At 37.4% G+C, this 230,686-nt stretch carries 219 protein-coding genes and 2 pseudogenes (2 of these 221 cut by a window edge); 47 read left to right on the forward strand and 174 right to left on the reverse strand.

Annotation, left to right across the window (positions count from 1 at the left end; genetic code table 11):
- The 7 genes from KUV80_RS10040 to KUV80_RS10070 form a co-directional block, all read right to left on the reverse strand.
- Positions 1-266, reverse strand: the start of a protein-coding gene (locus tag KUV80_RS10040; protein ID WP_222462580.1) for an alpha/beta fold hydrolase. The gene continues 586 nt to the left of window position 1, outside the view; 266 of the gene's 852 nt are visible here — the first part of the coding sequence; its start codon is at positions 264-266; its stop codon lies beyond the left edge, outside the window.
- Positions 267-426: 160 nt separating this feature from the next.
- On the reverse strand, positions 427-1,293 hold the full coding sequence (locus KUV80_RS10045; protein WP_222462581.1) for a fructosamine kinase family protein: 867 nt from the start codon (positions 1,291-1,293) through the stop codon (positions 427-429).
- A gap of 191 nt (positions 1,294-1,484) precedes the next feature.
- The gene (locus KUV80_RS10050) at positions 1,485-1,853 is read right to left on the reverse strand and encodes a hypothetical protein (RefSeq protein ID WP_222462582.1); all 369 of its coding nucleotides are present in this window, start codon (positions 1,851-1,853) and stop codon (positions 1,485-1,487) included.
- A gap of 113 nt (positions 1,854-1,966) precedes the next feature.
- Positions 1,967-2,350 carry a 3-deoxy-8-phosphooctulonate synthase gene (locus KUV80_RS10055; protein WP_246625150.1) on the reverse strand — a complete coding sequence of 128 codons (384 nt, stop codon included), beginning with the start codon at positions 2,348-2,350 and terminating at the stop codon, positions 1,967-1,969.
- A 95-nt stretch (positions 2,351-2,445) separates the two neighbouring features.
- Positions 2,446-3,174, reverse strand: coding sequence for a hypothetical protein (locus KUV80_RS10060; RefSeq protein WP_246625151.1), 729 nt, complete (start codon positions 3,172-3,174; stop codon positions 2,446-2,448).
- A 42-nt stretch (positions 3,175-3,216) separates the two neighbouring features.
- A complete protein-coding gene (locus KUV80_RS10065) occupies positions 3,217-3,387 on the reverse strand; it encodes a hypothetical protein (protein ID WP_222462583.1) in 171 nt (56 codons plus the stop codon).
- A gap of 924 nt (positions 3,388-4,311) precedes the next feature.
- On the reverse strand, positions 4,312-5,115 hold the full coding sequence (locus tag KUV80_RS10070; protein ID WP_222462584.1) for an AraC family transcriptional regulator: 804 nt from the start codon (positions 5,113-5,115) through the stop codon (positions 4,312-4,314).
- 116 nt (positions 5,116-5,231) lie between these two features.
- On the opposite strand from KUV80_RS10070, the gene KUV80_RS10075 reads away from it, so the two are divergent.
- The gene (locus tag KUV80_RS10075; protein WP_222462585.1) at positions 5,232-5,591 is read left to right on the forward strand and encodes a hypothetical protein; all 360 of its coding nucleotides are present in this window, start codon (positions 5,232-5,234) and stop codon (positions 5,589-5,591) included.
- A gap of 218 nt (positions 5,592-5,809) precedes the next feature.
- Here KUV80_RS10075 and KUV80_RS10080 read toward each other — a convergent pair whose 3' ends face one another.
- Both KUV80_RS10080 and KUV80_RS10085 read right to left on the reverse strand, forming a co-directional pair.
- Complete coding sequence (locus KUV80_RS10080) at positions 5,810-6,214, reverse strand: group-specific protein (RefSeq protein ID WP_222462586.1); 405 nt, start codon at positions 6,212-6,214, stop codon at positions 5,810-5,812.
- Between the two features lie 201 nt (positions 6,215-6,415).
- The gene (locus tag KUV80_RS10085; RefSeq protein WP_222462587.1) at positions 6,416-6,835 is read right to left on the reverse strand and encodes an Lrp/AsnC family transcriptional regulator; all 420 of its coding nucleotides are present in this window, start codon (positions 6,833-6,835) and stop codon (positions 6,416-6,418) included.
- Positions 6,836-6,980: 145 nt separating this feature from the next.
- Here KUV80_RS10085 and KUV80_RS10090 point away from each other — a divergent pair, with 145 nt between their 5' ends.
- Positions 6,981-7,166 carry a DUF1272 domain-containing protein gene (locus KUV80_RS10090; protein ID WP_222462588.1) on the forward strand — a complete coding sequence of 62 codons (186 nt, stop codon included), beginning with the start codon at positions 6,981-6,983 and terminating at the stop codon, positions 7,164-7,166.
- Between the two features lie 469 nt (positions 7,167-7,635).
- Here the strand turns inward: KUV80_RS10090 and KUV80_RS10095 are convergent, their stop codons facing one another.
- The 13 genes from KUV80_RS10095 to KUV80_RS10150 all read right to left on the reverse strand — a co-directional run bounded on the left by KUV80_RS10095 (position 7,636) and on the right by KUV80_RS10150 (position 18,335).
- Positions 7,636-7,881 (reverse strand): hypothetical protein, encoded by a 246-nt coding sequence (locus KUV80_RS10095; protein WP_222462589.1) that lies wholly within the window; start codon positions 7,879-7,881, stop codon positions 7,636-7,638.
- Between the two features lie 747 nt (positions 7,882-8,628).
- Positions 8,629-8,862 carry a hypothetical protein gene (locus KUV80_RS10100; RefSeq protein WP_222462590.1) on the reverse strand — a complete coding sequence of 78 codons (234 nt, stop codon included), beginning with the start codon at positions 8,860-8,862 and terminating at the stop codon, positions 8,629-8,631.
- An 88-nt stretch (positions 8,863-8,950) separates the two neighbouring features.
- Positions 8,951-9,220 (reverse strand): hypothetical protein, encoded by a 270-nt coding sequence (locus KUV80_RS10105; protein ID WP_222462591.1) that lies wholly within the window; start codon positions 9,218-9,220, stop codon positions 8,951-8,953.
- Between the two features lie 130 nt (positions 9,221-9,350).
- The gene (locus KUV80_RS18760; RefSeq protein ID WP_276516638.1) at positions 9,351-9,485 is read right to left on the reverse strand and encodes a hypothetical protein; all 135 of its coding nucleotides are present in this window, start codon (positions 9,483-9,485) and stop codon (positions 9,351-9,353) included.
- A 215-nt stretch (positions 9,486-9,700) separates the two neighbouring features.
- The gene (locus KUV80_RS10110) at positions 9,701-10,048 is read right to left on the reverse strand and encodes a hypothetical protein (RefSeq protein WP_222462592.1); all 348 of its coding nucleotides are present in this window, start codon (positions 10,046-10,048) and stop codon (positions 9,701-9,703) included.
- 309 nt (positions 10,049-10,357) lie between these two features.
- Positions 10,358-10,846 carry a DinB family protein gene (locus KUV80_RS10115; RefSeq protein ID WP_222462593.1) on the reverse strand — a complete coding sequence of 163 codons (489 nt, stop codon included), beginning with the start codon at positions 10,844-10,846 and terminating at the stop codon, positions 10,358-10,360.
- 243 nt (positions 10,847-11,089) lie between these two features.
- Entirely contained in the window at positions 11,090-12,289 is a 1,200-nt protein-coding gene (locus tag KUV80_RS10120) for a PDZ domain-containing protein (protein ID WP_222462594.1), read from the reverse strand.
- Positions 12,286-12,465, reverse strand: a complete 180-nt coding sequence (locus tag KUV80_RS10125) for a DUF4083 family protein (RefSeq protein WP_222462595.1) — start codon at positions 12,463-12,465, stop codon at positions 12,286-12,288. Before KUV80_RS10125 ends, KUV80_RS10120 begins: the two co-directional genes overlap by 4 nt.
- Positions 12,466-12,560: 95 nt before the next feature.
- Positions 12,561-14,012 carry a S41 family peptidase gene (locus KUV80_RS10130; protein WP_222463134.1) on the reverse strand — a complete coding sequence of 484 codons (1,452 nt, stop codon included), beginning with the start codon at positions 14,010-14,012 and terminating at the stop codon, positions 12,561-12,563.
- A 142-nt stretch (positions 14,013-14,154) separates the two neighbouring features.
- Complete coding sequence (locus KUV80_RS10135; protein ID WP_222462596.1) at positions 14,155-15,372, reverse strand: murein hydrolase activator EnvC family protein; 1,218 nt, start codon at positions 15,370-15,372, stop codon at positions 14,155-14,157.
- Positions 15,373-15,436: 64 nt separating this feature from the next.
- Positions 15,437-16,330: a permease-like cell division protein FtsX gene (gene ftsX, locus KUV80_RS10140; RefSeq protein WP_222462597.1), complete on the reverse strand. Its 894-nt coding sequence runs from the start codon at positions 16,328-16,330 to the stop codon at positions 15,437-15,439.
- Positions 16,320-17,006: a cell division ATP-binding protein FtsE gene (gene ftsE, locus KUV80_RS10145; protein WP_222462598.1), complete on the reverse strand. Its 687-nt coding sequence runs from the start codon at positions 17,004-17,006 to the stop codon at positions 16,320-16,322. The genes ftsX and ftsE overlap by 11 nt, the downstream gene beginning before the upstream one ends.
- A 468-nt stretch (positions 17,007-17,474) precedes the next feature.
- A complete protein-coding gene (locus tag KUV80_RS10150) occupies positions 17,475-18,335 on the reverse strand; it encodes a YitT family protein (RefSeq protein ID WP_222463135.1) in 861 nt (286 codons plus the stop codon).
- 376 nt (positions 18,336-18,711) lie between these two features.
- On the opposite strand from KUV80_RS10150, the gene KUV80_RS10155 reads away from it, so the two are divergent.
- Positions 18,712-19,683 carry a nuclease-related domain-containing protein gene (locus tag KUV80_RS10155; RefSeq protein ID WP_222462599.1) on the forward strand — a complete coding sequence of 324 codons (972 nt, stop codon included), beginning with the start codon at positions 18,712-18,714 and terminating at the stop codon, positions 19,681-19,683.
- Positions 19,684-19,727: 44 nt separating this feature from the next.
- Here KUV80_RS10155 and tatC read toward each other — a convergent pair whose 3' ends face one another.
- The 5 genes from tatC to KUV80_RS10180 form a co-directional block, all read right to left on the reverse strand.
- Positions 19,728-20,489, reverse strand: a complete 762-nt coding sequence (gene tatC, locus KUV80_RS10160) for a twin-arginine translocase subunit TatC (RefSeq protein ID WP_222462600.1) — start codon at positions 20,487-20,489, stop codon at positions 19,728-19,730.
- An 87-nt stretch (positions 20,490-20,576) separates the two neighbouring features.
- Positions 20,577-20,765: a twin-arginine translocase TatA/TatE family subunit gene (gene tatA / locus KUV80_RS10165; protein WP_222462601.1), complete on the reverse strand. Its 189-nt coding sequence runs from the start codon at positions 20,763-20,765 to the stop codon at positions 20,577-20,579.
- A 40-nt stretch (positions 20,766-20,805) separates the two neighbouring features.
- The gene (locus tag KUV80_RS10170) at positions 20,806-22,464 is read right to left on the reverse strand and encodes a PhoX family protein (RefSeq protein WP_222462602.1); all 1,659 of its coding nucleotides are present in this window, start codon (positions 22,462-22,464) and stop codon (positions 20,806-20,808) included.
- A 232-nt stretch (positions 22,465-22,696) separates the two neighbouring features.
- On the reverse strand, positions 22,697-23,251 hold the full coding sequence (locus KUV80_RS10175; RefSeq protein WP_222463136.1) for a methyl-accepting chemotaxis protein: 555 nt from the start codon (positions 23,249-23,251) through the stop codon (positions 22,697-22,699).
- Positions 23,252-23,254: 3 nt separating this feature from the next.
- Complete coding sequence (locus KUV80_RS10180; protein WP_222462603.1) at positions 23,255-24,433, reverse strand: methyl-accepting chemotaxis protein; 1,179 nt, start codon at positions 24,431-24,433, stop codon at positions 23,255-23,257.
- 225 nt (positions 24,434-24,658) lie between these two features.
- On the opposite strand from KUV80_RS10180, the gene KUV80_RS10185 reads away from it, so the two are divergent.
- The gene (locus KUV80_RS10185) at positions 24,659-24,811 is read left to right on the forward strand and encodes a hypothetical protein (protein WP_222462604.1); all 153 of its coding nucleotides are present in this window, start codon (positions 24,659-24,661) and stop codon (positions 24,809-24,811) included.
- Between the two features lie 38 nt (positions 24,812-24,849).
- Here the strand turns inward: KUV80_RS10185 and prfB are convergent.
- Positions 24,850-25,948, reverse strand: a protein-coding gene (gene prfB, locus KUV80_RS10190) for a peptide chain release factor 2 (RefSeq protein ID WP_246625154.1) whose coding sequence is annotated in 2 segments (ribosomal slippage) — positions 24,850-25,884 and positions 25,886-25,948 — 1,098 coding nt in all. Because the reading frame shifts where the segments join, the coding sequence is not laid out codon by codon here.
- A gap of 123 nt (positions 25,949-26,071) precedes the next feature.
- The gene (gene secA, locus KUV80_RS10195) at positions 26,072-28,588 is read right to left on the reverse strand and encodes a preprotein translocase subunit SecA (RefSeq protein WP_222462606.1); all 2,517 of its coding nucleotides are present in this window, start codon (positions 28,586-28,588) and stop codon (positions 26,072-26,074) included.
- Positions 28,589-28,827: 239 nt separating this feature from the next.
- On the opposite strand from secA, the gene KUV80_RS10200 reads away from it, so the two are divergent.
- The gene (locus tag KUV80_RS10200; RefSeq protein ID WP_222462607.1) at positions 28,828-29,424 is read left to right on the forward strand and encodes a hypothetical protein; all 597 of its coding nucleotides are present in this window, start codon (positions 28,828-28,830) and stop codon (positions 29,422-29,424) included.
- Between the two features lie 349 nt (positions 29,425-29,773).
- Here KUV80_RS10200 and KUV80_RS10205 read toward each other — a convergent pair whose 3' ends face one another.
- Positions 29,774-31,402 (reverse strand): long-chain fatty acid--CoA ligase, encoded by a 1,629-nt coding sequence (locus tag KUV80_RS10205; RefSeq protein ID WP_222462608.1) that lies wholly within the window; start codon positions 31,400-31,402, stop codon positions 29,774-29,776.
- A gap of 225 nt (positions 31,403-31,627) precedes the next feature.
- On the opposite strand from KUV80_RS10205, the gene KUV80_RS10210 reads away from it, so the two are divergent.
- Positions 31,628-33,484 carry a dihydroorotate dehydrogenase gene (locus KUV80_RS10210; protein ID WP_222462609.1) on the forward strand — a complete coding sequence of 619 codons (1,857 nt, stop codon included), beginning with the start codon at positions 31,628-31,630 and terminating at the stop codon, positions 33,482-33,484.
- A 28-nt stretch (positions 33,485-33,512) separates the two neighbouring features.
- Here the strand turns inward: KUV80_RS10210 and KUV80_RS10215 are convergent, their stop codons facing one another.
- The 4 genes from KUV80_RS10215 to KUV80_RS10230 all read right to left on the reverse strand — a co-directional run bounded on the left by KUV80_RS10215 (position 33,513) and on the right by KUV80_RS10230 (position 36,650).
- Positions 33,513-33,995: a DinB family protein gene (locus KUV80_RS10215; RefSeq protein WP_246625155.1), complete on the reverse strand. Its 483-nt coding sequence runs from the start codon at positions 33,993-33,995 to the stop codon at positions 33,513-33,515.
- Positions 33,996-34,245: 250 nt separating this feature from the next.
- Positions 34,246-34,800 (reverse strand): ribosome hibernation-promoting factor, HPF/YfiA family, encoded by a 555-nt coding sequence (gene hpf, locus KUV80_RS10220; protein ID WP_222462610.1) that lies wholly within the window; start codon positions 34,798-34,800, stop codon positions 34,246-34,248.
- Positions 34,801-35,050: 250 nt separating this feature from the next.
- A complete protein-coding gene (locus KUV80_RS10225; RefSeq protein ID WP_066245425.1) occupies positions 35,051-35,248 on the reverse strand; it encodes a cold shock domain-containing protein in 198 nt (65 codons plus the stop codon).
- A 199-nt stretch (positions 35,249-35,447) separates the two neighbouring features.
- On the reverse strand, positions 35,448-36,650 hold the full coding sequence (locus KUV80_RS10230; RefSeq protein WP_222462611.1) for a DUF819 domain-containing protein: 1,203 nt from the start codon (positions 36,648-36,650) through the stop codon (positions 35,448-35,450).
- A gap of 191 nt (positions 36,651-36,841) precedes the next feature.
- Here KUV80_RS10230 and KUV80_RS10235 point away from each other — a divergent pair, with 191 nt between their 5' ends.
- The gene (locus KUV80_RS10235; RefSeq protein WP_338083483.1) at positions 36,842-37,114 is read left to right on the forward strand and encodes a YqhV family protein; all 273 of its coding nucleotides are present in this window, start codon (positions 36,842-36,844) and stop codon (positions 37,112-37,114) included.
- 151 nt (positions 37,115-37,265) lie between these two features.
- On the opposite strand, the gene KUV80_RS10240 is transcribed toward KUV80_RS10235, so the two are convergent.
- The 4 genes from KUV80_RS10240 to flaG are packed head-to-tail and all read right to left on the reverse strand — an operon-like array spanning position 37,266 to position 39,877.
- Entirely contained in the window at positions 37,266-37,676 is a 411-nt protein-coding gene (locus KUV80_RS10240; protein WP_222462612.1) for a hypothetical protein, read from the reverse strand.
- Complete coding sequence (gene fliS / locus KUV80_RS10245) at positions 37,616-38,017, reverse strand: flagellar export chaperone FliS (protein ID WP_222462613.1); 402 nt, start codon at positions 38,015-38,017, stop codon at positions 37,616-37,618. Before fliS ends, KUV80_RS10240 begins: the two co-directional genes overlap by 61 nt.
- 30 nt (positions 38,018-38,047) lie before the next feature.
- Positions 38,048-39,517, reverse strand: coding sequence for a flagellar hook-associated protein 2 (locus KUV80_RS10250; RefSeq protein WP_222463139.1), 1,470 nt, complete (start codon positions 39,515-39,517; stop codon positions 38,048-38,050).
- Between the two features lie 21 nt (positions 39,518-39,538).
- Entirely contained in the window at positions 39,539-39,877 is a 339-nt protein-coding gene (flaG, locus tag KUV80_RS10255; protein WP_338083484.1) for a flagellar protein FlaG, read from the reverse strand.
- Between the two features lie 239 nt (positions 39,878-40,116).
- Between flaG and KUV80_RS10260 the strand changes: the two genes are divergently transcribed.
- Positions 40,117-42,024: an acyltransferase family protein gene (locus tag KUV80_RS10260; protein WP_222462615.1), complete on the forward strand. Its 1,908-nt coding sequence runs from the start codon at positions 40,117-40,119 to the stop codon at positions 42,022-42,024.
- A gap of 38 nt (positions 42,025-42,062) precedes the next feature.
- Here the strand turns inward: KUV80_RS10260 and KUV80_RS10265 are convergent, their stop codons facing one another.
- The 10 genes from KUV80_RS10265 to KUV80_RS10310 all read right to left on the reverse strand — a co-directional run bounded on the left by KUV80_RS10265 (position 42,063) and on the right by KUV80_RS10310 (position 52,405).
- Positions 42,063-42,848, reverse strand: a complete 786-nt coding sequence (locus tag KUV80_RS10265) for a hypothetical protein (RefSeq protein WP_222462616.1) — start codon at positions 42,846-42,848, stop codon at positions 42,063-42,065.
- Positions 42,835-43,449, reverse strand: a complete 615-nt coding sequence (locus KUV80_RS10270) for a PilN domain-containing protein (RefSeq protein ID WP_222462617.1) — start codon at positions 43,447-43,449, stop codon at positions 42,835-42,837. Before KUV80_RS10270 ends, KUV80_RS10265 begins: the two co-directional genes overlap by 14 nt.
- Positions 43,446-44,426 carry a type IV pilus biogenesis protein PilM gene (pilM, locus tag KUV80_RS10275; RefSeq protein ID WP_222462618.1) on the reverse strand — a complete coding sequence of 327 codons (981 nt, stop codon included), beginning with the start codon at positions 44,424-44,426 and terminating at the stop codon, positions 43,446-43,448. Before pilM ends, KUV80_RS10270 begins: the two co-directional genes overlap by 4 nt.
- A 192-nt stretch (positions 44,427-44,618) precedes the next feature.
- Positions 44,619-45,062 (reverse strand): type II secretion system protein, encoded by a 444-nt coding sequence (locus tag KUV80_RS10280; protein ID WP_222462619.1) that lies wholly within the window; start codon positions 45,060-45,062, stop codon positions 44,619-44,621.
- A gap of 39 nt (positions 45,063-45,101) precedes the next feature.
- Positions 45,102-46,310: a type II secretion system F family protein gene (locus tag KUV80_RS10285; RefSeq protein WP_222462620.1), complete on the reverse strand. Its 1,209-nt coding sequence runs from the start codon at positions 46,308-46,310 to the stop codon at positions 45,102-45,104.
- Position 46,311: 1 nt separating this feature from the next.
- Entirely contained in the window at positions 46,312-47,352 is a 1,041-nt protein-coding gene (locus KUV80_RS10290) for a type IV pilus twitching motility protein PilT (protein WP_222462621.1), read from the reverse strand.
- 8 nt (positions 47,353-47,360) lie between these two features.
- Complete coding sequence (locus tag KUV80_RS10295; protein ID WP_222462622.1) at positions 47,361-49,025, reverse strand: GspE/PulE family protein; 1,665 nt, start codon at positions 49,023-49,025, stop codon at positions 47,361-47,363.
- Positions 49,022-50,416, reverse strand: coding sequence for a VanW family protein (locus tag KUV80_RS10300; protein ID WP_222462623.1), 1,395 nt, complete (start codon positions 50,414-50,416; stop codon positions 49,022-49,024). The genes KUV80_RS10295 and KUV80_RS10300 overlap by 4 nt, the downstream gene beginning before the upstream one ends.
- Positions 50,417-50,428: 12 nt before the next feature.
- The gene (locus tag KUV80_RS10305; RefSeq protein ID WP_222462624.1) at positions 50,429-51,262 is read right to left on the reverse strand and encodes a PRC-barrel domain-containing protein; all 834 of its coding nucleotides are present in this window, start codon (positions 51,260-51,262) and stop codon (positions 50,429-50,431) included.
- 21 nt (positions 51,263-51,283) lie between these two features.
- Positions 51,284-52,405 carry a hypothetical protein gene (locus KUV80_RS10310; protein ID WP_222462625.1) on the reverse strand — a complete coding sequence of 374 codons (1,122 nt, stop codon included), beginning with the start codon at positions 52,403-52,405 and terminating at the stop codon, positions 51,284-51,286.
- Between the two features lie 166 nt (positions 52,406-52,571).
- On the opposite strand from KUV80_RS10310, the gene KUV80_RS10315 reads away from it, so the two are divergent.
- The 3 genes from KUV80_RS10315 to KUV80_RS10325 are packed head-to-tail and all read left to right on the forward strand — an operon-like array spanning position 52,572 to position 55,252.
- Complete coding sequence (locus KUV80_RS10315; protein ID WP_222462626.1) at positions 52,572-53,000, forward strand: type IV pilus modification PilV family protein; 429 nt, start codon at positions 52,572-52,574, stop codon at positions 52,998-53,000.
- Positions 52,990-53,463, forward strand: coding sequence for a prepilin-type N-terminal cleavage/methylation domain-containing protein (locus KUV80_RS10320; protein WP_222462627.1), 474 nt, complete (start codon positions 52,990-52,992; stop codon positions 53,461-53,463). Before KUV80_RS10315 ends, KUV80_RS10320 begins: the two co-directional genes overlap by 11 nt.
- A 1-nt stretch (position 53,464) precedes the next feature.
- Positions 53,465-55,252, forward strand: a complete 1,788-nt coding sequence (locus KUV80_RS10325; RefSeq protein ID WP_222462628.1) for a hypothetical protein — start codon at positions 53,465-53,467, stop codon at positions 55,250-55,252.
- 52 nt (positions 55,253-55,304) lie between these two features.
- Here the strand turns inward: KUV80_RS10325 and KUV80_RS10330 are convergent, their stop codons facing one another.
- The 15 genes from KUV80_RS10330 to KUV80_RS10400 form a co-directional block, all read right to left on the reverse strand.
- Positions 55,305-55,619 carry a DUF5658 family protein gene (locus KUV80_RS10330; protein ID WP_222462629.1) on the reverse strand — a complete coding sequence of 105 codons (315 nt, stop codon included), beginning with the start codon at positions 55,617-55,619 and terminating at the stop codon, positions 55,305-55,307.
- A gap of 132 nt (positions 55,620-55,751) precedes the next feature.
- Positions 55,752-55,928, reverse strand: coding sequence for a YjfB family protein (locus KUV80_RS10335; protein ID WP_222462630.1), 177 nt, complete (start codon positions 55,926-55,928; stop codon positions 55,752-55,754).
- Between the two features lie 78 nt (positions 55,929-56,006).
- Entirely contained in the window at positions 56,007-56,909 is a 903-nt protein-coding gene (gene hag / locus KUV80_RS10340) for a flagellin Hag (protein ID WP_222462631.1), read from the reverse strand.
- A 144-nt stretch (positions 56,910-57,053) separates the two neighbouring features.
- Complete coding sequence (gene csrA, locus KUV80_RS10345) at positions 57,054-57,281, reverse strand: carbon storage regulator CsrA (RefSeq protein WP_222462632.1); 228 nt, start codon at positions 57,279-57,281, stop codon at positions 57,054-57,056.
- Between the two features lie 3 nt (positions 57,282-57,284).
- Positions 57,285-57,728, reverse strand: coding sequence for a flagellar assembly protein FliW (fliW, locus tag KUV80_RS10350; protein WP_222462633.1), 444 nt, complete (start codon positions 57,726-57,728; stop codon positions 57,285-57,287).
- 12 nt (positions 57,729-57,740) lie between these two features.
- Positions 57,741-58,316, reverse strand: coding sequence for a DUF6470 family protein (locus tag KUV80_RS10355; protein WP_222462634.1), 576 nt, complete (start codon positions 58,314-58,316; stop codon positions 57,741-57,743).
- Between the two features lie 63 nt (positions 58,317-58,379).
- Entirely contained in the window at positions 58,380-59,273 is an 894-nt protein-coding gene (flgL, locus tag KUV80_RS10360) for a flagellar hook-associated protein FlgL (RefSeq protein WP_222462635.1), read from the reverse strand.
- Between the two features lie 10 nt (positions 59,274-59,283).
- Positions 59,284-60,810 (reverse strand): flagellar hook-associated protein FlgK, encoded by a 1,527-nt coding sequence (gene flgK / locus KUV80_RS10365; protein WP_222462636.1) that lies wholly within the window; start codon positions 60,808-60,810, stop codon positions 59,284-59,286.
- A 20-nt stretch (positions 60,811-60,830) separates the two neighbouring features.
- Complete coding sequence (locus KUV80_RS10370; protein ID WP_222462637.1) at positions 60,831-61,289, reverse strand: flagellar protein FlgN; 459 nt, start codon at positions 61,287-61,289, stop codon at positions 60,831-60,833.
- A 9-nt stretch (positions 61,290-61,298) separates the two neighbouring features.
- A complete protein-coding gene (flgM, locus tag KUV80_RS10375; protein WP_222462638.1) occupies positions 61,299-61,565 on the reverse strand; it encodes a flagellar biosynthesis anti-sigma factor FlgM in 267 nt (88 codons plus the stop codon).
- A gap of 88 nt (positions 61,566-61,653) precedes the next feature.
- A complete protein-coding gene (locus KUV80_RS10380) occupies positions 61,654-62,049 on the reverse strand; it encodes a TIGR03826 family flagellar region protein (protein WP_222462639.1) in 396 nt (131 codons plus the stop codon).
- Positions 62,050-62,131: 82 nt separating this feature from the next.
- Positions 62,132-62,842, reverse strand: a complete 711-nt coding sequence (locus KUV80_RS10385) for a ComF family protein (RefSeq protein WP_222462640.1) — start codon at positions 62,840-62,842, stop codon at positions 62,132-62,134.
- The gene (locus tag KUV80_RS10390; RefSeq protein ID WP_222462641.1) at positions 62,839-64,335 is read right to left on the reverse strand and encodes a DEAD/DEAH box helicase; all 1,497 of its coding nucleotides are present in this window, start codon (positions 64,333-64,335) and stop codon (positions 62,839-62,841) included. Before KUV80_RS10390 ends, KUV80_RS10385 begins: the two co-directional genes overlap by 4 nt.
- A gap of 49 nt (positions 64,336-64,384) precedes the next feature.
- A complete protein-coding gene (locus KUV80_RS10395) occupies positions 64,385-65,233 on the reverse strand; it encodes a DegV family protein (RefSeq protein WP_222462642.1) in 849 nt (282 codons plus the stop codon).
- Between the two features lie 141 nt (positions 65,234-65,374).
- Complete coding sequence (locus KUV80_RS10400; RefSeq protein ID WP_222462643.1) at positions 65,375-66,301, reverse strand: ROK family protein; 927 nt, start codon at positions 66,299-66,301, stop codon at positions 65,375-65,377.
- 164 nt (positions 66,302-66,465) lie between these two features.
- Between KUV80_RS10400 and KUV80_RS10405 the strand changes: the two genes are divergently transcribed.
- From KUV80_RS10405 to KUV80_RS10415, 3 genes are all read left to right on the forward strand, one after another.
- A complete protein-coding gene (locus KUV80_RS10405; RefSeq protein WP_222462644.1) occupies positions 66,466-67,089 on the forward strand; it encodes an MHYT domain-containing protein in 624 nt (207 codons plus the stop codon).
- Positions 67,090-67,115: 26 nt separating this feature from the next.
- Positions 67,116-68,249 carry an ATP-binding protein gene (locus tag KUV80_RS10410; RefSeq protein WP_222462645.1) on the forward strand — a complete coding sequence of 378 codons (1,134 nt, stop codon included), beginning with the start codon at positions 67,116-67,118 and terminating at the stop codon, positions 68,247-68,249.
- 112 nt (positions 68,250-68,361) lie between these two features.
- Positions 68,362-68,904, forward strand: coding sequence for a BsuPI-related putative proteinase inhibitor (locus tag KUV80_RS10415; protein ID WP_222462646.1), 543 nt, complete (start codon positions 68,362-68,364; stop codon positions 68,902-68,904).
- A 284-nt stretch (positions 68,905-69,188) separates the two neighbouring features.
- Here the strand turns inward: KUV80_RS10415 and KUV80_RS10420 are convergent, their stop codons facing one another.
- A complete protein-coding gene (locus KUV80_RS10420) occupies positions 69,189-69,920 on the reverse strand; it encodes a response regulator (protein WP_222462647.1) in 732 nt (243 codons plus the stop codon).
- Between the two features lie 12 nt (positions 69,921-69,932).
- Positions 69,933-71,081: a sensor histidine kinase gene (locus KUV80_RS10425; RefSeq protein ID WP_222462648.1), complete on the reverse strand. Its 1,149-nt coding sequence runs from the start codon at positions 71,079-71,081 to the stop codon at positions 69,933-69,935.
- Positions 71,082-71,394: 313 nt separating this feature from the next.
- Between KUV80_RS10425 and KUV80_RS10430 the strand changes: the two genes are divergently transcribed.
- Positions 71,395-72,033: a YigZ family protein gene (locus tag KUV80_RS10430; RefSeq protein ID WP_222462649.1), complete on the forward strand. Its 639-nt coding sequence runs from the start codon at positions 71,395-71,397 to the stop codon at positions 72,031-72,033.
- Between the two features lie 150 nt (positions 72,034-72,183).
- A complete protein-coding gene (locus tag KUV80_RS10435) occupies positions 72,184-73,212 on the forward strand; it encodes an LCP family protein (RefSeq protein WP_222462650.1) in 1,029 nt (342 codons plus the stop codon).
- Between the two features lie 39 nt (positions 73,213-73,251).
- Here the strand turns inward: KUV80_RS10435 and KUV80_RS10440 are convergent, their stop codons facing one another.
- Positions 73,252-74,313: a glycosyltransferase family 4 protein gene (locus tag KUV80_RS10440; RefSeq protein ID WP_222462651.1), complete on the reverse strand. Its 1,062-nt coding sequence runs from the start codon at positions 74,311-74,313 to the stop codon at positions 73,252-73,254.
- A gap of 146 nt (positions 74,314-74,459) precedes the next feature.
- Entirely contained in the window at positions 74,460-75,551 is a 1,092-nt protein-coding gene (locus tag KUV80_RS10445; protein ID WP_222462652.1) for a glycosyltransferase family 4 protein, read from the reverse strand.
- Positions 75,552-75,930: 379 nt separating this feature from the next.
- Between KUV80_RS10445 and KUV80_RS10450 the strand changes: the two genes are divergently transcribed.
- From KUV80_RS10450 to KUV80_RS10460, 3 genes are all read left to right on the forward strand, one after another.
- Positions 75,931-77,406 (forward strand): O-antigen ligase family protein, encoded by a 1,476-nt coding sequence (locus tag KUV80_RS10450; protein WP_222462653.1) that lies wholly within the window; start codon positions 75,931-75,933, stop codon positions 77,404-77,406.
- Positions 77,403-78,056 (forward strand): hypothetical protein, encoded by a 654-nt coding sequence (locus KUV80_RS10455; RefSeq protein ID WP_222462654.1) that lies wholly within the window; start codon positions 77,403-77,405, stop codon positions 78,054-78,056. The genes KUV80_RS10450 and KUV80_RS10455 overlap by 4 nt, the downstream gene beginning before the upstream one ends.
- 289 nt (positions 78,057-78,345) lie before the next feature.
- Complete coding sequence (locus KUV80_RS10460) at positions 78,346-80,616, forward strand: cell wall-binding repeat-containing protein (protein WP_222462655.1); 2,271 nt, start codon at positions 78,346-78,348, stop codon at positions 80,614-80,616.
- A gap of 53 nt (positions 80,617-80,669) precedes the next feature.
- On the opposite strand, the gene KUV80_RS10465 is transcribed toward KUV80_RS10460, so the two are convergent.
- The 9 genes from KUV80_RS10465 to KUV80_RS10505 all read right to left on the reverse strand — a co-directional run bounded on the left by KUV80_RS10465 (position 80,670) and on the right by KUV80_RS10505 (position 91,461).
- A complete protein-coding gene (locus KUV80_RS10465; RefSeq protein WP_222462656.1) occupies positions 80,670-81,380 on the reverse strand; it encodes an acetyltransferase in 711 nt (236 codons plus the stop codon).
- A gap of 70 nt (positions 81,381-81,450) precedes the next feature.
- Entirely contained in the window at positions 81,451-82,566 is a 1,116-nt protein-coding gene (locus KUV80_RS10470) for a DegT/DnrJ/EryC1/StrS family aminotransferase (protein ID WP_222462657.1), read from the reverse strand.
- Positions 82,567-82,646: 80 nt separating this feature from the next.
- A complete protein-coding gene (locus KUV80_RS10475; RefSeq protein ID WP_222462658.1) occupies positions 82,647-83,774 on the reverse strand; it encodes a glycosyltransferase family 4 protein in 1,128 nt (375 codons plus the stop codon).
- On the reverse strand, positions 83,771-85,012 hold the full coding sequence (locus tag KUV80_RS10480; RefSeq protein WP_222462659.1) for a glycosyltransferase family 4 protein: 1,242 nt from the start codon (positions 85,010-85,012) through the stop codon (positions 83,771-83,773). Before KUV80_RS10480 ends, KUV80_RS10475 begins: the two co-directional genes overlap by 4 nt.
- Before the next feature lie 28 nt (positions 85,013-85,040).
- Positions 85,041-86,093, reverse strand: coding sequence for a non-hydrolyzing UDP-N-acetylglucosamine 2-epimerase (gene wecB / locus KUV80_RS10485; protein ID WP_222462660.1), 1,053 nt, complete (start codon positions 86,091-86,093; stop codon positions 85,041-85,043).
- Between the two features lie 190 nt (positions 86,094-86,283).
- Positions 86,284-87,621 carry a nucleotide sugar dehydrogenase gene (locus tag KUV80_RS10490; protein ID WP_222462661.1) on the reverse strand — a complete coding sequence of 446 codons (1,338 nt, stop codon included), beginning with the start codon at positions 87,619-87,621 and terminating at the stop codon, positions 86,284-86,286.
- A 33-nt stretch (positions 87,622-87,654) separates the two neighbouring features.
- On the reverse strand, positions 87,655-88,668 hold the full coding sequence (locus tag KUV80_RS10495; RefSeq protein WP_222462662.1) for a Gfo/Idh/MocA family protein: 1,014 nt from the start codon (positions 88,666-88,668) through the stop codon (positions 87,655-87,657).
- Between the two features lie 204 nt (positions 88,669-88,872).
- Positions 88,873-90,195, reverse strand: a complete 1,323-nt coding sequence (locus KUV80_RS10500; protein WP_222462663.1) for a flippase — start codon at positions 90,193-90,195, stop codon at positions 88,873-88,875.
- 3 nt (positions 90,196-90,198) lie between these two features.
- The gene (locus KUV80_RS10505; RefSeq protein WP_222462664.1) at positions 90,199-91,461 is read right to left on the reverse strand and encodes a glycosyltransferase; all 1,263 of its coding nucleotides are present in this window, start codon (positions 91,459-91,461) and stop codon (positions 90,199-90,201) included.
- Between the two features lie 251 nt (positions 91,462-91,712).
- On the opposite strand from KUV80_RS10505, the gene KUV80_RS10510 reads away from it, so the two are divergent.
- A complete protein-coding gene (locus KUV80_RS10510; protein ID WP_246625156.1) occupies positions 91,713-93,188 on the forward strand; it encodes a cell wall-binding repeat-containing protein in 1,476 nt (491 codons plus the stop codon).
- A gap of 43 nt (positions 93,189-93,231) precedes the next feature.
- On the opposite strand, the gene KUV80_RS10515 is transcribed toward KUV80_RS10510, so the two are convergent.
- Positions 93,232-95,409: a N,N-dimethylformamidase beta subunit family domain-containing protein gene (locus tag KUV80_RS10515; protein WP_222462665.1), complete on the reverse strand. Its 2,178-nt coding sequence runs from the start codon at positions 95,407-95,409 to the stop codon at positions 93,232-93,234.
- 242 nt (positions 95,410-95,651) lie between these two features.
- Here KUV80_RS10515 and KUV80_RS10520 point away from each other — a divergent pair, with 242 nt between their 5' ends.
- Entirely contained in the window at positions 95,652-96,083 is a 432-nt protein-coding gene (locus KUV80_RS10520; protein WP_222462666.1) for a hypothetical protein, read from the forward strand.
- A 34-nt stretch (positions 96,084-96,117) separates the two neighbouring features.
- On the opposite strand, the gene KUV80_RS10525 is transcribed toward KUV80_RS10520, so the two are convergent.
- The 9 genes and pseudogenes from KUV80_RS10525 to galU (KUV80_RS10565) form a co-directional block, all read right to left on the reverse strand.
- A complete protein-coding gene (locus KUV80_RS10525; RefSeq protein ID WP_222462667.1) occupies positions 96,118-97,443 on the reverse strand; it encodes a UDP-glucose dehydrogenase family protein in 1,326 nt (441 codons plus the stop codon).
- A gap of 13 nt (positions 97,444-97,456) precedes the next feature.
- The gene (locus KUV80_RS10530; protein WP_246625157.1) at positions 97,457-98,041 is read right to left on the reverse strand and encodes a serine acetyltransferase; all 585 of its coding nucleotides are present in this window, start codon (positions 98,039-98,041) and stop codon (positions 97,457-97,459) included.
- Between the two features lie 6 nt (positions 98,042-98,047).
- Positions 98,048-99,286 (reverse strand): polysaccharide pyruvyl transferase family protein, encoded by a 1,239-nt coding sequence (locus KUV80_RS10535; RefSeq protein ID WP_222462668.1) that lies wholly within the window; start codon positions 99,284-99,286, stop codon positions 98,048-98,050.
- A gap of 2 nt (positions 99,287-99,288) precedes the next feature.
- On the reverse strand, positions 99,289-100,824 hold the full coding sequence (murJ, locus tag KUV80_RS10540) for a murein biosynthesis integral membrane protein MurJ (protein WP_222462669.1): 1,536 nt from the start codon (positions 100,822-100,824) through the stop codon (positions 99,289-99,291).
- A 1-nt stretch (position 100,825) separates the two neighbouring features.
- Positions 100,826-101,323, reverse strand: a complete 498-nt coding sequence (gene pssE, locus KUV80_RS10545) for a PssE/Cps14G family polysaccharide biosynthesis glycosyltransferase (RefSeq protein WP_222462670.1) — start codon at positions 101,321-101,323, stop codon at positions 100,826-100,828.
- Positions 101,320-101,799, reverse strand: coding sequence for a PssD/Cps14F family polysaccharide biosynthesis glycosyltransferase (gene pssD / locus KUV80_RS10550; protein ID WP_222462671.1), 480 nt, complete (start codon positions 101,797-101,799; stop codon positions 101,320-101,322). The genes pssE and pssD overlap by 4 nt, the downstream gene beginning before the upstream one ends.
- Positions 101,792-104,083 carry a glycosyltransferase gene (locus KUV80_RS18610; RefSeq protein WP_246625158.1) on the reverse strand — a complete coding sequence of 764 codons (2,292 nt, stop codon included), beginning with the start codon at positions 104,081-104,083 and terminating at the stop codon, positions 101,792-101,794. The genes pssD and KUV80_RS18610 overlap by 8 nt, the downstream gene beginning before the upstream one ends.
- A 272-nt stretch (positions 104,084-104,355) precedes the next feature.
- Complete coding sequence (locus tag KUV80_RS10560) at positions 104,356-104,979, reverse strand: sugar transferase (RefSeq protein ID WP_222463143.1); 624 nt, start codon at positions 104,977-104,979, stop codon at positions 104,356-104,358.
- 55 nt (positions 104,980-105,034) lie between these two features.
- Positions 105,035-105,911: pseudogene (galU, locus tag KUV80_RS10565) on the reverse strand (UTP--glucose-1-phosphate uridylyltransferase GalU).
- A 344-nt stretch (positions 105,912-106,255) separates the two neighbouring features.
- Between galU (KUV80_RS10565) and KUV80_RS10570 the strand changes: the two are divergent.
- Entirely contained in the window at positions 106,256-107,203 is a 948-nt protein-coding gene (locus KUV80_RS10570) for an LCP family protein (protein ID WP_222462672.1), read from the forward strand.
- A 151-nt stretch (positions 107,204-107,354) separates the two neighbouring features.
- Here KUV80_RS10570 and KUV80_RS10575 read toward each other — a convergent pair whose 3' ends face one another.
- The 5 genes from KUV80_RS10575 to KUV80_RS10595 form a co-directional block, all read right to left on the reverse strand.
- On the reverse strand, positions 107,355-108,002 hold the full coding sequence (locus tag KUV80_RS10575) for a class D sortase (protein ID WP_222462673.1): 648 nt from the start codon (positions 108,000-108,002) through the stop codon (positions 107,355-107,357).
- Position 108,003: 1 nt separating this feature from the next.
- Complete coding sequence (locus KUV80_RS10580; RefSeq protein ID WP_246625189.1) at positions 108,004-109,020, reverse strand: processed acidic surface protein; 1,017 nt, start codon at positions 109,018-109,020, stop codon at positions 108,004-108,006.
- A gap of 153 nt (positions 109,021-109,173) precedes the next feature.
- Positions 109,174-111,315, reverse strand: coding sequence for a S8 family serine peptidase (locus KUV80_RS10585; RefSeq protein ID WP_222462675.1), 2,142 nt, complete (start codon positions 111,313-111,315; stop codon positions 109,174-109,176).
- A 112-nt stretch (positions 111,316-111,427) separates the two neighbouring features.
- A complete protein-coding gene (gene galU / locus KUV80_RS10590; protein ID WP_222462676.1) occupies positions 111,428-112,318 on the reverse strand; it encodes a UTP--glucose-1-phosphate uridylyltransferase GalU in 891 nt (296 codons plus the stop codon).
- Positions 112,319-112,488: 170 nt separating this feature from the next.
- The gene (locus tag KUV80_RS10595) at positions 112,489-113,889 is read right to left on the reverse strand and encodes a N,N-dimethylformamidase beta subunit family domain-containing protein (protein WP_222462677.1); all 1,401 of its coding nucleotides are present in this window, start codon (positions 113,887-113,889) and stop codon (positions 112,489-112,491) included.
- 213 nt (positions 113,890-114,102) lie between these two features.
- Here KUV80_RS10595 and KUV80_RS10600 point away from each other — a divergent pair, with 213 nt between their 5' ends.
- Positions 114,103-115,737, forward strand: a complete 1,635-nt coding sequence (locus KUV80_RS10600; protein WP_222462678.1) for a cell wall-binding repeat-containing protein — start codon at positions 114,103-114,105, stop codon at positions 115,735-115,737.
- 62 nt (positions 115,738-115,799) lie between these two features.
- Here KUV80_RS10600 and KUV80_RS10605 read toward each other — a convergent pair whose 3' ends face one another.
- The 10 genes from KUV80_RS10605 to KUV80_RS10650 form a co-directional block, all read right to left on the reverse strand.
- Positions 115,800-118,010: a N,N-dimethylformamidase beta subunit family domain-containing protein gene (locus KUV80_RS10605; RefSeq protein ID WP_222462679.1), complete on the reverse strand. Its 2,211-nt coding sequence runs from the start codon at positions 118,008-118,010 to the stop codon at positions 115,800-115,802.
- A gap of 144 nt (positions 118,011-118,154) precedes the next feature.
- Positions 118,155-119,825, reverse strand: coding sequence for a cell wall-binding repeat-containing protein (locus KUV80_RS10610; RefSeq protein WP_222462680.1), 1,671 nt, complete (start codon positions 119,823-119,825; stop codon positions 118,155-118,157).
- Positions 119,826-119,989: 164 nt separating this feature from the next.
- Complete coding sequence (gene galE / locus KUV80_RS10615; protein ID WP_222462681.1) at positions 119,990-121,003, reverse strand: UDP-glucose 4-epimerase GalE; 1,014 nt, start codon at positions 121,001-121,003, stop codon at positions 119,990-119,992.
- Positions 121,004-121,067: 64 nt separating this feature from the next.
- Positions 121,068-122,027, reverse strand: coding sequence for a glycosyltransferase family 2 protein (locus tag KUV80_RS10620; protein WP_222462682.1), 960 nt, complete (start codon positions 122,025-122,027; stop codon positions 121,068-121,070).
- Complete coding sequence (locus KUV80_RS10625) at positions 122,024-122,416, reverse strand: GtrA family protein (RefSeq protein ID WP_222462683.1); 393 nt, start codon at positions 122,414-122,416, stop codon at positions 122,024-122,026. Before KUV80_RS10625 ends, KUV80_RS10620 begins: the two co-directional genes overlap by 4 nt.
- A gap of 12 nt (positions 122,417-122,428) precedes the next feature.
- A complete protein-coding gene (locus tag KUV80_RS10630) occupies positions 122,429-123,934 on the reverse strand; it encodes a glycosyltransferase family 39 protein (RefSeq protein WP_222462684.1) in 1,506 nt (501 codons plus the stop codon).
- 167 nt (positions 123,935-124,101) lie between these two features.
- Positions 124,102-124,983 (reverse strand): C40 family peptidase, encoded by an 882-nt coding sequence (locus KUV80_RS10635; protein WP_222462685.1) that lies wholly within the window; start codon positions 124,981-124,983, stop codon positions 124,102-124,104.
- Positions 124,984-125,244: 261 nt separating this feature from the next.
- Positions 125,245-127,227 (reverse strand): cell wall-binding repeat-containing protein, encoded by a 1,983-nt coding sequence (locus KUV80_RS10640; protein ID WP_222462686.1) that lies wholly within the window; start codon positions 127,225-127,227, stop codon positions 125,245-125,247.
- Positions 127,228-127,391: 164 nt separating this feature from the next.
- The gene (locus tag KUV80_RS10645) at positions 127,392-129,404 is read right to left on the reverse strand and encodes a penicillin-binding transpeptidase domain-containing protein (RefSeq protein ID WP_222462687.1); all 2,013 of its coding nucleotides are present in this window, start codon (positions 129,402-129,404) and stop codon (positions 127,392-127,394) included.
- 151 nt (positions 129,405-129,555) lie between these two features.
- Entirely contained in the window at positions 129,556-130,830 is a 1,275-nt protein-coding gene (locus tag KUV80_RS10650; protein WP_246625159.1) for a peptidoglycan-binding protein, read from the reverse strand.
- Between the two features lie 196 nt (positions 130,831-131,026).
- On the opposite strand from KUV80_RS10650, the gene KUV80_RS10655 reads away from it, so the two are divergent.
- Positions 131,027-131,770 carry a C39 family peptidase gene (locus tag KUV80_RS10655; RefSeq protein ID WP_338083485.1) on the forward strand — a complete coding sequence of 248 codons (744 nt, stop codon included), beginning with the start codon at positions 131,027-131,029 and terminating at the stop codon, positions 131,768-131,770.
- 26 nt (positions 131,771-131,796) lie between these two features.
- Here the strand turns inward: KUV80_RS10655 and KUV80_RS10660 are convergent, their stop codons facing one another.
- The 8 genes from KUV80_RS10660 to mtnK form a co-directional block, all read right to left on the reverse strand.
- Positions 131,797-132,033: a DUF2584 family protein gene (locus tag KUV80_RS10660; RefSeq protein ID WP_222462688.1), complete on the reverse strand. Its 237-nt coding sequence runs from the start codon at positions 132,031-132,033 to the stop codon at positions 131,797-131,799.
- 56 nt (positions 132,034-132,089) lie between these two features.
- Positions 132,090-132,581, reverse strand: a complete 492-nt coding sequence (locus tag KUV80_RS10665; RefSeq protein WP_222462689.1) for a VanZ family protein — start codon at positions 132,579-132,581, stop codon at positions 132,090-132,092.
- An 82-nt stretch (positions 132,582-132,663) separates the two neighbouring features.
- The gene (locus KUV80_RS10670) at positions 132,664-133,455 is read right to left on the reverse strand and encodes an SGNH/GDSL hydrolase family protein (RefSeq protein WP_222462690.1); all 792 of its coding nucleotides are present in this window, start codon (positions 133,453-133,455) and stop codon (positions 132,664-132,666) included.
- A gap of 185 nt (positions 133,456-133,640) precedes the next feature.
- The gene (locus tag KUV80_RS10675) at positions 133,641-134,165 is read right to left on the reverse strand and encodes a type 1 glutamine amidotransferase domain-containing protein (RefSeq protein WP_222462691.1); all 525 of its coding nucleotides are present in this window, start codon (positions 134,163-134,165) and stop codon (positions 133,641-133,643) included.
- Between the two features lie 188 nt (positions 134,166-134,353).
- Positions 134,354-134,590: a DUF1664 domain-containing protein gene (locus KUV80_RS10680; protein ID WP_222462692.1), complete on the reverse strand. Its 237-nt coding sequence runs from the start codon at positions 134,588-134,590 to the stop codon at positions 134,354-134,356.
- A gap of 106 nt (positions 134,591-134,696) precedes the next feature.
- Positions 134,697-135,338, reverse strand: a complete 642-nt coding sequence (locus KUV80_RS10685; protein WP_222462693.1) for an L-fuculose-phosphate aldolase — start codon at positions 135,336-135,338, stop codon at positions 134,697-134,699.
- Positions 135,322-136,389: an S-methyl-5-thioribose-1-phosphate isomerase gene (gene mtnA / locus KUV80_RS10690; RefSeq protein ID WP_222462694.1), complete on the reverse strand. Its 1,068-nt coding sequence runs from the start codon at positions 136,387-136,389 to the stop codon at positions 135,322-135,324. Before mtnA ends, KUV80_RS10685 begins: the two co-directional genes overlap by 17 nt.
- Positions 136,390-137,616: an S-methyl-5-thioribose kinase gene (gene mtnK, locus KUV80_RS10695; RefSeq protein WP_222462695.1), complete on the reverse strand. Its 1,227-nt coding sequence runs from the start codon at positions 137,614-137,616 to the stop codon at positions 136,390-136,392. It abuts the gene before it with no gap.
- A 145-nt stretch (positions 137,617-137,761) separates the two neighbouring features.
- Here mtnK and KUV80_RS10700 point away from each other — a divergent pair, with 145 nt between their 5' ends.
- Positions 137,762-137,989, forward strand: a complete 228-nt coding sequence (locus KUV80_RS10700; RefSeq protein ID WP_222462696.1) for a hypothetical protein — start codon at positions 137,762-137,764, stop codon at positions 137,987-137,989.
- Between the two features lie 47 nt (positions 137,990-138,036).
- Here KUV80_RS10700 and KUV80_RS10705 read toward each other — a convergent pair whose 3' ends face one another.
- The 3 genes from KUV80_RS10705 to KUV80_RS10715 are packed head-to-tail and all read right to left on the reverse strand — an operon-like array spanning position 138,037 to position 141,084.
- Entirely contained in the window at positions 138,037-139,590 is a 1,554-nt protein-coding gene (locus KUV80_RS10705) for a YndJ family protein (RefSeq protein ID WP_222462697.1), read from the reverse strand.
- Positions 139,559-140,170, reverse strand: coding sequence for a DUF4166 domain-containing protein (locus KUV80_RS10710; RefSeq protein ID WP_222462698.1), 612 nt, complete (start codon positions 140,168-140,170; stop codon positions 139,559-139,561). The genes KUV80_RS10705 and KUV80_RS10710 overlap by 32 nt, the downstream gene beginning before the upstream one ends.
- Positions 140,170-141,084, reverse strand: a complete 915-nt coding sequence (locus KUV80_RS10715) for a DoxX-like family protein (protein ID WP_222462699.1) — start codon at positions 141,082-141,084, stop codon at positions 140,170-140,172. The genes KUV80_RS10710 and KUV80_RS10715 overlap by 1 nt, the downstream gene beginning before the upstream one ends.
- Positions 141,085-141,442: 358 nt before the next feature.
- Here KUV80_RS10715 and KUV80_RS10720 point away from each other — a divergent pair, with 358 nt between their 5' ends.
- The 5 genes from KUV80_RS10720 (at position 141,443) to KUV80_RS10740 (ending at position 146,287) form a co-directional block, all read left to right on the forward strand.
- A complete protein-coding gene (locus tag KUV80_RS10720; protein WP_222462700.1) occupies positions 141,443-142,408 on the forward strand; it encodes a nuclease-related domain-containing protein in 966 nt (321 codons plus the stop codon).
- A 155-nt stretch (positions 142,409-142,563) separates the two neighbouring features.
- A complete protein-coding gene (gene pxpB, locus KUV80_RS10725) occupies positions 142,564-143,268 on the forward strand; it encodes a 5-oxoprolinase subunit PxpB (RefSeq protein ID WP_222462701.1) in 705 nt (234 codons plus the stop codon).
- Positions 143,261-144,274 (forward strand): biotin-dependent carboxyltransferase family protein, encoded by a 1,014-nt coding sequence (locus tag KUV80_RS10730; RefSeq protein WP_246625160.1) that lies wholly within the window; start codon positions 143,261-143,263, stop codon positions 144,272-144,274. The genes pxpB and KUV80_RS10730 overlap by 8 nt, the downstream gene beginning before the upstream one ends.
- Before the next feature lie 15 nt (positions 144,275-144,289).
- A complete protein-coding gene (locus KUV80_RS10735; RefSeq protein WP_222462702.1) occupies positions 144,290-145,483 on the forward strand; it encodes an NRAMP family divalent metal transporter in 1,194 nt (397 codons plus the stop codon).
- Positions 145,484-145,495: 12 nt separating this feature from the next.
- Entirely contained in the window at positions 145,496-146,287 is a 792-nt protein-coding gene (locus KUV80_RS10740) for a putative hydro-lyase (RefSeq protein WP_222462703.1), read from the forward strand.
- A gap of 64 nt (positions 146,288-146,351) precedes the next feature.
- Here the strand turns inward: KUV80_RS10740 and KUV80_RS10745 are convergent, their stop codons facing one another.
- Positions 146,352-147,152, reverse strand: coding sequence for a YihY/virulence factor BrkB family protein (locus KUV80_RS10745; protein ID WP_222462704.1), 801 nt, complete (start codon positions 147,150-147,152; stop codon positions 146,352-146,354).
- 515 nt (positions 147,153-147,667) lie between these two features.
- Here KUV80_RS10745 and KUV80_RS10750 point away from each other — a divergent pair.
- A complete protein-coding gene (locus KUV80_RS10750) occupies positions 147,668-148,099 on the forward strand; it encodes a DUF4362 domain-containing protein (protein WP_222462705.1) in 432 nt (143 codons plus the stop codon).
- Positions 148,100-148,281: 182 nt separating this feature from the next.
- Here the strand turns inward: KUV80_RS10750 and KUV80_RS10755 are convergent, their stop codons facing one another.
- Entirely contained in the window at positions 148,282-149,577 is a 1,296-nt protein-coding gene (locus KUV80_RS10755; protein WP_222462706.1) for a hypothetical protein, read from the reverse strand.
- Positions 149,578-149,783: 206 nt separating this feature from the next.
- Positions 149,784-150,551, reverse strand: coding sequence for a LamB/YcsF family protein (locus KUV80_RS10760; RefSeq protein WP_222462707.1), 768 nt, complete (start codon positions 150,549-150,551; stop codon positions 149,784-149,786).
- A 106-nt stretch (positions 150,552-150,657) separates the two neighbouring features.
- Here KUV80_RS10760 and KUV80_RS10765 point away from each other — a divergent pair, with 106 nt between their 5' ends.
- Entirely contained in the window at positions 150,658-151,260 is a 603-nt protein-coding gene (locus tag KUV80_RS10765; protein WP_222462708.1) for a hypothetical protein, read from the forward strand.
- A gap of 97 nt (positions 151,261-151,357) precedes the next feature.
- On the opposite strand, the gene KUV80_RS10770 is transcribed toward KUV80_RS10765, so the two are convergent.
- A complete protein-coding gene (locus KUV80_RS10770; protein ID WP_222462709.1) occupies positions 151,358-152,497 on the reverse strand; it encodes a glycerate kinase in 1,140 nt (379 codons plus the stop codon).
- 154 nt (positions 152,498-152,651) lie between these two features.
- Between KUV80_RS10770 and pssA the strand changes: the two genes are divergently transcribed.
- The 3 genes from pssA (at position 152,652) to KUV80_RS10785 (ending at position 154,809) form a co-directional block, all read left to right on the forward strand.
- Entirely contained in the window at positions 152,652-153,377 is a 726-nt protein-coding gene (gene pssA / locus KUV80_RS10775; protein ID WP_222462710.1) for a CDP-diacylglycerol--serine O-phosphatidyltransferase, read from the forward strand.
- A gap of 137 nt (positions 153,378-153,514) precedes the next feature.
- Positions 153,515-153,844, forward strand: coding sequence for a hypothetical protein (locus tag KUV80_RS10780; protein WP_222462711.1), 330 nt, complete (start codon positions 153,515-153,517; stop codon positions 153,842-153,844).
- Positions 153,845-154,044: 200 nt separating this feature from the next.
- Positions 154,045-154,809: a DUF2628 domain-containing protein gene (locus KUV80_RS10785; RefSeq protein WP_222462712.1), complete on the forward strand. Its 765-nt coding sequence runs from the start codon at positions 154,045-154,047 to the stop codon at positions 154,807-154,809.
- A gap of 133 nt (positions 154,810-154,942) precedes the next feature.
- Here the strand turns inward: KUV80_RS10785 and KUV80_RS10790 are convergent, their stop codons facing one another.
- The 9 genes from KUV80_RS10790 to KUV80_RS10830 all read right to left on the reverse strand — a co-directional run bounded on the left by KUV80_RS10790 (position 154,943) and on the right by KUV80_RS10830 (position 160,539).
- The gene (locus KUV80_RS10790; protein WP_222462713.1) at positions 154,943-155,503 is read right to left on the reverse strand and encodes a hypothetical protein; all 561 of its coding nucleotides are present in this window, start codon (positions 155,501-155,503) and stop codon (positions 154,943-154,945) included.
- Between the two features lie 327 nt (positions 155,504-155,830).
- Positions 155,831-156,121, reverse strand: a complete 291-nt coding sequence (locus KUV80_RS10795) for a hypothetical protein (protein WP_222462714.1) — start codon at positions 156,119-156,121, stop codon at positions 155,831-155,833.
- A gap of 109 nt (positions 156,122-156,230) precedes the next feature.
- Positions 156,231-156,773 carry a hypothetical protein gene (locus KUV80_RS10800; RefSeq protein ID WP_222462715.1) on the reverse strand — a complete coding sequence of 181 codons (543 nt, stop codon included), beginning with the start codon at positions 156,771-156,773 and terminating at the stop codon, positions 156,231-156,233.
- Positions 156,774-157,082: 309 nt separating this feature from the next.
- Positions 157,083-157,526: a hypothetical protein gene (locus KUV80_RS10805; RefSeq protein WP_222462716.1), complete on the reverse strand. Its 444-nt coding sequence runs from the start codon at positions 157,524-157,526 to the stop codon at positions 157,083-157,085.
- 294 nt (positions 157,527-157,820) lie between these two features.
- On the reverse strand, positions 157,821-158,237 hold the full coding sequence (locus KUV80_RS10810; RefSeq protein ID WP_222462717.1) for a DUF4304 domain-containing protein: 417 nt from the start codon (positions 158,235-158,237) through the stop codon (positions 157,821-157,823).
- 210 nt (positions 158,238-158,447) lie between these two features.
- A complete protein-coding gene (locus KUV80_RS10815) occupies positions 158,448-158,849 on the reverse strand; it encodes a DUF5412 family protein (protein WP_222462718.1) in 402 nt (133 codons plus the stop codon).
- A gap of 223 nt (positions 158,850-159,072) precedes the next feature.
- The gene (locus KUV80_RS10820) at positions 159,073-159,579 is read right to left on the reverse strand and encodes a histidine phosphatase family protein (protein ID WP_338083486.1); all 507 of its coding nucleotides are present in this window, start codon (positions 159,577-159,579) and stop codon (positions 159,073-159,075) included.
- Positions 159,580-159,717: 138 nt separating this feature from the next.
- A complete protein-coding gene (locus KUV80_RS10825) occupies positions 159,718-159,930 on the reverse strand; it encodes a hypothetical protein (protein ID WP_222462719.1) in 213 nt (70 codons plus the stop codon).
- A 450-nt stretch (positions 159,931-160,380) separates the two neighbouring features.
- The gene (locus KUV80_RS10830) at positions 160,381-160,539 is read right to left on the reverse strand and encodes a hypothetical protein (RefSeq protein ID WP_222462720.1); all 159 of its coding nucleotides are present in this window, start codon (positions 160,537-160,539) and stop codon (positions 160,381-160,383) included.
- A gap of 217 nt (positions 160,540-160,756) precedes the next feature.
- Between KUV80_RS10830 and KUV80_RS10835 the strand changes: the two genes are divergently transcribed.
- Entirely contained in the window at positions 160,757-162,034 is a 1,278-nt protein-coding gene (locus KUV80_RS10835) for a helix-turn-helix transcriptional regulator (protein WP_222462721.1), read from the forward strand.
- 226 nt (positions 162,035-162,260) lie between these two features.
- Here the strand turns inward: KUV80_RS10835 and KUV80_RS10840 are convergent, their stop codons facing one another.
- The 6 genes from KUV80_RS10840 to KUV80_RS10865 all read right to left on the reverse strand — a co-directional run bounded on the left by KUV80_RS10840 (position 162,261) and on the right by KUV80_RS10865 (position 168,011).
- Positions 162,261-162,554 (reverse strand): ferredoxin family protein, encoded by a 294-nt coding sequence (locus KUV80_RS10840; protein ID WP_066293375.1) that lies wholly within the window; start codon positions 162,552-162,554, stop codon positions 162,261-162,263.
- Complete coding sequence (locus KUV80_RS10845; protein ID WP_222462722.1) at positions 162,555-163,850, reverse strand: FAD-dependent oxidoreductase; 1,296 nt, start codon at positions 163,848-163,850, stop codon at positions 162,555-162,557. It lies immediately after the preceding gene.
- Entirely contained in the window at positions 163,843-164,868 is a 1,026-nt protein-coding gene (locus KUV80_RS10850; protein ID WP_222462723.1) for an electron transfer flavoprotein subunit alpha/FixB family protein, read from the reverse strand. Before KUV80_RS10850 ends, KUV80_RS10845 begins: the two co-directional genes overlap by 8 nt.
- Complete coding sequence (locus KUV80_RS10855) at positions 164,865-165,698, reverse strand: electron transfer flavoprotein subunit beta/FixA family protein (protein WP_222462724.1); 834 nt, start codon at positions 165,696-165,698, stop codon at positions 164,865-164,867. The genes KUV80_RS10850 and KUV80_RS10855 overlap by 4 nt, the downstream gene beginning before the upstream one ends.
- Before the next feature lie 424 nt (positions 165,699-166,122).
- On the reverse strand, positions 166,123-167,148 hold the full coding sequence (locus tag KUV80_RS10860) for an ABC transporter permease (RefSeq protein WP_222462725.1): 1,026 nt from the start codon (positions 167,146-167,148) through the stop codon (positions 166,123-166,125).
- Positions 167,148-168,011: an ABC transporter permease subunit gene (locus KUV80_RS10865; protein WP_222462726.1), complete on the reverse strand. Its 864-nt coding sequence runs from the start codon at positions 168,009-168,011 to the stop codon at positions 167,148-167,150. The genes KUV80_RS10860 and KUV80_RS10865 overlap by 1 nt, the downstream gene beginning before the upstream one ends.
- A 308-nt stretch (positions 168,012-168,319) precedes the next feature.
- Between KUV80_RS10865 and KUV80_RS10870 the strand changes: the two genes are divergently transcribed.
- The 3 genes from KUV80_RS10870 (at position 168,320) to KUV80_RS10880 (ending at position 172,687) form a co-directional block, all read left to right on the forward strand.
- Positions 168,320-169,489, forward strand: a complete 1,170-nt coding sequence (locus KUV80_RS10870) for an MFS transporter (protein WP_222462727.1) — start codon at positions 168,320-168,322, stop codon at positions 169,487-169,489.
- A 113-nt stretch (positions 169,490-169,602) separates the two neighbouring features.
- Positions 169,603-170,316 carry a purine-nucleoside phosphorylase gene (gene deoD / locus KUV80_RS10875; RefSeq protein WP_222462728.1) on the forward strand — a complete coding sequence of 238 codons (714 nt, stop codon included), beginning with the start codon at positions 169,603-169,605 and terminating at the stop codon, positions 170,314-170,316.
- 223 nt (positions 170,317-170,539) lie between these two features.
- The gene (locus tag KUV80_RS10880; RefSeq protein ID WP_222462729.1) at positions 170,540-172,687 is read left to right on the forward strand and encodes a S8 family peptidase; all 2,148 of its coding nucleotides are present in this window, start codon (positions 170,540-170,542) and stop codon (positions 172,685-172,687) included.
- A gap of 209 nt (positions 172,688-172,896) precedes the next feature.
- Here the strand turns inward: KUV80_RS10880 and KUV80_RS10885 are convergent, their stop codons facing one another.
- From KUV80_RS10885 to KUV80_RS10915, 7 genes are all read right to left on the reverse strand, one after another.
- Positions 172,897-173,523, reverse strand: a complete 627-nt coding sequence (locus KUV80_RS10885; RefSeq protein WP_222462730.1) for an ATP-binding cassette domain-containing protein — start codon at positions 173,521-173,523, stop codon at positions 172,897-172,899.
- Complete coding sequence (locus tag KUV80_RS10890) at positions 173,520-173,906, reverse strand: hypothetical protein (RefSeq protein ID WP_222462731.1); 387 nt, start codon at positions 173,904-173,906, stop codon at positions 173,520-173,522. The genes KUV80_RS10885 and KUV80_RS10890 overlap by 4 nt, the downstream gene beginning before the upstream one ends.
- A 918-nt stretch (positions 173,907-174,824) precedes the next feature.
- Positions 174,825-175,694 (reverse strand): hypothetical protein, encoded by an 870-nt coding sequence (locus tag KUV80_RS10895; RefSeq protein ID WP_222462732.1) that lies wholly within the window; start codon positions 175,692-175,694, stop codon positions 174,825-174,827.
- 86 nt (positions 175,695-175,780) lie between these two features.
- Complete coding sequence (locus tag KUV80_RS10900) at positions 175,781-176,188, reverse strand: hypothetical protein (protein ID WP_222462733.1); 408 nt, start codon at positions 176,186-176,188, stop codon at positions 175,781-175,783.
- A gap of 373 nt (positions 176,189-176,561) precedes the next feature.
- Complete coding sequence (locus KUV80_RS10905; RefSeq protein ID WP_222462734.1) at positions 176,562-177,320, reverse strand: TrmB family transcriptional regulator; 759 nt, start codon at positions 177,318-177,320, stop codon at positions 176,562-176,564.
- A gap of 332 nt (positions 177,321-177,652) precedes the next feature.
- Positions 177,653-178,540 (reverse strand): O-antigen ligase family protein, encoded by an 888-nt coding sequence (locus tag KUV80_RS10910; RefSeq protein ID WP_222462735.1) that lies wholly within the window; start codon positions 178,538-178,540, stop codon positions 177,653-177,655.
- An 888-nt stretch (positions 178,541-179,428) separates the two neighbouring features.
- Entirely contained in the window at positions 179,429-181,195 is a 1,767-nt protein-coding gene (locus KUV80_RS10915) for a hypothetical protein (RefSeq protein ID WP_222462736.1), read from the reverse strand.
- Between the two features lie 262 nt (positions 181,196-181,457).
- Between KUV80_RS10915 and KUV80_RS10920 the strand changes: the two genes are divergently transcribed.
- On the forward strand, positions 181,458-183,620 hold the full coding sequence (locus KUV80_RS10920) for a S8 family serine peptidase (RefSeq protein WP_222462737.1): 2,163 nt from the start codon (positions 181,458-181,460) through the stop codon (positions 183,618-183,620).
- Between the two features lie 534 nt (positions 183,621-184,154).
- Here the strand turns inward: KUV80_RS10920 and KUV80_RS10925 are convergent.
- The 7 genes from KUV80_RS10925 to KUV80_RS10955 all read right to left on the reverse strand — a co-directional run bounded on the left by KUV80_RS10925 (position 184,155) and on the right by KUV80_RS10955 (position 193,681).
- Positions 184,155-185,717 carry a BCCT family transporter gene (locus KUV80_RS10925; protein ID WP_222462738.1) on the reverse strand — a complete coding sequence of 521 codons (1,563 nt, stop codon included), beginning with the start codon at positions 185,715-185,717 and terminating at the stop codon, positions 184,155-184,157.
- Between the two features lie 61 nt (positions 185,718-185,778).
- Positions 185,779-186,966, reverse strand: a complete 1,188-nt coding sequence (locus tag KUV80_RS10930; protein WP_222462739.1) for an iron-containing alcohol dehydrogenase — start codon at positions 186,964-186,966, stop codon at positions 185,779-185,781.
- A gap of 24 nt (positions 186,967-186,990) precedes the next feature.
- Positions 186,991-188,166 (reverse strand): Zn-dependent alcohol dehydrogenase, encoded by a 1,176-nt coding sequence (locus KUV80_RS10935; RefSeq protein ID WP_222462740.1) that lies wholly within the window; start codon positions 188,164-188,166, stop codon positions 186,991-186,993.
- 30 nt (positions 188,167-188,196) lie between these two features.
- The gene (locus KUV80_RS10940; RefSeq protein ID WP_222462741.1) at positions 188,197-189,723 is read right to left on the reverse strand and encodes an aldehyde dehydrogenase family protein; all 1,527 of its coding nucleotides are present in this window, start codon (positions 189,721-189,723) and stop codon (positions 188,197-188,199) included.
- A complete protein-coding gene (locus KUV80_RS10945) occupies positions 189,716-191,047 on the reverse strand; it encodes a lyase family protein (protein ID WP_246625192.1) in 1,332 nt (443 codons plus the stop codon). Before KUV80_RS10945 ends, KUV80_RS10940 begins: the two co-directional genes overlap by 8 nt.
- A 26-nt stretch (positions 191,048-191,073) precedes the next feature.
- A complete protein-coding gene (aldA, locus tag KUV80_RS10950) occupies positions 191,074-192,507 on the reverse strand; it encodes an aldehyde dehydrogenase (protein ID WP_222462743.1) in 1,434 nt (477 codons plus the stop codon).
- 22 nt (positions 192,508-192,529) lie between these two features.
- Positions 192,530-193,681 carry a mandelate racemase/muconate lactonizing enzyme family protein gene (locus KUV80_RS10955; protein ID WP_222462744.1) on the reverse strand — a complete coding sequence of 384 codons (1,152 nt, stop codon included), beginning with the start codon at positions 193,679-193,681 and terminating at the stop codon, positions 192,530-192,532.
- Between the two features lie 178 nt (positions 193,682-193,859).
- Between KUV80_RS10955 and KUV80_RS10960 the strand changes: the two genes are divergently transcribed.
- Positions 193,860-194,648, forward strand: a complete 789-nt coding sequence (locus KUV80_RS10960) for an AraC family transcriptional regulator (RefSeq protein WP_222462745.1) — start codon at positions 193,860-193,862, stop codon at positions 194,646-194,648.
- 398 nt (positions 194,649-195,046) lie between these two features.
- On the opposite strand, the pseudogene KUV80_RS10965 reads toward KUV80_RS10960, so the two are convergent.
- From KUV80_RS10965 to KUV80_RS11050, 18 genes and pseudogenes are all read right to left on the reverse strand, one after another.
- Positions 195,047-196,127, reverse strand: a pseudogene (locus tag KUV80_RS10965) (nucleotide sugar dehydrogenase); the annotation flags it as partial.
- A gap of 3 nt (positions 196,128-196,130) precedes the next feature.
- Positions 196,131-197,549, reverse strand: coding sequence for a hypothetical protein (locus tag KUV80_RS10970; RefSeq protein ID WP_222462746.1), 1,419 nt, complete (start codon positions 197,547-197,549; stop codon positions 196,131-196,133).
- A gap of 87 nt (positions 197,550-197,636) precedes the next feature.
- Positions 197,637-198,764, reverse strand: coding sequence for a non-hydrolyzing UDP-N-acetylglucosamine 2-epimerase (gene wecB / locus KUV80_RS10975; protein ID WP_222462747.1), 1,128 nt, complete (start codon positions 198,762-198,764; stop codon positions 197,637-197,639).
- A gap of 6 nt (positions 198,765-198,770) precedes the next feature.
- Positions 198,771-199,631, reverse strand: coding sequence for an SDR family oxidoreductase (locus KUV80_RS10980; protein WP_222462748.1), 861 nt, complete (start codon positions 199,629-199,631; stop codon positions 198,771-198,773).
- Positions 199,632-199,739: 108 nt separating this feature from the next.
- The gene (locus tag KUV80_RS10985) at positions 199,740-200,684 is read right to left on the reverse strand and encodes an NAD-dependent epimerase/dehydratase family protein (RefSeq protein ID WP_222462749.1); all 945 of its coding nucleotides are present in this window, start codon (positions 200,682-200,684) and stop codon (positions 199,740-199,742) included.
- Positions 200,681-201,709, reverse strand: a complete 1,029-nt coding sequence (locus tag KUV80_RS10990) for a polysaccharide biosynthesis protein (protein ID WP_222462750.1) — start codon at positions 201,707-201,709, stop codon at positions 200,681-200,683. The genes KUV80_RS10985 and KUV80_RS10990 overlap by 4 nt, the downstream gene beginning before the upstream one ends.
- 50 nt (positions 201,710-201,759) lie before the next feature.
- A complete protein-coding gene (locus KUV80_RS10995) occupies positions 201,760-202,644 on the reverse strand; it encodes a glycosyltransferase family 2 protein (protein ID WP_222462751.1) in 885 nt (294 codons plus the stop codon).
- The gene (locus tag KUV80_RS11000; protein WP_222462752.1) at positions 202,616-203,935 is read right to left on the reverse strand and encodes a glycosyltransferase; all 1,320 of its coding nucleotides are present in this window, start codon (positions 203,933-203,935) and stop codon (positions 202,616-202,618) included. The genes KUV80_RS10995 and KUV80_RS11000 overlap by 29 nt, the downstream gene beginning before the upstream one ends.
- 50 nt (positions 203,936-203,985) lie before the next feature.
- Positions 203,986-205,395 carry a hypothetical protein gene (locus tag KUV80_RS11005; protein ID WP_222462753.1) on the reverse strand — a complete coding sequence of 470 codons (1,410 nt, stop codon included), beginning with the start codon at positions 205,393-205,395 and terminating at the stop codon, positions 203,986-203,988.
- Positions 205,396-205,439: 44 nt separating this feature from the next.
- Positions 205,440-206,636 carry a glycosyltransferase family 4 protein gene (locus tag KUV80_RS11010; RefSeq protein ID WP_222462754.1) on the reverse strand — a complete coding sequence of 399 codons (1,197 nt, stop codon included), beginning with the start codon at positions 206,634-206,636 and terminating at the stop codon, positions 205,440-205,442.
- Positions 206,637-206,695: 59 nt separating this feature from the next.
- Positions 206,696-207,412 (reverse strand): GNAT family N-acetyltransferase, encoded by a 717-nt coding sequence (locus KUV80_RS11015; RefSeq protein ID WP_246625194.1) that lies wholly within the window; start codon positions 207,410-207,412, stop codon positions 206,696-206,698.
- A 22-nt stretch (positions 207,413-207,434) separates the two neighbouring features.
- Positions 207,435-208,064 (reverse strand): sugar transferase, encoded by a 630-nt coding sequence (locus tag KUV80_RS11020; protein ID WP_222462756.1) that lies wholly within the window; start codon positions 208,062-208,064, stop codon positions 207,435-207,437.
- Complete coding sequence (locus KUV80_RS11025; RefSeq protein WP_222462757.1) at positions 208,057-209,295, reverse strand: DegT/DnrJ/EryC1/StrS family aminotransferase; 1,239 nt, start codon at positions 209,293-209,295, stop codon at positions 208,057-208,059. The genes KUV80_RS11020 and KUV80_RS11025 overlap by 8 nt, the downstream gene beginning before the upstream one ends.
- A 279-nt stretch (positions 209,296-209,574) precedes the next feature.
- The gene (locus KUV80_RS11030; protein WP_276516642.1) at positions 209,575-211,395 is read right to left on the reverse strand and encodes a polysaccharide biosynthesis protein; all 1,821 of its coding nucleotides are present in this window, start codon (positions 211,393-211,395) and stop codon (positions 209,575-209,577) included.
- 119 nt (positions 211,396-211,514) lie between these two features.
- Positions 211,515-212,399, reverse strand: a complete 885-nt coding sequence (galU, locus tag KUV80_RS11035; RefSeq protein WP_222462758.1) for a UTP--glucose-1-phosphate uridylyltransferase GalU — start codon at positions 212,397-212,399, stop codon at positions 211,515-211,517.
- Between the two features lie 18 nt (positions 212,400-212,417).
- Positions 212,418-213,185, reverse strand: coding sequence for a tyrosine-protein phosphatase (locus KUV80_RS11040; RefSeq protein WP_222462759.1), 768 nt, complete (start codon positions 213,183-213,185; stop codon positions 212,418-212,420).
- A 140-nt stretch (positions 213,186-213,325) separates the two neighbouring features.
- Positions 213,326-214,027: a CpsD/CapB family tyrosine-protein kinase gene (locus KUV80_RS11045; protein WP_246625161.1), complete on the reverse strand. Its 702-nt coding sequence runs from the start codon at positions 214,025-214,027 to the stop codon at positions 213,326-213,328.
- The gene (locus KUV80_RS11050) at positions 214,017-214,763 is read right to left on the reverse strand and encodes a YveK family protein (RefSeq protein ID WP_222462760.1); all 747 of its coding nucleotides are present in this window, start codon (positions 214,761-214,763) and stop codon (positions 214,017-214,019) included. The genes KUV80_RS11045 and KUV80_RS11050 overlap by 11 nt, the downstream gene beginning before the upstream one ends.
- A gap of 231 nt (positions 214,764-214,994) precedes the next feature.
- On the opposite strand from KUV80_RS11050, the gene KUV80_RS11055 reads away from it, so the two are divergent.
- The 4 genes from KUV80_RS11055 to KUV80_RS11070 all read left to right on the forward strand — a co-directional run bounded on the left by KUV80_RS11055 (position 214,995) and on the right by KUV80_RS11070 (position 218,809).
- The gene (locus tag KUV80_RS11055; protein WP_222462761.1) at positions 214,995-215,888 is read left to right on the forward strand and encodes an LCP family protein; all 894 of its coding nucleotides are present in this window, start codon (positions 214,995-214,997) and stop codon (positions 215,886-215,888) included.
- Positions 215,889-216,121: 233 nt separating this feature from the next.
- Positions 216,122-216,424 carry a DUF3846 domain-containing protein gene (locus KUV80_RS11060; RefSeq protein ID WP_222462762.1) on the forward strand — a complete coding sequence of 101 codons (303 nt, stop codon included), beginning with the start codon at positions 216,122-216,124 and terminating at the stop codon, positions 216,422-216,424.
- 177 nt (positions 216,425-216,601) lie between these two features.
- Positions 216,602-218,287, forward strand: coding sequence for a bifunctional metallophosphatase/5'-nucleotidase (locus tag KUV80_RS11065; RefSeq protein WP_222462763.1), 1,686 nt, complete (start codon positions 216,602-216,604; stop codon positions 218,285-218,287).
- Positions 218,288-218,422: 135 nt separating this feature from the next.
- Positions 218,423-218,809, forward strand: coding sequence for a hypothetical protein (locus KUV80_RS11070; RefSeq protein WP_222462764.1), 387 nt, complete (start codon positions 218,423-218,425; stop codon positions 218,807-218,809).
- 75 nt (positions 218,810-218,884) lie between these two features.
- Here the strand turns inward: KUV80_RS11070 and KUV80_RS11075 are convergent, their stop codons facing one another.
- Both KUV80_RS11075 and KUV80_RS11080 read right to left on the reverse strand, forming a co-directional pair.
- Positions 218,885-219,760: a hypothetical protein gene (locus KUV80_RS11075; RefSeq protein WP_222462765.1), complete on the reverse strand. Its 876-nt coding sequence runs from the start codon at positions 219,758-219,760 to the stop codon at positions 218,885-218,887.
- 108 nt (positions 219,761-219,868) lie between these two features.
- Positions 219,869-220,966, reverse strand: a complete 1,098-nt coding sequence (locus KUV80_RS11080) for a L,D-transpeptidase (RefSeq protein WP_222462766.1) — start codon at positions 220,964-220,966, stop codon at positions 219,869-219,871.
- 248 nt (positions 220,967-221,214) lie between these two features.
- Between KUV80_RS11080 and KUV80_RS11085 the strand changes: the two genes are divergently transcribed.
- Entirely contained in the window at positions 221,215-222,081 is an 867-nt protein-coding gene (locus KUV80_RS11085; RefSeq protein WP_222462767.1) for an SDR family oxidoreductase, read from the forward strand.
- A 33-nt stretch (positions 222,082-222,114) separates the two neighbouring features.
- Here the strand turns inward: KUV80_RS11085 and KUV80_RS11090 are convergent, their stop codons facing one another.
- The 9 genes from KUV80_RS11090 to KUV80_RS11130 form a co-directional block, all read right to left on the reverse strand.
- A complete protein-coding gene (locus KUV80_RS11090; protein ID WP_222462768.1) occupies positions 222,115-222,348 on the reverse strand; it encodes a hypothetical protein in 234 nt (77 codons plus the stop codon).
- Between the two features lie 2 nt (positions 222,349-222,350).
- Positions 222,351-222,680, reverse strand: a complete 330-nt coding sequence (locus KUV80_RS11095; RefSeq protein ID WP_222462769.1) for a helix-turn-helix domain-containing protein — start codon at positions 222,678-222,680, stop codon at positions 222,351-222,353.
- Between the two features lie 18 nt (positions 222,681-222,698).
- A complete protein-coding gene (locus KUV80_RS11100) occupies positions 222,699-223,316 on the reverse strand; it encodes a class D sortase (protein ID WP_222462770.1) in 618 nt (205 codons plus the stop codon).
- Positions 223,317-223,319: 3 nt separating this feature from the next.
- On the reverse strand, positions 223,320-224,051 hold the full coding sequence (locus KUV80_RS11105; RefSeq protein WP_222462771.1) for an LPXTG cell wall anchor domain-containing protein: 732 nt from the start codon (positions 224,049-224,051) through the stop codon (positions 223,320-223,322).
- Between the two features lie 88 nt (positions 224,052-224,139).
- A complete protein-coding gene (locus tag KUV80_RS11110; protein ID WP_222462772.1) occupies positions 224,140-224,733 on the reverse strand; it encodes a CalY family protein in 594 nt (197 codons plus the stop codon).
- 91 nt (positions 224,734-224,824) lie between these two features.
- Positions 224,825-225,382: a signal peptidase I SipW gene (sipW, locus tag KUV80_RS11115; protein WP_222462773.1), complete on the reverse strand. Its 558-nt coding sequence runs from the start codon at positions 225,380-225,382 to the stop codon at positions 224,825-224,827.
- Positions 225,379-226,251 (reverse strand): hypothetical protein, encoded by an 873-nt coding sequence (locus tag KUV80_RS11120; RefSeq protein WP_222462774.1) that lies wholly within the window; start codon positions 226,249-226,251, stop codon positions 225,379-225,381. Before KUV80_RS11120 ends, sipW begins: the two co-directional genes overlap by 4 nt.
- A 307-nt stretch (positions 226,252-226,558) precedes the next feature.
- Positions 226,559-227,320, reverse strand: a complete 762-nt coding sequence (locus tag KUV80_RS11125) for a GDSL-type esterase/lipase family protein (protein ID WP_222462775.1) — start codon at positions 227,318-227,320, stop codon at positions 226,559-226,561.
- 77 nt (positions 227,321-227,397) lie between these two features.
- Entirely contained in the window at positions 227,398-228,459 is a 1,062-nt protein-coding gene (locus tag KUV80_RS11130) for an OmpL47-type beta-barrel domain-containing protein (RefSeq protein WP_222462776.1), read from the reverse strand.
- A gap of 282 nt (positions 228,460-228,741) precedes the next feature.
- Between KUV80_RS11130 and KUV80_RS11135 the strand changes: the two genes are divergently transcribed.
- Positions 228,742-230,686, forward strand: the 5' portion of a protein-coding gene (locus KUV80_RS11135) for an immune inhibitor A domain-containing protein (RefSeq protein ID WP_222462777.1). 482 nt of this gene lie beyond the right edge of the window; the window shows 1,945 of its 2,427 coding nt (coding positions 1-1,945); its start codon is at positions 228,742-228,744; the stop codon falls past the right edge of the window.

A 230,686-nucleotide genomic window follows, 5' to 3' on the forward strand; every position in this document is an offset into this window, starting at 1 on the left:
AATACTTTTCTAATCGCTTCTAGATCGTAGACTGCATCAAACATACTTAACTCATGTGGATGGATTGATTTTGAAGAATTCCCTGCTTCCTTAAGGTTGACTAGATAAACTTTATAACTATCTGTAAATGTCTCTGCAAAATAATCTCCTGTATTGTTAAATTCTGAATAGTGATGGGTGATACAGACAGGTAGTCCTTTACCTTTAGTAAACACCTCAAATGTTCCTCTTTCTGTTTCAATAATTTTAGTCTCCCATTTTGACATATCATATCCCCTTTTTTCTGTTTGCAAAGTATTTCTCTTATCATGGTAAGTAATCCTCTGCTCAGATCTTAGTGTTCCTAGTGTTCCTAGATTTGTAGGTATATAAAAAGGTACACTTCTCCTTCTTGAAGAAATGCACCCGTTTATTGAAAAAGAGTAATTACCCTTTTTTAATTATATTTTTCCAGTAGTACCAAGAACTTAGATATTCCTTAAGATCATTCGGATGATGTTTAATACAAGTGCCTATTCTTAGATATAAACCAATAATTACGTTTTCATATAAAGTTAAATTATTTATTTCGTTCCTTTCAATCTTCAAATAACTCGACGCTGAATCAATCGTATGTTTAGACAAATCATCTGGTGAAGAACAAAATGTATATATTAAATCATAAAGAGGGTCTCCAATAATAGGAGTTGGATCAATTACACCATTTAGTTGTTCATTGGTAAATATTAAATTATGAACTCCAAGATCCCCGTGTAATAAGTATGGTTCAATGAATAAATCATTTACTTTGTACTTTTTGACAAGATTGAGTACAAGTTCATAATCCTCTTTTTTTAAATGTGATTTTATAATCTTATTTGCTTCAATAATTCTGTTCAAAAGAAAGGATTGCCAAGAATCTGTTGTTTCATCTGCCCAGCCCCATCCAACATTGTTAGGTACGGTTTTATAATGATTTATAAACTCTTGTACAAGTGTTGTGAGCAGCTCCTGTTTGTTTTTTCTTTCATAATTTGTAGAACCATCAATAAATGAATAAACAAGGTATCTATTTGAACGTTCGATAAAATGAAGATTAGGTAACAATTTTAAATTCTTGTAGATATTAAGGTAATATGCCTCTGATTCAGTGATTTGCGGCTCATTCGACTTAACGACATATTTATTCCCATCCTTTGTACGAAGAAGGAACAATTTACTTACAGTACCACCTCTTAGTTGTTCGTATTCAATTGATTCTGAATCAAGTATTAAATCGTGACTTAGTTCTTTAATTATCTCTCTAATATCCATATTTTCCCCACTTTAAATTTAATGCCTTATTTAACAATCCTGCTACGATTGTTCAATAAATTCCATAAAAAAGTGCAGATCTCCTTCTTAGAGAAATGCACCGGATCGTAGAATAGTTGTATATTTAAGTTATTCATTAGAAAAAGCAGTTTATGTGGTAGCTTGAACCAGAAACATGTAAATAAAAATAATTAACTGTACTGTTCTTTGAAAATCAGTTTAAATCGTGGCTTTAAAGTGACTTCAATAATATTTTCATATCTATCTGATTCACCATGAAACAATCGTATTTTTGAACAATCCTTTTTATCTTCTATAATTTCAAGTTTATTAACAGAAAGTAATTCGAGATGGGAAAACACCGTATCGGTTTTCTTTTCCTTAGCACTTATAGAAAATTCGTGATAAAAAGGAGATAAGATTATTTCGAATACTTCAATATGATTTTCTAAAACAAAGGTTGATTGGTCGTAATAGAAAATATCTGTTTCATCTTTCCTCATAGGTATTGATTCAAAAACGGAAATAAGGTCTACTTCATCTGGAATATCCATCCCCATGGTTATCTCTCCTATTAAACAAGTTTTTTACAGTAATTATTTATTACATCTAAAAAGATACTTCTAATAGAGGAAGGCTGCCTTAATAGGAAAGGCACCCATTGTTGAACATTCTACTTTCCAAGTTCTGCTCTGTCATATGCTTCTTTAATCATTGGAAGCACTGATTTAAAATTAAATATTAAATCCTCCGTTGTTTTTATTGGTTTCACGAACCCAACGTTGTAAACTCCCCATCTATCATCTTTTGGTTCAATACAAGTATATAAATAAGGTTTTTCACTTACATCCCAAATCAAACCAGCTCTAGAGCCATTTGGTGCCTGTACAAAGCCATCTCCAAAGGTACATCCTTCTTCTTCATCAAAATCAAAGTGATCAGTTATTTCACCATAGGTAAAACCATCGGTTTCCGTCTCCAGAATAAGAGAATTCTTATGATAAACCTGTTTTCTAAACATTTGTCTTAATTGCTTCAAAATACTTGTATATAACATATTCGACCCCTTGCTTGTAACAGACTAGTCTACCCTATACTTCGATAAAAAGGTGCATATCTCCTAGAGAAATGCACCCGATTGTTGAGTAAGCATTATTTTGTTTTAATTAGATTACCTATTATATCTACTGTCTTAGTCATCGTGTCTACTATTCGAGTTCTTGTGTCATCTTTAGACAGTAAAATGTCTCTGCCTTTTTCATCAAAGCAATAAGCAATAGGGATTGAGAATCCACAATTTCTGTAAGAACCATCTGCATGACTTGTTCCTAATACCCATGCTTTTTGTTTAATAGAAATTCTTTTTGCTTCTCCTGACCATTCGGTATACTGGTCTTTACTAAACATTCCAACTCCAATAGGGTTAAAAATAAGGTCTAATGATTTTTCATTTTTCAGACCTTGTAGTCCTTGAAAAACTTCCCTACAAAGTAGATATCCATATGTAGATTCATTATCTTTAGCCGTGGAAGGGGTATACAATTCATTATTCTCAGGTGTTTTTGCTCTCTCAAAAATAATTTTACCTTCATTACTAATAATAAGTGCCCTATCAAAATTGTGCTTATCCTTATACCCCGTTACAATCGTTGTTTGGAATGTTTTAGCCAATTGACTTACTTTTTCTAATTTAGTTTCTTGAACATAACCTTCTGGATAAAGAATCAAATCTACTGATGGATTATTTTTAATCTCTTCTTCAAGTTGCTCCAGGTCAGTTTCTAGTTTAGGTTGACCAATAAGAATTTTCACTTTAATAACACACACCTTTTTATTCCTTTTATTTAATTCATACATAAACTCATTCCAGATAACTTCCATAAAAAGAGTGCATTTCCTTCTTACAGAAATGCACCCGATTGTTTAATAAGAAATTAGTCCGAACAATCTTAAGAATGAATACAAAATAAATCCCATACCAATAAATACAATTGAAAATCTCATAATCCAATGTAACTTTGGAGGAGGAAAAAACGCAATAAAACCAATCGTTAAGAATAGAACACCCATAACAAAACTGTATAAAACTTCCAAACAATAACGCCCCCATACTACTTACGATATTTCGTTAAATACCTTTTCAAGTATCCTGTCCAAATCTTAAGTAAAGAAAAATCTGAAAACCCTGCATGTTGATCTTCAACTCTTGCAACCGATTGTTGAATAAGCCCCATATAGTAAATGTATCTTGGTATTCCAGTATTTCAATACAAATACCATAAACCACTACATCTCAGCTCATACAGTTAGAAGTAAAATGGGTCACACATGGAATACTAATAAAGTAAGTGGAATAGGAATTATTCATCAGGTATCGATATGCAGACGAGTTTCGGTAGCAGTTACTGGGAAGCATATACACCTTATAACTTTATATATTACCCATGATGAATACTGGATCACCATTTAAATGAAAATTCATTTCCTTGTATATTAATGGTAAAATTATTTCTATTAAGCTAAATAGGAGTTGGGGGATATGGTTTTTTCTGTATTAGAAGTTATATTACTTATCGCAGTCTTTTTAGTATCATTATTTCTTTACGGTATTTTTAAGAACACTTCAGAAACATCAAAAAAATTATTAGAACAGAATGAATTATTAAAGCAACTACTAAATAAAAAGTTATAGTTACCTTAAGGTAACCTGGGGCTGACTCAAAGTAAAAACTTTTGATGTCCAGCCTCTTTTTTCTGTATTATTTTATTTTTACTGAAAAAAAGACTTATTATCTTTTTAGGCGGCCTTCTTGGCCGCCGATTTAATAAGTTGTGGGCTAAACTGATAAAAATTGACAATCCTTATTCAACTATCCTGCTACGTTTGTTCAATAAGTTCCATAAAAGAGGCGTTAATCCTTCTTGGATCAACGCACCCAATTGTTGAATAAAAACAAAATCAAATGTTTATCTATAATTAACTTGAAATCAAATACAATGAAAAATGTAAAATGAGTTCTAGCTCCCCTTAAACTCTATTGGTGTACATCCTGTTACTTTAATAAAATTCCTATAGAATTGACTAGGATTTGAGAATCCGAGTTCATAACTAATTTCTAAAACAGATTTATCTGTATTTAAAAGTAGTTCTTTTCCTTTTTCGATCCTTATCTGTAATAAATACTGATACGGTGTTTGATTGGTAAACTTCTTAAAATTCCTTATAAAATGATACTTACTCTGTTGTGCTATCCGTGCTAGTGTTTCAACATTTATTTCTTTATCATAGTTAGAATGAATAAAGTCTAATACCTTCTTGACCAGAAAGTCTGGATGTCTGTGAACAGAATCATGGAAATGCTGTTTAGAATAACTTCCATCAAATAAAGTAGTAAAAAACTTGAATACTTCATCTTCGATCACATAAGAGTCTTGATGATTGTCAAATAGATAATGATTAAACCAATATTTAACCTGCTTCTTTATGTGAAAGGAAGAGATGACTTGATGTTCACGAAATTCGATTTCATGATGTCCATTTCTTTCCTTCATCCAAGTATTCAATGCTTCTCGGTCAAGACCTATTAAGAACATGGAGGAAGGTACATCTTCAAAAAGATGGGAATGACTTGATAGGGGGTTGGTAATTAGTGCCTCTCCTTCACTCATGCTGTATGTTTTTTGGTTAAGATCGGCTATGAGCCTGCCCGTAAGAGGAACTGAAATCTGGTATACATCCTCATGAGAATGCTGTTCGTCGCTCCAGTTTGCTCCTTCGATCATTAAAAATTTTATATGTTCTAGCTTTAAATTAAACCCCATTTTATTTCCACATCCTTCCTCTCTCATACTATCAAATATTGCTATCACATTAAGCAATATTTGCAATGATTATTCCTCTTTTCTTCCTCATACTAGAGCTTAGAGGAGGGATTGAAATGGATTTTAAAACAAAATGTTACTTAGTATATGGGTTATCTCCCGAAGGTACAAAAGCATTAGAAGCGAATCGTCAACTGAATGAATGGATTAAAAATAATTCACTTGGAAAGATTATCTATCATGAGCATTTCTCTAAAAAACCTTTAGGTGGATTTGCTGTGTTTGAAGTGAATTCTCATAGTGAACTCTACCAACTTCAAAACGAACCCCTTACAGAAAATTCTTATTTATACCGTTGGTCATTGAGTTATCACCCTTTAACACATAGTACAAGTACAGAACGGTTTATTTTTCAAACACAATATACGCTTTCATCCTATAGGGGAGTTTCAATGACATACGAACTAGAGAATTAGATCTATATTTCAGCACATTCTGTTTCCGTTACGTTACTTTCCACAAGTGGAGCGCTGCTAACATTTATTTTGTTATAATTCAAAACACCTTGTTTAGAAGTTTAATATTAATAATCATTTTTTTATCAAGGTGCATTTCTGCTTCTTGAAGAAATGCACCTGATTGTGGAATTAATAATTCAAAAAAAATTTCCTAACCCCATAATATCCATAAGGGTTTATGCTAAATTAAAGGCTGATTCTTTACTTAATACGCTAGTAGTAAATTCATCTAAAGTTCCAACAAACTTATCTACTCCTGAAACATGATAAAACGTACTTGATTTTGATGGGTTATAAATTTCATCATTAGGAGAATACAGATACAAACGTTTGTTTAGTCCTAATGCAATGCCAAACTCAATATGGCTTCCTTTCCCTCCTGGCAAAAGTACAACCACAAACTCAGATTCTTTAACAGCTTGTTGTTCTGCTTCTCCTATACTTTGCAATTTATCTAGAGTGTCTACTCTTTCATTCTGAGTCCAATCGTATGTATGTATAAACCCTTTTTGTGTAAGCTCACTTGCAACGCACCTTACTTGTTGAATATTTTGAAGACTAGAAGCTATATAAAATTTCATAAATGTCTCCCTCGTGATAATTACAGCATAGCACTTTAATTGTTTTTTACATTCATAATAATTTCAACGGAAATTTCAAATATCACCTCATAATTAGAACATTACTCCATAATCCTGCTCGTTTGTTCAATAGTTCAATAAAAAAGCGTTTATCCTTTTTAAATCAACGCACTCTTTAATGGAATTAAACAAATTAATGTTCTAAATGATTTTCCCACTGACAATTGAAGAGAGATTCATCATGGTATGTGGTTCTCCATACTCCATAGAAGAATCAATAAACTCTTCTAATAACACATAATCTTGAGTAACTACCTTAACAATATAGCTGTATTCGCCAGTCAATCTGTGACATTCTACGACGTGTGAATTTTCTTTACAAAATTCTCTGAAGGCTTTGCAGCGGTGTGTTTTAATTAATACAAATGCTTTTACAGGTTTATTTATCTTGTCAGGATTGATTATTGCTTTATATCCCTCGATTACTCCTTGATCTTCTAGCTTCCTTACCCTATCTGTTACTGCAGGAACTGAAAGAGAGATTTCCTTTCCCAAATCAGTCATCGATATTCTTCCATTCACTTGCAATATATCTAATATCTTACGGTTTAATGTATCCATTATTCTCCACCTTCAATATTAATGTACAAATTAAAAATTCCCTTAACTATTTAAGAATATCAGTAAAATCTCCTAAAAAATAGTATATAAACCTATCCTTTTTTACATTAAGATAATTGTAAGTCAATTAGAGAGGGGTATTTTAATGGGATTAGAAATGAAAACGAAATGTGAAAAATGTGAAAAGAAAGTGCAAGATAATGCTTACATCTGTGTTCATGAATGTACCTTTTGCTATAAATGTACTAATGATATGTTAAATATTTGCCCTAATTGTAGTGGAGAATTAGTAAGAAGGCCGAAACACGCAGCATCATGGCCATTAAGTTAGCTTAATCATATAAAGGAGGAAGGCAGAACTAAACAGAAAAGACTTTATATATGACCTTATTTACCTCCCGATAGAAAGTTATCCCACTATCCAGCTACGATTAATGAATAAAGAGAGAGCTGAAGATTCGTCATATTGATCTTCAGCTCTTGCACACGATTGCTTAATAAGAAATTAGTGCGAACAATCTTAAGAATGAATACAAGATAAATCCCATACCAATAAATACAATTGAAAATCTCATAATCCAATGTAACTTTGGAGGAGAAAAAAACGCAATAATACCTATCGTTAAGAATAGAACACCCATAACAAAACTATATAAAACTTCCAAACAATTACGCCCCCATTATCCTTTTACACTACTTACGATATTTCGTTAAATATCTTTTCAAGTATCCTGTCCAAATCTTAAGTAAATAAAAAGCTGAACCCCCGATAGTTGAGATCTACACCCACTTTAGTTGTATTAAAACAACCATAATATAATAAATAAAAGTCCTAATAAAGCTGACACTAACCCAATAAACCAAATAAACAATGACCACGCCTTTATTCCAGAAAAAACTAAAGGTAGTTGCCAACCTATTAAATCTGATATTAACTCTCCAAATGCTTCCTTAATAGTCTCTTTAGTATCACCTTTTTTCCATAACCATTTAGAAATAAAAAATAGGATAATTCCAATTAATATAAGAATAATTCCATTAAGCACAAACATTCACCACCTAGTTACTGTTATTATCAGTCCTCAATAAGTGATTTAATAACCATTTGCATATGTACAATACTTCTTATTCTCCAGTAAGTTAAAGGCGATCACCTTGTGCGGCAATTGCACCCGATTGTTGAAGAAATCTTTATGGATAAATTCCAATAATCATCAGTAAAAAAACAATTAACATAGTGACAATGCTACCGTAAAATACTCCACTTTAAAAACTTGGGAATATTTTTGATAACCGAAAATATTTCATCTCTCTCTTACAGGAATGCTTCCTAATCTCAATAAATAAATGGTAGTCAATTTGTGCTGTAATGAGCCTATTCAGTTTAATGGAAATTCCAACCCTTTTATATTTAAAGTAAACCAATTAAATCCAAAAGGTAAATTAGATACAAAATAATACAACAAAAAAATAGCCATGCACACATAAAGAATAGCTATATATATCATTAATTTGTTGAAACCTTTATTTACTATTATTGCTAGTACATAGAAAAAAATTGAAAGTGACCAAGGGTTACCCCAGTAACCCCTTTTTACTGTGAAATTATAGACAGCAAAAATAAGTAAAATTCCCCAAAGTAGAAGTAAAATGTACTTGAATTTTTTCATAATCCGAGCCTCTCCATGTTGTATTACTATCCTTCTATTCTTCAATAAGAAAAAGCTATTCTCCTTCCTGAAGAATAGCACCCGATTGTTGAAGAACTCTTTACTGGATAACTTCTCCTACAATTAATAAATAAATATTCCGTTAATTTGATCAAGGATATCTTTCAATTTGTAATTGTTTATTTTAGCTTTGTTAATGAATTCATCAAGATTTTCGTATTCTTGATGATCTAGATTGTAAAATTTAGTAAAACAAATCCCATTCGCTGTATGAGTAATAGAATATTCTTCATTATTAAATTTGAATTCAATATCATGTCCGATTTCAAGATACTTTTTTAATTCTTCTAGATTCATTAACTGCTTCCTTTCTAAAGAAAAGCACCCGTTTGTTGAAGATGTAATTTCAGCGTTCTTATAATAAAATCTTTCTGTAAATCTTATTTTATATGGTAATAAAACCTACAAAATCAAGCAAAAGGAAGAAGCCTATTATAGATAAGACTATACCTATGAATAGACATATTGAAGTTAAACTAGTCGGATCTGAATGTATACCAACTATAGTTGTAATTATAGCACCCAACAAAGAATCAGATTTCATATTTCTTTTTATTTCTTTCCATGCAAGGTGTAAACCTATTATAAAAAAAATTAGTCCAACTATAAAAAGGAGAACGATAACTAACACATATTTTATTAAATCATGTTCCATATAAAGAGCACTCCTAATACTTTTAACGGTAAGTCATATACCAAACTACGTTTTTTAAATTTAAAATTTCATTACTTTCCTTGAAATGTTGTTTATACCTTACTTAATCCACTTATATAATGTTAATATGTCATTTTTCTTTTTTTGTTAAAAGAATTGCAGCTAAAGTAAGCGCAATTACAAAGACTTTAAAGTAATCATTTGGATATATAATAAAAGCTGCAATATACATGATTCCGAGTACAAGGTTTAATTCTTTGACCATATACCATCCTTCTTTTGTAAGAGATCTTTTCTGAAAACTTTTGCCTACATTAGCATACTACAAATTATTTAAAATCTAACAGCTTTAAGCAATCTCTTGTTCAGCAATCAGACAACTTCATAAAGAGAGGGTGCATTTCTTATTAAAGAAATGCACCCGTTTGTTGAATTGAATCACAAAAGCATAGTATCTACTTTTATTAAGGGAGAATTGCTTTATACCTTTTCTCCTTCTTCAATTACCACAAAAGTACAATACTGACTGGAGTCTTTATTAGATTCAATTAATAATGAATCCTTCGCAAATTTGTTACATGATTTCACAATATCCACCCATTGTTCTTGTTTCCGCAAAAAAGAAGAACAATCTAAATTTTTATTTGGAAAAATGGGATAGGTTCCATCAGCTTTGATATAAAAAAAATCTACTCCGATAATTGCTAAATTTAAATCAGTACAAGCACTAATAAAATCAAAAGAGTCTAGTATGTTTAAATACAACTCTTCTCCTGATAGTATTCCTCTATTTTGAAACTTGTCTATCAACGATTCTTCTAAGCTCATAAAACAGCCCCTTTTTCTCATGAGTTAATAAACCTATTTTCTTACAACAAATTAACAACGCACACCTTCTTCTTGAAGAAATGCACCCGATTGCAAATAACTCATTATAGGAATGCTGACTTTAGTTTAATAACAAACCTTTTGTCCAATAAAAATAATCAAAGTCTATCTCACTCGACTTAACCATTTATAATCCTCTCTTAAATACCTTTATTCTAAGCTCCGTTCTAAATTTCAATAAAAAGAGCACTTCTCCCTCCTTAAGAAATGCACCCTATAATGGAATAACTGAAAGCTAATGAAGCTTTTTCAAAAGCTTCGTTTCGCTGCCCAAGCTCCTTGCATTTTACTAAGGAATACAATTTGCCCAATATGATAGGCGTCGTGCATCGCTAAACTCTTCAGTTCAATCATTAATGGATTGTCTTCAGGGATTTCTCTATATAAATCTTCTAATTCTGATGTTGCTAGTATTTTTTCTAGTTCACGATGAACATAAAAGTATTCTTGTTTTGTTTTCTGCCAATTTTGAGACGTCTCAGTTGGTACCCGATATGTAGCGTCATTATCTTCTGCCTGTGGTTCATTTGCAGTCTGACCAAGAAATCGTAACAGAATTCTTTTTTCAAAGAAAAGCAAATGACAGACTAACTCCCAAATGGAATGAGCCCCCTCAACTGGTTTCCAAAATGCCTGTTCAAACGTGATATGTTCTAGGACTTTTTCAAGTGGGGGAAACCAGTCTTCTTGATCTAAACAGCTTGCCCATTGCTGTAACAAAAGTGTCCTTACTTCCATTTTCTATTTCCTCCCAATCTAATTAATCTATTGCGGTCGGTTATTCTGGCATAACTTAAAATTTCAAGATAAACTATCCAATTACCTTCTTCTCATCAATCTGCCCTGATTGTTGAATAACAGGAATAAAAAAAGACTCACGTTAAATGAGCCTTTTAAATAAAAATTAAGCGATTCCGATAAATTATGAAAAATCATTCCGGAGAATTTTGAACGGATTCCGGTTAATTATGAAAAATTACATCAATTCACAACCGCTACGTTTCTATCAACGACATCATGAACGAGGAGGACTCCTAGCTGATGGTGTTCGTTTTGATAGAGTGATCCTTGTACAAAACGGATTTCTCCGTTTATATCAAGAACCTCGAGCTTACAATAAGCAGCATTGATTTGAAGAGCCCGGTAAAGACTTGTTTCATGTGTCATGGTCACACCATTGACTTTAACAATGACTTCTCCGACCTTTAATCCCATTTTAGCGGCTGGAGTATTTGGAACGACGGCCAGGATGATCGTACCTTTATCACGCTGGATAAAGAACGAGGGTCTTGTATCGTCACGCTGACTCGTAACGAGCGTAATGAGTTCACGTCCTGCAATAGCTGCAGCGATGGCAATCGCAACAAGGAGTGGCAGATTGTAAAAGTGTCCAGCTGCAGCAATACCCAACACGATCACGCCTAATAACATTACTTGTTTTCCGAGATGCTTGATCGCCTCTGCTGGAAGTGTATGGGTGACAAGCTGACGATAGCCGATTGCGAACGGCACTAGGAAAAATGAAAACCCTACAGCTCCCATCGGAAACAGTGGCCACCAGTCTAGCACTGGGATAGCTCCTACAGGTAACACAATAAACTGTGGCACGATCCAGAAGCGTGTAGCTTCGTGCGCCCCTACATAATGCCCTCTTTTTCCTTTAAAGAGGCGCGGGGATGTACGATCTGCTCCTTTCCATACGATGAGAATTCCTTCTTGTATGAGGAGAACACCTAATATAACAGCTAATGAATCAAGAGGCGTTTGTTGAACGTCATTGATCCATTGATCTAAAAAAGCAATGTCTGTCCCAAACTGCGGCATCACTAAGCCTACAACTGCCGCTAAACTCACGGCATAGGCAGGAGCCATGAACCGTGTTTTCATGGTTAGTCCAAGTATGGCATAAAGGATGCCGATTAAAGCTATCATTCCGATCGGCAGAGTTACACCAGCGATAATAAAAATCACTGAACCGATGAGGCCTATTAGAATACCAGGCAACAACGAGAATATCAGATTATCAATGACTGGATGAACCTTCACTTTAAATTCTTTACGTTCACGTTTTACACGCTTGAGCCCGATCAAAAAGGCGACAAGTATGAATCCATAAAAAAGCGGGTGTAAAAAAAGCCGCCCGAAGCCTTGCAGCAATTCGTTCACAAAGGTGTCTGTCATGGGCGTTCTCTCCTTTTTTTCTCTGTAATTCTATCCACTTTTTCTTCTATTCTCTTAAGTCTTCGGTCACTTGCCACTGCTCGTTTGATGAGCATTCCAATCCCGCTGATCAGAAGGACTACCATCAAAAGAGCTATCAGTTGAAACAGTACATCTCCAACATTTATTGATCCCATATTTGCTACCCCTTTTTGTGCAAAGAAAATCCGCAGAGAATTCTTCCTCTACGGATAGTATTCGTGTTTTCGTTGTTTTTTCCTGCCATTCTGCCTTATTTTGCAACTAATTCAATGGCCGTTTTGCGCTGGACGTCATTTTTAACATTACGGATGGAATCAATGACTTTCGACTCCATTTTTCCTGCTGTTTTCTGATCAACTTTTCCTGTCGCTTTTAAATTGTTTGCACGCTGGAAAGCTGTTACAGCGGATTGGGTTTTTTCATCAAAATAGCCGTCTTCACGTCCTGTTTGAAAGCCTAATCCGTTTAACATGACTTGAGCATTTTTTACTTGCTCATTGTTCATATCAAACTCGAGCGGTTTTTCAATTGAGATTGGATTTGTGTAGAAGTATTCAGGCTGTTTCACTTCATACGTAGGCTTTACGCCTTTTTTATGAATCCAATTTCCGTCTGGTGTGAGCCACTTAAACAGGGTCAGCTTAATGTTTGATCCATCTCCAAGATCGATGGATTGCTGAACTGTTCCTTTTCCGAATGATTTCTCACCAACGAGATCATAACTTCCTGCTTCTTGTAAGGCAGCAGCCAAAATTTCAGAAGCGGATGCACTTCCTTTATCGATCAATCCTACGATCGGATAATTCTTCTTTTCTTTTAGTGTAGACACGTAACGCTCTTTGTTTCCTTTACGGTCTTCGATTTGAACAAATGGTTTTTTCTCTGGAATGATCTGACGCAGGATACTATCCACGGCTTCTAGGTAACCGCCAGGATTTCCACGAACATCAATCACGAGTCCATCAATTTTGTCTTTTTCAAGTTCTGTTAATTGCTTTTTAAAATCAGAGCCTGTTTTTTCAGAGAATGAGGTAATTTCAATCACGCCAATTTTTTTGCCGTTCACTTTTTCAACTTCTGAATAAACGGTCTCGATCGGAATCTCATCACGTGTGACTTTGATCGGCATCACATCGTTTACGCCGCTTCTTTTCACACCTAATGTAACGACGGATCCTTTTTCACCACGGATCTTTAGTACGGCTTTGTACAGGTCTAAGCCTTCTACACTCTTACCATCAATCGTTACGATTTGATCATTTGGCTTGATTCCCGCTTTTTCGGCAGGTGAATCTTTGAACGGAGCTACGATGGTTACTTTTCCGTCTACCATGCTGACTTCTGCCCCTATTCCTTCAAACGAAGAATCGAGCGACTGTGTGAACTGGCTCGCCGTTTCTTCATCCATGTAAACGGAATACGGATCTTTTAAGGTTTTGACCATGCCTTGAATGGCACCTTCAAGCAGTTTTTTCCGGTCCACGTCTTCCACGTAGCGAGAAGAAATGATTTCATACGTCTTTTGAAGCTTTGAGAATTCTTCGTTGCTGTCTAGCTTCGTTTTTGTCTTCGGCAGATCGCTTACTTCACCATTTTGAACAAAATTCGAATCATTCCCAAACAGCGCCATAGAACCATATGTTCCACCAGCACCAACGAGCATGGAAAGGATAATCAGCAGGGCCAACATCTTTTTATTCACGTTCATTCTGCTCACCTCATTTTTGCAGGAAAAGGCATCACACCCTGCAAAGTGCGATGCCTTCCATTGTAAGAGATTCTCTTCGATAGAGCCTGTCTCCTACTTCACTATATGAATAGCCTGTTTAGTTTATGTGTTTATTTTACCAGTAAGCCGCAGGATTTACAGCATTTGTTTTCCCTGCATTCCAAGGTCCTTTGTGAAGCTCAAAGTGCAAGTGCTGACCATGAGAGGCACCGGTGTTACCCATGTTGCCTAAGAATTGGCCTTTTGAGACTGATCCGCCTTGTACGGCACGGCTGCTCAAATGAGCGTAAACCGTAGTCCATTGCTGTCCGCCGATAGAATGCGAAATATAAATGACATTTCCGTATGAAGGAGAATATTCGGATTTGATCACTGTTCCATCTGCTGCTGCATAGATCGGAACGGTTCCGCCTTTCGCGATGTCCACTCCCTGATGCATGCCGCCTTCTCTCATACCATATCCAGAAGAGACATATCCTGCTGCAGGCTTGATGATCATTCCATTTCCTGAAACAGGTCCCATGGATGGAGCTGATCCGCGAGAAGCTGCTGCTTCACGGGCTGCTTTTTCACGAGCTGCTGCACGTGCTTGCTCTGCACGGAACGCTTCTTCTTGTGCTTTAAGAATCGCACCTTCATTTTCAATCTTGTGCATTTCTTCATGAATATGTTCTTCTTCTTCTTCAAGTGATTCCATTAAACGGTCTTTTTCAGCCATTTGCGCTTTCAGGTTTTGCTGAAGCTTCTGCAGATCTTGCATGGCTTTTTGTAGACTGCTCAATTTATTCTCAACAGCTGCCATCTTTTCTTCAAGCAGCTCTTTGTCTTTCTTTTGTTCCTCTAAAAGCTGACGATCTTGTTCTGCAATCATGTTCAACGCTAGAACACGGTCTAGAAAATCACCAAAGTCCTTTGAGCCAAGAACAACTTCGAGGTAGGAAACCGCTCCTCCTGATTCGTACATGGAGTTAACGCGCTCTTTTAAAAGCTGGTCGCGCTTTGCAATTCGTTTCTCAACTTCAATGATTTCTTCTTTTAATACGGTAATCTCTTTCTTTGTTTCTCCGATGTCTGCTTGTTTTTTAGTAATCTTTGTATCTGTTTCAGATGTTAGTGTATCGATTCTTGTAATTTCTTTTTCAAGTGCTGCCTGACTGCTTTTGTTTTCTTGTAGCTTAGACTTTGACTGCTCTGCTTTTTTAGCGTTCTCTTGTTGTTTTTTCTTTATGCTTGATAAAGATTCCGCGCGAACGACGGATTCAGAGTTATACACAGAAAAAGCGCTCAGTGCTAAACTTAAAGATAACACTGTACCAAACACTTTGCGTTTCATTCGTTTTCCTCCCTAACCCCTATTAATTTTTTCGTTTTTCATGAATCTTTACTTCTGCTTAGCTTTATATCTTCAAGAACTTACGGACAGACGTTAAGCTTCCCCATACCCCGATCACTCCGCCAATCAACAGCATCAATAACGCGAGCTGAGGAATAAGCGGTGTCACCGGCAATAACTCAATAAATACAGTCCCTAGTTTCTGATTCACAATATCAAATACGGCCTGATATCCTACTGCGATTACTATTATAGGAAGGAATGCGCCAAACACTCCTAATGCAAATCCTTCTATAAAGAACGGCCAGCGGATGAACCCGTTTGTTGCACCAACAAGCTTCATAATCTCAATCTCGCGTCGGCGCGTGACAATCGTAAGTTTTATCGTATTAGAGATAAGGAACATCGCAGTGAATACAAGTCCTAAAACGAGGAAAATCCCAACGTTACGGGCAGCGTCTGTGACTTTGAATAACTTTTCAACGGTTCCTTTTCCATACTCCACTTTGTTCACAAACTTGAACTTCTCAACTTCTTTGGCAACCACAGCAGTATCCTGCGGCTTGTCTGTATATATAATAAAAGCATCTCGAAGCGGGTTCTCCTCTTTTAATGAAGAAAAGACTTCCCCTTCATCTCCAAGACTCTCAATTAGCTCATCTAAACCTTCTTCTTTTGACTGATACTTCACACTTTTTACTTTATCGAGTTTCTCAAGATCTTTTTGATAAACATCATAGCTTTCAGGTTTTTCGGTTCGTTCAATATAAGCTCTAATCTGTACATCATCTTCTATTTGACTGGCAATAAAGTTGATGTTCAACAAGATAGCCAGGAATACACTTACTAGAAGCAGTGTGACCGTTACAGCACTGATAGATGCGAAAGACATCCAGCCGTTTCGTCCCATACTTTTAAAGGCTTCAACAAAATGACGCTTAAATGTTCTAATCTTCATAGCCGTAATCCCCCTTCGCCTCATCACGTACAATTCGGCCGCCTTCAATGGCAATTACGCGCTTTGTAATTGTATTAACGATTTCTTTATTGTGAGTCGCCATGACAACGGTTGTGCCACGTGCGTTAATCTCTTTAAAAATGTCCATGATCTCCCAAGCGGTTTCGGGATCCAGGTTTCCTGTAGGCTCGTCTGCAATCACAACAGGCGGCCGGTTAACGATGGAACGCGCGATCGATACACGCTGCTGTTCTCCGCCGGAAAGCTCATCTGGAAACATGCGGGCTTTGTTTTTCAGTTTTACAAGATCGAGAACTTCCATAACACGTTCCCGGATGACTTTTGGTGATTCTTCTATCACTTCAAGTGCAAAAGCTACATTTTCGTAAACCGTTAAACGTGGTAATAGTTTAAAGTCCTGAAAAATGACGCCCATCTTTCTGCGTACCTTAGGAATCTGGCGTTCTTTCACTTTTGCGAGGTTTGTTCCATTTATAATAATAGATCCTTTTGTTGGCTTTTCTTCGCGATACATACATTTTATAAATGTAGATTTCCCTGCCCCACTAGGTCCGACTACATAAACAAATTCACCTTTTTCTATGTAGACGTCAATACCGTTCAGTGCCATTACACCATTCGGATAGGTTTTCCACACATCAATCATTTCTATCAATTTATGCTCACTTCCTTACTGCTCCAAAAAATATTTCCCATATCAATCAACAGTCTTATTTTTCTATTTATATAAGTCTTTCGACAAACACGCGATTTCTGTCAGTTTTTTTCCGCAATAATTATTATAACATCTTGAACTGACAATTTTATTACAGTTGTGTTTCATCTTGTCTCTAACAAGGGACCTTAGTCGCGTTTTCTCCCTATGGTATTTGATAAATTACGACACCATTCGCTGATTTCCTTTATTTTTAGAAAAATCTTGCACGTAAAGTTTTCGACATTGCGCTCTTAAAGGCGACCATTGAAAATCAATTTCAGCCCTTTTGTACCGGTATTACGCTTTGTTTTATCGGTATATGTTACAGAATGTGTAGTAAAAAGGACGCGGTTGTGACATATATCCTACATAAACACAAAAAAACCAACCCTTTTTGACAAGGGCTGGCATTTTTCTTATTTGATCTTATCCTCGTTTAAACCCTTCTCCAAGTACTTCATTCGCATTTACAACGATAACGAATGCAGAAGGATCCACGCTTTTTACATATTGTTTCAGTTTCGTCACTTCATATTGCGCCACGACAACCATCAGCATTGGACGCTCATCCTGTGTATAGCCGCCAAGTGCATTGATCTTCGTTACGCCTCGGTAAATGTGCGTAAGGATTCCTTGACGCAGCTCTTCTTCTCGATCAGAAATAATGAGCGCCATTTTGGAAGTGCCAAGACCGATCTGCACAACATCGATCGTTTTTGCCGTAATGAACATGGCAATCAGTGCGTATAGCGCTTGTTCGATGCCAAAGATCAGTGCTGAACTTAGAACAATCGTCCCGTCGATAAGGAGTATGATCGTTCCGAGTGACATCCCGATGTATTTATGGATGATCTGGGCGAGTAAGTCTACTCCGCCTGTAGAAGCTTTTCCTCGGAACACGATACCGAGTCCCGCTCCGATTCCAAGTCCTCCGAATATCGCGCCGAGTAGTGGATCTTCTGTTGCCGCTCCCCATTCTTCAAAAATAAAGACGAAGAGTGGCAGGACCAGTGTGCCGACAAGCGTTTTCGCGCCAAACCGCTTTCCGAGGAAAAAGAGACCTGCAACGAAGAGTGGAATGTTAAGACTCCACTGCACATAGGATGGCTTCCATTGGAATAGTCCGTAAAGGATGGTCGAAATACCGCTCACGCCGCCGGATGCGATTTCGTTAGGAAGCAAGAATACCGAGAAGGCCAAGGCTACAAGCCCAGAGCCGATCACGACATATACATATTCTAAAATAAGTTCTATTGTTGGGTGAAGAAACCCGCGTCTTTTTCGTATGGCCATCATCATGGTGTCCGTTAACCCTCTAACTTTCATAAGGAATTCTTTCAAACGAAAAAAGTATACCAATCTAGCATGCCCTTGTAAACGCAATCTTAGTGCCGCGGTGATGGGGTGAAGGAGTTGGGGGGATATAGTGAGGTGCGATTATGTGGTTACACCGTGCGAGATGTCGAAAATCGGATAAAAGTAAAATAACGTGGAATTCCTGAAAATAACGTGGTATTAGTGCGGTTTAACGTGGGTTTATTACAAATAACGTGGATATAGAGAATTCCACCAATGAAAATGCAGTAAATCGTTTTTTGTCTGAAGCACTTACCTTCGACACAATAGGGGTTAGACAGCCACCATCTATAAAGGAGGGAATTTTATGATAAAAAACGACCGAAAACCGCCCATAATTATTGAGAGTTTGTCTGTGCTTTTAAAAAGAATTCCTACGAACCCGAGAAGAAAAGAAATAGAAGATCATCTAGCCAAACATAAAGCAGGGTTTAGAGGAGAACAATCTCTTGACTACTTTTACCGTTATTTACCTCAGGACGAAATCATACTTCTTCATAACATGAGAATCCTTCACGATGAATATTATTTTCAGATCGACACGCTAATCTTAACTCCCCATTTCTTTATTGTTCTGGAAATCAAAAACATATCTGGACATATTTATTTTGATCACTTATTTTCTCAAATGATTAGAACGTCTGAGGGAAATAAAGAGTCCTTTGATGATCCCATTCAGCAAGTACATAGACAAGCTTATCACCTATCTGAAACTCTTAAGCTTCATAAAATTCCGTTCATACCTATAGAAAGTCTTGTCGTCATCACGAATCCAAAGTCTCTCGTAGAAAGTGCAACTTCCCATAAGGATGCTATAGCCAAAGTTATTAAAAGTGCCGATTTAAAAACAAAATTTGAGCTATTTAAAGAAAAACATAAGGAGCAAATATTAACTAAAAAGGATTTAAGAAAAGTGAACAAAATATTAGTAAAGCTGCACACACCTTACCATCCAAATGTATGCAACCTTTATCAGATTAAGCAAACGGAATTACTTAAAGGTGTGTTTTGTCCAGAATGTGAGAACTCCTTTCTGTTGAGGAGAAAAAGAAGTTGGTTGTGCACCGATTGCAACCATACATACCCTAAAGCTCATGTTTCTGCTTTAAAGGATTACGCTCTTTTAGTATCTACTGAAATTACAAACCGTGAATGCAAAGAATTTCTAAATCTCTCTTCGAGCAGTGAAGCTTATCACTTACTGAGTGGATTACAACTCCCCTACTCAGGTTATAGAAAATCCCGTAAATACCACTTACATCAATTAATAGAAATATAAAAACGGAGTGGCAACTGCCAACTCCGCACATTATCTGGATTTATTTAAGAAGGTCGGCGCATCTTCACGACTTTCTCTTCTTGAAGGGTATGGCTCTCGTTCGCCAGCTTCTTGCGGTACACCCACCGTGAAAGCATGATGCTGATCTCATAGAGGACGAGCAGCGGTATGACGACGAGAAAATCTGAAACGAGGTCTGGTGGTGTGATCAACACAGCCACAACGACAAGTGTAAAATAGGAAACCTTTCTTGCTTTCGTCAGCACATATGGGTTTAAGATCCCAAGAGAGGTCAGGAACATGACGACGAGAGGAATCTCGAACAAAAAGCCGAATGGCAATGTCAGGTTCAGCATAAACTTGAAATATTTTTCCGATGTGAAAAAGGTTTGAAAGTGGCCCTCTGATAGACCGAGCAGGAAGTTCAACACCATCGGGTACACGACGAAATAGCCGAAAGACAATCCTGTTATAAACAACAAAAACAGAGCCGGAATGTAAGACAACGTTATCTTTTGCTCTTTTTTGTTCAACGCGGGTTTAATGAAAAGCCACGTTTGGTAGGCTGCTATCGGAATGGTTAAGGCGATCGCGATGACACCCGATATCATAAAATACACCCATAGAATTTCACTTGGGCCAAGCACAGCCAACTGTTGATCGAGATCGCGGATGAGCCAGCTGTAGATCGGCTGTACGTAAAAGAACGATACCGCAAGAACCGTCATAAATACAACGAGTGTAATGATGATGCGTTTTCGAAGCTCGCCTAGATGATCAACAAAAAACATTTCTTCTGTCTTCATCACATAACCTCCTTTCGTTTTTCTTCTATTAAAAGAAAAGACGCAAGCTTTTATAGGTGCGCCCGCATCTTTTCTTCTGCATACTCTTTATTTTGACTGCGGTTTTTCGTCTTTTTCATCATCCGATGACATTAAATCTTTTGCAGAATGCTTGAATTCACGAAGAGTACTTCCGAACGCTCGTCCGATTTCCGGCAGCTTCGACGGTCCGAAGATGATGAGCGCAATCACCAATATTAAAATTAACCCTGGGATACCAATGTTTGTAAAGCCCATTCATAAAACCTCCTTGTATTCTCGTTTATCACTCAAGTTCTTAATCGTTATGGTGGTCATCATCGTTATCAAATTTAAAGCCTGTGATCGCAACGACGGAAGGACGCGGCATATTGCCTCCGCGAACCTGCGGCCATGTGCTCGTTGGATTCGCTTTGTCTTCTGTTTCTTCTCCTGGATGCTGAACGCTCAAGAACAGCGTTTTTTCGTTTGGTGTAAAAGATGGACCAGTTAATTCTGCTTCATTTGGTGCAGAAGCGAACTGGAACGCTTCACCCTTATCGTCACCGACAGTTGGAATCATGAACATCCCGTTGTTTTTAAAGCTAGTCCATGCGCCAGAATTCAGTTTGCTTGAAGAAATATCTGTAACCGTCCAAAGGTTCGCATTGGAGTCGAACGTCAGATTATCTGGTGCACTGAATCCGCTTTGGCGTCCGCCTGCTGCGAAAATTTCAAAGTCGAATTCCTCTGCGCCATGGTCTCCATCTTTTTCAAAAAAGCGTGTGATGTGACCGTGGATGTTTCCGTGCTTGTCGTTGTTTGTGTGCGCGATAAACACTGTTTGATCTAAAGGTGAGATCTCAACGTCTTCTGGACGGTCTGTTGGTGTAGCACCTAGCAAGATCGCTGCATCGTGTGCGTTTACGACAACGTCAGCTTGTGTTTTGAACTTTTCTAAAAGCGCAGCATTGCCTTTCGCTTTTTCACGAACGGCTTCGATTGTTAATGCAACCCACTTCCCTTTTGCCATGTCAGCCGCATATAACGTACCTTCTTCTAAAAGCTTGCTGTTCGCTTTGCCTTTTGCTTCTACGTACTTCCCTTTACTTACAAACTTGTAAACACAAGCATCCTTCTTATCGTCTCCCATATAGACGACTGCGCGGCCATCCTTGGAGATGCCCATGCTTGCATTTTCGTGGTTAAAACGCCCAAGAGCGGTATGCTTTCTTACTTTGAAGTTCGGATCAAACGGATCGACTTCTATCACCCATCCATAATGCGTCGGATCTAATCCCGCATTTTTAGAGGTGTCTTCATAGTTTTCCTCACATGATAAAACAGTGTTCCAAAGCGTTCGTCCACCCGAACAGTTGGCAAATGTTCCTTGAACCGTCGTGGCACCAGAAACCGCTCCGTTTCCTTTAGCCGGTCCTGTTAACGCAAAAGGTGTGAGCCCCGTTACACGACGAGCATATTTTGAATCCTTGTTAAGTGTCCACTTGCCGTTTTTCTTTTGAACTTCAATAATGGAGCCGCCTTGGTTGTAGAGCATTTTTTCGATCTGAGCCGCTGTGTATTTGTCCCCGACTTTTTCGCCTTCTACATATAAGGCGTTCGTGTATTCGTGGTTGACCCACAGCAAGCCATGATTGCTAGAGTTCTCTATCGGAAAATACATCGTGAAATCGTTATTGAATCCGAATGTGTCGCCTTTTCTGTTGATTACATCGCCATAAGATGCAATCACTTCATATTTATAGCCTCTTGGTAAAACGAGGTCATCCTTATCTGTTGGTGCAATCGGGTTAAACTTGAACCCTTTTTTACGTGGTTTCATACGCATCAAGCTGTCTGATTGTGCGTTTGCTTTCTCAGATAAAACACCTAATCCAGTTGTCGCTGCAGCAAGTGCGGTTGCACCAGTTCCTAAATACGTTAAAAAGGTTCTTCTATTTAATGGTTTCTTTTCCATTTCGTTATTCCCCCTATAGCAAAAAATTTCTTAAGCACCCTTTATACTAATGAGAATTTATTAAGCCACGATGTCACGAATTTAAACAAATGTTTAAAGTTTTGTTTGGTTTTTGTATGAAATAGAGAAGGGCGGACGTAAAAACAAAGGCATTAACGAGGGAATTTATAATTTTTTTATCTCTTAAAAAAGACCTCCCGTTATTTGAGAGGTCTTTTTCAACTACGCTATATTAATTAAAATGTTGAATGGCTCTTTCCAGTTCTAATGAAGTCTTTCGTAAGTTTTCCATCGTTTGCTCTAAGGTTTCAACGGATTTCACTTGTTCGTCACTTGAAGATGCGACCTCTTTTGTTGACACAACGGCTTGATCCATCAAACTTTGTATGACCTCTGTAGAGGCGAATAGTTCTTCTGAGCTTGCTGATAATTGTTCTGTCACGGCAGACACTTCTTGTATTTCATTATTTACGTGTTGAGCAGAAGAGAAAACTTGTGACAAAGATTTTCCAATTCCTTCTACAGATTCTGTCCCCACTTTCACTAAAGTGGCACTTTTTTCAATCTCTGTTAAAGCTTTTACTGTAACATCTTTAAAACTTAAAATATGTGAAGAGACTTTTTCAGCAGATGCTCGGGACACTTCGGCTAATTTTTTGACTTCATTCGCTACAACTGCAAAGCCTTTGCCTGATTCACCTGCTCGTGCTGCTTCAATAGAGGCATTTAAAGCTAGTAAATTAGTTTGCTCGGTAATATCGGAAATTACATGAATCGTTTCTTCAATCGCTTAATACCCATCTGTTAATTGATGGATCAGTTGTTCGGTTGATAACACTGATTGCTCTACTTCCTCAATTTGACGAATTACCTCATCCGCTCGTTTAGTACTTGCTGATACAAGGTCGGTCATATCATTTGATGATTCAGCGACTGTTGTTGAAGAATCAGCAATTCGTTGAATGCCGATCGTCATTTCTTCCATCGCTTGAATCGTTTCATCACTCGTTATTTTTTGGTTTTCACTGCCTTTTGCAATGGCATATATATTAGATGTTATTTCTGTGTTTGAGCCCTTAACCGTATCAATGATTTCATCCAACCGTTTTGCTTCTGCTAGCAAGGTAACGGTAGCATCTTGAGTTTGCATTAAGATACCATTAAGTTGTTCGGTAGCCACTAAAAAATGATGAGTAAATACATGGATTTCATCATTCCCCGAAGATTTTATTGAACGTGCAGTTTCGGCAGCTTGTGATAATTTCCCTTCAGCTAATTCTTGAACGGACTGAGTTAGCGTTGAAATAGGATTCAATCTTTTTCTGATGTACCAATAAATAATACCAAGAATGACACTCATTACTACGATTAAGATTCCTGCTATGACAGGAAATGAGGTTTTAATTATATTGTTTTCAATGGCATGAACACTCGTTGCTGCAATATCAACACCTAAAATCCCGACAACTACTCCTTTATCGTTCGTAATAGGTGCAAAAGCAGAAAGATATTGACCATAATCAGGGTCATCAACGAGTGAAGTGCTGCTCGTTTTTCCTTTAAGTACCTCTGAAATATCTGAGTAAGTAGTAGTAGCAGTAGCAGTACCAATAGGTGCAGCTAATTCATCTCCTTCTGGCATGCCATCCACTAGAATCTTTAATTTCTTATCCGTCCCATCGATTGTGTAAACATACATAGCACCTGTTTTTTCTCGCAGATCGTTCATTTGATCACGCAAAGACCAATAGGTAGGAGATTCAGTCTGATCATTTAAGAACTTCTCATATTCCGACACATTAATTTGAGATGCAAAAGTTCGAGCGGTCTGTACACCTTGAGATCGGATCGTCTGTTCAATGGTTGATTTCGTTGAAAAATATAGAAACGTTAAAAATAAAATCACAAGAATAATAATAGCAATTCCTAAAAAGAAGATAATTTTGGAGCTAAGCTTGCGATGTTTCACTTTTTTCCTCCTGTCGATTAGTACTACCGTTCATATATCGACAGAAATACCCTTTGTTTTATACTAAAACTATGGTACACAAAAGTTTTTCTAAAATGTCTAACTTGGGAAAATAGCTTCACATGTTTAATACTTAGAGGGAGCAACCTCCTCTAATTTTCCCAATATCCCCTCTCTTGTTTATAGGTATAATTAACCAGAGGGCACTTTAATAGAGGTGAAAGCATGGATATTGAAGTGGGGAGTCGTGTCGTTTACAAGGGTGAGGAATACGAGGTATTGTGGATATACGAAAATGGAAATGTGGAAATTTCGAAAAAAGGACATCATCGAAAGATCGAGCTCGTTCAAAAGTCCGATCTCACAAAACTAACGTAAAAAAACTTCCGGCAGCCAATCACCGGAAGTTTTCTTATTTAGAGCTTTGAACGCAGATAGGCATCAATAAACGGTGTGATCTCACCGTCCATAACAGATTGAACGTTACCGACTTCCGTATTTGTACGGTGATCTTTTACAAGACTATACGGATGGAAAACGTAAGAACGAATCTGACTTCCCCAGCCGATTTCTTTTTGCTCTCCGCGAATTTCTGCCAGCTGTGCCTGCTGTTCTTCTAAACGGCGCTGCACAAGTTTCGCCATCATCATCTTCATCGCACGGTCGCGGTTCTTGATTTGTGAACGTTCGGTCTGACAAGAAACCACCGTGTTGGTTGGAATATGTGTCATACGAACCGCGGAATCTGTCGTGTTAACGTGCTGACCACCAGCACCTGATGCACGGTACGTATCAACCTTAAGATCTTCTGTGCGGATTTCTATTTCTGTATCATCCGTAATCTCGGGCATAACTTCACACGACACGAATGACGTATGACGACGGCCAGACGAGTCAAACGGTGAAATACGCACAAGACGATGGACCCCTTTTTCCGCCTTCAGGTAGCCATAGGCGTTATGTCCTTTAATGCTCAACGTTACAGACTTCACTCCAGCTTCATCGCCAGGCAGATAATCAAGTGTTTCCACCTTATACCCTTGGCGCTCAGCGTATCTCGTATACATGCGGAGCAGCATAGACGCCCAGTCTTGAGATTCGGTACCACCTGCACCTGGATGAAGTTCGAGAATCGCATTGTTTTTATCATATGGTTCGTTTAATAAAAGCTGAAGCTCGAAGTCGTTCAATTTCGCGATAAGCTCCTTCAAATCCCTTACAAGTTCTTTCTGAAGATCTGCATCGGCCTCTTCCTTCACCAGCTCATGTGCAATCTCTAAATCCTCGTAAGAAGAAGCAAGCTCTTCGAATTCGTTTACTTGCTCTTTTAAGCCGTTCGCTTCATTTATAACGACCTGTGCCGCATTTTGGTCATCCCAAAACGTAGGTGCACTCATCTGTTCATCAAGTTCACCAATGCGCTCCTTTTTTGAATCGAGGTCAAAGAGACCCCCTAAAGTCATTGATTCGTTTCTCGATAATGTTCAGTTCTTGCTTTACTTCTACTAACTCCATAGTCTTTAGCACCTCATTTATAGTTGTAAACATGGTTCATGTATGCGAATAATCGTTTCAAATCGTTAAAAACATGAGCAAAGAGAGCCCCTGAAGAGACTCCCTTCACTTAACGGTTCTGAGTTATTCCTGCTCAGCGCCGTGACATTGCTTATATTTTTTCCCGCTTCCGCAAGGACAAGGATCGTTTCGTTTAATGTCCTGCTTTTTGCGTACAGGTTTCTTTTTTGTAGCTTCTTGTTTGTCGCTCGGCACAACGGCTTTACCTTCAGCCACTTGTTCACGCTGCATGTTTTGTTCGATCTGTGATTTTAAAATGTAAGTCGTCACTTCTTCTTCGATCGCAGCAACCATCGCTTCGAACATCTCAAAGCCTTCAAACTGATACTCGCGCAACGGATCGGTTTGGCCATACGCACGAAGATGGATTCCTTGACGAAGCTGTTCCATCTGGTCGATATGATCCATCCATTTGCTGTCAACAGAGCGAAGGATCACCGCTTTTTCAAACTCTGCGATCTGTTCTGCCGGCATCATTTTTTCTTTTTCAGCAAATGCAGCATGCACTTTTTCTTGAATCTTTTCTAAAATTTCTTCGCGATCTAATCCAAAGAAGTCTTTTTCGGTAAACACAGGCTCCATGAACATGACGGCGTTCACATAATCCGTGATTTCTTTAATGTTCCACTCTTCTTGAACTTCTGCTTCTGGCGTGTGGACCGTTACGATTCGTTCAATCGTAGAATCGATCATCCGAAGCACGATGCTGCTCAAGTTCTCTGCATCTAAAACTTCTTGACGCTGAGCGTAAATGATCTCACGCTGCTGACGCATAACATCGTCGTATTGAAGGAGCTGCTTACGTGCATCAAAGTTCGAGCCTTCCACACGTTTTTGGGCAGATTCAACCGCTTTTGTTACAAGCTTGGATTCGATCGGCGTGTCTTCATCCATCCCAAGACGCTCCATCATGTTCATTAAGTTATCCGAACCGAAACGCTTCATCAATTCATCTTCCATCGAGATATAAAATTGAGAAGAACCTGGATCTCCTTGACGACCTGCACGACCACGAAGCTGATTATCGATACGACGGGACTCGTGGCGCTCTGTACCGAGAATATGAAGTCCGCCCGCTTCACGAACACCTTCGCCAAGCTTGATGTCCGTACCACGTCCGGCCATGTTCGTCGCGATGGTTACCATGCCAAGCTGACCCGCGTTTTCAATGATCTCTGCTTCACGCTCATGGTTTTTCGCATTTAATACGTTATGCTGTATTTTACGTTTCGTTAATAGCTGGGATAACAATTCAGATGTTTCAACGGCAACCGTACCGACTAAGATAGGCTGTCCCGTCTTATGGCGTGCTTCAATTTCAGCCGCAATTGCCTTAAACTTTCCTTGCATCGTTTTATAGATCAAGTCAGATCTATCGTCACGCGCGATCGGGCGATTAGTAGGAATCGCAATAACATCCATATTGTAGATGTTGCGGAATTCCTCTTCTTCCGTTTTCGCCGTACCCGTCATACCTGAGAGCTTATTATACATACGGAAGTAGTTCTGGAACGTGATCGTTGCGAGAGTCATACTCTCACGTTGAATCTCAAGACCTTCCTTCGCTTCGATCGCTTGGTGAAGTCCATCACTATAGCGGCGTCCTGCCATCAGACGGCCCGTGAACGGGTCAACGATGACGATCTCACCGTCTTGCACAACATAATCAAAATCACGCTGCATGATCATGTTTGCTTTTAAGGCCTGATTGATATGGTGATTGAGCGATACATGCTGGTAGTCAAACAAGTTGTCAATGCTGAAAATCTTCTCAGCTTTATTGATTCCTTCTTCTGTCAGCTGAACGTTCTTCGTTTTTTCATCAACTGTAAAATCTTCTTCTTTTTTCAACTGGCGCACGAACATGTTTGCCATCATATAAAGCTGCGTAGATTTCTGTGCAGAGCCCGAAATAATCAATGGTGTACGCGCTTCATCGACTAAAATTGAATCGACTTCATCGACGATCGCATAGTTGAGTCGCTGTACCATCTGCTCTTTATAAACGACCATGTTGTCACGCAAATAATCGAAACCAAATTCATTATTCGTACCATACGTAATATCCGCATCATACGCCTCGCGCTTTTCTTCCTTGGAAAGGTCGGATACGTTCAGGCCTACCGTCAACCCTAGAAAATGATAAAGCGGCCCCATGATCTCAGAGTCACGTCGAGCTAAATATTCGTTTACCGTAACAACGTGAACTCCTTTTCCGTCGAGCGCATTCAAATAGACCGGCATGGTCGCAACGAGCGTTTTACCTTCACCGGTTTTCATTTCAGCAATATTTCCTTCGTGCAGCGCTACCGCTCCCATGATCTGTACAGGGTAGTGGCGCATCTGAAGCACACGTTCAGATGCTTCGCGCACCGTCGCAAACGCTTCTGGTAAAAGGTCGTCAAGTGACTCCCCTTTTTCAATGCGTCCTTTAAATTCCGCTGTCTTCTGAGCTAATTGTTCGTCATTTAACGCTTTAAACTCATCAGCTAATGCTTCAACTTTTTCTGCTATCTTTTCGTATTTATTTAACGTTCGGTCATTGGAACTTGGAAAAATCTTTTTCAAAATGCTAATCATCCGAATAAACGCTCCCTGTTCTCGAGAATTATATACCACTTCTATTCTACCAGTTTGTGAAACGAGCCACAAGAAATCCCAAATCTTTTCATCTGAATTGTATCATTCGCAAAAAGCCATTTCCCTATTTATGTGAAAAATTCAGAAAGTAAACGATAGATTAGTTAAACACATGTTTAAAGAAGACAAAATGTTCTTATTTTGGTAAAATAATGGAAAGTTTAGACAGGAGGATCAGAATGGAAAAAGCCGAACTGGAAAGAACAGACATAAAGCCGCAAGAGCGTAATGAAAAAAGTAAAACGATCATTCTTACATTGATCCTAAGTGTGTTCTTTATCGGTGGAGTTGGTACGTGGGGATATTATGCCCTGTTCGGTGCAAAATCGGCATCTGACTTCAATCTCCCCTCTACGGAGGAAGTGTTAGAGGCCGAGAAAAAAAGCGGAACTCCTATCTACAAACCAACCATGGCCGTAACCATAATGGAAATTCAAAAGCGAATAAACGATATGCATGAGTATTGGAACAGCGAACTGGGCTATGACCAGTGGACGAACTATCGCATAGATGCGAACAAAGGGGAGTTAAAAGGAATCGCAAATGATATAAGAAGCGATATTCTCCCTTATGTGACAGGTCCTCTACAAAAAGACATCGAAAATGCAGCAAGTAAAATTGACCAAAGCCTCGAAACGAAGGGTGTTGAACCATTAAAAGGGGTACACCGGATTTTTCATGATCTTGACATTACATTGAACGGCTATCAACAAGCGAGCGAGTATTGGGAAGTAACTGAGACGTGGGCATGGTTTCAGAAAGCTGCTGCTCAATAAAGGTTAGTATGCACTGCCCTCTTAAATGAGGGTTGGTGCTTTTTTTATGGTAGGGAATGGAGGGATGTTAGGTGGTTAGCGTTGAATGCGGAGGCAGTGTCGGTAATTGTCGAAAATCGGATAAAAGCAAATTAACGTGGAATTATTGAAAATAACGTAAGAGAAATGCTGAATAACGTGGAATTATGAAAAATAACGTTAGACAAATGCTGAAACAGCAGTGTATATCTTTTCGTGTACTTTCCATACCGACAACAAAGGATTTATGTACATCCAAAATAAACAAAAAAAATAAGGCTCACTCCTAAAGGGTTATTCCCTTTTGAGTAAGCCTTTCTTGTTCATTTTATTACGATTTTGCCGCAGTCATATAATGATCTTTCAGTTGATCCCTGAGAGTCCGTTTTAAGAACTTTCCTACCGAGGTTTTTGGAATTTCATCCAAGAACACGATGTCGTCCGGAATCCACCACTTCGCAAACTGCGGTTTTAAATATTCCATAATCTCTTCTTTCGGAACCTTTCCTTTTGCTTCATCTTTTAACACGACGCACGCGAGCGGCCGCTCCTGCCATTCGGGATGCGGAACTGCAATCACTGAGGCTTCAAGAACATCTTCGTGTGCCATGATCGCATTCTCTAGATCAACAGACGAAATCCACTCACCGCCGCTCTTAATCAGGTCTTTCGTACGGTCAACGATCTTAACAAAGCCTTCTTCATCCACCGTCACGACATCTCCCGTATGAAGCCATCCGTCAACGAACGTTCCTGCTGTCCGGTCATCCTTGTAATATTCATCAGCCACCCAGTTCGATCGGAGTAAAAGCTCACCCATCTCGTTTCCGTCCCACTTCACCTCACCGTTTGCGCCGATGATTTTCATCTCTACGCCAGGCACCACATAGCCCTGCTTTGCAAGGATATCCAGTTTTGCTTCATCCTCTAAATCGGTTTGATAGGTTTTCAGTCTTGTAAAGATCACAAGCGGACTCGTCTCCGTCATCCCGTAGGCATGCATGAACGGAATGTTGTGTTTTTCTTGAAAAGCTTTGATCATGCCTTTCGGCGCTGCTGAACCTCCACATAAAACTGACCTTAGGCTCGACGTTTCATAGCTCTTCTGATCCAGTTCACGAAGGAGACCCATCCAGATCGTCGGTACTCCAGCCGTAACTGTAACCTGCTCCATCTCTATGAGTTCAGCAAGAAGCTTAGGCGTAAACTGCGGCCCTGGCATAACCTGCTTTGCCCCAAACCAAGTAGCCGCGTATGGAAGACCCCATGCATTCACATGGAACATCGGCACAACAGGCATACATACATCACTTTCGGAAACCGCTCCGCAATCGGCAAGTCCAAGTGCCATGGAATGAAGAACAGTCGAGCGATGCGTGTACGTGACACCTTTCGGATTCCCGGTCGTCGCAGACGTATAGCACATCCCGACAGGATCGTTTTCATCCACGTTTTGCGGGAACTCATAAGCCGGGTCACCACTCTCTACTAGTTTTTCATAGTGATAGAGAGGCTGAAGATTGGACTGTGGGAGCTCGTCTTCATCGGTCATCAAGATATACGCTTTTACGTTAGGAATATGGTCTTTTATGTGTTCAACAAGAGGAAGAATGTCTTGATCAATCAATAAAACCTGGTCTTCGGCGTGATTGATAATGTATGCGATATGCTGAGGGGAAAGTCGAATGTTGATCGTGTGAAGGACTGCTTCAACACCTGGAATGGCAAAATAGGCTTCAAGATGGCGATGGTGATTCCATGCAAGCGTGCCGACACGTTCACCTTTTTGAACCCCAAGCCGCTTGAGTGAACTGGATAAGCAGCGGGTCCGTTCACCGATATCCCGGTAACTGAACTTTCGAATACCCGACATCGTTCGGCTCGTTACTTCTTTTTTTGCAAAATACCGTTCTGCATGCTCCAACATACTCGTAACTCGAAAAGGCACATTCATCATCATTGACTGCTTCTCCTCCTTTAAATAAAAACCTAGTCTTTTTTGTAAGCGTTATCACTATTGAACTAGTTCACCTCATGTAGGGCAAAATCCTTCTTTGAGTTGGTTATTAACATGCAAGAATATACAAAAAAATGATGAAAGTCAGACTTTCTTTTTGAAAAATTCTATTTGTAGCTTGTTTTTACGTTAAACTTAAAAAAAACGGCATAAAAAGGAGTGTCGATTATGCCAGATTGGTCGTATCATACATTTTTTAAACCCATACTGTTCCGGATGAAGCCTGAAAGAAGCCGGGATTTTACTTTGCAGATGATGAACACGCTCGCGAGGTTTCCTTATGGAGATAAAATCATTTCCTTCTTTGGTCACATGCAGCCGCCTGCACAATTAGAGCGAAATTTGGCAGGCATTCGTTTTCCTTCACCTGTAGGTATCAGCGGTGCATTGGATCCACATTTAAAAGGAACAACAGCTTATTCTAATTTAGGATTTGGATTTATAGAAGTTGGACCCATTTCGATAAGATCTCGTACACTAGGTGAGCCAATCGAACGTGATACAGAAGAAGAAACATTATGGTATCAACATTTGCATGCCAATTTAGGATTAGATGAAGCTCTCATAAAACTCCAACAGATTAAGCGAACCGTTCCAATAGGTATAGGGATTAAAGGAGAAACTGAAGAAGAGTTATTGCATCTATCTGAGAAGCTTGATGAATATGCTGATTTTTTGATTGTTGATCTTAAAGCGGCTAGTTACATCGAGAAGATAAGGAATACGACAGCTAAACCGGTTTTCTTAAAGGTAACCCATAATGATCTGGAAGAAAACAAATTTACCGGTCAAGAGATTGATGGATTTTTGATACGAGAGGGCATTAAAGAAAACAACGGAATTGAACTAGGAAGATCTGAGATGCCTTATTTGAAAACCAGCATTCGACATCTTAAAAATCTTGGTAAACCGATAATCGCATCTGGTGGTGTGCACGAACCGAGCGAAGCAATGGAACTTTTTCGCTCTGGAGCTTCACTAATCCAGCTTCATAGCGGATTCGTTTTTTCGGGACCAGGACTGCCTAAGAGAATTAACGAGCGTTATCTCTATGAGAACGAAACGAAAAACTCTCAGAACACCCCTGGATGGCTACCGTTTTTCTTAATGGGTTTAGGTGTTTTTCTCGCTGGAATCATCGCGTTGATCATCGGACTCACCCACGTTCTTTTATCCTACGACGAGGCGTTTTTAGGAATGAAAAGCGAGGAGATCATGGCTTTCAATCACCATCTGTTTCACTTCATGTCACATGACCGGATATGCCTTGCCGGAGTTATGATATCCGCTGGCTTTATGTTCATGCAGCTTTCTTACCACGGCATAAGAAAAGGGGTACATTGGGCAAGAAAAGCATTCGTTATCGCGGCAGCCATCGGTTTTTTAAATTTCTTTTATTTTTTAGGATTCGGTTATTTTGATAAGCTTCACCTTCTCTATTACTTGATTATTTTTCCCTTTTTCCTATTTGGACTTTATCGGTCTCGAAACATAAAAATTGGAAGCAGCGGGATGAATTTGCACAACAGCATCTCTTGGAGAAAAAGTCAGCTTGGTCAAAGCATGTTTGTGGTTTCAGGCGTATGCCTGCTTTCTGCTGGTATTGTCATTTCGATCATTGGGATGAATGGGGTTTTTGTGCCAGAAGATCTTATGTATTTTTCACTATCACCTGAGCAGATTACAGCATTCAACGAGAAACTTATCCCTTTTATTGCCCATGACCGTGCAGGGTTTGGCGGGGCCCTGATCTCAGAAGGATTTCTTTTGCTGACGATTGCATTATGGGGATATAGAGAAGGCGCGAGTTGGATATGGTGGACACTTGCGATCGGCGGTTTGCCGGGATTCCTTACAGGTGTCGGTACACACTTCATGATTGGTTACAATAACCACTTCCATCTCTCACCCGCTTATCTTTTGTTTGTTTTCTATATTGTCGGCCTGATTTATTCCTATTCTTACTTGTGCGAAAACAAGGAAAATTTAAACTCTTCGACTTCGTTTGAAGCAGAAAAAGTGTAGACGCATGTGCATCTGCACTTTTTATTGTTTACTTCACCTGGGTTTGCTTTTCTAGATTAATAGCTTTTCGGATCGCAATCATCGCCCCCAAATGCATGCCTTCATGATAAAACGTTCGTGGCAGTACTTCGGCAAACGTACTCATCCCAAGCTCCGTTGGTTTATCAAGCTCTTGATCCAAGCGATGTCCAAATTGCTCCTGAATCACCTGCACTTGCTCCATCAAGCGGTTGCGCAGTTCTTCCAGTGTGGGTGGCGTCTGCTGCCAATCTTCCGGCTTCGTTCCGTAGCCAAACAGCTCTCGATAATGGCGAGGTGCTGGATTATCCTCTCTCGTCTTATGATAAAGCCAATCGTATTGATCAAGGTAGATGTGGCCTAAGTTCCAGCGAATGTTGTTGTTGAACCCTTCAGGTACAAAATCAGCCTCTTCCTCCGTCAGACTCTCCACGGTGGACAGTGTGTTCTGACGAAAGGAAGCAAGCTGCTTTAATAAGATGTCATTTTTCATTAGAATGGCCCTCCTAAACGGAAATTTTGTTCCTTCCCTTTTCGATTAAAAGCGTTAATTATCCTTTTTTATGGATAATACCACGTTATTTTCAGTTTCTCCAACGTTAGCAGTGATTTCTCCAACGTTATTTTCAGGAATTCCACGTTATTTTACTTTTATCCGATTTTCGACACACATCGACAAACCCACTCCATCCAAAACAAAAACACACCCCTCAATGAGGAGTGTGCCATCCATTTTTATTTTGTTACATCTCGCCTGCAATCAGTCCATATTTGCCGTCTTTACGTCTGTAGACGACGTTCATCTCACCTGTTTCGGCATTGTTATAGACGAAGAAGCTGTGGCCGAGTAAGCCCATTTGAAGAATGGCTTCTTCTGTATCCATTGGTTTAAAGTCGAAACGCTTTTCACGAACGATTTCAAACTCTTCTTCTTCCTCTAACAGAGCTGTAGATACACCCTCAGTTCCGTTAGCAAACATATGCTTGGAGTTATCAGCATTTCTAAATTTACGGTTTACTTTTGTTTTATGTTTTCGAATTTGACGCTCTAATTTTTCTACCACCAGATCAATTGCTGCGTATAAATCCAAATGACGTTCCTCTGCACGAAGCAAGAGTCCCTTCATCGGTATCGTAACCTCAATGGATTGTTCACTGTTATACACCTTCAAATTGACATGTACTTCAGAGTTCGGAGTTTCGTTAAAATACTTTGTGAGTTTAGTTACCTTCTTCTCCACGTAAGCCCGAATGGCTTCAGTCACCTCGATGTTTTCTCCACGAATGTTAAAATGCATAACTTAACTCCTCCTTTCGGTGATGTATATATATTTCGATATACCCAAAAAGAATTCCTCCGTAACATTTAAAATATTTTGACAATTTCTTAACTTTCTCGACATTTTCTTAATAAAAGGCGTGATAGCGGGGTTTTGGAATAAATGAAATAAAGCCAGATGTGATTAAAAAATATTTTTGATGCAAAAAAAATAAAAACCCGCCTGAAGTTAAACAGGCGGGGTCTCAGTTATGGTCAATGCCCTTGAATTATAGTTTAGTTACGTTAGCCGCTTGAGGCCCACGTGCGCCATCTACAATATCAAACTCGACTTGCTGACCTTCGTCAAGGCTTTTGAATCCGTCCGTGTTGATTGCAGAGAAGTGTACGAACACATCGTCTCCGTCTTCGCGCTCGATAAATCCAAAACCTTTTTCTGCGTTAAACCATTTTACTTTTCCTAACATGTTTCACAATCCCTTCATCATGCGAATCTTTGTATAGATGATCTATACACTTTATAGTATGACACATACCCAAAAATGTTGTCAAAGGCTTAAGATTAGCGAAAAATAAGAAGTTTTGTCGAAAAATCGGTTGCGTAATAAGTGAATAAAAATACAGCTTATACAAAAAATAACCGGCCATTTAAGACCGGTTAGGTAGCTAAAACATCTGCGAAACCATTTGAGCAAGTTTTGCACAAAGGATTGCCGCATACGTACCAACGATGTTTCCGAGCAAGCCCATCAGCAAACCAACTGGCGCTAATGCCGGCTGGAACACGGACGCTACTACAGGAGCGGAGCTTGTCCCACCGATGTTTCCTTGTGAGCCAACTGCTACAAAGAACATCGGTGACCGCAGCATTTTTGCCGCAATAAACAAGAAAAGAATATGAATCGCAAGCCACACAATTCCCATAAGGATATACTGGGGCGCTTCAACAACATAAATCAGGTTCGCTTTTGCACCAATCGTCGCAAGCAGCAAATAGATACCCGCATAACCAACCTTGCTCGCTCCATAGTTTTCAAGCTCACGAACTTTTGTAAAGGAAAGCACGATACCGATCGCTGAGATAATCATGATCGTCCATGTTGCCGCGTTCAAGATTTCACCCTGCGGAAGTTTCTCAGAAAACTTTCCAACAATAAACGCCACACCAAAACCAAGACCTAAAATTCCAAGAAGCTGAGGCACAGCAATTGGTCGAGAATTCTTTTCCTCTAACTCACCGACCTGCTTGTTCACTTCTTCAATAATACGGTTATCCGCTTTGTTCCACTTGTCAAAGCGAGCCTGATACCCAGCAAGTGCAATCATGATTCCCATCCAGCTGTACCCAACCACGGTATCAACCACGATAATCGGAGAAAGAATGTGTTCTGGTGTATCAACGGCTTCAACGAGTGCTGCCATGTTAGCAGATCCGCCGATCCAGCTTCCTGCAAGCGCAGCTACTCCAGTCCAAGCGTCTTCTGGCAAGTACGGCTGGAAGATCGCGAGTGCAATCGGTCCACCGACAATTACCCCAAGCGTCCCAGCCAAAAACATCAAAATCGCTTTCGGTCCAAGCTTCAGCGTCGCTTTTACATTAATGGATAAGAGCAGTAACAACAATCCAACTGGAAGAATGTAAGCGGACACAAAACTGTATAAATCAGACTTCGATGGAATGATTCCAAGAGTCGTTGAGATCATCGGTAAAAAATACGTCCAGATCAAAGGTGGCGCATAATGAAAAAACTTGCTTAAAACACGATTTTTGGATTCACCCAAAACAAAAACAAACCCAACAAGCGCTGCTAAGTAAGCAAAAATCGCCATAGGTTCTTGAATGAGCGGTCCATTAGATGTTGCAAACATACCTATTCCTCCTTAAAAATACTTGAGTCAACAAGTATACAGGAAAAAATCAGTATTCCACGTAAAGTCCTTCTATTGCTAATGTTTTGAATAATAGCAACTTTTTTCTCACTTCTATTTCAAGCTTGGCCACATATAATGCAATAAACAAGCAGGAATCTTAAACAACCGTTTAAAGGAGGCAATGGACGTTGCTGAACATTTTCGAAAAAGTCGTCCTAAGCATGGCCGCAATTCGAATTCTTTCTGGAATGCTCGAAATCACTGCAGCTTTTTTCATGCTGCATTTTAATACCGTTGAACGCGCACTGGTGATCAATTCCCTGCTTTCCATCGTCGGTCCTATTATCTTTTTTTCCACCATGACGATCGGCATCTACGGATTGTCAACCAAGCTATCTTTTTCGAGTTTGTTATGGATCATGCTGGGCATCGTCTGTATTGTGTATGGGATTAAGAAGTAATCTCACGAAAAACGTACTTAATCTCACGAGTTGGGTCCATAATTTCACGAAAACACACCTTAATCTCACGAGAATTGCATGATACTCGCGAACCGACAAATTCCAACAAACCTACGAAAAAAAACCTTAGCTGACATGGGCTAAGGTTTCTTTACTTCTTCTTATCAAAATACATCCCGTCTGCTGACATCGTTTGATACGGGTTGGCGTATTGAGTGTTTTTTTCTTTTTTTAATTTCATGATGGAAAGGTTATGCTTGATCTCCTCAAACTGGCGAGTTAAAAGGGGATCGATCGTTTCGTTCATCTTCACGATCATCTTCCCCATCCGCTGTTCTTCTTCCGAATAAGTACCAGGAAGTTTTTCAATGATCGCCTGACGCTGTTCTAAAAGCTCATTTAATCGCTCTATATACGGCTCACGATCCTCTTTTGGCAACCCGGCCATCACATGATCAAACAGATTTTTCGTAATCTCGAGCAAGATCTTGACCGCAGGCATTACACGCGTCCCGTTTCGCCATGCTGCTGGCGGCGGTTGATCTGAATCACTTCTTTCCACGTGTTGCGAAAATCCAGCACGTAATCTTCCACTTCATCCAAAATCTGAACATCGCTTTGAATGTTAGCCTCGATTAATCGACGGTTGATGTAATCATACATCTGCATCATAGATTTAGAAATTTCAAGATCCATGTTCAGCGTCACCATTAATTCCTGAATGATCTTCTGTGCTTTTAATAGATTCGTATTCTTGTCTTCTGTATTTTTTAACTCAATCGCCGTACGGGCAAGACCGATAAATTTTAAACAACCGTTGTATAACATGAGCGTCAACTCACCAGGTGACGCCGTTTGGACTGAATTATTCTGGTACGCTTTATTCGCGTTAAGTATGGACATGTAAAGGTAACACTCCTTTTGGTTTAAAGATTACTGTCCGCCGCCAAACTGTTGCATTAAATATGCTCCTTGCTGATTCGATCGCTGAATGGCAGCTTCCATTGCTTGGAACTGGCGCCAATAGCGGTCCTCCACTTGTATCAAGCGATCTTCAAAAGCGGAAATTCGCTTATCGACGTCTGTTAACTCACGGCCAAGTGTGAACTGAGCGTTCGTACGAAGAGCGTTTCCAGCTTTAAGTTCGATCTTATCAACCGTCGAATCAATGGTTTCACGAAGCTTTTTAGCCACACCTTTTTCAGTGCCATCACCTGTGAAAAGCTTCATAACTGCATCTGGATTGCCAGCTAGAGCTGCCCGGAGTTTTGTTTCATCAAGTATGAGTTTCCCTTTATCTAAATAGTTTGGAGATGTCGTGATTCCAATCTCAGAAAGCTGATCGTAATTAGTATCACCTGTATTTACACTTGCGTATAAGTCGGAACGCATTGCGTTTAATCCGCTTAAAAGAATGGAATCTCCACGCAGCATGCCGCTTTTCGCCTTCTCATCCCACAGCTCGGCTTCCTTCTCAGAAAGGTCCTTACGCTGAGCATCTGTTAACGGAGGAAAATCACGGTACTTTGTTTCAGCTGTTTTTTTATTAATTGCTTCGATCGTTTCGTTATATTTATCGACAAAAGATTTAATCATGTCAAACGTTGAATTCGTATCATTTGCAACCGTAATATTAGCCGTTCCTGCTTGCTGAAGAGTGTACGTTACCCCGCTGATATCGAAGGTGTTAGTAGAACGGGTCGTCTGGTAACCATTAATTTTAAAATCAGCATCTTTGCCGTTTGTTTTTCCGGTAGTAGTGATTTCTCCATTAACTGCTGCATCTGTAAAACCTAATCCCACCATAAAAGATTGCGTACCGGCATCATTATTAACAGTTATTGAAGCATTATCACCAGTATCTTTTTTTGTTATTACAAACTTTTGTTTTTGATCATCATAAAACGCAGTCACACCAAGCCCAGAAGAATTAAACTGTGATACAATCTTGTCTAAATTATCACCATTTTTTATATCAACCGTTTGAGCAGAGGTTGTCTTGCCGTCTCCAGATGTTACATTAAACGTAAGTGTTATATCTGCAGAAGCTGTATAACCAGCAGCAACAGTTCCTCCACTAACCCACATGGCTGGTGTAGCAGTATTTAAAACCTCTATGCTTGTATTTGTATTTACTGCACTACTACTTGCTTTTGCTGAAACAATACTGGAGTTGGAGCTTGTTACAGACTTCGTTGAAAACTTTCCTTGTAAGGCTATGCCATCAAAAATCTGCTTGTCCAAGTCGCTTAACAATTTATTCATTGAACGATAGTCGTCGCGCTGCCATTCTAACGTTGTTTTTTTCTGTGCCAGCTTGTCTAATGGAATACGCTCGGCTTTCATCAGATCTCCTACAAGCGTGTCAATATCCATTCCACTCGCTAATCCGCCGATTCTCATAACCACGGTTCATCACCGTCCCTAAATTTTTTTATCTACGAAAATACCCATAAAATCAATCATTTCAGCATACATATCAAGAAACTTTCTATTAGGTATCTCTTTTACAATTTCTTGTGTCACTTCATCGACAACCTGAACGTAATAATCATTCAATTTTTCATGAAGAACAAATTTTGAAGAAGTATGTACGGGTTTAAGCATATCGTTCATCGCTTCGATAACTTTTTCTAATTTTTCTCTCGTCGGTTTTACATAAACTGGAGCTTCAGCTTGCGGAGTACTATCTTGTTGGTTTTGGCTTTTAAGCACAGGCTCAGATCTTTGAATCGTGGGTGAACTAATTGCTTGTAGTTCCACCTTCATCGCCCCTTTAATTTTTCTCTACGACTTATATCGGATTCTTCCATTAATTGTTGAGCATCACATAAATTTTATTACAATTTTATGACTGTACTCATTCATTGTGTTTTTTATTGTAAAATAGTTCATGTTGAAGAATAAAAATGAAATAACATAACATTATTTACCTTAAATCATTTATTACTTAACCTAAAATGAAATTTTAAAATAATACTTACGAGAGGATTATGGCAATAATGAAAGACTTACATAACGAACATCAAAAGAAACGTGCCCAATCGACAAAGTATCGAGTGGACCGGAGAGCTGCCATTACACAACCTCAACCTCGTTTAAAAAATAGATACATAACCGGACTTGATGGATTACGAGCCATTGCGGTCCTTGCGGTGATTGCCTATCATTTGAACTTTGAATGGGCGGCTGGAGGATTATTAGGGGTGACCGTATTTTTCGTGTTGTCCGGATACTTAATTACCGATCTTCTGATTGCAGAGTTCGTAACAACCAACTCTATTAATCTGAAAAACTTTTGGATTCGCAGAGCACGAAGACTTCTTCCAGCCATGTTCACCATGCTTCTCGTTGTCGTGACATGGGTCACTATTTTTCAGCCTTCTATGTTGGAGAAACTTAAAGATGATACCGTTGCAGCCCTTTTGTACGTCAGCAATTGGTGGTACATCTTTCAAGACTTATCTTATTTTGAGAGTTTTGGACCGCAATCCCTCCTCACCCACTTTTGGTCACTAGCCGTGGAGGAACAGTTTTATATCCTATGGCCCTTACTCATGATTGGGTTTCTAAAATTAAAAGTGCGAGAAGGATTACTTTTTACGATTATTCTTTTAACAGCAATAGTTTCAGCGCTGGGCATGGCTGTATTGTATGAGCCGGGAACTGATCCAAGCCGCGTCTATTACGGAACCGATACACGGGTTTTCTCACTGCTACTCGGAGCAAGCCTTGCCGTAATCTGGCCAAGTCGAAAACTATCAAGCCATCTCCCGCCTGAAATACGGTGGAAGTTAGATTTTGTTGGCGTGTTTGCACTGGCTTTCATTTTTTATATGTTTTGGAAAACGGACCAATATCAAGACTTTCTTTATCAAGGTGGTATGGTTGCGATGTCCGTTGCTTCACTCCTTGTGGTCGCTGTAATCGTTCACCCTTCCAGCAAAATGAACAAGTGGTTAAGCTTCAAGCCGTTACGCTGGATCGGGATTCGGTCATACGGTATCTACCTGTGGCATTTTCCAGTCATCGTTCTTTCTAGCCCGCAATGGGGAGCAGCTGAACCTAGCATTGCTCAAACATCGGTTCAACTTTTATTGATCGTTGTGCTTGCCAGTCTTTCATGGACGTTTATTGAGAACCCGATTCGAAAAGGCGCTCTTTCGAAATTTTGTAAACTGGTCAAACATGGAGAATGGAGACGCGAAAAATCTTTTGTTGGAAGGTTTGTTACCGCAGCAGGCATTTTAGGCATCTTGCTGGCGATCTCAACGATTGGATTTACGACAACATCTATCGCACTCAGTAAAGGAAACGTGCTGAATGTGATACAAGAAAAGGTAGGAAAAGAGGAACCACCTGTTGAGAATGCGACAAAAGAAGAACCTGTGCCTGCTCCCCCTTCACAAGTAGAAGAACCCAAGCAGGAAAAACCGCCTGTCAAAGAAACACGGGCAGTAACCGTGATTGGGGATTCCGTCATGATAGACGTCACACCTCACCTTGAAAAAGCGTTCTCGAAAGTGGAGGTGGATGCGAAAATCGGCCGTCAATTTCGAGAAGGAGAGGAAATCGTTCGGCAAAAGAAAAACGCTGGAGAGCTTGGGGAAATCGTTGTGATTGAGCTCGGCGCAAACGGGCCATTATCTGATGAAAAACTAGAATCTTTCATTGAGGAAATTGGAACAGAGCGGGAAATCTATTTCATCACAACCCGAGTACCAAAGCCTTGGGAACGAGAAGTCAATGATACCATCAAAAGCGTTGCAGCCCATTATAAAAACGTAACCGTGGTCGATTGGTTCTCAAAAAGTGAATCACATCCGGAATACATTGGAAACGATGGCGTGCATCTAACGCTTACAGGCGCGGAGGCATACGCTAATTTCTTACTTCACCATATCAAATAAAAGAAGCCAATCACCTCAAAAAGGTGGTTGGCTCTTTTTTATTCCTCTTCCGTAATAAGAGGATTTTCTTTGCCCTCTGGTGCAGGAAATTCTCCTCGTGGCAGGTCTTTTAAGTAGTCAGTAAGCTCCGGTAAATAGTACGCTGCAATTGTAACTTCATATTTTAACTGGTCAGGAGTCACTTCTGCAGAGGCCATCTCAATTTCATCTAGACCAGTAAATGTTATTGCCTCAATAACTGTAACACGCTTCATTTTTTGGATAGATGTTAAAAAATTTATCAGTCCATTATAATCTTTGGACACTACTGATAGTTCAGCGGTTATTTTTTTTACGCCATCAGGTAATGTTTCAGGTGTTACGATCACTTTATTATCAGAAACAGTCGTTTTTGATTGACTTGTTGCATCCTGAGCGGAAGGGGCAGGCTGACTTTCTATTTGATCGGATTCCTCATTACTAACCCCATCTGCTGCTAGTTCTTCCTCATCCTTCACTTCTCCATCGCTGAACTGCATGGTTAAAATTAAACTGTCCGATAAAACTTCTGCTTTTTCGAATTGAAGCATCAATTGATCGATTAATGGTTTAACAGGAACCTCTTCTTGAAATAAAAACGTATTTTGATTCATTGGCGAAACTTCCTCTACAAATGAACCCGACTTTTCTAAATAGGTTCTTAGTTGTTGAATTTCAGAATCAACCGCGACTATGCTGTTATGCATAGGAGAAAGGATTGCAAGATATCCGTATATACCACCAACCGATAATAAAAGCAGCAAACTAAGAGCAATGTAGGTAAGAAGTTTTCTATTCTCCCTCATTATCTTCACCTATCAACGCTTGTAATTTATCTTTATGAAATGCAATTTTATATTGACTGCGGTATCTAGGCAGAATATTTTCATAAGCAGTTACATCCTTACCTTCCTCTAGCTCTTGAAAGTTGGATGTTTCCATTTTTTCAATGAAAGCTTGTGTTAAATAAGGTGAATTTGTAAGTTCATGAAGATAGTGTGATGTATCAGCCAATGTGTCAAACTGTGCCTCAATGATAATAGATGACTTGTCCCGATACTCGTATTTCATGAAGAAACCTCTTTCAGGCAACAGTGCTACTAGATGCTGCAACAGTTCGACAGCTGCAATTTCTTTTGCACGAACATACTCAATCTTCTCAATAAGAGGTTTAGTTTCAATACCCAATTCTGCCTGTTTCTGCTTGTTTACTTGTGCCTGCACAAGCAGCTTCTCTTGCTGCAATATTTTTTCTTTTTGCTCAAGGGTACTTGTGCTTACATAATAATTGAGAGCGAGCCAAGTGGCATAACCTAAAAATATAGCAATAGACACGATTAATAATATCATCGTTTTAAACGAATTTGCCTTTTTTTGAGGTAGTAAGTTAATGTCAACTAACATCATAGCCCCGCCTCTTTTAATCCTAAGCCAAGTACAACACCAAATTGTGAGGGTAACGCGTAATCGGATTGATCGAGCACATTAACAGGAATATTCAACATGGATTGAAGTCGATCCTGAATATGAGAAAGTTCAGGGAATTCACCAGTCACAACCACTTTTGTAATCCCTTGCTGTCCATTATTCATCGAAAACTTGTAATAGTTAATAATGCGTTCGATTTCAACAAGCTTGTCTTCAATGATGCCGTGAATAAATTCAGAATCACCATGCCATTTCACACGTTGTACTCCACTCGAATGCATGTTGATATTCCAATTTTTCATATCGGTATTAATTTTTAAATAGTTAAAGAACTGCGGTTTATGATGATGAAAAATACTAAGCTGCAAAGAAGGAATATCGAACTGCAAACAAAGAACATGGTCTTCTTCTGATACAAGACGGTTTACATAAATCAACCGATACAGGGCTACGCAGGAAGCATCTGCAGCCACTGGCTTTAGTTTCGCATCTTCCATTAAGGCAGAATATTCGGTAACCATTTGTTCTGAGGCAGCAAATAAAAGGATTTCTCTTCTCTCGATATCTTTCTCAAGTAAAACATAGTCAAATACGGGATCTTCAAAGGGAAGGTGAATTGTCCTCCCCAGCTCCATATATAAATATCCCTTTATTTCATCATCCATATGATCAACTGGAATTTGTTGTTTTCGGATAACCAGCTTGCTGTCCGGAATGAGGAATTGAACCTCTCGTCCCTTAATTCCCCAGTCGTTCACGCATTCTTCTAATAGGAGAAGGAGCGTTTCACGGTCCATGATTACGCCATCCTGTATGATGCCTTCTGGCAGATAACGTTCACCGGAGCTTTTAACTTCTAACAACTCGGGCTGCCGCAAATCAAGATAACGAATGACATGATCCTGAATAATTAAGTTGATTCTTCTTTTGTTGAATAGCCCTAAACGAAATCTCATTCCCATACACCCCTGACCATGATTGCACTTCTGGTTAAACATCAAACTCTAGCAAAAGAAAATCCGAACCTAGTAATTCCTTTGACCATTTCACCATGTAAGAGATGAAATCGTGAAAAGAAGGCTGTAGACAACAATAAAAAGAGAATTATAGTGATACAGCCTATTTGGGAAATTGGGATTAATTGTAGTTTAAGGATTTAGAGTTACATTATTTCTTGTAGGCTTGGATTGGCTAGTTATATATTTCTTAGTTGCACTTTGAGCTAACGTGACACTATATGTTAGGTTTCCGGTATTCGTTCCTTTTGAAACAACTACAACGCTATTTGCTCCATCATAGCCTGTACTACTTGGATCTGAGGGCTTTGACTCTAAATGTCCTAACTCAATTAGTTTTTCCATTGTATATGTAGCACCACTCGTGTTATTTTCCGATATCACAGCCATTCTAGCCGCATTAATCATTTGTTCAGCATTAGCAATATGAGCATCTTTTTTGGAATTGTCTAAAACTCCTCCAACAGCTACTACTGCAATCGCTGAGATAATACCTAAAATTACGATTACAACAAGCAATTCTATTAACGTTAATCCTTTTTCATTCTTTAAATGCTTTTTTAGTAGGTTTAACATGATAAATCCCCTTTATCGGTTAATTTAATATAAATGCTGTTACCCAATCGTTTTATAGACTTCAAACATGGGCACGATAATCGAAATGACGATTGTTCCTACTATTGATGCAAGGAAAACGATCATTAATGGCTCGATTAAAGATTTTAGCCTGTCCGTTCCGGTTTCAACTTCTTTTTCATAAAAATCAGCCACCTTGGCAAGCATTTCATCCAAGGAACCTGTCTCTTCACCAATGGAAATCATTTGCGTTACGAGTGGAGGAAAAATCCAATGCTTTTTCATAGGCTCGGTTAAACGCTGACCTGTTTCAAGTGCATCCCTGGATTCCCGGATTACTTTTGCCACAACTTCATTCTCGACCACTTTCTCAACGATTGACAGCGCTTGTAGGATTGGCACAGAACTGGAGAAGAGTGAACTCAGTGTTCTTGTCATTCTCGCTAGAGCTGATTTTTGAAGCAGTTTTCCAAACACGGGTACTTTTAAAACAACATAATCAAAATAGTACTTACTGGATTTATTTCTGCGGATAAAGTAGATTCCTATAATAGTTAAAATGGCAAGTAAACTAAGTAACCACCAGAATTTTTGTACAAAATCACTGGCTCCTAAAACAAACAAAGTGATTCCTGGCAACTCTCCTCCTGCATCTTGCAGCATTGCAGCAAAAGTAGGGACAACCTTTGCTAGCAGGAAAATAACAACGAATACGGCAACAACCCCAACAATCATGGGATACATCATGGCTGAAACGATTTTTTGTTTCGTGTAGTGCTGTTTTTCATAATAAGTGGCCAATTGATCAAGCGTTTCATCAAGACCCCCGCTCGCTTCACCCGCTGCTGCCATATTAATAACCATTGGGGGAAACACAGCACGGTGCTTGCTCATTGCAATAGACAAAGGATTTCCTTGTCTCAACTCCTCTTCGACGTCGGCTAGCACCTTTTTTAAGATTTTGCTTTCTGTTTGTGCAGATAGAATGTTGGTAGCATCCACTACGGAAACTCCCGCTCGCAGCAACGTTGCAAACTGTCTTAAAAAGATGGCAAACGGCTGTGATTTCACTTGTTTACCGAACGAAATCTCTTTGTTTAAGAAGGATTGCTTTACTTCCTGGACATCCATGACCGCAATGCCTTTTTCTTTCAATTTCATGACCGCTTCGCGTTTGGATAGCCCCAGAATGGAACCCGTTCGTTTCTTTCCGCTCTTATCGCGGCCCACATAACTAAATTGTGCCATCCTATCCCCCCTTCTCCAGGAGATATGGTTCTACATACTCTTTTGAAACTTCTTTTCGATCAAGAACATCTTTCGCCGACATTTCAAACGTGTGCATACCCGCGTTCTTACTCGTCTGCATCACACTGTGCAGCTGATGATTTTTTTCGTTTCGTATCAAGTTTGCGACAGCAGGTGTATTGACAAGGACCTCCGTAATCGCTTTTCGGCCATTTCCATTTACGTTCGGTAAAAGTCTTTGAGATAAAACTCCGACTAAAACAGAGGCTAGCTGAGTGCGTATCTGCCCTTGTTGTTCTGGAGGAAATACATCTACAATTCTGTCAATGGTAGAAGGTGCGTTCGTTGTATGAAGCGTTCCCAACACAAGATGACCCGTTTCTGCTGCCGTAATGGCCGTTGCAATCGTTTCTAAATCCCGCATCTCACCTAACAATATGACATCCGGATCTTGCCTTAGCGCAGCGCGCAATCCGTTCGAAAAGGTATTGGTGTCAAAACCAATTTCACGCTGATCAATGACGCACGTTTGATGACGGTGTAAATACTCGATCGGGTCCTCTAGCGTAATAATATGCCGACTCATCGTTCGGTTCATATAATCGATCATCGAGGCGAGTGTCGTCGACTTTCCGCTTCCAGTTGGGCCTGTAACAAGAACCATCCCTTGCTGTTTCATCGCCATTTTCCTAATGGTTTCAGGCAATGAGAGCTCCTCCAAACTGGGGATCACCGTAGGAATGACTCGGAAAGCAAGACTGACGCACGAACGTTGACGATAAGCATTGACACGAAATCTTGATAATCCTTGTATGCCATATGATAAGTCGATTTCGCCCATTTCTTCAAAAACAGGAAAATGTTTTTCTTCAATTACATTCTTTGCGATCGCGAGAGTTTCTTCAGGCTTTAACGGTTCGCTTCCATACCTTTTTAATCCCCCATTAATACGAAAGACGGGAGGCATTCCTACAGATAGGTGAACATCCGAGGCTTTTAATGCAAAAGCCGCTTTAAGCCACTGTTCTAATTGTTCTTTCATGTCAGCACCTACTCACTTATTGCTACGCGCAAGACCTCTTCAGTCGTTGTTAATCCTTTTTTTACTTTAAGCAGTCCATCATCAATTAAAAAGATCGTGCCATTTTTCATCGCGTAATCCCGCAGTTCGATAATCGGTCTGTTGTTCATAATTAGCTTTCGAATATGCTCGTCTACCACTAGTACCTCATGGACAGCTAAACGTCCTTTATAACCGGTCATGTTGCACGTGCCACATCCCTTGCCGCGGTTGACAACATCAATGGAAATTCCACGTTTTGAAAAGATTTCTTTTTCACGCTCCGTAGCATGGAAAGTCTGCTTACAATCCCGACATACCTTACGAACAAGTCTTTGTGCAACCACGCCTGACAGTGAGGCTGCCACAAGAAACGGCTCTACGCCCATGTCTGTTAATCGGGCAATGGTTCCTATTGAATCGTTTGTATGTATCGTACTTAATACTAGATGCCCCGTTAACGAAGCACGTACTGCGATTTCTGCGGTTTCTGTATCTCGGATCTCACCGACCATCACAATATCAGGATCTTGCCTAAGAATGGACCTAAGGCCACTGGCAAAGGTAAGGCCTACAGCAGAATTGACTTGAATTTGATTAATTCCAGCAAGTTGATACTCTACTGGATCTTCAATTGTTACAATGTTCACTTCTTCATGGTTAAGTTTATTTAATGTTGAGTATAAAGTGGATGATTTTCCAGAACCCGTAGGTCCAGTGATTAGAATGATGCCGTTCGGCTGCTTGATGAGTTTAGAAAACCGTTGCAGATTTAGTTTGTTAAATCCTAAGTGATCAAGGTTATTAAGCGTACTGCCTAAATCTAAAATCCTTAAAACAATTTTCTCTCCATAAATGGCTGGCAGAGTGGAAATTCGAAGGTCTACAGGGTGCATGTCCAAGTTAATCTTAATTCGGCCATCTTGTGGAAGCCGGTTTTCTGTAATGTTTAAGTTGGCCATAATTTTAATCCGAGCTGTCAGCATGTTCTGCATATGCTTTGGCAGGCTGCGTTCTGTTTTTAACATGCCATCAATCCGGTATCGAACAACAAGCTTCGTTTCTTGTGGATCAAAATGAATGTCACTCGCTTTTTGTTGAATACCTTGCTGTATAATCTGGTTGACGAGCTTAACAATTGGCGAATTTTCTTCTGTAATGCGGCTATCATCATTGAGTGAAGAACCTTGCGGAAGAAATTCAAGGAATTCCTGTATGGAATCATCAACTTCGTAGTATTTATTTTGAGCTCGAAGAATGTCATCCTTTGCAGCAATCGCTCGTTCAATCTGAAATCCTGTCGTTAGCCGAAGATCCTCTATGATCATAAAGTCCATCGGATCCGCCATCGCTACCAAAAGTTTATCTCCATCTTTTTTAATAGGAATAAGGAAGTTTCGTCTTGCAAATTCCCTAGGAACGATGGAAACCGCCTGTTCGTCAATTGGATAACGGTACAAACTAATGTGTGGAATACCAAGCTGAAACTCCAGCACCTCTATTAGCTGCTGTTCAGTGAGATAGCCTTTTTCAATAAGAGCATCCCCGAGCTTTTGCATTTCACCTTTTTCTTTTAAGGATTGAAGAAGCAATTCTTCCGTTATAAGACCTGACTCAACAAGCAAATCTCCAAGACGTTTTTTATGAACGATCATTCGGCTTCACCACCGTTCTCCTTACCGCCGTTAGCAGGCAGTTTACTTTCTTTTTCACGATTTTCTTCTGAGTTACCGTTATCAGGTGTATCCTGTATTGCTTCCGTTCCAGGAATACCTGGAAGTACAGGCATATTGGGAAATCCAGGGTAAGGGTATCCATAACCTGGATAGATTGGAGGCACATCTGGTGTAGTACCAGGAATAGTCGGATTCACAGTCTGCTCCACTTCTTCTCTCGGATAGCCTCTTTCCTCAATACGGTGCTTAGGTGGATAAAAGTCTTCTGCTAATTTAACTGAATCAACCATTTCACCCTTTAATCCGTAAGATTCGCGGTATACCGTCCCTAAAAACCCTTCACTTCCACCATTTACTACAACAGAGCTAGAAATATCTGCTAGCTGATCATTAAAGTGAATAATCGTTTTTGGTTTAAACACTTGCTTGTCCATCTTCATTTTATAGGTATAAGGAAAAGGAACACCTATTACGGAAACGACCAGTTGATTGTCAGAAATCAAGAAACTTAGTTTGTATGAAGTCGCATTAGGATTCTGAAAGACAAAATCTTTATCAGCTGGCTTAACGAAAGCCTCATAACCCAGACTCGTGTACTCAGGAACTTCTCTGGAGGTATGCCGTTCTATAATCGTAAAATTTGTGTTTTGAACGGCAGTATATATCGCACTTGCTAATATATTTAAATCAATGGAATCTTGAGCGGTCTGACTTACCTCTTCAATGGCGTGTATGAGAGAAAAAGTTCCCCCTGGCTTTACTACAAAACCATCCAGACCCTTGATCCAATCTTCCAATAAGAGATGCTCACCTGGCAGTTTGACCGTTCTTTCACTTACAACTTCCTCCGATTGGCCAAAAGTAGACAGAAATTGATTCATTTCAACTTGATTGTTTAATTGAAGATTTTCACCTACTTGCTTCAAATGCGCGAATAACATCTCTTCATTTAACAATTCATTAAGGCCCGTAACATTCAATTGAGCAATGGCAGCTGTCACAAGCTCTTTGTTCAAATGTACTAGGAGTTTATTAGAAGTTGTGGAAGCACGTTCAATACTGTCTTCCACTTGAAACACCCATGCATCAGGATTAACCAGAACTCTTATATCGTTGTAAACAAGATAAACAGGGGCATCTTTTTTCCAGTTTGACACTTTTTTATTCACAACGGCAATTGCTTCATTTTTCGTTAGATGTTCAATAGAGATAGAGCCAATCTTAACCTCATTACCGAATGTTTCTTCTTCAAAAATGTTAGAATATACCTCTGTTGCGTAAATACTGCTAAAAAACAGAAAAAGTGTTGAAAGACTGATGGTAACAAAGATTAAGAAGAAGCTTTTAGGGTTAAATTCTCTTTTAGCCATCAATAATCGCTCTTATCCTACAACATTCATAGAAAGTTCCGCTAAGATGGCAGGTCCTTTCTCTTGTGCCTTTTGAACATCATCTATCCTCAATGTTGTGCCGTTGGGAAACAAAAGGTTGCCATCTTTCTCGTAAATATCTTTCGTTGTCGTTTTGCCTGTCAGTAGTTTTAATTGTCTCTCTTTTATGAGATCCTTTGGTGTTGCTGCTGAATTTACATTTACGTCTATATGTTCCTTTTGATTTTCTTCCATTTTTTTTATAGGGATCTCTTCAAGTTTCCGTTGGGTTTTAGGTTCTAGATCCTTTGTATCCGAATTGCTATCTTCTTTTACTATAGGTTTCCTTGATTTTATGGACTCTACCTTCTGATAGAAACTTAATCCCGCTTCTTCATTCACGATAAGATCACGTCCATAGGTAATAACTTGATCGGCTGCAAAAACGACTACATTTGACTGAAGAGCTATTTCGATTCCAATGATAGAACCGTCCTTTTCGTCAATAAAATACTCTTTCGCTTCACCGATTAGTTGTCCTTTTGTATCAATTAACTTGGAACCAGTTGCGTTCAATTTTTTTTGAGTAAGTTGGTTCGCAATGGGTATCTCGGTTAGGTCTACAATTGAATAGCGGTCTTCAATCATTACGGCAAATTCACCAACACTAACAACTTTTTCAAAGGGTACTGCTCGTATACGAAGTTCCCAATCTTCTTGTTCCACGATTAAAAAATCAACAATGCCTTGCTTCGAGTTCACCACTAACGACTTCACACGTCCAGCCTCTGTACCATCCTGAATACATATAATTGGCAATCCGATAAAATCATTGCTTTTTTTCAAACCACTCACCCACCTTATATTTTAGAAGCTCGTTAAGTAATCATGAATCTCCTCAGAAATCACCGAATACCCTTTTAATCTATTTTTCATTTCAAGTAGCAATTCAGTTGCTTTAAATACATAGTTTGTGGATATATAAAAATCTACTAAAAGCTTGGCAAACAAATAATAATCCCTGTCTGACAATGGTTGACTGAGTATAGACTCCAGCATCGCTTGATAAGATGGATAATCTCTTTCCTGATAATATAACTCCAGAGTGTTCAAAAACATATATTGAACATCGGTGTCCATGTCCGGATAGTCATCTTTACCAATCAAATCCGACACTCTCACTTCTTGTTCTAGTAAAGTCTGTACAATACATTCTTCTTGATTACTATCAGGATGAACGGCTGTAACTTCTAACCCTTTTTCTATATTCTCTTCCATTTGTTCAGAATGTTTGCTCACGTCCTCCAAATCATCAAACCAATCATGTCGATCTGTTAAACGTTCATCGTTTTGATGATTTTCCAGTATATCCGTGTGTGGTAGATCTTCTAGCAAACTCTCTCTATCTTTTGTCAAAAAAGCAAATTCATCTTCTGAAATTTCTACTTCTGATAAATCCATTGGTTTTTGAGAAAGCGCTAAAGGTTCGAAAGGTTCTAAGGAGGTTGTTGTCTCAACAAGCAGTTCATCTTCCTGAACCTTTTCCTCGTTTATTTCTAATTCCTCCAAATGTATCTCCTCATATTGTTCAATCTCTACTTTTTCTTTTGATTGGTTTAGTATTTTCTCTGCTGTGGCAGCACTTTCCGCTTCCACTTCACTAGGCTGCTCCATCCTCAATCTACTCTCAGGTCTAATTCTTGGTTCCTTTTTAAAAGAAAGAAGAATTTCCGCTCTCTCTTGTGCCTGAGCCTTTTTAGCAACGTACCTCTTCTCAGCAAAGTAAGAAATAATAAAAGCTACACCAATCATTGTGGCTATTGAAGTCCAATAGGATAAGACATTTAATAGAAACAACCCACCCGTTGCTATCAAAAACACTACCCCTAATAGAATTAATTTAAATTTCATAGGAATACTTGAAGGAAAAAAATACAATAAAGGACTGACAAGTAAAGTAAAAACAAGCAGTATGATAATTTGTGTCAAGAATTTTCTCCTCCTGTTCCATATCCCTCTTTTAATTACTATAATACTACAAAATTTCTAAAAAATATCCATATACAAGAAAAAATTCTGAAGAATATTGTATAATAATAGATAATTCAGTAAATTTGTAGGTCATATAGACTATATTTTATAGAGGGCGTGAACCATGCTATCAGAAAAAGGATTTTCATTAATTGAAGTACTTGTATCCCTTACGATCCTCTCCGTTTCGGTAATAGGAATCTCGCAATTTTTTATGCAAGCTAACCAAATATCAGCTGGAAACAATAGCAAACTAGTTGCTACAAACCTTGCAAGAATGACGCTGGAACGCGTTCAGCATGACTATGCTTCATTCGAGGTCTCTCCTGCACCAAAGGTTTACTCAAAGACTGACTGTAAAACAGCAAGCTGCCAAAATTTATATGAAAATATGGTCAATAATACGGTGTACGCTATTAAAATAGAAGTAAAAAACCAATCAGGTGAAGAGTCATCCATTAAACTATTTCCAGTAAAAGTAACGATTCAATATACGAACAATCAAAAGATAAAAAGTACTGCAGTTGAGGGGTATATAAAAGATGCGAATTAAACTGCTCAATGAAAAGGGATTTACTTTAATAGAGTCGCTCTTATCGTTAGTTCTTTTCTCTATTATCGGAACGGTTGTCTATTTTGTTTTACTAAGTGGGTTACATACAGAAAAAAAAATATATACAGAAACATTAATTCGGGATGAAGCAGACCTTGTCATGTCTCAAATCATTGATGTCCTTTACACAGCACCGGCGACAAAAGTAAAGGATGCTGCACCGGGCAATGGAAGTCTTCTCATCTATCAAAAAGATGCCGCAAATAATACGACGGTTGGTTTTGTTGGCCAAGAACCAATCATTAACGGCCAATCGATTGGTTCCAGTGGTTTTGATTTTACGAATTCATCCATACAAAAAATTGGGAACAGTGTGAAAATCATTTTAAACGTAAAAAGCAAAACCAATCAAAAGGCAAAGCCATTATCATTACAAAGTCAATTTGGACTCCTGGAGGAATAACATGAATCGCATTCTTTCTGAAAAAGGAAATACGTTAATTGTCGTTCTTCTCATGATTGTCATTTTAACTGTAGCGGGACTTTCCTTAGTCACCACAACCTTTAACGGCGTAAAAAAAACAGATGCACGTGAAACGCAAATCCAATCAGTAGAGCTCGCAGAAAAAGGAATTGATTATTTAGCGGTATTGCTTGAAACAAAAACACAGGCACTTGCAGGACTTTCAGCGAAGGACTTTGAAGATGCCTTAACAAACATCTTGCAAAAATATGAAGTAAATAGCGCGAATGCCGCTTTCTTGCCCCATTCCGCACTACCAGCCGACGATGGTGTTCTGAAAGTTAAAGTCTATGATCGTAAAAAGCTGACTTCAGACCCAGAAGACTTATCCCAGACGATGATTATACATAGCGAAGCCGTAGTTAACGGTAAAAAGAAAATACTCACATCTACCATCCGTCTTGGAGCCAAGCAAGTGCCTGATGCATTGAAATATGCCCTTGGTGCCTACAACCCTTGTAAAGGAACAAACAACTGCAATACGAAAGATGATGATGGAAATATGTTTTTGCATGGAGGAGTAGCGATAAAAGGTGATTTGTATGTAGAGAGAAACTTAATTACAAAAAACAAAGGAATCGTTGGAGCAGATAAAAATTGGGTAACATCAGACCTGCCAAGTGTGGAAGGAGAAAATGGTAAAAAAGCACATCTCATCCTTCCGGGAAACCTTTATAAATTAAATAGCGACCGGAAATATAGTGATCATATAAAAGAAACCAACTTCAGTTCGTATCAGAGTATTAATAAACAAAATGTCAGCTCAGCCTTTACTGCATATACGGCAGCAAACAAAGAATACGTACCTATTGTAGATTCTCGTTCACCTCAGTTTTCACCGATTCATATTGAAGGCCAAAGGAGCCATTATTACTTTCCGGATCATGGCAACTCTTTTCCTGTAACAGAAGTACATGACAGTAATTTTAACAACATTCCACATAAAGAAAATATAAAGAACAGATATGAAAACGAGAATGTATATGTAAACTCAAACAATGACATTAAATTTAATGGGAGTTTTACATTTAATAGACTTAGCTCAAAAACGTACTCAGAAGATCGTGACATTATGATTAGAAGCGGAAAAGACGAATGGAGCCAGCTGACATTCAAACAGGGAGCTTACTTTGGCGGTGATGTTATCATCGGTAATCCAAGTACCAATCATTACAACTTTAATAACTATGACAAGTTTGAAATAGATGGTCCGATCTTTGTTGATGGAGACCTTACCATTTGGGGAGCGAATATAAAGTTTAATTCCACGATCTATGTAACCGGTCAGACGACCATTCGCTTTTCCAGATTACAGGGCATAATGGATCCAAATCATATCGAAAAGTCACTTGTATTGTTCGGAAAAGAATCCATTTTAATCGCAAACAATAATGTGTTCGGAGACGACCCTAACATCATTCGTGGTTTCTTTTATTCAGAAGACCTAATGGAAATCTACGGTGTTGGGTCAAATGTAGAAATACAAGGTGGCGTATTCGGGAGAAAAGTGGTGCTGAACGCAACAAGGGGAAAAGTTAGATATGCTATAGGAGATGGCGATGAAAGAGGAAATGGAACATATATTTTTGAATTAAACCAAACTCAGATCTCACCTGACAAGTCTCGCTTAAAAATCATTTATAACCCAGAACTTATCAAGAATCCGCCTGAAGGATTACCAACCGTAAAAGACTTATCTGTAACACAAGTAGATCGCAAAATTCAATAATAATGAGAGTCTTCTTATGTGGAAGGCTTTTTCTTTTTGCGGAAGGCATAATCTATGGGAGCAGCCAAAGATTGATATAGATGTGATATAGAACGACAAAAAAATAGATAATAAAAGCTATATATAGAAGGATCCGAACTCTTTTATGCAAAGGAACGAATCCTGACAAAAGGATTAAACATGAAAAAAGAAACTTCACTGCGAGAAATAATACGGGATCAATCGCATATAGAGTTCTCATCAAAGGATTTAGCTCGGTTCCACCCTTTAATAGAAGCTGATGAGTAAAAAGCGCATCGGCCATATTCAAAATAGCCAAACAGGCACTGATCCACAAATGACGTTGAAACTGAAATGCTCCCTCCATCACTCTCACTCCTCTCTATTAATGGAGTATACCCACATTAAGAGAGGATGTTTCCTACAGATGTTCAACAAATAGTGACACAGTATGCTGGTATCTAAAAAGGGAGAAGAAAAGCCCCATTAAAAGGGACTTTTACAGTTTTAGGTCAATTTGACTGCCTAAGTGTGGTTGAAAAGATTGCTCTAGCATCTTCGTGAAGTTTACACTGTTTTGTTCAGATGAGTTCATTACCATTTTCATGACAGAGAGACTCGCTTGTTGTTGAACTTGTGAATGATTAAGTACTACGGATAAAGCAGCAATGTCCATTTTACACCTCCTGTTTCATGTTGGTTGTAAAAAAAGAGACCTTAGTAAAACTAAGATCTCTTTTAAGTAGTTTTAAAATTAACGAAGAAGTTGAAGAACTCCTTGTGGTTGTTGGTTAGCTTGAGCTAACATAGATTGTGCTGCTTGAGATAGGATGTTGTTCTTCGTGAACTCCATCATTTCTTTCGCCATATCAACATCACGAATACGAGATTCTGCAGCAGTTAAGTTTTCAGCAGAAGTTCCAAGATTATTAATTGTGTGCTCTAAACGATTTTGGTAAGCACCTAGCTTCGAACGCTCAGCAGATACTGTTTCAATCGCACCATTAATTGCTGTAATTGCAGTATTTGCATCAGTTTGTGTTGAGATATTAATTCCATCATTAGTAACAGCAGCACCACTAGTTCCTGCTGTTTCTGCATTTGTATTAGCTACATTAACACCTGCTACACCTAACGAAGTTGCATCCATTGCACCAATAGCTAATGTAATATTTTGATTAGCATTAGCTCCAATATGGAATGTTAAATCACCACCAATAGTAACATTAGCGGCATCTCTAGAACCGTCTATTAATTTTTTTGTATTAAATTCTGTGTTATTTGAAATACGTGTAATTTCTTTTGCTAGTTGGTCTACTTCTTTTTGAAGCTCACCACGGTCAGCATCTGTATTAGTATCGTTTGAAGATTGTACTGCTAATTCACGCATTCTTTGAAGAATACTGTGTGTTTCATTCAAAGCACCTTCAGCTGTTTGAATTAAAGAAATACCATCTTGCGCGTTTTTAGAACCCATTTCTAATCCACGGATTTGCCCACGCATTTTTTCTGAGATTGCTAGTCCAGCTGCATCATCACCAGCACGGTTAATACGAAGACCTGAAGATAATTTTTCCAATGATTTAGCTGTTTGAGCACCGTTTGTTGAAAGTTGACGGTACGTGTTAAGTGAAGCGATATTGTGATTAATTCTCATTTTCATTTCCTCCTTGAATGTGTTCCGCCCACGTCCTTGTGGTTGGATGTATTTTGAAACAAGAGTGTTCTTACGGCCGTTAAAAACACCTCTTGTTTCTACATTACTTATATCGGAAATAGAGAAATAATCTTTACTACCTTTTTAATCTTTTTTTATTTTTAATAATTTTTTAAATGTATCTATTGAAGTGTTGGCTGCTTTGTTATTTTCTTCTTGTATTGAAATAAATATCTCTTTTCTATGGATCTCAATATTTTTTGGTGCAGAAATTCCTAGTTTTACTTGATCTCCATCTACAGCTAGAACGGTAATTTCTATATCTTGACCAATTTTTATTGCCTCTTGTAGCTTTCGGGTTAATACGAGCATGTTTTAACCCTCCTGTCCAACAAGTTTGTTTTCTGTTAAAAGGTGTCGTGAAAGATACTTTGAATCGGTTAATACTACTTGTTTCCCTCTGTTCTGTTCTCGATTGATTATAAGTGGAGCTTGTAGATTTGCAGTAGATTTCTCAAATATATCCGCAACCGTTACGATTACCTGAACAAAAACATCGCTAGCTTTGTTCACCTGCAAATGTTCTTGGTCAGTCAAAGACAGTTCAAAATCATAATTCTTAAAAAACACAAAGGGATCCGCCGTGACAAATGCCAGTTCAGGTGTTGTGGCAGATTGGAGAATAGAAAATGGCGTACCATCCATCGGCATCAAAATAAATTGTGTTTCTTCCTCAAAACCTGGTAATCCTTGTTCAAAATGCAATATATCCGATTCATTTATTTCGACTGTATCCTGGAATTTTGTCTGAAGTTTCATTTGCTCAGTCCTTTACTTTTTTTCGTCCAATTCTAACCCGATTACATCAATCTTTAATGATGGCCATTGCTTCATCTCACCCCGTATAACTCCAGGTGTGTAATCATGACGTGGTTTATTTACCTTAACATCAATTTCTGGTTTATTCGTTTTCCAATCTATTCTTAGATTGGCTGGCTGATAGTTTGTTTTCACGCTAAAATGTGAAGGAACGAATCCAATATTGAAATCATATTGAGGACTTTCACTATTCATTTTCGCATGTTCTGCTATTGGTTTTCCACCATTTTCAATTCTCATCAATTCATCGCCTTCTTGAGATTTTCTACCCAATCCGGCTAGCCAGTCTTGATACCCATTTTGGGCATATTCTTCTATTCTTCTAAAAATATGCTTCAAGTCCATGTCTTCCCAAGCTTGTGTTTGGTCAATTGTTAATTTTCCAGGAGTTCGGTCGATTGTTAGTTCTGCTTTAGGTTGTTTTATACTTAATTCAGCAGATGGCTGCTCAATCTCTTGAATGGGTTTCTGTGACGTTAATCCTAGCTGTGCAAATGTAGATTCCATTCTAAGTTGAGGAAAGTTCATAGTATTCCCTCCTAAAATAGGTTGTTATCAAAAAAAGAGCCATCACAAGGATAGCTCTAAAGTTTAGCGTAAAAAGTCCATTAGAGTTGGCTGGATGATACGAGATCCTACTCCAAGAGCAGCACGGTGCACGGTTTCCTGCATCTTAAGATCTGTAATGACTCTTTCAATATCCGCATCTTCATTATCAGATAAGATTCGGTTTGCTATGACCTCTTGTTCACTCACACGGGCATCGATTAGCTCTACCCGGTTATAACGGGCACCAATCTCTGCACGCTCTGAAACTAGATTACTAATATGTTTATCTATTTTATCCAGAAATGCAGATATTGGGGTGGCACTCACACCGTTCAAAGCCTTTTCCAACTCGTTAATATCTCCAAACAACCCAGTTTCAGGTGTGCCACCATTATGTGTAAAAACATTCATTGGATTAATATTAACGGCAATTTTTGTTCCTTTTGATAATTCAAGCTCTACTTGGTTTCCGTTTGTAGAAACCTTTGGTGTATTTAAATCAACCGGCTTTGTTGTTGTATCATTACCATTAAAAATAAATTTACCCGCTACTTGTGTGTTAGCGATAGATACTAAGTGATCCTTTAATTGAACAACTTCTTTACCGATCATCTGTTTTTGGGAATCTTCCAGCGTTCCATTGGAAGCTTGGACCGTCAGCTCACGAATTCGTTGCATGACACTCGTTGCTTTATCGAGTGCTGCATCTGAGTTTTCCATCCAATTGTATGCTTCAGATAAGTTACGCTTGTATTGTTCTACTTCTGTTAAGTTTGTCCGATATGTCATACCCTTCATAGCGACGACAGGATCGTCGGATGGACGACTGATTTTTTTACCTGTAGATAGCTGTTCCTGTGTTTTACCCATCCGCTCGTAGCTTTGGCTAATGTTACGCAGCATATTATTAGACAACATTGATTGAGTGACTCTCATTTACAAACACCTACCTTCCTACAACGCCCATGCCGTTAATGATTTTATCTAGCATTTCATCGATTACTGTAATATTTCGAGCAGAGGCATTGTAGGCATGCTGAAATTGAATCATATTTGTCATTTCTTCATCTAGGGATACGCCACTTACTGACGTTATGCGTTGTTTAACCGCTTCTGACAGCACATATGAATTGTTTTCCATACGAACCGCCTGTTGAGCGTCAACCGCCATTTTACCGATCGCCCCTTCATAATAGCTTTGCAGGGAAGCTGTACCGGTAGAAAAAGCTAAGTTGATATTTTTCACATCCGCTAGCTTTTGAGCATTGCTTCCGTCTCCGCTAAAAGGATCAGTCGCTGCTGCAATGTGATCTAAATTGTTCATATCACTATGAAGCTTGATTGTTTTGGCTGCTCCTGCTTTCGTTCCGATACCATCAAAGAAAGTATATGGTGTTTTTGTGCCAGATTTTATACTATCTAAGCTCCATCCAACTTGCTGGACTGTATTAAATGTGCCAGCAAATTCAAATGCCATTTCGTCGAGGTTAGTAAGCATTTCTGGATAAATTCCTTTTACCGTTCCACCATCATTGTATCCGTACGATTCTAGTAATCCCTTTAACTCTCCGCCTGAAAAATCCTTCACATCGATTGCTGTTGTGCCAACAGATACGGTATCTGCCATATTGTTTGCACCGTTGTATTGAATAGAAACAGCATTAACAGGAGTTGCTGCACTTGAATCTAGTAACATAACAGGAGCTGCATACGCATTCCCTTGTGGATCTAATAGTTCGATATTATACAGACCCTCAGAAATTGGTGAAGCTTGTCCCCCACTTGCTGTCTTCGTTACTTTTATATTTACTAATGTTGAAAGCTGGTCTACCAAAGCGTCTCTTTCATCATAAAGATCATTAGGCAAGTACCCGTGAGGCTCGATTTCTTTTATTTGATTATTAATGTTTGAAACTTGTGTTAATAACGAATTAATTTCTTTGGCAGTCAAGTCGGCTTGTGCCTTCAAGTCACCTTGTATAGCAGATAATGAGTTTGATAGATAATTAAATGTTTCTGCAACGGCTAAACCTCGTTGACGAACAACAGAACGCGCTCCTGAGTCTTCAGGGTTCACAGACAGGTCTTGCAATGACTGCCAAAAACGATCCAACGTCTTAGCTAGGCCATTATCAGATGGCTCGTTCATGATATCTTCCATCTTTTCTAACGATTCACTTCTAGCGCTCCAAAAACCCGACTTATTATTTTCACCACGAAACTGAGTATCTAAGAATCCTTCACGAACTCTCTGAATGGATCCCGCTTGTACACCTGTGCCCATCTGCCCAGGAATGTTTGGACGGTTCATGGCAGCTGCCGGATAAGGTTCAGTTTGGGTAAAGTTCACTCTTTGACGTGAATAACCAGGCGTGTTGGCGTTCGCTATATTGTTACCTGTTACTTGTAAGGCTGTCTGCTGGGTAAACATCCCCCGACGGGCTGTTTCTAATCCATGAAAAGTTGAGCGCATTGTGTGTTCCTCCGTAAGTTTTAAGCTTTCGAATCAAAAAGTGAAGTTGAATTTGTGTTATATGGGTTTGACTTTGAATTCGTATATGTGGCAGGTTCAGAGCTAGGCTGCACCATGCTTAATGACATGTTTACATATTGTAAGGATTGCTCTAATAATTCTTGATTCAGTTCGTTTCTACTTTTAAGAGCTTCATATGTGCTTACTAGCTGTTCTTGGAGGTGTATGAGTCTTTCCTTCTCTTGCTCCCCAGCCTGCTCCAAAACATCACCAAGTGTCACATTGGCAAACTTAAGCATTCTTTCTTTTTCTATCATTTGCAGTTTTTTCACTTGAAGATCTTCTTCTTTTAATAAAATATCAAGCGTCTTCATGTCCCCTAGCTTTAACACTTCTGTTTTCCGTTCTCCTAAAGCCAATAACTCTTCATGAGATTTAAACAAACGTTCAAGCAATGATGTCATTTGTGCTGTTTCCATGAAGACCTCCTAGGATTTTCGCCAAAAATTTAAAATGGACTTTGCCGTTTCTGATACGTTCACTTTATATGTTCCACTATTCACTTGATGCTTGATTTCATTCACTTTATCCGCACGGTCCTGTTCAAATTTAGAAGAAGATAATAGTTTTTTCGCTTCATCAGAAATTTGAATTTCATCCTTTTTGTAACGAGATTGAACATTTTGTTGTGTCATATCCTGCACCTGTTTTTTGTAAGGATTGTTTTGTATAGAATTAAAATGGTTTATACGCATAATTTGTCACCTCGTTTAGAGACTGTATACTCTTATAAAATATATCGGCAAAACTTAGAAAATCTTTAAAGAACAAAACCAATTTAGGTTAATGGTCATCTGTATGGTAAGAAGGTAATGCTTCTTCTTGTTTTTTCTTAATAAAGTCTTCAATCGATAAATCAGACTTTATTCTGGCCTTACATTCCTCACAGAGGCGGCCATCATTTATGGGTTTGTTGCACCCATCACATGGATAAGAGAAATTCGGATATCCTTTTACTCGAATCCTGCCTTGATGAATAAAAGATATGATTTTACTTTCAGTTACTTTAGTCGCTTCACTTACACCTATTAACGTTGCGTTTCTGTTTTCACTTTTTCTAATAAAACGATAAACCGTGTCATATTGTTTTTCATCTTCACGATAACATACATCACAGTTATCTCGTATGTTTTTCACAAAAAGTTTTCCGCATTGCGGACAGTTCATTAAATTACCCATTTCGTACCGCTCCTTAACACTCTATCTTTTTGTTATATCGGAGAATGGTACGAAGTATTTAACAGGGTCAATAGATATAAATTTACCTGCCTAGTGTTAGGGAAGAAACAGTTTTTGCGCCAGTATCCAACAGGACTTTAGCCGCACTACGCAACGTACTCCCTGTTGTATAAACATCATCTATGAGTACAATGTTTTCTTTCACTATATTAGATGGATTCATCACTTCAAATGGATTTCCCTTTCTCTCCATTCGTTCTCTGCGCGTTTTTTTGCTTTGTTTTTCTTCATGCACTGTTCTTTTCAGTAGAAGTTCTACAGGACGACCTAGTCCTAACGCAAGAAGTTCAGCCTGATTAAACCCTCTCTCATAGTGACGTTCATCACTTAAAGGTATTGGAACTAACACCGCATTTTTGTATATGCTTTTAAAAGAAGAACGAGCGACAGAATGGAAAGCCTTCATTACTTCTGCATCGCCACGATATTTGAGCTTTGCGATTACTTCTTTTAGAAAGTCGTTATAGACATAAAGTGACCGATTTTGCTGCAGAATTCCTTTCCATTCTTCATCTTGCTCCCAACGAATGCAGTCGTTACAGAAGTCACCCTGTCGATATTGCTCGGGAAATAATGAAAACAATCGACCACACATTCTACAAATATCCCCTTTAATCAACTGTAGTTTCCCTGCACATGTCTGGCATAGTAAAGGGAAATTTGCTAGCCCTAAGAACAATGCCCATGACCATGTTTCCGAATAAGCTTGATGGCAATAGTAACAATAACTCAACGCACAGCCTCCTTATTCATTTCTTTTATATGGTTTACAGCCCTCACCATACTCAACGATTTCCCATAATGGAAAAAGAGTACTTGCCCATTGTGGTCCTCTTTACTTCTCCCCGCTCTTCCGGAAATTTGAACAAATGCACTTTCGGAAAAAATCGCAGCATCTGCTCCAAAAACGGCTACATCTAAATTTGGAACAGTAACCCCGCGTTCTAATATGGTGGTGGTTACTAAAAGTGAAATATGTCCATTCCGGAACGAATCTACCTTCTCTTTTCGAAGAGGGTCTTCAGCATGCACAAAATCTACTTTTACTTCTACATGCTTTTGAATCAATTTCGCTACTATCTCCATAATGGAAACGGATGGCACGAAGATCATCGCCCGACGACCACTGGTAGCTTGTGACTTTAACCACTTAACAAAAGAGGATGGCAATTTTCCTCGTTCTAATCTCTTTCTCCACTCACCACTCCAAACAAACGTTGGGACAGGTAAAGGAAATCCGTGAAACCGTTTTGGTATTTTTACACAAGGTAGTTGACCTTTCTTTGCGGCTTTTTTCATTGATCCTGAAGGTGTTGCGGATAAATACAAAAGAAAATGCTTAGAGTGAACGGCATTTTTCACCGCTTGCTGTAGGGTTTTATCGTAGGAGTAGGGAAAGGCATCGACTTCATCGACGATCAAAAGGTTAAACGCTTGTTTAAATCGATACAGCTGATGAGTCGTTGAGATCACTAACTGCACAGGACTTTCTTTTTCATCTGACCCACCATAATAACTTGCTATCAACGTTTTCGGGAAAGCTTTCTTTAAACGAGGAGCAAGTTCTAACACGACATCTGTTCGAGGAGTTGCCAAACAAATTCGTAGTCCCATGTTCAAGGCCTTTTCAATTCCTTTAAATAGTACCTCGGTTTTTCCAGCTCCACACACTGCCCAAATTAGAAGCTCACCGCTGTTGCCGATCTCTTGTGCAAATCTGTCGGAAGCGACCTGCTGACCCGCTGATAATTCTCCCCTCCATGCCATCTCATTTTTATTACGATAGCGCACTTCTGGACCTGTCCAAGACAATAGCGGTGTACACATACTCACTCTGCCCATCATGATGCAGTTGCGGCAATACACACACTTTTCACTTTTACATCGAAAGCAAGAAAACGAAGCAAACAAATGCTCTTTTTCATTTTGGCAGCGACTGCATTGCCAACCATACTTTTTCTTTAAGAGTCCTGGATTGTAACGTACATAACCATTCTCATAATGGTCTTGGATGATATGTAAGTCTGAAGGTATTTCGTCTAGAAGAAGCATCTTACCGTAGAGGATTTGCTGAAGGTTTTGATCATAGTGGAACGAAGGATTAAGTGGATGCGGTTCAATTTCTGAGAGTTCACTAAACGGAACTGGGTTTACATCTCCGTCTTTTACAAGGATTTCAGGGACAACTGTTAAACGATTGTTTAAAAAAAGGGAAACGAACCTCATTGTGTCGTCTCCCGTGTTGTTAGAGAAAGCAATCTTCATCTCTCCCTTTTTATTCTTTTATCCATGTGATTCCGAGTGATCCTTCACCTAGGTGGGTACCGATTACAGGTCCAAAATAACTGATGGACACGTTAGCATTTACAAACTTTTCGCGAATCTCGTCTGCAATTTCTACCGCATCCTCTTCACGCTTTGCATGAATGACGCTTATCGTCACGTTATCATCTGTCTGCAAGCTCTCATCCATCAAATCATAGATACGCTTTAACGCTTTCTTTTTTGTACGGACTTTTTCAAAAGGAACGATCTTCTTGTCATCGAAATGAAGAATCGGCTTGATCTGCAGCAGATTCCCAACAAAAAGCTGTGCCGTGTTTAATCGGCCACCACGGTGTAAGTGATTGAGATCATCCACTAAAAAGTAAGCAGGAACTCCATTGTCTTTCATCTGTAACAGGTGGTTCATGATTTCGTATCCGTTCTCACCTTTACTTGCTAGCTCTGCTGCTTTCAGGACATAAAACGCTTGTGGCGAACAGCTGATTTCAGAATCAAATACATGAAGAGTAATTCCTTCTACCATTTCACCTGCTGCAACTGCACTTTGATACGTACCGCTAATGCCGCTCGATAAAGTGATCATGACCGCTTCGTCATAGTTTTGAGAAAGCTCTTCCAACAATTGAACAAGCTCCCCGATTGCAGGCTGGGAGGTTTTCGGCAATGTTTCTTGTCGGCTGACCATCTCGTAAAAGTCATCTGCTTTTATTTCAACTTCTTCTTTGTATGTTTCGTTGTCGAAAATGACGTTGAGCGGAATCATTACAATGTTCTTGTCGTTTCGAATATGTTCGGGTATGTAGGAAGTACTGTCTGTAATGACGGCTACCTTGCTCATGTTTTTAGTCCTCTCTTTTTGCAAAAAATCGTATTATCAACTTCTCTTCCTAGTGTACACCATCAGAAAAAGTAATTCACTATATTCAGTTTTTCTTACACGAAGTATTCTACTTTTGGCCTCTCAATCCTTTAAACGGTTTTAATGGCGGTCCAATCGTCTTCGGCATAACGAAAAAGCACCATATAGAACAGAGCGATTTCCCATAGACGAAATCCTTAATTCCGGTTTAAAAGGAACATATTTTTCAAGATTTTGATCTATTTTTTCTAAAAATGGCTGCAGCTGTCTTCCTACTCCGCCGCCAAACAAAATCACTTCTGGATTTAAAAGTACTGTCATATTCACTAATGCTGTTGACAAATGACTGATCGCTTCTTCAACTACCTGACTTGCGGCAAGATTCCCTTGATTGGCAAGTAAAAAAAGCTCTTGTGTAGAAACCCCTTGTTGGCCAGTCTTCATTTCGTATTTATGACTCATTCCAAACCCGCCTGATTGCGTACTTAAAAAACCGTATCCCCGACGGGCTGGAGTGAAACCATCGTTTAGTGCGTTTTGTTCTGTAATCATATAACCCATCTCCCCTGCTGAAAATCGGCTTCCTTCGTAAACTTGATTGTTGATCAAAAGACCTGCACCAATGCTCGTACCCACCATACAAAAAACGGCATGCTTCACGTTCTGTAAGCTTCCTTTTTCTACTTCTCCAAGAAGTCCTGTGTTCACGTCATTGCCTACAACAACGGGTATTCCAAGTATTCGCTCTATTTTTTCACCTAACGGATAATGGTTCCACTCTAAACTTGGCGCTTTGAAAACCATTCCTGTCTCTGTGTCCACTAAGCCAGGCACACCAAGTCCGATACAGCACACTTCGTCCATGGAAACCTCATGCTCCATCAATCTTCTTCTCATTTCATCCGCAATACATTCTGCCACATCTGACTGAATGACTTCGCTCGTCATAAGTGTTTTTCGATTTAATATTTCGCCATCCATATGAAATAAAGCACATTCAATCGTTGTACCGCCTACATCGGCAGCTAGTATGTATCTTCTTTTCATTGTTTCACCTCGCACACTTTTATATAGGGAAATTTATTTTATTGCGCATCATTCAACATGAAAAACATTAAATATGTTAAAAAATTTTTTTCGAATGAAGAAGGATATTGTCGCATATGGAAGAATTTACAATGTGATATACGTTTAAAGGAGGGATCAGACCATTGGATCATAACCTATATATTGTATTATTATCTCTATTAGTTTGCTTTCTTTTCGTCCTTGTTTCGTTAGAATGGATTCTTAGACGAACAGATCAGCAAAAGACGCCGCAACGTTTTCTTATTTTAGGTTCTGTTACGATGGGTATCGCGGTGTGGGCCACGCATTATATGGGCATGTTATCCATTCAGAGCCCGATACCTTTCCTATACGATTTGACAACAATGTCCATTTCCTTAGCCGTTAGTTTCCTATTTTCCTACGTATCCTTTTTTCTTCTCCATTATACTGTTCAACGGCAACAGAACAAACTTTGGGCACCTGTTTTCACGTTTGGAACGGGACTTCTTTTCGTTCATACCATCGGTGTATTATCGATGCATATCCATCCGGTGCAAACAGATGCTTGGTGGATTTCTCTTTCCATTGGTTCCGCTTTTCTTTTTACGTGGATTGCCTTTCTCACTTTAATAAAATCAGGAAACCGTTATAAAAAGATTACCGTTAGTCTCTCCCTAACTACCGGTGTTAGCCTTATGCATTATATAGGTGAGATGGCCTTAGTTGGAGGAACTCCCACTTTCAACTGCATAATGAATTTCCGATATCGAACATTAATATACTAGCGACCCTGCTCGTGCTTGGGGCCATGGTGGTCGTTCTGATTCTTTACATACTTGAACAGATGGACCAAAAGAAGATCGTTCAGCAGCGCATTGACCTTTTAGAAAGCGAGCATCGCTACAATTCTCTTTTTGATCTTAACCCAGAAGGCGTTTTTGTGATCGGTCCTGATCGAAATTTTATAAAAGCCAATTCTTCCTTAGAACAGATAACAGGCTATACGTTTCAAGAGCTATCAAGAATGCCTTATACCCACCTTTTAAAAGAAGACCAAATCAAGACCTCTTTAAAAAACTTGGAAAGAGTTATGCAAGGTGAGACGGTCAAACATCCTCTTACCATCTTTCATAAAGACGGTCATGAAGTCGAGCTTGAGATTACAAGCATTCCGTTTTCGATTAAAAATACCATTACAGCTGTTATTGGCATCGCAAAGGATATGACGGCACTTAATGAAGCCCAAGAATTTAAGCAAAGAGCGCAAACGCTTGCGTCTGTTGGTGAGCTAGCTGCCGGTTTAGCTCACGAAATCCGCAATCCGCTTACATCGATTAATGGCTTTGCCCAGTTGTTCCAAACGCAATATGCAAAAGAAGAAACCGGCCATTTTATAAGAATCATGCTTAAAGAAACAGAACGAATCAACTTCATCATCAGCCAGCTTATGATTTTAGCCCGGCCGCACATGATCATCAAACAACAACATGATCTGACAAGGGTGTTACATCGATCATTTGAATTTTTGGAGAACCAAGACACTATTCAAGTAGACCTACCAAAAACACCGGTCTATTACATGTGTGAAGAGAACCTGATGACTCAATTATTTCTAAACCTTTGTAAAAACGCATTAGAAGCCATTCCGGCAACAGGGAAAATTAGTGTGTCTTTGAAGGAAGTGAATGAAAGTATCACGATTTCGATTACAGATCATGGACCCGGAATACCAGAGGACCTGATGCCTATGCTCGGCCAGCCCTTTTATACAACAAAAGAAGGCAACCCAGGACTGGGCCTCTTGATCTGTTACCAAATCGTTCAGCACCATGAAGGAAAAATGACGATAGAATCAAAAGAAGGCTTTGGAACGACTGTTTCCTTAGAGTTTCCAATGCATGTAACGAATGAACGAAGAAAGTTGTATGAAGCTAGTATCATTTAAGCAAAAGCGATAAACCCCACTCTTGTTCTATAAGTAGTGGGGTTTTGTTGTTTACTAGCAAGTGAAACTTTTTTATATGGGTATCGACTCATTTAATGAGGTGGTGAATGTTATGGTATGTAAGAAAAATATTTTTTCAGTCGTATCTTCACTGTTCTTAGCAATATCAGTAGCGGGTTGCGATGGTTCAGGAAAAGTGAATAATACCGATGCACCTGATAGAGCAAAACAAACATCGAAGGACACAACAAAAGACCCGTCAGGAATTGTGGAAGGTGATTTGAAAGTGTCGTTGAAACCTGTCGAAAGCAGTGCATATAAGTATGTATTTGCGATACAAAACGATAAGACCGAACCTGTTGAATTAACCTATACGTCTACCCAAACATATGATTACAGCATTAAAGATCCTGAAGGAAAAGTGCTATACACTTACAGCATGGATAAGACGTTTGCTCAAGTGATAGCTAAGAAACAATTAGAACCGGGGGGAGCTTTACATTTTGAGGTTAACCTTTCGGAAGGTTTAAAATACCTTGAGAGTGGCACATATACGGTTGAGATATGGGCGACCGTTAAAGACAGAAGTGACCTTAGAACAGAAATGGAAGTCACTTATGACAAGACTTCTGCTCTCGATAAAAAGGAACTTTGAAGGTGATACCCGCTACTACAGTTATTTGTAGGCAGCTGCTCTAAAGAACTTTCTAATTCTAGTGAATATTTTCAACCAGATGGAAAATTACTTTATGGATGAAAAATTTATTCTCACGAGAATGGAGCTTAATTTCACAGATTAAAGCCATAATCTCACGAGAATTTGCTATAATTTCACGAAAATGGCTTATATACTCGCGGACCTACACACATTTCGACACCCTCAACCACCATGCTACCCATGCAAAAAAGACCTTCACACTCGAAGGTCTTCTCTTTTGATTAACGTACTTTTACCCAGCCGTTTTTAATCGCTTCTACCACGGCTTGTGTACGGTCGTTTACATTCATCTTTTGAAGGATGTTACTCACATGGTTTTTAACGGTTTTTTCACTAATATACAGCTCTTCTCCGATCGTACGGTTGCTGCGTCCATCCGCTAAAAGCTGAAGTACTTCACATTCACGACGAGTTAAGATATGCAACGGCTTACGGTATTCTACTTCTACAAAGCCTGTTTTATTACTCTGCGTTTTGCTCGTCGTAGATAAACGTCGAAACTCATTTAACAGATTGTACGTAATTTTCGGATGAAGGTACGCACCACCTTCAGCAACAACTCTTACCGCTTCGATTAAAGAATCGGCATCCATTTCTTTTAACAGATACCCTGAAGCACCGGTTTGTACGGCATGGGATACATAGGTTTCATCGTCATGAATCGAAAGGATGATGACCTTCGTTTCAGGAGATTTTTCCACTAATCGGCGAGTGGCCTCCACTCCATTGATGTTTGGCATGTTGATATCCATCAGCACTACATCTGGATTGTGGTCGCGAACGATATTTTCAGCTTCTGAACCATCGTCACCTTCCGCTACAACAGAAAATTGGTCTTCCATATCTAAAATGCGCTTTACACCTTCACGAAACAATCGGTGGTCATCAATGATCGCTATTCTTGTTTGCTCAGGTGCTGAGGCGTTATTTTCGTACACATTAACATTATTCATGTGTGAACCCTCCTAGTCTTGAATGGGAATTTGAATGTAAACACTTGTGCCATTATTTACGCGAGATTTAACCTTTAATGTACCTTCTAGCAGTTCGACTCGCTCGCGCATCCCCATCATGCCGAACGAATTAGATTTCGCTGGCTGGGATGTGTCAAATCCTTTACCATCATCTCGAATATATAGTGAAATAAATTTCTGAGTAAACTCAAGTTTAACCTCAATCAGCTTCGCTTCGGAATGTTTCACTGCATTACTCACAGACTCCTGAACCAACCGGAAAATGGCTATCTCCATCTTGTTCGGAAAACGCCTCGATGTACCAAGTGCATGAAGCTCGACTGCTTTCCCAGTACTTTCCTTCACGTTGCGCAAATACTTTTCAAGTGTAGGAACAAGACCAAGATCGTCTAGAGCCATCGGGCGCAGATCATAGATAATCCTGCGAACCTCTTTTAATGAGTCGCGGACCATAACCCTTAAATCCTTTATTTCGGCACGAGCAGCATCAGTTCCTTTTTCAACGTAAATTTTCTCTAGCAGTTCAGAACGGATGAGAACGTTTGCCATCAGTTGAGCAGGACCGTCGTGAATTTCACGCGATACCCGTTTGCGCTCTTCTTCCTGTGCCTCAATAATCTGCAATCCAAATTCCTGCTTTTGCTTGGCGTCTTGAACGAGTTCGTTAATTTTTCTTAAATCCCCATTCAAATAGTTCAAAACGACAGAAACTTGCCCCGCTAGTGATTCCGCTTTATGAACGGTTTCTTGCAGTGCGAGAATTCGCCGCTCTAGCTCATCTCTTTTTTCTCGAAGCTGCTTTTCAGTCTGCCGAATGATCGAAAGCTCGATTTGATACTTATTGGCATTCTCGTAAGCATCCCGAATATCATCTTCATTATACTTTTGAAAATGCTTGCTCACTTCCGCAAGTCGGGTTCGGGCATACTTGGCTGATTCTTCGGTATGATCAGCCTTTTCAATAACCTCAATCACCTGCTGTTTAACCAGCTCCAAATCTCGCTGCAGCTGAATAAACTCTCTGCGGGACTGCTCACTGATCTCAAAGATTTGTGATTGACTTTCCGTAACCGTATCGATGGTTTTATTTAAAATTCCGTCCAACAAATGCGGATCTATGGCTAACCTAGCTGCAGACATGTAAATTTCCTCCAATTAAAACGATAAAGAAGAACAAACGGAAGTTCTAGAACCATCTTACCTAATTTTAATGTAGGACTTCTTATCCATTCCTGTTAAGTGGAACGAGAAGTCATAAATCCATCTTATATACTACATTCGCCAGGATGTGGAATTTTATGTCTTTTCTTACTAAAAAAATTTCAACAAATTGAATGCTTGTGAAAATCACCTTATAATGAAGAATATCACGTATTCTGACAAGATTGAATATTTTTCGACAAATCTGATTTTAAATTTTTGATTACAACTACCTAAAGGGAGCACTTTCTCTATGTTATCCGACTATCTTACTGTGAAAACAATAGACAAGCACGAGATCGTTATCGAAAAGTCACGTTTTATTGCTCATATCGCAAGAGCCACGACTGAAGAAGAAGCGATCCATTTTATACAGAACATTAAAAAAGAACATCAACAGGCGACACATAACTGTTCGGCCTATTTGATCGGCGAAACCGACAACATCCAAAAAGCGAATGACGACGGTGAACCAAGTGGAACAGCAGGAGTTCCCATGTTAGAGGTGCTTAAAAAGCGGGAATTGAAAGACACAGTCGTTGTCGTCACCCGTTACTTCGGCGGAATCAAGCTAGGTGCAGGTGGTCTTATTCGGGCATACGGCAAATCCGTTTCAGAAGGCCTCAACCACATCGGCGTTGTTCAGCGCAAACTTCACCAAATCATACACATCACTGTGGACTACACCCTCCTCGGAAAAATGGAAAACGAGCTCCGCAATTCCATCTATCCCATAAAAGAAATGAATTACATGGAAAAAGTGGAGATTCAAATGTATGTACCGATAAAAGAAACAGATGCATTTTCAGAGTGGATCACAGATCTTTCAAATGCGCAGAGTGAGATTGTTTTTGGCGAACAGGAGTATTTGGAAAAAGATGTGACACGATAAGGGTATACCCAGGTAAAACTATTTGCAGTCGAATGGTATAATGTCGTTTTTTCGTCAATTGTCTACAATTTTCAAATACGATATGATGGGGAGTAGCTATCTATAGTAATTTGCTTTAATATTTGATTATTTTAAGGGAGTTTAAATATAATGAACCAACAAAAAAATACAAGAGCACGTAGAAGGAGACGGAAAAAAAGTCCGTTTCGCCGGTTTTTACGTTTTGTCCTTTTAATATCTTTACTATTTGTTTTAAGTGCAGCAGGCTATGGAGGTTATTTAGTCTACAAAATTAAAGCAAATGCTGATAAAAGCTTTGTTGATTTAAAAGACGATAAATCTGACCTTAGAATGGACGAAGTACAGCTTGGTAAGGATCCAGTGACCATTTTGTTAGTAGGGATTGAAAATTACCAAGCCAATGATGTTGGACGAGCAGATGTAATCAAGCTCATTACCATTAATCCGGAAACAAAAGAAACTGCTATGGTTAATATCCCGAGAGATACCCGAACCTATATACCAGCGATTGAAGAAAAAGACAAGATTAATCACTCTTATGCATACGGGAAAAAGGGTATGAGAGAAAAAGCAGTTATGGAAGCTACTGAGGAACTCTTAGGTGTTCCTATTGATTACTTTGTTTCCACAAATTTTGATGGTTTTGAAGATGTAGTGGATGAACTTGGAGGAATCACAGTAAATGTTCCGTTTGACTTTAAACAAGCTTCATTTAAACGAATGATTACGTTTAAAGAAGGGCCAATGGATTTGGATGGAGAAGAAGCACTTGCCTTTGTCCGAATGCGTAAACAAGATCCTCGCGGCGATATTGGCAGAAATGAACGGGAAAGCGAAGCCATCCGCGCCATTATGGAAAAAGCTATATCTGTAAAGTCCTTCTCAAAAGTCGATAATGTAATTGATGAACTTGGAAATAACGTAAAAACGAATATCTCGACAACCGAAATGTTTGCCATGAGGAATTTTTACAGGACATTAAAAAACAAAGAGTTCGATACTTTACAGTTAAAAACATACCCTGAAACGATTAATGGTGTTTCATATGAAATCCCGACAGATGAATCTGTTTCTGAAATTAGAGCGGAATTGTCAAAGATTCTAGAAATTGAAGATGAACTAGAGCAAACAAATAATGGATTTGAGCAAAATGAATAAGATGTAAATGGCTTCAAGTTTAAACTTGGGTCATTTTTTTTACTTATTTTTAGGATGGACCTTATTAATAAGATTAATAAATGGGGTAAACCGTTCATTTACTAAACCAACTTTTTCAGCTAAATATTGCAAAGATAGAACAAGGAGGATAATGATTAAGATGGTTCCTCTTAATGTTGCCATCGGTAATATAATGGCCGTGGCACTAAACATTAATCCTAATCCATATATAAACAACACAGAATTCCTATGGGAGAGACCCTTTTTTAATAACCGATGATGCAAGTGCCCTTTATCTGGTTTTACGATAGACTGTTTATTCACAATTCTTCTGATGATCGCAAACAGCGTATCAAATAAGGGTACTCCCAATAGCAGGATAGGTCCAATAAAACTAAATAATGTAACACTCTTATATAGACCTAGAAGAGAAAGAATGGCAATACAGTATCCTAAGAATAAAGCTCCTATATCCCCCATGAATACTTTAGCAGGATAAAAATTATAAAATAAAAATCCAATAACACTTGAGAATATGATGATAGAAAAAGTAAAAATCATTTCTTTCCCGCTTAGAAATGCCATTATCCCAATTGTAAAAACGATAATGGCTGATGTCCCAGCGGCTAAACCGTCCAAGCCATCAATTAAGTTAATCGCATTCGTAATGGCAATAATCCAGAAAATGGTCAAAGGATAGGAAAAATAACCAATCTCAAACGTACCAACAAAAGGGATATTGATAATTTCAATAACTAAACCGCTCATAACCACAATTAAACCTGCAAAAATTTGAGCGAGTAGTTTATTGATAGCCGACAAATGATAAATATCATCTAATAAGCCTAAAACGATGATTACTAAAGCTCCTAAAGAAATTCCCAAGACTTGTTGCTCATATAATCCGCTGAAAAAATAACCTACTGTTACTCCAATAACAATACTAAGTCCTCCTAATCTGGGCATGACCTTTGTATGCACTTTTCTTTGATTAGGTTTGTCTACTGCATTTATTTTAACTGCGAATTTTATAACAATAGGAGTTAGTGCAATAACAGTGAGAAAGCATATTATCCCGATTAAAATAGCATGTTTGATCATAAATTATCCCTCAACTCATTCAATTTGTTCCTTTCCTTAGATTTCCTTAAAAAAATGCATTTACTTATGTAAGTTTTTTCCGATCCCAATTGGTTATCTTGTCCTTTTTTTGGGCATAATAAAAAAACTTGCTAAGAAGCAAGTTTTTAAAAATATTTCTTTTCTATTTTTACTGGCTGACTGGAACTTGGACTAAATATCTTTTTCCAGATATACAACAGAGGCCGGTATTTATGATGCACAAGACCTATAAGCTCAGCTATGACTTCTAATAAAACTAATAACCCAGCAACTATTGCAATTGCACCCCATACAGTTGTAGAAGAGAACATTGCAGCTGCAACACTAAATAAAATACTTAATGCGTAAATTACAAGTACTGTATTCCTATGGGATAATCCCAATTGAAGTAGTCTATGATGCAAATGACCTTTGTCAGGGGCAGAAATAGGTTGCTTATTAGCCAGCCTTCTAATAATCGCAAAAGTTGTATCAAATACAGGAACACCTAAAATGATAATAGGTACAACAAAACTAAATAATGTCACACTTTTATATAAACCTAAAAGAGAAAGTACAGATATACAATACCCTAAAAATAAAGCGCCTGTATCTCCCATAAATATTTTTGCAGGGTGAAAATTATAGAATAAGAACCCTATTGTAGAACTCAATACAATTAATGACAATGTAAGTATTAAGATATTTCCATTTAATCCAGCCATAATCGCAATGGTTGAGATGACAATCGCAGATATACCTCCTGCAAGTCCATCAAGACCATCAATTAAATTGATTGCGTTTGTAATCGCTAAAATCCAAAATATAGTAATTGGATAAGCCCACATTCCTAATTCAAATTTACCTAAGAAAGGAATGCTTATAAAATCTATCGTTAACCCAGTTCCTACAATAACTAATGCTGCAATAAGCTGACCGGTAAGTTTCATTTTGGGAGAAATCGTGAATTTGTCATCTATAAGACCCACTATAACGATTATAATTCCTCCAACTGTAATACCAGTAACTGCATTATACTGAAGACCTGCTGTAAAATATCCGGCGACTACCCCTATGACAATGGCAAGACCGCCAAGTCTAGGCATCAGTTTTTGATGTACTTTGCGTTGATCTGGTTTGTCTGTTACTCCTATTAATAACGCAAGCTTTATAACTAACGGTGTTACGAGCAAGACAGTTAGGAACGATATAAAGCATGTTAACAGCAATGATTCCATTATATCCCCTCTTTATAACAATCACATTTTTTAGTCTAATTTATAGATTTTTTTCATTTTATATTTGTCTGTGTACCTAAGATGAAATTATAATCTTAAAAAGGTGATTACACAACCGATAATAAAAAAATTCACATTCTCTTTACACTCTATTTTTCGACAAAAAGATTCATTAGCTGTCCGTTTGTGTTCTACAGGATTGTTTCCCATTTATTATTAACGTCTAAACCAAATAACTGTATTTTTTCTGATTATTTGAAGAAAAGTTACAACTTTTTAAATTCATGTAAAACCGTTAGTTCTCATAATAACATTTACCTATAATGTGATATACTCAGTTATTGTGATAGGGAATAAGAAAGGAGTCTATACGAGTTTCATGTTATTTATCAAAGTACAAAAAAATCTCATTTATCAAGTATTTTTAGCGTCGCTATGCTCAGTTATATTAGGCTGGGTTCTATCAAATAAATTATTCTCAGCTAACTCGGAAAAAGTGCTCCTAGCATGTGTACTTTTTATTACTGCCGTATTAATTTTTATAGTGTTTAAACCGTTCATATATAGCAATTCACCATTAGAAAATTTGCTCTATCTGTTAATTATCAGTTCTTTTTTTGGGCCCGCGATTGCAAGCGTTAATGTAGGTCCATTTAGCTTGTTTCCGTATCGGATTTTATTTTTGATGGTTCTTCCCTTATTTTTTATTAAATATTTTCAAAGAGACGAAATACTAACTTGGTCAAAAATAAAAGTAAAAAATATTATTTGGTTTCATATTATTTGGATCTTTTATGCTCTTACATCTTTAAGTTGGGCAAAATCTATAAAAGCTGGGATCGTCGATTTTATTTTTTTATTTATTGGAATAAGCTTAATCCTTTTCATTACTTTCATATTTAAGAAAGAGCGGGATTACCTTAACCTATTTTATATATGGATTTTCATGTTTTTCTTATTGCTAGTTTTTGGATTAATTAATAATCTGACTTTAATTCATTTTCCTGTCTCAAGATTCTATGGAATTGATACATATCAAAAATCTATTCCTACCTCTGTATTTGCAAACGAGAATGATTTTGCAAGTTTCATATCCATTAGTTTCTTTGTTGTATTAGCTTTATGGAATAACTCCAAAAAATTATTAATAAAAGCAGGAGCAATGGGCATTTTGTTATTTGCCTTATATATAATGTCTTTAACATCTTCTCGAGCAAATTATATTGCAATTTTGATGGGCTTAGCATTTTGGTTTCTGATGTTTACTACTCGTCAAGTTAAACGTTACATCGCTACTGCCCTGCTTTGTGTCAGTACCATCGTAATTGTTCTAATACCAGAGAAAATTTACAGTGGTTTTACTTCTATATTTAGTCTATTAGCTACTCTTACAAATACTGTTGAAGGCAGTTCAGTTAATATCAGAATCAACCTCATAAAAAATTCGATTAACTTCATTAGTGAATCATTCGGTTTGGGTATTGGAACGGGAAATTCAGAATACTACATGAAAGAATTTGGAAAATATCCGACCCATACCATAGTGAATATTCATAATTGGTGGATTGAAACCATGGTTAATTATGGTATATTAATATTTGCTGGTTACCTGCTTCTTTATATGGGTTTAATCTATTATTTATTCTATATCTTTAGAGAGGCTAGCGGTAACAGCCGGATGATTGCTGAGGCACTGTGTACAGCATTAATAGCGTTTTTCCTAGCTAGTATTAGTCCCAGTTCTCAGATTACATTGAATTATTTATGGCTGCTTTTCGCTTTTGCTATAGGGTTTATTAATTATTGGAAATCGAAAGACAAATTCAGTTCTCTCAAATCGGAGGAAAGTATATGAAAGAAACAATACACAGAATTTTAAAACGTCTAAAAAAGTGGTTTTTACTACTCATTCTAATTCCATTTCTTACTGCCGGAACGGCTTATCTCTTTCAAAAACAAGGTCCAACATCATATACAGCTAAGGCAGAAATCCAGCTTGCTAGTTTTAATTTTAAAGATATTGATGTTAAAGTACCCGAATTTACAGATGCAGAATATGCCAAGATATACTTTACAAATGATATTTTAAAGTCATTAAAAGAAAGAAAACCAGACTTGGACATCAATTCTGTCCAGTCTAAACTCAATTTTGTTATAAAACCAGCTAAAGTTTTAGGAATAAGCTACACAGGGGATGAACCTAAAGAAACTGAAAACACACTCAAATTAGTAGTAAATGAATATCTTAGTAACTCAGAAAATAAAAGAAGTGTAATTGAAGCTATATTAAAAGAAGGAAAATCATTGGCTACTCCTGAATCTGAGATAACTGCAAGTGAATACGAACTCATGATACTTGATATTAAGAATGGCGTAAGAGAATTGAAAGAAGTTCAATTAGAACAAGATCAAGAAAGCTCCAGAAATACAGCAGTGTTTGGCTTTTTGATTGGTTTGATTCTTAGTTCTATGATCCTTTTATTACCTGAAATTTTTAGAAAATAAAATTTTTACACACTAATAAACATCTTCTCGTCTAAGGGAGGATGTTTTTTTATTTATTCGTTTCCAGATCCTTAATGATTTCTAAATTGATCCGATACACATTATAGAATAATTACAAATTACCTATTCAAAAATAATGAAAATATGTAATAATTTAATATAAATTGTATATTTTTATTAAAAAATATCAGAAATTGTAGTTTAATCTTCAATTGTTTTTTCCATTTATGGTATTTTTTAAGTATAATATATTTTGTGAGTAGTTACTTGACAAATAGGGGGAGATTTTTTGAATTTTAATAAGAAGATTAATAGATTTTTTGTATCAACTCTATTAATCTCATCAATTGCATTAACACCTGTAGGAAAAAGTTCAGCAGCTGAACCAACCGTTTCAGTAAAACTTCAAAATTACATAGGAAATAAAACATCTTTAGCAATCAACACACAAGGACAATTCAGAATTCAATCAAACGATTCCCTGCGCCTTGATGGGGCAAACCGTTTTGTGGTTGCTTCCAAAATTGCAGCCAATAGCTGGGGAAATGGTGCTGAGACTATCATTCTAGCAAACTATAACGCTTTTGCGGATGCTCTGTCTGCAGCACCATTGGCTTATAAATATAAAGGTCCTATTCTTCTGACTCAAAAAGATTTCCTAACAGGTGAAGCAAAAAAAGACATTCAAACTATTATGCCGAGCCAAGTTATCATTGTCGGAGGGACAGGCAGTGTTTCAGATAATGTAGTCAAAGATATTAAGAACATCAACAGCAATATCTCAGTAAGAAGAATTGGCGGAGCAGACCGTTTTGAAGTCTCACAGAAGATTTCAAGTGAATTAGGTACTCCTGGTACTTCTATCGTTGCAAACGGAATGAACTTTCCGGATGCACTTGCAATTGCACCATATGCTTCCAGAAAAGGATATCCTATTCTGCTAACACAGCCTAATAAGCTTCCATCAAAAACAGCAGAAGCTCTTAAAGCTAATAAAACAACTAAAACAATTGTAGTTGGTGGAGAAGCAAGTGTAGGGCCAACTGTATACTCTAAGCTACCAGGCGCAGACCGAATTGGTGGCGCTGATCGATTTGAAGTAGCTGCAAATATCCTGAAAGAATTAAACATGTCCTCTCATCGTGCCTTCGTTGCTACCGGGCTTACTTTTGCTGATGCTCTTACAGGATCTGTTTATGCAGCTAAACAAAATGCACCATTGCTGTTAACAATGCCTAATTCAGTTCCTAGTGCAACTAAGAACATAATAGATTCTAAAGCAATATCTGAATTTACCGTATTAGGTGGTAGTGCTTCTGTATCAGATACTGTTATGACAAATCTACCAGCGGTGTTAACTCCTGATCAGGATTACACGGTTAAAAAGGATGGAAGTGAGCTCTGGCTTTATAAAGGATCAACAAAGATAAAGGATTTTAATGCATCCACATTTACGCTAGGACCAGATAAATATAGTACTTCTTCAGAAATTAGAATCGATAATAATCTTTCCTATTTAGGTGATATAAAGTTTGCTCTTGAAGGTGGATACATTAGGCCGACAAATGAGAATATTCCTCTAGAAGATTATCTAAAAGGGGTATTACCAGCGGAGATGAGTTATTCGTGGGAAAAAGAAGCGCTGAAAGCTCAAGCTGTAGCTGCGAGATCATTTGTTTTTAGAAAAGGCAATATGGCGATTGATGATAGTCAGGCAAACCAAGTGTATAAAGGCTATATATGGGGACCAAGTTGGTATGCAACAAGCAATCAGGCTGTTGCTGAAACAAAGGGATTAATTCTTACACACCCTTCTGAAGTTTCATCTGCCAATCCAAATGGCGTAGCTCAAGCATTCTATTACTCGTCAAACGGCGGGAAAGTTTTAACAAATAAAAACTCCTGGGGATCTGCTCGACTGCCATATTCTGTTTTAACAGATGATCCATATGATTTAAGAAGCCAAAGCACATTGAAAAATTGGTCGTTTTCAATTACAAAAAAACAGATTGACTCAAAAACGTTAAATACTTTAGACCATACAAAAACAGCAGAACTAGACAACTGGTGGAACAATGCCAAAGAAGCGGACAGCTTTATGGCTAATTTCAAAAACTATTTAAAGTCTTATAAATATATAGCATCTACATCTGACATTCGTATCGCAGATGTACAAGACGTTAACTTTACAACTTCTTTTAATGCTGATCAACTTATTAATGGTAGTATTACTTTTACTTATTACGAAAAAACAGCGAATGGCTATGTAATGGAAACAAATAAAGAAGGAAAAACTGTTTTAAAAACAAATACGAAGACAGTTGAAAGAAGGGCGTATGACATTCGCTCCATGATAGGGACAAGTATTATGCCAAGTCCATATATCAAGAGCTATGCCGAAAATACAGATAAAACTGCCTTTGTTATCAATGGCGGAGGTTTTGGGCATGGTATAGGAATGAGTCAATATGGTGCGAAACAAATGGCAAGAGAGAAACTACCATATACAGAAATACTCAAATTTTATTATCCTGGCACAACTCCAAAAAAATTGTACTAAACTATAGTAAAAGCACACGAGGAAATCGTGTGCTTTTTGATTATGTTTATTTATTATTCTTGGTTTCTTAAAAGTTGATTTTCAGGAACTTTTCTTAAAACACGTGCTGGTGAACCAACAACAAGCTCCTCTTTTTGTACATCTTTGGTTACTACACTGGCTGCGGCTACAGTTCCGTCTTCTTCTATTACTTTACCAGGAAGAATCGTAGAGTTTGCTCCTACTCGTCCTCCATTTTTAATCGTAACCCCTTTAAACTTATCATAGCGTTCTTTTGAACGAGCCATGTAGTTATCATTCGTTGTTACTACGTACGGTGCAATAAATACATAATCACCAAGCTCTGAGTAGGCTGTGATATAGCAGTTTGTTTCCAGCTTACACTTAACTCCTACTTTACAATCGTTTTCTACAGATACCCCGCGTCCTACGATCGTCTTCTCACCGATTGTTACTCGCTCACGAACGGTAGCAAGGTCCGCTACAAAAACATCATCAGCAAGCTCTGCGTTAGCGTAGATGATAGCTGAAGTGCCAATCGTTACACCTGATCCAATAAAAGTAGGCGGAAGCTGTTTGACTTCCGGAAGAATAGAATTTTTAGCACGTGTAGGTTGCTTTCCAATTACCGCATTATCTTGAATCATGCAGTTATCTCCGATTGTTACACCATCATATATAACAACATTATGTCCAATTGTTACGTTCTCTCCTAATTTTACATCGTTACCGATTACAACATTTTGTCCTCTTTGTACTGTCATGATCGACACCCTCTTCCATTAGTATGTAAAACAGTGTCCACCCGTTAAAGGTGAACACCGATTAAATGAATTAGTTATTATTATAAAATTCAGCAATTTTCTTCACAACATATTGCTGTTGTTCGATCTTCAATTCAGGAAACATAGGTAATGAGATAGCTTCAGCAGCTGCTTTTTCTGTAACAGGTAGATCACCCTCTTTGTATCCAAGCTCAGCAAATACAGGCTGAAGATGTAGCGGTTTTGGATAATAAATCATTGTAGAAACACCTTGCTCTTGTAAAAACTTCTGAAGCTCATCACGGCGTTCTACACGAATCGTATATTGATGGAAAATATGGTGGCTGTAATCAGCGATGAACGGCGTCACCACTTTATCACCTAATTGCTCATTCAATAATTTTGTATAATTTTCCGCTTTTTCTCTGCGAAGGTTGCTCCACTCATCAAGGTGTGAGAATTTCACATTAAGAATAGCAGCTTGAAGCTCGTCCAGACGGCTGTTATAGCCTAAAACATGGTGATAGTATTTTGGTTTACTTCCATGAACACGGATAACACGCATTTTTTCAGCAAGATCATCATCTTTTGTAACGATCATTCCTCCGTCACCATATGCACCTAGATTCTTTGTTGGGAAAAAACTGTATGTAGCAGCAGTACCCAGTTCACCAACACTCTTGCCTTTGTATTTTGACCCAATCGCTTGTGCTGCATCTTCCACAATTCCTAAGTTGTGTTTCTTTGCAATTTTAACGATTTCGTCCATATCAGCCATTTGGCCATATAAATGAACAGGGACGATTGCCTTCGTTTTATCTGTAACTGCAGCTTCAATTTTAGTAGGATCAATGTTAAACGTTTTTGGGTCACAGTCAACAAAAACAGGTGTTGCACCAGCACGGGCTACTGCACCAGCAGTTGCAAAGAAAGTAAAGGACGGAACGATGACTTCATCACCAGGTCCTACTTCCATTGCAGTTAAAGCGATATGGATAGCATCACTTCCATTTGCTACACCAATTCCGTGGTCTACATTGCTATAGGCAGCCACATCAGCTTCTAGCTTTTTAACGTTATCACCTAAAATAAATCTTGCATTTGACATGACATCTTCCATAGCAGGAAGGATATCAGCTTTTAGATTTCGGTATTGTTCAGTAAGATCTAACATAGGTACTTTCATTTTTCAGCCTTCTCTCTAATATATTTTATTAAAAACTATAATCTTCAATCAGAATATCGAATTCATTATTTTTTTTCAATCTATGATATTCCCTCATACAAACCAATCAGGCGTTCACTTTCTTTTTCCCAATTGTATCTATCTTCAATAGCTCTTCTTCCGTTTCTGCCCATTTCTGCTGCTTTGTCTGGGTTCGTTAAAATACTTTCAATCGCTTTTGCAATTTCGTCTATATTAAGTGGATCTACACAAATGCCGCATCCATTCTCCCTTACAATGTCTTCCCACAATGGAAAGTTAGAAGCAATCACCGGCAGCCCGGCTGACATGTATTCAAATAGCTTAATTGGGTAAGAAACGACAAAGCGGGGTTCAGGGTGAAGCAATACAAGTCCTGCATTTGCTTGACTTAGCTCTTCTTTAACATCATGACGATTTAAAAATCCAAGAAAACTTACATGTTTCCATCCACTCATCTTTTTCACTTCATCTTCTAATGAGGCGGGTGCAAAAGATCCCCCTAAACGAAATTCTACTGGGTGCATTTCGTTCACTTTTTCCACGGAACGAATCATCTCTTTTATTCCGCGCAGAAGATAGATGCCTCCGAGGTAAACAACACGCTTCTTATTATCTTCTAAAGGCTTAGAAACCTCTTGGATTTCTGAAGTTTTTATCAACTCCTGCAAAAGAGGATAGTTATGAATTGTAATTGAATTTGAATTGTATTTTCTAAAGCGTTCATTAATATATGGAGTAGCTGTAACAATAGCATCAAAGCGTTTCGATGCATATTTCTCAAAATGTTTCGCTGCAAGCGCAACACTTTTACGTAAAGGTCCAGGTATCCACTGCTTGGAAAGGATTTGTTCAGGCAAATCCTCGTGTACATCATAAATTACTTTCTTTCCTTTTGCTTTAAGCTTTAGACCAATTGGTATTAATTCAGAATCGTGAAAATGATAGACATCCGCATCCTGCCGGATAGCCTCTTCATAAACGAGAGAGGTAGTATGAACCATCCGTCTTAATCGATTTGAGGCAGTTGACATGACTCCCTTGATTCTAACACCAAACTGAACAGAGTCTTCAGCGTTCGGGACAATGTATACCACTTCATGCCCCGCTTTTTGTAAGGATTGGCACTCTTTGATTAGAATTCTTGTATCCATAGCAGAATGCACAGAGGTCAAATGACAAATTTTCATTCGTATTCCCTGCCTTTTTTTAATTCCTGAACATTTTCTAGCAGATCATCCACAATTTTTCCCCAAGAGAATTCACGGCAAACGAATTCTCTGCCATTCTTTGAAAGATGGCTATACGCAACTTCGTCTAACTTTGCACAATGCCTAATTTTCTTTGCGATATCTTTTTCATCTTCAGGAGTGGCTATAATCCCGCTACCGTTATCTTCTATCAATTTTGCGCTCTCACCCATGCCACAATACAAAACAGGTACACCGGAAGCGAGAGCTGGAAAGATTTTAGAAGGCCTTGCACCTTGAAACAAAGCAATATTTCTTAATGACACAATACTAAAATCAGTGATCGAGAAAATATTTGGCATTTCAGAAACAGGAACAGAGTCGTGGAAAATGACATTATCAGCCTGAATCTTCTCTCTTAGTTTTAAGAGTTCTTCCTTTTCAGGACCATCTCCTATAAAAAGAAATCTAACCTCTGGATTCGTTTCCTCTACTAATTTTGCAGCCTTTATAACAGAGTCCAATCCTTGGGCATATCCAATGCGACCAGCGAAAGTAAACACTTTCTTTCCTTCAAAGTCTAACTTTTGCAGCCAATCGATATTTTTTTCTCTAGGTTTGAATGTCTCTGTATTGACACCATTAGGTAAAAGAAAAACACGTTCTCTTTCTTTACCCTTTTTTAACATATAATCAGCAATCCCTTCAGTAGCCGTTGCTATCTTCCAGGATTTTTCATACAAAAAAGCCTCAAGTTTTTCCGCCAATTTAATGAATTTTTCATTCTTAAGGATGCCCAGTTCTACTGCTGACTCAGGCCATATATCTGCTACGTTAAAAACAAATTTTGCTCTTTTGAGTTTAGCAGATATATAACCTGTTATTCCTAAAAACAGTGGAGGTGACGTGCAGATGATTACATCTGTTTTCTTTGCTTTCAACATAGAGTAAAACGCACTGAACGTAAATGAAAAATAAGACACCAGCCTTCTCCAAAATGCTCCTTTTGGACTTGGATAAATCCAAGATCGATGAACGGGTATACCTTCGTATTCCTCATACTGATAAAACTTTCCCTTATATTCATCTGGAATAATGCCATGAGGATGGTGCGGAAATGCCGTTATGACTTCTACTTGATGTCCTCTTTTAATTAGTTCTTTACTGACTTCGTAAAGACGGATTTGTGGAGCCCCAACCTCTGGCGGAAAGTGCTGACTTAATAATGTAATTCTCATATAATTACCCTCATTTTTAATCAAACGTTTAATTAAAATGTTGTGCAATCTTTTCGGCTGCTTTTGCATCACCAAAAAGTTTCTTGTAAATAGGAGCTACCTTTTTATTTACAGCTGCAAGAATTTTCTCCTTGTCTGTACCCACGAGAATATTCGCTTCACCCTCGAGTGTCTCTACCCATTCTGTTTGCTCTCTAAGGGTTACACAAGGTACTTCCATAAAATAAGCTTCCTTCTGTACACCGCCAGAGTCCGTTAAAATCTTCTTTGCATTACTTTCAAGTCTTAACATATCTAAATAACCCACTGGTTCAACGATCATTAAATTCGGGATACTGTCAAGACTTAAATTGAGCCGCTCAATGACATGCTTTGTTCTCGGATGCATAGGCCAAACTTTCACTTCTTCGATTTCAGAAAAGGCTTCAAGAATAGTTGAAATCTTCTCAGGATCATCTGTATTTTCAGCTCGGTGAACCGTAATTAAATGATACTCCTTAGTTGTTAAGCCATACGTGTTTAATATATCCGAATTGCTCTCGGCAAGCTGGCGGTTATACTCAACAGCATCATACATGACATCTCCTACATTAATCACATTGTGCATCATGTTTTCGGATGTCAGATTATGAACGGCTGTGTCGGTTGGACAAAAGAGATACTCTGATACATGGTCAGTCATAATACGATTAATTTCTTCAGGCATCTTTTTATTAAAACTTCTAAGTCCTGCTTCGATATGTACAACAGGCACATGAAGTTTAGCAGCTGCAAGGGCACCAGCAAGCGTTGAATTTGTATCTCCATAAACGAGTACATAATCAGGTTTCTCTTCTAGGATGATTTCTTCTATTTTGGCAAGCATCTCTCCCGTTTGTTTACCATGAGAAGCAGATCCGATTCCTAGATGAAAATCCGGTTTAGGAATATGTAGCTCTTCAAAAAAGATATCAGACATATTTTTATCGTAGTGCTGGCCTGTATGAATAATCAGCTCTTTATGATTCTTTCGCAGTTCTCGCGAGACAGGAGCTGCTTTTATAAATTGAGGTCTAGCTCCTAGTACGGTTAAAAACTTCATGTTTTATATTCTCCTTCAAATTTACTCTTCTCCATATATACATAACAGTTTTCGCACGCCTCTTGACCAAGGTGTCCATTTCTTTTGAAACCCTGATTATAAACATTTACCAACTATTGTTGACGAATAAAACCGTTCTAAAATCAGGAAAAGAGATACCCAAATGAATGGTTATCTCATCCTGTCCCTCTTATAGCAAATGATATTTTTTAATAGATGGAGCTTGTTCTTTTAATGCATTACGAGTATCAAAGACTACAGGACTGTTCTCTGCGATCATATTATAATCAAAGCTTGTATGATCTGTCGTAAGCATAACGAGGTCCGCACCTTGTAATAACTCTTTTGAAATTTCATGTGTTTTGTACATTTCGCCATTAAGCTTAAATTCTTGTACATGTGGATCAACCACAACCCAATCAGCACCAGCAAGCTCGAGTTTTTCTAGAATTGGCAATACTGGTGACTCGCGCATATCATCGATGTCTTTTTTATAGGCTACACCGAGTAAAACAACCCGTGCACCATTTAAGGCTTTTTTATCTTCATTTAATATTTTCATCACACGGTCTAACACAAAGTCTGGCATCGCATTGTTGATTTCACCCGCTGTTTCAATCAAACGAGTGTGGTAATTATACTCACGCGCTTTCCATGTTAGATAAAACGGATCGATTGGAATACAATGTCCACCAAGTCCTGGACCAGGGTAGAATGCCATGAAACCATAAGGCTTTGTTGCAGCAGCATCGATAACTTCCCACACATTGATCCCCATCTTTTCACAAAGAATAGCCATTTCATTAGCTAACCCAATGTTAATGTTACGGAATGTGTTTTCCAAAATCTTTTCCATTTCGGCAACCCGAGGGCTCGATACTTCGTGAACATCACCTTCAAGCACGGAACGGTACATAGCAGCAGCAATTGACGTACACTGCTCTGTGAGACCACCAACGACTTTAGGTGTATTTTTCGTATTGTATACTTTATTCCCTGGATCAACACGTTCAGGTGAATAAGCTAAGTGAAAGTCTTTTCCTGCTGTTAGGCCTGTTTTTTCAAGGATTGGCTGAAGTACTTCTTCCGTAGTTCCAGGATAAGTTGTACTTTCAAGAACAATTAACATGCCCGGATGAATAAATTTAGCAATTTCAGTTGCTGAACTTTCCACATAAGAAGTATCAGGCTGCTGATATTTATCTAATGGTGTAGGTACACAAATTGCTACAGCATCGACTTCTTTTATAAGAGAATAATCAGTAGTTGCTCGAATTTGCTTAGAAGAAGTTAGCTCAGCTAATTCAGCGTCAACAACATCCCCAATGTAGTTAATACCGTCATTCACCATTTGTGTTCTTTTTTCTTGCACATCAAATCCAATTACTTTATATCCTGCTTTTGCTTTTTCAACAGCAAGAGGTAATCCTACATAACCTAAACCTACTACACCGATAGTCGCTGTTTTTGATTCGATCTTTCCTAATAATTCCTTTGAAACTGTACTTAATTCCAACTCGTTAGACATCAATATATTCCTCTCTTTCAGGGGGGAGTTTCTTTATAATTTTACTGGTTTATTGGTATCTGCAGATTCATATAAAGCCAATACGAGACTTAATGCTCGTCTTCCATCTTCACCAGTTACAATTGGCTCACGATCTTCCTTAATCGCTGTTACCATATCTTCAATGATGCATTGATGTCCTGGCTTTCCAAATGGGTCAGCTTTAACAGATTCCATAATATCAGTTACTTGAGTTTCATCCATCTCTTTGACATCCCAATGTTGAATATAATTAGCTGTTTTTCCGCCAATTTTTATTGTACCTGTTTCACCGAATATGCTCAAAGATTCCTCATAATTCGTAGGATAAATAGTAGTTGCAGCTTCTATAATACCCAATGAGCCATTTTTAAAACGTACTACACCGGTTGATACGTCTTCAGCTTCAATATTTCGTAGTCTTGTCGCTGCCATACTATAGACTTCATCAACCTCGCCCATGGACCATAATAGCAAGTCCAAGTTGTGTATCGCTTGATTCATTAATACACCGCCATCAAGAGACTTAGTGCCTCTCCATGGTGCTTGGTCATAATATTCTTGATTTCTATTCCAGCGAACAGTAGCATTCGCATGACTCAGCTTTCCAACTAGATCTCCGTCCAACGCCTTTTTCAACTCCATAATTGCTGGGCGAAAACGATTTGGATGGACGACAGATAACTTCACGTTGTTTTCCTTACATGCATTAATTATGGCATCCGTATCTTCAAGTGTTAAGGCAATTGGCTTTTCGACAACTACATGCTTTTTCGAATTTGCGATCTGAATGGCAATAGGTGCGTGATAGCCACTTGGTGTGCAGATATTTACTACCTCAAGCTCGTCCAATTTTAATAGCTCGTCCAAATCAGTATACGGTTTAGCGCCGTATTTCTCTGTATAGTACTCCATGTTTTCCGGTATCATGTCACAAACAGCAATGAGCTTTGCGCCTTCAGCCTTTTCGATGGCCTCAGCATGTTTTTTTGCGATGTGACCGCAACCGACTATGGCGAAATTAGTCATCTAGATAACTCTCCTTTTAAAACCAAATGTTTGTTAACTAGTTAAATCCAAACATAATTTTATACTAATTAACAATAATATCAATAAAATTAATTCTCAATCTCATACTACTAAACATCATTTCGTTAAACATTTCACATTTTTGACTTTATTAGTTTACCCCTTAGACAGGTATTTTCTTCCTCTTTTAGATATTTTTTATCATTATCTTGCACGTATTTTCTGTAGAAGTGTTTTATAGATCAGAAAATCACTTTTCTTTATAAGAAGGAAGTTTGAGTAAGATTCACCAGTCAGTCTTTTAAATATAACGATTTTCAAGATAAAACTAAAGAAATACGTAATCGTAGTTGAAACTGCAGCCCCCGTAACGCCGAATTTTGGAACCATAAATAAATTAAGAATGACATTGAAAATAACATTATAAATGGATAACCACATGTTTAATTCAGGTCTACCTCTTCCAGCAATATCGTTAGAGAGGACCTTTTCAACAGCGAGTAAAGCAAAGCCAGGTAGCATAATCTTTAACAATAACGGGGTTTCAACATACCCTTCATTGAAGATAGTAAATACGATAAAATCTGTCATAAAAAAGACCGTAGCAGCCATTAGAATCGTTATCAAAAACACGTTCCTGCTCACGATTGAAGTAATCCGATTACGGTCAGCTTCAGAATTTGTAGAGCTGATTTTTGGATACAATACACTTGAAAAAGAAACAGCGAATATCGATAGACGTTCCCCTAAGTTCATCGCCGCGCTATATCTTCCTACTGCGCTTCCTGTTGTAAAATAGCTTAGAATGAACACAACAGTTCGATAGTTTAAAAAACTGGCAAAATTGCTTACATGTGCCTTAAGTCCATAATTTACAGACTTCCTAAAGTATTCCCATGAAAAGCTATTCCATCTAAAAGAAACTTGATGATGACGTATAAGCTTCCAAATCATGGTGACAACCGTAATGGCATTACCTAGTATAAAAGCTGAGAGTGCGCCCCTTAGCCCTAAGTCTAAAACAATGACAAATAATACCGCAAAACTTAAGATAGATAGCTGATTTTGAACCATAAGGGTATTAAATGCCTTGAAATCTTGGAGTCCCTGAAAAACGGTCTGAAAGTACTCTCTTAAAAATAAAAATGGAACCGACAACAAACTTAAATAAACTAAACCTATTGGAGCATCTTTAAACAATTGTTCTGAAAAAAACATTACAGCGATTAAGCCAACAAGAATACTTATTATACTTAATAATGTTCCAATAATAATATTGTTGTTAAATACCGTGTTTAAATCCACTTCTTTTCTGCTAACAAAATATATAGTTGAGGTATTTACACCCAATGTCAGAAATGTGAGTAGAACCGTTGGAAAAAGCGTAAGTATGGTGTAGTTCCCGAACCCTTCATCCCCGAGATATTTTCCTAGAACAGATAACAAAAGCATTCCTATTACAATATTTGATACTTGCCTTGTAAACGTAATGAAACTATTTTTTAGAAAACTGCGATCTGTACTCATTGATTACCTTCCCTCAAACTCTCTTAACGATTTTGCATATTGAGTGTAATTTGTTTCAGAGAAAAAGAATTCTTCCCATTTCTTATAAGCCGCCAGTCGGTAACTTTCTCTTTTTTCTTTGCTTAAAGATGCAAATTGATCAATATCTTTAGCCAATTCCTCAACATTGAAATCTTTTTCGATAAGTTTACCGTTTCTTGAGTCAACTAATTCCCTCGTACCTCCAACATCAGTTGCAAAAGAAGGAATGCCAAAGCTGTAGGCTTCCATAATTGATACAGGAATACCTTCACTAGAACTTACATTGATAAACAAATCAACAGGGTGACTCTCATAATATTTCAACACTTCAGCGTTCTTTTTTCGCCCAAGGAATTCCCATTGAATGTTAGAAGGCACTTCCTCTTTAACCTTTTTTTCCAATTCCTCTCGTAACGGTCCATCTCCAATATGAGACCAAAAAATCTTTTGTTCACATCTCTTGAGCGTATCGATTAATAAGTCTAACCGTTTAACTGGAAGCATATTGGAACAAGAAACAATTCTTAATACTCCATCTCTTGAAGGCATAGATTCTCCTGCTGCAGCCTTCGTTCCTAGCCTGCTCACGGTAAACTTATTTGAGACATTAGGATATAACCGTTTTAAATAGTCACTTCCATCTTGTGAAATAACAAATACTTTATCTAATCGTTTGACCGTTTCTTTTTGAGCTGGCATATACGGTGTACGATGCCGATATGCATACAGGTCACCCCCATGAGCTCTACTAACTATCTTCATTGAAGGCTCCAGTTCCTTCAACATAGCCAGAGCAGTAGCAGAAGGTCCTAACCAGTACGAATAAAATACAGTTTCTGATAACTTGTATTGATTATCTTTAACTATCTTAGAAAGTTGATTACGTATTTCGACAGCTAATCCAATCCAGTTGGCAACCTTTAAAGAGGCAGATAAATATTTAGGAAAAATATATTTGAATTCTCTTACAAACCATTCTTTACCCTGAGAATCCCATAACATCTTTTTCATTAAGTCTGTCTTTTTAAGGGAAGAAGGCGAAGGGTTTAATTTATATACTTCTGTATTTTGGGGTGTGCCTCTCTCTATTACAGAAGAATCGTCTATAAAATTAACAGGTATTATATGTACATTTTGAAATTCATTGCACAAATACTTTATTTCAGTTTCAAGGAATTCTTCTCCGGGAGGAAAAGGAAATCGACTTGATAAGATTACTAAATGTTGATTCTTGTCTGATTTCATTTTGTTTTGACTCCTATTTATTTAAATAATTTCAACTATCATAACATATCTCCGTTTATTCATTTCCCTATTATACTTTATCCATATGATTGATTGGTTCAAACAATAAAAATTACTATTTGTCTAAATAGAACGAATCTACTATTAAAATGTAGAATTTCGCTCCGATACTATTATCGTAGAAAAAGAAAAAGTGAAGGGAGTGAATTTTTTAAAAATCGTGTCGAAAAAAATTAACAGGAGTGTACCCCATGTTACGCAAAATGATTTTAACGATATTTTTAGGCGGGATTTCCCTACTTTTTTATATGCCTCAATCGGAAGCAGCTGAGTCCCGTATAGACGGCAAGAATAGATTTGAAGTAGCTGTCAATGTTTCAAAAAATGGATGGTCTAGGTCAAATACGGTGATCGTAACAAATTACCTTGCATATGCTGATGCTTTATCCGCTTCACCTTTAGCATATAAAAAGGACGCACCCATATTATTAACGCAAAATAATCATATTACCCCGATTACGAAAAATGAGATCAACAGACTAAATGCGAAAGAAGCTGTAATCATCGGAGGAACAGGCAGTATTTCTAACCATGCAGAAAATGAGCTAAAATCAATGGGTCTTAGTGTTACAAGAATTGATGGAAAAGATCGCTTCGTAGTTGCTCAAAACATTGCAATGCAATTATCAAACAAAGGGAAGGCTGTGATTGCATACGGCTTAAACTTTCCTGATGCCTTAGCAATCGCTCCTTTTGCTGCAAGAAATGAATATCCGATTTTACTTTCTAGTAATGATTCACTTCCTAGTGCAACGAAGAATGCGTTAAAAGATAAGAACATTACGAGTACATACATTATCGGCGGAGAAGCAAGTGTAAGTAATTCTGTAAAAAACCAATTGCCCTCCCCAATCAGAATTGGCGGGGCAAACCGATTTGAAGTAGCAGAAAATGTAATACGCCAGCTTAACTTAACAACACAGACTGCCTTTTTATCATCTGGTTTGGATTTTGCAGATGCACTCACTGGATCGGTATTAGCAGCTAAAAAGAATGCTCCATTGTTGCTGACCATACCAGCAAGACTGCCAAATGAAACAAAAAGTATAATTCAAGACAAAACCATTAGAACTTTTACTATATTAGGAGGACCTGCTTCTGTAAACAACAACAGTACAGCTCTCTTAGGTAAAACGATTGTACTTGACCCAGGACACGGAGATCATGATGCAGGTGCAAGTGCAAATGGACTTAAGGAAAAAGATATTGTACTTGATGTAGGATTGCGTACTCGGTCAAAAATGATAAATGCAGGAGCAAAAATCATTATGACGAGAAGCGATGATACATTCTTGGCACTAACAGCGCGCTCTACAATAGCCAATAACTCCGGGGCGGATTCTTTTATCAGTATCCACTCAAATGCTGCTGAGAGTCCAGCTGCTCATGGTTCTGAAGTATATTATGATACTACTTTTAGTGGACCAGAAAGCAAAAGATTAGCTGAAGAAATTCAAAAAGAACTTGTGAAACGATTAGGTACGAGCGACCGTGGAGAAAAGGAAGCTAATTTCCATGTCATAGATAAAACAAGAATACCAAGCATCTTAGTGGAACTTGGATTCATAACAAACCCTTCTGATGCCTCAAAATTAGGCTCTCCGACGTATCGGCAAAAGAGCGCAGATGCTATCTATTACGGTACTGTGAACTTCTATACCAAATAATAAAAAGGATTTCGAGTCGTTTTCCCTCGAAATCCTTTTTTTCTTAGTGGCCAAACTTTTTTAGCACGTTGTTTACGATCTTTGTTAACTGTGTGTCAACCACCAAGCTTCCTCCAAACGTAATAGATCCCGTAGAAAATACTCCTCCACCACCAGGATGATCATAGTAAATCATGTCCGCCCCTTTGCCTATTGTATTTGTTCCCCGCGCTAACAAAACATAATTTTTAGGAGTATATTTATCAACCTGATCTGTTTCCCAGCCTGATGCACCGCCAGTTGAGCCATTCACTTTGTTCAATCCTATTTTTCCTATTAAATTCCCATTTCTAATACCTGTATTAGCAAAAATCCAGTGGGTGCTATTCATAACCTTATAAGGAGCTGGATCTGAGAAGCCGGTAGAGCGATATCCAACTCCTACTAAAGCGGTTTCAGGCATACCTATTTTATACAGATTGCCGCCTTTTTCAGAAGTGAACGAATGATAACCACCGTCTTTTTTCACTTCGATTTGATTCCCTTTTAACGCAACCTTCCAGTAGATACCGTTACCAGATAAATACAATACGTTTCCTCCGCGTTTTAGGAAGCCTTCCAACGCTCTATACATTGGTGTAGACCAATATTCACTATGCGTACTGATGATTAGTGTCTTATAAGAGTTTAATAATGAAGAATGTTGATGAAGATCAAATTCAGAGATCATGCTATACGGATGATTATTTCTTTCAAGCCATGAAAGAATATGACGCTCCCCATTCGCTAAATGTCCTTCATTACCAGTAGGAATAGCTTCTGGGTTAGGTCTGTTGGAACTTACAACTTCATTATAGTTTCTTGCACCATTCACATAGCTGTAACTATATAAACTCTTACCTCCCCAGCTATTGTAAGCTTCCCACGTATTAGTCGAAGCTAATACAGCAATGTCATCACCTACTGGATTCCTTTTTTTAATAACAAAGGTTATATGAAATTCACTAGTACCATCAGTTAATTTTGCTGAGTACATGCCAGTCGGCCAATCCGTGGGTACTTTATAAGCATAGCTTGTTTTCCAAAATGCACCCTCCCGGTAGGAATCTAGAAAATAATTCTGGGAGCTAGCATCTGTTACTTCAGTTTTTAAATACGTTTTTGCTTCTTTTCCATGTCTTATAAAGCTAAGAGAAAAACGATTATTCGGTGCATGCACCTTAAGCTGTATCGTTTCTCCTGGGAAGTAGCTAATTTTATTACTGTAGCCTTCTATATCATGATTGTTCTTTACAGGTCTTAAAAGAGAAGCAACTCCCTCCTGAACTGAAGCCACGCCTCCTAAGACTGTGAAACTTTGAATGTTTTTTTCTATTATTATCTCTCTCGTACTCTCTGGAAGTGTATCAGGCCTTGTTAACAACATGGGTACATCGTTTTTTGCCGCGAGAACAGAACCCGTTAATGCATCAGCAAACGTTAAACCCGTAGAGATGTAACTACGGTCAGAATTCATGTTTAGTGTACGAATAATATTAGCAGCCACTTCAAAACGATCTTTACCACCTATTCTTTGTCTACCTTGAAGTTGGTTATAGACTAAAGGACCTACACTTCCTTCACCCCCAACAACCAGAGTATTCTCTGCTTCTTTTAATCCCAGTTGGGTACTTTCAGGAATCTTATCTTCTAATGTAAGCAAGATGGGTATACCCTCTTTAGCAGCATATGGAGCAATTGTAAGTGCATCTGGAAATTTGTAACCATTAACAATAATTGCTTTGGTGCTGTTTCCTAGTCGTTTGGCAATATGAAATGATACTTCAAAACGGTCTTTACCTCCCACTCGCTCTACATTAGGAGCAAGCTTCTTTATCTCTCCTAGAACTTTATCAGAAACACTAGCAGTCCCCCCAACAATTATTACTTTTTCGGGATTAAGTCTTTCAATTTCATTTTTTGTTATAGCGGTTAATACATGGCTTTGCGTTAACAGAATAGGAGCATTTTCTTTAAAAGCAAGAGGTGAAGCAGATAGCGCATCTGCAAACGTATTATAGTTAGATACAATAACAGTATCTGCTCCTTCTTTCCATCCCTTTAAGGATACATTTACAGCTACTTCAAATCGGTCTTTTCCATCTAATCTTTCTACTGGTCCTGAAGCGATGGCGTAATTTTTAATTACAGCAAGTATGAATAAACTTATAAAAAAACACGTGCAAAAAAAGAGTTTTTTCATCAACATTCCTCTCTACCATGTTAATTAAGTTTTTTTATACACTTTTCTTTTCAAAAATTATATTCGACACTTTAAATTGGAATCCTTTGGAAAAAGCGTAAAAATGTAATTTATTAACATTTAAAGAATATTGTGAAAAAGGTACTCTAATACCATGAATTGATTAATATGTATTTGATATTTGAATTGACATTTATTAGATTTAAATCTAAATTATACATATAACAAACAAGGGTGGTCATATGGGCAGCTTTATCAAATTACTTGCAGAATTAGTCAATAATGTACACGATATAATAGAAGATTTATTCATGAATTTAGGTATAAACCTTACTGATAAAGATCTTCATTTTTGGATCATTGGTGTTATTGGTATAACTTTTTTTCTGTTTACACATCTGTTTTTCAAATGGCTTTCAAAATTCAGCATTACTGTCATCTCATTTTTATATACTTTTACGGTAATGCTCGTAATTGTATTCGCTATTGAAATTCAGCAGAAGATTACTGGCAGAGGAAGGATGGAATTTAGTGACGCTATAATAGGTCTGTATGGGTTTCTAGCTTTCTTTGCTGTGTTTCTTTTAATTAAAACGGTTATTTACTTTTTATTGAAACTAATAAACCGCCCAAAAAAGGAGCGTTCAGAACGTTCTTCAAGGGCTGATTACTAAAAAAACATTCGGGCATAAAATCCCGAATGTTTTTTTATATTAGTTGTTTTTGTTTTTGAAAATTAGGACGCCCAATGCAATGATAGACGAAGTTCGTACCCTCTACCTGTGCATCCGAATAGCTATTTCTTCCATCTACTAATACTGGCAGTTTCATGACTTTTTCTACTTCATTTAAGTTAATTTGTGTAAACTCTTTCCATTCAGTCAGTAAGCATACAGCATGACACCCTTCAGCAGTTTCTAAGGCATCTTCACAATAAACAATGATGTCATTGTAGTTTTTCATTTCATGCTGAAAATTTATTTGAGCTATTGGATCATACGCTCTTACGTTAGCACCAGCTTTAATAAGATCACCGATAATTTCTATTGCGGGAGCATCACGAATGTCATCAGTGTTTGGTTTAAATGCCAATCCCCAAATACCAATTGTCTTGCCTTTTAGGTTTCCAAGTGAATGTTCTAATTTCTCAATAACATTTAATCTTTGTTTCTTGTTTACCTCAACGACTGCTTTTAACAATTTAAAGTCATATTCTGCATTCCCTGCAATTTGAATTAAAGCATCCGTATCTTTCGGGAAACAAGAACCCCCATAACCAATCCCTGCATTTAAGAAGGCTTGTCCAATTCGCTTATCATAACCCATACCTTCAGCAACTTTAACAACATCAGCGCCTACTTTATCACATATATTAGCGATTTCATTGATAAACGAAATTTTAGTCGCTAAGAATGCGTTTGATGCATATTTTATCATTTCAGCACTTCTAATATCCGTAGTAATAATATTTTTTGTAAGCGGCTCATGTAATTTAGCAATCATTTCAGCAGCTTTTTGTTTTTTTGCTCCAATAATGATTCGGTCAGGATTAAAAGTGTCCAGAACGGCTGATCCTTCTCTCAAAAATTCTGGAACTGAGACTACGTCAAACTCTGTATCTGTTCCGGCTGAAAGAATCTCAGCAATTCGTTCATTTGTACCTACAGGAACAGTACTCTTAGTCATAATTATCTTATAGCCATTAATCGAACTTGCAATATCGCGTGCTACTTGTTCAATAAAAGCAAGATTTGCTTCTCCGCTTGGAAGTGGTGGAGTACCTACCGCAATAATAATCACTTCTGCATTCTTAATTCCGTTTGGAATATCTGTGCTAAAAGATAATCGATTTAAATTAACATTCTTTTCGATTAACTCTTTTAAACCGGGTTCATAAATAGGAACTTCCCCATTATTTAGCATATCTATTTTGTTTTGAGCTTTATCCAAACATATGACTTCATTTCCTAGATCTGAAAAACACACACCTGACACTAAACCAACATAACCTGTCCCAATTACAGTGATTTTCATTAGTATCTCCTTTCTAGTCTTCTTTTACATTCTGGTAAGGATTACCATTAACATCCCAACCTTTATTACTAATAATTCTTGCCGGAATTCCAGCTACTACTGAATTATCTGGAACATCTTTTGTAACCACTGCATTTGCACCAATCATTACATTATTTCCAATTTTTATTTTACCGATAATTTTAGCTCCTGGTGCTATATATACATAGTTACCTATTTCAGGAACACCTTTTTTTTCTTTTCTACCAGCAATTCCAATTGTTACTCCTTGTCCGATGTTACAATGCATTCCTATTTTTGCTTTTTGATGTACAACAATAAGTCCGTAATGTGGTAAATAAAGACCTTGATTAATTTTAGTACCTAAAGGTATTTGAATTCCAATAATTATGGATAAAATTTTGTGGATTACCCAAAACAATATATATAAGATTTGTTTTATTACTGGTATTCTAAATTCATTTTTAAAAAAGCTCCCAATTCTAAAAAATACAAGATACCAGAATGTTTCACTTATCATAATCATTTTCATTTTTTTTATTAAAGTATCACAATTACCAACCGTATAATATCTTTCAAGGTCCTTAGACAAATGCATTTTCATCTACCCCATTTTTTGTAACTTATTTAATGAAGATATATAAATTGCAGGCTGTTCAGCCTGTCTTTTAACTTCAGGAATTGTTTCTAAAAGATTCCGCTTAACAATTTCCTTAGTTTTCCAACAGTTTTCTATTTTAATTTTCAAATTCTCAGGAGTAATTTCATTAATATCTATTACAAAATCGTTTAAATTTAAAGATTCCATAATACCCCTTGTTTTATGTTCATAATTAATAGCAACCGTTGGAACAAAGTTTGATAAGCTAAAAATATTTGAATGCATTCTTGTACCCACAAACATATCCATTTTAGAATATAGATATTTTAATTCTCTTGGCTTAAAATCATAGTCCAACAACTCTGCATTTTTTATAGTAGGATGATTTAATATTTCACGGCTAATAATTCGGTCATCATTAAAAGGGTTGGGTCCTAAAACTTGAGGCATTAACAAAACTTTTCCATCTAATTCTTTTTCTATATACTCTATACCCCTTCGAATACTTTCAATGTATTTATTTCGGTAAAAGGTTTTATCCTCTACTTCTGGAAAATTCCAATCGCGTACTGTAAAACCGAATAAAGGTCCCGTATGTTGATTTTTAACTTCATCAATTACTTTATCTGCCAATTCACTTTCTTCCATCTCCATACAAAAAGCAGAGTCAGGAACTAATGTGACAGATTCATTATTTAAACTAATTTTTTCTAGCCATTGATACGTTATCTTTTCACGAATAAAGATTTTACTAACGTGATCTAGTACCTTTTTCGCTAAAATTTTCATGTATTTATTATAAAATGGACCTATGGATTGAGAATAAATAACTAAAGGTTTTTTAAAATCTATGGCAATTTTTAATTGAACTAAATGCTGAAGCAAAGCAGCACTAAATCCATGCGATAGAAGAAAGCCTCCTCCACAGCTCACAACCACATCAGCCCATTCATAATCTTTTGTTATGTTACTACTCTTACTTTTAGTCTTTAATATTTTTATAAGTTTTATTGCAGATAGTAACTTTGACCATTTTGATGTCTTTGGATCAATAGATATATTATATACACAGGATCCTACCGGTACATCATATGCTAATTGATCTACTTCAGGGAAACGGCTAAGAATTTTAATATTACAATCAGGATTATACTTTTTTATTGAATCAATCATAGACAATAAAATCCCCGCATCACCCTTGTTTCTTGATGAATGTGCATTTACAATTAGAATGTTTTTCATAATTATCGTTCCTTTACGAACTTTCTTTTAATTGAATTAATATTATCTAAGACAATTTTTATCTTTAAAATATACATGAAAAATAAAAAAGATATACATTGAATCAAGAATAATCCAACTAATAAAGTTATTTGAGTAATTATAGAAGAATTTTTTACATCCTCTATCGTTTCATTACAAAACCATAATATAATTCCTGAACACAAAATAGAGATAATAATCTTAAATGAACTTTCAAAAAAAGCTTTCGACCAAATCCCTTTAGTAACTTGGTTAACACTGAAAGAAATCATAGTAGCATTAATAATTAATCCTAAAGAAGAGGATAATCCTAAACCTGGAATTCCCATTATACGAACAAAAACAACACTCATTATCATTGTAATTATTAATGATATTATCATTAGTTTAGTAGGAGTTTTTGTGTCTCCTGCAGCAAAAAAATTTCTTGATAGAATTTCACGATATCCCATAAAAACTAAACCTATTGAGTAATATAAAAAAACATTGCTCGTTACTAAAGTCGCTTGTTGATCAAACGCTCCACGTTCAAATAAAACTCGTATTATTTCAGTGTGAAAAATAATAAAAAAAACAGATAAAGGACCTATTAATACTAAAATACTTAACAAACTATTTTGCGTTAGTTCTACAAGTTCTTTTGTTTTATTTTTAATACGAGAGAGTTTCGGAAAAGTAACTGTAATTACTGCAGTAATAAAAATTCCTGCTATCAAAGTCTTTAACCGATATGAATACATCAATGCTGCAATACTACCCTCAGATTGAGTAGATGCTAGGGCACGGTCAACAATTGCATTTAATTGGCTAAATGCTGTACTTAACAAAATGGGTAAAAGTAAAATCGAAAAATCTTTAATCCTTTTATCCAAAATAAAACTTGATGTTTGGAATGTGTAATCATATTTCATAATAGTAAATACTAAAATTATTAACTGAATAATAAACGCTACAAGGGTTACAAATGCAAGTCCCGAAACACCAAATATATCTACAAAAAAAGTTAAATAAATTAAAATTACTATGTTATTTGGTAAGATACTTATTGCTGGAATAAAAAAACTATCAAAACTATTTAACATTACTGTATACATTTGTATAGCTAAAACAATAAAAGTTAATGGAAATAAAATTTGGAGTAAGTATATTGATAATTTTTCTGTTTCATAAGTTAATCCTGGTGCTATAAGCGCGATTGCTTCTTCGCTAAAAACAAGTACAACTCCATATAATATAAATGAAGTTATTAAAGAAATTAATAAAATTTTATTTGCAAAATGATAGGCTTCCTCTTTTTTCTTTAAATACTTAATGAATAATGGTAAAAAAACACTACTCAATGATAATGAGAAGGTAATCGCAAGTGTTGAAGGCGTTAGAGCTAAATAATAAGCATCTGATTCATGGGAAGTTCCAAAATGATAAGCAACGAAAGTTTCACGTAAAAAACCTAATATCTTGCTAAATGTAGCAACAACAAAAACAATGGCTCCTGCTTTAAATAAGTTAACTCCCATATTACCTCTTTAATTGATCCTGTAATTTACCTAGATAATCATCAATATCATTTATTAGTTTTGAATTGTCAAAATGATACGTCGAGAATTTTTCTTTCTCAATGTTTGTAATGATTTCTTCCAGGTTTTCTATGTCATGAACTACTGAGATTAAATTCTTTTTTTCAAAAACTTCCGCGATCTCTAATTGATGATTATCTACATGCTCCTCATATTTCATCAATCTGGGAACTACAACCACTTTTTTATCCATTGCTAATGACTTAATAATTGAACTAGTTCCGGCATGTGAAAGGACAAATCGGCTGTTAGCAATCCATTCGTCCATTTTTTCTGCGCTGACTAAACCAACTGTCTTAAAGTGAATTGGTTTATAGTTTGTAAAACCAGCCTGAGCTATTATCTCGTCTTTAATAATTCCTTTTTCAACAAGACGATCCAGTTCTTTAAATAATCTATCGAACTGAAATTTTTGAGTACCTACAGTAACAAATATCAATAGATCGCCCCCTTGTAGGTTGCTTTTGGGTAGATTTCGTTCATTTCTTCCCACTGGACGTAAAACCGATCTGCAAACTTATAGATTATTCTTCCTGTAATCGTTGGGCTTGTAATTTTTGCAAAGCTTTCTAGGAACACTACTTTTTTGCCAAACAAAGCACCTAATACACAAAGCGGGAGAACAGCACCTGCTCCAGTTGATATGATAACATCAGGTTTCTGTTTAAGCAGAATCCAAACCGATTTAAAAAGGTTAATCGTAAAGTTTTTTACAAAAGAGATATTCTTTCGTTCTTGTTGCTTTAAAAACATAGTAGGGTGATTTTTTTGTAAAGAAAGACTTGTCTCGTTTTTTTCTGTTACAAGAAAATAATTATATTTACTAGAAACAAGCGGCAAAAGCTGTTTGAGCTGTGCTAAATGCCCACCGGATGAACTAATCAAACAAACTTTTAGTTTTCTATCATTATCCAATTTGTTCACCTAATTCTGTTTTTGTTATTAACTCTTCATAAAGAAGATCCAAATCCTTTAAGATGATTGTTAAATCAAACTCTTCTTTCACTTTCAACTGATTTATTTCACCCATGCTTCTTAACAAGGATGGATTATTTGCCAAGGTTACAAATTTCTCAGCCAGTCCCTTAACATCGCCTGGATCTACCAAGTAACCATTCACACCTTCTTTTATAACTTCCGGAATACCTCCAACAGGTGTACTAATGACTGCCATTCCATAATCCATTGCCTCTAAAATTGCCATTGGCAACCCCTCATTATATGAAGGAAGAACCAGTACATCTGATTTTTGCAAAAGATCTGTCTTTTGAGATCCATTTATCCAGCCTAAGATCTCAACATAACCTTCAAGCTTTTCCTTTTTTACAATGTCTTTTATTTCATCAATCTCGCCGTCACCTGCAAGCCAGAATTTAAATGGAACTTCTTTTTCTTTTAATATTTTTATTGCATCTAGTAAATCATACGTACCTTTTCTCTTTCCTAATCTCCCTAAGAAAAGAACTATAAAGGGATCGTTATTCCGATCATCAGTCAAGTGTTGAACAGTGTGAACTCCGTTATAGAGCACTAATATTCTTTCTGAATCAACAATATTTGCAAAATATTTTTTCCACTCTTCGGATAAAACAATAAGCCTGTCTATTTTGTTAAGGATGAAATGGCAATATTTCTTCCTTCCTGTTGAGAGTGAAGAATAAAAATCCTTAAAACTTGATCCATGAACATGTACTACCGTTGGAATTCCGAAAACAACTTTACCTAACAAGACAAATAAAGACTTTCTATAAAAGCTGCCTTTGTAAGACATGTGTATATGAATAATATCTGGCTGAAAAGTGATAAGCCCAAAAAGGAAGTGGATGAATCCTTTTAGAAAATAAAACAATCGTTTAAGAGTGCTTCCTGTAATGTAAGTCTCTACATGCCTCATTTCATATTTATCAGCAATGAACGAATGATTAATATTCTTCATAACAGTAACAATTCCACCTTTATCCTCTAACGAAGAACCAATCACCATTACTTTCTTTTTCATGTTGCTCACCTCTTTTTCTTCTTTTTTAAGAGTCAATGCAAATGCACTCCCAAGTATTGCAAAAATCAATACATATTGAGGAGAACTATTAAAAACCTGTTCTCCAGAAGATTCAATTAAGCTTTGAATGAGCACAAGCAGGGAAAATAACAAATATCCCTTTTTAAAATTATTCTTGCTTAATTGATACGATTTAAATATCTTCAACCCAATCCATACAAAAATAATTAGCCATATTAACGCACCAATAATTCCTATTTCACCCATAATGAAAGGCCAATAAGTATCTGTTGCCCATTTTGGGTCAACTGGATAAAGGCCATAAATTCGGTCTAAATGATACTCATGGTATAGAGGACTATAGTTCTCTCTTGCAACCCAGCCGCCATATCTTCCAAAACCAGCTCCAAATGGAAAGAAATCCAGCGCAATAATAAACCCAAATATATACAGAGCTTTTCTTGCTGATTCCGTGTAAGGTGTTTCAATATACCTTTGAATTGTTAATATTGTTAGTTGATAGATTTCTTCTCCTCCGAGTATCCCTACAATTAGTAAAATAACGGCTGAAATAAGTAAAAGCTTTTTATTTTGATAACTCGTTTTTAATATTTTCAAGGCGATAATTAGTCCATTAAAGAAAATACTTAAAAGCACTTTAAAACGTAAGGATAAAAAGGCTGTTATCATAAAGAGAATAGCTGAAATCCCTTTTCTTTTTGAAGGAGAAACTGTAAAAAAAGCAAGGAAATAGAATGATATCATTGCCATGAACCATCCATATTGTCCTGGATGAATAAATAGAGATTGTATGCTTATGAGACCTGACCGATAATCAAATTTACCATTTGTATGGATTAGAGTCCTGAAATCTTTGTGCAAAAAGAGATCTACTAAAGCAAAAATCAAAACAATAACTCCAATGCCTATTAAACCTTTTATATATCTCGATAAATCATGAAGCGAAAAAGGAATATGCTGAAAGATTGCAAAAACTACAAACCCTTTAAACATTAAGAAAGCTCCTTCAGCCATGATAGGTAGAGGGACTTTATGAATAATACTTGATACTAGACCAATAATAAAAACTGCTAATAAATAATAATAAATCCTTTCAATTCGGAAGTTTCGTTCTTTCCAACGATGATAAAGTACAACTGAAAAACCAAATAAAACAAAAAACTCGTCAAGATTATTCATTCCTTTTTCTAAAAGAGAAAAGAACTGGACGTTTTTTACTATAGTATCTTGAAATAGCAACAAAATAAAAAAAGTTGGCAACAGTTTTTTAAATTGGCCCCATTCATTAAATTTAGCAAAGAGATAAATATATAAAAATAACGTTGCTGTTAGTAATGTAAAAATAGTACCCAGAAAAAATGTCCCCAAAATAAGGGACAAAAAGAAAATTGAGAAATATATTTTTTTATTTGAGAAAAACTTTATCATTATTCGCCCAATCCTCTCAAGAATTAAAAAGCATCTTTTGAGCCAAACAAAACAAAAAATGTCTTAAACAAAATTTTAATATCCATTCGAATAGAACGGTGCTTAATATATTGAAGATCTAGCTCTACCATTTGATCAAAACTTAGATTACTTCTGCCACTGATCTGCCATAATCCCGTACAGCCTGGTGTAACTAATAACCTTTGGAGCTCATAAGAACCATATTGGTCTACTTCTCTCGGTAGAGGGGGACGTGGTCCAACAAGACTCATATCTCCACAAAGTACATTATATAGCTGCGGCAACTCATCAATGCTTGTTTTTCGTATAAACTTACCAAATTTTGTTACACGAGGGTCATCCTTCATTTTAAACATGGCCCCTGAGACTTCATTGTGATCTAATAGATGGTCAAGAAGTTCTTCTGCGTTACTCACCATGGATCTAAATTTATACATGTAAAATTGTTTTCCGTTCTTACCTACTCTAAGTTGTTTAAAGATAATTTTTCCCTTTGGTTCTTCCCATTTAATAATTGCTGCAACAATTATTAACAAAGGACTTGCTATTAAAATCGCTAACAAACTCACAAAAATATCTATTAATCTCTTGAAACCACTGTAAATCACATTATTTTCAAGTTGCATTTCTTGTGAAGCTTTTGAAACTTGTAATGAAGAAGGAATCAATGGTATACCTCCCTTAAACTGTTGCCTTCTTGTTTTTAATAATGAATTCTAAATACGTCAATAAATCATGTTTAATTGAATTGTTTTGCAGAGCAAATTCTAGAGTTGTTACTATGAATCCTAATTTTTCACCCACGTCAAATCGGTTTCCTTCAAATTCATAAGCATATATGTTTTCAAGTTTATTAACCAATTGTAGTGCGTCTGTTAACTGTATTTCTCCACCAGCACCAATGTATTGCTTTTCAAGATGCGTAAATATTTCAGGGGTAAGAATATACCTGCCTATAATAGCCAGGTTAGAAGGTGCATCCTCTTTAGCAGGCTTTTCTACCAGATTTTCTACGCTGTATAATCTTCCATTATTACTTCCTGGATGTATGATACCATATCTAGATACTTCATTCTCTGGCACTGTTTGTACACCTATTACAGATGATCCTGTTTTTTCATATTGATCCATCAATTGTTTTAAACAAGGCTGCTGAGATTGAATAATATCATCACCTAATAATACGGCAAATGGCTCATTCCCTATAAATTTTCTTGCACACCAAACTGCATGCCCCAATCCTTTTGGCTCTTTCTGGCGAATATAATGTATATCAATCATTTTAGATAAGTGCTGAACTTCCTCTAATAACTCTAACTTACCTTTTTCAAATAGGTTTTGTTCGAGCTCGATAGCATAATTAAAGTGATCTTCAATAGATCCCTTTACCAGTAACAATCAATATATCTTCAATACCTGAAGCAATAGCTTCCTCTACTATGTATTGTATGGTTGGTTTATCAACTATTGGAAGCATTTCCTTAGGCATCGCCTTCGTTGCTGGCAGAAAACGTGTACCCAGTCCAGCGGCAGGAATAATTGCTTTTTTTACCTTCAATCTAATCCCCCATTTTTAGTACATCAACATATATTAATATAACAAAAACATTACAAAAATGACCAATGAATGTAATAATAACACATTTTTTTACAAAAACACACAACTTATTTGTCAAATATTAAGCTTTTTTCTTGTATTAAGCCGAATTTTGCTAGTTTTTTTCCAAATGCAATTTTTAGTTTATCACAAACTATTGACATCTTGTAGTTGAAATGCCATTTTGACATAAATTTGCCAATATACAAGTAATTGATTGATAGAATACAAAAGTAACATTGAAGAGGAATTATGAAAAAGCTATAATGAAGAGCGAAGAAATTTAATTTGGAAAGAGGAAAAAAATGAGCACATCCAGAGCTAATAATAGAAAAAAAAAGCGTCATAAAGTACTACTGATACTAATGTCAGTTGTTTTTGTTCTATTGATTGCTTCACTTGCTTTTGGTTATAACCTATACAGCCAGATTAAGAGTACGGCAGGTGAAATGCATGAGGAAAATGGTTGGAAAGGTAAAGGGAACCAAAAGGAAAAAATCGCTAGTAAAAAACCAATATCAATCTTATTAATGGGTGTAGATGAAAGGGAAAACGATAAAGGGAGATCTGACAGCTTAGTAGTGATTACCCTTAACCCTAATAAGCAATCTATGTTCATGTTTAATATTCCGCGGGATACAAGAACTCTGATGGTCGGTAAAGGTACACAGGATAAAATCAATCATTCCTATGCTTTCGGCGGTTCAAAAATGACTGTAGAAACGGTTGAAAATTTTCTTGATGTTCCATTGGATTACTACATTAAAGTAAATATGGAAGCTTTAAGTGAAATTGTGGATGCAGTCGGAGGAATAACTGTAAATAATAAAAACGACTGGTACGATGATAGATATTATAAAAAAGGATACCACTATAAAAAAGGAGAAATTACACTTAACGGACCTCAATCACTTGGCTATGTAAGGATGAGATATCAAGATAAACGAGGAGATTTTGGCAGACAAGAAAGACAAAGACAAGTTATAAATGCAATAATTGATAAAGGTGCACGTGCTTCTTCACTAACAAAATTTAATGACGTTTTAAATGTTTTAGGGAAACATGTAAAAACGAACATGACATTTAGTGAAATGAAAGATATTCAAAAGAACTATAGTGGGGCTAGAAAAACATCTAATTCCTTTGAAATAAAAGGATCTGGACAAAAAATTAATGGAATCTATTTCTATGTAGTACCTCCTGAAGAAAAGGCTAGAATAACTACAACATTAAAAGAACATTTAGATTTGTAAAATGATTTATTTAATTTAAATAAAAACCCGCTGACATTTTAGCGGGTTTTTATTTGTAAATATCATTAGTATGGCAGTGGTACAATATTACATGCTCGCCTGCCACAATTACAAAATAATGGAACAACCACTTTTAGGGTTTAACCTCTTATCAACTGTAAAAATCTTTTTTCAAAGAACGTTCTTCTTTATCTACTAAAAATGCTACTAATACATATCTCTCTGGGGCTGATCCAAGAAAATTAAAAGGGTAGCATGTGCTGACTGTTAATATCGGACGGGGTTTTGGGACAATTACAGTCCGATCGTCTTTGTCTACAATTCTAACCTGTTTCACTTTATAGGTAAATTCTCCAGCTATTGTCGAAACCACGAGTAAATCACCTTTTTTTACTTCCCCAAGCTTTCGGAATACCGTATCTCGATGTCCAGATAAAACGGAATTATCCTTTTCTCCTGGTAAGACACTACCTGCAAAGTGTCCTACCCCTTTTTCAAGTTCATCTTCATCTGTCCCATGATAAATGGGAAGTTTAGCATTTAGCTTCGGGATAAACAGTTCACCCATTTTTTCCCCGACATTTGGACGAATCTTATAAAGTTCATTGCTGCTTTCATTAATTTCTGTTGTACCTTTTGAAACAGGTTCTGAATAAACTTTTTCATTTTTATTTATTTGTCCAACTTTGTAAATTAAGTATCCTTTTGCAAACTTATAACCATTGGTTGTAGAGAACCAAAAGCCTACAAGTATAAAACATATTGCTATAAATAATAAAATAAATCTCTTTATCTTCATGCTACTGAACGTATAACCGTCTAAACATGAAAAAACCTATTAGTACAAATGATAAGCCTGCCAATGCGTTAGTTCCATAATCAGATGCCGTTTTAGGAAGTTTTGCTCCTTTAACGGTTTTGTGTTTTGGTGCACTCTTAATTTTCTCTATTTTATCTATTACTTTAGGAACCTCTTTAATATCTTTACCTGTTTCTTGTATAATTGTGGCCCCTATCATTTCTGGTGTTAATTTCATATCCAAAATAAGGTTTCCTTTTAAATCATACAATTTAATTAAAAGCTTATAGCCTTTATTCATCTCTTTTAAAAATAATAGTTCTCTTAGTGAAAGTGATTTTGTATCCTTTCCATTTGTTAAATAAAACTTAGGTTGCAACTCAAGAATGTTCATCAATTTTTGGGAGATAGCTAAAAATTCATTGATTTGTTCTTCTGTTAATTCATCTACACTTTCAAAATCTTCAAAAGCAATCATTCTATTAGCTAATTCCATTAAACGCTCTTCCATTACTGGATCGGTTAATTTCTCTTCCAATGATAACATGTGATTAAAAAGAGCTTCCACTTCTGCTTCTGTCAGATCCAGTTCTGTAAACATTTCATCAATCTCAAAATCTACCTCTGGTTCTAAGAAGAAACTTACATCAAAATACAAATCTTCGACAAATATGTAATTATCTAGTGTTTCACCATTTTCTTCAAGTAGTACAATTAAAGAGGAACGATCTAAACCATAATCATTATAGATTGTGTCTAAGTTGCTGTAATTCGCTTTAATGGCAGGTCCTAATGATTCTTTCAAATCACTTAAATTTTCAAAATAAGCAAGCTCTTCCCCATAATATTCCATCACATAATCTTCAAGATTTTCTTTTGTGACTTCCATTCCACGCTCTTCACTTACGTATGAAAGATAATCTGTCAGTTCTTGTTCACTAACTGCAGCAAATGATACGTTTGGAAACAAGGATAGCACTAGAGTAAAAATAGTTAACAAAGCAAAAAATCTTTTCATCACTTAAAAACCCACCTTTATATATAAATGCAATAACACAATCATATTTTATAGGAAGTATTTTGTATAGATAAATTTTCCATTTCCAAAAAAATAAGAATAAGAAAATGCACCTAACCCAAAATAGTTCTGGTGCATCTTTTATTTGTATATTTATTTCTCTACAGAAAACCAGCTGCTAGTTACTGTTGATTTATTTCCAGCAAGGTCTTTCCCTTCAAATATAAATTTGTATTTACCTTGGTTTACCTTATTTTTGTTATCAAATCTTCCATCCCAGCTTAGCGAATGGATACCTTTTTCCAAGGATTTATTTTTTGTTAAATATCTCACTTTTTGATTATTGCTATTCACAATATAAATAGTAAACAGTGCAGTTTCAGCAGTAGATATCTTTGCTTTAACACCTGCTGTTTTCCCTAACTTTAAGACAGTTGGAGATGGTGCAAAGCTTTTTATTTGAGGGGCTTTACTATCCACTTTAACCATTATTTTTTTAGAATCCCCTTTTTGATTCGAACTATCAATAATGTCTAACTTGATCCTATAATCTCCATCTGTAACAAGTTTTCCTTTGCTGTCTTTACCGTTCCAGGATAATGAGTGAGAACCCCCACTATAGCCTTTATGATTTAGAATGGTCTGAACAACCGTCCCTTTTTTATTGTATACTTTAGCACTAACCTTTTGATACTTGTTAAGGCTAAACTTTACTAAGAAGCCTGTTGAGACTTTAGGAGAAAAATAAGTAACCGTCTTTTCCAAGATGATAGATGGCTTAACCTCATTAGTAACTGTTATTGTGCTCTCCCTCGTTAATTTATTGGTTCCTTTTTCAGCTTTTACTACTATCTTATAAGTTCCATTGCTCACATACACTCCACTATCGTTTTTACCGTTCCAGATTTCTTTCATTTGACTTCCAGATGATTTTTTATTCTTACTTATTGTTCTGATTATTTTTCCGGTCTTATCTTTTACAAAAATGGTTATCATTGTTCCGCTATAAGTTTTAAAAGCTGCAGAAACGGTATTGCTACCGTTCATTACAAATGTGTTTGATGACAACGTTATATTCGATAGAGCTAATGGTGTGTTAACTAAAGCTTTAGAAACATCTATTCTACCAAAACCAGTAGATTCGTCCCACCCTGCTTGATTTAAATCCACTGTTGATTTTTTTAATATCCTATTCACTTCCGATTCTGATAAAAATGGGTTCTTTGACAGCATTAAGGCAATTGTTCCTGTTACAACGGGAGCTGCCATTGAGGTTCCACTCATATAACCGTATCTGCCGTATGCAAAAGTTGAATAAATATCTTCTCCAGGTGCTGTAAAATCCACATAACTTCCGTAGTTAGAAAAATAAGCAGGCTTATCTAGAGAGTTAGTTGCGCTAATTCCAAATACTCCTTTATATCCTGCTGGATATGTCTTTCTGCTTATATTGTCGTTACCAGCTGCCGCTACGACGATTAAACCTTTCGATCTTGCATAGTTTATGGCATTTTCAATTACGTAACTATAATAATAACTTCCCAGGCTTAAATTTATAACGTCAGCACCCTTATCTGCAGCGTAGATGATAGCAGTAGAAACTTCTTCTGCCGTTGTAGAAGCTCCAGAAAAGACATTGATTGGCATGATTCTTACATGAGGAGCAATCCCAGAAACACCAACATCATTAAAAGATGCCGCAATAATACCTGATACATGAGTTGCATGATCATCGGGATAAAATGTTGTATCCCCGTCTACGACATCATATGGATTATACATTTTCCCCCTTAGGTCGGGATGATTAATATGGACGCCTCCATCTATAACGGCAACCACCACATGGTTTGAACCTTTCGTTGTGTCCCATGCTTTTTCCGTGTTAATCATTTTATGAAACCACTGATTTTTATAAAAAGGATCTTTCGGTGTATACCCTTTTTTAATTAAATAATTAGGCTCTACTCTTTCCACGAGTCCATTCTTAGACAATTTACTCGCCAGTTCTGTTATATCAGTATTTTTACGGAGTGAAATAACATAAAAATCTTTACCAAGGGATTTTATTTTCACTAAGTTATAAAGATTCAAGAACTTTGCTTTTTCTTTGTGAGACAATTTTGGTGAAAGTTTAATAATTAATTCATTTTGAATATACTCTGTATGCCGGAACATATTAAAAATTGAATCATTTGATAGATATCCTTTATTATGTAGGCTTGCATTTACTGTATAAGCAGCGATAGAAATATAAAAAAAAGTCGCCAGAATTATAGAAATTGTTAACTTTTTCACGTCCATACTTTCCCCCATAAAAACATGTTTTTCATTTATTATACATAATTACCAATAAACACTATATAAATGGATTAAAAAAACCCATTCTTTTATGAATGGGATAAAATAATTACCTAAGTGCTTCTAATATTTTATGTTTTTCTAGCATTCTTTCGATCTCAGGTAATAATTGTTTGCTGATTTCATTGTCTTTTAGAGCAAATTCAAGAGTAGTCATAATGAAACCTAGCTTTTCTCCAACATCATATCTTTTACCTTCAAAATTATAGGCAAAAACTCGTTGGAAAGTATTCAACTTTTGAATAGCATCTGTTAATTGAATTTCTCCACCTGCACCAATTTCTTGTTCTTCGAGATAATTAAAGATCTCAGGAGTAAGTAAATATCTTCCCATTATAGCTAAGTTTGATGGTGCAGTACCTTGTGCTGGTTTTTCCACAAAATTATGTACACCATAGAGGCGTCCATCTTTATTCATCGGATCAATAATTCCGTATCGGCTTGTCTGTTCATCCGGTACTTCTTGTACACCAATAATTGATGATCCGGTCTTTTCATACTGTTCAATTAACTGTTTTAAACAAGGCTTCTCACCTTTTACTATGTCATCTCCTAAAAGTACAGCAAATGGCTCATCCCCAATAAACTTTCTTGCACACCAAACGGCATGACCAAGACCTTTAGGCTCTTTTTGCCTAATATAATGAATATCAGCCATCTTGGATGTATGCTGAACTTTTTTTAATAACTCTACCTTTCCTTTTTCGAAAAGGTTTTGTTCCAGTTCAAAGGCATGGTCAAAATGGTCTTCTATTGCCCGCTTCCCTTTACCCGTTACAATAAGTATATCTTCAATACCAGACTCAATAGCTTCTTCAACAATATATTGAATAGTAGGTTTATCTACTATCGGCAGCATTTCTTTTGGCATGGCTTTTGTAGCAGGCAAGAATCTTGTTCCTAATCCTGCTGCAGGAATTATAGCTTTTTTTACTTTCATATTTTATACTCCTCTATTATGATATTTCAGGAAAACTAATTTGAAACTCACCAAATTATTCTATCACATTATTTTACAGTTAAGTACCTATTTTAAAAATAATTTACAGAAGTAAACATGAAAAACCCCGTTCTTCAACATATGAATGAGAACGAGATTTTATTAAAGAATTAATTATTTAGTAATTTATTTAATGCATTAACTGTAATTATTTCAATATATTTATTAGGATTCGCATAAGATTCATGACCATATGAATCTAAAAACCAACTCCAATAAAAAGTACCCGTTGCAAATGTTTTTCCCCCACCTGGCTTGTTATACCAGACTACATGGGCCATAGTATCTTTTCCATAAAGTCTTACTGGTGATTCAGCAAGAACTTCGACACCCTTCATTTGTCCATCATACCGGTCAATTTCTCCTCCAACAACGCCAGCTATTTTATCACCTTTTTTTAATCCAGTCCCTTTAAAAATCCAGTGAGAAGGATTTGATATAACCAGAGGCTGTTGTTTTTGTTCTGGAATCCCTTGATACATGATTCCTAGTACTTCTGACTCTGGACGGCTTACAGGATCACTCCGAAAGGTAGTTGTAACTTCTTTTGGATTTGACTTTAAATAAGGATCTTCATCCGCTCTCTGTTTATATCCAACCATTAGCTTGTCATTATCACTTAAACGGACTTGCCAGTATGCTACATTTGCATTAATCACTGCTAAATTTATTCTACTATATGTCTCTTCCTGTATGCTGTCCCTCATCGCCTTTGTCCAATACTCATCATGACCTGGAATTAGTAACAACTTTATATTTAAGTTTGATAAAAGACCATTATCTACATCAGTATCTGTAAAATACGTTAGTTCATATCCTTTTTTCTCCATCCACCTGATCATATTATACTCATACGCAAAGAACTCTCCTGAACCTCTTCCGTTATTATAAGGTCGATCAAAAGACAACTCTACAGCGGCTTTTTTCTCTGTACTATTATATCCATAGAAACTCTTTCCGCCCCAGTTATTATAAGCTTGATAAGTGTTGGTGGATATTAAAACACCAATAGATGCTTTAGGCGCTCTCTCTTTTACAACAAATGTTATATAGTTGCTCTCTTCACTTGTATTTGTTAATTTTGCCAAATACACGCCTGACTGCCATGATTTATCTGCTCTAATTTGTATAGTAGGTTTCCAATTCGCCTCCATGGTATCTGGATTTGAGACAGATGTTTGTTTATTAATAGGCAGCTTTTTAATAGTGCTTACATGTTTAGCCCCATCACCATTGTAGTAACCCATACGAAAAATTTCGATCTTATATGGTTCTATACTATGAATGAATAAATTTAATTTTTCTCCAGGATATACAGACGTTTTAGAGGCATAACCTTGAAGTGAAGTTCCTGACGGCCGTTTAATCGTCCAGTCAGCATCTGTACTCTCAATATGTTTAGATTCAATAATTTGATCGTTCGGAAGAGATACAAGTATTGACGAATTAGATTGTAATTCGAAAACAGAAGATGATAAAAAAGTAAAAAAGGCAAACCATTTTAAAAGCATTTTTTTTCCCCCTAAAAATAGTAACATTACAATAATAATAGTTATTTAATACCTTGTATACATAAAATTTCCATTTATTAAAGAGAAAAATTTTGTTTACTTGTGTAAAAAAATTCAATATTTTAGTAAATTATCCCTATTGTATTAATATTTTGATTGTATATTATTAACTTGCATACCAATGGTATAGCTTATTAATAAAGGGGAAAAATCATGAAATTAAGAATAATAGGGGCAGTTTCATGTTCATTGTTAACGTCAATACTCTTTACTTCTGCAGTATCTGCTGAATCGAATCCACTCGTTCAAAATCAGTATTCTACTGATAGAAGTTCAGCATATAGCACAAAATACAGCCTTCAGTCACTTCAAGCTTCTGTTACTTACAAGCAAGTTATTGATACGTATACTCTTCATGAATACTTCTTTTCAACAAATGGTGGGCAGTTTACAGTTTCTGAATTACATAATGGAACTGGTGAAATCTTTTTTTCTATCATTGATGCAGATACAGAAGAGGTTATTGAATTTGGAGATTCCAATACGTTTACCCTTCCAGCTGGAAATTATCTTTTTGAAGTAGAAGGACTAAATGAACAAGCAAAACAATATGAATATTCGCTTTCAGGTTCATTTACTAAACAGCCCAATAATTCTTTGCCTTCATTGTCTGTAACAAAACCTTTAACTCATGATGTAAGATTAGCCAAAGGAAGCACTCGCTTAGATGTAGGTGGATCAACAACTGCTGATGCACTTGATCTATATGTAAATTTTAATAATGAACCAATAAGTCTTGGTACATCTTTTAGTAAGTCATTAACTGTTCAGCCTGGTCATAATACAATTGCGTTTAATGCTTTAGACAGCAATTCTTTAAATGCGATATGGTCAGTATATGATGTGGTATCTCCTGGAATTCAGCGTATTGGTGGTAAAGATCGATATGAGGTGTCTACGGGGATAAGTAAAGAGCTTGATAATAAAGCTGCTTATGGAGGTACTGTCATTATTTCCCGTGGTGACTTATATACTGATGCATTATCCGGTGGGCCATTAGCAGCGTTTGAAGGGGCGCCTGTCTTATTAACAGGTACGAAGGCTCTTCCATCTACTGTTATTAATGAACTAAACCGATTAAAACCAGAGAAAGCTATAATACTAGGTGGTACAGGATCTGTTTCAGTCAATGTTGAAAATCAATTAAAATCTATGGGAATTCAAACAATACAACGAATTGGCGGTAAAGATCGTTTTGCAGTTTCTGCAGGAGTAGCTGAGCAAATTGCGGATTATGCAGATACGGCAATTATTGCAAGTGGATTAAATTTTCCGGATGCACTTTCTGCTTCTGGTATGGCTGGATATATGGGCATGCCAATTTTATTAGTAGGTACGAACTCAGTTCCTGATTCAATTCAAACCTTTATTAAAAATAACTCTAATATTAAAAAATTCATTATTGTTGGAGGGCCAGCAACTGTTTCTGATAATGTAAAAACAAAAATTTCTCAATTGCGCAACGGAGCAAAGATTGAAAGACTTGGTGGTTTAAACCGTTATCAAGTTTCTATCAACGTAGCAAACTACGGGATTGAAAATTATGGAATGGATTTGAGCTCATTATTAATTGCAAGAGGTGACGTTTTCGCCGATGCATTGTCTGGAAGTCCTCTAGCAACATTTACAGGTTCACCTATTCTTTTAACTACTTCAACTAAAGTAGAAGGAAATCTTAATAACTATTTGAAACAAAATCAAGGAAAAACTGATTTCATGTACATTCTTGGTGGTTCTGGGTCGATTACTCCAACGACAGAGCAACAGCTATCAACGTTTATTAAATAATATAAAACATCCTGATTTAAACACGTGTTTAAATCAGGATGTTTTTTTGTAATTATATACAATTATTCTTCTAACAGTTTGCTTAACGCGTTTATCGTCATTCTCTCAATATGTTTATTAGGTTTTGCAAAAGATTCATGACCAAATGAATCTAAAAACCAATTCCAATAAAAAGTACCGGTAGCAAATACTTTTCCACCATCAGGCTTTTTATACCAGATTACATGCGCCATCGAGTCTTCTCCATATAAACGAACTGGAGATGCTGCAAGAACTTCCACTCCTGGCATTTCTCCATCATAACGGTCAATTTCCCCACCGACAACACCCTTGATTTTATCTCCTTTTTTTAAATCTGTACCTTCATACAGCCAATGTGAAGGATTAGAAATAACAAGAGGTTGTTGTTTTTGTTCTGGAATACCTTGATACATAAATCCTAATACCTCATACTCAGGACGGTTTACAGGACCGTTTCGGAATTTTGTGGTAACTTCTTTTGGATTTATTTTTACGTATGGATCTTCACTTGCCCGATATTTATAACCTACCATTACCCTGTCCTTATCCTGAAGACGGACTTGCCAATAGGCCACATTTGCATTAAATACAGCTAAATTCATACGACTGCTTGTTTCCTTCTGAATACTATCCCTCATTGCTTTCGTCCAATATTCATCATGACCAGGGATTAATAACAATTTAGTGCTTACATCTGATAAAAGACCATTGTCAACATCTGTATCTGTAAAATAGGTCATCCGATAGCCCTTTTTTTCCATCCATCGAATCATGTTGTATTCATATGCAAAGAATTCTCCGGATCCTCTTCCGTTGTTATATGGTCGGTCAAAAGAGAGTTTTACCGCTGCTTCGTTATTGGTGCTGTTGTATCCATAAAGACTCTTACCACCCCAATTATTATAAGCCTGATACGTATTGGTTGAAATGAGTACTCCAATTTGGGATTGAGGATGCTTATCTTTTACAACAAATGTAATATAACTTTCCTTCTGACCTGTATTCGTTAGTTTAGCTAAATAAACACCGGATTGCCAACTTTCATTTAATCTCAATGAAACAGTAGGTATCCAATTTGCTTTCATAGTGCCTATATCCGTAGAAAACGATTGCAGGCTAACTGGTAAGTCCTTTATCGTATGTACAAGTTTTGCTCCCTCTCCATCATAATAACCCATTCTAAAAATTTCTATCTTATATGATTGTGTACTATGAATAAATAAATTTATTGCATCACCAGCAAAAGCAGAGGTAGCAGATGCATAGCCCTGAAGAGATGTTCCAGCAGGTTCTGTAATCTCCCATCGATGTGGTATTTCAATAACTTTATTACCAACAGAACCCGTACCACCAAGAATCGTAAAATTATTTATATTTTTATCATAGATAAGCTCTTTAGATTCAACTGGCAGACGATCTGAAAGAGTTAAAAGCATTGGAGCATTTTGTTTTGCTGCAAGTACAGACCCTGTTAAAGCATCGGCAAAAGTCATTCCGGTAGATAAAAAAACATGTTTAGTAGGTAAATCTAGTTCTCGAATGATATTTGATGCTACTTCAAATCGATTCTTACCACCGATTCTCAAAGGTGCAGGTAGCACATTTTCTACCTTCTTATTAATACTGCCTTCCCCTCCAACAATATAAGTTTTGTTAATTTTTTTTTCGTGTAATGCTTTCTGTGTATCAACTGGTAACTTATTAGAAAGTGTGAGGAGAATGGGTATTTCTTGTTTTGCTGCAAAAGGAGCAATTGCTAATGCATCAGGAAAATTCATTCCATATGCAAGAATTGCCTTACCATTATTGGAAAGTTTTTTTGAAATTCTGTATGCTACTTCAAATCTGTTCTTTCCTGATATTCTTTCTATACTGACTCCCATTTTCTTAACTTCATTAGCTACCTCATCTGAAATACTTCCCGTACCACCAATAATGATTACTTTTTTAGGCTTGAGTCTTGTAATCTCTTTTTTGGTAGTACCGGTTAATTTTTGGGGTTGCGTAAGTAAAATTGGAGCATTTAGTTTATAGGCTAAAGGAGAGGCTGATAATGCGTCTGCATACGCAAGGTAGTTTGATAGAATTAAAGTGTCTGCTGATTGCGGCCAACCTTTCTTTGAAACATTTACTGCTACTTCAAACCGATCAGCACCGGCAATACGAGCTGATTGCGTGTCGTGGGCTTGAATCTCTATAGTTGAAAATAAGAATAGTAAAGGTATTAATATTGCAAAGATTTTAAATTTCATCTAACTCCCCCTTTTTTAATAGACAATTATATAATAATAGCTAATTAACACATTGTATACATATATTTACTATTTATTAATTTACTAGAATAATTGTTAAAAAATTCATACAAAAAAGCCTAATATAATTAGGCTTTTTTAGTTCTATCTATAAAAGTTTTCAATCGCCTTAGCTAAGGAATGGCTTCTGGAATTTTGTGCGCTACTATTAGAAAGAATAGATAGTTCACTGTTGTTAGACATATACCCTAACTCGATAAGAATAGAGGGCATTGTTGTCCATCTTGTTACAAACAAGTTGTGATCTTTAATATAACCTGCTCCAATTCCATTATATCTAATTGCTGTTGAAGCTATAGGTGCAAGCTCAGCACTTTCCTTTGCTGCACTAGAAGGAGAAATTGTATCGTACGCAATGATGTCTCCTTGATAACTCATACTCTTTGTTGTACTGCCATCTTTATAATAAAATAATTTTCTCTCCGTATCTTCTCTAACAAAGGGATAGGTTTTACCTGCATACTTAACGTAAACATCTTTTGTTTCAATACCTGGCCGGTAGCTGCTGTAGTGAATACTTTGACCTGAAGCAGATTTATCTACAGATGAATCATGGTGGATGCTAATAAATAAATCCGCATTTTTAGTGTTTGCAAAAGCAGCCCGGTCCTCTAAGGAAATAAACTTATCGTTTGCTGGATCGCGAGTGTAAATAATTTCAGCACCCATTCCTTTTAAATGGCCAGCAAGTAATTTTGTAAAACTCATGTTTAGATTCTTCTCATAAAACTTACCGTTTACAGCGCCTGGGTCAGTTCCACCATGTCCAGCATCTAATACGATTCGTTTTCCTGCTAATGGAAGATCATTTTTTAATTGTGAAACGACAGCATTACTTACCGAACCTGTACCTCCAAAAACAGTAAAGCTCGTAAACTTGCTTTGATCTATGTAATTTTTGGTTACAGAAGGGATAGCATTTACTTGCGTTAATAATAAAGGCATGTTCTGCTTTGCTGAAAGAACAGAACCCGTTAAAGCATCTGCAAATGTATTTCCGTTTGAGATTGCCGCTTTTGTTGATGAAGGATTAAACTTCTTGGCAATATTAACAGCTACCTCAAAGCGATCTTTTCCGCCAATACGAAGTGGATTAACCAGTTGTTTCTCAACTGTACTGTAGACACTGCCTGTCCCTCCTACTATGATTGTCTGTTGCGGCTTTTTTTCTTGTAAGGCCTTTTGTGTATAAGCAGGAAGTTTATCTTTTGTCGTTAGTAGAATAGGATACTCGTGCTTAGACGCGTATGGAGAAATACTCAAAGCATCCGCAAACGCCGTACCATTTGAGATGACTACTTTACCAGCAGCACTTAATTTTCTAGACACTTTATAAGCTACTTCATAACGATCTTTTCCACCAATTCTTTCAATTGATAGATTCATTCCTGACAATTTTGTTTCAACGTTTTGATTAATACTGCTTGTACCGCCGATAATAATAACCTTTGAAGCTTTTAATCTTTTAATCTCTTCTTCTGTTTTAGCATTTAGTCGATCTGGATTAGTTAATAATATAGGTGCATTTAATTTATATCCTAAAGGTGATGCAGCTAGTGCATCCGCAAAAGCCTTGTAATTTACAAGCACGACTGTAGTACTACCTGATGACCATCCTTTTTTGGATACATTTACTGCTACCTCAAACCTGTCTTGTCCATTTACACGCTCAACTGTAGCTTCATTCGCACTTACAGCAGCATTTGATAATACGAGAACAAATAAAAATAACAGAATACTTAGCTTTTTTTTCATATTTCCCCCTTATTTTGAATAGATTACTTCAATAAGTATAACTTTATTAATCTATATTTTGCTAAAATAATCTAAAATTCTACAAAATAAGAAAATGGAACTAAAAAACCCTGTTGCACTGCTATCATCCAACAAGGTTTTTAAAAATAAGCTTGATGTTTTTATTAATTTTCATAACCGTTTTTATTTTTTTGCTGCCAATTCCATGAGTCGCGAAGCATATCCTCAAGACTTTTTTCTGCAACCCAACCTAACTCCTGCTTGGCTTTGGTAGGATCGGCATAACTTACAGCGATATCTCCAGGACGTCGATCTGTTATTTCATATGGAACTTCTACACCTGTAACTTTTTCAAAAGTCTTAACAATGTCTAATACGCTGTACCCTTCGCCAGTTCCCAAATTATAAGCATCTACCGTATTATTAGTTAATACTTTATCCAATGCTTTTAAGTGTCCTCTAGCTAAATCCACAACATGGATATAATCACGAACACCTGTGCCGTCCTTAGTATCATAATCATTACCAAATACACGTAACTTTTCAAGCTTGCCCACTGCAACTTGAGTGATATATGGTGTTAAGTTATTAGGAATACCGTTTGGATTTTCTCCAATCAGCCCGCTTTCATGAGCACCCACTGGATTAAAATAACGAAGTAAAGCGATACTCCATTCGTTGTCTGATACATACAAGTCTCTAAAAATCTGTTCCAGCATAAGCTTGGACCAACCATAAGGATTTGTAGCTCCAAGTGGTGTATCCTCTTTAAGAGGAACTGTCTCAGCTGTTCCATAAACCGTTGCAGAAGAACTGAACACCATTTTTTTTACACCAAACTCTTTCATTACATCACAAAGAACAAGAGTTCCTGAAATGTTGTTTTGGTAGTAATATAGAGGTTTCTCTACCGACTCACCAACGGCTTTTAGACCTGCGAAATGGATAACAGCATCAATTTTGTTTTCAGAAAAAATTGCTGTAAGACCTTTTTTATCTATAAGATTTACATTATAGTATTTTATCTCTTTTCCAAGGATCTTCTGAATCCGGTTATATACCTCTGGATTACTATTTACAAAGTTATCTACTATTACTACATCAAAACCTGTATTTACTAACTCCACTACAGTATGGCTTCCAATATAGCCAGCTCCGCCTGTTACGAGTACTGCCACGTAATAACCCCCAGTTAATAAAATTAAATCACTTTTTTATTGTATTATGAATTGAAATATAAATCTAATATACACTTTTTTCTGTTTGTTTTTTTTCGATATTAACAGTTTCTCTTACGATGTATATCGGACGATTCTTGCTTTCATCATAAATCCTTGCAATATATTGACCTACTATGCCAACTCCTAAGAGTTGAATACCACTAAAAAACGTGATGGCTACCATAATGGATGCCCATCCAGCTTGGACTTGTTGTCCAATTAATTTTATGATAATGGTGTAGCATAGAACAGCTATAGATATTAGGACTGAGAGAAAACCAAGTGTCATGACAAAGCGTAATGGTTTAGTTGAAAAAGCGATAATGCCATCTGAGGCAAACTTAATCATTTTTTTTAATGGGTATTTTGTTTCTCCAGCAAATCGTTCGTCTCTCTCATATTCAATGTACGTTTGACGGAATCCTACCCATGAGAACATTCCTCTAACAAAACGATTTCGCTCCGTCATATTTTTAAATACATCAGCCACTTTACGGTCTATAATACGGAAATCACCTGTATCTTTTGGAATATCAATATCTGACATGTAATTTAAAAAACGATAAAAGTATTTAGCTGTCATCAGTTTAAACCATGTTTCACCGCTGCGTTTTTTCCTTTTGGCATAAACGATCTCATATCCTTGCCTCCATTTATCCAATAGAATAGGAATGACCTCAGGAGGATCCTGCAGATCAGCGTCTATAATTACAATCGCATCACCATTTGCATAATCAATTCCTGCTGTTACTGCCGTCTGATGGCCAAAATTCCTTGAAAAGTCTATCACTTTAGTTCTGTAATCAGCTATTGAAATTTCTTTTAAAATTTCAATGGTGCGATCAGTACTTCCATCATTCACAAAAATAAACTCATAATTGATCTCATTATCATTCATAACTGCTTTTATCCGATTATAACATTCCTGCGCAACTTCTTCTTCGAAGTACATAGGAACAACAACAGAAACTAGTTCTCTCACTGTTTTCCCTCCATTTTCATGGCTGTATTATTAAAAGTCCAGCTCTTATTTAAAGTAAAATTAATGACTAATCCAAACCCTGTAGCCAATATTTGAGCGTAAATGGAATGCAGTGAGGTACGCTCAACCAAAAGGTAAAGAATAAGTGTAGTTATAACCAAAGTAATCATATTAACCACAATAAATTTCATAAAAACTTTTGAGCTTCTCGTTCTTGATTGAAATACCCAAGTATTATTCCAGTAAAAACTATTAATAACCCCTAAGCTATAAGCAATGATATTTGCAATTAAATAGTTCATTCCAAAGTTTATGAAGACCATATAACTAACAATGGTTATTAACGTATTCAAAATGCCTACAGCTCCAAATTTAAAAAACTTTATCATATAACCTATCCCCTAAGCTTCTATTTCCTTCTTCTCACTTAACGTAACATCTCGCGTTCTTGACTGTGCCTGTTTAAGTAAAACAGAGTATCCGACACAACTTGTCATAATGAGCAGAGGTGTTAAACTGACAAGATATCTTGATCTCGCTTCCCACAGAATAAAAAAGAAGAAAAACCCAATAACTGACAAGAGCGAGAATGTGAAAAATTCATTTCTTTTTGTTCGTATAGCAAAGAATACAACTCCAGCCAGAATTAAGAAATGCTGTATACGTGCGAAACCTTGAATAATATATCCAGAATTAAAATCCATCAGCTTAGTAAAGTTTTCTGGATGCTCAGGCTGCCTTTGTAGCTTGTTTAAGGAGTAGAAAGTACCATCGGTCCATGTATGACTAAGCTTATCCAAACTGTAACGAATGTTCCCAATCAATCCTTTTTCCTTAATTCTTTTCTTTAGCTCATTTATGTGAACTTCTTTTACATGATTCTTTGTAGTTGTTTTTAGAAGCTTGTCTGTCAGAATCACATCCTCAGCTGCATATTTTCCAAATCGCTCTTCGTTCTGTCCCATCATTAACCAATGAGTGACCGGAAAACTATATTTTTCAACTTTTTGCTTATCAATGATTCGATTCTCATATATAAATAAGTTAAATAAGGAATTTAAAACGAAGAGTGTTAGGAATGGAATTAGAAACATTATCTTCTTCCATTTTTTTAAGTACAAAAATAAGATGAGGCTGAATGCAATAACAAAAATAATTAAGGATCCCTTCAACAGCATACCAAGTGAAAAAAGAATGGAGGCAATGAAGATAGTTAAGATATCCCCCCCAAAAGTGCCTCCTTTTCTAATCAATAAATTTAAAGGAATCAATATGAACAGTAAGGAAATTGTATCTGTATAAACGATAGGTGCATAAAAGATATAGGGAAAATAGAATACACTCACTAATAAACTAATTAAGCCTATTGAATGTCCGGCTACTTTATAAGTAATTCTAAAAATGAAATAGTGGCTTAATGTAATAACAAATATATTAAAGAGTTGAAAGGTTTCTAAATCTGGCGTAAAAATACTTCCAATAACCGCTAAAAGACAAACCAGAAAAATATTATTTGGATATTTAGCAAAATAATCGCTCAGCTCTCCGCCTTGAAGGACAATACCAGCATTTTTAACTACTTCTCCAAAATCCCAAGAAGGATTAACACTTAGTAATCCCACTATTATCAGTTGAAGATAAACACTTGCAGCTAATAAAGCAGGAACAGCGTATTTAATAGGTATTCTCTTTAGGAAATTTAGTATTGGATAACCAAATTTATAAATCAAACCTAATATTAGTATGGCAATAATTAAGGTTATAACATTAAAATATGGTGGTGTTAGCTGGCTTGCCGAATGATAGCCTCTGCTAAAAAAAATATTTAATCCTATTATTATTGTTGCAACGAGAATAAAGATAAAAAAGATACTTCTATGTAAAAAGGTAAATAATGCATGACTCACTCAAATTCCTCCAAAAGTATTAACTTTTCACTTTAAAACAAGTGTAATTCAAACATCTATTGTAACACTATTTTTTATTTTTAATTGTAAAAAATTCTCTATTTGAATATTAAGCCTGAGGAGTCCATTAAAAAAAACAACCCTTTAGAGGGCTGTTTTAAAGAATTTTACTTTTTTATTACAAGCTTTTGTCCAGGATAAATTGCAGATGACTTTAAGTTATTGCTTTCTTTCAGCTGCTTTACCGAAACACCATAGCTCTTACTGATGCCATAAAGGGTATTTCCAGACTTTACTGTATAAGTAGTTGTTGTGGAAGATGCAACTTTAGTTGTTACTGGTTTTGCTGTTAGAGTAGGCACAACTTGTTGAGCATGTCCACTAACTTTTAATGACTGTCCTACACGAATCGTTGTAGATTTTAGTAGATTTAATTTTTGAATAGCTGCAACAGTTGTATTATACTTTTTGCTGATTCCCCAGAGTGTTTCTCCTCTTTGAACTTTATGTACAGTTCCTGAAGTTACTATAGTTCCATTAGCGTTATAAACCGTTGTTGGCTTTGGTGCAGCAGCAACCACTTTTGCTGCAGTTACTTTGTCATTAATAACACGTCTAGCTGTTACATATCTTGAACCCCAATAATATGGAGAAAACGCATCAGTAAACATAACACCTTTTGATTGGGCATTTAACATTTTCCCATTTCCAGCATAAATTCCTACGTGATTAATTGAGCCATTGAAATCTGTATCGTAAAAAACAAGATCACCTTTTTGAAGATTAGCTTTTGATACCGCTGTTCCTACTGATGCTTGTCCAGAACTTGTTCTTGGCAACGTAATACCATGTTTAGAAAAAACGTATGACGTGAATGAAGAACAATCAAATGTGCTTGTATTACCATATGCAGAACCATATTTATAAGGTGTTCCAAGATAGTTGTCACCTGTATTAATAATGTCATCACCTAGTGAAGCATGTACCAGCTCACCTGATGAAAATAAAACACCTGCTGCGATCGCTATAGACATAACTTTCTTCTTCATGAATGTATGTACCTCCAATTGATTATGTTATGTTTCCGTTAACCAATTGGGTTCAAGTAATTGCATTAGTAGATTAGTTCGAAATATATAAAAGAAAATCGAATATGTACTGTATGATTCTACCTTTTCCTTGACCCCATCGTCCCATGTCTATGGTAGCACATTTATCCATGGTAGATTATTACATGTTTATTACATATCCGACTTATTTTTTGTAATTTTTGTAACATTGTGCAAGAAAATGTCGTTTATTATGAAATTTTATTGATTTTCAAGGGTAGTTTGAATAGCCTCAGCTACTGATCCTGCCCCTCCTAAAATAGTAAAATCTAAAACTTTCTTTTCTTTTACTAACGAGGAAACACTGGCTGGTAATCTATCTTTTCCAGTTAGTAATAAAGGAGCATTGTTTTTAGCCGCTAGTACTGATCCTGTCAGAGCATCAGCAAATGTTAATCCCGTCGCTAAGTATGCCTGATCTGTTGATAGATTAAGTTCTTTAATTATATTAGTCGAAACTTCAAATCGGTCTTTACCGCCAATTCTTCTTGGGTTTGGTAAATTATTATAAACTTCTGCACTAACACTTGCAGGTCCACCGACAACAATCGTATTTTGCATATTCTGAAGTGCGTCTTTTGTATCATTAGGTAATCGATTTGGAACAGTTAAAAGAATTGGGTACTTATGTCTTGCTGCATAAGGAGCAATAGCTAAAGCATCAGGAAAATTTAATCCATTTGCAACAATTGCTGTTGTTGCCCCATTAAGCTCTCTAGCAATATTATATGAAACTTCAAATCTATCTTTTCCTGCGATTCTTCTTACGGAATTTACTAGCCCATCTACCTCATCAAATACTTGACTGTTAATACTACCTGTCCCGCCGACAATAATTACTTCATCAGGGTTAAGCTTGATAATTTCATTTTTTGTTTCCGTGGTTAAACGATCTGATTGTGTCAAAAGAATAGGTGCATTAAATTTGTAAGCTAATGGTGATGCGGCTAGGGCATCAGCAAACGCATTATAGTTTGCTAGTATTAAGGTGTTACTGGTGTTATCCGTGGCAAACCCCTTTTCAGCTACATTTACAGCAACCTCAAAGCGGTTCTTTCCTGCTAACCGTTGAACTTTACCTTTATTCGACGGGGCTTGGATCAATCCATATCCGAAGGCAGTATCCTTTCCGCCTGCTCCTAAATCAAGAGTAAGGTGCTGTAATTTTAATCGGATATTTTTATTTGATAATGTCGGATAGCGTTCTTTCAAAAGTGCTAAATTACCAGAAACAAACGAAGATGCAACAGATGTTCCACTCATTTTGGCATATCCATTGTTTAAATAAGTGCTATATATGTTTTCACCAGGTGCAGAAATTTCAATGGTTGATCCTGTTGCTGAATTGGTTAACCGTTTATCCCCATAGTCTGTAGCAGAAACTGCAATAACTGTACTGTAACGAGCAGGATATTCTACTGTATCCCCGCTACCATTTGATCTGCCATGATTCCCTGCAGCTCCAACAATTAATATACCGCTATTGTATGCTTTATCTAATACTGCTCTTAATGCTGGTGAATCTACTTGTTCTTCAAGTGATAGACTAAGATTTATAATGTTCATTTTATTAGAAATAGACCATTCAATTCCTTTTATAAGGGAATCAATCTCACCTTTACCTTCTTTATCTAATACCTTCACAGCATAAAGAAGTGCATCTGGTGCTACTCCAACTGACCCAAAGGTATTATTTTTTGCACCGATGATTCCAGCCATGTGCGTCCCATGACCATTATCATCATTATAAGATTTCGTATACGATTTATAAGAAACCCCACCTGATATTTGAAGATCATTGTGCTGTGTGATACCCGTATCGAGTATCGCAATCTTAATCCCTTTACCTGTATATCCAGAACTCCATGCTCTTTGTGTTACTAATTTGTTTATTCCCCAGTCTGTAACTTGTCCATTGGACTGAATTTTTGTATTGTTTTGTACAAATGTGACATTTGGGTTGTTCTTTATCAAAGTGACTTTCCCAGCTGGTACAACTGCTGATACCATTGGCATATGTTTAAACGTATGTTTAATCTCTCCGCCAAAACTGGTCACAATTTCACGATTTACTTTTTCGTCAAACATAATAAGTACTTCCTCATGGTTACTGTTTGCATGTACAATATTAATTTGTGAAGTGAGAAATATAGTGACTAGTATAAGTGATAATATTTTTTTCATATGTTGTACTCCTTGGGTAATTTTTAAAAAGCTATTAATCTTTAAAATTCAATTTCGAGAGTGTATTAATTTGAGACATGTTTACATGAATCACCTCAATTTGTATTTTTTACAATAATAATAGTATAAAATAAAACCTCCCATTAAAGGAGGTTTTAGGTAATTTATTTTACATTTTCTTTAAAAACGTTTTTCACTTTCGGAGTCACATAATGACTGCCTCCGCGTTCCTTAACATCTTCAATCATCATGGAAACTAAAAGTGATGGATTTTCTGTATTATACCCTACAAACCAGCCCAACTCTTTCCCGTTCTTATCGTCCAGACTCATTTTTAATTCCGCTGTACCTGTTTTTCCTGCAAGCGGAAGTTCTTTCATAAAAGCGTCTCTATGTGCTGTTCCATTTGCATGAGCGACAACCTGCACAAGATCCTCTCTAATCATTTTTGCAGTATCAGGCGAAATCACATTTTCTTTCCAGATCTTACTCTCTTTTGCCTGATCTAACCTTGGTGATAAAAGGTTTCCTTCGTTTAGGAATAGTGTATAGGACATTGCAAGATGAAGGGCACTCATTTGAATCTTTCCTTGTCCAAATCCGCTGTCGGCAAGCTGCCCTTCAGACATCCCTTCTTCTCCAATAGAAGAGGCAACGAATGGGAAGGAAACGGGAAATTCTTCACCAAATCCGAATTGTTTTAATCCATCTACAAACTTGTCTCTACCAAGATTAAGCGCAGCTTGAGCAAAGTAAATATTATCCGAGTAGATGAGTGCTTTTTTCAGATTTACACTCGGGACATCAGTAACTCTTGTTACTCTGTATTCCCCCCAAGATTTATCCTTCTGCCACGTCTTACCCTTTACTTTCATTTCCTCATTTGGCTTAAGTGCACCATTTTCCAATCCAATTGCTGCCGTTAATGGTTTTAGTGTAGAACCTGGTGCGTACGTGTACTTAAAACGGTTCATTTTTGGTTTTTTTGGATTCTCTCGCCACTTTTGATCAAGCGCTTTTGGTATTCCGAGTGTGTATTGATTTGGGTCGTAAGACGGACTGTTTACCAATGCAAGGACGTCCCCAGTTTTTGGATGAATAGCGGATGACGTTCCCACATCACTCTTTATCTGATTATAGATTGAGCGCTGCACTTGACTGTTAATCGTCGTTTTTACATCGATTCCATGAACAACTTCTTTTTGTGCCAATACGGATTTTTCTTGTTTTTCATTATCGAGAATTTTAATAATTCCGCCGCTTGTTCCTCTTAGCTGCTCTTCATACACCTGTTCAAGGCCTGCTTCACCTATCCAGTCTTGAGCTGTGTATCCTTTTCCTTTTAATTTCTCTAATTTTTCAGCACTTATTGGTGCAATGTACCCCGTTAAATGTGCAGCAGCTTCTTTTAAAGGATATAAACGCGTTTCTTTCTTTTGGAAATCAACACCTTCGAGAGCGATGGCGTTATTAACTTTTGGATCTTCTAATTCCAGTTTCTTTATCGGAACCCCGTGATGCGGCTGCACCCAAGACTGATTTAATTTTGCTTGAATCTCTTCTTGGGAGATTCCGAGTAATTTAGATAAAGGTTCAAGCGTTTTTGTTTGTTCTTCTGGCAGTTTTTCAGGAACAATAATAATTTCCGCTGCTGTTCCGTTATAGGCCAGCGGATTACCTTCCGCGTCTAGAATTTGTCCTCTTTTAGCTGTTAAAGATGAAGCAGATATTCGGTCGCCTTTCTCCATTTCAGGAAAGATGTGTAATGTATTCCATTTAATTCTCCATTCTTCTGAGTCCTCTTTCTCTTCAAGCTGAAGCTTCATATTATGTGAATACTCGATTGGACCGGCAAGGGTATCCATCTTCACAGTATATGGAAGACTCTTTATCTCACTTTCTTTTTCTTCCTCTTTCTTTTGCTTCTTCATTTTTACTTCTAGTTTACTAGCTTCTATTCCACTATAGATATCTGTATAGCGCTTTACGAAATCGTCTTCAGAAATTGCCCTCTTTGATTCCGAATCTAGCATCTTATACATACTCTTATAATCTTTTTTATTCCAATAACTTAAATACTTTTCTAGAGCATTTTCTGGCTTTGGCGGCTCTGAGCAAGCAGTTACTACTACCATACAAAGAACAGCCAACATGACGATTTTGTGTATATTCTTCAAATCTTTTCCCCTTTCAACAATTTTTACAATAATTTTAAACACTTGTTTATTATAACAAAAGAGGACATGTATATTTCTGATAAGCACATGATAAATTCCTGATAATGTAAAACCCTTCTGAATATATAGATCAGAAGGGTTTTAAGAAATATTAATAATTTACACGCTTAGTACCTAAATAACGATCTTGCCAGTACTTATAATCTAAATTACTGATTGTTACTCCCGTACTCGACCCGCTATGTACGAACTGGTTATTACCGATATAAATCCCTAGATGAGAGGGCCCAGCTGTATACGTTTCAAAAAAGACGAGATCACCTACTACAGGCTCAGAAACAGGAGTCGTCTCATTCCACATTTGTGCTGTGGTTCTTGGAAGCTGAACGCCTTCTTTCGCAAAAATATATTGAATAAATCCACTGCAGTCAAAGCCCTTTGTCGTTGTACCGCCCCATTGGTATGGGACACCCATTAACTCTGCAGCATTAGCAATCACATTAATTGTAATCTGGTCTGAAGTTTTTGGAGTTTGTCCTTTTGTCTTCTCAACTTCGGTGATTTTATTGGTTACTGTATTTGTCACAACACCGGTTACAGGAAGTCCATTTTCTTTTTGAAACTTTTCAACACTCTCCTCAGTCACCGATCCAAAATAATCGGTAATCATGGGATATGTAAAATAGCCAAGGTTTTTCAATCGCGTTTGGAGCTGTACTACTTCTGCTCCCCTGCTACCGAATTTCAGCTGAACCGTTTCTTGTGAAGGAGGTACTGAAGGTGATGGTGTATTTTTTGGCGGCGTTGGAGTTAGTGCAGCTGCCTTTTTCTTTGCAGCAACTTGCTTTTGAACTCGATCAAGTGTTGCTGCATCCGCCACACCCGTTGCTTTTAGCTTTTGACTGAGTTGAAATTTACGAACAGCTTCAGTAGTAATTGTTCCATAGAATTCTGTCGTTTTATAGAAAGTAAAGAAGCCTAGTAACTTAAGATCTTCTTGTAGTTTCCTTACTTCTTTGCCTGTCGTATTCAACTTTAGTACTTTTTCTGATGAAGTTGACGAAGCAGATATGGAAGCTGGTGCTATAGGTTTTAGAGCTTCTGGTTTTTCTTCTTGATAAGATTTTTCCAGCAACTTGCTATAGGTGTTTTTTCCTACTATGCCATCAACAACTAATCCATTCACTCTTTGAAAATCCATAACGGCTTTCTTTGTAATAGATCCGAAATAAGTAGTCGTCTCATGGTGGTTAAAATAACCTTTATTTTTCAGTATGGATTGAAGTTCTTTTACATCTTCATGAGTCGTTCCCAGTTTTAGCGTACGATCTCCAAGGGCTGCTTCACCAATTACCGGTGCAGCTAAAAAGGCTCCAGCAAAAGTCGAAGTCATGATAAAACGCCTTAACATCTTTCTATTTTCCATTTCTTCCTCCTTTTACTAATTTACTAATCACTTTCTTCTTATATCGACAATTTCCTTCCTCTGTGTATGAAAAAAGCACATTCTATTAAAAAACAATAAATTTGTAGAATATGTATCATATTTTTGTTGTTTCATGCTTAAACTTTCTTAGTTTTGGTAATATAAAAGTTATAGTAAAAATAAGGAGAATAACGTCGTGAAAAAATTTATCCTATTATTAACAGCAGCTTTTGTTTTCGGAATTTTATTCGCGGCATTTCAAGAAAACGATACAAAAGAAAAAAGGGATACCCATGAAAATAAAATGAAAAACACTGATGTTATAGAGGATGCTAATGGAAGAATCCTTATTAAGGAAGTTCCGCACATTCAACAAAAACCTGAACTGGACCGAGGTTGTGAAGTAACTTCTTTAGCTATGCTTTTACAGCATGCAGGTGTTGATGTTGGAAAGATGGAGCTAGCGAAAAAGATAAAAAAAGTAGATACACCTTATAGGAAGATAAATGGAAAATATTATTATGGCAACCCAAATGATGGATTTGTCGGTGATATCTATACGTTTGATAACATGGGGTACGGTGTTTATCATGAGCCTATAGCAAACCTAGCTGAGAATTACTTACCTGGACGAATTAACGATATAAGTGGAAGTTCCTTTGAAGATGTACTAAAGGAAGTAAAATCTGGAAAACCAGTATGGATTATAATAAACTCTGATTTCAAAACATTGCCTGAAAGTGAATTCCGCACATGGAACACACCAACTGGACAAGTTCAAATCACATGGAAAGAGCACTCTGTTGTAGTTACTGGCTTTGACGAAAATAATGTATATTTTAACGATCCTTTATATCATGTAAAAAACCGAAAATTGCCACTAGAGAACTTTAAAGAGGCATGGAAACAGATGGGATCACAAGCAATTACTTATGAATAAAAAGAAGTGACTCATTAGAGCCACTCTTAATTGACGCCGTGAAGGTCGATTAGTTCATAGACTAATGTCGTAGTACCTTCTTTCCATGTCAGTTCTTTTACAACAGCTTTCCCGACAGGAGAGCTGTTTTCATTTTTTTGAAGTGTAAAAGGATGTTCCAAGATAAATAGTTGATAACCCTCTAGAGTAATTTGAAATCTATTTCCCTCAATACGGTTTTCTCTTCCAGCCGTTACAATAGTCGCTTGTACGGTAATTGGCATATGCATGAGTTCACCTTCATTCGGTTTTGGTTATATTGTAGCATTTCATTGGTACATTAGATTCTTTTTCGATGAATATTTTTATAAAAAAGTACGATAATCGAGATCCCAATAAGTCCGCCTACTGAATCTATAATAACATCCTCGACATGAGGTGAACGGTTAGGAGTAAAACCTTGATGGATTTCGTCCGAGATGGCATACACAAGTGTTAAGACCCATGAAGTAATAAAAGTTAAACGTTTGTTTAAAACATGAGCGTTTAAAGCCCGAAAAATTAGAATACCTAAGCCAAAGTACACCAAAAAATGTGCGGCTTTTCGAACAAAAAATTCGATAAAATGAGCTGCCCCAAGTTTGTTAACGCTAATTTCTTCCCCAGCATAGCGAATGTTAATAGAAGAAAATAAGGTTTCTACAATTTCTAAGTCAATATGATTCGAGATTGTAGGGCGCAAATCTTGCTTTTCATAAGGTTGTGAGCTGGCGTAGAAAATAATACTTGCCCATATAAGGACAGGGAGCCAGTAGACCAGAAATTTTTTCATAAATTTTCATCACCATGTATTATTTTATCATAAATAACAAAAAGACCTGTGCGACAATTATTCCACAGGTCTTCTCACATCCCTATTTAAATAAATTATTCATATAGTCTGCCCAGACTTTATATCCTTTTTCATTCGGTAGTAATGTTGTGATGTTGTAGTATTCTTTAATATCCTCTGATTCAACACTTGGCCAGCTATCCCAGTGATTAAGATAAGGAATATTCTGTTCTTGTGCGTATTTCTTTAATTCTTTTATTTGGACTGCGTATTTATTTGGTGAATTAATCGGATTAGAAGGCTGCAACAAAATGATAGCTTCAGGATTTGCAGCTTTAATACCTGCAATCATTTTACCGAGAACAAATAATGTATCATCCATTCTTATGCCAATATTGTCATTAAGCAAAACCGGCTCAATCAGGACAATATCAGCTTTCTTCTTTATTACGTCTGAATAAACTTGATTGTTTTGGAGCTCCAGACTTGTCATTTTACCTAAGCTTGTTATAAAAACATTTACATTTTCACCGTACGTATCCGTCATTTGCGTAGCAAAAAGCTTTGCCCATGTCCCATCTTCCATCGAAGTATTCGTAGATCCGATTAGATGAAAAGTAAGAGCCTTCCCTGCGTCCTTTTTTTGCTTATAAAGTTCTGCAATTCCTTTAGGTGCGTTTTTAAAATGATCTTCTGATGGCTTTTGACTTTCTTCAGAGGATACTTTCATTGTTGTATCTTCTTTTTGTACCATTTCCAATTCAAGCTTCGCTGCCTGAGCTATTTCCTCTAATTTATTGTTATAGTAAAAATGACCGCCAACCACACTAAGAATGCAAGCTAAAATGACGAACATGGTTAAAACACGTTTCATTCGCCCAACCCCTTATATTTTCTATCCATATCATAAGGGGTAAAATTTTCTATTACAAGAAATTTGTTGAAAAATGTAGAGGTTTACTTTATTTTGGCACATTGCGTGTTTCGCATTTATTAAGAATTAAACAACAAAAAGCTGACTTTACAGCGACATAATGTCTACTAAAAGTCAGCTTTCACTTATTTTCCAGATAAAACCTCTACAAACTCTCTCATGTAATCCGGCAGATCTGGCGGACGGCGGCTTGAAACGAGGTGTCCATCTACTACGACAGGTTCATCGATCCATTCTGCTCCGGCGTTCTCCATGTCATCCTTGATGCCTGGCGTGCTCGTCACTTTTTTGCCGTCTAATACTTTCGCCGAGATCAACACCCAGCCGGCGTGGCAGATCTGACCGATCGGCTTTTTATTTTCCTCCATATGCTGAACCATTTCAATCACTTCAGGAAAACGGCGCAGCTTGTCCGGTGCCCATCCGCCAGGCACTAGAATGGCGTCATAGTCAGCGGAACTCACATCACCGAATGCGAAATCCGCTTCCGCGGGAACTCCATATTTACCGATGTATGTTTCGCCAGCCTTCTCACCTGCAAGCTCCACAACTGCGCCTTCTTCACGCAATCGAAGAATCGGATACCAAAGTTCGAGATCCTCAAAATCATGGTGAACAAGACTGATTACTTTTTTACCTTTTAAACGCATGTATAACAACACCTCCACTATTCTATTTCCTTTTAAGCGTAACATTAATCTACATATGTAGTTAAGTAATAGGTTGTAATGATATATAAAAAACCCGGAACTTCTCCCGGGTTTTTATTTTTTAGTATGAAATTGTTTAGACCCGGTCATGGGGACATTTATGAAAATCTGAAGGGTTCCACGTGGGGTTAATTTTGTTGTTTCAGCTGGAAGATTTCACGATCGTGCTCTGCAATCTTAAAATCATAGTACTTAAGATCGCTTTTTCTAACCATATTTTCTTCGATGCTAGTTACTCGCTCTTCGATGTTGGTCATTCTTACTTTCAAGTCAGCTACATCTGCTTTTATTATGTTTACATCATCTCTTAGTTCTAAAACACTTTGTTGAACCTGTAACAATATATCCATCATCTTATTTTCCATTTCCTCACCTCCTCTTAGCCATTATACCAAATCTCCTATCATGTTTCTGCTGTTAAAGTTAAACAACTGTTTAAAAAACCACACCATTTCTGATGTGGTTTCAATCTTATCTTTGCCCATAAACCTTGAATTTTTCGGTCATGAGTTCCATCTCTTCGTCATCTAAAATCACGGGTTCGCCGATGCATTTTGTGCGGTAATAGATCTCACAGCAGAACTCGATTTCTTCCGCGATCGTAAATGCGGTTTCGATATTGTTTGCTCCGGAAAGGAAACCGTGGTTCGCCAACAATACGGCTTTTCGGTCTTCCATCGCGCGAAAGGCGTTTTCAGCCAGCTCCTCTGTTCCGAAGCTTGCGTATTCAGCACATCTCACATTTTTCCCGGCGTGCGCCACGAGATACGAAACCGCTGGCAAATCCCAGCGCATGGACGAGATCGTTGTCGCAAAAGGGGAATGCGTGTGAACGACCGCGTTGATGTCATCTCTTCTTTTATAAAAGATAGCATGCATGGAAAGCTCGCTCGATGGCTTCAAAACGCCATCTATCACCTTGCCTTCTAAATCAACGACAACTACATCTTCCGCCGACATCCTGTCATAATCGATTCCGCTCGGGCTGATGGCAATGAGCTCTTGCTCACGGTTAAACATACTAATATTGCCGCCTGTTCCTTTTGTCAGTCCGCGTTTGATCATTTGCTGGCAATAATGGACCACTTGTTCCCGCTCATTTTGTAATAACATTCGGTGCTCCTTTAAACAGCTTCTGCAGATTTTCTTCATATGGTGCTTCTACGATTCCTTTTTCCGTAACGATCGCGGTTACGAATTCGTTTGGCGTCACATCAAATGCCGGGTTGTACACTTTCACGCCCTTTGGTGCGGTATATACGCCAAATCGGTTCGTCACTTCTTCTGCTTCACGTTCTTCAATCGGAATTTCTTTGCCTGTTGGTGTTCGGAGGTCGATCGTCGGTGTTGGAGCCGCAACATAAAACGGAATGCCGAAGTTTTTCGCCAAAATCGCGACACCCATCGTCCCGATCTTGTTTGCTACGTCACCGTTCGCCGCCACCCGGTCGCATCCAACAATGACTGCTTGGATCTTCCCTTGTGACATGACCATCGCCGCCATGTTATCTGTAATCACCGTTACATCGATTCCCGCACGCTGAAGTTCAAGAGCCGTCAACGTCGATCCTTGCAGACGCGGTCTTGTTTCGTCTGCATACACCTTCATGTCCCAGCCTTTTTCTTTTGCTAGATACATAGGAGCAGTCGCCGTTCCGTATTTCGTCGTCGCAAGAGCACCTGCGTTGCAGTGCGTTAAAATGCCCATCCCGTCAGACAATAACGTTAAAAGGTTTTCACCGATCAGTCGGTTGATCTCTTCGTCTTCTTGATGAATGGCGATCGCTTCTTGAAGCAAAGCGTTTTTTATTTCATCCACTTCAGATCCTGACAAGGAGTCCACCTTCTTCTCCATCCGCTCTAACGCCCAGAAAAGGTTAACCGCCGTGGGTCTTGAAGCTGCCAGATAATCCGATTTCTCTTTTAAATCGGAGAAAAACGTTTCAAAAGAATCCTCCCCAGCATCCTTTACCCCTAAATATAGTCCGTAAGCTGCTGACACGCCGATGGCCGGCGCACCTCTCACTTTCATCGTTACGATCGCGTCCCAAACACTTTCAATGGTTGTATAGGAATCATATCTCACTTCATTTGGAAGAGTCGTTTGGTCTAGCAATACGAGTGCATCGTCTTTCCACTGAATCGGAATCAATTGTTCTGTCATTTACATCACCTTTCTGCTCTTAATCATGTTGTCCGCTTCTTTTATAACCGCAACAAAGTCTTGTCCTGTTAAAAGCTGTGACCGTTGCTTGATAAAAGAGATCGCTGCTGTTAAACAAATACGTTCGGCTTCTATTCGTTTTTCTGAATCGGCGATTGACGTTATGTCCTTCACTTTCGCCAAACCTACGATTCTTCGGATGAGCTCGAGTCCTGTGACGGCCGACGTGTCAGCTACGACCTCCTTAAGATACCATTCTTTAAAACCGGCCTGCTTAGCCGTCAATTCGGTTACTTCCTGCTCCCATTTATATAGAAATTTTTCTTGAAAGAGGCCGATTACGTCTTCTATCGTATTTTCAATCCAATCTGTAAAATCTTGATTTCCGTGAGCGTGTCCGTTTGCCCAGGCGAAGAACAGGTTGGCCACTACGTTCCCGATGTCATAGCTCATCGGTCCATAAAAAGCGAACTCAGGATCGATCACTTTTGTACTTTCCTTTTTTATAAAAATAGAGCCGGTATGAAGATCACCGTGAAGCAAGCTCTGCGCATGATTCATAAAGCTGAATTTCAACTTTGCTGTTTCTAATTTTAGCTCGTGATCACCATAAATAGTAGACTTAATCCACTCTTCGTTGCCTGAAGTGAGTTCGTTTCGGTTGTTATGATCATAAAAAGGCTCGGTATACACAAGATCTTCTGTAATTTCACACAGCTCCGTGTTAATGTATTGCTGAACAAGCCGCTTCTTCTCTTTATGCTCCATCACGACATCAGACGTAAGAAGCAGGTTGTTCACCATAAACGTGGTGATATCGTCGGCAAACCTTGGAAATGTTTCATGGTTGAGCAGTGCTGTCCGCATGATGGTGTAATCCGAAAGATCCTCCATCGCGCAGCAGCTCATCACGTCATCAAACAAATAAACCATCGGCACCAAACCAGGTGACAGCTTATCTTCTAATTGTAAAACATTTGATTCGATACGGATACGGTCTGTTGAAAGTTTGAACTCATCAGAAATCCGAGCCGTATGACCCGCTTGCTTGATGATAAGCGAATCTCCATGCTTTTCATCGACCACTCTAAAAACATAGTTCAGGTTCCCGTCACCAATTTCTTCACATGAGAGCTCGGCATCACTTTTAAAAAAAGTAAGTTTTTCTTTTACATAATCTATTACATCTGCTGGATTCATTAAAAAATAGGCAGAAAAACGCGTCATCTTAGGTCCCCCTCTATTCATATGGCACACTTTTACTCGAAAGCGCTTACAACATTCACTAAAAAGATATAACTAGCCACAGAGGAAGTCAATGATAAATAATAGTGTTAAGAGGGAATGACAGTTGAAGAAGGAGTGAGATGATATGGGAAAATGTATGATTGATCATTCGTTGGAGGATGTCAGGCAAAAATTAGCGGACCAAACGGCTTTCATGCCGGACGAACTGGCAGCTAGAGTTGAATGCGCTTTAACAGAAAACGGAGATCAGGAATTTTTAAACAAAGTGTTCCACCTGCTAAAAAAGTACGATCTGGCGGATGAAAAAGAGAGAGAAGAGCGTGATGGAAAGCTTTTAATATTAGTGAAATAAGCACAGAAAATGCTCAGAAATTTTTCCTGAGCATTTTTTCAAAGTGACTATTTTTGATGGATGGTATATTTTATTTTTAAAAAAGGAATACCAAATATTCGCATGCTGTGACTAGCAGAAAGTGACCCTTTATTTGTCTCTTCAATAGAAAACTGCTCGGATAATGGCAGCTTGAAAAGAGTTTTCCCTGATGCTAAATATATACCGGTATCTCCTTTTGCTTCACTTGTTAAAATTAGACTGTTTTCTTTTTCAACAAGCGCTAATATACCAATCATAGACGAAAAAGGAAGTGGAAGTGCGATATTCATATAGGTTCGATCCGCTGTTTCATGATAGGAATAAATGGCCGCAAATATGATATTCTCATTCTCTTTACGAACCCAAACACGCGGTTTGATCCTTCCATCCAATATGGGATCAACAACTCGTATTTCCCCTGTCATTTCAATACGCTTACTCGAGATCGGCAAATTCAATTGCTGCATTTTTTTACTGATCAATTTGTAGCATAAAACAAAGGGTTTAAACCAAATCGCCCATTTGACAGAAGCAAACAGTTGATATTGATCCGTATGCTCATAAAAATGAATGATTTTTTCCGGTAAAACGTTTGTATCCACCAAAACACTTAAGTCATCTACAAGCCCCCGATGTCGTTCGCCTGTCCCCTTTAGCTTCCCGCGTATTCGGCTGACTGGAAAACTCGGACTAACATACTTTGTTTCAGGAGATCCGAGCGCCCAGCCCAGCACACCTATCAGCCCAAAAATAACACAGTTCACAAAACCATGGAAAACAAGCATGAAATCAATACTCACTGGCCAATTGCCAAACGCATTATTAGCCGCATATAGCATGGAAAATAAAATTGTGAAGCCTAGCCCTCCATATGAAAGTCTTATACAAAATGCCTGCAGTTTTGTGGGAAAAGGTGTCCGAAAGGCGAGAAAGATTAACAGATAAATAGCAAATATGTACAACGATACCGAAATGACTTCAAGTAAGGGCCAGAATGTGATTGCAATGGCGACGAGCATAGGCCCTGCTAGAATAATAGAAACAACCCACGGATACCATTTTGACTCATGAATACGTCCGAAAAAGCCAAGAGATATAGGCAATAAAAAGGCAGAGTAATGAAAATGAATAGCTGTTAACCACGTAATAAGAGGACTAAATCCTGTTTCAATGCCTGCCGTATAAGCAAAAAACCACACACCGCCTATAAACAAATACATCATTCCAAAATCAATTGAAATTTCTGCCCAATTTGTAAAGCCTCGCTGAAAAAACCGCTGAAGTCCGAGTAAGGCAACAAATAAAGTAAAAAGTAAATAAATAAGAGCAAATCCAATCTGCCATGTATCGGATGACACAACATACAATAAAAAGACGGAAAGCATTGCCACCCCCGTAACAATCTTATGTATGTTTTTTATTTGAATAATAAGCTGAAGCATAACAGGAACGAATATTAACTGCGCTGCTGTCAGCATGAGCAAATAAGGTTCCCTGCCCACAAGAATACTCCCTATAAATAGAAGGATTCCGGCAAGTATGAGCGGATTAAAGAGACTCTTCTTTATATTCACCTTCATACACCATCACCTTCCCTACGATTCGGTTATGAATATGGACTTGGACTGTAAATACTTCCCGGGCATCATCATATCCATCCTCCACTGTTACAACTCCTTCTAACATCTTTGGAATCGGAATCTCTAGAGGACCTAAAATAAACCGTTGGCGTCCTGAACGAATGACCTGGTGTCCTTCAGGTGTCACTTCAAATTGCAGATCAGAATAAAACAAGCTCGGCTCGCCTAGATAATCCTTCACGATTCTCCTCTTGGGATCAATGGTCATAAACGCATTAAAATGACGCGTAACTTTTTCAAAATAAAAGGTTCGTTCCCAATAAATTTCTGCTTCACCCGTCGGTAACGTCCGGCATGTATTTTTGACGGTAAACGGTACGTTACGCCCTGTTTCAGGGAAGAGAAACTGCCAGCGTGTCGCTAATTGTAGAAAAGGTTTAAGCCAACTGGCACCTGATTCAATTTTTGTCATGGTTCCCGACGCAAAAAATGGTTTGCCAACAGGAATGCTGTAACGTTTTTGCAGTTTAGGGTGAAGCTTGTCAAAGTCAGTTCCTAAAAGGGTTTTGTAGATGGTCATTAGGCATCACTCTTTCTCGTGCGTTTACAGCTAGTCGCTGTTGGTAAATCTTTGGTTAGTATGTAGCCAATTATGGAAAGAATCCACAAGCTGCTATTAAAAGTAACAGGATTAAACGGATGATAGGAAATGGAGGGGTCCGCGATTAGTGCACTTATCGTCAATGCTGGAAACACAAGTATTTGAAGCAAGTGTAGATGTCTTTTTTTACGATAAAAAAGCCATAAGAGCCCAAACAGCATCTCCAATACCCCAATGATTCCAACGGCTGTTACAGCATTAGCTCCTTTTAAAGAAGACAAACTAGAAAGCATGGCGACTTCCTCAGGATGCTGGGCGATAATTTTTGGCACGAGCCCTTGATAAAACCAGACAAAGAAAAATAACAGTGTTACAAGAGTGCTGCTAAAAAAACGGAGGTACTGGGTTCGCGGTAATTCCCCTTTTTCCAACCATCGTTTTAACACATCGAAGCTAAGAGCCGTTGCCCATCCTATCATCGGGCGAAAAAAGAAGTCTAGTAATCTTCCAAATAAACCATAGCGTACATCATAGTCATATTGGGTAAGAAATGTAGTACCCTGTTCAGTCGGTATGTATTTCCAATATCCTTTTCCTTCTGAAATGGGAGAGATTTTTTGATCGGTACCAAAGTGCAAAGAAGAGATTTTTGAACCATCCTCTTTATTATGCGTACCGATGCTTCTACCCCACCCTGCCACTTTCAATCCAAGTCCAATTTTTGTTTCGTACAGAAAAGATTGTGGGTCATCTTCTGATTTTTTTGGCAGATAGGTGATGGAAGAAAAACGCAAATCCCATTGCTCGTGAAGATCAGGTTTTTGACTCTTATCCCATACTTCTTTTACATCAACTTCAATAGGTATTTCTACATAAACGGATTTATTTTTCATATAAGACACCCCTTTCTATAAAGTAACATAATTTCCCATGAACTCTTTTGGAAATTGTGAACATTTGTGCAAAATAGTTTTTTGCCGTTTAATCAATAGCCGTCTATAAAAATAATTATGAATATTAGCTCTAACGGTACGTGTTCTTATATCTGTTACACGTATGCTCATAGAAACGTTATCTTTGCTCATAAAAAGCCAGTATATGCTCATAGATTGTCGCTGTACGCTCATAGAACGCTGACATATGCTCATAGAGCAGACTTGGGCACCAAAACAGAGGTCATTTTTATCCGACGAGAAGGAAAATTTAAGAACCATGAAGAAAATAAGTAAAAAAACGTTAAGGAGAGTTGCCATGATTGTAAAAGAGGCTACTGAATCTATTAAAATTGTAAGGCTGAAGGAAATTCTGAAACGTATTTCCCCTACGCACCTAAAACGCAATGAATTGGAAGGCGAATTAGCAAGAAGCCACGCTGGGTTTCGTGGCGAACAATCTCTTTTTTACCATTTAGATCTGCTCCCCCATGATGACTGCTTTATTTTCCACGATCTTCGCATCCCCCATAAATCCAGCTTTTTTCAGCTCGATATCCTAATTCTTACTCCGACCTTTTTTCTCATTATTGAAGTAAAAAACATGGCAGGCACCCTCATTTTCGATCAGGAGTTCAATCAACTGCACCGTATTCTAAACGGGATAGAGGAAACCTTTGCAGATCCTGTTTCGCAAATCTACCGACAAACCTTTCTTTTCAAGGAATGGCTCAACAATCAACGATTGCCGAAGATCCCCATTGAATCGTTAATTATCATCAGCAACCCCCACACGCGCATCAAATCCATCCCAGATAAAACAAATCTCTCCAAAATGGTAACCCATAGCTCCAACCTGCTTCCAAGATTTCATCGCTTTCTTCACATGCATAACAAAGAAATTATGACGAAAAAGGAGATAAAAAAGCTATCACGCCTTCTATTGAAGCAGCATACACAAAACTCTTCTGACTTGTTTGAGCAGTTTTCCATTTCAGAAAATAATCTGATTAAAGGCGTTCCATGTCCAAATTGTGAATCCATCCCCATGATTAGGAAAAAGAGGCAATGGTTTTGTGAGAAGTGCTTTCTGTTTAGTAAGGATGCTCACGTTGAAGCCTTAAAAACATACAGAATTTTGTTTGGTCCTCGAATTACAAACAGTCAATGCCGTGATTTTCTAAAGCTTTCATCGCGCCATACCACAAAACATCTTCTTCGCTCTCTTCACCTTCCAGAGAGCGGATTAGGCAAATACAAGAATTATGAGCTGCTGAATTTTTAAACAGATGTTTAAAAAAGCCGCTATCTTTCTGACTAGAAATATTTACAATCGGGAAAGTATCAGTGAACGGTTTGAATTTAAAGCGTTTTCCTTTATACTTTTATAAATATACAAATATTCTGATTAATTTACATAAAAAGACAGGAGATTATAGGATGGAGTTTACCTTACAGCCTTTAGGAGATAACAGCGTAATCATTGAGCTTGGGGATGATATTAGTCCCGACATTCAGCGAAAAGTGAAAGAAGTCTCCTCGTTTTTTGATGAGCATGCTTTCGACTGGGTCATCGAGTATGTACCTGGTTTTTCAACGGTTGCTGTATTTTACGATCCGATAAAAATAAAATCTACGAAGCTTCCATATGAACACGTTTGCGAGGAACTGACCTCTCTTTTAAAACATGTAAAAGTTAAGCAAGACAGCGAACCGCGTGTCGTTAAAATCCCCGTTTGTTATGGCGGTGAATTCGGTCCGGATCTTGAAGAAGTAGCGAAGCATAACGGACTATCACCACAAGAAGTGATCGATATTCATGCTGGTGGAGAATATCTCGTCTATATGATCGGGTTTGCGCCAGGATTTCCTTATATCGGAGGCATGAGTGAAAAAATTGCCGCGCCAAGGCGAAAGAATCCAAGATTGAAGATTCCAGCGGGTTCGGTTGGTATCGCTGGAAAACAGACAGGGGTGTATCCGATCGAAACGCCTGGGGGATGGCAGCTTATCGGCAAAACGCCGCGAAAGTTGTTTCTTCCAAACGGTGCTACACCAAGCCTTTTACAAGCTGGGGATCAGATAAAATTTGAGCCTATAACCGTTGAAGAGTTTCAAAGATGGGAGGAGAACGAGAATGATTAAGATCACAAAGCCCGGTCTCCTTACAAGTGTTCAGGACCTCGGCCGTTACGGTTATCAAAAATATGGAGTAATTGCAAGCGGTGTTATGGACCCCATCGCCCATCGAATCGCCAATCTTCTTGTCGGAAACGATGAAATGGAAGCAACACTGGAGCTCACGTTATTAGGTCCTGATATGGAATTTGCAGAAGATACGTTAATCTCGATCTGCGGCGGTAATCTGTCTCCTTCTATTGATGGCAAACCGGTAAAATGCTGGCGAGCTGTTTTCGTGACAGCTGGCAGTAAGCTCAAATTCGGCGGCTGCAAAACGGGTTGCAGAGCTTACTTGGCTGTGGCTGGAGGGTTTGATCTTCCTGATGTCATGGACAGCAAATCAACATACATACGTGCAGGAATCGGCGGTTTTAATGGAAAAGCGCTGCAGGCGGAGGATCAGCTGAGGATTGGAGCCCCGAGCACTCTTTCTACTAACATGATGAATATGTTATCTGCCGAAAAGAATGAAAAGAAGTTCGCTGAGATGCATTGGACGATTTCTTCCGACTTCAAAACAACTTCAACGGCCAAACCGAAAGTAAGGGTCATGAAAGGCAGGCAGTATGATTGGTTTACCCCGGAGAGTCAGACGAAACTTTTTACCGAGAGCTTTGAAGTGACATCCCAGTCAGACCGGATGGGTTATCGGTTAAAAGGACCCACTCTTGAACTGAAGCATGAACAAGAAATGCTGTCAGAGGCCGTGAATTTCGGAACCATTCAAGTGCCGTCAGAAGGAAATCCGATCGTGCTTTTGGCGGACCGGCAAACAACAGGCGGCTATCCGAAAATCGGCCAGATTGCGACAGTCGATCTCTCCATCATGGCGCAGCTTAAACCAGGGGACAAAGTGCAATTCACGGAGGTTTCGCACGCGGTTGCTCAACAACTCTACTTAGACCGAGAAAGAAACATCCAACAATTGAAACAAGGAATCTCATTAAAAATACGACAACAAACGAAGTAATGGAGGGCGATCAACATGAAAACAGAATCAAAAGCTAGTATTCTATTAGGCGCCGCTTTTTTGATGGCAACATCAGCTATCGGCCCTGGTTTTTTGACACAGACGACACACTTTACATCGATTCTTGCCGCCAGTTTTGGATTTGCTATTTTAGCATCGATTATTATTGATATTGGCGCGCAGATGAACGTGTGGCGAATCATCGCCGTTTCAGAAAAAAGAGCGCAAGACATCGCGAACGATGTTCTACCTGGGTTAGGTTTTTTCCTTGCTGCCTTAATTGTTGCCGGTGGTCTTGCCTTCAACATCGGAAACATCGCGGGAGCTGGACTTGGTGTAAATGTGCTGTTCGGCGTTTCACCTGAAATGGGTGCGCTGCTTAGTGGAGTGATCGCCATTTTAATTTTTGTCGTACGAGAAGCTGGAAAAGCGATGGACCGCTTTACACAAGTGGCCGGATTCATCATGATCGGACTTACGATTTACGTCATGTTTACCGCCCAGCCTCCTGTTGGTGAAGCGGTCGTAAAAACGTTCGTGCCCGATACGATCGATGTTCTTGCGATTGTTACTTTAGTCGGCGGAACGGTTGGCGGGTACATTACATTTGCCGGTGCTCACCGATTGCTCGATGCGGGTATAAAAGGAAAAGAAAACTTAAGAGAAGTAACAAAAGGATCGGTTTCGGCGATTGGGATTGCGTCCATCATGCGAATCTTTTTATTCTTGGCTGCTCTAGGAGTTGTGGCACAAGGGCTGACGCTTGACACGGCAAATCCGCCTGCTTCTGTTTTTAAATTGGCTGCCGGAAACGTCGGATACAAGATTTTTGGAGTCGTGATGTGGGCCGCTGCCATCACATCTGTTGTCGGTGCCGCTTACACGTCTGTTTCATTTATACGAACGTTTAATGCAACATTAGAAAAATACCATAAGTGGATCATTATCGGATTTATCGCCATCTCCACACTCGCTTTTTCATTAATCGGGAAACCGGTTAAGATTTTGATTTTAGTCGGGTCGCTCAACGGATTGATTCTGCCCATCTCATTAGGCGTAATGCTGATTGCCGCGTACAAGCCCAAGATCGTCGGAGACTACAAGCACCCGATGTGGATGACCATTTTCGGTGTGCTTATCGTGGTTATCATGGCTGTGATGAGTGTTTATTCTCTGTATATCGGCATTCCTATGTTATTTACAAAATAGAGGAGGAAAACCATGAATGCTCTAGACCGACTATCGCCAGTCGAGGCGCGCAAAATGATCAGAAGTGGCGATTGGGTAAAACCAACGAGCGGACTTGCGAACGGGTACACACAGGGAAATTTAGTCGTGCTGCCGAAAGAACTGGCGTTTGAGTTTTTATTGTTTTGCCAGCGGAATCCAAAGCCATGCCCGGTGCTCGACGTAACCGAACCCGGTTCTGCTGTTCCTGCACTCGTTGCACCTAACGCTGATTTACGAGTGGACATTCCGAAGTATCGTATTTATCGGCGAGGCGAACTGGTTGAGGAAAAAACGGACATCACAGAGCTTTGGAACAAAGAGATGGTTGGTTTTTTGTTAGGTTGCAGCTTTACGTTTGAGCATGCTTTGATGAATAACGGTATCCCTGTTCGACATATTGACCGCGGCTGCAACGTGCCGATGTTTAAAACAAACATCGAATGTGTGAAAGCTGGTCGTTTTGAAGGTCCGATGGTCGTAAGCATGCGTCCAATTCCTGAAGAAGATGTGGTAAGGGCGGTTCAGGTCACAAGCCGCTTCCCCTCTGTTCACGGTGCGCCTGTCCATATCGGAAATCCGGAGAAAATTGGAATTTTTGATTTGTATCAGCCTGATTTTGGTGATCCCGTTCAGATTCACGAAGGCGAAGTTCCTGTATTTTGGGCTTGCGGCGTCACTCCTCAAGCTGTTGCGATGCACGTGAAACCTGAGATCATGATCACCCATGCACCCGGGCATATGTTCATAACAGACGTCAGGGATGAGAAGTATGGAGTTTTATAATGAAGGAAAGGGTGTCTCTTGTTGGGGGCATCCTTTTTTTAGGTGTATTTTCATAGACTTCTCCTTATTTCGGATGCACAATCGTATTTAACAGACCTCCGACAATAATCATCATCGCAGACAGGTAAAACCACAGCATTAAAACAACGATACCGGCGAGTTGTCCATAAAGTACGGAATAGTTGCTTCCACTTACATAAGATGCGAAACTAAGCGAAACGAGCTGCCAGCTTATCGTGGTAAACAACGCACCGGGCAAAACCTCACTGAATTTCAACTTAATACTTGGTGCGAAAGAATACAACACGATAAAAAAGGCTAATAGAAACAGGCTGCCTATTCCCCATTGCAGCACTACCCATAACTTTTGAAACGCGCCATTCGAAAAAACACCTTCTAGATAAACCCTTAGCACTTTTTCAAATAAAGGCACAATGACTGAGAATACGATTACAATCATAAAACCTATCGTCAATACAAGACTTTCTGCAATTTGTCGTAAACTGCTCGTTTCACTTCTCACTTCATACGCATCATTCAGAATACGTTTCATGGATTGAAACCCCTTCGATGAAATCCATATGGTCACGATTAAACCGAGGGATAACAGATGTCCTTCCTGCTTCATTACCGTGTACGATAATGTCTTTTCCATCATCTCATACGTACTTTCAGGGGCATACGGCTGAATGAGCCTTAATATGTTCTCTTCCTTTATAGGCAGATACGTCAGCAGCGAATAGATCACCAAAAGAAACGGAAAGACGGACATGAGAAAGTAATACGCCATCTGTGCCGATAGATCGTTCACTCTCATGCTGAAGTACCGATCACTTAATTCGTTTAGGACGTGAATGATGTTCATGGCTTAACACCTCGCATCTAAAAAGAACCTGTAAACAGGCTATCTTTACTAGAATACGTGTGCAGATTACCAATTAGAGCAATTATTTTATTTAAAAAGAGTACCTCTATAAAAGTAACGGGTTCTCTTTTGAGGGAGAAAACGAGAAAAAATAAGCCAAATCGCATAGTAATTAGCATCATAAATCGCAACGAAATTAGTTGTGGTTCTTTTTTGATATATAAGGATTTTGGTGAAAACACACCACATTTATTACCTTAATCATCACCCTAATTAGCATAGTTTTTAGCAAGATGACAATAGCTATTGTCACGCGACGATTTGATATGTTAATTCGCTTGTCAATTAACCTGCCATTCTTAACGAAAAAGAATAAAAAAAACGATAAAATCGAATATATTATAAGGTTAAAAATAAGGAGTTTCTTATTCAATAAAAGGGCTGGTTAATTTAATGAACCGTTTTTAGAAACTTTAATAACGTATGTAACGTCTTTTTGATTAAGGGGGAATATTATGAAAAAGTTATATATTTTATTAGCTGTACTTAGTTTTGCGTTACTGGGTTGTTCTCAAGAACCAACTACTGAAATTGAATTAGAATTGAATAAAAATCAATCAAATGAAATTGAAGAAGTAGTAAATAATCACAATGACATTAAGAACTTAGAGGGTTTAGATAGATTTGTTAAGAATGTAGAAAATCAAAATGAAGCTAAAATTAATTATATTCAGTATGGGATAGAGGGACAAAAAGGTGTTAGGACATTGAAGTTTGATGGAGAAGAAATTAATGTTTCTCATAGTGTAAATGGTGATTTTATTGAGGAATATAATTGCCAAAAAATAAAAATTGAAACAGAAAAAGACATTAAAAAATATATTCTCAGCGAGTGTACAGGAAATTATAATGGTGACTTCGAGTTGTTATCAATCCAAAATAAATGACCTATCGGGTACATTAATTGAATAAGGGTATAAGAAAACGACCAGACGAAAATCTGGTCGTTTTTAATGTCATTTACCTATCCAATGATAGTGCTATTTCCCCTGCTAAAAGGCTTGCGAATTATGATTTTCTCCTCCAAAAGAGAACCCCTTATATAAAAGAGACACTCCTTTTTAATCCTCTATTCTCCAATTCCCTTTGCTGCAGCTTTTACTAAAGCCACTGTCTGATCGACTGTGTTTTTCCGGAATTCTTTAAATTCATCTGTAATGTAAACAGATTTATCTTCTGGATAGTATTCTTGAGCTGCGATATGAAGGTGACCGCCCGGAATGTCATATGCTTTGAGCCCTATGCGTACACGATTGGATCGGTATTGACTCTCATTAGAAAGATAACTTCCACCCCCGCCTTGTCTTGCCTTTGATTCTGGAGTTGGACCGTTTTCATGACAAACATATGGATCGTCATAGTTTGGCGGGAGCCACTCACAAACTTTATCATTCCTAAATACTGGCCATGGACCTGTTTCAGCGTCAATCATCGCTTCAACCGGAAGTGTCGTCTCAATAAATTCCGGGAGTGCCTCTGGCATCGGCCAATGAGAAACAGGCGGAATGACTTCTGATCGATTCTCCAGTTTGTTGTCAGCGCCCGTATGCCAGCGGCCAGCAAACCCTTCAATTGCCATTTTGCGAGGTCCGCCCTGACTGATTGTCATTATTAAGTCCACTCTATCTTTGCCTTTTTTTAGATATGGTCCAAACGTATCTTCTACAATCCCCTCTTCAAAGTCATCCCATCGAACAGGGAAATTAGCAGCTTGGATCATTGCTGGCCCATCATCTGTCCACACCCACTGTCCATCAAGCTGCAAACCGCTTGCCCCTGAAGGATTCGTGCGTCTAAATTCTTGTTCCAGACGATATGGATCAAATCCACTTACAAGAATTCGTTTAACTCGTTTCCCCTTTGGAAATTCAATCGAAGTTATTCCTCTTGATGTATATTCTAGCTTCTTCATTAGCTGTTCTCTTTCTTCCTCCGTCACCTCAAAATCAGGTTCCCACTGGCGAAGAGCACTTGTCATATGCAATCTTGCCCAATACAGTGGACGGTCATCATATGTATCGAGATCACCCAAGTCGGGTCTTTTTCCTTGCGCACGATCGACAGCCGTTTTCCAAAGTGATGTCCCATGTTGTTTCATCACCTTTTCAGCTTTTTCAGCATTCTGCGCTGAACACAGGTCCCGCTTGAATTTCCCAACGTACTGCGTAAATTCGCTATCCTCTAAAATTTGTTGAGGAATCGGAAAACCTTCCTCAATCCTTTGTTCTTCAGGTGATAGTGGGATGCTAGTGTTATAACAGTGTTGCTTACCCTGGGCTTGTACCACTGATTCTTTTTCAGAAAACATAATTATAAAAAGAAAAACAGCGGAGAAAACGGTAAAATATCTTATTTCTTTTTTCATAATAGACCTCCTCTTTTGTTTGGTACGAGACGAAAGATTCAGTTCTATTGTAAAATAAGAAAAATTTTAATTGAATAGTATGAATTGTTCAAATAATATTTAAATTGTATAGTAAAATAGGATTTCAAAACAGTTATCAGGACTTTAGGGGTATAAAAAAGACAAGAATGTCATCATTCTTGCCTTTTTACTTTTTACTTTCATTTTTAAATGGAGTTCCCTATTTTTCGAACCGCTATCCCGGACTCCTCAAGCGTTTGCCTAATTTTCTTTGCAAACGATAAGGCATGCGCTCCATCCCCATGAATACAAACGGTATCTGCTGTGATCGCGACATCCACGTCTTGCTGCGTCATCACTTTTCCCTCTTTTACCATGCGAACGACTTGTCTCACCGCTTTATCATCGTCTGTAATCATGCAGTTTGGCAATCTGCGGGAAGTCAATGTGCAATCCTGTTGATACGTTCGATCGGCAAAAACCTCTGATGCCGTGCGTAGTCCAGCTCTCTCTCCAGCCTTCACCAATTCGCCGCCAGCGAGTCCAAATAAAATCAGCTCGGGGTTCACTTTATATACCGCTTCTGCAATCGCCTCAGACAACTCTTGATTAACAGCAGCCATGTTGTAGAGTGCTCCATGTGGTTTCACATGCTGAATCCTACCGCCTTCTGCTTGAACAAAAGCCCAAAGCGAACCGATCTGATAGACGACCATCTCATATGCTTCTTGAGGGGTAATATCCATGTTGCGTCGCCCAAATCCTGCGAGGTCAGGCAATCCTGGATGCACACCGATTCCAACACCATGCTCAAGCGCCAATTTTACCGTTTTTTGCATGGTTGCCGGATCACCCGCATGAAAACCACACGCAATGTTAGCAGAGGTTACGTACTTTAGAATCTCTTCATCCGTCCCAAGCCGGTAAGCCCCGAAACTCTCACCCATATCGCAGTTAATATCAATGACACTCATGCAATGACCTCCTTCATTTTAAACACGTGTTTAATTTATCCCAACTGTACGACAAGTTTGATCTATTGTAAAATGATTAGTAAGACAAGAAAAGGAGGTGAAAAATGTGGAAAAAGTGTTGAATGAAATTTTAGCGCAACTAGGCAGCCTTAACTCAAAATTCAGCAGTTTGGAAACTGGACAGAATGAGTTAAACAATAAAGTACATTCTATTGAAACTGGACAGATCGAGCTAAACAATAAAGTACATTCAATCGAAACAAGACAGAATGAGTTAAACAATAAAGTACATTCAATTGAAACTGGACAGAACGAGTTAAACAATAAAGTACATTCAATCGAAACTGGACAGAACGAGTTAAACAATAAAGTACATTCAATTGAAACTGGACAGATCGAGTTAACCAATAAAGTTCATTCACTCGAAACTGGACAGATTGAGTTAAACAATAAAGTACATTCAATCGAAACTGGACAGAACGAGTTAAACAATAAAGTACATTCAATCGAAACTGGACAGAACGAATTAAAGAGTTCAATGGAATCTAATTTTAAAGAAATTCGGGATATTGTTACTCGCATTGAGATTAACCAGAACGACGATGTCATTGCCTTATTAAAAACATTTAATAAAAATACCAATGCAAAAACAGAAGCTTTAAATAAAAGGCTGTTTCAAGTGGAATCCAAGCTAGAAGCCTCCAATTAAAGCACCTCTTTTTAAAAACATCAAACGTAACTACCTCAATAAACTTCATACATTCTCAAAACCTAAATCATTAGGAAGCCCCTTGAGAACCAAGGGGCTATTTTATTTTCTTTATCATTCGAGCGATGTTCTCTGCTGTTTTTTCCACATTTTCTCGTCCATTAAGAAGTGCCTCTTCCAACGAAATCGCTCCGTTCACCACACTGAATACCGCATCAATACCATGCTCGAATACGGTATTATAATCTCCGCCAATGCTGCCTGCAATTGCTACAACAGGAACATCTCCCGCAATTAATTTTGCTCGTTTTGCTACTCCAACGGGTGCTTTTCCGTGAACCGTCTGTGCGTCCATCCGTCCTTCACCTGTAATCACAAGGTCTGCGCCAGCCACTTTTTCATCAAAACCGATCACATCCAGCACGAGATGAATTCCGCTCTGTAAGTTTCCATCTAAAAATGCCACGACTCCAGCACCGAGCCCTCCTGCTGCACCTGCACCTGGAAGCTCATCCACCGCCACACCAAGGTCTCGCTCTACTACTTCAGCGTACGTTTTTAAACAACTGTTTAAAAATCCGACCATTTCAGGAGTAGCGCCTTTTTGCGGACCAAATACCGCAGATGCACCAAGTGGACCTGTTAACGGATTTGTTACATCACACGCCACATCTACGTGTACAGACTTTAAGCGTTCATCCATTCCGGATACATCGATCGACACCAACTCGCTCAAAGCTCCTCCGCCAGGCCGTAGCTCCTCACCATTTAGATCCAAAAACTTTACACCGAGTGCCTGAGCCATCCCTGCTCCGCCATCGTTCGTCGCCGATCCGCCAAGCCCCAGCACAATCCGCTCCACTCTATGCTCAAGCGCATGTAAGATCAATTCACCCGTCCCACGAGTGGTCGTCACCAAAGGATTGCGCATCTCTATCGGAACGAGGTGCAAACCAGAAGCTGCAGCCATCTCAATCACCGCTGTCTTTCCGTCACCTGTTAATCCGTAAAAAGCTTCCACGGGATTGCCGAGCGGGCCCGTTACATGAACCTTTACAATCTCACCACTGGTCGCATCAACGACAGACTGAACCGTTCCTTCACCACCATCACCAACGGGAACCTGCACATACTGAGCATGCGGCAAAACTTTCCGAAATCCTGCTTCAATCGCCACACAAACTTCAGCTGCCGACATGCTTTCTTTAAACGAATCAGGAGCGATGACAATCTTCAATTTGTTCACCCTCTTTTTTAAAAATTCACATAAATTTACCGATAAACATGATAAGCTTAATGAATAAGATTCTTTGGATTTTGGAAAAGATATAACGTTTCGAACGCGAATCATCTATTATAGAAAGTATAGTATTCTTTTAAGGACGTGAACAATGAAAAAACATATCCCGAACTTATTAACCTTAGGAAATCTTTATTGTGGCTTTCTATCAATTGCATACGTCATGCAAGGCGATATCCGAAACGCGACCATCCTTATTTTTATCGCGATTATGCTGGATGCCTTAGACGGCAGAGCAGCAAGGATATTAGGCGTTTCAAATGCTATTGGGAAGGAATTAGATTCTCTTGCAGATGTCGTTTCATTCGGAGTGGCTCCCGCGTTTCTTGTAGCCCATACCTATTTTGCGCATCTTGATATGTGGGGAGTCATCGTTGCCGGTCTGTTCCCGCTATTCGGTGCGTATCGACTCGCGCGCTTCAATATTACATCTTCAGAAGAATCGATGAAATACTTTAGAGGAATTCCGATTACATTAGCTGGTGGTATCGTGGCTTTCTTGATTCTTTTTTCAAAAAGCATCCCGTTATGGATATTCGTTCTTCTCTATTATGGACTGGCACTCTTGATGGTCAGCACGAAAAAAATCCCGAGCTTCAAAGACATTCCACTGCCAAGATACGGGACGCTTGTAACGTTGTTCTTATTTTATATGTTTTATCTTGTTGCCAAAAATCAGTTTGCAAGTGTACCCATCTTCTTTTACGTTGCACTCGGTCTATACATTTTGTTCATTGTAGGCAGATTCATTAAAGTAAAAGAAATCAGAATACGAAGAAGACCGCGACGCCCTCGTCGGATAAGGAAGAAAAAATAAACCCGTTAGATGCGGGTTTTTTTATTTTCATCAATCATCTTTTTACCCCTCCTTTCATATAATGAGTTAATACAAGAAATGTGGTTGAACCATTACCGAAAGAAATGGACAAATCATGTTTTGAAAGGAGAGATCGTATGAGCGATTATCCGAACATGAGGGAGTTTTACCAAAAAGGGCTCATTCTTATCGGAGAGAATGATCGAGCAGCTCTTTTAAACAAATCTCAGGAAAATGCATCGCTTGAAGGATCCACACACTGGCTCATTGCGATGGAAGGAAGCGAAAAGCAACCCGACATCTTTCATTGGAAGGTTTTCATCTATCCTTCTGAAACAAATAGAGTGAACTGTTATAAAACGCCGTATTATGCCTCTCCACATTTTTCATCCATTCACGACGCCATCAACTTTTCAAACGAACTGAGCCAAAAAGCACGAGAAGATCAACTAAATACCCTCGAATAGAAATAAAAGATAGATAACGAGATTTACCCTCGCTTTTCTTTTTACCCTCGTATGTGAAATAGTGTACATAAGCCTTACTGAAAATCATAGAACACCCGCAATGAAGTGGATTATAAACCAGTTCATTTTTTTATTATGTTTTTTTCCATTTTTTATCTATAATGAAGTTAGATTTTACCAAATAAGAAAAGAGGACTAATATGAACGAAGCTTTAAAGGAACCCGTTTTATTTGAAGAAGAACACAAAGTTGTACAAAAAAATACTGCCTATTACGATGTTAAATGGGGATATGTTGAGGATCCTGCACGTAATAACACGTGGAACTGGGTAGCTTTTTTCTTCTTTTCATTCTGGTTGGCCTATCGAAAAATGTATAAACCCTTTATTATGATAGGCACTTTGCACATTTTTTGGATGATTCCTTTTTTTCTAGTAGATTTCCCGCTATGGTTTTATTTTCTTTTTTATATGACCGTTGCTTCAGTAGTCGGACGAAACGGCAATCGTTGGTATTATAATTATGTTTCCAATGTTCAAAAACAGGCCAAAACCATTTCCGTTCCTAAACAGGTAGCATTCTACAAAACAAAAGGCGGTGCAGACATTGGAATGATGCTCGGTCTCAACGCACTTTTTCACTTCCTTGTTTTTATCGCATTTGCCTTTTTATCTTCTTTACCCACTGAAACAAATGTGAAAGATGTTGTTCGTTTAAGTGGTGAAGGGACTGCATTAGAAAGCTCAACAGATAAACCAATATGGAAGTATGTTCGAAAAGAAAGCCGCTATCATGTAGTTGAATTCTCTGGCTTTGATTATCGCAGCAGTGAAGGTGTAAGAATTGTTTTCCATGTATACCATGATAAATATACGTTTGATTGGAAAGAAATTTACATCGATGGTAAGAAATCAAATGAGAAGAAAGCTAAAGAATATCAACGGCGAATTGAGAAAATCAAATAAGTCAACTTTATAGAGCTGTGTTGGCAGCTCTATTTCTATAATACCTAAAAAAATAACAGGCTACTATAGCGTGTTATCTTATCATGGCATTTTAAAGTAAAAGATATTTGAATGGTCTATTCATCATTCGTTCTTAACCACCTTGATTGTGAATGACCTCTTTCTTTTCGTTTAATAATCTTACTTTGTAATAATCCCCAATTTTGAAATAATATCGTCCACGAATTCCTTGTATCATTGGTACTTCTTCATAGGCTGCTTCACCTCTATACCGAAGAAGCAATTCGGCATGCTCAGCTTTTGGGTTACGGATTTCTCCATAATTCACAATAAAGTTGACCACTTCTTTCCCTTTGTTATCTGTTTTATTTAACCGTTCAGACACCATCATTAAATCATCATTTTCATAATGCATCCATCTTGATTGGTCATGTATCCATCCTTCTTTATTAGAACCAGATAGAAAGGATAGTCCGATTGTTTTCAAGTTTTTTGGCAGCTCTTCATGACCCCGTTCTGGAGTGAACTCATATAGCACAACCGTGTATCCATCGACTTCTTCTTTGTGAAGGATCTTGTCGACTTGTTTAACGTTGTCATATACAGCTTCTTGCCATGTGTCATGGGTACCAAAACGGCACCCAGTCATTAGCGTCATAAAAACAAACAGAAAAATAAACATTTCTTTTTTCACTTGTTTACCCCCTCCAACCAAATCCATCTTCCTAGTTCAAAATTTATTGGCATATGTTGGATACGACCCTGCCATTCTGATCTACAACAACAAACTTTTTAAAATTAGAAGCTAACCTTACAATAGTTAAACTTGGATAAATGCCAATAAATCTATAAATTTCTCTTTCATATACAATTTCAATACTCATATAAGTTGTTACTCCTTTTAAGTTCTGAACAGCACTCAAATAAATTTCTCTTTTACTATGTAACATGTTCTTGATAAGTTTCTTTGGTTTCTGACAATTGTTATTTTGATTATGAAATCCATTTTGAGATTGTTTTATCAGCCATTTTTCTGCTTCTCCCAAAGCATAAAAGATTTTTCTACTTCATCGGTATTAAACCCAATTCGAGTTCTATTATATGGAGAACCACCACCTATTTGATAAACTTTAATCTTTTTAGGAGGGATATGTTTTTCAGACGTTTCTTCAGTATAACCTTCAGAAGGACATTTTGAGATTTCAACGTATAAGACACCACCATACATACTAAATTGAAACATCCTTATTCCATAATCCCTGCTACGTTTGTTCATTAAGTTCCATAAAAGCGTTAATCCTTCTTGGATCAACGCACCCGATTGTTGAATAATTTATTACAGGAATGCTGTATATTTTGCTAGAATTAGAAACTGCCTGATCCAACCAAGCCTAAAACCATCTAATCCCTCCAATTAAGTTTTATGAACCAGAAGAAGTGCTGCTTGAACCGAAACCTGAACCTGTTTTTGTACCACTAGATGAAGATGAGGTTGTAACGTTTGTGCTTGGCTTAGGTGCTGGTTTAACTGTTGATGGTGCAGATATCAGTTTAGTTAATGGAACTTTACCTGTTGGCTTTGTTTTTGCTACATTTGCTACAAGGAAAATCCACCACGGAAACGAGCTTTCATTAGCGTAATAGTTTGATGTTAAGGTAGTTTCTCCATTTTCATAAATGTCATCTAAAAAGGCAATCAGCTCTTCTTCTTGGTACTCTAGATTGTTTACCTCCATGTAATCTTCCATAGCTTCTAAATCCATACCTGGATATTGAGATTGTAAATGGTCTAATTCAACATCATCTTCTACCTCTACTTCTTCATCAGTATAAACCGAAGTGTTTATTTCATCATCAGAAAAAGTCGGTTCCTCTTGCACTACTATTTCTTCCTTCGTACCACAAGCACTTAATGCAACGGCTGCAGATAAAATACCGCCTATTAATTTTTTTGTTTTTGACATATTTATTACCCCTTTTTATCTTATATTTAGCATTACATTTACCCTATCCTTCACTTCTCTTGTGTCTTTCTAATGAGGTTAGCTATATATAATAGGACACCAAAGGTCGCTCCACCAAGTAGGATTAACCCAAAATTACTTAATGTTAAAACTAATGCGTACGCAATACTCATCCCATTAAGATAAGATCTCAGATAACTATATTTCCAATTATTTCAAATATACCATCATTATACAATCTCAAATTCCATGTTCTGGCCCTAATTCATAAAAAAAAGGGCACATTTCTTATTAAAGAAATGCACCCGATCATTGAAGATAAAGGCTAACTAACAACGATCCATATATTAATAAAATGGTAAGGATAATATGAATCTTAAATCTTGTACAAATCAATATATCAATTAGCGCATATGTTAAACCACATAATCCCCCTAATGGTGCTAATTCCCAATTACTTTCGTCAGCTAAATCTAGTATTAAACCACCTATTAAACCAAAAAATCCATTAAATAAAATATATAATACGGGAATTTTTTTCTTATCAGCTTTTTTAATAAACTTCTCTATAATAATGGATATTAAACTACCATATACAAGTATTATAGCGCCTGCATAAATAGTAATAAATGGAAGTATAAATAAGAAGAAGAAATCTTTACTTCTAATAAAAGATACAAGCAGTATTCCAGCTGAAAAAATGAAACTAGTTAGAATAGAAACCAATAATTTCCGACCAATAAGTTCTTTCACTTGTTGCTCCTTTCGATATAAGAAAATCCTGTTTAAATTTAACATATATTAATATACCATCTAGGCTCAGCCATTCAATTTAAATAGTTTTTCTATAACCGTCACCTTCATCCCAATTATAATAAATGCTCAATCTACCATCGTATGAAAAGCATATAATGATAAGATATTCTAGAGATGTGTCTTCCCATAAACTTTCTAATTAGTCTTATTTAACAATCTGCCTTTATTCTAAAAAAAGAGCGTATTTCTTATTACAGAAACGTACCCGATTGCGGAGTAAACAGTAAAGTCCTAATTGTTCCACCAGTTAGGATATAAACGCCACCATTCTTCTGCTTCTTCCAAAGCATAAAAGATTTTTCTAGCTACTTCATCGGTATTAAATTCATTGAATTCAAAAGTATTACCTAAATCTTCACCAATTCGAGTTCTATTATATGGAGAACCACCACCTATTTGATAAACTTTCATCTTATTAGGAGGGATATGTTTTCCAGACGTTTCTTCAGTATAACCGTCAGAAGAACATTTTGAGATTTCAACGTATAAGACACCACCATACATACTAAATTGAAACATCAATAAATCCGTTTGGTTATCCAATTTCCTATAAAAGTGAGGGAATGAACCTTTAAATCCTCGTTCTCTTAAGGATGGAATAACAATTTGTTTCAAGGATTTTATCATTAAATCTCGTTCAACAGACAAAGATAACTCCCCCAACTTTATTTTCATATGAACACGTTTAAAATAATAGTAGACAATCCTTATTCCACAATCCCTGCTACGTTTGTTCAATAAGTTCCATAAAAAGTTCCATAAAAAAGGCGTTAATCCTTCTTGGATCAACGCACCCGATTGTTGAAGATCATTGCTGATATTGTATTAAACAATAAAAATTAAGAGTGTTACTGACACTTATCTACCTACATATTGAATTTTATTCCAATCCACACTTTTATCCATTTCGTATGTCTTTGAGGACTTCTTATAATTAACTAGTAATTTTTTGTTGTTAATCCATTTGATTTGGAATTCCTTGTCTGAAACAAATGTGTTTCCTGATTTGTTTGGCAACTTCTCATCTGCATCAATAAGTGATAATTGATACGATATCCCTGTTGTGGCACCGCAATCTCGTTGGAATATAAAAGCCACTTTATCTCCATTCGGTGACGCTAATTTTTGTGCAATCTCGTTTCCACACATATCATCAAATAGTTTATTAAGTAAATAACTTCCCGATAATAAAAAAATACCAATTAGAACTATTGCAGCCATCAAAACAGTTTTTAATCTGAAAAACCATTTATTTTTCATTATTTTAACCCTTCCTCATAATACAGCTAACGTATATCTTTAATATCAAATTATCTTCTTAATTTATTTACTTTTCGCTTGTTCTACAATCCTGCTCGTTTGTTAATAAGTTCCATAAGAAAAAGCGTTAATCCTTCTTAGATCAACGCATCCTTTTATGGAGTATGATTTAAATGCCGCGTACAGTTATATAAAGAACAATCCCATTTGTTTTCTATATTACTTAAGTATTATCAATATAAGTCCGCTGGAATCTATGAGGAAGTAATTTTTGTAAAGTTAATCCTATAAAAGCACCGTGGCTCACTATCAATATTCGTTTACCTTTATATGTACAAACTATATCTTTTAAAAAATCTATTCCTCTGTTAGATACGTCTTCAAAGTTTTCCATTCCAAGTTTCAAATTACGCCATTCACTACCCCACTGTTTTACTCTTTGTTCTTCCGTAGTGCCTTCAATCTCCCCGCAATTTATTTCTCTTACCCTTTCATCAGTATGAATAATGGGTAAGCCTATTTTACTTCCAATAATTTTCGCAGTTTCAAAAGCCCTAGATAAGTCACTCGTAATAATCATATTCCACTCTTCTTCAAGTGAAAGCCTCTCTCCAATGTTTGCAGCTTGTTTTCTGCCCATCTCATTTAAAGGTATATCACTTATACCTTGAGCCTTACCTAAGGAGTTCCATTCAGTTATTCCGTGCCGAATTAGTCCTATTGTAGTCATTTCTCCCACCCTTTTCTTAATACCTAGTTCTTCAGCTACCCTGCTCGTTGAATAACAAAGTATTTGGTAAACTGACTTTGAATTTTTATTAAACATCCCCGATTGTTGAAGATTACTCTTTGCAGCTTTTACATAATGTTAAATGCCTTTTACCTCTATTTCTTTCTTTTGCTCTATAGCTTCGTGACATAACTTTAATAATCTTAAACATACCTTTCGTACACGATTGTGTTCCCAATCATACTCATCGTTATATTTTTTATATAACTCATCACAAATAGTTAATAACTTATTAACCTCATCAATTTTGAAGGTGCGAGAATAAGTATACTTATCAAAATCAAGTAACAAGCTATAATCATACTCCGAATTTCTTTCGTTTCTACAAAGGTATTCAAAAATTTTTTCTTCAAAATCGACACCTCTTTGTTGCTTCCATGTTAAATATAATACTAGGCATAATTTTCTCTCTCTTCTTTTTTTGATAAAAGTACTTCTATAAAAAAATGCACTTCTCCTTCTTGAAGAAATGCACCCATTTATCTGATTGACCTTCTATTAGCTGGTATTGTTGAATATGAAGGTATAAAAAAAGAACCCTTAAGAGAGAGTTCCTAAAAAAACGAATCAACCTAAATCGATATATAATTAATCATGAAGTGTCACTTCTTATTAAAGCACTAATTTGACTCGTGGCACAAAACTTCGCCTTTTCCACAAAAAAGAGTTCTGCAAAAGTAAAAAAAAGCACGGCATGTGCCAACTTTTTCATCGTTATTTAAACAGTTGTTTAATTTTTTATTAGTTTTGGACCACCACATCTGATTTATGTACCAAAATAACTCGATGTACATATCGTTCATCCACTTTTTGAATCTCAAGATATTCTGATGTATAAACGTGAAGCACCTTATGTAATTTATTTTGATACCAAACGATATTTCCTCTTTCAATAGTCATACTCTCACCCTAGTTGTTCGTTTCTATGGTTAATTATACCTAAAAAATAGAACGCGAAAAATTGGGAAACATGAAGGATTTAAGAGGTTTCATTTCATGAATTTGATACTTGTTTCCTCTCACAGTTAAAGTTGCTGTATATTAAGAGAAGTAAATAGCTTAACCTGTATTCATTACTTATTTATAAAAAAAACAAGCATAAAAGGCAGGGTGAAAAATGAATCTAGGAGAAAGGATTCGTTATTTCCGAAGAGTCAAAAACTTATCCCAGCAGGAATTAGCAGCAGGGATCTGTTCAATACCTTACTTGAGTAAAATTGAAAATGGAGTCACTGAACCTTCTAAGGAAATACAGCAGCATTTAGCAGCACGTTTGGATATCAAGTTAGATTCCAAAAATGAAAATGAAATAATTCATGATTATGTCAATCTATTCTTTTCTCTTTATCAGAGAGACCACAAAACTGCTAAGCAAAAGTTTCATAGTTTAACAGACTCCCCCTCTCAATCTGTCGATGAAGATATAGTGCACAAGATATTTAAAAGTATTTATATTATGATGACAACAGAAGAAGTGCCAGGAGTTTATACTTTGTTAAATGAAGTCGCCTATATAGAAAATGTAATACAAGGGCAAAAGGCATTTTATTACTGGCTTGCTAGAGGGCAGCTTAGCTACCTTGCAAATGAGTACGTGGATGCATTTAACTACTTATTAAAGGCTGAAAAACAATTAGAGGAAAATCATTTTCAAGAATGGGAAAAAGGTTATTTGCTGTATATGATCGGCCTGTCTGCCAATCAGCTTTATAAAAATATTGTTGCTTTAGAATACACCAAAGAAGCTCTGGTAATATTTGAGAAAAGCTACTTTTTTAAGAGATGTGCCGATTGTCGAATTATACTTGCTATTGTTCATCTTCGGATTAAAAATTTCGATGAATCTACTAAACAATTGTTGCTTGCGGAAACTATTGCAAAAAGCTTTGATGATGGTGCGTTACAAGGAATCATCTATCATAACTTAGGGGGTATCGCCACCCATAAAGGTGAAACTGATAAAGCCATCCAACTCTTTTGTCGAAGCCTGGAAGTAAAAGAAAAAGAGCCTCTATTCGCAAAAATAATGACGATCTATGCACTAGTAAAAGAATATCAAAAAAGCAACCGACGCGAACAAGGGTTGAAACTCATAGAAGTCTGGCTAGAACAGCTCCAAGGAAACCCACTGTATCGTGAATACGAACTTCATTTTCTCTATCACAAACAATTATTCACTTACGGTAAACATAACGAAACAACGATTCATTTTATGGAAAAAGAACTAATTCCTTACTTTGAACATAGAAACGAGTGGATACACTTAGCCACTTATTATCCAATAATTGCAAAATATTATGAAAACAACCATAAATATAAGCAGGCCAGTATATATTACTCAGCTGCTCTTGAAGCTATGAGGAAAATGCATGAATTAGGCGTTACATATATTTAAGTGCTTACGGGGCACGATAGGATGGTCATGTCGATATATGTCGTTTTTTTGATAAATGGAAATTAACGTGGATATATAGTTGATTAACGTGGTTAAATCAAAAATAACGTGGGTATATCATGGCTTAACGTGGATATATGGGCGATAGACTAACTTTTGGGATGATGAGAGCTCCTTTTAATAAAGTCGGAAGATGGTTGTTAGCCATCTTCCACCTTTTTACTACCTACCCCAAACGAAACACAATTCCATGGCCGCCTTTTGGGTATTCCCACTTAATGTTTTGATGCGGGCAGCCGATTCGGCAGCTTCCGCATTCGTGGCAGCCTTCGTAACCGACGTGCATTCGGATCTCTTCCCATTTATACACTTCTGCCGGACAGAAGATCGTACAGATTTTGTCCGGGCAGTGGTTCAAGCAAACGTCAGCATCCATGACGGTGAGGTGTGATTTCGTGTCGGCGTTAAAACGAACGAGATACTGTTTTTCTTCGATCGTCTGACATTTTTTTTCGCTCATTTACTTCATCACCTTCCAAGCCCGGTATGCGTCACGAGCTAATTTGAGTTTCTCTCCTGCTGTTCCCACGTCTTTCCAAATCTTCTTCTGTTTTTCCCATTTGGACGAACCGTCTACCGTAAACATCTGGCTCGCCGCTTTGTTCATCATCGGAATGTATTTATCAAAGTACTGCGGGAATTTATCGAAGTGATGCGTCGAATCCTTATATTTCTTCATGTCTTGACCGACAAAGCTGCTCATCAATCGCGAGCGGTAATGATTGAGTGTATGTTCCGAATAGTCTTCACGTTCTTTTGCAAGCAGCACCGTTTCAGCTGCTAACTGGCCGGAAGTCATCGCAAGGTTCGATCCTTCCCGGTGGATGGCGTTCACAAGCTGAGCGGCATCCCCAACAACAAGTACACCGTTCCCCGCCACTTTCGGCATGGAGTGATAGCCGCCTTCCGGAATCATGTGCGCCAAATATTCGACCGGTTCTCCTCCTGCAATAAAAGGACGGATCATTGGATGGTTCTTCACATACTCGAGCAGTTCGTATGGTTTTATCTTATGTTTGATCAGCCCAGATAGAAGTGAACCGACCCCGATACTTAACGTGTCTTTATTCGTATATAAAAATCCGGTTCCTAGGATTCCTTTTGTCGCGTCCCCAAACAGCTCTATCGTCGTTCCTTGGTTTTCCTCCAGGTTAAAGCGGTCCTCAATCGTCTTTTTATCTAGTTTTATAATTTCCATTGTGGCAAGTGCCACTTCGTCTGGCCGGAACTCTTTATGAAAGCCGAGTGATTTGGCTAAAAGAGAGTTTACGCCATCCGCCAGCACCACAACATCCGCGTAAAGATCCCCATCTGGCCGGTCGGTCCTTACCCCGACCACTTTCCCGTTTTCCACAATACATTCTAAAACGACTGTCTCATTAACAAGCAGCGCCCCTTGTTCCACCGCTTTTCCGGCAAACCACTGATCAAACTTCGCACGCAAAACGGTAAAATTGTTATAAGGCTCTTGTCCCCACTCCATCCCTTTATAGCCAAAGGTGACGGCCGATTCTTTATCGAGCATCATAAATCGCTGTTCAACGACAGGGCGCTCAAGAGGTGCTTCCTTCCAAAACTCGGGAATCACATCCTCCATCATTTTGCGGTACAAAACCCCACCCATGACATTTTTCGAACCTGGATATTCCCCACGTTCCAACAGCAGGACCTTCACACCCGCTTTTGCGAGTTCGTACGCACACGAAATGCCAGCAGGACCTGCGCCGACGACGATACAATCAAATTTTTCAGACATGGTCGACCACCTCACGATTAAACGCTTGTTTAAATTGTTCAATTAAAAGGGGTACTATTTCAAAGGCATCGCCTACAATTCCATAATGACTGGATTGAAAAATAGGAGCATTCGGATCGTTGTTAATGGCAATAATGAGACCTGAATTCTGCATGCCGACAATGTGCTGAATCGCGCCAGAAATACCGATCGCAAAGTAGATTTTCGGCGTTACTGTAACACCCGTCTGGCCGACTTGATGATGGTGTCCGACCCAACCTGCTTCTACTACATCCCGGCTCGCTCCAACCGCACCGCCAAGTGTTTCGGCTAGCTGATGAACGAGCTGAAACCCTTTTTGATTGCCGAGTCCTTTTCCGCCTGCAACAATAATATCTGCTTCGTCGATCCTAATCTTTTTCGTTGTATGTTGAACAATCTTCAGCACTTTCGTCCGAATATCTTCTTCTTTTATAGAGGCTGTTTCTTCTACCAGCCTGCCTGTTCGGCCTGGTTCTGGGGTAAGTGCTTTCATGACTTTGGGTCTCACCGTCGCCATCTGCGGCCGGTATTTTTTACAAAGAATCGTTGCCATGATGTTCCCGCCAAACGCCGGACGACTCGCAAGCAATAAGCCTGTATCTTCTTCAATGTCCAAAATGGTAGAATCCGCCGTGAGTCCCGTCGGAAGGTCCGTTGCAACCGCACTCGCCAAGTCTTTACCCGTCGAAGTCGCCCCATACAAAATCACTTCCGGCTTGTATTTTTGGCAGCATTCCAAGAGTGCTTTCATGTACGACTCTGTCCGGTAATCTTTGAAAATCGGGTCATCATATACGTAGACCGTATCCGCCCCATACTCATAGAGCGTGTTCGCCAAGTGCTTCACGTTTTCTCCGATCAGTACGCCCGCAAGCTCTGAGTCCCGTTTATCTGCGAGCTGCTTACCCGCTCCGAGCAATTCGAGTGAAACGGGCACAATTTCGCCATCCTTGACTTCGATAAAAACCCAAATGCCTTGATAGTCTTCAAAATTCAACTGTTGTCCCCTCCCTTCACCGTAAAAAGTTCTTTCTTTTCAAGCAAAACGTTAAGCAGCTTTTCTGCCTGTTCACCTGGATCCCCCTCAAGCATCGTCCCTCCGCTCGGTTTTGTCGGTGCCCAAACTTTAGAAACAATCGTCGGGGAGCCCTTCAGCCCTAGCTGAACCCGATCAATACCCTCAAGATCTGCGACCGCCCAAATAATCGGCTGATACCGAGCAGCCTTCAGCATGTTCGTCATGGAGGAATACGGCACGTCATTGATCTCTTTTTCTACCGACATTAAACATGGCATTGTAGACTGGATGACTTCATACCCGTCCTCGAGTTTCCGGTGCACGACCGCATACCCTTCTTGTTGATTGATTTCTTCCACCTTGTTTACCGAAGTAAGGGGTGGCATATCTAAACGGCGCGCGATGCCTGGACCAACTTGTCCGGTGTCACCATCAATGGTCATTTTCCCACAGATGATCAGATCAACAGGCTTTATTTTCGAGATCTTCTCGATCGCTTTTGTAAGCGCGTAGCTTGTCGCTAGCGTATCTGCTCCCGCAAAAGCACGATCCGAAATCATATACCCCTCGTCCGCTCCGATTTCAATGCATTTCCTAATTGCTTTTACAGCAGGCGGCGGTCCCATCGTCAAGACCGAAACCGTCCCTCCATACCGTTTCTTCAATCGCACTGCTTCTTCCACCGCATGTGCATCATATGGATTTAAAATGGCCGGTGCACTCGCCCGATCCATCGTATTCGTCTTCGGATTCATTTTGATAATCTTCGTATCCGGCACCTGCTTAATACAAGCCACAATATGAAGCATCCAATCCCTCCTAATCTCCAGCATCCTTTTTCCAGCCATTAGTATGATGATTACTACTACTATATGGAGGGCTTATCCGATACATGACGGTTTTTATAAGGGATCTAGAAATTTTTTATCACTAGAATATCTAATTTAGGAAATAGCACTTAGGATTTTTGAAAAGATTTACGAGTTTTAGAGATGTGTAGATTGCAGAATTTTAGAGGGTATTATTAATCAAAGGATTGAAAACTGGGACTACTCGTTAAGACAATACGAGCTTGCAAAAACCTAAAAGGCAACCCAAATGGAACATAAGCTTTTTGTTTAAAAATTATCAGCCTTAACTCCTTTATTTTAGCAATTCAAAAACCGACAGTAGTTGAGACGATTCGCCAGACCCGATCCAAAACATAAAAAAAAGAGCGACTTCGCTCTTTTTTTAGATTGGTTTATCCTTTGAATATTTACTACTAATAAACGTAAAGCGTTTTTCCTTTGATTTATTCTTCATAGTTTCCATGGGAAACTCACTGTTTTTAGGCAATGACTTGAACTTTACTTTTTCTTTTTCATACGCCCTTTCGATGCCCACTAGAATAAAGTTGCTGGATATTATCGTTAAAGTAAAGAAAATGATTGGAACAAGCGGTATCCAAGGATGCCCCATTATAGATTGATAATACAACCCCAGTAGTCCTGTCCATTCATGAGTTACGGAATCTACATCTCCTTGAAAAAAGACAATGGTACCACCAAAAAAAACGTTAAGTACTCCTAAGTGAACAAGAATAACAAGTACTTGTACAAATTGCTGCATGAATAAGATCATTACAACTGGAATCATATGAACCGAAACGTGTTTTCGTAAAATGTGTTTCTTACTCCCTCCTAATATACGAGAGGCAGTGACATATTCTTCACTTAATATTAATCGAATTTCATTACTCATATAAAAGGCTAAGGTAGGAACAGCTAAAAGGGTTAAAATGATAATCTCAAATGCTACCCTCTGATAAAACGGATCTGGGACAGTTCCATTTGCGAAAACGAGCACATTCATTAAAAGGAAATAAGCAATCATTGTCATAGGAACAACTGTAAAGCTATCAAAAAAAGATTCAATAAATTTAAATAATTTGTGCGGCATTCTACCTATTAATATTCCAATGAAAAGACCACTTATGATACGTAACAATGTAATTAATACAGAAGCCCCAATCGTCCATTTAGCCCCTTCTATGATTAAGTGAAGCAAATCGTACCCTTTCCGATCCGTTCCAAAGGGAAATTCTAATGAAGGAGCAAATGGCGGAGCCTGAACTTGTGCTCCTTCATCAAATAGTAGAGAAACACGCCTAATCTCACCATCATACAAGAATGTATTACCAATACTTAAGATGAGCAAGAGGATTAAGAACAGCAAACTTAGCATTGCCTTTTTTTCTTGTTTAAAATGAGACCACATTAGACTACCTCTTTTATTAATTTTGGCGTCACCATTTTAAAGATCTGTAGATAAATAAAGATGGGAAGATAAATAAGCAACAGAGAAACCGTAAATACCTCTATCGTGTTATAGTCTTTTACAAATATGAGAATGCCTATAGAATTGAAAAAATATTCTATAATGTATAAATTAGACAGCATGAACCAAATGCTTGTCTTTGTGAAAAAGAATAAACTAAGCAATACATTCCTAAGAACGTGGTTATAGAAAAGTTTAAATTTACCTAATCCTTTAGATTTGGCAAGTAATATGTAGTTCTTTTCAAATTCTGTTTGGAATCGAAGTAATAATAATTTAATGAACATAATTGTGGTAGGAATGCTTAAAGCCAGAATAGGCAACGCTCTCACCTTCTCATCACCCGCTGCTGCAATGTTTACAAACAAGATATTCGTTTTTTTATATAGCCACACAATAAAAAATTGCATACTAACAATTAGCAAGATATCTGGTATTGATTCGAGGAATAAGAAAATACTTTTAAAAGTATTTAAGGTTCTTTCTTTAACGCCCATTAAAAAATAGACAATGATAATGGCTAACAAAATAGAAAAGAAAAAAGATAAAATAAATACAATAAATGTTTCTTGGTAACGGATTAAAATTTCTGGAAAAAGCAATCGATTTCCATAAGAATAGGTTAGTTTAGATGGCTCCGATAGGTTAATTAAAAGCTCTTTAATCGTTATGAAATATTGAGAAAAATTTAACTTTAGTCCATTGAACAAGCCGGGCAGTGCACCTAGACAAATAATTCCTAATATAGCGATTGTAAATTGACTTACTATACCCAAAGATGTTGCTAAAACATTTTTCACCATAGGCATTCTCCTTATAAATAAGACTCAGTTAATAATCAGTGGAATCTGTAGGATTCTCTGCATTAACTAATTAAATTTTTCTAACTTGAGTAGAAAAACAGCACCAAGTTCTCTTGTAATGTTGCTGCAAATAAATGGTATCATATTCAATAATAGTTTAAAATTGGAAAATGCATTTTTTTCATAATATCCTATGAACTCAACATCACCAAAAGAAAGTTAACCTTTAGTTAGAAATAGGATTGATATCCTCTTCCTTATAAGTTACCATTACAGGGGTAACTTTTATTAAAAGAAGGTAGATATCATTGAATAAACGTGTTTATTTATTGACGATCGTTTCGTTTGTTGTGGGAATGGTCGAGTTGATTATAGGTGGCATTTTAGATCTTATTGCAGAGGATCTTGGCGTGAGTCTTGGAAAAGCAGGATTTCTCATTACTGCATTTTCTCTTGTATTCGCCATCGCAGCTCCAATTTTACTGACGGTGACTGCTCAGATCGAGAGAAAACGGTTAACCCTCATCGCGCTCGTGGTATTTTTAGTAGGAAACGCACTCGTGATTATAAGCTCTACGTATGCGATGCTGCTGATCGCTCGGATTCTGTCAGCGTCAAGTGGCTCGTTGCTCGTCGTACTCTGTGTGACGATGGCTTCGAATATTGTGGAGGAAAAATATCGTGGTCGCGCGATCGGTGTCGTCTTTATGGGGATCAGCGCTTCCCTCGTACTCGGCATTCCGATCGGCTTAATGCTAGGAAACGCGTTCGGGTGGCGTGCACCATTTATCTTAATTGAAGTGCTAACCGTTTTATCCATACTCGGTGTGTATTTCTTTATGGGACAACTTGCTCCAAAACCAGCGATTCCCATCAAACAACAATTGCAAACATTAAAAGACAGAAGGATATTGTTCGCTCAAATTACGTCGTTTCTTTTCTTGGCTGGGCATTTGACGTTATACGCCTATCTAACACCTTTTTTAAAGATGATGCTTGGTCTTAACGGAACGTGGGTCAGCATCGTATACTTGATATTCGGGGTTGCTGCCGTATTTGGTGGGGGTATTGGAGGCATGCTCGCTGACCGATTTGGCACGAAACCAACCATCATAGCTGTCATTATCGTTTTTGCTATCTCAATCCTTATGATTCCATATACCACTTTTGCTTTTCCGTTGTTTTTAGCGGTTATGGTCATATGGAGCATGCTCAGCTGGGCAATCACGCCTGCGATGCAGAGTTATCTTATTGAGTCGTCTCCTGAAACTTCCGATATTCAGCAAAGCTTGAACAATTCTGCGCTTCACTTCGGCATTGCGTTCGGATCAATGATCGGTGGAATCGTGATTGAACAGGCATCTGTCGAGATGAATGCAACAGTTGGTGGATTTTTGGTCATACTGGCTTTAGGTGCAGCTGTTTTATCTATGGTTAAAAAAGAGAATTCCAAAGCACACGCACATACCATTCGCTAGGCTGCAAAAACTATGGCATGATAATGGTAGAGAAAATTTTTTAGGTAATTTACAACTTTCTAAGGAGGTGAAACCATTACGATCTTAATTCCAAGGTTGTGATGGTGGACAAAATGAGTATTCATATTGGTGCAAAACAAGGTGAGATTGCAGAAAGCATTCTATTACCAGGGGATCCGCTTCGTGCAAAATATATCGCTGAAACGTTTTTAGAAGACGTAACATGCTACAATGAAGTTCGCGGAATGCTAGGATTCACAGGAACGTACAAAGGGAAACGCGTATCTGTTCAAGGGACAGGCATGGGAATTCCATCGATCGGGATTTATGCAAACGAACTGATCCGTGAATATGGTGTGAAAAACTTAATCCGAGTTGGAACATGCGGTGCCATTCAGCAAGATGTTAAAGTTCGTGACGTAATCTTGGCGATGACCGCGTCCACAGATTCACGAATGAACCACTTAGCGTTCCCTGGCATCGATTTTGCGCCATGTGCCAACTTCGATCTATTGAAAAAAGCGTATGATGCTGGGACAGAAAAAGGCTTGAAGATTAAGGCAGGTAACGTATTAACGGCTGACCTTTTCTACCGTGACAGCATGGACATTGTGAAAAAATTAGCAGAAAATGGCGTACTAGCGGTAGAGATGGAAACAACGGCTCTTTACTCAATCGCAGCGAAATACGGCGTGAACGCACTCTCCATCCTGACAGTAAGTGACCACATCTTTACAGGTGAAGAAACGTCTGCCGAAGAGCGTCAAACGACGTTCAACGACATGATCGAAATGGCGTTGGAAGTCGTGAGTTCAGAGGAAAAATAAATAAGTCATCTTTTTACGCGTATCAACTGAAAAAGCTATACAAAAAGTCATCTAATTCGCATTTGAATTAGATGACTTTTTTATTATAATGTCGTAAATTGTTAGTATTTATCAGATCTTGTTGAATGAAATACATACCCAGTAAATGGTATTTTAAAAGGTTTTTGTTCTTACCCTATTGAATTAGTTTTCATGTACAAAAAATTAATGGGGGAATCAGAGAATGCGGGTACCAAAAAAGCTAATAAGTGTATGCGGAGTTTTAGGATTATTACTTGGGGGAACAACAACATTGGCTGCCACTTCGTTTCAGGCTGTTAAACATGAGAAAAAAGTAGCAGGAAACATGCAAGAGCAAATTATGATAGTTGACAGCAGTGTAACTAAAAAAAAGAAGATTCTTACTTATTTTAATAACAATGAACCTAAAAAGTATAAAGAAAATGAGGTTATTGTTAGGTTTAAAAATAAAGACTCCATTAAAAGACTAGGAGCCTTAAGCAGTACTTTAGGCTTAACAAATGCAAAAGTATTAAATAAAGAAGGAACACATGTCATAAAATTCTCCAAAAATAAAAAAATGGCAGATGTTTTACATGAATTGAATGCTTCTCCTAATGTTGAATATGCAGAGCCAAACTATGTTTATCAACCGACAGCAACAGACCCGCTATATAGCGAACTATGGGGACTTAAGAATACAGGACAGGAAATAATCGGACAAGTTGGTAAAAAGGGTATTGATATTAATGTGGAAGCTGCATGGGCTAAAACAAAAGGCAGTTCCTCACTTGTTATTGGCGTGATTGATACAGGAATAGATATTAATCACCCTGATTTAAAAGATAAAATTTGGGTGAACACCGGAGAAATTCCTAATGATGGAATCGATAATGACAAAAATGGATACATTGATGACGTAAATGGGTGGAACTTTTATGATAAAAATAATAGATTGTTCATTCGAGGAGAAGAGGATTTTCACGGTACTCATGTTGCCGGAACTATAGCGGCAAAAGCAAATAATATCGGAGTAATTGGAGTTGCTCCGAATGTGAAAATTATGCCTCTGAAATTTATCGGTCCATGGGGCGGCTATGAATCCGATGCAATCCTTGCAATTGAGTATGCAAAATCTAAAGGGGTAAAGATTTTGAATAACTCTTGGGGTGGTGGCGAAAACGCACAAGCATTAAAGGATGCTATTAAAAACTCGGGCACTTTGTTTATAGCTGCAGCAGGCAATGATGGAATGAACACTGACACATCTCCAATGTATCCAGCTGCCTATGACTTGCCTAATATTCTTTCTGTAGCTTCTCTTAACAATACCGGGAATCTTTCCATTTTTTCTAACTTTGGTGCGAAAAGTGTAGATGTTGCCGCTCCAGGTGAAGGAATACTAAGTACAGTCCCTATTAGGGACGGAGGCTATTCTAATGCTTACGAATATCTTGATGGAACTTCCATGGCTACCCCTCATGTTTCGGGAATAGCCGCATTAGTAAAAAGTGTAAACCCAACCTACACTCCTGCTCAAATAAAGGATGCTATTATGAGAACAACCACAAAGCTGTCTTCATTAACAGGGAAAAACGTTACTGGAGGACTTGTAAATGCAGGGAAAGCAGTTAATTTCGAGGCGGACTCCGATATTCCTGGTATTGTTTGGAAAGGAGACAGTATTAGTACGACACTTGATGCAAGTAAAGATAAAAATGATGTATATTCTATTAAACTATTAAAAGGTGAAAAGTTTAAGACCACACTTAAAGGTGATGCAGGTACGGACTTTGATCTGTATTTGTATAATGGGACTGCAACGAATGTACATTCGAGCAATGGCATTGTAGCAAGCTCAGAAAGTGCAAACTCATCCAATGAAACCTTTACTTTTATAGCTCCTACAACTGGCACATATTATTTAAATGCATACGCTTATAAAGGAGCTGGAAACTACACTCTTTCAGTAACAGAAGGTATTGAAGCAGGAACGTATGAGAATACGAGTAAATATTTGGGATATGAAGGAACATGGAATAAAATATCTGATGGAAGTGCTTCTGCTTCTTCATACACAAGCACTAACAAAACCGGTTCACATGTTAAGATTGTGTTTAATGGTACGGGAGTTTCCTACAAAGCTATTAAAAATCATAAACAAGGAATTGTAAAAGTGACATTGGATGGAAAATCGACAAATTATAGCTTGTATGCCGCTAGTCCTAAGTACAAAGAAGAAATCTTTTATAAAAAAGGATTACCTGCAGGAAAGCACGTATTAACAATTGAATGGACTGGTCAGTCAGATCCTCAGGCCCGTAAAACTTCTACAGAAGTGAACGTTGATTCTATCACCGTTTTAAAATAATTATTTTTGCATGACTTACTTAGTATTAGAAATATAAAAAAACGACCAGACAGAGAAAATCTGGTCGTTTTGCTATTTAAATTAATTATAGTGATCTTCATAAGCTATAATGATTGATTGGAAGTGGTAAGTTCAGAAAAATAAGCATAGAAGAGAAAAAATAGAAGCAGACTACCTCGCTAGGCAATCTACTTCTATGAATATGATCATTAAGAAGACAGCGAAGAATTATATTCTTCCATACTTTTAATTTTGCCATCGTTCATTGTAATAATTTCATCAAATAAAGGTATTTCTGAAATGTTAAACCCGTGAGCAGCAATAACAATAATTTTGTCTTTTTTCATCTCCTGTATCAAACGTACCATTTCAGCAAAATTATCGTCATCAAGTGCATTGAAAGGTTCGTCTAACAGTAGGACGTCAGGATCTTCCATAATGGCTTGACAGAACGCGAGACGCTGTTTCATTCCGAGTGAAAAGTTTTTAACCTTCGTATCTGCATGTTCAAGGAGATTTACTTTCTTTAAGTGGGAATCAATTTCTTGTTTTCCTATCTTCTTTTGGATCGATGCAAGAAACGTTAAGTTCGAACGAGCTGTCTCATGTTCAATAAATGAAGGATTTTCAATCATAACACCATACGTATAACTAGGTTTCTTAACAGTGCCCGATGTAGGCTGCAATAGATCACAAAGCAATCTTAGCAACATTGTTTTACCGCTGCCATTATGTCCTTTCAATAAATAGACTTTCCCTTTTTGCAGCGTTAAAGATATATTCTGTAGTACCCTTTTTTCTTTAAGTTCCTTATTTACTTCTTCTAACGTAATCATTCTTCAACAACCTCCATTAATTTACCGGACTTGGATATGAAATGAACAATGTATATCATAACTGCTATAGCAATACTTTTAATCACAAGCATCGTTAGCTGCATGTCCTGCCATCCTGCTGAAGCAATTACGATTGCCGAAAACACCGGATATTGATAAGACATCAATTGAGCAATAACTGTAATTGATAACAACAAAAACAACGAAATTTTCTCGCTTATTCCTTGTAACTTAATGATGATCTGCATCAAACCTAGAACACTAAGTGTTAATAACGTTGAGATCATATCAAATAGATAAAACGGTGTAAATGAAGATGAGATTAAAAAAAATAAGAAGTAGACGATCTGCTTAATCAAAAGTATGACAAAAATATGTTGCACGGCGGTTTTCACCAGGCAACTAACCAATGTGGTATGTCCTCCACGTGTCGTAATATAATTGCGCAGCCTAAATCTTGAGGAAACAGCGCTTTCCATTGTGGATATATAAATAATCATTGTAGCGATATTAAGCAAATAGTTGTAGAAATGCATTTTTTCAGTTGTATAGTTAAAACCGGTGGCCAACAGTTCAAGAGAAGAAATATGGATCCCTTCCCCATTGCTGACGATTACATATAGTAAAAATATGCTAGCTAGTAGCATAATGGTTTTTTTTCTCATATAAAATCCCTTTTCTTACTTTCTCTAATGATGAGCAGAATGCCTATAATATTGATTAACGAAGAAATGAAAGTAAGTGCATGTAATTCCATTTTAATCGTATAGTTCATCCCTAAACCAAAAGAAATTGAAAAGTATATGATTAATATCGTGATATTAATTACATATATACTTAGTAAGCTTAGAACTTGTAGATTGGTTTTTAAATAAATATACAAATATATGAAGTACATAGACAATACAAAGGAAAAGAGTCTAGCGGTGTTGAGTATAACTTCACTGGTTATGGGTATATATGTACCAAATAGAAATGGAATTCCCATGTGAATAAGCATTGTATAGACAACATACAAGCTGCATATCTTCAAACCGTAAGTAATGATGTGCTTCGTGTACTCCTCTTTACACCGGCTAACAAACATCGGTGAGGTAAAAGGTAATTTCATTATAAATAAGTATATTGTAAAAAAGATACTGGTATTGTACATAAACTTTTGCAATCGAAATAGAGACTGCTCCAAAAATAGATAGGTCTCTTCTACTTGCCCATGGGTTTTTATAAATTCACTATAAATATAGTGAACCATAATTATATAGAGTACTCCCCATACTAAGATGCTATGTTTTTTGCTCATGTTATATATAATCCTGTCCAAATTTCTTAATGTTGGCTTTATAAATAAATGTAAAAACTATCATACTGATAACGATAAATATACTGCTTGTCATAATTATCATTAAAGTGGATTTTGATGAGTTGAATAAGCCAATACTGCTAAATAATATATTATCAAGAACAATAAACGAAGTAAGGAAGGCTAAATCCTCATTTACATTACCTAAAACATTAGAGATGAAATAAGTAATCATGATAATGATAAAAGGAAATAGTTGAATCACATATCTATTTTTTAGAAAAAGTGGACTAACCGTTGTAATCAGAATGATCACGATAATGTAAACGGACAAATGAATAATGGAGATTCCCAAAAAAGCCAGATATTGCATTATAGACAAATTTCCAACGAATGAATTGGGTGAGATTAGTATACCTCCAAGAAATAAAACTGTAAGCACAAATACGATTAAGAAGAAACCAATGACATACGTTGACATATATAATGCTTGTGCAATAAGGACCTTTTTAAGATAATTCTTATATGACATGCGTGTGACAACCATGGTTCCATAGTTAGATTGTACGGATTTAAACGTAATTGAACCTAACGAGATTCCAAATCCAATAAGAAGAATAAGAGCTGCCAATGAATTATAATCACTTGAAAATAAAAAGCTTTCAAAATAATAAGATCCCGTGTATCCAGAGATAATGGCAGAAACTTTTTCAACATTAACATCCTTGGCACCTGAGTGCATAACATCTACCCATTCTTTTTTTTGCAGATAGGTAGAATAATAGCTTGCACCTACAATAATGGAGAGCACAACAGTTAAAATAGCATTAAATTTAGATTTATAATAACGTAAAAATTCTTGTAAGATCACAAGTTTTCCCCCAAAATAATCTATCTTATGTAAAATATATACACGTACCTACAGAAATAATATCATTTAAGAGTTTATTGCACTACTTATTTCGGATTGAATCTTAATTTAATTGTATCCGTTCCAGACTGTGTAGCATCCGGTTTTACTTGCGCATAGTAGTAATAATTAGGTTCACCAATATTATTACCTGCAGTGAATGTGTCGGAAGTGTTTTTAACCTCTACCCAGTCACTTCTTTTTTCATTGTTAGAATTGACAATTCTAGCATCAGGGTCTGACCACATTGTCATTGAAGAAGCTTGGAAACTAACTGTCGTGTTATTTGTCTCTTTCATTTGCTTTAACTTACTTCCAGTAGTTGTTGTTGTTTGTGTAGTACCTGCAGTCACTTCAAAAGTCCCATATGAACTATATGTTGCCAAGGCGCTCTGTGCAGATAAAATCCCCACTCCTAATAATACTGCTGAAACTTTCAACTTTGCTTTTTTCATGTTCTCTCTCCTTCTAACATCTTATTTTTTAATTGTTTTTTCAATTTTCAGAAAATAAAAATTATAAGATTATGTAATTTTATAATCAGGATGAAAATTGAAAGGTTATAATTCGACAATATCCCTGTAGATTTGTACGTGTATGAGAAAATATTAACAGTACTGTATATTACTGTAAATAGTCATATAGAAGGGTAAAAATGGTTATTAAATTCTAGTGCTATTGAACCGAAAAAATATCTGTTTTTGTCTAATGGGACTTTCGAATCTATGAATACTTATCCTTTACAAGATGTTTTATTATTTTAATTACACCTTCGCCTGAGTACTTGTTTGTACTCGGTCGAAGGTGTTCTAATAACTCGTTTTAATTCTAATACCTTAGCTTCATGAGAACATTTTTAATCTCTTCATCATTCATCAAGAGTTCCGAATGCTTTTCGGTAATTTTAGCAAGAGCAACATCGTGATAAAAGAACTCAACAAACACTTTAATAAACGGCGTCGATTTTGTTTTTAACGCCTGCCAACTTTGTGTTTCCATACCCGCAAAAATGACCTCTTTCTCGTCCACGACCACTAAACGAAAACGTTCTAACGAAAGATGCTCCTGTGCCGGGATCAGCGTATGTACATTTGAAAGGTCGGACTTGAAATCGCCTACAACCAAAACTTCCACATCCACTCCCTGCTCTTCCTTTTTTTGTAACAAGGGTAAATAGTCTTGGACGTCCTCTTTCCAGGCGGAAATCTTGATTGATTTTTCCGCAGTTTGCAGAAGCTGCTTCGTTTGCGCCCGGATCGATGAATCCACTTTTAAACTCCAGACATGTTCATCATAGAACTTTCTCTTTGAGGTGTTGATTTTTAACTCCTGCACGTTTTCCTGAAACTCATTCGTAAGCTTTTCAATCACGATAGATAGGGGTAATGCAATATATAACTTTTTCTTTTCTGATACAGAATCCATTACCATTCCTTTTTCGATCATACGTGAGAGAACTTCGTATATTTTAGATTTTGGTACACCTGAATATTTAACAATGTTCGTCGCATCCATGGGTTCCTCACTCGATGCAAGAACTTCAAAGACTTGACTCTCATATTGTGAAAAACCGAATTTTTGTAACATGGTTCCTCCTCTAAATCACCTCTTAATGGCGTAACTCCTACAAGTATCTTAAATCAATATTGGCACCTTCACCAGTATTAATAACCATATTGTATTGAAGGGAATATTAAAAGTTTCGAAAAATCAACGATATTTTAACATTGTTTTTTTCTGTAAGTAAGAATAGTTTCAAAAGATACTTTAGCCAGCTATACCACCTACTGTAATGCGTTCCGCTTCACACAGCTTGTAAATGAAGAAAGACGTGGATACCAAGGGTCACGATTAAGATTAGAGAATAAGAACATACAGCAAACTGCACAGAAAGTTTGAGCGGTCTCATTGCCTTACAATCAATTATTTGAGGTTTTCTTGTTTTTAGAAGTCAGAAAAGAATGGTTCTTAATCAACCCCATAGTAATTTCAGCCATTCGCGGGTTCACAAGCGTTATCTTTGCTGTATACAGATCCCAACATGCCAGTAATATAATTGCCAAAAAGGCGACCTGAGGTGAAAACAATACGTAATCAAAAGCGCCTGTCAGAAGGATTACAGGTAAAGAAAACAAAAATACATCCAGGTGGACTTTATTCTTTGTCTTTGAGAAATAAAGATAGAGCACCTTATAACCATTAATAAAAATAACAAAGAGAAGAGCAATTCCACCTAATGCACCGTACTCAGTGAATACACCTAAGATCATGTTGTGTGCATGAGGCACGTGTTCATGGAAAAGAGAAGAATATTCTGTGTAAAACCCTATAGGTGTTGTACCGAATAAGGAATGTTCCTGCCAAAGGTTAAAAGAATTCTTCCAAATTTCTTTTCTTAGTTCTGCAGATTCAAACAGTTGTTCACTTCTTGGCATCCAATCCACAATTAATGGAATGTTCACTAACATTAAGATAAGGAAAACTAAAGAAATCCACTTTTTCCATCTAATTAAAAAGGTAATGAAAAGAATAAGCATAATAACAAATCCTGCTCTGGAACCTGTTAGTATAATTGCATGAGTGAAAATGCAAACAGCAGACAATTGTAACATTAATTTATAAAAAAATGATTTCCTAATACTCACTAAGCAATCAGCCAAAAGAAATGATAATCCTAATAGCAATAATGCTACTGAAAAGTTAGGATTATACGTCGATCCGATCAGTCTAGTGTAATGTTGTGGATTTATTCCAGCTGCACCTATTAAAACCGTGCCAGAGAAATAACTTAATACAGTCTGCGTCATTAAAACCTTCTGAAAAGGATAAAGGCAATAAAAATAGATGCCCCCAAAAATTGTACCCCATTTAAACAAAGGTAATATTTTTAAACGATTGTTTAACATTTTTATATAAATGCCTATATAAGCCATAATTAGTGCAGAAACCAAGAAGAATGAATAATTGCTCATGGCTATAGATGCGCATATTGTTGAGATGAACATGCAACAAAGCAAAAACAGCCCTGGTGTAAATGTAATCCTCTTCCCTTTCCTCCATACATGGTGCAAGTTAAACCACCCAATAAACAATAAGAGCACAATACCTACTGGTGGGACAACTAAACAAAGAAAAAGGCTAATTTCAAAATGATCCTTTTTAAGGCTGAATGTAGTCATAAATAACCTCTTTGTCAATTCAATTCGCATAATAACTCATCATACTAAAATGAAGAGGCTTTTTTCTTAAATTTACATAAAATAGATAAACTCTTAACGTTTCTTTATATTTTTATAATTTCGCTTTCACTAGAAATGACAGATCCCTTGTGTTATTTACTTTAAGAAAATCATGAGTCTTTAAGTTTGAGGCGTAAAATTTCATCTTCGTTGAAAAAAAACTGCAGAGGCAACTGTCTCTACAGGTTTTCATGCTGGATTATTTTACTAGTGTTGCCACAGTTCCGGTGCAGATGGTGTTTTATCTAATACTTTAACAGGTGTGGCTTATGTAATAGCCTCAATAATTTCATTTTGCTATATACGATCTTTCCCAACTTCTAAATAAAAGTGATCCAATGACTAAATTTCACTTCTTTTGGAACGATTAAAAACTCTTTCCCTTAACAAACTGGTTAATAGACTAATAAATATCACAAAAAAAGACAGAGTGCATTAACACTCCGTCTTTTTGCACTATTTCTTTTCAGCTGCAAAAGATACAGCTACTCGATCACTTTCTGCTAAACCAGACTTTGTAACCGTAACATAGATTTTTCCGCCTTTTTGCCCAAGTTGTTTAATTGATAAAGAAACATAAGAATCTGTAGACTCTTTGGTTGCAAGCAATGTACCTTTAGAACTAGTATTATAGATTTTAACCACATCGCCCTTTGCTACTCCCCTAACAGACACAGAATCTGATTTCCCTTTGTTATTATACACTTTGATTTTGGAAGCTGATAATGGATTAGATTTCATAGAAATTTTAAATTCATATGGTCTGTCATAAGAATTGAAGGAATCTTGCATAACAAAATAGTATGTTCCTTTTTTAAGCCATAATTTAGTAGAAGCATACCCTGAAACTAAGTCATCAGAATTTGTATACAAATCTGTGTACACATCACCATGGCTATTTTGAATATGACCATGCCATGATGCATCAGCTAATTGCTTCATATATAACGAAACATTTCCATCTGTTGGAACTATAAATTTAAAGATGTCCTTATCACTTGAATTAGACAATCTTCCATAATAGAACTTATTTAATTTCATAGAATTGGCAGACGTCAAGTTATCATTGAATTCTCTCTCATAAACCGTACTTGCAGTGAAACTGGCTTTAATCTCATAAGGCAGATCATAGGAATTATTAGAATCACTTACCTTTATATAATAAGTACCTTTAGGAAGGCCTATTTGTGTTTTGGCATATCCTTTAACAAGCTCACTATAATCCGTATAAAGGTCTTCATATATATTCCCTTTACTATCTTGAATATGAGCATACCAGCTTGCTCCAGCTGATTGTTTCATCGAAAGTGTTACGTTTCCATTAGATGGCAGTGTAATCTTATAAACATCCGTATCATAATAATTTGAGATGCTGCCTTTATATGTTTGATTTACGTTCATTGCATTCGCAGCAGTAAGGCTATTATTAAATTCTTTTTCGTAATTAGTGCTCTTATTAAAAACCGTTTTTATCTCATAAGGTATATCATCAGTATTATAGGAATCACTAATGTTTATATAATAGTTTCCTTTTGGAAGACCCACTTGAACTTTTGCATACCCTTCAACCAATTCACTATCGTCTGTGTAAAGACTTTCGTAAATCTCCCCTTTACTATTCTGAATATGCGTATACCATTGAACATTTGATTTTTGTTTAACGTATAAGGTTACATTTCCCGCAGTTGGGAGGTAAATTTTATAAAAGTCGTCATCTCCAGAATCTTTCATGCTACCTTTATAGTTTTGATTAAGAATCATCTGATTGGCGTATGTAATGCTGTCATTAGATTCTTTTTCAAAGAATTTACTAGCCAAAAAATTCACTTTAAATTCATACTTACCATTATCATTATAGTAGTCCATAATTTTTAAATAATAAGTACCTTTTGGTAAGCCCACCTGACTTACCGCATAGCCCTCGACTAGCTCGCTATTGTCAGTATATAGATTTTCGTATATTTTTCCTGAGCTATCTTGGATCTGAGCATACCATGTTCTACCCGACTGTTGTTTAACTTGCAATGAAACATTTCCATCGCTAGGCAGGGTGAATTTATAGTAATCCTCTTCATGGTTAGTAATATTTCCAATAAGGCTTTTATTTAATTCAATTTGCGCGGCATCGCTGATTGCCGCATGAACAAGGGTGTTTTGTTTAAATAAAATAACCGTTAATAACAAAATGCCAAGGGCAAAAGTAAACCTAGAAAATAACTTCAAAAAATAACATCCTCTCCATAAATGTACGAATCTAGTATATTTTACATTATTTTCTTAATTATAGGTATAGTTTACCGGTATGTTTTTACTATTTTTCGGGTTACTTCACTAATTATTTTTGTTATATAACTGTTAATTCTTATAAATAAATCTAAAAAAGCATGAAAAACTTACAAAAAATGACGAAAAGAAAATGGCTTAACAACCAAACTTGCTCATATATATATGCCTTGTAGGCCTATTTGAGGAAGGGGATACCAGGATGAATACAAGGATGAAGTTAATTAGTGCTTTCGTTGGTGCAGGCTTTTTATTATCTACTACATTCGTTTATGCAGAAGCTCCACAAGGATCTCATACTCTTAAAAAAGGAGCGGGATATGTAAGTAACCATGTGGTACACATTCCAAAACAGACACAGAAAAAGGCAAACCATTTGTTTAAACCCAATTTGGCCTCAAAGCACCGCCTGATCTCTTCAGAAGATGTACGACTCGGATATAAAAAGGGAGAAGTCATTGTTAAATTTAAACCTAATCAATCTATTAAAAGTCTAGGACTATTAGTAAAAGAAAAAGGTTTAAAGGTAAATAAAGTATTAGATAAAAACTTACGGCTGCAACTCGTAAAGTTTGATGACAAAAAATTATCCATGAAAGAAATGCTTCGACAATTACATGCAAATCCTGCCATCGAATATGCAGAACCAAACTATATATACCAGCCTACAGGAGTTTCCGATCCCTATTACAGCAATCTGTGGGGACTTAAAAATACGGGTCAATCCATTAACGGGGTTACAGGAAAAGCCGGAATCGATATAAATGTAGAGACCGCTTGGACAAAAACAAAAGGAACAACCTCCACAGTCGTTGCTGTCATTGATACGGGTATTGATATTAGTCATCCCGATCTAAAGGACAACGTTTGGATTAATCCCGGGGAGATACCTAACGACGGCATCGACAATGATAATAATGGTTATGTAGATGATATAAACGGATGGAACTTTTTCGACAATAATAATAGAGTTTATTATTATCCAGATGAGGATCTTCACGGCACACATGTCGCAGGAACCATTGCGGGGAAAGCAAATACCATTGGTGTCATTGGGGTAGCTCCAAATATTAAAGTTATGTCTTTAAAGTTTATTGGACCCGATGGCGGATACTTAGCCGATGCCATTTCAGCCATTCAATACGCCAAAAATAATGGGATTAAGATTACGAATAACTCCTGGGGTGGCGGATCTTATTCACAGGCGCTATATGATGCGATTCATAGCTCCCAATCATTATTTGTAGCTGCTTCTGGAAACGATGGGGTTAATGCTGATTCACAACCTATGTATCCAGCAGCCTATGACGCTGCCAATATTTTGTCAGTTGCAGCTATCGATAATACAGGAAATCTTGCGTACTTTTCTAACTATGGAACAACAAGTGTAGATGTTGCGGCACCTGGCGTTTCAATCTATAGTACAACACCGGAAAATTCTTACGGTTATTTAGACGGTACATCCATGGCCACACCACATGCGACCGGAGCAGCCGCATTAATAGCCAGTGCTAGCCCTTCCTTTACTACTGCTCAACTAAAAGACAAGATCATGAAGACGGTAACCAAACTCTCTTCACTCACAGGAAAAGTTGGCACGGGCGGACTGATTAATGCAGGAAACGCGATAAATGGTGACACGGATGGAGATATTCCTGGCGTCCCCTTAAAAACAACAAGCATCAGCTCTAAACTCGACGCTTCAAGTGATAAAAATGATGTGTATTCACTGACCTTACTTAAAGGAGAAAAATTCACCGTTACCATGTCTGGTGACTCAGGGACGGACTTTGATGTTTATTTATATAACTCGAGTGCCAAAACAGTCCATTCAAGTGCCGGCATTGTTGCCTACTCAGAAAAGTTGAACACATCCAGTGAAACCTTTACTTATACCGCTCCAAGCACCGGAATATATTATTTAGATTTTTACGCTTACAAAGGAAAAGGAAAATATAACGCCTCTATCAAAAACGGTGTGACAGCTGGAACCTATCAGGATACGAGCGGAAATATCAGTTTTACTAATAACTGGAAACTTATATCTAACAGCAGTGCTTCAGGAGGCTCCTATAAAACTGTTAATTATTCTGAAGCGAGCGCTGAATTTGTATTTAACGGCACAGGAATCACTTACTATGCTTTAAAAAGCAGTACCCAAGGAATTGCTAAAGTAACGCTCGACGGAACCGCTTATAACGTCGATCTATGGTCCAGTAACACACAGTACAAAACCTCTGTTTTCAGTAAAACAGGCCTGAAAGCAGGAAGACATGTTCTTAAAATCGAATGGACAGGAAAAACACATTCTGGAGCTAAGAAAACAGCTACAAATATAAATGTGGATAGTTTGTTAGTTAAATAATAAATAGGAATCAGAGATGAACTGAAAAGAATAAATTAAACAGTTTATAAAAAAGCAGCTAGTCCTAGAGCATAAGAAAGCAATCTCAATCAGTACTGACTTAGATTTAGTTGAGGATAACTTTCACCCTTATTTTTGTAAGCAACTATATAAAATTCTTTTGACTAAAAAAATTCCCCCTTAGCTTTCATAACCTAGAGGGGGGATTAATTATTTTGTGTAGCTTCCAGCTTTTGAAGTAGCACGATACATTTCATACCTGCTCGCTTCTCTTCCCTTATTCCACGAAATTTTAATAGAACTGTTGCTTGCATGCACCCTTTTTATACTCCAATTATTTCCCATCCTCTTCAGTATTTTGAATATGTCTATATTATAGGTATTAGAAATAAAGAATTAAAATCTTCCAAATAGAATGATAAAAAAAGAACAAATCATCTTCCAATGAGGATTTAAGGCTTATCCATAGCCTGCACCCTTGCCGGACAAACATGAAAAAACACCCAAGCCATCTCGGCTCAGGTGCTCAACACTTTACCCTACATCCTTCATATCCTCAGAATAGTCATCACCATCTGAATCTCTTTCACTCATATCATACTTCTCTGGCGCACGTGCCACCTTAATCAAAGCAACGACGATAAACAAACATAACAACAGTGCCGGGACTCCTCCAAGGTTGGAAAGCATCTTGATTCCATCGATCTTTGCGAATGAGATCATGATCCAGGAGATCGTTCCGACTGCAACACCCCAAACGACTTTTATCTTGAAGTCTGGCTCTGGGCTTTGAGGTGTAATTCCTGTCGCACTGATTCCACCCATAGCAGAGATGTTGGAATCGGCTGCGGTAACAAATGAGATAAATACGATGAACAAGTAAAAAGGAATAAGAAGAAAGGATAATGGCAGATCAGATAGTACGGAATAGAGAACAGATTCTGGTCCACTGTTTGTTAAAATATCACCTAGTTTACTTTCCGTCATCTGCTGGTGGATAGATGTTCCGCCAAAGATCGTCATCCAAATCGCGCCGAACACAGATGGCATACCAAAGTTTACTAGAATGAATGCACGCACCGTATATCCATAAGAGATTCTTCCTAAGAACAGTGCAGTTATCGCTGCCCAAGCAAACCAGTTCGCCCAGTAGAATACTGTCCACCATTGCGGCCATTGGTCGCCTGCTGCTGCTCCGGTAAATAAGCTCTTTTCAAAGAAATTAGATAAGAAATTCCCGAACGACTCTGTTCCTAAGTTAACGATAAATGCTGTTGGCCCAGCTATAAATAAGAAGAGAATCACGACTACATAGACCTTCATGTTGATGTCTGAAAGAATTCGAATTCCTTTCATCAGACCACTTGAAGCTGAAATCACGAACGTAATCATAACTACCGCAGCGATTACAGCCCACATCGTTGAATTGCTAGGGAGATCAGTAAGATAATTGACTCCCCCTGCGAGGTTAAGAATCGTCGTACCCATCGCAGCAGCCATACCGAGTGCTAGTGTGTACAAACATAAAGCGTCAACTGTCTTTCCCCAACCGCCTGATACACGTTCACCAAAAAGTGGTGCCAATGTTGAACTTAGAGAGAACGGCTTACGCATGTTGTAATAAGCAAAAGCAAACATAAGTGCTGGAACACAATAGATTGCGTAAGGTGTTACCGTCCAGTGCAGGTACATCGTGGACATGGAAAAAACGGCTGCTTCAGCGCTGTTTGCCTTAATTCCAAGTGATTCTGGTGGTGCTGTTAGATGATAGACCGGCTCGATAAATCCCCAGAATGTTACACCAGCTGCAATCGTTGTACATAATGTGATTGCGATCCAGTTGCGAAGTTTTAACAGTGGCTCAGCCTTACTTCCACCGATTTTCACTTTTCCAAGTGGTGAAAAATAAACGCCAACAACCGTTATGAGCATCAAGAGTCCGCCTAAGCTGAACAGCCAACCTAGGTTTGCTAAAAGCCAATTATTTGCATCTGTTGCGACCTTAATAAACCAAACTCTGTTCGTAAAACTTAAAACAGCTGCCACCACTAAAAGTAAAAACGGCGGCCAAAATACGCTGTGTCTAATATTTTTCATCCCTTTCATCCCCCTTATCCTTAAACAAACGTTTAAAACGAGAAAGCGATTATATAAAAACTTATGCTTCTAAAGGTTGAAGTTCTAGGATGTTCCTCGCAAATCTTTGTAAATCTTCTACACTTGCTGATCGGCAGTTATTGTTCAGCATCGGAGCGTTCTCTTCAGATTGCATTGTATGAACGAAAGGTGTCAAATTTTCTTTCGTTAAACCATCATCATATAACGAAAGCTTTAAACCACTTACTTTAACAAGTCTGCTATATTCATTCGCTCCGGCTAAAGCTAATTCTTTTTCGGTTAAATTCCCTGCGTCAACACCCATTGCTTTAGCGATTTTCGCATGAATCCTAACCGCTTCTTCAGCATTCCAAGCATAAGCAGCATGTAACGCGATCGCGACAGCTCGTCCGTGATGGATATACCCAACCGTCCCTAGAGCGTGACCCATGCAATGGGCGATGCCTGTTCCGCCTTGCTCAATGGCCAAACCTGCTAGAGTCGCAGCTAAAGCTAAATTCCCGCGAGCTTCTAGGTCATCTGGTGTCGCTAAAGCTTTTTCAAAGTTTTCGGCGATTAGCTGAACGCTCTGTAAACTCAATGCTTCAATAAATGGATTTGTTCTCTTTCCTGTACATGCCTCAATCGCATGAACGAGAGCATCAAGAGTTGTTGCAGCTGTTAAAAAACCTGGAAGTGCTTTTGTGAATTCCGGCTCAAGGATTGCGAGTTCTGGAGCCATGTTAGTATCCCATCCCCACACCTTTCGTTTTTCTAATGTTGAGAATACTACTGTACTCGTCACTTCTGCCCCTGTACCTGATGTGGTTGGAAGCATAATCGTTTTAATTTTTTTAAAAGGAAACGGATTTGCCATTAATGCGTAATGCATTGCAGGCTGTTCGCCACCGGCAACTAATGATGCCATCTTCGCTACGTCCATAGCCGATCCGCCGCCAAGGCCGATCACACACGATGCACCGAACTCACGAATCACCTCAGCTGCTTCATCAATAGAAGCTGCACTTGGATCACTTTGTACATTGCTGAATAGACGGGTTTCTACCCCACCTTCTTCAAGCGCTTTTAAAACCAAATCGGCTAGTCCTACAGCAACCACCCCTGGATCTGTCACAAGAACTGCCTTTCCTTCACCCGATAAACCTTTTACGTCATTCCCTATCTGAAGATAGCGCCCTGTGCCATACGCGACACGGGTCTTAGGTGAAAACTCAAATGGTGTACTCAACTAACTTCCTCCTTCTACTCGCTCTTAAAGAGATAGCTTCGTTACTTCGATCTGTACCTCTATTTTTTCTGCCGAAATTGGGGCTGCCGGTGAAAACTCAATCACAGAACGTCCGACATTAATACAGTTGCAATCATGGAACGAATCAAACGCTTTGTTGATATCATCAAGAGAGATACGATTGAGAACCAGTTCATCTAGCTTAAACTTGCCATCCAAATAGAGCTGAGCGATCGTTGGAAAATCACGATAAGGCTGTGTGTCACCATAAAAACTTCCTTTTAAAACCTTTCCTACTCGATGGAAACCGCCTGCAGGAAGATTAAGAGAAGCCGTAGGATTGAACGCGCCAACCACCACGACCGTTCCACCTTTTCGTGTTCCATTCCAAGCACTTTCTGTCGCACGCGTGTTACCGGAACAATCGATTGCAAAGTGAACGCCGAACCCTCCCGTTATTTCGCGAAGAGCTTCTGCTGTATCTTCTTCAGCCACGTTCACCGTATGCGTTGCACCGAACTGCTTTGCGATCTCCAGGTTGGCGGGCTTCACGTCACATGCGATGATTTTGGAAGCACCGGCAATCTTTGCACCTTGAATAGCGTTTACTCCAACTCCGCCGATTCCGAAAACAGCGACTGTCGATCCAGGTGTCACCTTCGCTGCATTAACTGCTGCACCGTAGCCAGTTGCTACACCACAGCCTATTAACGAAGCTTGGGCAAGTGGCATCTCACTAGGCAGTTTCACACATGATAACTCTGGCACTACCGCATACTCAGCGAAAGTAGACAAGAGAGAATTGTGATAGATCCTCTCACCGTTACGACTCAACCGAGATGTTCCATCAAGTAATGTACCGTCAAACATTGGCCTGAAAGCTGATTCACATAAATGAACAGCACCTGTTACACAAAACTCACATGTACCACAATACGGCACCCAGCTTAGCGCGACCTTATCACCTGGCTTCACTTTGTACACATTCGGCCCAACCGATACAACCGTTCCCGCTCCTTCGTGACCCAAAATGGTCGGAATCGGGGTCGTTGCATCATTCACTGCATTTAAATCGCTATGGCAAACACCCGTTGCCTCGATTTTGACAAGCACTTCATTTGCTTTTGGATCCGCTAAGTCAACCTCTTGAATGGTAAGAGGCATTCCAACACCTGCCATAACAGCCGCCTTTATTTTCATCGCTTGTTCCCTCATCTTCTCTATGGTTTTTTAAAAGGCCATCCAAATTGCTTTTGTTTTTGTATACGATTGTAATGAATGTACAGCATATTCCTTGCCCCAGCCGCTTTGCTTCCAACCACCGAACGGACTCGCGAAGTCATAGCATCCATACTTATTGATAAACACCATACCTGCTTCAAGTCGCCGTGCAACTCGGTTCGCCCGAGATACATCACGCGTCCACAGCCCTGCCGCTAACCCGTAGATCGTATCGTTCGCCATCGTCACTGCTTCTTCTTCTGTGTCAAAAGGAATAATACAAAGCACAGGCCCAAAGATCTCTTCTTGCGCGATCTTCATCTTGTTGTGCACATCCGCAAAAACCGTCGGCCGTACAAAATAGCCGTTACCGTTTTCGCCTGTTACATCTCGCTCACCACCCGCTACAAGACGTGCTCCTTCTTCTTTCCCACTCTCGATATAAGATAGAATAGATTGCATATGTTCTTTTGTGACTTGTGCACCTTGATGCGTGTTGGGGTGAAACGGATCGCCGCATCTGTAACTATTTGCAAATTCCGCGATCTTTGCTACCACCTTTTCATAAATATCACGCCCTACTAACAGACGAGTCGGCGCTGAACACTTTTCTCCTTTATGCGTGAAGAGTCCGTAAAACGAGCGTTCAATCGCTGCATCTAAGTCCGGTGCATCACTAAATATGATGTTTGGTGACTTCCCGCCAAGTTCAAGAGTGACAGGCTTTAAGTTAGAGTCTGCAGAATCATGAACAAGCTGTTTCCCTACTCCCGTACTTCCTGTAAAAGACACCTTATCCACGTCCATGTGTCGGCTCAGGTGAGAACCAATTGACCCTTTTCCTAAAATTAAGTTCAACACACCAGGAGGCAAGATGTTTGCTTCATCGATGATCTCAAACAGACGAATCGCAGAATACGATGTAGTGCTAGATGGTTTTAAGAGGACCGTGTTCCCCATTGCAAGTGCTGGTGCAAGTTTCCAAGCTGCCATACAGATTGGAAAGTTAAACGGTACAATCTGTGCGCAAACACCGATCGGATCACGGGTCGTGTAACTTAAGAAATCACCGTCGACGGGATTGTTCTCGCCGTAATACTTATCCGTCCATCCTGCGTAATACTCAAAGATATCGGATGCTTCCTGCACATCGTCTTGGTACGATTCTGTGTAGAGCTTTCCATTGTCCAGTGTTTCAAGCGTCGCAAGTTCTGCTTGATGTTCAGCAATTAATGCGCTAATCTGACGTAAAATCTTGGCACGTTCTTTTCGGGAAAAACTTCCCCAGGGCCCGTGGTCAAAAGCATAACGCGCGGCTTTAACCGCTTTATCAATGTCTTCCTTCGTGGCACCCTGAAACACACCGTTCACTTTTCCGTTCGCAGGATTCGTAGAAGCGATAATTTCTCCGCTTGTTGCATCCATCCACTGGCCGTTGATGTAAAGTTTCTTCGTTTCTTTTAACCAGTTTTCCGCCCACTCTAACTTTGGCTGATTTATCCCTTTAAAGCGCACTTCTTCATTTACTTTAGTCATTTTTCTCGCCTCCATTACTTATTAAATTTTTCACGCCTTCTCTGCCTTGTTCCTTAAGTAATGATGAAACAGCAGCGTATCCGTATTGTTCTTTCAAATCGATTATGACAGGAATGAACGTGTTGGAGAGTTCTTCACATCTCTCGCGGTTTGCGTCCAATCCTGCTATACAATTTTTATGAAATGTAGTAATTGTGCTCTTTAACATTGATAACGCTTCCAAAATGTTGATGCCTGCTGCTCCTTCAAACACATTAAGGTTTAGCTCACCATGCTCAAGTGTTGCTTGAACAGCTCGGTCACTTGCCAATACTTGAAAACAGCATTGGATTACCGTTTCTGGTACAACAGGATTGATTTTGCCAGGGAAAAAGGATGAACTCGCTTGAATCGCTGACAGCTGAATTTCTCCAAATCCTGCCTCTGGACCAGAGGATAATAACCTTAAGTCTTTTGCCATCTTGATTAAACATGTCGAGAGCAGCCTGAGTTCACTTGAGACTGCGGCTAAATCGTCAATATTCTGGGCAGCATCGTATAAGTTCTGTCGCAGCCCTAACGGCATTTCTATCACTTCACACAACTTATCTAAAACGACAGCACGGTACTCAGGAGATGCTCCAAGTCCTGAACCAATGACCGTTGCGCCGAGATTAATGAAATGGAGCTGATCGACTCTTTCTTCTAATGAAGATAATCTTCTTTTTAACATGGAAACGTAACCGCTAAAGAAGTCACTAAGTCTTGCCCTCATTCCATCTTGAAGACAAGTTCGAGAAATTGTCGTTACATCTATAAAACATTTAACCTTCTTCTCTAGTTCTTCAATCAGTAACGTTATTCCACGATGAAGGTCCTGAAAGTCATGAATAATCGCAATTCGAATTCCTGTATGGCAAACATCCGAAGTAGATTGCGATAGATTCACAGAATCAATTGGGTGAACGGGATGATAACTGCCTCGCTTTATCCCTAGTTTCTCGTTTGCTAGATTCGCAATCACTTCATTTACGTTCATGTTTGCCCCGATTCCACCTCCGCCGTGAAGAACATCAATTAGAAATTGTTCGTGGTGATCACCCTCTAAAATATCCTCACAAGCAGCCGTAATAGCATTTACACTATCAGAAGGAAGCAACCCAGCCTCACAATTCGCCAAGGCAGCTGCCTTCTTTACACCAGCTAGTGCTTTTATATAGGATGGATATTGGTGTAATGGCCGGTTCGAGAATGATAGATTCTGAATTGTTCTCACGGTTTGGATTCCGTATAAAGCATCTGCCGGCAGTTCAACTGAACCGAACACGTCTTCCTCAACTCTCATCTCTCTCAAGATGGCACCTTCTTTACTTAATACTTCATATAAACGGTTTTAATCTGAAGGAACTCTTCGAAACCGTGTTTCCCGTCATCTCCACCGATACCAGATTGCTTCCACCCACCGTGATAGCCTTGATACGCTTCCCCTTGCTGGCGGTTGACGTACACTTCTCCGCACTCGAGCCTTGATGTAAGCTCCATCACATGTTTGTAGTTGTTCGTATAGATGTTGGACGTTAATCCATACTGCGAGTCGTTTGCCCTCTCCAGTACTTGGTCGAGTGTATCAAACGTAACGATCGGAAGAACTGGACCAAACACTTCTTCATGAACGATATTCATCTCTTGATGACAGTTATCTAATAGAGTTGGCGGGTAAAAGCTTTCACCAAGTTCTTCTAAAATCTTACCGCCACACAGAACCTTAGCTCCTTCTTCTACAGCTCCTTCAACAAGACTGTGAACTCGCTTCGCATCATTCGCACTAATAAGTGGACCCATCTCGATGTCTGGAGTCTCGAGTCCGTCTCCAACCTTAACTTCCTGGAACTTTTCTAAAAGCATCGCAGTAAACTTCTCTTTTACACTTTTATGCACATAGACTCTTTCTGTATTGTTACAAACTTGCCCACTGTTTGCGAGTCGTCCGTTTTTAATAGCACTCACCGCGAGTTCTAGATCCGCGTCTGCCATCACGATTGCTGGCGCTTTTCCGCCAAGTTCAAGTGACGTACGAACCATATTCCCTGCACACTTTTCTCCGATGTGTCTGCCCACCTTCGTACTTCCCGTAAATGTCACCATGTTCACTTTTGGTGAAGAGGTTAAAGTCTCACCAACAACATCATCAAGTCCGGTCACAACGTTCACAACACCTTTTGGAAACCCTGCTTCATGAAATAGTTCAGCAAGCATCAGTGCGGAAACCGGCGACTTTATACTCGGTTTGATTACGACCGTGTTTCCTGCGATAAGTGCCGGAACCACCTTACGCATCAACACATAAATCGGGAAGTTCCAAGGGATAATTGTTACCACGACTCCAAGAGGTTCTTTATACGTAAGGATTTTCTCATTCATACTATCACTGTCTACAACTGAGCCTTCAATTCTTCTCGCCCATTGTGCTTGATACTCACCTAGGTCCGCTCCGTAAAAAACTTCTGATTTTGCCGCATCTAAAGGCTTACCCGTTTCAAGCGTGATTGCTCTTCCAATTTCCGCTAAGTTCTCTTCTTTTCTCATGAGAGTCAGCAGGTTTATCACGTGCTGTGCTCGTTTATAAGAAGGCGTTACTTTCCATTCTTTAAAAGCAACGTGTGCACTTTCAATCGCTTCTTCTGTATCTTCTTTTGTAAGAGCAGGAACTTTTGCGACAAGTTTCCCAGTTGCAGGGTACTTTACTTTTAAAAAGTCTGAGCTCTCGACAAACTCTCCTTTGATATACGCTTTATGTTGTTGCATCTTGTGTTCACCTCTTATTTTCTTACGTCGTCTGATAAGTCGTGCTGCTTTCTCCAACGTAAAAATGATTGATCTCGTATTTCTTTAACGCTTCTTCATCTAAAACAATTCCTAGTCCAGGTTTTTCTGGTGCAGCTAGATATCCTTCAGAATCAATCATCAGTTTTTCTTTTTGCACATAATCTCTTCGTTCGTTGCTCCAAGCAGGAGGATCATACGGGAACTCAAGGTAAGGACAGTTGCTGACACCAACGGCTAAATGAAGGTTTGCAAGCAGTCCGATGCCGTTCGACCACGTATGAGGACTAAACCAAGCCCCACTTCCTTGCACAAGGTCCGCAATCTTCTTCACTTTTGTGATACCGCCCGCAAGCGCTACATCCGGCTGATACACATCCAGAGACTGTGCTTTATCCATCTCTCTAAAATCATACCAGTTCCGGTTCATTTCACCACCTGCGATGCGAATGCCCACTTTGTCACGAAGTTTCGCCATCAAGCCAAACTGATGAGACGGAAGAGGCTCCTCTAACCAGAAGACATCCAGCTTCTCTAGTTCTTGAGCCACTTGAAGGGCCATCTTTAAATCCCATGTGCGTTCCACATCCCATGGCATCTTCCAGCCTTGGTTCGCATCAACCATGATTTCAAGCTTATCTCCTACCGCTTTTCGAACAGCTTCCACTACCTTTATATCATCTCTTACATCTTGATGGTGAAAACGGATCTTCATTGCCTTAAAACCTTGGTCCACAAAACGGAGTGCTCGCTCTGCACGTTCTTCCGGTTTGACGATCTCTCCAGTTGAGGCATAAGCTAGAAGCTTATTCGTTTTTCCTCCTAACAATTTATAAACTGGCTGTCCTGTCGCCTTTCCCATCAGATCCCAAAGAGCAAGATCGAGAGGCCAGCAACGTCCATAATGAAAATCAATGTTCTCGATCACTTGCGAGTGACGTTCAATTGCAAAAGGATCTTGCCCGATAAACAAATGCTCGTGACCTTCTAACCCCATCATCAAGTCTCCAGACCCAACCCCAGTAATGCCTTCATCCGTATGCACGTATACAAGCGTTGAAGCAAACTTCTTTCGTGGTTCCGGATCCCAAGCCGCCTTAAATGGAGGGTCTAGTGGCATCAAGTATTGTTTAGTCTCAATTCCAGTAATTTTCATATCGTGTCAGCCCTTCTCTGTAAAAGTTTCGTATGTAGATAGTAAATTAACCGCTTACATTTACGTATTTTCTAAACATTCAAATTAATTTGTAATCATAATACAAGAAATACTCCACTTTTTACATGCACTGAATTATCATGTATATATACTTTATTTCAACAAGGCGGTGAAACAGATGTCTGAGCTATGGCGGATAAATGATATACAAATCAAGCAGCATTCCTATTGGGATCATATTGAAGACTTTATCCTGTCTGAAGATACCTATCCTCACTACAGCATTTTTTGCATCATGAATGGGACGTTTGACTATAAAGTGTTAGGAGAAAGTGGACAGGCTGAACCGGGTGACATCATTCTTTGTCCACCACACATCCCGTTGAAGAGAAAAGCCGTGACACCGCTGAAATTTCACTTTTTCCAGTTTACCTATAGGGGATTATCAGGAGAGCAGCTACCTGTGGGATTGCTGCAATTTAAAGATACAGAACGGCTGATGTCCACTTATGAGCGGTTAAAAGATATCGCATTTAATGAGAGTGAACACAGCAATCACTGGAAAGCTCACCTATTAACCGATATCTTTCAGATTTACAGCATGGAGAACCAATTAGTGACAATTGAAGAAGAACCCAAAATCTATGACACTATCATTAATCAGGCATTATCCCATATTCATGAACAAGCCTATACCGAAATCAGCATTCGGGAGTTATCCACATACATTAATTTAAGCCCTGTACAATTTACGAGGCGTTTTCAAGCAAGTGTTGGCGTTTCCCCGATTGATTATTTAACGTCATTAAGGTTAAGAAAAGCAAGAACGTTGTTATTAGAGACAGATTGTACAATCGAGGACATCGCAGTCAGATGCGGATACAACAATGGATTTTATTTCAGCCGAATCTTCTCTAAGAAAATGAAAATGAGCCCTTCTCAGTTTAGGAGGACTCATAAGATATAAATATGACAAATAATACATAAATTTTAAAAGTAGGAGATTTTTTTGAGAAAAATTATACGTTGTTTAAGATGTGGAATTAAATTGAATAAGACTGATTGGGAAATTCTTAAGTATCATAATATGATGCCCGTTTGTGATGAATGCGATATTAAAAATTCCATTGAAACAAGAACTAATATGGATAATCAAAATATGGAAAATAGACCAACCATCGTTTCTAAATCATAATATTTTCTTTCATATATAAATGACCCAAAGCAATAATTGCTCTGGGTCATACTTTTCACTTTAACTTGTAGTAATCCACATACCAATTTGCAAACTTCTGCAGTCCTTTTACTATAAAAGTCTGGAACAACGGCATAAAAATGTAAGCACGAGAACCGTCAAGGTATCAATTAATTCCTACTAAACAAATCTTTAGTATAAACTTTTTCTTCAACTTCTTTTAAATTACTGGTCAATCTATTAGCTACGATTACATCCGAGATTTTTTAAAATTCTTCGAAATTATTAACAACACTTGAATTAAAGAAAGTATCTTCTTCTAATGCAGGTTCGTATACTACAACTTCAATACCCTTAGTTTTAATTCGCTTCATTACACCCTGTACAGCCGACTGTCTAAAGTAAAGTTCATTTTCATTGCGAGCCTATATATTCCAACAATTTTAGGTTTTCTTTTTATAATCATATCAGCGACATGATCTTTTCTTGTTCGGTTAGCATCAACAATCGCTGCCATAATATTATTAGGTACATCTTCATAGTTAGCCAATAACTGTTTAGTATCTTTAGGTAAACAATATCCTCTATATCCAAAGGAAGGATTGTTATAGTGGGAACTATTCGTGGATCTAATCCCACCCCGTCAATAATTTGTTTTGTATCTAATCCTCTTACTTCTGCATATGAATCTAGCTCATTAAAGAAAGCCACTCTCATAGCTAAATAAGTATTTGCAAATAGTTTAATAGCTTCTGCCTCTGTGGAATTCGTAAATAATACATCAATATTTTCTTTAATTGCGCCTTCTAACAACAAATCAGCAAACACTTGAGCTCTCTCAGACTGTTCCCCAATAACAATTCTCTATGGATACAAATTATCATATAATGCTTTACCTTCTCTTAAAAACTCTGGAGAAAAGATAATATTTTCTGTCTCAAATTTTCCTCGTACTGCCTCTGTATATCCTACTGAAACTGTAGATTTAATAACCATAACTGCATCTGGGTTAATCGATAATACGGTAGCAATTACAGGTTCAACAGTTCTCGTATTAAAGTAATTTTTTTCCGGGTCATAATTAGTAGGTGTAGAAATGATTACATATTCTTCATCATAAAATGCTTTATAATTGTCCGTTGTTGCAATTAAGTTTAATTCTTTTGTTGCTAGGAATTCTTCAATCTCATTATCTATTATCGGAGATCTTTTATTATTAATCATATCTACTTTTTCTTGATTAATATCTAACGGTTAAGCTTTTATCAAAATCCGGACATTATAAATGGATTTTGCAATATCCTTTTTCTTTAAGAGTAAATAAAGAATATACAAAACTGTATAAATTAAGACCGTGTACCAAGCATCTACCAACCATCCTAATAATATAAAGGTTATTGTTACTAATAATTCCAAAATCACATCTTTAGAAACTGAAATAGACAATATTTTGGATAAAGATAACTCTGCAATAACTGATCTGAACGCTAAGAGGAACACTATTGATAAGATTGCAAAATTTAAATTTCTATATACCATAGTTGTAATAAATGTTAGCAAGACACTTAAGCTAAGAGATATTAAATTGATTTTCAACATCAATTTTTCTTTCCTTAATGTTTTTAGATAGGTATTTATCAATAATACAGTTTTGCCTTCATATACAAACATAGGAAATAATATAGCCATATACACTAAGCTCTCTGCATATTTTGGCAACCATGCTGTTAAAACTACTTTAAGTGGAAAATAAGCAATTAATAATCCTAACAATATAATCATTAAAAAATCTCTCACCGTTAAGTATATATTTGCTAATTTTCTTTCGTCAGTTTTTCGCAAAACTGGAAACAAAATAATTCCAATTGCATTAATAAAAATCATCATAAGATTTGATATACTTAATATAAGCGAAACTTTACCAAAAGTAGCCACATCCCAGGTACGTTCTATACCAAATCTCACTACACCAATAATTAACATGCTAGCAATATTGGCAAACATGAGTTTTATTCCTACATTGATATTTCTCACTGTTTCCCTTACATTAAAACAGAATAAGTTTATTTTTTGAAAAATGATATCCTTACAACAATACATTACATATATCAAAGAAATAAACTTTCCCATTAAATCGGCAATTACCAATAATTTAAATTCCCTAACCTCAAAAAATAAGAAGCTAAAAATTAAAACAATATATAAGATTTTATCTATCATTGTTATTTGAGCAAACTCTTTGATTCTATTTGTTCCTTGTAAGATAAACAAAAGCATAGATCTAACATTATAAAGAAATAAATTTATAGCAATCATTTGGAAGATAAATACTCTATTGAAACTTTCTATTAAGAAGTTTGAATAGAGAAGAACAAATAAAGCGAGTATTATCTGCAAGATAACCAACATATAAAACTGGGAAAAAAATACTCTCTTATTTAAATCCTTATATTCCTTACCACCGTACCTTAAATATATTCCGTCATTCCAACCAAAATGTAAAAACCCAACATATGCAGAATAAAATAGATATAGCTGCCAATAACCATACTCCTCTACTCCAATTAATTTTGGCACTATAAGTATAACTAGAGTTGAAATGATAAAAGAGATCAAGTTTGATGTTAAAGTATATGAAAAATTTCTAACAAAACCTTTTAACTTAATGCTCAATTTTCTTATCCTCTTTTCATAGTTAATGAACAATTAACATCAAACTTAATTTACCTTTCACATATTGGTTAATTCAATGTCCGAAACTTAAGATTTTCTCCACACCATTTTATTAACAATCCCGGTATAGCTTTGTATAATCTTTACAAGTTTGATGCTTACATTTTCATCAATATAATTTGGAACATCAATTCCTAAATCGCAATTGGCATTCATTTCAACAGCCATGTCTACTGCCTGTAGAACTTGTTCTGTTGTTATGCTACCAATTATGATATTTCCTTTATCTAAAACTTCTGGACGTTCTGTACTAGTCCTTACCGAAACAGCAGGAAATTTAAAATAGGAAGCCTCTTCTGCTATTGTTCCACTATCCGATACAACACAGAATGAATTTTTTTGAAGGTTGTTATAATCTGAAAAACCAAAAGGTGGTAAGCTTCTAACATTTGGATGAAAGTTAAATCCACGTTGTTCTATAAACTTCTTACTTCTTGGATGTGTACTATAAATAACAGGCATATTATATGTTTCTGCCATTGAATTTACAGCATTCATTAATGCAATAAAATTCTGTTCATTATCAATATTTTCTTCCCTATGAGCACTTAATAAGATATATCGATTCTTCTCAAGACCCAAAGGTTCTAATACTTTACTAGCATTGATCTTCTCAAGGTTTGCATTAAGAACTTCAGCCATAGGTGAGCCCACCACATACGTTCTTTCTTTAGGAACTCCTTCAGAGTTTAAATATCTTCTGGCATGCTCTGTATAGCAGAGATTAACGTCGCTTGTATGATCCACAATTCTCCTATTAATCTCTTCAGGTAAGTTTTCATCAAAACATCTATTTCCAGCTTCCATATGAAAAATTGGAATTTTAAGCCTCTTTGCCGAAATTACGCTTAGACATGAATTTGTATCCCCTAATACTAGAATTGCATCCGGTCTTTGTTCCACCATGATTTCATATGATTTAGCTAACACATTCCCCATAGTTTGTCCTAGATTATCTCCTACTACCTCTAAATAAAAATCTGGCTCTCTTAATCCTAATTCTTTAAAGAACACTTCATTAAGGTTATAATCATAGTTCTGACCTGTATGAACCAAAATATGTTTGAAATACTTATCGCATTTTTTAATCGTCTCTGATAATTTAATTATCTCCGGGCGTGTACCGACGATTGTCATTAATTTTAATTTACGCACTATTGCTCATCCTCTATTCAAATAATGTGGGTAAATCTCTTTATTTTTTTCAATCCATTCTTTCATTTCAATAATCATTTGTTCATAACTCTGTACTACAAAAGAAAAGTCTTTTCTATTGTTAATGAGTGATTTGTCAACCCTAACTGAATCATTTGGCAAGATAGCTAATCTATCATCCTTCATGTGTTTGTTGAAAAGTACAAGTAAATCAAACTTACTAATGCTTTCGTTATTTACTAGATTATATAATCCTGTTAAGTTTTCTTCTAAAGCCTTTTCCATAGCTTTGGCCAGAGTAAGTGTTGTAACTCCAGTCCATATAGCCTTTGTGTATCCATTAACTTGTCCCTCTTGTTTCATAAACCAATTAAAGAGGCCTATGCCGCTTTCATTCAAATCAGGGCCAATTATTGAATTTCTAAATGTTAAATCTTTATTATTATCAAGTTCTCCTATTGCTTTTGATCTATCATAAAAAGTTTCTCCATCTTTGAATGATGACTCAGTATATCCACCTGTATTTCCTGAAAAAACACAGTCTGTACTCATATGAATAACCTTTGTTTTTAAGTCTTTCGTAATATTACTTAAATAGTGTGGAAGAAAGCTATTTATCATAACAGCAAGGGATTTATTATCGTCTGCATCTTTATTTAAGATACCAACCGCATTAATAACTGCATCATATTTACCTTCTTGCACAACATTTTCTACAAGATTTAAATCCGTGATATCCCCAATAATATTATTGCAGTATTCAAACTTACGACGAGTAAAAGTGGTTACATCATATCCAGCATCTTTAAAATAGATTGCTATAGTGTGTCCCGCCATTCCAGTTGCTCCGAGCACTAGTATTTTCATCTTAAAGCCCCTTCAACCTTTTATTAAACTCTAATCTTTCAATAATGAAGAGGCCTCCCCATCATTTTTTGAGTTAAATAAGGCCTCACGTTTAGTTTGTATTTCTATTTACATTTTTATGGTCTGCAGTTTCACACAGTTTTCTTTAAACCAACTCATATATTCTAACAGACCTTTTTCTAAAATAATCGAAGTCTCAAATCTTAATTCATTCTTTACTTTATCTGTTTTAGCCTTACAATGCCTTACATCAGCTGGTCTCATAGATTCGTATTTTTCACCTACATTAATACCGCTCATTTCTTGCATCATTTCAGCAAGCTTGTTTATAGTGATACTGTTACCACTTCCTAGATTGTAAACACCAGTTCCCTTATCTGTTGTTGCAGCCAAATAATTAGCTCTTGCAACATCACAAACATTTACGAAGTCTCTAGTCTGCTCTCCATCACCGTAGATAGTTATTGGTTCTCCTGAAAATATACGTTTTGCAAAGATAGGTATTACATTTCCATATAAATCATATCTTTGATTAACACCGTATATATTAAAGTACCTTAAGCAAATACCAGTTATATCAAATATTCCGCTATATGCAAGAATCATCTTTTCAGCTGCTAGCTTACTAACTCCATATGGTGAATCAGCATTCTGAGGATGATTTTCATCAATAGTAGGGGTAATCAATTCCCCAAAGATTGCAGCAGAAGATGAATAAACAATTCGTTTAACTCCATGTTTTCTCATTCCTTCTAGTATATTTACAGTACCTAGAAGGTTAATATTTGAATCAAGTTGTGGATCATCAAGAGACTTTTGCCTTCCAACGCACGCAGCCAAATGAAAGACTACATCTCTGCCCTCACATGCTTTCATTGTAATTTGCGGATCACAAATATCACCCTCAATAAATTCAACATCTAACCCATCTAGGTTGTATTTGTAACCTGATGAAAGATTATCAATTACCCTGACCTCCCACTCTCTTTCAAGTAGATACTTTACAACATTTGATCCGATAAAACCTGCTCCACCTGTTACTAGTGCTTTCATACTAATTGTGCCTCCCATGTTCGTATTTCATCTTTTATAAATTGAAGAGTAAGGAGTTTAGCTTTTATTTGTTCAACATTTAATCGTTCTGTATTATCTGAGTTATATTCTCCACAAGTTGCAAGCTTTACGTCCCCGTCTGAGAAATACTTTTCGTAGTTTAAATCACGCTGATCAGCTGGTACTTTATAAAACCCTCCCATATCTATTGCTTTTGAATATTCTTCTCTCGTTAGAAGAGTTTCGTACATTTTTTCACCGTGTCTTACGCCAATTACTCCAGTCTCTGTGCTTGGATTAAAAAGCTCTTTTACAGCTTGAGCTAAGTCACCAATTGTACATGCAGGAGCTTTTTGAATCATAATATCGCCTGAATTAGCATTTCGGAATGCAAATATCACCAATTCCACAGCCTCTTCAAGACTCATGATATATCTAGTCATGCTAGGGTCAGTAATAGTTATTGGCTTTCCTGCTTTAATCTGTTCAATAAAGAGAGGAACAACACTTCCGCGTGAGCACAATACATTCCCATAACGAGTTCCACAAATTAGTGTTCTCTCCTCAGGTACAGTCTTAGACTTTGCTACAAATACCTTCTCCATCATTGCCTTAGATGTTCCCATTGCATTAACAGGATACGCTGCCTTGTCTGTTGAAAGACAAATAACTTTTTTTACTCCTTCATTAATTGCCGCAGTTAGAACGTTCTCTGTCCCCAATACATTAGTTTTTACTGCTTCTAAAGGAAAAAATTCACACGAAGGTACTTGTTTTAATGCTGCTGCATGAAAAATATAATCTACACTATGCATAGCATTCTTCACACTCTGAAGATCACGTACATCTCCTATATAAAATTTAATTTTATTATTGTTATATTCTTTACGCATATCATCTTGCTTCTTCTCATCTCTAGAAAAAATCCGTATCTCACCGATATCAGTCTCAAGAAATCGCTCTAAAACTGCATGTCCAAATGAACCTGTTCCACCTGTAATTAATAATGTTTTATCCTTAAACATAGATGTTATTCCCTTCTTTTCAAATTTTTTTTAGAATAGGAAATATTTAATCAATGACCTAACATCAACCTATCAAGTTTTTTCTTAATCTTAAAAAATAGTGCATTGGAAAAGAAAAATGCACGAACTTTTTTCTTGAATCCACAATTAATTAAAAAAATAATTTTTAACATTTCACCATTGTATCTATAATTCTCTAACATTATTTCTGTACTTAACTCTTTTTGTTCTTTTTGTTTCAATCGTTTGTTGTAACGTTCTAGAAATTCTTCGATTGCAATCTGGCGAGAATGGTATTTATCATTAAAGACTGAATAATTTGAGTTTCTTGAAATTGCGTTACCATCATGAATTCGATAATATACGATAATGTCGTCAATTCTTATTCGCTCTTCTGCAAAAAATCGTATACACAAAGACCACCAAGTATCTTCATTAGGATATTTTGTCGGTATAGGAGTAACTTCGCTAAGCATCCCTTTTGACATTAAAGTTAGAGGTCCACTCCAATTAAATGTCTTCATATTTTTAGGCAGTATTAGTCTGTCATACTTCTTATTTGTGGAAAAGACTCTCATTCTACCACAAACGGCAATTCTCTTATTTGAATCTTTTTGCTCCACATATTTCATCCAATTTTGCAAAGCATCTGGAGGAATCAAATCGTCGGCACCCATAAAATAAAACCAATCACCTTTAGCATGCTTAGCAGCTAAATTAAATGCTGCATTTTTCCCGATTTTCCCCGGTTGGAAAAAGGCAATTTTCTCACTATGTTTTGCAGCAAGGTCATTTACAATTTGTCCTGTCCTATCAGTCGAACCATCATCAACTATTAGTAATTCAAAATTCTTGTACTTCTGTGAGAGTACACTATTTATTGCTTCAGCTATATTTTTCTCTTCGTTATACGCTGGCATGATAAGTGTTATCAATTTGGGTTTCACCACCATTATTCTCATTAATTACTTTAATAAGTTTATTCGCAATATATTCTGGAGTAGAATCGTAGTATATCTTTTTTATGTCATTAAAATTGATATATGAAGTACAATTACTCTCTATAAATGAAAGAAGTGTCTTTTTATTACTTTCTATCAATTGTTTATCCTGTTTTAGCATACAAACATACGGATATTTTTCTAAAACCTTGATAATAGGATCCTCACTGTGTTTATACAGCAGAATAATTGGTCTACCACAAGACATATATTCATAGACCTTACTTTGCATTTGTGAAATATCATGATTACCTATTAGTAAAAGATACGAAGCACCTTTCATCGCGTTGATAGCTTCTTTACTAGTAACAGTACCATGATTTACAATGTTTGCACTAAATCCTTTAATTTGCTCATTAACAATTTGATTACAATCCCCTGTAATGAATAAGTGCAGCATTACAGATTGATTTACATCTATTATCTCTTTGAGCAAATCAAGTGTATATTGTGGATGACGAATTTTTCTGCTTAATCCACCTGCATATACTATAGAGATTTCCCCACTTTGTGCAATTACGTTATTTTCTGTTATATCATCAATTTCCTTTATTAAAGGGTGTTCTACATAAGTTATCTTTTTTTCAAACTGTGCAAAATGTTTCTTTATATGATCTGCCCACGAAAAATACGTTAATATTGCCTTACTTTGTTCAATCATTCTCTTTTCCAATTGTAAATGGTTTTTCATTTTTAAACTTCTATTAAAATCAAACCAATGAGCTGTCTTGCTCGTACTATATTTATCAAATAAAAAGGGAATAATTTTTATGGTATCGAGTTTGCTAGAATTATATTTTTGAGCAGCTAATATACTTTCAATTGGATTACATGCCGGTATAATAACGTCTATTTCATCCTCAATAGAATTCAAAGCCTGTAAATATTCTTCAACTAATTCATACTCGACTGTATACCTAGAAACTAAAGTTTTTGACACGTGAATCACCTTATTAAAAGTCAACAACTGCTTCCAGAAAGTTTTCTTAATCCCTGTACTACTATTTATTTTTTTCTCTATCTTTTTCCTTTTCTTTTGTCTTAAGGTACTGACCCTTACTATTTCATGATTACGGTATTGCCCCCTACTATTGTTTTCACTGGGATCATTGCTAATCACTGTAATATGATGATTATTTTCTAATTCCTCAACAATATTCCCTAAACACCTTGAGTTAGCGGAGTATTTAGGATGATAACTTCCCGTCATAACTACTATATTCAATACATCTCCCCCCTCATTAATGGTTGTTTTATTAATGTTAACCCGGATTTTTATTTATCAGCCATACCCCAAACTGACCTTGTGAACACTATCCTTTTCTTGATCATTAGCCAGTACAAAGATAGAACCCAAAATGCCATAAATGTAACTGGTTGTGAAAAAACTTGGTTGTTTCCTGGAAAATAAAAAATTAGTATGAACATCAAGCACAATAAAGGGTATGCTATAATTTCTTTTTCAACAACACACTTTTTAACTACAAAGGCAAAAAATCTACCTAATAAGAACATAATTATAAGCACCCCAATCCAATGTACATCGTTTGCTATCCAAGTATAATAACTGTGCCAAGCGGACATTGGATTAATACCCTTTAAGGCCAACTTCGACTGATACGTATATTGAAACATGTCATTATTAAATAAATCACTGAAATTGGACATTAAAAACATTGAATTCCCAATTCCAAACATTGGTGTCCATTGTATTTCAATGATTCTCGAAAAAGCATAGTATCCTTGAGTAAGATAAGAAGTAAGATAAATTAAAGTTGGATGGAAGAATTCCGGGCTAATCTTCATTAAGGGAGCATCCATATTGACACTATAATAAGAATGATTATTTGTCCTATCACCAATTGCATTTGTAAAATAACTTATACATAAAGTAAGTAATATCAATATTAATAATATATTTTTTTTTCCTTTTGTTTCCCTTTTTTTAAATACCTCATTGTTTATATTTTCATGTTTATTCTGCATTTTTCTTATTAATATAATAGAAATAATTATTATAGCTAAGTCAAATACACCCTTGTTTCTACCCATAATAATCCATCGCATTGCCTCTAATGAAAACATAATTATCACAAGTACCTTATAGGAAATATTTAATCTTTTAAAATACACTACCGACAAAGGAAATGCAGCCCAAGTTATGGGAGACGTGAGTACAATTATTAGAAAAATTATTCCGCCTTCACTTCCACCACCAAATGATTCTTTATAAGCGGAAAGTGGATTTGTAATTCCATTGATTGTCTGGTCTATTAGTGCTGATAATGAAAAGATTGATATATTTGTATAAGTAATTGTGCTTATAGAGGTCATTATTATTCCGAAAATGATAATAAATTTAATAAATCGCTTTATTTTAATACTATTGGAAGTTATTAAATTTTCCTTTTTCGAATCTAAACCAATAGGAATACGGGCTTTATTTATTTCATATAAATACCCGAATGAAAAAAACAGCTGATATAATAATAAAAATGTATAAAGAAAATATGGATTGGTATTTATCCAAGTTGTAGGTCCAAATGTATATAAAATAAGGGTGAAAATAAAATAAATTTCAGCAACCAATAATGGTTTTAGAAGATTAAACCTTGTCCTATTTCTTATTGATTGAGGATTATTACTTTGATCTGATTTAGTTTCTAACATCTGTTTTTCAGTCATTAATTAAACCTCTTTATCTAAAATAATCAACTGTAGAACTTCTCTTAATTAAAATGCTTTTCTAAAATATCAATTGAACGTTGCAAATTTAAGTTACTTTCAATAAATTTACGTCCATCACTCCCTTTAATTGACAATTCTTTACTTATTGCCATCGCCTTAATTTTTGATACAAAAGAATCGGCATCCCCCGACCATACCCATTCACCACAGTTGGACTCTTCTATTAAATCTCGAAGGTCAGTGATCTTATCTGTAGCTGCAAGTACGGGTTTGCTATACTCCATATAGGATAAAATTCGGGAAGGATAGTTTGGAATTGTAAATCTAGGATCTAACACGATTAGTCCTACATTACATTCTTTTGTAATCTGTTCGTATTCATCTCTGGGTAGATTTTCAATTAAAAGGGCATTTTTAACTTTTTCTTTTCTAATTGTCTGTTCTAACTTATGCCTATCTGTCCCTCTACCAATGAAAAGAAAATATATTTCCTCATCATTTTTGCACTCCTCAACTGCCTTACACAACAACTTTATATACTGTGGTCTCCCCATATTACCTCCAAAAAGAAAAACACAGGCTTCATGAGGAATACCATAGCGTTCTCGCATGGGAAACCCACTATCTTTAATATTATTTGTTAGTTTTTTTGTGTTCGGGAAGATTTCTACTTTCCCTTTATCCAACCAAACATTGTGTTCAATTATATAGTTTTTGTTTGCAACTGACATACATCCAATAATATCAGCAGTGCGATATAACATTCTTTCCTTTGCCGCAAAATATCTATACAATAATCCATTACTCTTTATAATTTCCAAATCTACTGCATTTTGTGGAAAAATGTCCTTCAGCATTAAATAGGCTGGACAGTGAAATTTTTTCTTAGCCCATGCAACAAGACCAGCATTGGTTACTGGAGGAGCTTCAAATAAAATAAAATCAAATTCTCTGTCTCCTAGAAATTTAGTAATACCTTTTTTCATTAAAATTGGGATTTTTAAAGTAGTTATACCTTTTTCTATAAAACTAACATCATAGTAGTTTCCGGTCACAATACGTAGTACATCAAAACCTCGTTCTTTCTTCATTTCAGTATGTTGTTTATTTCTAGCCTGTTCCGATACAGCTACTGTAATCTCATGACCAGCTTCATTTAATGCCTCTGCTAAATCTGTATAAATAGTAGCCCCCTTATCTGGTTCTGGAAAAGAAGTCGCAATGTATAGTACTCTCAAAATATCTCTCCTCATTTTCTGCCGCACACCATTTTCTCGTATAATTAGTTAGAGTTCCACTAAAAGTTCCACAAATGATAAACCTGGTGACACCCAACTTGTTTACAACCAACTTTATGGTAAAAGTTAATTGCACCCAAGTTTCGTAATTGGGTGCCAACCTTAATTTCTTTAACACCTTGTTGATATGCTCCGTATTCTACTGCCTTAAATAGGCTAGTTCCAATACCACCTTTAGTTTCTTTTTGAGACACAGCAATTAGCTCAATTACACATGCATTATCTACATACGAAAATAATAAAAAACCATTAATATCGCCTATTTCATCCTTAGATAATGCATAAAACTTGTCAGTCTTTTCAAAAGAATTAATAAGCCATTGTTGATAGACCTGATCCCCACCACGTTTAGCTAATTCAGGGTCCTCTGTAAATTTCGAGAACTGGAAATCTGCTATCTTTATGATTTGATCATTCTTTTCTAGTGCTTGGTGTATTGTTACGTTCTTTGATTTCTCATCTAAAGCTAACAATTTTTTCTTAAATTGTATATTTATATCTACCAAAAATGCTGTAGTATTTTTCCCAATTAACTGTGCATTAATGGGCTCAGAGTTCATATTCATGATTGAAATAAACTGATAATCTTTAAACCTAGTATTTAATTCAAGCCATTCATTTAATGTAAGAGGTTTATGCAGAGTAGATTTCGCACTAGCAACACCAAAAAAGTCTGTATCCCATTTCAATTCATTAAAAGTTACTGATATTCCCATATTTTCCAATACAATTTTCCCCTTACATTCCTACACTTGTATTTTTATTTGATTTGGTACTCTTTTCTGTTACATATATATCTTCGCGCTTCAGTACCGTTATAGCTGTTTTGGAAAATATTTTAATATCAAGCCACCAAGAAAGGTGATCAATGTAGTAAATATCATTTTGAATTCTTTCTTTCCACGGCACAGTATTTCTATAGTACGCCTGATTAAACCCCGTTACTCCAGGTCTAACTTCAAGCTTTCTTTCATCATTACCCTCATATAACTCATGATGCTCTGGTAAGTCAGGTCTAGGACCAATAATACTCATATCACCCTTAATTATGTTTATAAGTTGAGGAGTTTCATCAAGACTTGTTTTACGGATGAACTTTCCAATGGTTGTTAATCTAGGATCATCTTCTGCATTAAACGTTGAACCATCTTCATTTCTCAAATCAGGAGCATTCATTTTCATGGAACGGAATTTATACATTTTAAATATTTTTCCATATTTTCCGAGTCGTGGTGCATTATAAAAAATTGAGCCTTTGTCTTGAAAGTAAATAATTGACCCTACAATAACTAGAATAATAAACCAGAATGGTAGGGCTATTAAAGCTAGCATTAAATCAAATACTCTTTTAAAGAAATGCTTATACATCTTGCAACCCACCTATAACTTCATTTAATGCTTTTTTCATATTTCCAGTCACGTACTCGACATCTTCATTAGTCAACAAAGTATGAAGAGGAAGCGTAATTTCATTAACATACTGCTTATAAGCATTTGGATAATCCTTAATATTAAATCCTAGATCCTTATAGGCCGTAAACATTGGTAATGGCTTATAATGGACGTTACATGCAACACCCACTTCAGCCATTTTAATAATAATTTCATTTCTCTTTTCTTCACTAATTCCAGGAATCCTAACTAAATAAAGATGGCCTGACGAGGCAAAGTCCTCACCATAATGCTGCAAGCTTTGAATACCTAATGGTCGAAGCGCTCTATCGTACATCTCAATAATCTCTCTACGTCTTTCTAGCAGACTTTCATATCTATCTAACTGTATTAAACCAATACTGGCCATAATATCAGTCATATTGCACTTATAGGCTGGATAAACAATATCATATTCCCATGCACCTATCTGAGTTTTTGCTAGCGCATCTTTAGATTGACCATGTAGGCTATATAGCATAAATTGCTTATAAAGCCAATCATCATCTAACCCACCATCATTTCGCCAGACAACAGCTCCACCTTCAGCCGTTGTAAAATTCTTTACTGCATGGAAAGAGAAGCAAGTAAAATCCGCAACTTGCCCACATTTCATTCCTTGTCTCTCCGCTCCAAAAGCATGAGCAGCATCCGTCATAATAATTATTCTATTAAATAAAGACTGAACTTCATTATTTGGCTTAAATAACTCTTTCTTATTTTCTACTATTTCAAAAATAGTATTGTAGTCGCACATCTTCCCGGCAATGTCTACAGGAATTATGGCTTTAGTTTTTTCAGTTATTGCGTCTGCTAATTTAGAGTAATCCATTTCAAATGAATCTTCGGCTGTATCAACTAATATTATTTTTGCCCCTACATGTTCTATAACAGAGGCAGATGCAGTATAGGTGTATGCAGAGGTAATGACTTCATCACCAGGTCGGATACCTAAAATCCGAAGTGTAAGCTCCATAGCAGCTGTTGCTGAATTCAAGCAAACAGCTTTGTTTGTCCCGACGTATTTAGCTATTCTTTTTTCAAGCTCTTTAGTTCTTGGTCCAGTTGTAATCCAACCCGACTTCATTGCTTTTACAACCTCTTCAATCTCCGCTTCTTGAATATCTGGTGGAGAGAATGAAATATTTCTTAAATACGTTTTAATCATTTTAATTTTCCTCGCTTAATTTAAGTTAGTTTAGTTTGTTAGGACTTGACTGAAATCTGTTAAACCACTCTTCCAACCAACTACTGACCCACTAAATTTAATCTACCTTAGATGCCTCATAAAAATTATTCTGTCCTTTAAGTTAATCAGAATATAGGTTTACAAAAAGATCACATTAATGGCGAGTTTCTACTATTATATTTACTTGTTATTTTTAGCTCTTTGTAAATCACCTAACATACAAGCGGGTCCCTCACAAAAAGGACCCTCCTTGTTTATTTAATTCACATTCTTGACTAACAGCCGCTCTTTCTTATTTGCCAATCCCAAAACATACTGGGACAAATAATCACCATTAAACGACTGATGATTTTCTATAAGGTTAGCTACTCTCTCATAATCAAATTCCACAGTCTTTCCTATAAATATCTTTGGAAATACCTCTTTCTTATGAACCTCATTTTCTCCTAAGAGTTCTTCATACATCTTCTCTCCAGGTCGAATCCCAGCATACTTAATTCCAATTTCATCAAGGTTATAACCTGAAAGTTTAATAAGGTTCTTAGCAAGGTCTACAATCTTAACAGGTTCTCCCATGTCTAAAACAAAGATTTCCCCGCCTCGTGCTAACGCACCCGCTTGCATAACTAGTCGTGAAGCTTCTGGAATTGTCATGAAGTAACGAGTCATATCTGGGTGTGTCACCGTAACTGGTCCACCGTTTTGAATCTGATTCTTAAATAGTGGAATAACTGAACCTCGGCTTCCTAATACGTTACCGAAACGTACGGCGACAAAGTTTGTTTGGCTTTCCTTGTCCAATTTTTGAATAACCATTTCAGCTATTCGTTTTGTTGATCCCATTACGTTTGTAGGATTAACCGCTTTATCAGAAGATACAAGGACGAAAGTTGTGACACCAAACATATCTGCTGCTTCAGCTACGTTCTTCGTACCAATTACATTGTTCTTAACGGCTTCTTTCGGGTTATCCTCCATTAACGGAACATGCTTGTGTGCTGCTGCATGGTAGACAACGTCTGGTGCATGTACACTCATCACTTCAAAGATACGATCACGGTCTTGAATATCTGCAATAATAGGAATAATTTCAAAATCTTTACCGTGTTTGTTTTGAAGTTCCATATCAATTTGATAGATGGAGTTTTCACCATGACCTAACAATAGGAGCTTTTTTGGTTTGAATCTGCTCACCTGTCGGCAGATTTCTGAACCAATTGATCCACCAGCACCTGTAACCAATATTGTGTTTCCTGTCACTGTCTTTGAGATGCTATCAATATCAAGTTGTACAGGATCTCTGCCTAAAAGATCCTCTACTTGCACTTCACGGAATTGGTTAACAGATACTTTCCCCGATACAATGTCTTCAATCATTGGCATAATCTTTGTTGTTGCTGTAGTTTTACTGCACTCTTGATAGATTTTCTGAATTTCTTTCTTGTTTAAGGAAGGGATGGCAATTATGATCTTTTCAACGTTAAGTTCTTCAACTAGCTTCGGAATATCTTTGGTTTTGCCGAAAACGGTTACACCATAAATCTGAAGTCTTTGTTTTTTGGGATCATCATCTACAAAAGCAACTGGATATAGATCAGAGTCATTGCTCTTTTTCAATTGACGAACAAGCATCGAACCTGCAGAACCCGCTCCAATAATTAAAGCTCTTTTATTTTCAATCTGTGAGTTTATGTAACTATCTCTAAACATTCTCCAAGAGAAACGTGATCCGCCAATCAGGATAATATGTAGCATCCATGTAATCCCAAGCACGCGTACATACACGTTACCATTTACAAGTAATTGAATAAGTCCAGCTGCAAGAATGGATAACGTAACAGCACGAACGATTCCGATCATTTCTCCAACACTTGCATATTCCCATGCCCTTTGATACAAGCGATACCTAAATGCAAATAAATGATGACTGGCAAGTAGTGTAATAGAGCTAATCGTGAGCATATTGAAGTTATAAATATTGAAGTATGGATTAAGCGTATAATAACCTACATAAATTGACGTTAAAACGATTAACGAATCCAGTAGAATCAGCATCGATACCCGACTTTGATAGCTCAAACGAAACCCCTTCTTTTCGTTGTATTTTGACAAAGTAATACCCTAAGGAAAATGGAGACATTTTACTTAGGGTATTAAATTTTAATTAACTGACGTTCTGTATTATTTAACAATGCAGTTTAATGGTTTACTTTCATTTGTTCTACCATTCGCTCTAATTCTGGTAAGAGTTGCTTACTAATTTCTTTATCTTTTAAAGCAAATTCAAGCGTTGTGGTTATAAAGCCTAGTTTCTCTCCAACGTCATATCTCATACCTTCAAAGTCATAAGCAAACACGCGCTGATAATGGTTGAGCTTCTGAATGGCATCAGTCAATTGTATTTCTCCGCCAGCCCCTGTCTCCTGCTCTTCGAGATAAGAGAAGATTTCAGGCGTTAATATATAGCGGCCCATAATGGCTAAGTTAGATGGTGCTGTTCCTTGTGCTGGTTTCTCTACGAAATTCTTTACGCCATATAAATGGTTGAAGGAGCTGATCGGATCTATGATTCCATAACGGCTTGTCTGTTCGTCCGGTACTTGCTGCACGCCGATGATGGACGCCGTTGTTTCTTCATACTTCTCAATGAGTTGCTTTAAACAAGGCTTGTCCGCTGTGACGATGTCGTCACCTAGAAGGACCGCAAATGGCTCATCACCTATAAATTTTCTTGCACAATATACGGCATGACCCAAACCTTTTGGTTCTTTCTGACGAATATAATGAATATCAGCCATTTTTGACGTATGTTTGACCTTTTCTAAAAGATCGAATTTCTCTTTTTCGAACAGGTTCTGTTCGAGCTCGAAGGCATGGTCGAAATGATCTTCAATCGCTCGTTTTCCTTTACCTGTTACGATAATAATGTCTTCAATGCCTGATTCAATTGCTTCTTCTACGATATATTGAATTGTCGGTTTATCGACGATCGGAAGCATCTCTTTTGGCATAGCCTTTGTTGCCGGCAGAAAACGGGTCCCTAATCCTGCTGCCGGTATAATGGCTTTTTTCACTTTTTTCATGGTGAAGAACGTCCCCCTTTAAAAGATTCCTAAAAATTTCTTTTTTCGAATATGTGAAGGCTGCTGAATTAGAATGCTTTCACCCTTCATCACATGTTCTGCATTTTCTTGCAGATAATATCTAGCTTCTATGCCATATCGGTTTTGTATCACTTCATACGCTTCGGCCAAATGAAAACCGCGGCTTGTTGTGTTGTGCGCATCTGAGGCAATAAAGTGCGCCATGTTTGCGTGTATTAAGTCATGAGAAAAATTCATGATCTTCTTTCCAAAGTTTCCAACGATTGAATTTGCTGTAATTTGTGTCAGTGCCCCTGAAAGAATAAAGTCATATAATAAATCTGGATTTTCTAGAATTTCGCTGTTGCGTTCCGGGTGAACAATGATAGGGTGATAGTTTCTGAGAATAAGCTCATATAGTATATCTGCCGCGTAGGCTGGGACACTGGAAGAAGGAAGTTCAATAAGTAAATAGTTCACTTTGTTATGCAACGGTAATAAATAGCCCTGTTCTAGATCCTCGATTAATTCTTTGTATAGGCGAATTTCTTGTCCGGCGAGAATGTTTAACGGGATCTCTCTTTTGTTCAATTCTTGTTTAAAACGCTCTATTTCTTGCTCAATACTTGCTCTTTCGTTTTCAAACCTGCCGTTTCGATGATGGGGAGTTGCATATAAATGCGTAATTCCTTCCTCCACTGCAGCCTCAGCCATTACAATTGCATCTTCCATGGTCTGGGCGCCATCATCAATTCCAGGCAGAATATGACTATGTATATCAATCACACACTTCCCACCTTTATCGGGACTATTGAACTATAACCCTATGTAACTAGTGCCAATTACTTATGATTGGAAACATAACGCTATATTACCATAGCTGTAAATATTTACAATAGGGTTATTTTGTCGAACCTTGTTGTCCCTTATGATTTTCCGTAATAGTAATAATAATTTTCATTTCTGACATCTTTTCCATTTAACACTGAACCAATAAGGTTTGCCTTCGCATGCACAAGCAGCTCTTTCGCTTTCACGGCCCCTTCAATCTGAGTTTTTCCGCTGGATACTACTAAAATTACTCCATCTACTTTATTAGAAAGCAATTGAGCATCTGTTACAGCCATAACAGGTGGTGTATCAAACAAGATATAATCATACGAGCTTTTCGCATCTTCTATTAACTGATTCATTGACTTCGAATTGATCAACTCTGACGGATTGGGAGGAACGGGTCCACTCGGTAAAACGTCTAGATCTGGAATTTTTGAACTAACAACCGTTTCGTTCAACGTTTTTTGGCGAGTTAACACATTTGTTACCCCATAGATATTACTTACTTTAAATGTATAATGAACAGTCGGTTTACGAAGGTCGCCGTCGATCAGCAGGACACTTTTCCCTTGTTGGGCTAAAACAACAGCTAAGTTTGCGGCGGTTGTAGATTTCCCTTCTCCTGGACCGGCTGAAGTGACCATTAATGTTTTAAATTCTTTGTCGACCCCAGCAAACTGAATGTTTGTCCGGATGGTTCGGTATTGTTCCGAAATGGGAGACTTCGGATTGTTGTGTGTAATTAAACTTCTTTGGGTTAAATCCTGAATGGTTTTTCTATATTTACGAGCCAATGGTTTCACTTCCCATCCGTTTTCTAGCTGCTTTTTGAGCAAGTGGTGCTCTTTCATCTTCAACAGAGATTTTTGGAATTACGCCTAATACCGGGATCTGAAGAATGTTTTGGATATCTTCTTCTGTTTTAATGGTGTTGTCCAAGTAATCCATTAGAAATGCAAGGCCAACTCCTGCCATCAACCCTACTACTAACGCAATTGCAATATTTAATAATGGTTTCGGCTTTACAGGTAATGGGTTGTCCTTCAGTACAGCTGGCGAAAGAATTTTGACATTATCGACGTTCATAATTTCTGGAATCTCTGTTCTGAATGTATCTGCAATGGTATTTGCAATGGTTACGGCCTTAGTAGGATCTTCGTTTTCAACAGTTAAGTTAAAGACTTGCGCGTTTTGTTCGCTGCTCACCGTTATTGCATTGTTAAGAATCTCTGAGGATTCACTTAGATTTAGTTCTTCTACTACTTTATCTAAAATGGTAGGACTTTTTATAATTACACTATACGTATTGATCATCTCAACATTTGTTCTTACTTGGTTAACGTCAAGCATCGGTTGTTCACTAGATTTTTGGTTGACTAGGATTTGAGTTGATGCCTGATAAACAGGAGTCAGAATAAAATAAGAAATTACCCCACTGACAGCTACAGCGATTGCAGCGATTAAAGCGATCAACATCCACCGTTTTTTTAAGGTAGCTGCAATATCTTTTAACGAAATCGTTTCTTCCATATATGCCTCCATGTTGCTTTTTAATAGATTTTTAATTTCGTTGTATTATAGCATATTTAATTGGTAAAATAGACACTATTTTATAAATAATAGTAAATACTGGTCAATCTTAACATTATATTTACATAATGATTTCCATCTTACCAAAATAAGAAATGGAATATTCAAGCAATCCCACTCGTGGTATACTCCAAGAAAGACACATATCTTACATAGAAAGAAGCGAAACAAATGAAAAAGTTTCTTGTGATTTTTAGCTTAATCCTACTTATTACCGCCCTTGGAATAGGAGGATACGCCTACTATTTGTATGATTACGCCAAAAAATCGGTAAACGAAATGCATGAAGATGTGAAAACCGATAAGCCAAAACCCGTCGTGGAAGGCAAACATATTAAACCGATCACGATCATGCTCTTAGGGGTGGATGAACGTCCTGGCGACAAAGGACGATCTGATACAATCATTATCACTGCACTTAATCCGAAAAAAGAGTCCATGCTCATGTTTAGTATCCCTCGTGACACAAAAACTGAAATTGTCGGCAAAGGTTTTGAAGATAAAATCAATCACGCCTATGCCTTTGGGGAGACCCAGATGGCAATGGATACGGTAGAGAATTTTCTAGACACCCCTATTGATTATTATGTAAAGGTGAACATGGAGTCATTCAGAGATATCGTCGATGCGGTTGGCGGGGTTAACGTGAATAACCCAAAAGCTTTTGAATACGAAGGGCACTCTTTTCCAGAGGGAGAGCAAGTTTTAAACGGCAAAGAAGCACTCTCCTACTCTCGAATGAGATATGAAGACCCTAAGGGTGATCTCGGACGAAACGACCGTCAACGTCAAATTATTACTTCTATTATTGATAAAGGGGCACGCGTTTCATCAATTACAAAGTTTGATAACATCTTAAAAATATTAAGTGAAAACGTAAAAACGAACATGACGTTTGAAGAGATGAAAGATATTCAGAAGAATTATAAAAACGCACGAAATCATACCGAATCAACAGAAATTAAAAGTTCTGGAAAAATGATTAAAGGCACTTATTACGGCATTGTGGATGAAACCGAGAAAAAACGAATACATGATTTGTTAAATGAACATATAAACAAATAGGACATTTGAACCAGACTTGTAAAAAGGTCTGGTTTTTCTGTATATTTTCGTAGAATTGTTTTCATTACGTAAAAACTGTCTAAAGACGACGATTTCTGTCAAAAAAACAGTTGTTTAATAAAGTAATAGTTTTTTGAATCTTTCGACAAAATCCCTTAATTTACACCTCTTACCAATTTATAGGGCATATGATACCATGATAAAAGTAGGATGAACAAAAGGGGGAAACTTTATTGTCTACGATTTCTGTACTTATGGTTGAGCCGACTAAGCGCCCGTCCATTACTTCTATTGAAAATGATTTAGAAACATTTGAGAACATTGTTAATGGACCGCTTGATATGCAGCCATTCTATCGATCGCCATTCAAAATTGTTTGCAATGTAGATAACGGTTATGAACTTACGTACGGCAAAAGAAAGCCTTTAGATACTTTCTTTGTTGTTAAACATGATGGAGAATTTCAAAGCATTGACCGCGCAGAAGCAGAGGAAGTTCGAGACTATCTTAAAGAAAAAATGAAAAAATGGAAGTAGGAAAAAGTCGGCAAAACACTGCTGACTTTTTTTGTCGTCTCTTGTATATCCTTCTATTAAACATAGGATCAGCTACTCTCTCTATTATTTTCAATATTCGACAAATTACGTCCGCATTATTATCTATAACCTGCTATATTTATAAGGTAGGACAATTTTTGAAAGGAACGTGATGATATGTTCATTAAACAAACGTTTAAAAGATTGCTAGCCACTTCCCTTGCAGCGGGCCTTATTTCCTCCCAAGTAACAATGCCTGTTTTTGCAGAGTCAGATGATGATGAAAAGAAGCGCCATAAAAATAAAACATACAACCTTTCCCTCATGCATACGAACGATACACATGCACATTTAGATAATGTTCCAAAACTAGTAACTGCAGTTAAAGAAGTGCGCGCGGAAAACCCTAGCACTCTTCTGCTTAATGCAGGTGACGTATTCTCAGGCACGCTTTATTTTAACGAATTTCAAGGACAAGCTGATCTTGAGTTTATGAACCTATTAGATTATGATCTTATGACATTTGGAAACCATGAATTTGACTTAGGTGCTAGCCCAGAAGGTCATCAGGCTTTAGCAGCGTTTGTTAAACAGGCTAATTTCCCTTTCGTAAGTTCGAACGTTGACTTTTCTAAAGACCCATATCTAAAAGAGTTATTTGAAGGCTACGCTCTTCGTCCAAAAGATGGCAGAATCTATTCATCTGTCGTAAAAAAAGTTAACGGTGAATATGTTGGTTTTATCGGTCTGACTACAGAAGAAACGAAGGACATCTCAAGTCCAGGGAATGTTGTTTTTCAAAATTATATAAAAGAAGCTAAAAAAGAAGTAAAGTTATTAGAACGTTTTGGTATCAACAAGATTGTTGCGATTACTCACTTAGGACTGGATGATAACCCAGCTTATGACAACGATGTGGAACTTGCCAAAAACGTTGATGGAATTGATGTTATCGTTGGGGGACACAGCCATACCCAGCTGAATGAGCCCGTTGTTGTTTCAACAGATGAAAGAGGAAAAAAGAAAGATTCTACTGTCATTGTTCAAGCCTCCCAATATGGAAATTACTTAGGAAAGCTTGATGTGCAGTTCAATAAAAAAGGAAAAGTGATCGGACAAGCTGGAAAGTTGATTAAAGTTACAGATAAAGCCCCAGATTCAGAAGCTGCTGCGCTGCTAGAAAAGTATTCTAGTAAGATTGAAGAAATAAAGAAGAAACCAACAGGCGCTGTTGCTGAAAAAGCATTGGCTAACCCGCGATTAGGACAAAACGGCAGTGAAGTCAGTGTAAGAAGCAACGAAACAGAGCTTGGAAACCTGATCACAGATGGCATGTTAGATAAAGCTAAGGAATTTAACCCAAATGTGGTAATGGCGTTCCAAAACGGCGGCGGAATTCGTGCCCCAATTGATCAAGGTGAAATCACATATGGAGAAGTGTTAACGACGCTTCCGTTTGGAAATACACTTGCAACAATGAAACTTACGGGTTCAGAGATTAAAACAGCACTCGAGCATAGCGTAAGCCAAGCACCTAAAGAAAGCGGCGGCTTCCTACACGTTTCTGGAATGAAGTTTACCTATGACAGCACAAAAGCTGCTGGAGAACGTGTTGTTTCTATGGAGGTAAAAGCAGCTGACGGAACATTAACGCCTATTAACTTGCAGCAGGAATACGTGATTGCAACAAACGCGTTTACAGCAAAAGGCGGAGACGGATATACCGTATTTAAAAATGCGTATGAACAAGGACGCGTAACGGATCTAGGTGCGTCTGACTGGGAAAACCTTCGAGATTATGTAGCTAAATTAGTAAATGTTAACCCACAGATTGAAGGACGCATTGTTGATCTATCTAAGTAAAAGTTTAGAGGCCTTAGGACCTTCCTAAGGTCTTTTTCTATGTCTTAAACATGACTTTATACCCACGTTAAAAGTAATGTTTTATGTTAAATTATGGTATATGTTATATAATTTACCTTAAGGAGGGAGTAATGATTGAATCGAGTAAAACCAAAGCAAAAAAATAAATTACATATTCCTGTAAACATCTATAAAGGGGAAAAGCTCGTTAAAGAAGCTGAGAGTATACAAGAAGCTGCAAGATGGCTTAAACAAGATACAGAAGATCGTTTTAAGAGATTCTCTGTTATTACAAAAGGCATTTGGTATTATGCACATTATTCCTATAACGGATATACATACTATTTTGAAACGGATCCAGCTGCGGTTGCACTTTATTTTGAACGGATTAACCGAAAAATTTTAACTCGAATTCAATCAGATGAAGCTCTAAACAATCTTGGACGATACAAAACGTGGAAAGCTGAACCTAATCTCTTGGAACACACTAATAAAGAAGTATCTTTCCTGTTTCATATTTAGCTATCAGTTTTCATTTTGATGTAAAGTGTATGTTAATTAGAAAGCCAGCACAGGGATGCTGGCTTTTTTATTTTGTTACGCGTCCAACCAATTGTAACGAGGGATTACTTCGTGTGCTGCTCGTTCTCTTCTCTTTTCCGTGCTGAACATGCCGGTTAGTGTTCCATAGTAATACTGGGTAAAGCTCGTTTTAATCTTGTGGCGTTTGTAGTGGAAAATCGTTGCTTTGAAGGCATCGATTACGATGGATGTCAGCTGAACAAGAGGCGTTTGAAAGTTAAACTTTTGATAAGCGAAGATAGCTTTTTGCCAGAAGGTATAAATCTCACAAGCTCTATCAAAGAATGGTTTTACTGTTTGTATGAATTCTCGTGGAACATTATCAGGTACAAAGGAGTGGTCGAGGTCTTGAAGTTGAGGGGTTCTAGAGTAAGGTTGGAAAGTGTCATTGTCGTTCTTTACGTGACGTATGTTTAGATCTTTATTTTCTAGATTTAATAGGAGATTTATAGATTCTTGAGCCAAATGGTGGTTCTCTCCTCTACTCTCAGAAGGAGTTTCAGATTGTTGCCGATAAGTCAGTTGCGTTTCGGACGATGCCTCAATTGGTTGAAAAACAAAGACATTGTGTGCAAATCCCCCGTTTGATCGATAGGTATTAAGTATGTTAAGAAACCCCGTTGTTTTAGCTTTTCTGAGCATCCTAACGAAGGTTGCTCTCGAAATTCCACCTAGTTTGCCAGCGCATGCTGATACGAGTGTGGCAATTTTCGCATTAGCCACTCCAGGCACAACAACACTATATTGACTTAATACTTCAAATGCCATAAATTCTGAACGAGTGAATAAATCTGGGTGTTGCCGCAAAAATTGTTCCTTGTGCGCGTTAAACACCTCCACACTTTGAAATTTACTTAAATGCTTAAACTGATAAATGTTGCCTGCTCTCACCATTCTTCCTCCCTTAACTTTTGACTCATCTATAAATGATTAGAGAAAGAGAAAAAAAGCCATGAAGTGTAAAAAGAAAAGAGGCAGCTTTAAAGATAAGCCACCTTATTAATGATTCCAATGAAATTTTTGATTTGATTGTGTTTCACTCGCAAGTTGTTGTTGTGTTAGAGCAATCATTGGCAACCCTTCCTGGAAGGTTGCAGCAGGAGGTTCTCCCTCTTTTACTGAAAAAGGAGTCCCAAGAGCGATATATGGGTATAGCTCCTCAATATGATCATTGAAAAGACGAATGCATCCTTTCGTTGAGCGGCTACCGATTGAGAAAGGATTATCCGTTCCATGAATCGCATAATTGTCTTCTAACACAAGTCCCCTTGTTCCGAAAGCTCCATCTCCCCCGTTTGGATTCACGACCCTTTCAGTAATGATACTCTTGTTAAATGGCAGCTTCTCTTTTCCAGATGCAACCGGATAAATGGACAAAACTTCCCCACTTCCTCTTACAAGGGCTAGCTTATTTACATTCTGAAAAAAATGAAGTTCCACGGTAAAGTCTTTTGGAATGTTACGTTCAAACACTTTTCCAGCAGAACTGATCTGTAATGGTGAACTACTAAAAATGTAATGTTCCTTAGGGATGTAAGATAAGGTGTTTAGCTGACCATTCCTTTTTAAAAGGTCATGTTCTGAGGTCGGATATTTCCCGTTTTTTTCTTTATATCGTTCTGCACCGTTTAAAAAAATGAGGCTGGGCAGTTCTGACGGGTCAGTCTTAGCTTGGGCAGAAACGATATGATTGTTTTCCGAGTAATAATAGTTATTTTCCTTCACCCAGTAGTTGTTAATGAGAAGCGGCAAAAAAAGCAAGAGCAAACATAAAACACTTGTGATTAAAAAGGTCCATAAGAAGGTTCTTTTCAATCCGTGTTCTGACCGTTTCTCAATTTTGGAAAGGTTCGATGACAATCCGTTCCATTCTTTAAGCAGAGAGTCAGCTTTGTAATAGCCTAGCGATTTTGCCTTTTCTAATTTTTTTATCGCATCAACGAACTTGCCTTGCCCATAAAGCTCTTTAGCATATTCATATAGAGCTTCTTTATGATTAGGCTGGCACCGTAGAAACTTTTTATAAAATTCAGGATCATCTTTTCTTATATACATATTAGGTCTTCCTTCAATTAAATCCTTTTTTAAATAATCCATGTTATCAGACCTTCCTTCATTGGATTTTGAAGTTCTTAATAAAGAACGACACAACCAAAAAAAATAGATTACTCTTGTTTGTTCTTCATACAAAACGAAATCATAAGATAATAGCTCATTTTATGTTATATATCACTATTATAGTTCTTTATATAGAACAAAGCAACTCTATTTTTTAAAAAAGGTTTATTACAAGGTGAGATGGGAAAGGTAGATTTAGTAAGAAATTTAAAAGGAGTGATGTGTACATGTCTAATCAAGAACATCCCAAAGGACAGCCAGCTCAGCACCAAAACCAACAGCCTGGTGTTGAATCAGAAATGACACCACTACCACAATCTGAAAGTCCGACATATATTGGAAGTGGAAAATTAAAAGATAAGTCCGCACTCATCACAGGTGGGGACAGCGGGATTGGAAAAGCAGTCGCGATTGCTTTCGCGAAGGAAGGCGCAAACGTTGCGATCGTATACTTAGAAGAATCAGGTGACGCAGAGGAAACAAAGAAACAAATAGAAGAAGAAGGCGTAAAATGTCTGCTTTTACGAGGTGATATCGGAGAAGAATCATTCTGTTCACAAGCTGTCCGTGATGTTGTTGGATCTTTTGGTAGCCTGGATGTGCTTGTAAATAATGCAGCTGAACAGCACCCACAGCAGAATTTTGAGGATATTACCGCTGAACAGCTTGAGAAAACATTTCGAACAAATATTTTTGGTATGTTCCATTTAACAAAAGCTGCACTTCCTCATTTGAAACCAGGAAGTACAATTATTAATACAGCCTCCATTACAGCCTATCAAGGACATCCGGAACTGATTGATTATGCATCGACAAAAGGGGCAATTGTTTCGTTTACCCGTTCGTTATCCAATAATCTTGTCAAGAAAGGAATTCGTGTAAACGGGGTTGCACCAGGTCCCATCTGGACCCCACTCATTCCATCCACCTTTTCAGCAGATAAAGTAGAGCAGTTTGGTAAAGATACCCCAATGGGCCGGCCTGGTCAGCCTGAAGAACTCGCTCCAGCTTACGTGTACTTAGCAAGTGAAGACTCTTCTTATGTATCCGGACAGATGATTCACATAAATGGTGGTAAAGTAGTAAATGGATAAACATAAAGCCGGCGCTAAAAAAGCGTCGGCTCTTTAAATCGTATAATCAAGGGATGGGTGAAATTCTCTAAACTTATAGTGGCGAAGTTTAGCCGTGTTCCATCGTTTCTCTAAAAGATTTAGTTTCTTTTTTACATAGTCAAATGGTGCTGTTCCTTGAAACTCATCTCCAAGGTAAATCTTACACTCATTCTTTCCTACGTACACTACTTTTAGAATATATCCATTAATGTGACAGATGTATACTCCATTCTCAAGACGAATCAAGGTTACACCTCTTCCTTAACCGTTCGTTTCCATGTTTCATATGCAATAAAGGCACGTATTTCTTCTTTTCCAATTCCCATATCCTTTGCTTGTGCTACAAGATCAACCCATTCAGGGTCAAGTAATTCTACACGTATATCTAACAATTGTTCCACAGGGACCTCCAAAGCAGTCGCTATTTTTTGAATCATATGCGCAGACGGGTTATTTTTATTACTCTCTATGCTGCTTAGATACCCTTTTGAAATACCCGCTTTGTTAGCAAGTTTCGTGATGCTGATCGCTTTTCGTGATCGTACTTTTTTTATTTGTTTTCCTACATTTATATTCACGATTGACATCTTCCTTCGCTATAAAACCTCCTCTTTCTGTAAAACAGCTTTTACAATGTAACGGTGAGTTGGGTTTTTCATAGGATGACAAGTAATTAAGGTAATCATGCTTTCGTTGTTTTCATTTTGAAGGACTGACAGGTCGGTAGGTAAAACGAGTAATTTTTCGGTTACAGAATAAGTGAACTTTTTCTGAGTCGTTTCAATCTGGATGAGGTCACCTTCCTCAACTTCTGGCAGACGGTTGAACTGTTTTCCGTACGTATAGCTGCGATGTGCAGCAATGGCTGAGTTCCCAATCTCACCTATAGATCCAGTTCCAGCTAAATGTCCAGCAGCCACTTTTAAATTTTTCTGAGAGGCTCCTTCCATAATGGGAATCATAAGGTCAATTTGGTTAATCGTAAGTTTACCTAGTATGCCGTTTTTTGGTGTTGTATTTGGTTGAGGTTGCTGTATTTCTAAAAAAATATCATCCAGCTGTTGATAGCTTTGTTGGATTACAGAATTGACCTCAGCCGCTTCCCAGTCTTTCAACAGCTGTCTTTCTACTTGAGAATAGTACATGCTTTTCGCTTTCGGATAGAACATGGTGCTTAAACCTATCACAAGCAACAAGTAAGCAAACCACTTCATCACTTAACCTCTTTTAAAGGGGTTTGGAAGAATAGATTTTTTAACTAGCAATAATCCTAGCCCAGCCAATGAAATGAAAAATCCTGTTAATAAGATTAAGAAAGGATTTTCTTCACCTGTTTGCGGCAGTGAACCTGTATCTTTATTTGGTGGATCAGCTGGTTTTGTTGGTGTTGGATTATTGTTTGGGGGCTCATTTTTATCTGGTGGATGATTGCCGTCATCGTCATCATCTTTTCCAGGATCATCAGGAGAATCCCCTTCGGCGTGAATGTGCAGTTCGACAACCGTACTTAATCCTTGAAACTCATTGCCCGATTCATAAGGAAAAGAAACGGTCACCTTAAGTTTTTCTTCTGAAAAACTCGTTAATGAACGCGGACTTTTAAATCCGATAAATTCATCTAGTCCACCCTCAAACAACACACTTGCTTGACTCTCAACCTTAATTTGGAGTTGCTTGTATAAAATCTCTGAGCCAGATTTCATCGTTGATTTTATGTTATATAAAAAGTCTTGATTTCCATTGTTTTGGATAATGAGTTCACGAGGAGCCCAATCACCGGGTTTAAAATTTTCGATATCAAAAACTACATGAGCCGGTAATGTATCTATTTTTATTTGCGGTGTAGTGGAATCTGCACCTGTACTGCCTATAGGTAAAAACAAAATAAGCAAAAGAAAGATACAACTGAGAAGCATAATAAATTTAAGTCTATTAAAATTACGTTTCATCGAATCTACCTCACTACTTTAATACTTTCCTAGAGGTACTATTTATAGAAAAAGGTGGGAGCTGTAGATTCCCACCTCTTCTTTAAATTTATCTTTCTTCCCCAGCTTTTTGTTTCGCATCAAATTTCCATTCAAGTGACAATGAGTCACCTTGGAATTCGTTTTGATCTTTCCCATTATCGACGAATTCAAATTGTACGAATAATAGATCACTTGATCCTGCTACAAGACCTTTTGTCCCCCACTGATCGCCAAACATTGTTTCAAACTTATTTTTAACTACTTTCGGATCCATATTTTTTAGTTCGGCTAACGTTGTAGACCAAATAGGTACATCTAGTTTGTCAACGTTAAACAAGAAATTGACTCGAATATGGTCACCAAGATCACTTGCATTCACATCAGCACTGTTCACTGTATAAGTTGTGTTCAAAACGACATTCTTAATGTCCAATGTTCCGCCATTTACAAGTTCAAACGTACGAAGCATGGTGTCTCCTGGCTTTAGGTTGTTAACATCAATAATTGTAGTAGGGTCTACAGACAAATCTAGAGTACCGGCAGCAAAGGTGTTATTCGTTACTTCTGAATCACTGAAATATGCATAAGTACCTCCACCTACTAATGACAATCCTAACGCTGCTGAAGCTACACCTAAACCTAATCTCTTTTTCAAACTCATTTTCTTTTCCTCCCCTTCACCCTTTTTGGGTATGTAAGTTTTTATATTGAATCCGCAAAGGTATGATTACCTTCCAGAATTTCAACCACCATTATTTTTCAGTTGTTGGAGCTTCTTTTTTCAGATCTACCTCTTTAATTCCGTTCCAAATGGTCATAGCTGAATAAACAAGAAGTAATAAACCTGGAAGGATTAACAGAAGTGCGGTACCGATCTTGGATTGAGCAGAAATTAAGAGATATCCGATGTAAGGGATGGTGAATCCGTTATATTCCCCTACCACATTTTCAGGTAGCACTGGCTCGATGTCGGGTCCATCGTTGCTGTCCCCTTTTGTAATGTACTGAGTTGCATTTCCTTTACCTTTAACTTCTAAAACTCGGTGAGTTATGAGCTTATCCGTTTCCTTGAAAATAATGACATCACCGCTTTTAAATCGCGTCATGTCCCCTCCAGGTTTTATGGCTATAATAGAACCTGTTTGGATATCCGGCTCCATGGAACCAGAATGTACGGATTTTATTTGATAACCCATTATCTGAGGTTCTCCACCAGATAGTTTGGAAGAAATGACGAACACTAACAATGCGAATAGAATGATGGTTAAGAAAACCGTAGTTAGTTGATTAAGCCACTTTAGTAATTTCATTTTTGTCCCTCCTTACTTTGTTCAGAGGAGCTGGAATCTGGTAGTTTTGAAGCTTCGTTTCCATTGTTATCCTGTTTATCTTCCTCAGCAACTTCGTTTGTAGAGGGTGGATCGTCAGTTGTACTGCCTTTATCTTCAGACACTTTCTTATCCTTCTCAGTCTTCTTTTTGGCTTCTTCTTCAGCTTGCTTTTTCTTGGCTTCTTCTTCTTTTTTCTTTGCCTCTTGTTCAGCGTGCTTTTTCTTTGCTTCTTCTTCTGCAGCTTTTTTCTTCGCTTCTTCTGCTTGCTGCTTTTCTTGTTGAATTTTTTGTTTTAATTCTTTTTCTGCTGTTTGAATATTTTTGTTCGCTTCTTTCATATCGTGGTGAATTTTTTTCAATTCGTTCTTTGCCATTTTTAATGCTTCTTCAATATATCTTCTAACTGTTTCGGATCCTTGAATCTTGTTCTTAAAATCGATTGTTTCTAAATCTAAATTTCGTTGTAAGATTTGAATAGAGGCTATAGCCGCTTTTTCTATCTCTGACATTTGAACGGTCATTTTTTTAGCTGAACCAATGGCTGTTTCTATTTCTTTTACACTTTTATTTTCACTTTTTAGAACTTCATTTATTTTTATAAGCTGTGTGGCCGATTCACTTGAGTTACCCTTAACCTTTTCTGCGAGTTCATTAGCATACTTAGGAAACATCCTTGCCGTTGATATGACTCCAGACGTCTTGGATTGATCTGAAAAAAAAGCATAAGTTGATGAAGTAAGTTGCGCTCCTCCATAAAGTATTAGAGTAAATAGGCCTATGATTATGTATCTTTGTTTTTTTTGTTCTTTTTTAAGTTTCCTTATCTTTTCTGCCCGTTTAGCGAACATTTTTTCACCTTCCGTTCAATTAAACTATTTGATGATTTTGTTCTTTTTAAAGAACGTTATGTCGTTATTATAGAACCCTTTTTCTTGTTTACAAACCTTTATATAAGGTGATTTACGTTCTTTTTAACGTACAAAAGGCCTAATTATCTAGTATTATCTTCCTTTTTCATATAATTTCGTTAATTTTAAAGAATTTGTTGTTCTTTTTAAAGAACTTTTAAAACCATAAAAACTACCTGTCCACTTCAAACTGGAAAGGTAGTTCACTTTTTCTGGAACTATTCTTATTTCATGTGTTTGTTATTGGTTATTTTCTTTCTAAATCATAATCCTTAATGATGTCCATAATTAATTGAATCTTAATTTCTTTCCAAAACTGATTAGCCACTACTTTATAACCACTTAAACTTAGATGAATGTCTTGTGGGTTTGGAAGATACTCTAAATAGTTATTGGCTATTTTTTCTTTCGTTCCAACGTAATGATCACCATTTGTTCCTGCTCTATATTCTATTTGATTATTTAACGCCGTTAATAAAGGTTCTAGCTTGGCTTGCTCTTGTTGTGGATAATATGGGAAAGGATTATAATACCCCATAATGAAAACATCTACATCCGGATTCAATTGGTCAATTGTGCTAAGAATCGTTTGCAAGTTCATACTCACACTTGCTATGGCGTCCGGAGCGTGTATCGGATCTGTCTTAAGCTTAATCAAAAGATCAACGGCACCAATATCAATTGTTATATGACTTGCTTCACTTATTTCTTTTCTGACATTCTGATTATATAAGATATCATTTTTTAAATGAACGGACGTATAACCAGGCACCCCAAAATTATCATAATCAGCCACTTTATAGCTGGAGTGCTTAAACTTTTTTACAATGTAATCTGCATACCCCATATCCATTTGTCCAAATGGAGTCTGTCCAGCTGCAAGTGAATCTCCTAAGGCAACATAATGGATCTCCTTCTTGTTTTTTTGATCGGCTTCAGCTGACCCATTTAGTGGAAAAGCAAGCATTACCGCACCTGCAAAAAATAAACGTAAAGCACTTTTCTTCATCGATTTCTCCCCTTTAAAAATAATATAGAGGAAACGTTTCCGCTTCCTCTATTTATATAACGTATTCTGAAAGTTTATTAGTTGGAGATGCCAAGCAAAAACAGATCAACAAACTCTTTACCTGATGTAAGCGTTTTATTTAATGGGCCGATTATACCTTTTGTTGACTTGACATAGGCGTTCTCTAAGCGGAAGCCATCTTTGACCATGCCGATAGTGTGTATGTCTTCTACATTTCCAGACACGTCAATACTTCTGAACTGAAGCTGCTGGCTGTTATTAATAGTAATAACATCCTGATACTGAATCCAGTCGCCGCCATTAATACGATACTCCGTTTTGGCTACCCCAGAGATATCATCTGTTGCTGCTAAACTAATTTTAAAATTATTTTTAACCATGGACATGGTAGCGAACGTTTCAGGAGCTGTTTGATCTGTACTGTATCGAATCTGCGCTATTGCAAATCCCCAAGTATTCGTATTAACAGGTCGAATCGTTACACGATCAAACGGTGCACCCATCGTTTTTGCTCCAAAAACTTTTATATCACCCGTAAAGCTTCCTGGATAACTAGTAGTAACGTTTTGTTTTAAACTTCCTACAAGGGTGCTTCCTGAATAATAATCAACGTTCATACTAAAGGTTCCATACAAATTTGGAGACAATTCAAAACCGAATGTAGTGGCAGGTTGTGACAAATTCAATGTCAATTCATTGTTAAGTGAAAAAAGTACGTCAGGTGTATTTGATTCAACATGAGGTGCCCAATCTGCATACCATCCATTTGGAACAATGCGTTTATCCATTGTTGAACTAAATGAAACTGTTTGCTTACCATCTGTTATAGAATCATAAAACTCATAATTAGTGAGATTTGAAAGATCTATTTTACTTGTAGAACTCGTGTATTCTGATGTAGGTGTAGTAATCGGAGTAATATTTCCGTTCACCTCTAAGCTGGTTGTGTTTAATCCTCTGATCTTAAAAGAAGGTTGCTGGTCAACAGTTGAATTTGAAGGTTTGCTTGCGCTAGTTGCCGCAGAAGGTGGGGTCGAGTCAGTTGAAGCAAAAGCTGTTGTCGGAATCAAAATCAGACTCGATAAGACCCCCGTAAGTAATAGTTTGTTAATTTTCACTATACCATCCCCTTTAAAAGATTTTTGTTACCAACTATATTGTATCACACTTGTTCTTAATTTAGACCGTTTAATCCTTTATATTGAACATAATGATAAATATCCCTTAAAAATAAATTTACAAATGGTCCCTCTTAACATATGATATTCTTAATAAAGAACAACTTGTTCTTTATAAATGAATACATACGGAGGGATTCATGGAAAGAGTGAACAAAGGCAACTATCATTTATTGGACAAGACCATTTTATTAAAATTAATTTAATAATGGAGGAGAAACAATGGGAAAATGGGGCAAGAAATTAAGTACTTCAATTCTACTAACGAGTCTTTCTATGAGTCTATTAGTGCCATCTGCCTTGTCACAGGGTGAAGTTTCAAGGTTAGAAAATCATTCTAGGGATTCTATCATTCTAGAGTCAGCTCCACTTGATTTACATATCGTGGATCAGGACCGATTAGCGAAAGCTTTGAAAACACGAGGTGTCATCCCTAAAAATGCCTCCCAAACAGAAACAGCGAAAGCCGTAAAAAAGTACATTGACCTTAAGAGTAAGAAAGGTATGACTACTACTTCTTCTTCGGCTAAAGTAAATAAGAATGCACAAGACATGTCAAAAAAATCAAAAGATTTCTTAACGAAACAAAAAGAAAAGTTAACTTACAAACTTAACAAAAACAACAATATGAAGTCTGGTAAAGGTAACGGTGTTATGAAAGTAAGTCCTGCTAAACCTGTAAAATATAAAGGAGAAGTTCGGAATGATAAAGTACTGGTTATCTTAGCCGAATTCTCCGACTTTAAGCATAACAATATCGATCAAGAAGCAGGCTATATGTACTCAAACGACTTTAGCCGGGAGCATTACGAAAAAATGTTGTTCGGAGAAAAAGATTTTGAGTTATTCGATGGGTCAAAGGTAAAAACGTTCAAACAGTACTTTGAAGAACAATCTGGTGGCAGTTACACGGTAGATGGATATGTCACCAATTGGCTCTCTGTTCCAGGAACAGCTAAAGAATATGGTGATGATAATCCTGCTGGAGGTCATGACAACTTAAGCCCAAAAGGACCCCGTAATTTTGTAGCAGACGCATTAAAAGCCGCTGCAAAAGAGGTTAATTTAGCTGATTTTGATGAACTTGATATTTATGATCTCGATAATGACGGCAACATAAACGAACCAGATGGATTAGTCGATCACTTAATGGTAATCCATGCAGGTGTTGGGCAAGAAGCGGGTGGAGGAAGATTGGGTAATGACGCGATCTGGTCTCATCGCTGGACATTAGGTGGTGTTTATCCTGTTCCTGGATCAGTTGGTCCCTGGAACGGAATGATGGGTGCTTATGATTATACAATTGAACCTGAAGATGGAGCAGTTGGCGTCTTCGCTCATGAATTTGGTCATGATTTAGGACTTCCTGATGAGTATGACACGCAATACACAGGAGACGGAGAACCAGTTGCTTCATGGTCAATTATGAGTGGCGGTAGCTGGAATGGTAAAATAGCTGGAACTGAGCCAACAAGCTTTTCTCCGCAAAATAAAGAATACTTCCAGAAAGTAATGGGCGGAAACTGGGCAAATATTACCGAGATCGATCTAAAAGATATTAATCGTACCGGCAAAATGATTCAAATTGACCAGTCGGTTACGAAGTCAAAGAACGCCGGTATTGTAAAAGTAAACTTGCCAAAGAAAAGCGTACCAAGTAAGTTCCAACCTGAAAATGGAAATCTGTTCTACTGGAGTACAAAAGGTGACAACATTCACACGACGATGACATCCCCAGAATTCGATCTTACTGGGGTTACAGATGCCACATTTACTTTTAGAGCAAACTATGAAATTGAAAACGGCTGTGATTGTGATTATCTAACCGTAACAGCCAAAACTTCAGACGGCGAGAAAAAAGTAATCGAAGTTTTAGGCGGAAATGCTACAAACGCCGAAGTAGATAAATATACCACTAACGGAAAGTGGGTAGATAAATCCTATAACCTTAGTGAATTTGCAGGTAAGAAAGTTGTGTTAGAATTTGATTACTTAACGGATGGTGGTCTGGCACCAGAAGGATTTGCCCTTGATAACGCAACATTAACAACAGATGGACAAGTAGTCTTTTCTGATGATTCTGAAGGCGAACCTAAATTTACGTTAAACAAATTTGAAACATTTAACGGAATATCATTCGCAGATCATTATTACTATATCGAATGGA

Source organism: Fictibacillus nanhaiensis (assembly GCF_019801215.1).
Classification (GTDB): Bacteria; Bacillota; Bacilli; order Bacillales; family Fictibacillaceae; genus Fictibacillus; species Fictibacillus nanhaiensis_C.

Excerpts from the sequence above, each read along its gene's own strand:
- KUV80_RS10045 (WP_222462581.1), bottom strand. The coding sequence starts at position 1,293 with ATGGATATTAGAGAGATAATTAAAGAACTAAGTCACGATTTAATACTT.
- KUV80_RS10050 (WP_222462582.1), bottom strand. The coding sequence starts at position 1,853 with ATGGGGATGGATATTCCAGATGAAGTAGACCTTATTTCCGTTTTTGAA.
- KUV80_RS10055 (WP_246625150.1), bottom strand. The coding sequence starts at position 2,350 with ATGTTATATACAAGTATTTTGAAGCAATTAAGACAAATGTTTAGAAAA.
- KUV80_RS10060 (WP_246625151.1), bottom strand. The coding sequence starts at position 3,174 with ATGGAAGTTATCTGGAATGAGTTTATGTATGAATTAAATAAAAGGAAT.
- KUV80_RS10070 (WP_222462584.1), bottom strand. The coding sequence starts at position 5,115 with ATGGGGTTTAATTTAAAGCTAGAACATATAAAATTTTTAATGATCGAA.
- KUV80_RS10075 (WP_222462585.1), top strand. The coding sequence starts at position 5,232 with ATGGATTTTAAAACAAAATGTTACTTAGTATATGGGTTATCTCCCGAA.
- KUV80_RS10080 (WP_222462586.1), bottom strand. The coding sequence starts at position 6,214 with ATGAAATTTTATATAGCTTCTAGTCTTCAAAATATTCAACAAGTAAGG.
- KUV80_RS10085 (WP_222462587.1), bottom strand. The coding sequence starts at position 6,835 with ATGGATACATTAAACCGTAAGATATTAGATATATTGCAAGTGAATGGA.
- KUV80_RS10090 (WP_222462588.1), top strand. The coding sequence starts at position 6,981 with ATGGGATTAGAAATGAAAACGAAATGTGAAAAATGTGAAAAGAAAGTG.
- KUV80_RS10100 (WP_222462590.1), bottom strand. The coding sequence starts at position 8,862 with ATGAATCTAGAAGAATTAAAAAAGTATCTTGAAATCGGACATGATATT.
- KUV80_RS10105 (WP_222462591.1), bottom strand. The coding sequence starts at position 9,220 with ATGGAACATGATTTAATAAAATATGTGTTAGTTATCGTTCTCCTTTTT.
- KUV80_RS18760 (WP_276516638.1), bottom strand. The coding sequence starts at position 9,485 with ATGGTCAAAGAATTAAACCTTGTACTCGGAATCATGTATATTGCAGCT.
- KUV80_RS10110 (WP_222462592.1), bottom strand. The coding sequence starts at position 10,048 with ATGAGCTTAGAAGAATCGTTGATAGACAAGTTTCAAAATAGAGGAATA.
- KUV80_RS10115 (WP_222462593.1), bottom strand. The coding sequence starts at position 10,846 with ATGGAAGTAAGGACACTTTTGTTACAGCAATGGGCAAGCTGTTTAGAT.
- KUV80_RS10120 (WP_222462594.1), bottom strand. The coding sequence starts at position 12,289 with ATGACAGACACCTTTGTGAACGAATTGCTGCAAGGCTTCGGGCGGCTT.
- KUV80_RS10125 (WP_222462595.1), bottom strand. The coding sequence starts at position 12,465 with ATGGGATCAATAAATGTTGGAGATGTACTGTTTCAACTGATAGCTCTT.
- KUV80_RS10135 (WP_222462596.1), bottom strand. The coding sequence starts at position 15,372 with ATGAAACGCAAAGTGTTTGGTACAGTGTTATCTTTAAGTTTAGCACTG.
- ftsX (WP_222462597.1), bottom strand. The coding sequence starts at position 16,330 with ATGAAGATTAGAACATTTAAGCGTCATTTTGTTGAAGCCTTTAAAAGT.
- KUV80_RS10155 (WP_222462599.1), top strand. The coding sequence starts at position 18,712 with ATGATAAAAAACGACCGAAAACCGCCCATAATTATTGAGAGTTTGTCT.
- tatC (WP_222462600.1), bottom strand. The coding sequence starts at position 20,489 with ATGAAGACAGAAGAAATGTTTTTTGTTGATCATCTAGGCGAGCTTCGA.
- tatA (WP_222462601.1), bottom strand. The coding sequence starts at position 20,765 with ATGGGCTTTACAAACATTGGTATCCCAGGGTTAATTTTAATATTGGTG.
- KUV80_RS10170 (WP_222462602.1), bottom strand. The coding sequence starts at position 22,464 with ATGGAAAAGAAACCATTAAATAGAAGAACCTTTTTAACGTATTTAGGA.
- KUV80_RS10185 (WP_222462604.1), top strand. The coding sequence starts at position 24,659 with ATGGATATTGAAGTGGGGAGTCGTGTCGTTTACAAGGGTGAGGAATAC.
- secA (WP_222462606.1), bottom strand. The coding sequence starts at position 28,588 with ATGATTAGCATTTTGAAAAAGATTTTTCCAAGTTCCAATGACCGAACG.
- KUV80_RS10200 (WP_222462607.1), top strand. The coding sequence starts at position 28,828 with ATGGAAAAAGCCGAACTGGAAAGAACAGACATAAAGCCGCAAGAGCGT.
- KUV80_RS10205 (WP_222462608.1), bottom strand. The coding sequence starts at position 31,402 with ATGATGATGAATGTGCCTTTTCGAGTTACGAGTATGTTGGAGCATGCA.
- KUV80_RS10210 (WP_222462609.1), top strand. The coding sequence starts at position 31,628 with ATGCCAGATTGGTCGTATCATACATTTTTTAAACCCATACTGTTCCGG.
- KUV80_RS10215 (WP_246625155.1), bottom strand. The coding sequence starts at position 33,995 with ATGAAAAATGACATCTTATTAAAGCAGCTTGCTTCCTTTCGTCAGAAC.
- hpf (WP_222462610.1), bottom strand. The coding sequence starts at position 34,800 with ATGCATTTTAACATTCGTGGAGAAAACATCGAGGTGACTGAAGCCATT.
- KUV80_RS10225 (WP_066245425.1), bottom strand. The coding sequence starts at position 35,248 with ATGTTAGGAAAAGTAAAATGGTTTAACGCAGAAAAAGGTTTTGGATTT.
- KUV80_RS10230 (WP_222462611.1), bottom strand. The coding sequence starts at position 36,650 with ATGTTTGCAACATCTAATGGACCGCTCATTCAAGAACCTATGGCGATT.
- fliS (WP_222462613.1), bottom strand. The coding sequence starts at position 38,017 with ATGTCCATACTTAACGCGAATAAAGCGTACCAGAATAATTCAGTCCAA.
- KUV80_RS10250 (WP_222463139.1), bottom strand. The coding sequence starts at position 39,517 with ATGAGAATCGGCGGATTAGCGAGTGGAATGGATATTGACACGCTTGTA.
- KUV80_RS10260 (WP_222462615.1), top strand. The coding sequence starts at position 40,117 with ATGAAAGACTTACATAACGAACATCAAAAGAAACGTGCCCAATCGACA.
- KUV80_RS10265 (WP_222462616.1), bottom strand. The coding sequence starts at position 42,848 with ATGAGGGAGAATAGAAAACTTCTTACCTACATTGCTCTTAGTTTGCTG.
- KUV80_RS10270 (WP_222462617.1), bottom strand. The coding sequence starts at position 43,449 with ATGATGTTAGTTGACATTAACTTACTACCTCAAAAAAAGGCAAATTCG.
- pilM (WP_222462618.1), bottom strand. The coding sequence starts at position 44,426 with ATGAGATTTCGTTTAGGGCTATTCAACAAAAGAAGAATCAACTTAATT.
- KUV80_RS10280 (WP_222462619.1), bottom strand. The coding sequence starts at position 45,062 with ATGTTAAACCTACTAAAAAAGCATTTAAAGAATGAAAAAGGATTAACG.
- KUV80_RS10285 (WP_222462620.1), bottom strand. The coding sequence starts at position 46,310 with ATGGCACAATTTAGTTATGTGGGCCGCGATAAGAGCGGAAAGAAACGA.
- KUV80_RS10290 (WP_222462621.1), bottom strand. The coding sequence starts at position 47,352 with ATGAAAGAACAATTAGAACAGTGGCTTAAAGCGGCTTTTGCATTAAAA.
- KUV80_RS10295 (WP_222462622.1), bottom strand. The coding sequence starts at position 49,025 with ATGATCGTTCATAAAAAACGTCTTGGAGATTTGCTTGTTGAGTCAGGT.
- KUV80_RS10300 (WP_222462623.1), bottom strand. The coding sequence starts at position 50,416 with ATGGCTAAAAGAGAATTTAACCCTAAAAGCTTCTTCTTAATCTTTGTT.
- KUV80_RS10315 (WP_222462626.1), top strand. The coding sequence starts at position 52,572 with ATGCTATCAGAAAAAGGATTTTCATTAATTGAAGTACTTGTATCCCTT.
- KUV80_RS10320 (WP_222462627.1), top strand. The coding sequence starts at position 52,990 with ATGCGAATTAAACTGCTCAATGAAAAGGGATTTACTTTAATAGAGTCG.
- KUV80_RS10325 (WP_222462628.1), top strand. The coding sequence starts at position 53,465 with ATGAATCGCATTCTTTCTGAAAAAGGAAATACGTTAATTGTCGTTCTT.
- KUV80_RS10330 (WP_222462629.1), bottom strand. The coding sequence starts at position 55,619 with ATGGAGGGAGCATTTCAGTTTCAACGTCATTTGTGGATCAGTGCCTGT.
- KUV80_RS10335 (WP_222462630.1), bottom strand. The coding sequence starts at position 55,928 with ATGGACATTGCTGCTTTATCCGTAGTACTTAATCATTCACAAGTTCAA.
- hag (WP_222462631.1), bottom strand. The coding sequence starts at position 56,909 with ATGAGAATTAATCACAATATCGCTTCACTTAACACGTACCGTCAACTT.
- csrA (WP_222462632.1), bottom strand. The coding sequence starts at position 57,281 with ATGCTCGTATTAACCCGAAAGCTACAAGAGGCAATAAAAATTGGTCAA.
- fliW (WP_222462633.1), bottom strand. The coding sequence starts at position 57,728 with ATGAAACTTCAGACAAAATTCCAGGATACAGTCGAAATAAATGAATCG.
- KUV80_RS10355 (WP_222462634.1), bottom strand. The coding sequence starts at position 58,316 with ATGAACTTTCCTCAACTTAGAATGGAATCTACATTTGCACAGCTAGGA.
- flgL (WP_222462635.1), bottom strand. The coding sequence starts at position 59,273 with ATGAGAGTCACTCAATCAATGTTGTCTAATAATATGCTGCGTAACATT.
- flgK (WP_222462636.1), bottom strand. The coding sequence starts at position 60,810 with ATGCGCTCAACTTTTCATGGATTAGAAACAGCCCGTCGGGGGATGTTT.
- KUV80_RS10370 (WP_222462637.1), bottom strand. The coding sequence starts at position 61,289 with ATGGAAACAGCACAAATGACATCATTGCTTGAACGTTTGTTTAAATCT.
- flgM (WP_222462638.1), bottom strand. The coding sequence starts at position 61,565 with ATGCGTATAAACCATTTTAATTCTATACAAAACAATCCTTACAAAAAA.
- KUV80_RS10380 (WP_222462639.1), bottom strand. The coding sequence starts at position 62,049 with ATGGGTAATTTAATGAACTGTCCGCAATGCGGAAAACTTTTTGTGAAA.
- KUV80_RS10390 (WP_222462641.1), bottom strand. The coding sequence starts at position 64,335 with ATGAGGTTCGTTTCCCTTTTTTTAAACAATCGTTTAACAGTTGTCCCT.
- KUV80_RS10395 (WP_222462642.1), bottom strand. The coding sequence starts at position 65,233 with ATGAGCAAGGTAGCCGTCATTACAGACAGTACTTCCTACATACCCGAA.
- KUV80_RS10400 (WP_222462643.1), bottom strand. The coding sequence starts at position 66,301 with ATGAAAAGAAGATACATACTAGCTGCCGATGTAGGCGGTACAACGATT.
- KUV80_RS10415 (WP_222462646.1), top strand. The coding sequence starts at position 68,362 with ATGGTATGTAAGAAAAATATTTTTTCAGTCGTATCTTCACTGTTCTTA.
- KUV80_RS10420 (WP_222462647.1), bottom strand. The coding sequence starts at position 69,920 with ATGAATAATGTTAATGTGTACGAAAATAACGCCTCAGCACCTGAGCAA.
- KUV80_RS10425 (WP_222462648.1), bottom strand. The coding sequence starts at position 71,081 with ATGTCTGCAGCTAGGTTAGCCATAGATCCGCATTTGTTGGACGGAATT.
- KUV80_RS10430 (WP_222462649.1), top strand. The coding sequence starts at position 71,395 with ATGTTATCCGACTATCTTACTGTGAAAACAATAGACAAGCACGAGATC.
- KUV80_RS10435 (WP_222462650.1), top strand. The coding sequence starts at position 72,184 with ATGAACCAACAAAAAAATACAAGAGCACGTAGAAGGAGACGGAAAAAA.
- KUV80_RS10440 (WP_222462651.1), bottom strand. The coding sequence starts at position 74,313 with ATGATCAAACATGCTATTTTAATCGGGATAATATGCTTTCTCACTGTT.
- KUV80_RS10445 (WP_222462652.1), bottom strand. The coding sequence starts at position 75,551 with ATGGAATCATTGCTGTTAACATGCTTTATATCGTTCCTAACTGTCTTG.
- KUV80_RS10450 (WP_222462653.1), top strand. The coding sequence starts at position 75,931 with ATGTTATTTATCAAAGTACAAAAAAATCTCATTTATCAAGTATTTTTA.
- KUV80_RS10455 (WP_222462654.1), top strand. The coding sequence starts at position 77,403 with ATGAAAGAAACAATACACAGAATTTTAAAACGTCTAAAAAAGTGGTTT.
- KUV80_RS10465 (WP_222462656.1), bottom strand. The coding sequence starts at position 81,380 with ATGACAGTACAAAGAGGACAAAATGTTGTAATCGGTAACGATGTAAAA.
- KUV80_RS10470 (WP_222462657.1), bottom strand. The coding sequence starts at position 82,566 with ATGAAAGTACCTATGTTAGATCTTACTGAACAATACCGAAATCTAAAA.
- KUV80_RS10475 (WP_222462658.1), bottom strand. The coding sequence starts at position 83,774 with ATGAAAATTTGTCATTTGACCTCTGTGCATTCTGCTATGGATACAAGA.
- KUV80_RS10480 (WP_222462659.1), bottom strand. The coding sequence starts at position 85,012 with ATGAGAATTACATTATTAAGTCAGCACTTTCCGCCAGAGGTTGGGGCT.
- wecB (WP_222462660.1), bottom strand. The coding sequence starts at position 86,093 with ATGAAGTTTTTAACCGTACTAGGAGCTAGACCTCAATTTATAAAAGCA.
- KUV80_RS10490 (WP_222462661.1), bottom strand. The coding sequence starts at position 87,621 with ATGTCTAACGAGTTGGAATTAAGTACAGTTTCAAAGGAATTATTAGGA.
- KUV80_RS10495 (WP_222462662.1), bottom strand. The coding sequence starts at position 88,668 with ATGACTAATTTCGCCATAGTCGGTTGCGGTCACATCGCAAAAAAACAT.
- KUV80_RS10500 (WP_222462663.1), bottom strand. The coding sequence starts at position 90,195 with ATGAGTACAGATCGCAGTTTTCTAAAAAATAGTTTCATTACGTTTACA.
- KUV80_RS10505 (WP_222462664.1), bottom strand. The coding sequence starts at position 91,461 with ATGAAATCAGACAAGAATCAACATTTAGTAATCTTATCAAGTCGATTT.
- KUV80_RS10510 (WP_246625156.1), top strand. The coding sequence starts at position 91,713 with ATGTTACGCAAAATGATTTTAACGATATTTTTAGGCGGGATTTCCCTA.
- KUV80_RS10515 (WP_222462665.1), bottom strand. The coding sequence starts at position 95,409 with ATGAAAAAACTCTTTTTTTGCACGTGTTTTTTTATAAGTTTATTCATA.
- KUV80_RS10520 (WP_222462666.1), top strand. The coding sequence starts at position 95,652 with ATGGGCAGCTTTATCAAATTACTTGCAGAATTAGTCAATAATGTACAC.
- KUV80_RS10525 (WP_222462667.1), bottom strand. The coding sequence starts at position 97,443 with ATGAAAATCACTGTAATTGGGACAGGTTATGTTGGTTTAGTGTCAGGT.
- KUV80_RS10530 (WP_246625157.1), bottom strand. The coding sequence starts at position 98,041 with ATGCATTTGTCTAAGGACCTTGAAAGATATTATACGGTTGGTAATTGT.
- KUV80_RS10535 (WP_222462668.1), bottom strand. The coding sequence starts at position 99,286 with ATGAAAAACATTCTAATTGTAAATGCACATTCATCAAGAAACAAGGGT.
- murJ (WP_222462669.1), bottom strand. The coding sequence starts at position 100,824 with ATGGGAGTTAACTTATTTAAAGCAGGAGCCATTGTTTTTGTTGTTGCT.
- KUV80_RS18610 (WP_246625158.1), bottom strand. The coding sequence starts at position 104,083 with ATGAATAATCTTGACGAGTTTTTTGTTTTATTTGGTTTTTCAGTTGTA.
- KUV80_RS10560 (WP_222463143.1), bottom strand. The coding sequence starts at position 104,979 with ATGCAACTTGAAAATAATGTGATTTACAGTGGTTTCAAGAGATTAATA.
- KUV80_RS10570 (WP_222462672.1), top strand. The coding sequence starts at position 106,256 with ATGAGCACATCCAGAGCTAATAATAGAAAAAAAAAGCGTCATAAAGTA.
- KUV80_RS10575 (WP_222462673.1), bottom strand. The coding sequence starts at position 108,002 with ATGAAGATAAAGAGATTTATTTTATTATTTATAGCAATATGTTTTATA.
- KUV80_RS10580 (WP_246625189.1), bottom strand. The coding sequence starts at position 109,020 with ATGAAAAGATTTTTTGCTTTGTTAACTATTTTTACTCTAGTGCTATCC.
- galU (WP_222462676.1), bottom strand. The coding sequence starts at position 112,318 with ATGAAAGTAAAAAAAGCTATAATTCCTGCAGCAGGATTAGGAACAAGA.
- KUV80_RS10595 (WP_222462677.1), bottom strand. The coding sequence starts at position 113,889 with ATGCTTTTAAAATGGTTTGCCTTTTTTACTTTTTTATCATCTTCTGTT.
- KUV80_RS10600 (WP_222462678.1), top strand. The coding sequence starts at position 114,103 with ATGAAATTAAGAATAATAGGGGCAGTTTCATGTTCATTGTTAACGTCA.
- KUV80_RS10605 (WP_222462679.1), bottom strand. The coding sequence starts at position 118,010 with ATGAAATTTAAAATCTTTGCAATATTAATACCTTTACTATTCTTATTT.
- KUV80_RS10610 (WP_222462680.1), bottom strand. The coding sequence starts at position 119,825 with ATGAAAAAAAAGCTAAGTATTCTGTTATTTTTATTTGTTCTCGTATTA.
- KUV80_RS10625 (WP_222462683.1), bottom strand. The coding sequence starts at position 122,416 with ATGATAAAGTTTTTTAAATTTGGAGCTGTAGGCATTTTGAATACGTTA.
- KUV80_RS10635 (WP_222462685.1), bottom strand. The coding sequence starts at position 124,983 with ATGAAGAAGAAAGTTATGTCTATAGCGATCGCAGCAGGTGTTTTATTT.
- KUV80_RS10640 (WP_222462686.1), bottom strand. The coding sequence starts at position 127,227 with ATGAAAAAAATATTATCACTTATACTAGTCACTATATTTCTCACTTCA.
- KUV80_RS10650 (WP_246625159.1), bottom strand. The coding sequence starts at position 130,830 with ATGGAAAATAGAAAGATGTTAAGGCGTTTTATCATGACTTCGACTTTT.
- KUV80_RS10660 (WP_222462688.1), bottom strand. The coding sequence starts at position 132,033 with ATGCCAATTACCGTACAAGCGACTATTGTAACGGCTGGAAGAGAAAAC.
- KUV80_RS10665 (WP_222462689.1), bottom strand. The coding sequence starts at position 132,581 with ATGAAAAAATTTCTGGTCTACTGGCTCCCTGTCCTTATATGGGCAAGT.
- KUV80_RS10670 (WP_222462690.1), bottom strand. The coding sequence starts at position 133,455 with ATGAAACGTGTTTTAACCATGTTCGTCATTTTAGCTTGCATTCTTAGT.
- KUV80_RS10675 (WP_222462691.1), bottom strand. The coding sequence starts at position 134,165 with ATGCGTTTAAAAGGTAAAAAAGTAATCAGTCTTGTTCACCATGATTTT.
- KUV80_RS10680 (WP_222462692.1), bottom strand. The coding sequence starts at position 134,590 with ATGGAAAATAAGATGATGGATATATTGTTACAGGTTCAACAAAGTGTT.
- KUV80_RS10685 (WP_222462693.1), bottom strand. The coding sequence starts at position 135,338 with ATGTTATTACAAAATGAGCGGGAACAAGTGGTCCATTATTGCCAGCAA.
- mtnA (WP_222462694.1), bottom strand. The coding sequence starts at position 136,389 with ATGACAGAACAATTGATTCCGATTCAGTGGAAAGACGATGCACTCGTA.
- mtnK (WP_222462695.1), bottom strand. The coding sequence starts at position 137,616 with ATGACGCGTTTTTCTGCCTATTTTTTAATGAATCCAGCAGATGTAATA.
- KUV80_RS10700 (WP_222462696.1), top strand. The coding sequence starts at position 137,762 with ATGGGAAAATGTATGATTGATCATTCGTTGGAGGATGTCAGGCAAAAA.
- KUV80_RS10705 (WP_222462697.1), bottom strand. The coding sequence starts at position 139,590 with ATGAAGGTGAATATAAAGAAGAGTCTCTTTAATCCGCTCATACTTGCC.
- KUV80_RS10710 (WP_222462698.1), bottom strand. The coding sequence starts at position 140,170 with ATGACCATCTACAAAACCCTTTTAGGAACTGACTTTGACAAGCTTCAC.
- KUV80_RS10715 (WP_222462699.1), bottom strand. The coding sequence starts at position 141,084 with ATGAAAAATAAATCCGTTTATGTAGAAATACCTATTGAAGTTGATGTA.
- KUV80_RS10720 (WP_222462700.1), top strand. The coding sequence starts at position 141,443 with ATGATTGTAAAAGAGGCTACTGAATCTATTAAAATTGTAAGGCTGAAG.
- pxpB (WP_222462701.1), top strand. The coding sequence starts at position 142,564 with ATGGAGTTTACCTTACAGCCTTTAGGAGATAACAGCGTAATCATTGAG.
- KUV80_RS10730 (WP_246625160.1), top strand. The coding sequence starts at position 143,261 with ATGATTAAGATCACAAAGCCCGGTCTCCTTACAAGTGTTCAGGACCTC.
- KUV80_RS10735 (WP_222462702.1), top strand. The coding sequence starts at position 144,290 with ATGAAAACAGAATCAAAAGCTAGTATTCTATTAGGCGCCGCTTTTTTG.
- KUV80_RS10740 (WP_222462703.1), top strand. The coding sequence starts at position 145,496 with ATGAATGCTCTAGACCGACTATCGCCAGTCGAGGCGCGCAAAATGATC.
- KUV80_RS10745 (WP_222462704.1), bottom strand. The coding sequence starts at position 147,152 with ATGAACATCATTCACGTCCTAAACGAATTAAGTGATCGGTACTTCAGC.
- KUV80_RS10750 (WP_222462705.1), top strand. The coding sequence starts at position 147,668 with ATGAAAAAGTTATATATTTTATTAGCTGTACTTAGTTTTGCGTTACTG.
- KUV80_RS10755 (WP_222462706.1), bottom strand. The coding sequence starts at position 149,577 with ATGAAAAAAGAAATAAGATATTTTACCGTTTTCTCCGCTGTTTTTCTT.
- KUV80_RS10760 (WP_222462707.1), bottom strand. The coding sequence starts at position 150,551 with ATGAGTGTCATTGATATTAACTGCGATATGGGTGAGAGTTTCGGGGCT.
- pssA (WP_222462710.1), top strand. The coding sequence starts at position 152,652 with ATGAAAAAACATATCCCGAACTTATTAACCTTAGGAAATCTTTATTGT.
- KUV80_RS10780 (WP_222462711.1), top strand. The coding sequence starts at position 153,515 with ATGAGCGATTATCCGAACATGAGGGAGTTTTACCAAAAAGGGCTCATT.
- KUV80_RS10785 (WP_222462712.1), top strand. The coding sequence starts at position 154,045 with ATGAACGAAGCTTTAAAGGAACCCGTTTTATTTGAAGAAGAACACAAA.
- KUV80_RS10800 (WP_222462715.1), bottom strand. The coding sequence starts at position 156,773 with ATGTCAAAAACAAAAAAATTAATAGGCGGTATTTTATCTGCAGCCGTT.
- KUV80_RS10815 (WP_222462718.1), bottom strand. The coding sequence starts at position 158,849 with ATGAAAAATAAATGGTTTTTCAGATTAAAAACTGTTTTGATGGCTGCA.
- KUV80_RS10820 (WP_338083486.1), bottom strand. The coding sequence starts at position 159,579 with ATGACTACAATAGGACTAATTCGGCACGGAATAACTGAATGGAACTCC.
- KUV80_RS10830 (WP_222462720.1), bottom strand. The coding sequence starts at position 160,539 with ATGACTATTGAAAGAGGAAATATCGTTTGGTATCAAAATAAATTACAT.
- KUV80_RS10835 (WP_222462721.1), top strand. The coding sequence starts at position 160,757 with ATGAATCTAGGAGAAAGGATTCGTTATTTCCGAAGAGTCAAAAACTTA.
- KUV80_RS10840 (WP_066293375.1), bottom strand. The coding sequence starts at position 162,554 with ATGAGCGAAAAAAAATGTCAGACGATCGAAGAAAAACAGTATCTCGTT.
- KUV80_RS10845 (WP_222462722.1), bottom strand. The coding sequence starts at position 163,850 with ATGTCTGAAAAATTTGATTGTATCGTCGTCGGCGCAGGTCCTGCTGGC.
- KUV80_RS10855 (WP_222462724.1), bottom strand. The coding sequence starts at position 165,698 with ATGCTTCATATTGTGGCTTGTATTAAGCAGGTGCCGGATACGAAGATT.
- KUV80_RS10860 (WP_222462725.1), bottom strand. The coding sequence starts at position 167,148 with ATGTGGTCTCATTTTAAACAAGAAAAAAAGGCAATGCTAAGTTTGCTG.
- KUV80_RS10865 (WP_222462726.1), bottom strand. The coding sequence starts at position 168,011 with ATGGTGAAAAATGTTTTAGCAACATCTTTGGGTATAGTAAGTCAATTT.
- deoD (WP_222462728.1), top strand. The coding sequence starts at position 169,603 with ATGAGTATTCATATTGGTGCAAAACAAGGTGAGATTGCAGAAAGCATT.
- KUV80_RS10880 (WP_222462729.1), top strand. The coding sequence starts at position 170,540 with ATGCGGGTACCAAAAAAGCTAATAAGTGTATGCGGAGTTTTAGGATTA.
- KUV80_RS10885 (WP_222462730.1), bottom strand. The coding sequence starts at position 173,523 with ATGATTACGTTAGAAGAAGTAAATAAGGAACTTAAAGAAAAAAGGGTA.
- KUV80_RS10900 (WP_222462733.1), bottom strand. The coding sequence starts at position 176,188 with ATGAAAAAAGCAAAGTTGAAAGTTTCAGCAGTATTATTAGGAGTGGGG.
- KUV80_RS10905 (WP_222462734.1), bottom strand. The coding sequence starts at position 177,320 with ATGTTACAAAAATTCGGTTTTTCACAATATGAGAGTCAAGTCTTTGAA.
- KUV80_RS10910 (WP_222462735.1), bottom strand. The coding sequence starts at position 178,540 with ATGACGCAGACTGTATTAAGTTATTTCTCTGGCACGGTTTTAATAGGT.
- KUV80_RS10920 (WP_222462737.1), top strand. The coding sequence starts at position 181,458 with ATGAATACAAGGATGAAGTTAATTAGTGCTTTCGTTGGTGCAGGCTTT.
- KUV80_RS10925 (WP_222462738.1), bottom strand. The coding sequence starts at position 185,717 with ATGAAAAATATTAGACACAGCGTATTTTGGCCGCCGTTTTTACTTTTA.
- KUV80_RS10935 (WP_222462740.1), bottom strand. The coding sequence starts at position 188,166 with ATGAAAATAAAGGCGGCTGTTATGGCAGGTGTTGGAATGCCTCTTACC.
- KUV80_RS10940 (WP_222462741.1), bottom strand. The coding sequence starts at position 189,723 with ATGACTAAAGTAAATGAAGAAGTGCGCTTTAAAGGGATAAATCAGCCA.
- KUV80_RS10945 (WP_246625192.1), bottom strand. The coding sequence starts at position 191,047 with ATGAGAGTTGAGGAAGACGTGTTCGGTTCAGTTGAACTGCCGGCAGAT.
- aldA (WP_222462743.1), bottom strand. The coding sequence starts at position 192,507 with ATGCAACAACATAAAGCGTATATCAAAGGAGAGTTTGTCGAGAGCTCA.
- KUV80_RS10955 (WP_222462744.1), bottom strand. The coding sequence starts at position 193,681 with ATGAAAATTACTGGAATTGAGACTAAACAATACTTGATGCCACTAGAC.
- KUV80_RS10960 (WP_222462745.1), top strand. The coding sequence starts at position 193,860 with ATGTCTGAGCTATGGCGGATAAATGATATACAAATCAAGCAGCATTCC.
- KUV80_RS10980 (WP_222462748.1), bottom strand. The coding sequence starts at position 199,631 with ATGAAAATACTAGTGCTCGGAGCAACTGGAATGGCGGGACACACTATA.
- KUV80_RS10985 (WP_222462749.1), bottom strand. The coding sequence starts at position 200,684 with ATGAAAGCACTAGTAACAGGTGGAGCAGGTTTTATCGGATCAAATGTT.
- KUV80_RS10990 (WP_222462750.1), bottom strand. The coding sequence starts at position 201,709 with ATGTTTAAGGATAAAACATTATTAATTACAGGTGGAACAGGTTCATTT.
- KUV80_RS11005 (WP_222462753.1), bottom strand. The coding sequence starts at position 205,395 with ATGACTGAAAAACAGATGTTAGAAACTAAATCAGATCAAAGTAATAAT.
- KUV80_RS11015 (WP_246625194.1), bottom strand. The coding sequence starts at position 207,412 with ATGGGAATATCAGTAACTTTTAATGAATTGAAATGGGATACAGACTTT.
- KUV80_RS11020 (WP_222462756.1), bottom strand. The coding sequence starts at position 208,064 with ATGTATAAGCATTTCTTTAAAAGAGTATTTGATTTAATGCTAGCTTTA.
- KUV80_RS11025 (WP_222462757.1), bottom strand. The coding sequence starts at position 209,295 with ATGATTAAAACGTATTTAAGAAATATTTCATTCTCTCCACCAGATATT.
- galU (WP_222462758.1), bottom strand. The coding sequence starts at position 212,399 with ATGAAAAAAGTGAAAAAAGCCATTATACCGGCAGCAGGATTAGGGACC.
- KUV80_RS11050 (WP_222462760.1), bottom strand. The coding sequence starts at position 214,763 with ATGGAAGAAACGATTTCGTTAAAAGATATTGCAGCTACCTTAAAAAAA.
- KUV80_RS11055 (WP_222462761.1), top strand. The coding sequence starts at position 214,995 with ATGAAAAAGTTTCTTGTGATTTTTAGCTTAATCCTACTTATTACCGCC.
- KUV80_RS11065 (WP_222462763.1), top strand. The coding sequence starts at position 216,602 with ATGTTCATTAAACAAACGTTTAAAAGATTGCTAGCCACTTCCCTTGCA.
- KUV80_RS11080 (WP_222462766.1), bottom strand. The coding sequence starts at position 220,966 with ATGGATTATTTAAAAAAGGATTTAATTGAAGGAAGACCTAATATGTAT.
- KUV80_RS11085 (WP_222462767.1), top strand. The coding sequence starts at position 221,215 with ATGTCTAATCAAGAACATCCCAAAGGACAGCCAGCTCAGCACCAAAAC.
- KUV80_RS11100 (WP_222462770.1), bottom strand. The coding sequence starts at position 223,316 with ATGAAGTGGTTTGCTTACTTGTTGCTTGTGATAGGTTTAAGCACCATG.
- KUV80_RS11105 (WP_222462771.1), bottom strand. The coding sequence starts at position 224,051 with ATGAAACGTAATTTTAATAGACTTAAATTTATTATGCTTCTCAGTTGT.
- KUV80_RS11110 (WP_222462772.1), bottom strand. The coding sequence starts at position 224,733 with ATGAGTTTGAAAAAGAGATTAGGTTTAGGTGTAGCTTCAGCAGCGTTA.
- sipW (WP_222462773.1), bottom strand. The coding sequence starts at position 225,382 with ATGAAATTACTAAAGTGGCTTAATCAACTAACTACGGTTTTCTTAACC.
- KUV80_RS11120 (WP_222462774.1), bottom strand. The coding sequence starts at position 226,251 with ATGTTCGCTAAACGGGCAGAAAAGATAAGGAAACTTAAAAAAGAACAA.
- KUV80_RS11125 (WP_222462775.1), bottom strand. The coding sequence starts at position 227,320 with ATGAAGAAAAGTGCTTTACGTTTATTTTTTGCAGGTGCGGTAATGCTT.